We start from the raw sequence: 228,706 nt of genomic DNA on the forward strand, positions 1-228,706 counted from the left end.
CAGCAAGTTCACCGAATTGGTGGGGGTTCCGCCCAGTGTCTATCGGCGTGAGGCCGAGCAGTCGACGGCAGGAATGCCGTCCTGCGTGTCCAAACAAGTCACCAGACCGATCAGGAATCGAGAAGCGCAGACCGCGCAGCCGCAATTAACGTGATCGCCATGGACATCACCATTCACTCGAGTTTCCTTCCGCAGGACGACCCTGAAGCCGCCCTGAACTTCTATCGCGACACGCTCGGCTTCGAGGTTCGCAACGACGTCGGCAGCGACGGGATGCGTTGGATCACGGTGGGGCCGCCCGGCCAGCCCGGCACCTCCATCGTGCTGCATCCGCCGGCCGTCGATCCCGGAATCACCGACGAGGAGCGCCGCACCATCATCGAGATGATGGCCAAGGGCACCTACGGCGGACTTCTCCTGGCCACCAAAGATCTGGACGACACGTTCGAGCGGCTTCAGGCCGGCGACATCGACGTCGTCCAGGAACCGACCGAGCAGCCGTACGGCGTTCGCGATTGCGCCGTCCGGGACCCAGCGGGAAACCTGATCCGTATTCAAGAACTGCGCTGAGCCCGTCAACTGCGCTGAGACCGTCGGCGATCGACTGACAGATGGAGACACGATGACTGCCTTGCACACCGCAGACAGCCACGATTTGATCCGCGTGCAAGGCGCGCGGGTGAACAACCTCGAAGACATCAGTGTCGAGATCCCGAAGCGGAGGCTGACGGTATTCACCGGCGTCTCCGGTTCGGGGAAGAGTTCGCTGGTGTTCAGTACGATCGCCGCGGAATCGCAGCGGATGATCAACGAGACCTACAGCGCTTTCGTTCAAGGATTCATGCCGACGCTCGCGCGGCCGGACGTCGATGTTCTCGACGGCCTGACCACCGCGATCATCGTCGATCAGCAGCGGATGGGAGTCGACCCGCGCTCGACCGTCGGAACCGCCACCGACGCCAACGCGATGCTCCGCATCCTGTTCAGCCGTCTCGGAAAGCCTCACATCGGTTCGCCTCAGGCGTTTTCGTTCAACGTGGCCTCGATCTCCGGAGCAGGCGCGGTCACGATGGAACGCGGCGGACGTCAGACGAAAGAGCGTCGCAGCTTCAAGATCACCGGCGGCATGTGTCCGCGGTGTGAGGGACGAGGGGCGGTCAACGATTTCGATCTGACCGCGTTGTACGACGACACCAAGTCGCTCAACGAGAGTGCGATCACGGTCCCCGGCTACAGCATGGAGGGTTGGTACGGCCGGATCTACCGCGGCTGCGGTTTCTTCGATCCCGACAAGCCGATCAAGAAGTACACCAAGAAGGAACTGAACGATCTGCTCTACAAAGAGCCGACCAAGATCAAGGTCGAAGGCATCAACCTGACGTACACGGGTCTGATTCCGCAGATTCAGAAGTCGTTCCTGGCCAAGGACGTCGACGCGATGCAGCCCCACATCCGGGCTTTCGTCGAGCGGGCGATCACGTTCACCACCTGCCCCGAATGCGACGGGACGCGACTGAGCGAGGGGGCGCGGTCGTCGAAGATCAAGGGCGTCAACATCGCCGACGCCTGCTCGATGCAGATCAGCGATCTCGCGGAATGGGTCAGCGGACTGAAGGAGCCTTCGGTCGCGCCGTTGCTCACGACGCTCGGTGAAACGCTCGACTCGTTCGTGGAGATCGGACTCGGCTACCTCAGTCTCGATCGGCCGTCGGGAACCCTCTCCGGCGGTGAAGCTCAGCGCACCAAGATGATTCGTCACCTGGGTTCCTCGCTCACCGACATCACGTATGTATTCGACGAGCCCACCACCGGCCTGCATCCCCACGACATCGCGAGGATGAACGACCTACTGCTGCGCCTGCGCGACAAAGGCAACACCGTGCTCGTGGTCGAGCACAAGCCGGAGACGATCGTGATCGCCGACCACATCGTCGACCTCGGTCCGGGTGCGGGTAGCGCCGGCGGAAACGTCTGCTTCGAGGGCACCGTCGAGGGCCTTCGTGCCAGCGACACCGTAACCGGCCGTCACTTCGACGACCGGGCCGCAATCAAAGAGACCGTGCGGGAGTCCACCGGAGCAATCGAGATTCGTGGAGCGAACTCACACAACCTCCAAGATGTAGACGTCGACGTACCGCTCGGCGTACTGGTCGTGGTGACCGGTGTGGCAGGGTCGGGCAAGAGTTCGCTGATCCACGGCTCACTCGCGAAACGCGAAGACGTGGTGTCGGTCGATCAGAGTGCGATCCGCGGCTCGCGTCGGAGCAACCCGGCGACTTACACGGGGCTGCTCGACCCGATCCGCAAGGCATTCGCGAAGGCCAACGGCGTGAAGCCGGCGCTGTTCAGTGCCAACTCCGAGGGCGCCTGCCCGACGTGCAACGGCAACGGCGTCATCTACAGCGACCTGGCGATGATGGCCGGCGTTGCCACTCTCTGCGAGGAGTGCGAGGGCAAGCGCTTCCAAGCCGAGGTACTCGAATACAAATTCGGTGGCAAGGACATCAACGAGGTTCTCACGATGTCGGTGGCCGAGGCCGAGGAGTTCTTCGGCGACGGTGAGGCCAAGACCCTCGCTGCGCACAAGATCCTCGTCCGACTGGTCGACGTGGGGCTCGGATACCTCACGATCGGCCAGCCGTTGACGACGCTGTCGGGCGGTGAGCGCCAGCGAATCAAGCTGGCAACTCACCTGGGCGAGAAGGGCGGCGTGTACGTCCTCGACGAGCCGACCACCGGACTGCACCTGGCCGACGTCGAGCAGTTGCTCGGCCTGCTCGATCGACTGGTCGATTCCGGTAAGTCAGTCATCGTGATCGAGCACCACCAAGCGGTGATGGCACACGCAGACTGGATCATCGACCTCGGACCTGGTGCCGGTCACGACGGCGGTCGGATCGTCTTCGAGGGCACTCCCGAGGAGCTCGTCGCCGACGGCTCCACACTCACCGGAAAGCACCTCGCGGCATACGTCGGCAGCTGACCGGGCTCCTACCTCAGGCGTCGATACCCAGGTTGATGACGGCGAGGTAGGACCCGTCCGACTGCTTTTCGACGGTCATGAGGCCGGTGTCGTCGTAGATGCCGTCACTGGCGTTGTTCGTGTTGTTCTCACGACCGGTGTGCTCGCTGTACGGGGACTGCGAGTACACCTCGTCGAGAAGGGTCTCGTCGAAGAAGGTCTGCGACGTGAGGACCGTCTTCTTGTCGATGTGAACCTTGACGTGGATGTGGGTGGTGCGGCCCATGTACCAGCCGGGAAAGATCGTGGTGAACTGCGCGATGCCGTTTGCATCGGTGGTCTGGGCGCCGCGCAGGTAGGTGCCGTCGTCGGTGGTGGTGGCTTCGGTGTCGCCGACGCTGTACGAACCGTCGGAGGTCTCACCGGACCCTCCCATGCCGCCGCCCATTCCGCCGGGGGCGCCTGACGGTGGTTCGCCCATTCCGCCTCCGGGTGCACCTGACGGAGGTTCACCCATCCCGCCGGCCGGGGGAGTTCCGCCACCGCCGCCGCCGTTGGCGCTCAGCGAACCGGATTCGAAGCCGGAGTACACGCCGCCGGCGTCGCAGTGCCAGATCTCGACGACGGCGTTACTGACCGCGCCGATGCTGCCGTCGACGTTGCACTGGCTGTTGTCCTGCACGCGCATTGCCACCTGCAGTGTGGTGCCCGGACGGTCTTCGCGGATGTCGCCGCGAATGGAGTCGACGTCGAACCAGTAGGGGCCCTGTGTCTCTTCCTTGCTCATGACACACTGCGGTGCTTTGGCCAGAAGTGCGGTGACAGCGTCGCCGGACGTGGCCGCGGCGGAAGTGCCGGAAGTCGTTGTCGTCGACGCAGCCGCAGCCGAAGTCGTCGTGGCGGTGCCACTGTTGCCGGAGCACGCTGCGATGAGCCCGCCGAGACTGATGGTTCCGCCGAGGGCGAGAGCCCGCCGACGGCTCACGCGCAGCCTGCTCGCTTCGATGTCTTTGTTCACGCCGCTGTACCTCCATTGTGTGGGCTGTTGTCTCAATGGTGGACGGGCGACCTGGTGCGGAACTGGTTATCCGCTGTGAACTTGCTGGGAGAGCATCTGGATGCTCGAGGTGGCCCGTACGTAGACCTGTCCGCCGGCGTCGACGATGCGCGTTTCGATCAGCGCGAGCCTGCGCCCGGCACGAATCACGGAGGCCTCGGCGCGTAAGACCGGCCCGCCGATGTCGGGTGAGCGCAGGAAGTCGATCTTGTGGTCGAGGACGCGATAGTCCTGGTCGACGCTGGTCAGGGTCTGGGCAGACAGTCCAGTGATGGCGTCGACTGCCGAGATGAGGACACCGCCCTGAACGGCGCCCAACGGGTTGGCCATCCAGGCCACGGGTGCGAACTCACCGACGACGGAACCCGGGGTCACGTCGACGACAGCAAGATCGAGGAGTCCGGCGAGTGGACCGCGTTCGAGTTTGCCGTCGCGGATTCCTTCGACGACGTCGGACCCGGACAACCCGCTCAGGTTGCTTGTCTTCTCCGGCGTCGGGACGGGCAGCGGCTCGCCCTCTACGTAGTCGTCGATTCCCACGACGGGGGGACGCGAGACCACCATGGCGCGACCAGCCATCACTGCCAGAAGGGTGCCGTTCTCGTCGCGAAGTTGCCCGGATGCGAGTCCGACGCCGTCGTCGAGATGCACGAGTGTTCCGGTGGCACCGACGTCCGCGATGTCGGGGATGTCGGCGCCCGCACTGACCGTGACCTGCGCGAGCACGGACTGATGGCCCGAGGTCAGTCCCGAGTACACCGCGCCACCCATGGCACCGTCGATCATGACTCCGATGGAACCGAGCACGGTCTTGCCACGGTGATCGTGGAATCGCTCGCCGACGGCCTGCGCGAAGGCCAGGTCCCCGGGCTCGACCGAAACGGCGCGCACACCCATCAATGTGTTGAGTGGGTCAAGCTTCTTGACGGGCGCGGCGGAGTTGTCGATGCTCATCCGTCGAGTATCTCCAGCGCGCCGAGTCCTGCCGAGACCGGGTCTCAACCACCGATACGTGAATGCATCTCCCAGACGAGGACTTCGGCCCCGGCGTCGGAGGTCAGCTGCTGGCCACCCGAATCGCTCAACCGGACAGCATCGCCCTCGTACAGTGTGCCGACGCCCTCCATCTCGGCAGTGCCCTGCGCGACGAAGACGTGCAGGAACCGTGCGCCCGGAAGATTCACGGAGGTGCCCGGCAGAATGCGTGCGACATGCATGGCGGCGTTCTTGTTGTTGATGCGAATCGCCGAATGATCCTTGTAGCGCTCCATCCCGGAGGCAACCGGGATCAGACCGCCGCGCAGCAACTCGTCGTCGATCTCGAGCTGTTCGTAACCGGGGGTCAGTCCACCTTCGTCCGGTACCACCCACATCTGGATGAAATGCACGGGGTCGGAATGCTGTTCGCCGCCGATACGCCACGAATCGTTCTTCTCACTGTGCATGATTCCGGTACCGGCGCTCATGCGCTGGGCGAGTCCCGGATAGATGACGCCGGTGTGGCCGATGGAATCCTGGTGCACGAGCGAACCGCGAAGCACCCAGGTCACGATTTCCATGTCCTTGTGCGGATGGGTGTCGAAACCGGTTCCCGCCAGTACGGTGTCGTCGTTGTTGACGAGCAGCAATCCGTGATGAGTGTTGTCCGGATCGTAGTGCTGTCCGAACGAGAACGAATGTTTCGAATCCAGCCAGGAGACGCGGGATTTCAAGCGATCGCCGGAGCGGTGCACATCGATGTGCGGTGTCGTCCGTGGGGCCTGTGCTCGACCAGATGCCATGGCTCCTCCTTCTGTACCACCGGGATCCACCACAATCGGGATCCGCCACTACCGGCATCCACCCTACGACGAACCTGCTGTGTAGTCCGAACATTGGGCGTACTCGGTGGTGTCGTCAGTTCGTCGACGCGTGCATCTCCCACACGAGTATCTCCGCATCGCCGATTCCCTCGACTCGTTGACCGCCAGTATCCTTGAGTCGCAACGAATCTCCCGGACCGAGCAATCCGACTCCCTCGACGTCGACAGTGCCACCGGCGATGAAGCCGTGCACGTACGGCGCATCCGGGAGAGATACCGACCCACCGGTCTCGAGGCGAGCAACATGCAGTGCCGCATGTTTGTTGTGCAAGCTGATCGCGCTGTGATCGCGATGCGCGGGCATCCCCGACGCCAGGGTGATCAGGCCACCGCCGTCGAGTTCGGAGTTGATGTCGAGTTCCTGATAGCTCGGAGTCACTCCGGATTCGTCCGGGGGTATCCACATCTGGACGAGGTGAACGGGCTCGGTGACACGCGAGCCGTCGGCCCGGAAGCGATCGTTGCGCTCGGAGTGCAGGATTCCGGTACCGGCGCTCATTCTCTGCGCGAGTCCGCGATGGATGACCCCGGAGTGCCCAGCGGAATCCTGGTGAACCAGAGATCCGCTGAGCACCCACGTCACGATCTCGGTGTCGCGGTGCTGATGAGTGTCGAAACCGTAGTCGGCTTCGATGATGTCGTCGTTGTTCACCAACAGAAGTCCATGCGCGTACGCGGCGTGATCGAAGTTTCCGGCGAAGGGGAAACTGTGACGCGCCGTGAGCCAGCCGTAGTTGAGATGCGCGCGTTCGTCAGCTCGCTGGACGACTACCGACGACATGTCAGCTCAGCGTCTCGTGTGCCGCCGGGATGGATCCCAGGCGTCCGGCCTGGAAGTCCTCGAAGGCCTGCATGACCTCGGACTTGGTGTTCATGACGAACGGCCCGGCCATCGCGATGGGCTCACGAATCGGTTTGCCGCCGAGGATGAATACCTCGAGAGATTCGGTCCGTGAATCCTGGCGATCGGAGGCGGCGACGGTGATGGAGTCACCGCGTCCGAAGACAGCTGTCTGTCCGACACGAATGGGCCGACGCTCTGCCCCGACCGTGCCTTCGCCGGCGAGCACGTAGACGATCGCGTTGAACTCGGGGTTCCACGGAAGCGTCAGGCTCGCACCCGGGGCCACAGTCGTGTGGGAGAGCGCGATCGGTGTGTACGTCGAACCAGGTCCGGCGTGGCCGGCGATGTCTCCGGCGATGACGCGTACCAAGGCTCCGCCGTCCGGCGAGGAAAGCAGGGCCACCTTGTTACCGGTGATGTCCTGGTACCGCGGAGATGCCATCTTGTTGTCGCGAGGCAGGTTGACCCACAGTTGGACGCCGTGGAAAAGGCCGCCGCTGAGGACGAGGTGCTCCGGCGGAGTTTCGATGTGGAGGATGCCGCCACCCGCGGTCATCCACTGGGTGTCGCCGCCGCCGATAATGCCACCGCCACCGTTGGAGTCCTGGTGCTCCATGATGCCGTCGATCATGTAGGTCACGGTTTCGAAGCCGCGGTGCGGGTGCCACGGTGTGCCCTTGGGTTCTCCGGGTGCGTAGTTGACCTCGCCCATCTGGTCCATGTGGATGAAGGGATCGAGGGCGGAGAGGTCGATGCCGGCGAAGGCGCGGTGAACGGGAAAGCCTTCACCTTCGTATCCGACCGGTGCGGTGGTGATGCTCTTGACGGGGCGGTCGACTGCTGACTCTGCCGGCTCGTCGAGACGGGGCAGGGCCAAGATGTTCTCGACTGTCACAGCAGGCATGTCGTACTCCTTGTATCCGTGAAGCTGATGTCAGGTAGTTGATTGTTCAACTATCTCATTCGGAGTCAACAAAGTCGAGCCCCGGGTATTCCCGGGGCTCGACTGGTGTTCGGATCAGCGCAACATGCTGCCGAGGGTTTTTGCCGCTGCCATGACCTCGGCGCCCAGCGCTGCTTGGTCCTCGGAGTCGAAGACGGAAATTCCGAGGCTGGAGATGGCGTCGCGGCGTCGGCCGGGGATCACCGCTGAGATTCCCAGGACGGACGGGATGACCTCGCCGACGGTCACTGCGTAGCCGCGTGCGCGTGCCGCCGTCACTTCCTCTCGTTCCCCGTTCGTCGGCGGGAGTGAGGCAAGGATGGAAAGCCCGGCGGAGCCGCGGTCGATCGGATCGACCTGCCCTGGATGAAACGCGACGTGAACCTTGGCGCTGCGCGGTTCGACCACCATCAGCGCGCGCACTTCGGTATCGCTCTCGCGGACCACCAGGTGCGCTGTCGCCTCGGTGGCCTCGGCAAGTTCTTGAAGTATCGGGCGAGCGAGAGTGCGCAAATCCTGTTCCACCGGTTCGGCGAGGGTGACCAGGCCGGCGCCGAGAGTGACGCGCTTGAAGGAGTCCTTGCGGCACAGGTGATGAGCCTCGAGCGTGCGGATCAACCGATGTGCGACAGTCCGGTGGACTCCCACTCCGTCGGCAATGTCCGTGACTGACAAACCGTGCGGATAGGACGTCAGGAGTTCCAAGATCTCGAGTCCGTGGTGCAGCGTTTTCGACATGCTCGAGTCCACTTGAACTGCGCTTTTGCGCGGTCGGTGTTCCTCGCTCAGCTCTGACATCAAATCCCTTTCTTGACGTTTGTGAGGTATGCCACCTACGCTTTGAACATATCGCACAGTGTGTGCGATTATCGCACACTTTACGGAGCTGCACAACCTTCGGGTGGATGCAGCACAGCGTGTTCGGAGAGAACCTTCATGAGCAACTACAGCGTCGTGGCAACGGAGGATGTTGCCGCAATTCACCAGCTGTACGGCCACCAGAGTCATTGCATAGACTCTGGGCGCCAGCAGGATTGGGCGCAGACATTCACCGATGGCGGTGAGTTTCATTCCCCCAGTTATCCGGAACCCGTGGTCGGTTTCGACGACCTTGCGGCTTTTGCTGCTCGCTTCTTCGCTGCGGCGGAAGCTGCCGACGAGGTGCATCGCCACGTTCTGACCAATCTCGTCGTCGAGGCGGTGGACGAGAGTGCTCTCACAGTGCACGGGTACCTGCAGATCGTTGCCACCGCTCGCGGCGGAGACTCGCGACTGGTGCGGATGACAACTGTCACAGATCACGTGGTTCGGGTCGGTGAGGGGTGGAAGATCGCCCGCCGCACCGTCTCCCGCGACGACGCGCCCCGAGCGTCCGAACAAGCTTGAAGTACCGAAATGTTTCTTGCACAACAATATTCAGTAGGAGAAGTGCATCATGACCGAAAGCTCTGACCAGACGAACCCGGGCCGTACCGTTGTGACGCAGATGTCGGCGGTGTACCCGGAGTTGGCAGGCAAGGTCGCAGTGGTGACCGGCGCGGCTCAGGGTATGGGTGCGACGTTCGCCGAAGGACTGGCAACGCGCGGCGTACATGTCGTCGGCGCCGACATCAACGAAGAGCAGATGCTCGCCACGGCCGCACGAATCAACACGGACCTCGAATCGAATGCACTGGCGGACAAGCCGGGTCGCGTCGTCGGAGCTCGGGTCGACGTCACCAAGCCCGACGAGCATGAATTGCTTGCGCAGTTGGCGTTGAGGGAGTTCGGCCGGGTCGATTTCTGGATCAACAATGCGGGTATCTTCCCGTTTGCGCTGGCCGAGGAGATCACCCCGGAGCAGATCGGCGCAACGCTGAGTGTCAATGTCGAAGGAGTGCTCTACGGTGCTCAGGCGGCGGCACGTCACCTCGGTCCCGGCGGCGCCATCGTCAACATGTCTTCGGTGTCTGCGCTGCGTGTGCGGAAGGGGAGGGGCGCATACTGCACGTCGAAAGCTGCCGTTGCGCACCTCACGGAGTCTCTCGCAGTGGAGTTCGGCGACAAGGGGATTCGGGTCAACTCCATTGCGCCCGGCTACATCGACACGGCGATGACGAAGTGGGTTCAGGAAGATCCGATCGCGCTCGCGAACGCACTCGACTCGGTACCGCTGCATCGTCTGGGCTCGCCCGAAGAGGTCTTCGGCCCGCTGCTGTTCCTGCTCTCGGACAGCGCGCGTTACGTCACCGGGCACAGCATTGCGGTGGACGGTGGTTCGCGGCATGTCTGAGTCCACGACATATCCCGGCGTCGTTCTCGTTACCGGCGGTGCTGCCGGGATGGGGGCGCATCACGCGCGCACTCTCGCCGCGCGCGGTTCGCATGTCTGCATTGCCGATGTTTCGGATTCATCCGGCGTGGTCGACGACATCGTCGCCGCAGGCGGATCGGCATCCGCTCATCTTCTCGACGTCACCGATGCCGATGCCTGGGACCGGGTTGTCGACGAAATTCGCACCACCCGTGGGGAACTCGGCGGACTGGTCAACAATGCCGGTATCTCGCGTCGGCTCGAATTCATGGACACCCCGAACGACATCTGGGAGCTGACCATGAAGATCAACCTCTTCGGCCCGTTCTACGGTATGAAGGCGGTGGCGCCGCTGATGCGCGAGAGTGGTGGCGGATCGATCGTCAACATCTCGTCCATCGCCGGTCAGATCGGATATTTCTCTCCGGCTTACTCGTCGAGCAAGTGGGGTCTGACCGGTCTGTCGAAGTCGGCCGCAGGCAACTTCGCGCAGTGGGGGATTCGCGTCAACTCGGTGCACCCGGGACTGGTCGGTACGGCGCTGCTCGGCGGCGCGAACGACTTCGTCGCCGCGTCACTGAAGTCGGTTCCCTTCGGACGCATGGGAACTCTCGACGAGATCACCGAAGCAGTGCTGTTCCTGCTCTCGAACAGTTCCACCTACACCACCGGTACGGAACTCACTGTCGACGGCGGGTTGGTGTCGAACGGTCTTTACCACCGCATCATCGCGGAGACTGGAGAACTTTCATGACCGAACACTGGGACGTCGTTGTCATCGGTGGCGGCGGAGCAGGTCTCGCCGCTGCGGTGTCGGCAGCTGAAGAAGGCGCATCCGTTCTGCTGTTCGAATCCGAAACCGAACTCGGTGGATCCACCGCGCTGTCGGCCGGCATCTTCACGGCCGCCGGAACGAGCGTGCAGGCCGGCCTCGGAGTCGACGACTCGGCAGAGAAGTTCTTCCAGCACTACATGGACCTCAACCAGTGGATGCTCTCACCCGGATTGATTCGTGCATTCTGCGAAAACGCCGGTCCGACACTGGAATGGCTCATCGGACTCGGCGTCGAGATTCCCTCGGCGATCTCAGGTAACGCTCACCAGCCGGGACTCGCCCAAGCCGGCGTCGAGGACGTCTGGCGCGGCCACGTGCCCAAGGATCAGGGATACGGACTGATTGAGGTGCTGGACAAGGCTCGTCGTAAGCACGGGATCGAGGTCATCTTCGGAACACGGGTGCAGAAGCTGATCGAGGAAGACGGTCGGGTTGTCGGCGTTGTCGCCGACGACATCGAGGTGCCTGCGGGCGCCGTCGTTGTTGCCTCCGGTGGATTCGCGCAAGATCCGGGTTTGGTGGAACGCCACTTCCCGGACGCGAACAAGGCCGGAGAGGCCTTGTTCGTCGTCGCAGCCGAGGGGAGCCGCGGAGACCATCTTCGTTTTGCCGAAGACCTCGGTGCTTCCCTGGCGGGCGACGGCTGGGGTCTGATGCTGCCCACCGTCTACTTCCAGCGATTCCACCACTGGCAGGCCGGCTTTCCGCCGAAGTCGCGGATCTACGTCAACCAGGACGGCCGTCGTTTCATGGACGAGGACAGCTCGTACGCGGTCTCGACCGGCATCATCGACCATCAGGGTGGATACGGTTGGATGATCTTCGACGAGAACGCTCGCGTGAATCTGGCTCCAGGATATGCGGATTGGAATCCCGAACGCATCGAGGAAGAAGTTGCCGCCGGTGGCACGATTCGTGCGGACACGATCGAAGACCTCGCAGTGGCTACGGGTGTTCCGGTTGCGACGTTGGCGCAAACCCTGCGTCGATGGAACGACCAACTGCCCAGCGGTCACGACGACGACTTCCTCCGCCATCGCACGTTGCGGAACAAGGGTGCCGTCGGCAATCCGGATCCTATTGCGACAGCTCCGTTCTATGCCGCGAAAATCCTTCCGGCAGAGCTCGTCTGTACGCATGCGGGAATGGAGATCAACACCGATGCGGCCGTGCTCGGCAGCACCGGAGTACCTATCGAGGGTCTGTACGCCGCAGGTGAGGCCGGCGCCGGAATCCTCGGACTGAGATACGTGGGCGGCGGCAATGCGGTTGCCAACGCTTTGACCATGGGCCGCGTAGCGGGACGTAATGCGGCGAATTACACCAGGACCAGCGCTGAGAGCGCACCGGTCCATTCCATCGCGCACTCCTGACGTCCGACGTCTGCGCGGCACCGAATCCAGTCAGTATCCAATCCAGGCAGGGAACAACATGTCAGAGAATGAGACCATGGCGAGAGCCGAATCCACCGAGGGCAGCAGCGTGGCAACCGAACGACAGTCGACGACGAAGGTAATTCGCGCGGCCATCGTCGGTACCGTCGTCGAGTACTACGACTTCGGTATCTACGGATACATGGCCACGACGATCGCCGCGCTGTTCTTCGTTTCCCATGACCCGAACGCAGCACTGCTCGGTACCTTTGCAGCATTCGCCGTGGCCTTCTTCCTACGCGTGCCCGGCGGCATCTTCTTCGGCCACATCGGCGACAAGTACGGCCGCAAGAACGCGCTGTCCTGGACCATCCTCCTGATGGTTCTCGCGACAGCCGGAATGGGCCTGCTGCCGACTTACGCCACGTTGGGTGTGTGGGCGACGTCCATCCTGGTTCTGGCTCGTTGCCTGCAGGGCTTCGCGGCCGGCGGTGAACTCGGCGGCGCCAACGCGTTCGTCTCCGAGTCCGCTCCCAAACGGTGGCGTGCGACGCAGACCTCGATGGTCAATACCGGCACCTACCTGGGTTCGCTGGCAGCTTCGCTCATGGCCCTCGGCCTGACGTCGGTGTTCTCGCAAGAGCAGATCCTCGAATGGGCTTGGCGTATCCCGTTCCTGCTCAGCCTGCTGATCGGTGGCATCGGTATCTGGATCCGCAGCCAGATGGAAGACACTCCTCAGTTCGAAGAACTGCAGGACAAGGGTGAGACCAAGAAGCTTCCCATCCGTGAGTTGCTCAGCACCTCCGGTGGCAGCGTCGTCAAGATCATCCTGCTGGGCGCACTCATCACCGGCGGTTACTACATCGCCTCGGTGTATGCCGCGACGTACCTGCAGACCACCGGCGGTCATTCGTCGCGCGTTGCTTTCCTTTCCACTTCTCTTGCACTGGTTCTCGGCGTCATCACGTTGCCGATCTCGGGATACATGGCAGACAAGTACGGGCGTCGGCCGGTGCTGTTCGCCGGTAGTGCCGCCGCAGTGGTTCTCGGAATCCCGATGTTCATGATGATGGCCGGTTCTGGCATCTGGCAGGCGGTTGTCGGTCAGTCAGTGCTCTTCATCTGCGTTTCCGTTGTCAACGGTGCTTCGTACGTGACCTATGTCGAAATGCTGAAAGCATCTGTGCGGTACAGCGGTCTGGCATTGGGTAACAACGTCACCAACATGTTCCTCGGTGGCACCGCGCCTTTCATCGCCACCTATCTCATCAGCTTGACCGGTAACTCTCTCGCTCCGGCTGGATACTTCGTCTTCTGTGCGGTGATCACCCTCGTCACGGTCTTCTTCATCAAGGAGACCAAGGGTGTTGAACTGCAGGTTGATTGATCATCGGGTAGAACAGGAGCCTGACCGTGTCCCTCGCTGACAAGCAAGAAATCACCGAAGTTCTGTATCGCTACGTTCGGGCCGTCGATCGGAAGGATTTCGACAGCGTGGCCCTCTGCTACTTCGACGACGCGATAGACAACCACGGCGGTTACATCGGAACCGTCGACGGGCTGATCGAAGACATGAAGCTCAGACACAAGACGATCGACTCGTCGATTCACTGCATTTCCAACATACTGATCGACGTCAACGGCGATGTCGCTCAGTGCGAGTCGTACTGTTTGTGCTTTCTGCGGCAAGAGCGTTCCGGTACGGATACGGTGCAGACGCTTGCGACGATCAAATGCCGTTACGTCGACAGGTTCGAAAGGCGCCATGGTGAATGGCGAATCGCCGATCGGATTGTCGTGTTCGACGAATCCCGTGAAGACGTGATCGAGAACATCCTGTCCACGGACTGGGTGACGCAACGTCGATCCTTCGACGATCCGGTGTACACCAGGACGCCTTGACCAGTAGTGCAGACGAAGGCCTTCACACACATCGTGTGTGAAGGCCTTTCGCCTGTTCACTTCTCGTGTCAGCCCAATGCGCCCGGTGCGGCGACCTCGGTCAAACGGCCGTCCGAGAGCCTGAGCCAGCGTTCGACCTTGACCTCGGCCAGGAATCTCTCGTCGTGGCTGACCACCACGAACGCCCCCTGATATGCATTCAGGGCACTTTCGAGTTGAGCAACGCTCACCAAGTCGAGGTTGTTGGTCGGCTCGTCGAGAAGAAGCAGCTGCGGGGCCGGATCGGCGAAGAGAACGCACGCCAATGTAGCCCGCAGTCGTTCACCGCCCGAGAGTGCAGCGACGGGAAGATGAGCACCCGCACCCCGAAAGAGGAAGCGCGCCAGGATGTTCATGCGTTCCGGTGCCGGTAGGCCTGGAGCAGACAAGGCAAAGTTCTCTGCGACGGTGCGTGCGGGGTCCAGTAGGTCGAGCCTCTGCGACAGGTATGCCACTCGACCGTCGGCTCGCGTGATCTCACCGGAAGTCGGCGCCACATCCCCGTTGACGATGCGTAGCAACGTCGACTTTCCGACGCCGTTCGGCCCGGTCAACGCGATACGCTCCGGTCCTCGAATGGCCAGGTCGATTCCGGAGTCGGCGAAGATCGCATGATCGCCGAACGCGAATTGCATTCGCTCACCGAGGAACACCGTCCGGCCGGCGGGTACATGTGTGCCAGGCAATTCGAGTGAAATCGTCTGGTCGTCTCGAAGAGCGCGGCCCGCTTTGTCGAGTCGGTCCTTCGCCGCGTCGACCCGGGCGAGGTGTGTCTCGTTGGCCTTGCCTGCCGACTCCTGAGCATTGCGCTTCATGGTCCCCGCAAAGATCTTGGGCAAGCCCGCGTTCCCGAGATTGCGGGCAGCGTTACTTGCGCGTCGCGAAGCACGTTCTCGGGCCTGCTGCAGTTCGCGCTTCTCGCGCTTGACCTCTTGCTCGGCGTTGCGGATGTTCTTCTCCGCCACTTCGCGAGCCGAGCGTGCCGCGGCTTCGTAGTCGGTGAAATTGCCACCGTAGAAGCTGATCTCGCCGCTGTGAAGTTCGGCGATGCGGTCCATGCGGTCGAGTAGTCCTCGATCGTGACTGACCACCAACAGACAACCACTCCAGTCGTCGAGAACGTCGTAAAGCCTGCGGCGCGCGTCCAGGTCGAGGTTGTTGGTGGGTTCGTCGAGGAGAAGGACATCGGGGCGTCGCAGGAGTTGCGCCGCCAGTCCGAGCGAGACGACCTGCCCGCCGCTCAGAGTGTCGAGGCGACGATCGAACGTCATGTCGGCCAAACCGAGTCGACCGAGTTGGGCTCGCGTTCGTTCCTCGATATCCCAGTCGGACCCGATTGTCGTGAAGTGTTCTTCTCGTGTGTCCCCGGATTCGACTGCGTCCAACGCAGCGAGCGTCGGGGCGATGCCCAAGACCTCGGCAATGGTCAGATCGCCCGTCAGTGGCAGGTCCTGCGGAAGGTATCCGAGAACGCCGTCGACGGACACACTGCCGGCGCGCGGCCGCAACTGGCCGGCGATCAATCTGAGCAGAGTGCTTTTCCCGACGCCGTTCTGGGCCACCAGCCCGGTTCGGCCGCCGGGCACGGTGAATGACAATTCGTCGAAGACCGGAGTGTCGTCCGGCCAGGCAAAAGACAGATTCGAGCAAACGATGTAGGTATCGGACATGAATAGACCTCAGGTGTCGTGCGGGCGCGGCAACGCTGCTCCGCGAAGAGTCGGGTAAGTGAACGACAACAGGGCCACGACGGCAGCGCTCCGAGGCGTCTGCCGGTGGCCGTCATGCCCGGTTTTATCCGGAGATGTCGAGTTCACCAACCATGTCTGATCCTTTTTGGTCTGTGTTGTTTCATCCGACGATAACAGGAGCCGGTATCTACATACGAGCAATACCGGCGCAGAGAAGTTCGACCAGTCGTCGATACACCCGATCCGGGTCGGTGCCGGCCGGTTGTCCCTCTACCGATTCGAGGATGCAGAAGCCGTGCAGCGCACTGCGAAGAGACCACGCCGCCTGCTCCGAATCATCCGGGCTCAGACCGTATCCCGCGATCACCTTGTTGATGACGTCGACCACCTCGCCGACGGCGGAGACCAGATCGGGATGCGGAGCAGTGGGGTAGCGGTCGGTGATGGCGTAGAGCCCGGGGTGTACTCGGACGAACGCACGCCATGCGTCCGCGAGCGCCATGACGGCGTCGTCGCGCGAGAGACCGACCGCGGCGGCACGCAGTTGTTCGGCGAGAAGGCTGCGTGCGAGGAGGCTGAGTTGATGGTGGACGTCGTCGACCCCGTCGACGTGTTTGTACAGCGCTGACTGCCGGACGTCGAGGGTCTCGGCGAGTTGACTCAGTACCAGAGCGTCGGCGCCTTTGCTGTCGACCAGATCGGCTGCGGCAGCGATCACGCGTTCACGGGTAACCGGAGTTCTCATGCACGCATCTTCCCTGTATGACAGGCTTCGCGTCGGTGATACATTATCACCATGAGTGATGAAGTATCGCCACGCGAGCCGTCCGGCGATCAACTACGCCGTCGTGACCTGCGCGTAGTCGTCACCGGTGCATGCATCCTCGGGTTGACCTCGGTGCTCTACGAACTCTCAGGAGTGTCTCCGTCGACGGGTGCATTCTTTCGGTGTCTCTATGCGCTCATCCCTCTCGGCATGCTCGTGCTCGTTCAGCGTCGTCGGTCACCCCGGCCTTCGATCTCGGCGCCCTGGATCGTGAAGTCTCTACTTGCCGGCGCGTTCCTCGGAATCGATCTGGTGCTCTGGCACGAGTCGATTCATTCGATCGGGGCAGGTCTTTCGACTGTGATCCTGAATTTGCAGGTGCTGTTCGTCGCAATCCTCGGCTACGTTGTCCTGCGCCAACGGATCGGCCGGGAACTGGTCGCCAGCCTTCCGTTGCTCTTTGTCGGAGTTGCTCTGGTAGCCGGGACGAGCACAACGCTCACCGGGTCGAATCCTGCTGTCGGAGTGTCGTTTGCCGTGATCGCCGCAGGCGCGTACGCGGTCTACATCTTCCTCATGGGTCTGGCTACTCGGGCGGCGGGCAGAACGGCGTTGCCGATGTTCGTCTCGACGGGAGCCACTGCCCTCACGGCAGGTGCATACGGCCTCGTGAGTGGAACTTTGGATCTGACCCCTTCGCTCGTAGCTCAAGGCTGGCTTGTGCTGCTCGCGTTGGTATCTCAGGTGATCGGGTGGCTGCTGGTAGCCAGCGCCAGTCAGCGTCTGCCTGCAAGTGCAGTCGCCGCCAGCCTCGTGTTGCAATCGGCGTCAGCACTGTTGTTCGGCGCAGTGCTGCTTGCACAGACCCCAACTCTTGTCCAACTTGCGGGTGCCGGAATGATTTTGGCCGGAGTGGTTGTGGCGACGCGGATACCCGCGAAGAAATCCTCGACGACTGTTGTCGGAAAACGAATGGAGACAAGCGTATGACCACGGCGGCTGACCACATCTACATCAACGGCGACATCAGGGCCATGGACGGTGCGGTCGGCGATAACGCCACCGCTGTGGCAGTCAAGGACGGCAGATTTGTCGCCCTCGGAACTGACGCCGAGATCTCGGCGCTGACCGATTCCGAAACCTCCGTTGTCGATCTCGCCGGAGCGGTGGTTGTGCCGGGGTTCATCGAGACGCACCTTCATCCGATGATGTGGGGTTTGATGCTCAGTGGGGTCGACGCAACGACGAATACGTGCCCGACCATCGAGAAGTTGATCACGGCGTTGGCCGCGCGGGCCGCGATCACACCACTTGGCGAGCCCATCGAAGCGTGGGGCTTCGACGACAGCCTCGTGGCGGAAGATCGAGGCCTGACCGCGGTTGATCTGGACAAAGCTTCCACCGATCATCCGATCCTGGTGCGGCACTTGTCTGCTCACGGAATCTATGTCAACTCGGTCGCACTGGAGAAGGCCGGAATCGATGCCACCACGGTCGATCCGGAAGGTGGTGTCATCGTTCGAGACAGCGACGGTGTACCCACCGGTGAACTGTGCGAGGTTCCGGCAATGTCTCTGGTGCACGGACTTGTTCCGGATATGAACCCGGACGCGTCCAAGATCGCGATGCTGCGGGCGCAGGAAGTCATGGCGTCGGTGGGCGTGACGAGTTTCCACGACATGTACGTCACGGCCGAGATGTACGAGGCGTACCGGCAACTCGACGCCGATGGTGACTTGAGGCTGCGTGCGCGCCTCTATCTCGGCCACGGGGTTCACGATCAGTTGGGTGAACTCGCCGATTCGACAGACCGAGTTCGTGTGGGCGGCGTCAAACTCATTTCGGACGGGTCGATTCAGTTGCACACCGCTGCGCTGACCGCGCCGTACCACGATCTGGGCGGATGCCACTGCGGCGGAATGGCAATCCCGGCAGGTGCGCTCGGGGCACTCGTCGAGGAACATCACGCCGCCGGCCGACAGGTTGCGATTCATACCAACGGTGATCAGGCCATCGATTTTGCATTGGACGCAATTGCAGCGGCACGGACGGCGCACCCGGACATCGAAGTTTCGCATCGCCTCGAGCACGTTCAGACGTTGCGGGAAGATCAGATCGCGCGGATGGTCGAACTCGGGGTGGTGGCGTCGATCTTCGTGAACCACGTCTACTACTGGGGTGACCGGCACCGCGATCGTTTTCTCGGACCGGGTCGCGGCGAGCGGATCAGCCCCGTGGCGTCGGTCGTGGCGGCGGGGCTTGCCTACGCGCTGCATTGCGACTGCCCTGTCACTCCAGTGAACCCGCTCTTCACGATGAACACCGCCGTACATCGTGTGACGCGAGAAGGTCATGTTCTGGGTGCGGAGCAACGGGTTTCCGCGTCCGAGGCGCTGGCCGGCTACACAAGCGCAGCCGCTCGTCTCACCGGTGAGTCATCGGACAAAGGTCGGATAGCGGTGGGACTTTTGGCGGATTTTGTTGTGCTCGACGGAGATCCGCTGCGCAGCGAATCGACAGACTTGAAAGAACTGTCGGTCCTGCGCACGGTTGTCGGAGGTGAGACCGTCTTCGGGGCGTAGATGCTCGTCGTTTTACCTTGGGATTGGGTGCCGGTAGTCAACTCCTTACCGGCTTCGCAACTGTAGATGCACGTGGGCCGGGGAGCGAATTTGCTTCCCGGCCCACAGCTTTGGATGCAGAACGGGCAGTCGCGATTCGATGGTCGGACAAAGTTATTGGTGGAGTGCTGGTTTCGGAGCGCGCGAGAGTTTGTCCTGGCCGGCCGATCCGGCGGGGCGCAGCGATCGATGGCGCCCGTGTCCGTGGCGCTAGTGGACGAAATGCGGGGGTCTCGAAACGGCTCGATCCTTCTGTTTGCTCGAGGGTCGCTGTTCTCGGCGAGTTCGTTCGTGGATTCCCGGACATACCAAGAGTAGCTAGAACTTGTTCTTGTTTGGATCGGAATGAATCGCCCGTTCGATCGCAGAACACTTTTTGGTAAATAGTTGCGATGCACAGCTAACTATTTCTAACGGTACTGGTCAGGGTGCAGAATTAGCCCTTGAGGGATGTCGAAATTCCTTCTGAACGTTTGACCAGTAAAACCGCCACAAAAGCTGATACGTGTGATAAAAATTGATCCGAAGCGGAGCGGTTGCTATGTATGAGCGAGGGCATGCACAGCGTCACGGTTCGGCTCGCAAGCTTTCTGCAACATGTTTGGCACCGATGGCGGATGTACCTCGTTCCGCCATCTCTTCACCCAATGCCCGGCAACGGGACAGACGAAATGAGTCTTCACATGCCTCGATTTTTCCCGGTCGGGGACGGACGAGAATCCCGTCTCCCCCGGCGCGCCACTGCTGTGTTGGCGGCTCTGCCGGCTGCACTGCTCCTCGCGACCTCGGGTGCGCTGCTTGCACCTGGTAGCGCCGCGGCCGCCCCGGGCGACGACATCACTGACCAGTGCCTGGAGATGTCCCAGAACGGTGGACCCTGGGTGAAGCCGGCGGCCTTCGATCCCAGTGGAACCGACTACATCCCGATCCCCGGTGACGAGGGCACGCAGTTGGCCTTCAACGTTCGTAATGTCTGCGACCTTCCTGCCACGCTCACTCTTTTCAGTGAGAGCTGGTCCGTCTCGGGCGGCGGCACTGCGACAGTGCGGGGCAAGCTCGACGGCCAGGTCGGCCAGCAGTTCGTGATCGGGCCGAATGCGAATTCGTCGACGCGGATCGAGCTGGTGAAAACGCCTCTCGCACAGAACGCCAACGTGATGGCTGGTTTCATGATTGGCATCCCTGCCGGCGAAGTTTTGCAGGGATACGAGATCAACCCCGGGTGGGGTCTCGTCCTGGTGGAGGGCGAGCCCGTCGTTGTTGCTCCCAGTGCGCCGACCGGTTTGACTCTGGGTTCGGCCGAAGTAGAGGCGGGCACACCCGTCAAGGTCTCCGGCAAGGCAGAGCCGAACAGTACCGTCACCGTGACCGGAGGCGGCGCCACCTGCACCGCCACCGCGGATACGAGTGGGAACTTCAGCTGCAACCTGACGATCACCACGCCCGGCAGTCATCCGATCACCGCCACTGCGACAAATGAGGGTGGGACCAGCCCGGCCTCTACCGCGGTGACGGTGAAGGTCACGGCGAAAACCACCGATCCAGGTGGCAGCAGCAGCGGTTCGCTCGGAAGCAGCACCGGTTCGCTCGGAAGTCTCGACCTGTTCGGCAGCCTCGGCGGATAACCACTCCGGCCCAACCGGCCACTTAGACCTCGCGATGCGCGGGGCGATCTCGACCATCGCCGCGCATCGCCAGCCTTCCCGGCCACCGAATTCAATTCGGCGGCTTCAATTCCCATGCCCCTTCCCGGGGCTGTTTCACCGGAGTGCACATCCGCACGGCCCGGGCTCAACCAAGCGCGTCGGATGTCCCGCCGCGAACTGCACAGGAGGAATGCCAGATGAACAAGACCACAAAGGGTGCGATCGCCGCAGGTGCGGCTGCTGTTCTGCTCGCAGGTGGTGCCGGAACCATGGCTGCGTGGAACGCGTCGACCGGCGCTGGCGGAAGCCAGACCGTCAATGCCGGCTCGATGACGATCAGCGAAGCGGCCGGCTCCGGCGTATGGAAGCTCGGCGCGAACACGTTCAACCCGGCCAGCGACAAAATTGTCCCCGGTGACGTACTCACCTACACCGCCACGTACAACTACACCCTCGTCGGCACCAACCTGAAGGCGACGCTGACACCTACCGTCGGCGGAATCTCCGGGGCTCTCGCGAGCAAGCTGGAGGTCGCGACTGCCGGTGGTCAGAACGCGAGCGTCTCCGCGGGCACTGGCACGCGCGATATCACCACGACGATCACGTTCAAGCCGGACACCACCAACACGGACGGCGCTGGCCAGGCAGCCACGCTGTCGGGAGCCTCGGTCACCCTCGAGCAGACGCTCACCCCGTAGTTAATCCGTAACCAGAAGAAGGTCACGTGAAGACCCAATACAAATGGGCGATCGCAGCGTCGTCGGTTCTGCTCATCGGGTTCGTCTCGGTGCAGCAGACCGGCGCGCTGTGGCGCGATACCGCAGAATCGACCGGCGGCACTATCCAGGCAGGCATGCTCGATATCTCTGCCGGCGGTGAAGGGGTCAAGCAGTTCAACCTCGATGGGTTCAAGTTGGACAACAAGGGCCCGGGCGACAACATTCAGATGCCTCTGCCGGTGATCAACTCCGGCAACGTGCAAATGAACTACGTGCTTTCCGATGTTGTACTCAACGGCGCGACCCCACCGCCGCTGAGCCTGCGCGTGGCCAAGGTAGCCAACGAGGCGGCCTGCACCGCCACTGGCGACGTGGGCACTGAGCTCTACAACGGTGCCATGGACGGCGCGGCCTTTTCCGAACAGCTGGTTCCGGCCGGGCAGATGCAGGTGTTGTGCCTGCGGGCCACGCTGGGCCAGGGCGCGGCAGCGAGCCAGCAGTCCAACGCGACGTTCACTTTCGACGCAAGCTCAGTGAGCCAGTCATGACCGTCACCGCGAGAAGCCGGCGTGCAGGCGAACGTGCCGAGTATCGACCCCGGCACAGCGCACACGTGGAAACATCTGAGCGGCAACATGATCCCGAACAAGGCGGAGACGACAAGACCACCCTATGGTGGTGGACTCGCACCATCGTCTCGTGGGTACTGCTGCTGCTGATGGTCGGCATTCTCGCGGTGATGGTCGTTATCCCTCGACTCACCGGCTCCACCGCGTACACGGTTCTCACCGGTTCGATGGAACCGACCATGCCCCCTGGCACGCTCATCGTGGTCAAGCCGACCCCCAACCAGGATCTGACCACCGGGGACGTGATCACGTTCCAGCCCGTCTCCGGCGATCCAGCGGTGGTCACCCACCGCATCGAAGGCATCTATTACACGGGGGAAGGGGAGCGTCGCATCCACACTCGCGGCGACAACAACCCCGTCGCCGACTCGTGGTCGCTGGTGCCCGAGCAGATCCGTGGTCGGGTCATCTACTCGGTGCCGTATCTGGGCCGGGTGAACTCGGTGATCAACGGGCAATCGCGTTCGATTCTCACCACAGGCGTAGCTGCGGGCCTGGCTGTATATGCCGTGTGGATGGTCGTCAGTGGCATCCGCGACAAGCGGGGCAAGGCCGGTGACGACGAAAGTGGCACAGACCCGACTCTTTCCGGCCCTGAACTCGGCGCGCCGGTATTGCCCGCCGATCCATCGGCACCAACCTCCGAATCGAAATAGGACAGCAGAATGTCTACAGAACAGAAATCGGGCGGCGACGCGCGTCTCGGGGCGCGGATGCGAAGCCGTCTGGGCGAGACCGGTTGGATACGGACCCGGGCCGTGCTCTCACTGGGCATGGTCCTGGGCCTCGGAGCGGTCGGCACGATGGCGGCGTGGTCCGACAGCGCTACTGCGACCACCGGCATGTTCAGCACTTCGTCGGTCCAGCTGAAAGTCGACAACCAGCGGCCCGCACACCAATTCACCGAACTCAAGCGCAACAGCATGCTGCCAGGCCAGAGTGAGGCCGGGGCATTGACGGTTCAGAACACCGGAACTGCCAACTTCCAGTGGGCGGTATCGGCAACGGCCACGGGTTCGTCCGCGCTGATCGGGAAGCTCAAGGTTTCCCTACATCAGACCGGCGCCAACGACGGCAGTACCTGTTCAGGACCGATCATCGGGACGCAGCAAGCGTTCTCCGGGAACCCGACACTCGTCTCTGGCCGATCACTCGCTGCCGGTGTTTCGGAGCAGGTGTGCATCAAGGTGACCGTCGATTCGACCGCGGGTCAGACGGAGCAGTTCAAGATCGCCGATCTGGGCTTCAACTTCACCGCAACGGGGCAGTGATCATCGCGATGGACAGCACCGATGAGGAGGTGAGCGTGGGACGCAGTCGTGGCAAGGAAATTGCCTTGAATGTGGCTGCGGTCGCCGGGCTCATCTGCATAATCGCCACTCTCGCGTCCCTGATATTCGGGATCAGACCACTGGTGTTTCGCTCGGGTTCGATGGAACCTGCAATTTCCACCGGTGCGCTGGCGCTGGCGAAGACCGTGCCTGCAACTGAATTGGCTGTCGGCGACGTGATCAGCGTCGACAACGACCAAGGCGTGCGCATCACCCACCGCGTGGTCGAACTCGAATCGGCAGGAGCGGACACCGTGCTCGCCACGCTCAAGGGCGATGCCAACAATGTGGCTGATCGACTGCCCTACACCATCACCGAGGCCGACCGAGTGTTCATCAGCGTCGGCGGGCTCGGCTATGTCGTTGCTTGGCTTTCCAGCCCGCTCGCAACCTTCCTTGGCGGCGGATTGGTAGGCGCGGTGCTGGTCATCGCATTTGGACGAACTAAAGACCGGCGTCTGGAGAATGCCCGCGCCGCCACTACAAATGACGCCCGCGTCGATGCTGACGAAACCTGCGGGGAGCTTCAGGAGGCTCATAATGATTGAAATGCGACGGGCTAGCACCCGCATGAAGTCGCTGCGGTCGTTGATCGCTGTCGGCGGCGCTGCTGCAATGGCTTTCGGTCTGGCTCAGGCCACTGGGACGTTGGCAAATCCAACTGACGTGGTCAATTCGACTGGCGCACAGGTGGCGACGGGCAACTTCTATCCGACGCCGCTGACCGCAAGTATCGGGTGCTCGACCTCAGGTTCTGTCACGAGCCAGCGTGGAAACCCCTATTGGAGCGCTGTACCCGGGGCAACGGGTTACAAGGTCGAACTGATGAACAGAAGTAACAACACCGTCAAGGACACAAGGACCTTCACCGCTACGCAACTTCAGTGGTCGAGCGTATCTGACTCGGATCGCTCGGGACTTTACATCAGGGTCTACACCATAAATGGCCCGATGACCTCGTCGGGATATACAACCGGCGCCGGCATGTCTTTCAAAGACTGGGTTAGTGGTCGCACCGCGTGCGAGGGTAGTTCGAGCACAAGCAAGCCAAACCAGGCTTGGGAGAACGTCTCCACCTGGGATCCGAGCACCCCGGCGCCGAACGGCGCGAACCCTCTGAGCAGGATGCAGGCCGAAGCGATGGTTGCGACCGAGCCGGAAGCTGTCGAGTCGGAATCGACCACCTCACAAGCTCCGTCGACGAGCGAGACCGCCTCTCCGACAACGCCTACCGAGCCGACGAGCACAACCGAGGCCCCGACCACCACGACGACACCGAACACGACGACACCGAACACGGCAACCTCGGCACCGACTACGCCGGGAACCACGTCGCCGGAGACTTCTCCGACAGCGGACCCGAAGCCGGTGCTTACTGACACAGTCGAGAATGGTGGTCTCACCGGAGGCTGGACCGCGGGTGGAAACAAGGTTGCGGTCGTCGACGCCGACGGCAACGAACTCGCAAGCGGCCGTGTCGAATCGGGTTCCACTCTGCACTGGTACAACGGCCAGTTGTGGATTGTGGGGGCAACCGAGGTCTACCGCATCATGGAGTCGCCGCAGGACGGCACGTGGAAGTTCTACAAGGACAGCGGGCAGAACATGCCTGACTTCGGGTAGCGGCTCATCACTCGACCTCTCGACTGTGCCCCCGGGTCTCCGGACCCGGGGGCGCGGCCAACAGTTTGTTGATCGGTGCGAGATCGAAATAGTCACGCCATGCCACAATTTTCGAGTCCATGATCTCGAAGATTCCCATGACCGGCAGGACTACGTGTTTGTCGCCGAGGTCGAATCGGTCGGTCCGTTCGTTGAGTACGGTCGCACCGTTGGCGGACTGGTGATGAATCGTGAATTCGATCCCACCGAAGGCCGAGATGAAGCCTTCCAGGAAAGTCAGGATCTCGACGCGTCCGACGATCGGTTCCATCGGAATATTATGGTAAACAGCATCTTCACTGAAATACGATGCGATTGTCTCGGCACTACCGAGCTTCCACTCGGCGCAGAAGGCAGTGACCAGTTCTTCGGGGCTCATGGTGTGACCTCACGACAGGGTGAGACGTTCAGGTGCAAGCTTTGATGGCGGCGCACGAACATGCTGGGGACCCAACGAGGCGGGAATTCGGGGTCGACTGTGACATGCGCACTGTTTTCGAGAAGTACGGCGATGGCGGTCTTTGCTTCCAGGCGAGCCAGCGCGGCCCCGACACAAAAATGGGCTCCTTTGCCGAAGGCGAAATGCGCTCGGGGATTGACTCTGTCGAGGTTCATCACCTGTGGTTCGACGAACGACTCGGGGTCGCGGTTCGCCGAACCCCACAGCAGTATGAGATGACTGCCGGCGGGTAGTGCCAATCCACCGAGTGTCGTGTCCGCGTTGACATGTCGGTGATGTCCGCGAAAGGGTGACTCGAGCCTGAGCGTTTCTTCCAGGAACGCGCCCACGAGTAGAGGGTCCTCGCGCAGCTGCGTCTGCATCTCAGGGCGCTCGGCGAGCAACCGTGCAGAGTTGGCGATCAGTCCGGCGGTCGATTCGCCACCCGCACCGACGAGTTGCACCAACATGAGCACTGCCACGTCTTCGCTGAGTTCGCCTGCGTCACAGCAACGGACGAGGTCTCCGAGTAGATCATCCACCGGGTGAGCCCGTGCCTCACGAAATTTGCTGTAGAGGTACCCGGTGAGTTCGGCCGCCGAGGTGACGACGCCTGTCAACCGTTCTGCGGTCACGATGCCGCTGAGAAGTTCGGTGCTGTCGTACGACCACGCCAGCAATTGGGGGACGTCGTGTGCCGGCAGGCCGATCAGCGTGGCAACCATCTGCAGCGGCAGCGTGTCCGCTACCGACGTGACCCATTCGATCCGTCGACCGTCGAAGCCGTTGTCCCACAACTGCTGCGTGTACTCGGTCATCACCGGCTCGAGTGCTCGTATACGTTTGGCGACCAGTGTCGGCAAGACAAGTTTGCGCTGGTGTTGATGGTCGGGCTCGTCGGCAGTCGCGAGAACGTGAACAGCTTGGCCGCCGCCGTTCATGTCGAATGTCATTGCCGAACCGTCCGGTGTACGAACCAGCACGCCGGTGAGGTTGTTGGAGAAGTCGTCGGTACGGGAAACGGCTTCGGTGACCAATTCCCACGTGGACACCAGATAGAAGTCGGTATCAGGAATGCGGTACACGGGGTGCTCGCGCCGGAGTACGTCGTATAGCGGGTACGGGTCGTCGATGTTCGACGGCAGGAAAGGGTTGATGTCGAGCGTCGATGGTGTCACGAAGGGAAGATGTCACGGCCGTCGAGGAGAAGTCAACAGGTGGAAAATGCCTCTGAACTGGCATTTTGAGAAAATCTCACGCACTTCAACCCCCTCGTACTTCTCCCAGGTCAGAGGCTCGCGGCCTTCCGTAGCCTTGAGATTTCTGATTGAATCTGTCTCAGAGTGAGACGAGGTGACGGAGAGTGACCGGTGCAAACGAGCGCCGCGCCGCCGACTGGTTGGCCGGCGGTAACCGCCGTGAACTCGCAACCGAGCGCATCTTCGCGGCTGCGGCAGAGTTGATTCGAGAACAGGGATTCGATCGGTTCAACGCCGACGACGTCGCTGCCCGCGCAGGCTGTTCGAGGGCAACGCTCTACCGCTACGTAGGTGGCAAGTCCGCGATCCGCGAGGGGTTGTTGTCACGAGGCGCGGCATCCGTGGCGAGCAAGGTCGCGACTGCCGTCGAATCACTGCACGGCGACGAGCGCATCGTGGAGTCGATCCTCGTCGCCGTCGACGCGATCAGATCCGACGCTGCCATGAGCCACGGCCTTGCGGCAGCGCGGGCCAACGGAATCGACGAGTATCTCGTGTCCTCGCCGTTGCTCCCGCGTACTGCACTGGAACTTGCAGGATTGGATCCTGAAGGTCAAGAGTCGCAGTGGGTGGTTCGGATCGTGTTGATGCTGTTGGCATGGCCTCTTGCAGACAGGGCCGCCGAACGAGGGATGGTCGAGTCGTTCATCTACTCCTGAGCGGGATTCCGTGTTCGTGAACGGTGCATCGGATCGTCGCTGCTGTAGACGGTTCGGTTCATTGCTTCATTCCTCGGCTCGGTACTCTGAGCTTGTCCGCTGCCGCGAAGGAGAGAGTCACGATGGTCGTACGCAGGCCCCGCGACCGTAAGCAGCAGATTCTTGCGGCTGCAGGTGAGCTTTTCCGTGAGCACGGTTATCACAACGTGTCTGTCGCTCAGGTGGCTGCTGCAGTTGGAATCACGGCACCTGCGCTCTATCGGCACTTCAAGAACAAGCCGGATCTCCTTTACGCCGCAGTCAACGCAGGCATCGAATCGCTCTACGATCGGGTCGCAGGTGCCGAGGATCTGAAAACACTGATCACCGAACTTGCGGCATCGGTGTCCAAACGTCGGGGTCTGTCGCTCCTGTGGCAGCGAGAGGCACGCTATCTGCCTGACGAGCAACGCGAGGAAATGCGTTCGACCCTCAAGAGTGCAGCTTCGCGCGATGCAGTGCTGATCCGAATTGAGCGTCCCGACCTCGACGAGGAAGACAGCTATCTGCTCGCCTGGGCTGTCATCGCAGTCTTCAACAGTGTGTCTTCGCATCGAGTGTCCTTGCCGAGGCGTCAGATGGAACTGCTGCTTGTCGAGTTGGCAGACCGCGCTGCATACGCGGAACTGGGTCGCTCAGAAGTGAAAGTCGTGGCGGCAACGGGTCACCTGCCCGTTGTGATACCCAGACGTGAACTCTTGTTGACCGAAGCAATTCGGCTGTTCGACGAGCGTGGATATCAAGCAGTCAATACCGAGGACATCGGTGAGGCTGCAGGAACGACAGGCCCGAATGTGTACAACCACTTCGATGCCAAGATCGACCTGCTGATCTCCGCGGTCTCGAGGGGCGGCGAGCGTCGCCGGCTCGGCGTTGCACAGGCTCTCGGCGCCGCAACCGGCCCGGAGGACGCGCTGTCCGGATTGCTTGCCGCACATATCGATTTCGCGATCAACGAGCGTCATTTGATCGGGTTGTTGATCAGCGAACTCGACCAATTACCGGACAAGTTCCGCCGCACGTGTGAACAGAATCAACGTGAGTACGTCGCGCTATGGGTCAAGATGCTCGAAGAAGTCCGTCCGGGCCTCGAGTCCGCCACCGCCAGGATCACCGTCAATGCCACTTTGACAGTTGTGGAGAACGCCGTCCGAATCGGCCGGCTTCGCCGTCGCGACGACCTGTCGGACAGACTCTTCGAGATCGGCTGCGCCCTGCTGCTGGGCGCATGAAAAATTCGGGTAAGCGCCACGGGCGGCGGATCGACTCACGAAACTGATCGGAGACGTCATGCGTTTCGACGCAACAGAACTGACGATCGAGGAGCTTGTTCTTCAGGCTGAAGTGCGGGAGTACCTCGACAAGCGACTCACCCCCGGTACCTACTCGCTCGGACTCGGGATGGCCGGGGCGGTGGATCCGGTGTTCTCGCGAGATCTGGGTCGACGTGGGTGGCTCGGCATGTCGCTGCCGAAGGAATACGGCGGGGGCGGACGGTCAGCAGTGGATCGATTGGTCGTCGTCGAAGAACTTCTCGCGCGGGGAGCGCCGGTCGGCTATCACTGGATCGGAGACAGACAGTCGGGTCCGAGCATCGCCGCCAACGGCACGGAAGAACAGAAGCGGTTCTTCCTTCCCGGTATCGCGAGCGGTGAGTTCTCGTTCTCGATCGGGATGAGTGAGCCCGACTCGGGTTCGGACCTGGCATCGGTGCGCACTCGCGCCGAACGTGTCGATGGTGGCTGGAAAGTCAACGGCACCAAGATCTGGACCACCGGCGCCTTCCACGCCACACACATACTCGCCCTGCTTCGAACCTCGGCAGACAAGCACAACGGACTCACTCAGCTGATCGTCGATCGCGACAGCGAGGGCCTGACCGTCTCACCCATTCCGTTCATCGACGGTAGTGAGGACTTCTGCGAGGTGTCGTTCCAGGATGTTTTCGTGCCGGATTCGCGTCGCCTCGGAGACGTCGGAGCGGGCTGGGGACAAAACACCGGTGAACTCGCACTCGAGCGAGGTGGCGTCGACCGTTGGATGTCGCTGATGCCGGTCCTCGAGAACTTCGCGGCCAACCAAGCAGCGCAAGGCGGTCCAGTTGCCCTCGCCGATCTGGGCTCGATTACCGCACGCTGCTGGGCTTTTCGCGGGATGTCGCTGTCCATCGCACGGATGGTCGACGCCGGTCGCTCGCCGGTCACGGAGGCCGCGCTGATCAAGGAGATGGCAACACGCTTCGAACAGGACTGTGTTGCGACCGTCGCGCGGCACCTCGGCCGGGCTCCGGACCTTGCATCCGACGATCCGTACGAGTCGCTGCTCGCCCGGGCCGTGCTGGTGGCGCCGTCGTGGTCGATTCGCGGCGGTACCAACGAAATTCTCCGCACCGTGATCATGAAAGGGTTGGACCGATGAATTCGGGGTCACAGATCAACGCGAACACATTCGACGCCGACCTCGAATCGATGGTCGAGCAATTTTTCGCCGAGAAGTCCGGCACCGAGGTGGTAGCGCAGGCGGAGATCGGCGGTCTGCCCGCCGGATTATGGAGCGCGGCAGTCGAACTAGGGTTACCTCTGGTCGGTCTTCCCGAATCGGTTGGTGGTTCCGGTGGCTCGCTCCTCGACGCCGTGACTGTCCAGCGCGCGGCGGCGAGGCACGCTGCGCCGCTGCCGCTCGCCGAGACGTACCTCGCGGGCAGGCTGGCAACAGCGGGCGGGTTACCCGTGCCCTCCGGAATCGCAACGGTCGCCCCGGGTTCGCCGCGCGACGATGTGCGCCGGACCGACGACGGTGTCCTCTCGGGAACCTTTCACGACGTGCCGTGGGGTAGCGCTGCATCAGTGCTGGCAGCAGTTCTCGGTGATCGCGTCGTACTCCTTGACATCTCCGACGCCGAGATCGGTGGCGGGACGGATCTTGCGGGGCAACCGCGTGAGAGCCTGACGTTCTCCGAAGCGCGGACCATTGACGGCGACAACCCGGTCGATGCCCGGATTCTCAGCAAGCTCGGCGCGTTCTTGCGCTCGGTGCAGATGTCGGGAGCGATGGAGTCGGCGTCGACGTTGACCCGGCGCTATGTGTCCGACCGGGTGCAATTCGGTAGGCCCGTCGCGCAGTTTCAAGCAGTCCAGCAGCATATCGTGACGCTTGCTCAGATGGCTTCGATGTCCACGCTGGCCGTCGATCGCACTGCACATGCACTCATCAGAGGCGACGCCGACTTCGAAGTGAGCGCAACCAAATTGGTGGTTTCGCAGAATGCGCTCGTGAGCGTCCGCGCCGCCCACCAGGCACACGGTGCAATCGGCATGACCCGCGAATACCGATTGCAACAACTGACGCGTCGACTGCACGCCTGGCGATCGGAGTTCGGCGACGAAGTCGCGAGTGCGACGCAACTAGGAGAGGCCGTAGCGGCGTCGCCGTCACTGCACCGCTTGATCACCGACCCAGAACCGACATTGAAGCTGTAATCCTGACCGTCGTAAAGGATTACGTTGCGTTGCAACGAAGATCGCGCTTCAGCACCTTGCCTGCTGCCGACAGCGGCAATGCATCGACGAATTGGAAGGTGCGCGGAGATTTGTATCCGGCTATCAGCGTTTTCACGTGAGCGCGCAGTTCGTCGGCGTCGGCGTCGAAACCATGCCGAAGGACGACCACGGCATGGACACGCTCGCCCCACTGGGCATCGGGCAGACCGATCACGGAACAGGCCGCGACGGATTCGTGTTGTGCCAGAGCGTTTTCGACCTCGGTTGAGTAGACGTTCTCGCCACCGGTGACGATCATGTCCTTGATGCGATCGACGATGAACAGGTAACCGCGGGCGTCGAGGTATCCGGCGTCGCCGGTATGCATCCACCCGCTGCGGAGCACTTCTGCGGTCTCCTTCGGTTTGTTCCAGTATCCGAGCATGACGTGGCTGCCGAACGTGACGATTTCGCCCACCTCGCCGGGTGGGAGTTCCGAGCCGGCCGGGTCGACGATTTTCAGTTCGCAGTGAGGGAGTGCGCGACCAGCGCTGCGGAGGAGGTCACCACCTTCGAGGTGATCGGCTGGACTCAGCATGCTGATGTGCGCGGTTTCAGTCATCCCGTAGCCCTGAGCGAAGGAACTGTTGGGGAACATTTGCATGACCTGTCCGAGAAGCGTCGGAGATATGGGCGAGGCGCCGTATCTCAGGATCCTGACGCTGGACAGATCGTAGGTGGTTGCGTCTTCGCCCGTTTCGTTTTTGTGGGCGACCAACATCTGGAGCATTGTCGGCACCAGACCCACGGTTGTCGGGCGATAGCGGTCCACGGCCTCGAGGAACGTCCGTGGGCTGAAGTTCGGTACGAAGACCTGAGTTCCACCCATCAGCGACTGAGCCAACCATCCGACTATCCCGGCAATGTGAAACAGAGGGTTCACCGCGAGGTTCGTTCCGTTGCTGATTGCCACGCCGCCTGCCGCGAGAGTGCCCAGCGCCGAGGTCATCAGCGCTTGATGGCTGATCATCACGCCCTTCGGCACTCCGGTGGTCCCGCCGGTGTAGAGGAGTAGTGCAAGCGTGTCGCCGCCGACGCGCAGATCGTCGACCGGAATCGCCTCCGCGATCACCTGTTCGTAGTCGAGCATTCCGTCCGGAACTCGGTCGTTGCCGCAGTAGACGACAGTGGTCAGGCCTGGACACGCCTCGCGAAGGGTAGATCCGACGGAAGCAAAATTCTCGTCCACGAGTAATACCGTCGACCCTGAATCTTCCAGGGCGTATGTGATTTCCGCCGTGCTCCAGCGAGAATTGACCGGACTGGCCACTGCTCCGAACCACCAGCAGGCCAGGAGCGCCTCGTGGTAGTAGTCGGAGTTCGATGCCAAGATCGCGACTCTGTCACCGGTGCGCAGGCCTAACGTCTGCAGCCCGCCCGCGAGCCTCTTGATCCGGTCGACCGATTCGCGAGACGTGCGCACTCGGCCATCGGAGATCGTCATCACCGCTTCGGGCGACGCTCGTAGGGATCGGTGAACGAATTGAGTCAGCTGCATGCGATTCCTCCTGCGAGTGTGCGGCGAGTGCTCTGACTCGGATCAGTTCCGGCACTGATGCTATTGGCCTGACAATTGCCCTCACTCACCGCCTGAAATCATGCCCCACTCCGGTGCAATCTAGACGATTGTCCAGTTAACTCTGACGATTCCATCCTGCCGTGGGGTGATTTCTGCGAGAGTGTCGAACATGCGAGCAATCCTGGTAGCCGGTATGAGTGCGTTCGTGGCGGTCGTCTCGGCGCCCTCTGCCGGCGCCGAAACGACTACGAACCAAGTGCGCTCGTTTTCCGAGACCACGTCAGTCGGGGTCCACAATTCCTACGAGAAGGCGACGTTTTCGTACTTCGCCGACGCTTTGGATTCCGGGGCGTCGTTGCTCGAGCTGGACTTGTGGACCAACGGAGGCGGTCCGGACTGGCGTGTGTCGCACATGAATCCGGTGGCGAGCGAGAGCAACTGCGTCGGCGCTCAGGACGCATCCGGGTTGCGAAGCGGTCTACGAGATCAGGGATTCCGCGGATGCCTGGCAGATATGCGGGCGTGGCACGAGGCCAATCCCGAGCATCCGCCGGTGATGATCAAGTTGGAAATCAAGGACGGGTTCACTGCCGGGTACGGACGTGGGCCCGCGGATCTCGACGCCCTGATTCTCGGGACTCTCGGAGACGCGGTTTTCACGCCGGCCGATCTGATGGGGGAGTCCTACTCCACCCCGGATGCCGCCGTCACCGAGCGTGGATGGCCGAGCAATTCCGAAATGACCGGGAAATTTCTGTTCGAGCTGATTCCGGGAACGATCGAGGAGGGAAACCCGCTCGACACGGAGTGGACCGACCGGCAGTACGCGACGCACTTGCGAGATCTGTCCGCTGCCGGACTCGTCCAACTCGGCGCCGCCTTTCCCGCTGTTCACCGGGCGTCACCGGGAGACCCACGAATCGACCGTTACGCCGACCCGGGCATCCGTCCGTGGTTCGTGATTTTCGACGGTGACGCTCTCGACTACACCGCGGGAGTCGTGGATCCGAGTTGGTACCACGAACGGGGGTACCTCCTCGTCATGACCGACGCGCACAAGGTCGCTCCGCAGATCGACGGAACCCATGCCTCGGAAACCGAGGCGAGCGAGCGTCTCGACCTGTTGGCCGGTGAGCACGCAAGTTACATCACCGCGGACTGGTCGAGGTTGCCGAACGTACTGTCCACCGTGGTGCCGCGTCGGTGATTTTCGAATGGCCGGATCGTGACGAGCGAGATCTGACGGGCGGCAATTCTCAGGAACAGGGTGCAGGATGGGTTCATGCGCACTGTCACGTGGAATCCCGAAGTCTACGGCCGCTATTCGGGTGAGCGGTCACGCCCGTTCGTGGACCTGGTGTCACGGGTGGCCACCGAAGACCCGACGCGGGTAGCCGACCTCGGCTGCGGATCAGGCACCCTGACCGCGATGCTCGGGGAAAGATGGCCGGACGCCTCGGTATCCGGATTCGACTCGTCTCCCGAAATGGTCGCGCAGGCCCCTACAGACCTACCGGGAAACGTCACCGTCGAGTTGGGGGACATCATGTCCTTCGACGCCACCGGTTACGACGTGGTCGTCAGTAACGCTGCATTGCAGTGGGTTCCGAGCCATCGCGAGCTGATCGACCAGTGGGCGGACACCCTGGAATCCGGATCGTGGCTGGCGTGGCAGGTGCCGGGTAACTTCGATGCTCCGTCCCACGCGCTCATGCGAGATCTCGCGGAATCAGCGGAATGGAGTGAGCGACTGGGTGGCGTCCTACGCGGCCCGGAAGGCGTCGACAGTCCAGTTCAGTACGCGCAGCGTCTCCAAGAACACGGATTCGACGTCGACGCCTGGGAAACGACGTACGTACACGTGCTGGCAGGTGCCGACCCGGTGCTCGGATGGGTACGGGGGACGGGGTTACGACCCGTGCTCGACGTTCTCGGCGAAGCTGACGCTCCGGAGTTCGAGCGTCAGTATTCCGATCTGCTGAGGGAGGCCTACCCCGCAACAGCCGCCGGAACGCTCTTTCCGTTCCGGCGGGTGTTCTGCGTCGGACGCAAACGGTAACTACTCGGCTGGGTTGCGGTCAGCCGATCACTGCGCCGTGACAAAGCCTTCCGAGACCAGCCAGTCGCGGGCCACGTCCGCCGGCTCCTTGCCGTCGACGTCGACCTGCCGGTTGAGCTCGGTCATCACCTCGTTGGTCAGTCGCTCCGAGATCGGTGCCATGACTTCTGCTACCTGCGGATGTGCTTCCGCGAAGTCCTTTTTCATCACCAGTGCCGGATTGTATTTCGGGAAGAACTGGAGATCGTCGTCGAGCAGAACGAGATCGAGTGCGATGATGCGACCGTCGGTGGTGAACACCTCGCCGAACTTGCACTGATCGCCATCGGCTGTCGCCTGGTAGATGATGCCGGTCTGCAGGATCTGGCGTTGGGCACGAGAGGCGTCGAAACCGTATTTCGCTGCCAGGCCGGGATATCCGTCCTGGCGGACGTTGAACTCGGTCTCGACGCACGTCACCGCAGCTCCGGGATCGGATTCGACCAACTTCGCGTAGTCGGAAACGGTCTTGACACCGGTCTTCTCAGCGGTCTCCTTGCTCATCGCCAATGCATACGTATTGTTCATCGGCGCCGGATCGGTCCACACCATGTCGTTCGCAGCAAGGTCCGCATCGCGGACGGCCTCGAACTGCGCCTGCGAATCGGGAAGCGGTGTCTCGTTGCCGAGGTAGTTGATCCAGCCGGTTCCGGTGTATTCGTACGCAAGATCGATCTGGCCGTTCAACTGTGCGTCACGGGTGCTGTTCGAGCCCTGGATGTTCGTGAGGTCTCGAACATCCGCGCCCGCAGCGGCCATCGCGAATTCGATGACGTACCCGAGCACGATCTGCTCGGTGAAGTCCTTGGAGCCGACGGTCATCTTCACACCCTCGAGCTCCGGAACCGGCTCGATGCTGCCGGGGCCGACGGCCAGGGGCAGTGCGCCACCGGACTCGAGACCACACGAAGCGACAAGTGTGAGGCCGATCGTGGCAACCGCGAGTTTCCAGCCCCACGTTCTGGTGATCGAAGTCTTGGTCATCGCAATCCCTTGGGCCCGAGATAAGTTTCGGCGAGCGCGCCGAGCCAGTCGATCAGCAAGGCCAACGACACCGCCAGTACGGCACCGACCACGAGGGTGACGTTGTCGCGGAGCTTGTATCCGGTGTCGATCAGAATGCCGAGTCCGCCGGCACTGACCAGGAAGCACAGCGTCGCGGTACCGACGGCCAGAACGAGCGAAGTACGCAGTCCCGCAAGGATGTACGGGACGGCCATCGGGAACTCGAGTTGACGTAGGACCGTGAGCGAAGACATTCCCTGCCCGCGCCCCGCATCGATCAAGGTCTTGTCCACTTGCTGGTAGCCGAGGATGGTGTTGCGCAGCACCGGAAGCAACGAATAGAACGCGATGGGAAACACGCCGATCCAGAAGCCGGTCGTTCTTGTCGCGAGATAGAACAGCACGAGCAGGCCGATGGCAGGCGCTGCGGCTCCGATGTTGGCTATTCCCACGAAGAACGGTGCCAGGCGGGTGAATTTCGGCCTGGTCAGCAGGGTTCCGAGTGGAACCGCGATGGCGACGACGATGATGACCACGGCGGCGGTGATCAGTACGTGCTGCCAGGTCAGAGTGACGATGTTGTCGAGGTTGATGCTCGCCTTCTGCGTCGCGTTGAGATCTCGGCTGAATGCCCAGATCAACACGCCCGCAACCAGGATCAGGACGATGACCGGCTGCACATACAGTCGCATCCGTTCCGCACGGCGCGTGGCGGCGTTCTCGGCCGCACCCAGATCGGGGGCGTCCGGTTCCATCTCAGGCGCGGAGACGCGCTCCTCTGTCGTGGCAGTCATGTTCAACCCTCGACGTTCTCGGTGTCTGGCTCTTCGTCGTGGTCGTGCGCATGCTCCTCGCGCATTTCGGAAAGATGGCTGACCAGTGTGTCGATGGTGATGAGACCGACGTACTCGCCACGCCGTCCGGTGACCACGGTGGACGCATTGCTCTCTGCGAGAAGAGCTTCCAAAGCATCCTGCAGGGTGGACTGGATGGACACGGCTTCGCCGATCTCGTTACCGACACCTCGAAGAGTCGACGCATGGGCGAGGTGGCCGGGCGAGACCCAGCGAAGCGGCCGTCCGCGCTGATCTAGAATCAGGGCCCACTTCCACTTACGCGCTGCGAGTGCGGTTCTCAAATCATCCACCGAATCGGTTTCGCGGGCGGTGAGGCACTGCTTGAGTTTGATCTGGCGCACGCGTGTCAGGGTCAGCTGCTTGAGCGAGGCGTCCGCCCCGACAAATCCGGCGACCATGTCGTTTGCGGGATTGGCGAGAATCGCTTCCGGAGTGTCGTACTGCATGATGCTGGACTGATTGCCCAGCACGGCAATACGGTCACCGAGTTTGACTGCCTCGTTGAAATCGTGCGTGACGAAGACAATGGTCTTACCCAACTCCGACTGCAGACGCATCAGTTCGTCCTGGAGCAGGCCGCGGGTGATCGGATCGACGGCACCGAAAGGTTCGTCCATCAACAGCACCGGAGGATCGGCAGCCAGCGCCCGCGCCACGCCCACACGCTGTTGCTGCCCGCCGGACAATTGGCGAGGGTAGCGGTCGCGATAGGTATCGGGATCGAGGCCTACGAGGTCGAGCATCTCGTCGGTGCGCGCTGCAATACGTTTCTTGTCCCAACCGATCAGACCCGGGACAGTCGCGACGTTCTTCGCAATCGTGAAGTGCGGGAACAAGCCTGCCTGCTGGATCGAGTACCCGATGCCACGGCGGAGCTTGTCCGGGTCGATCGACAGCGCGTCCTTGCCGTCGATGGTGATCTTGCCGGAGGTAGGTTCGATCAGGCGGTTGATCATGCGCATCGTCGTCGTCTTGCCGCAACCCGAAGGTCCGACGAAGACCACGATTTCACCGGCCGGAACAGTCAGCGAAACATTGTCCACCGCTGCAGCTTTCTGGCCCGGGTACCGCTTGGTGACGGACTCCAGGACGATCTCGACCCCGGATACCTTCTGATCTGTGGATACGTCAGACGGAATGGTTTCAGTCATTGCAGCCCCTTCGAAGTAGTGAGACGACCGATGACGACGTAGATTCCGTCGAGAATCAGAGCGAGAATGACGATCAGTACGGTGCCGACCAGCGCTTGCGGAACAGCATTCGGGCTACCGACACGCGAGAGTCCGGAGAAGATCAGGTTTCCCAGACCAGGGCCTTTGGCGTACGCCGCGATGGCGAGGATGCCCATGAGCATCTGTGTACTGACCCGCATGCCGGTGAGGATCGACGGCCACGCGATCGGTAGCTCGATTCGACTCAGTACGTGCATGCGATTCATTCCGACACCGCGGGCTGCGTCCGTGATCGCCGGGTTGACTGCATCCAGACCGATGATCGTGTTCCGAATGATCGGGAGCAGGGCATACAAGATCAACGCGGTGATCGTGGGAGCGACGCCGAGACCGAGAATCGGAATGAGCAGTCCGAGGAGGGCGAATGAAGGAACCGTCAGGATCGTGCTGGCCAACGCCGTAGCGATGGAGGATCCCGCCGGGCTCCGGTAGACGAGAATGCCGATGATCACGGCGGCAATCGTCGCGATGATCACGGACTGGATAACTGCTGAAACATGTAGGTACGAGTCGGTCATCAATTGTTGTCGTCGTGCAACGACAAAATCCCATAGGGCGCCCATATTTCCGAACCCACTTTCTTCGGACTTCTGCTCGCTCGAACGTCTTCCCTCGACACCGACCGGCGCACAAGGGCTTTCCCCGCAGCCTCCGTAGGCCGAGGGGTTTCCCTCGACTGTCGTCCAAAAACTGAGATACTGCAACTAATTCCGATTGCAGCGTGTCGGATGTTGTTCTGGACGTGAGATTTTGCGAGACGCGGGTATGTACCCACTGCGGGCAGAGTTGAAACGCGCTGTAGATGGCAAAGCGGGAGAGTTCCGCAGAACTCTCCCGCATTGCTTGATTTGTCCGAATTGTCCTCAGGCCCAGCTGAGCGCATCCTCATCGGAGAGGCGCGGCAGACGATCGAACCAGGGGTTCTCACCGGGATGGCCGATGTTCACCACGAGGATCGTCTTGAAACGTCCGTCTGCGAAGAATTCGCCGTCGATGCCGTCGGCGTCGAACCCGGCCATCGGGCCGGCGACCAGACCCTGTGCGCGAATCGCGAGGATCACATAGCCGGCCTGAAGTGCGGCATTGAACCGACTCGTCGAACTGGCGGCAGCCTCGTCGGATTCGAAGTAGTCCTTCATCTCCGGGCGAATGGGGAACAGGTTGGGGATGTGCTTGTAGAACTCGGTGTCCACCGCCAGTACGGCAACTGCAGGAGCGGCCTCGGTCTTGGCTTTGTTGCCGTCTGCCATGTGCTCGACGAGGCGTGCTTTGCCTTCCTCGGTACGGACGAACAGCACACGTAGCGGATTGGTGTTGGCCGCGGTCGGTGCCCACTTCGCGAGCTCCCAGATCGCAGTCAGTTCGTCGTCGGTCACAGGTTCGTTCGAGAAGGAGTTGGCGGTGCGAGCCGCAGTGAAGAGGAGCTCGCGGCCGGCTTCGTCGAGTTGCTGGGCGGTGAATGGGGTGGCTGCGTCGAGAGACATCGGGGGTTTCCGTTCCGTGGTAGCTCGACCGAGCATCACCCGGTAAAGCTAGTTGCTAGTAAAAAAATAGTGCCTACGGATACGTTAGCACTGTGGCTAGGATGGTGGGGTGGCAAGCAAGAGCGAAGCGGGACACGAGCCCCGCGCATGTGACGGGGCTCTGGCCCGCGCGTTCGGCTTCCTGGGCAAACGGTGGAACGGCGTCATTCTCGGCACGCTGCTGAACGGGCCGGCGGGATTCTCCGAACTCAAGCGCGCGGTGGGCGGGATCAGTGATTCGGTGCTCTCGGAACGCCTGACGGAGTTGGCAGGGGCAGGCCTGGTGACGAGGAGCGTCGATGCAGGTCCGCCCATCGCCGTGGAGTACGAACTCACAGCGTCGGGGCAGGCGCTGCTCCCCGCTCTCAGTGAACTGACAACGTGGGCCGCCGAAAATCTGCCACCCGAGAGTTGCTCGAACTGAGCGCTAGCTCGAACGGCAGTTCAGCGACTGCGCGGGTCCTGTTTCTGCCAGTTGATATTTCCTTACCGTTTTTCCCGGGCGATACTGGCCGAACATTTGTCGGTTCGGGGCTGCCTGGGGACGCCGGGTATGGCTTTTCGTGCTGCTGTTCGCATGGCTGAAGGAGAACGGCCGCCCGGTGTTCTCGACGACTCGACCTATCAATCGCCTGACGGACTTCGAAAATTCGGCCGGACGAAGTCGGAAGTGTGGTTCCGGAACAAGAAGGCATACAACGCCTCTCGGATTGACGACGCCGCGGTCGAGGCCGCAAACGGGTAGTTGGTGCGGGTGGCTGGGCAGATGTCGCCGCCACGGGTGGTGACGTGTCTGCGTTCGGAAGCGCAGACAGATTGGCCGGCATCTCAGGGTCTAGCGCCTGTGCCGCGAGATTCGGGCCGAGTCAGTGGAAATCTGCGCCGGCTGCGCAGGTACGACCGCAGGCTGCTGCGGGCCTTCTATCTGTCCGCGCAGCACAGTATCCGGCACAACGCTCAGTCGTAGGCTTTTTGTACCCGCAAACGGGCCGAGGGGCAGTGTCATACGCAGGCGGTTCTTGCGTTGGGAGGCGGAGACTGAACGTGTGGTGGGCGCTCCTCCGCGATAACGCGATCTATCAACTTGGACCGACTACCGCCGCTGCTGCGTGAGCGCCCTAGCGACTAACGCAGTGCGGTAGATGTATGTGCGCCGGGGGAGTGTGGCTCGTAGCGCTGAGAATCCACGGTGTTGAGACATGTCCGAGCCCGCTATGGTTTCCGGTGATGGACCGGCCGTCGATGCTGCCTGCACCCGAGGCCACCGCCGGCTGAAGGAGACAATACTGTGCTGCATCTGCGTGTCATCTCGCCGAGTGAGCGGACCGGAGATGTGCTGAACATGTTGGCCGCCGAACCTGGGGCTACTCATGTGACACTCGCACTCAGAGCCGCTGTCGATCCGCCGGGAGATGTGATCGAGGCCGATGTAGCCCGCGCATGCGCGAACGACGTGCTTGCCGCGTTGACTGCTCTGGACCTGGTGAGGGCTGGCGGTATTTCGTTCGAGCCGACGGGAACCATGCTGTCCTTCTCCGCAGAACGGGCGGACACTGCGGCCCCGAGAAGACCCGACGAGACAGTGGTGTGGGAGCAGTTGCTCGGTCAGGTGCGCGAAGGTGCCCGACTGACTCCGGCGTTCCTGGCCTTCCTGGTGATCGCGTTTTTGCTCTCGGCAGTCGGTGTTGCCACGGCGTCGCCGCTGACCCTGGTCGGTGCAATGGTGGTGGGGCCGGAGTTCCGGCCGCTGGCAGCGCTTTCAGTGGGTCTGGTACGTCGAGACAAAGATCTCGTGCGAAATTCGATTCGTACCCTCGCGATCTCGTTTCCGGCCGCGATGGCCCTCACCGGCCTGGCTACCTTGCTGTGGATTCGTCTGGGCTGGGTCGGAATCGGCGATGTCGAGAACGCCCGCGCATTCGACTTCATCTACGAGGTGGGGCCGTTCTCACTGGTGGTAGCACTGCTGGCGGGAGCGGCTGGCATGCTGGCAACGGTCACCTCTACCTCTACGGTCCTGGTGGGGGTGTTCATCTCGGTGACGACGGTGCCAGCTGCGGGATTGGCGGTCGTTGCGGTCTTCGCAGGTAAGTGGAATGTCGTGCTGAGTTCGCTGGCTCAGCTCGGTGTCAATCTGATCGGTATCGTGCTCGCTGGAGTAGTTGTGCTGCTGCTGTTCTCGTTGCCCCGATCCGGTCGCCAATGGAAATCAGTCACGCGCCGGGACGCCAGGCCGGGCACATCGCCGTAGGCGCCTGACCCACTGCCGGAACTGGACTTTCGAGGCTTCAGGCTGACAGCTGTCTTGCGGATCGGTGGGAATGTCTGCGCCGACAAACGTCGCGACAAACAGATCCGGCATGCGAACTGTCGGATCTGGGTACCGCTGTCTGTACCGATCATGGCTTCCAGGCTGGTTGCAGCGACTGGAAAAGGGGATCAATCGAGACGCAACCGATTGGCCGCGTGACTTCACTCAGACCCTTCGGACCGGCAGCGCCGACGGCTCTGCCGGAGGAAACGGCCTACCGCAGTGCTTGACAAGACTTGTCGAGATTCTCCTTGGTAGCGACGAAACATCTACGCAACGTAGATGCAACGTAACCAAAACTAGTGTTCTGGATCACACAGCGTTCGTGTGGTCGAGAGGCCTTTGGTCACGAATCTGTGGGCAGAACGGGTCCTGGTTCGCTACCGGTGGTGGATGAGGACAAGGTTCCGCGGGTTGAGCACACAGCTCGCGGAACCGCCCAACCACACGCCCCGACGAGGGCACCGGCCGACAGGAGTTCAGGTGTCCGTAGTTGCGGAAGTCTCGGCGATCGATTTCGCGGAGACCGAATTCGATTGGGCGCAGCGATCGACGCTGATTCGTGAAGTCGACCCACTCGTTCCGGGGCCACCATCCTTGGCGATGTGTCTGAGCGAACCGACGCGCGGACTGGTCGACATCGCTTCACTGCTTCTCGCGGCTCCGTGGTTGCTTCGATCGCCGCGTGGGGACGGGCATCCGGTCCTCGTTCTCCCCGGATTGCTGACTTCAGACGTTTCGACTCTCGCCTTGAGGACATACTTGAGCTTTCTCGGATACCGGGTTCACGGTTGGAATCTGGGTCTGAACACCGGTCCGACGGCGACGGTGGTCGACGGACTGCCTGCCGCATTGGCCGAGGTAGCAGATCGATACGAGCAGAAGGTGTCGGTGATCGGCTGGAGTCTGGGCGGTATCTACGCTCGAAAGCTGGCGAGGGACCTGCCGGATTCGGTGCGTCAGGTAGTGACACTCGGAAGTCCTTTCGGTCTCACCAGTCTGGAGCAGACGAGAGTCGGATCTCTCTACGCTCGTTTGTCCGGCAATCACGCGATACTGCCTCCGGTAGACGGCATCGAATCCGAACAGGGATCGCCTATTTCTGTTCCCGCCACGTCGGTCTACTCCAGGCACGACGGTATCGTTCCATGGCAAGCGTGCTGTGAAACCTCGGCAGGCCTGTCGGAAAGCATTGCGGTGCAAGGCAGTCACATGGGGTTGACCCACAACCCGTCGGCGTTGTGGACCGTTGCCGATCGTCTGGCGCAGGACGTCGACAACTGGCAACCTTTTGCGGCTCCGAAACGGCTTCGACGCATGTTTCCCTGCTGAGGTGCGAGGCTGAGGTCCGAGGCCGGGGTGTGGGGGAGAACCCTGAGTCCGACGCGGGGACGGACTCGTACCTGAGGACACACCGCGTCGGAAAAGATGGGTCCATGGCCTGATGCGCACAGGTGGATCGGCAGCGGATAGTGGAGGTCGACGCGGATGAACCGCGAGTTCCGTTGAAAGGAAACAACACATGACCTCCCCGATGAATACCCGCAAGCTCACCCGCGCCCGCTCGGGAGCAATGTTCGGTGGGGTGTGCGCCGGAATCGCTCGGTACTTCGGTTGGAAGTCGTCGACTGTCCGCTTGCTGTTCGTACTCTCGTGCCTGCTGCCCGGCCCGCAGTTTCTGATCTACATCGTGATGTGGATTTTCATTCCTCGTGAGCAGATCTGACCGAACCGCTCAACGGCGGCGGTCTTTCAGGCATTGCTTGGCCTCGTGCAATTCCTCCGAACTCAGTGGAGGAAGGGGCAGTGCGTCACGGTGCAAGCCCTCCGTGCGTAGGCCGTCGAGCATTACCGAGAGGTATCGACGCCACACGGTCGGGTTGACGGGCTGAGCAAATTCGGTGACTGCGCCCACCATGAAGATGAGGCCGAACAGGTCCGTCGGTACGGCGTCGGTGCGCAGCATCCCGGCCTCCTGGGCCCGGTAGAAGATCCTCTCGACCGACGGTTCGATGATGGATCGTTGGCATGCGACTTGCTCGCATCCCTCGTCGGTTCCGTTCAGGACGTCTTTGAGTCCGCGGTTGACCGACATACGGCTGCAGGCGAATTCGGCAAAGGTGACAAGTCCGTCCCACGGATCCGGATTGGCAAGTGACGCGTCCGCGGCCGCTGCCATGTCGGCGAAGTTCTGCTGGAAGACTCCGTCGATCAATTCTTCTTTGCTGGCGAACCGCCGATAGACCGTTCCGACGCCGACCCCCGCGCGCCGGGCGACGTCGTCGAGTGTGACGTCGATCCCTTCTTCGGCGAACAATTCACGTGCGGCGTCGATGATCAACTGCCGATTACGTGCAGCATCGGCGCGAAGGGGGCGCTCCATTGCGGTACTCATGTCCCCACTCTACCCGCCAAGTGGAGACAGCCTCTCCGTTTTGGTGTAGCGTTTTTGCTAACCGGAGAAGCCATCTCCGCATAGGTTGGGCGAGGGACTATGTCAGACATTGCTGAACGGACTGAATTCGAGCAGTCCTCAGCGCCTTCAGGGGACAACCACGCAAAGCGGTGGCTGGTTCTCGCGGTTCTGGGAATTGCGCAGCTGATGGTGGTCTTGGATGCCACCATCGTCAACATCGCGCTGCCTGCTGCGCAGCGCTCACTGGAGTTCGGTGATTCGGACCGCCAGTGGATCATCACGGCATACGCATTGGCGTTCGGCAGTTTGCTGCTACTCGGCGGTCGATTGAGCGACTTGTTCGGGCGCAGGCGAACTTTCATCGTCGGCCTGATCGGCTTCGCAGTCGCTTCCGCCATCGGTGGCGCAGCCGTCAACTTCGAAATGCTTGTTGCCGCTCGTGCCGGCCAAGGCGTATTCGGTGCGCTCCTTGCCCCGGCAGCCCTGTCGCTGCTGTCCGTGACATTCACGGATCCAGGTGAGCGTGCCAAGGCGTTCGGTATCTTCGGTGCCGTTGCCGGTGGTGGTGGCGCCATCGGACTGCTGCTCGGCGGCGCACTCACCGAGTGGGTCGACTGGCGCTGGTGCCTCTTCGTGAATCTCTTCTTCGCGGCGATCGCTCTGGTCGGAGCAGTCCTGTTGCTCGCGCCGCACACCAGTGACTCGCGACCCAAGCTCGACATCCCCGGAACGATCCTGGTGTCGATCAGCTTGTTCAGCATCGTCTTCGGATTCTCGAAGGCCGAGTCGGACGGGTGGAGTGCAACTCCCACTATCTCGTGGCTCGTTGCCGGCGTCGTGTTCATGGCGGCGTTCATCTACTGGCAGACCAAGTCCGAGCACCCACTTCTTCCGCTGCGGGTGGTCCTCGACCGAATCCGGGCGGGCTCGTACCTGGCGATCTTCCTTTCCGGCGCAGGCATGTTCGCAGTCTTCCTGTTCCTGACGTACTACATGCAGCTGATCCTCGGGTACAGCCCGATCATGACCGGCCTCGCATTCATGCCGATGGTGTTCGGAATCGTGACAGCGGCAACGCTTTCGACAGCGGTTTTGCTGCCGCGCGTCGGTCCGCGAGTGCTGATCGTGAGCGGAATGGTCATCGCGGCGATCGGAATGACTCTGCTGGCCCAGATCTCGGTGGACAGCACCTATGCAGTCCACATTCTGCCGGGGCTCGTCGTCACCGGACTCGGCATGGGCAGCATTTTCGCCCCGTCGATGCAGGGAGCAACTTCAGGCGTGCATCACGAAGATGCCGGCGTCGCATCTGCCACGGTCAACACGATGCAGCAGGTGGGCGGCTCGATCGGAACTGCACTGCTCAGCACGATTGCCGCCTCGGCTTCCACCAACTACCTGGTGGGCCGCGAGATGAATCCGCTGACTCAGGCGCAGGCCGCCGTCGAGAGTTACACCACGACGTTCTATTGGGCCGCAGGCATATTCGCGGTCGGTGCGGTCTTGACCGGACTGGTTCTTCGGAGTGGACTGCTTCCGGATTCGCCGGAAGGTGAACCGGTAATCGCCCACTGACAGCAAATTTCGGGGTCGACGCCGCAATGGCGTCGACCCCGAAATCGACTCAGCAGTTCTTCCCGGGCGTTGCCTGAAACCGATGAAGGACGTGATCGAGTTGCTCGGAGGACAGCGCCGGCACGGGCAGTTCCCGATGGTCGGTGCGGGACGCGCAGAGTCCGTCGATCATGAACCCGAGTGCGCGGCGGTAAGCCTGAGGGGCCTCGTCGCCACCGAACTTCTGGGCCATCTTGACGACCTGCATGAGAAGCGGAATGTCGTTGACTTCGAAGTCGCTGCGCAGGGTGCCCTGTTCCTTGGCTCGATTGACAAGTACCGCAGTGTGTCGAGCGATCCCGGCGCGCGCGCGAGCGAAGGTGTCGGACGTGAAGCGTCCGTCCATCAGGAGATCGCCGAATCCGCGGTTGTCTGCCATGCGCAGAGAGATCACGTCGAGAAAGTAGACAAGACCTTCCCAGGCGTCGGGCATCTCGCGGGCGGTGGCGGCGATCGTTTCGATCTCGGAACACCGCGTGTCGAACAGTGCCTGGATCAGTTCGTCCTTGCTGGCGAACCGGCGATAGACGGTGCCGACGCCGACGCCGGCGTGCTTCGCGACGTCCGCCAGCGTGGCGTCGAGTCCTTGGGCAGCGAACACCTCGCGAGCGGAGTTGAGGATGCGCTCGAGGTTGGCCTTGGCGTCGGACCGAAGGCGCGGCTGTGAGCAGTCGGCCGAGGTCCCCGCATGAGAAGCGTCGGGGTGTGTTGTCGGCATCCTCACAGTCTACGGCACTAAGCGGAATGATCGATTCCGTTAGTGCTATATTACTAAGCGGAACGTGTGGTTCCGATTGTCCGTATGAGAGAAGCCGATATGAGCACGTCTGACATCTGGGTCGGGAGCAATCCGATCTCGATGGTGGGTACGCGGAGTGCAGGTTTCGCGGCAACGAGGCTTCGCGCCCTTGCCGGCGACGGCGCCTTTGCTCAGCTCGTTCGTTTTGCCCTCGTCGGCGGAGCCAGCAACATCTTGTACTTTGCCGCTTTTCTGGCGCTGCGCGGTGACGGAGCGCTGGTCGCCAACGCAGTTGGTGCGGTCTTGAGCACCATTCTGGCCAATGAGCTGCATCGCCGGCTCACCTTCCACGCCGCGGATCGCGTCAACTGGTTCACCGCGCAGTGGGAAGGCGGTGGACTCGCACTGGTCGGGTTGATCGCCAGTTCTGCCGCCATCAGTGCGCTCGGCTTCCTTCTCCCAGGCGCCGACGGGCTTCTTCAAGCCGGGCTTGTGATCGCCGTGAGCGGAATTGTCGGTGGCCTGCGATTCGTCGCCCTTCGCGGTTGGGTGTTCTGAGCGGTTCTCGAATTCGGATCGGACTCGGCTCGTAGGGAACACTGAGACCCATGAGCCTTTCGATAGCCGACTCCGGCATCCGTCTGGCTGTGCTCTGCATCGTCATGGCACTTGTCGCCACGCTCGTCTACCGATTCACCTATCTCGGTAGCGTTCGGGTGGTCCCCGGTGCCCTCGCTCGTGGCGCTCTTCAGCTGGCTGCGATTTCGTTGATCCTTGCCGCCGCCTTGGCCCACATCTGGTCGGCGCTCCTCGTGCTCGTCGGCATGTTCGTTGCAGCGTCTTTCACCGCGGCACGACGCTCGAACGCGGGGACGTCCGGAGTTTGGCTGACCATCGCGTTGGCGTCGGGAATCGGTGTGGTTCTGCCACTGATGCTGCTGTCCGGAGTGGTTCCGCTGCAAGGCGTCGCTCTGGTGCCGATCGGCGGCATTGTTCTGGGTGGCGCGATGACTGCAACATCGATGGCAGCCAAACGCGGACTCGACGCCGTCGACGACCGGTACGGGGAAGTGGAAGCAGCACTGAGCCTTGGATTTTCCCAACGCGATGCGCGGTGGGAGGTAGCCCGAACCGCTGCCTCCGATGCTCTGCTGCCTGGAGTCGACCAGACACGCACCGTCGGCCTCGTGACATTGCCCGGAGCCTTTGTCGGTGTGTTGCTCGCGACGGGATCGGCCGTTCAGGCCGGTGCTGTGCAAATTCTTGTATTGGCAGGGTTGTTGTTGGCACAAACCTGCTCGGTGGCCGTGGCGTTGGAACTCGTCGCACGCGGTTTCGTCTTTCGAGGTCAAGCTGTCAGGCCTGCGCGAGTTCGTTGATCTTGTCGCTGCGAAGGACGCGGCCGGGAAGATCGGGGGTGTTTGCCGCGAGGGTGATCATTGCCCTGCCGATGTTTTCACTGGTGGTCACGCTGCTGGGCCACACCCTGCGTAAGAGTGGGTGGAGAGGCACGGAGATTTGATACGACCGTGTCGATTCGTGAATCGTCCATTTATTCGACCAGCACTCTGTTGCCGACCATCACAACGGAACGGACTGGAGATCATCCGGCCGGAATGGCCAACTGAACGCTTGACCTGCAATTATGAGTCCATTTTGATCCGACTCGCGACTAAAGTCCCTACAAACCGGCTGGACGGTCGGCTGAAAATAGTTTTATGGACGAAGGAGTTGATGAAATACACGTTCTCGGATCGGAGTCCGCCGGTCGAATGGTAGAGGCGTCGGCGATCATCGTTCTCGGTGCGCTCTGTGCAGTAGTCGCAGGTTCGGGTGTGTTCTTTGTCGTCGGATCGATTGGTGGCTTCGCCCGATTGCTCTACCTGGTTGTTCGTGGTCCGCTCAACTCTTGCTCGGTTCCGGCGTCGACTGTCGAGCTGGCGCCTTCGAGAACGTCATGTGGTCGTTGATGCTCCCGAACGTGGAGTGAAGACGATCAAGGATGTAGTTCTGACGCATGTTCCACGGTGACTTCGATCCCTGCTTCGGGAACTGTTCCACAGCACGCATGACGTACCCCGACGCCAGGTCCAGGATCGGCCGCTGGTCCATCTCTTCGCTCGCGTGCGGCACGCACTTCGAATAGCCGCGCTTGTCCATCTCCGTCAGCAGTCGGCAGACGTACATCGACGTGAGATCTGCTCGCAGAGTCCACGAGGCGTTGGTGTAGCCGACGCACATCGCGAAGTTCGGTACGTCGCTGATCATCATGCCCTTGTAGACGTAACGATCACCGAGGGTGACGGGTTCGCCGTCCACTTCGATCGACATCCCGCCGCACGCTTCCATCTTCAATCCTGTTGCAGTGACGATGATGTCAGCTTCGAGTTCGCGACCTGACGCGAGACGAATTCCGGTCTCGGTGAAAGTGTCGATGCGATCGGTCTCGATCGAGGCCTTGCCGGATCGGAGGGCTTTGAACAAATCGCCGTCCGGTACGACGCACAAGCGTTGATCCCAGGGATCGTAGGTGGGTGTGAAGTGAGGATCGAGTGGGATCTCTTCCGGGAGTTGGCGACTGATCGCGAGGTTCAGCAACCGCTTTGCACGCGCAGGACTGCGCCGGCACAGTTGGTAGAAACTCAGGTTCACTACGATGCTCTTCCATCGAGCGATGCTGTGCGCGAGTTGATTCGGCAGTACTGCGCGAATAATGTCCGATAATTTGTCGCTGGACGGCAGAGCCAGAATGTATGTCGGTGATCGCTGGAGCATCGTGACGTGGCTTGCGTCCCGTGACATCGTGGGGACCAAAGTGACTGCGGTGGCGCCGCTTCCGATCACAACGACCTTCTTGTCGGAGTAATCTAGTTCTTCGGGCCAGAACTGCGGGTGCACAACCTCGCCGGCAAACGATTCACGTCCGGGGAAGTCGGGGGTGTATCCGCCCTCGTAGCTGTAGTAACCGCTGCAGAGATAGAGGAAGTTGCAGGTCAGTGTTTCGTCTTCGTCGCCGGTCGTGACCGTGACTGACCACGTCGAGTCCGCTGACGACCATGATGCGGCCGTCACCTTCCGGTTGTACCGAATCTTCTTGTCGATCCCGTTCTCTCGCGCGGTGTCGCGCACGTACCGGAGGATCGAATCACCGTCGGCGATTGCTTTGGCATCTGTCCACGGCCGAAACGGGTAGCCGAGCGTGAACATGTCGGAATCCGATCGGATGCCAGGGTATTTGAAGAGGTCCCAGGTTCCGCCACTGTTCGCACGGGCCTCGAGGATTGCGTACGACTTGCCGGGAAGCTCGGTCTGGAGTCGATACGCAGCACCGATGCCGGACAAGCCGGCGCCGACGATCAGGACATCGAGGTGTTCGGTGCTCATCAGTTCGGACTCCGTATCGATCGTGTGGGGCCACCGGGCAGACTAAGTGTTCGATCTCCACACTACTGAACGATGCTCAGTAAGGCGAGGGTGACCATGTGATCGTCGGCGGTCGGATAGCCGCACACAGTGGTTTACCTGCGGCGTCGGTGAGGCCGAGGTCTCCGTGGAGCATGCCGGAAGCGTCGGCCTCCTCGGCGATGTGTTCGGGGATCGCGTCGAGCATCAGCTTTGCGCGCCGAAACATCTCGAACGTCTGGTCATCGGATACCGTCACCCAGGACAGGTAGATGAAGCGTCCGCGAGGTGGACCCTGGATGTATGGACCGAGTAAGTCCCAGGCACCGGACTTTCGCTCCAGACTCGCTGTCAGTTCCCATCGCACTGTCTCGGTATCTCCCGGTACGAGGTCGAGGATTTCGTGTGGCTTGCCTCGGCGCTGAACGCCGACGTGGATGTTGCTGCGCTCTTCGAAGGTTGCGGTTTCGGAACACTCACGTCCGGGCAGGCTGTGACCGGTGATGATGATCTGCATATCGACATCATGCTCTGCATAGGTCGGGAGGGGTTGGCGTGGTGAGTCGTTCGGGTAGAACCTCTGTTGCGGCCGTGGTGGCGAGCATTCTGTTGTCGGGTCTCGGGTGGGGGTCAGGTGTTGCAGTGGCGACGGCGGACGAACCGGAAGTCGCGGGCGCGCTGGAGTCCTATGGCGAACTCTCGGCCGCAGTGTTTCCGGTCGGCGCCGGTGAGACGCAGCGGGTCGTCTATCGAACTCTGCGTACCGCTGACAGATGGGGAGAGTCGTCAGGGTCCGTGTTTCTGCCGGAAGGCGCCCCACCGGCGGGCGGTTGGCCCGTCATCTCCTATGCCCACGGAACTTTGGGCAGTGCGGATCAGTGTGCACCCTCGTCGACCGGATTCGGTCCGGGCGAGATCGAACCGATCGAACGCTGGTTGGAGCAGGGGTACGCGGTGGTCGCTACCGACTACTCGGGAGTTGGTACCGACGGGGTGCTGGCCTATCTCGACGGACATGCCGCCGGCGCGAATGCCGTCGACATCGTGCGGGCCGCGCACGAGTTGTACGGCAATGTGCTGAGTCCGCGGTGGATGGTCGCGGGTTTGTCCGAAGGTGGTCATGCGGCGTACTTCGCGGGACACGATGCCACCACTCGTGCGCCGGAATTGGATTTCCGTGGCTCGGTTGTCGTCGCAGGCCCCACACACATGGAAGGGCTGTTTCCGTTGGGCGGCCCGCTGTTTCCCGACATCGGTATCACCGGGCTGGTGGGATATGCGCTGTACGTCCTGGCTGGGATCGACGATCAACGACCCGAAGAGAACATTCGCGAGGTTCTCTCGCCGCAGGGGATCGAGTGGATGGAAAAGGCTCGGACACTGTGCGCCGGAGATCTCGGCCGACACATTCGAGCCGAACGAATCCAGTTGAGCTCGTTGTTTTCTCGGTCAGTATGGACGCCGCGCATGTACGACCTGTTCCGCGAGATGATGCAGGTGCCGGTCGACGGCTACGACCGTCCACTGCGCGTGGTGCAGAGCGTGTCGGACACAACGGTTCCTGTCGCCCTTACCTGGGCGCAACTGGTCGACATGCGTTCGCGGGGAACGCAGTTCGAGTATCAAGAACTCGCCGGAATCAGCCACGGTCAAACGACGGTCGCTTCGATGGACCAGACCATGGAGTTCGTCGATCGATTGATGAGGTGATGTCCTGGTGGTGTGGTTGTCCAGGGTGGCTGTTCAGCGCATACGCCGCGGACCGTAATCGTGGCCACCGTTGGCGAACCACACGATTGCCGCAATCGCGTACAGGATGCAGACCAGGAGTAGTAGGCCGCCTGCGATCCACAGCGAGATCTGACCGAGCCGTTTCACTCGATCGGACGCATACCGCGACCCGGCCACATCGCCGTCAGCCCACAGCGGATACACGTTGAAGGCGTGCGTGAAAGCGGAGAAGGAAAGCGGCCAGAAGAACAGCAGCGAGACCACTGCCCAGCCCGCATTGACGGGTGGTCGAATCGGGTGCTGAGGAACGGATTGCTGGACAGTGGGTTGATCCGGGGTGGTCGTGGGGGCTCCTGACATGAGGTGGCCCTTTCGACGCTACTGCGATGGAGCTGAAGAATCACTGAAAAACGGTGTTCGGTGATGCGATGTGGATCAGCGGCGTAAGTGTGCTGGATCAGCCGCATTGCCAGTCGTGACCGCTGGTGGTGGTTCCGGGTCATTGTTGTGCAGACGAGGGGCGTTCACGTCAGCGCAACTCGATGCCGCTCCGCGAGCATCCTGGCTACCGGCAGGACGTCCTTTGCTGCCATCTCGATACGTTCGAATACCTCGGGGTTGAGGATAGTCGTTCCGTCGAAATCACCTGAGCTGAGATAGATCCCGACCGGAGCGGTCAGCGCTTGGAAGAAAGCGAACAGTGGCCGCAGGGCATGATCCAACACGAGAGCATGGCGGTCGCTGCCACCTGTAGCGGCAAGAATCACCGGAGTGTTGGCAAGCGCGTACTGGTCGACGAGATCGAAAAAATGCTTGAACATTCCCGTGTACGAACCGCGGAACACCGGTGACGCCGCGATGACGATATCGGCGGACTCGACTGCTGCCAGCGCTTCGGCGGTCACTGAGTCGACGTGATCGCGATCCAGAGCAGATGCAAGACCTGGAATCAGATCCACGATTTCGAAAACTCGTGTGTCGATCTGCTCGAAGTCTCCCAAGGTTTCGACGATCAGGTCGACGAGGGCGCGAGTCTTGGAGGGTTTTTGGAGGTTGCCGACAACGGCAACAATTTTGAGCGGTGTGCTCATCGAAACTCCTATTTTTGGGACGACTTCAGCGATTCGATTTCCTTACGCACAACGGGGGCTACTTCGGTGCCGAGGATCTCGATCGCCCGCAGCATGTCCTTCTGTGGCACGTTGCCGAACCCCATCTGGATCATGATGCGGTCATGATGGAACAGTTCGTACTGCGCCATCGTCTTGTCGATGATTTCCTGCGGGCCGCCGAGGAAGAACGCACCCGCGGTGGTTGCCTGCGCTTCATATGCCCTGCGCGGCATGGGAACTCCGTTTCCGCGCTGATGATGATTCTGCATCCACCCGGCCTGGAAGTACGGGTACGACGTGTCGAGTGCTGTTTGCTTCGAGGTATCGACAAATCCTGGCGAAGCAATCGAGACAGCCAGTTTCTTCGGATCGTGTCCGAACTCCGCTGCAGCCCTGCGGTATAGATCGACGAACGGTTCGAACTGTTGGTAACTTCCACCGATGATGGCCAGTGAGAGGGGCAGGCCCAGTTTCGCGGCACGGACGACAGAGGCCGGAGTACCTCCGACTGCGATCCACACCGGAATCTGACGGTCCGGGCGGGGCGTCACGTCACCGTCGATCAGTGGTGGGCGAAGTTGTCCTTCCCAGTTGATCGGGTTTTCGTCGCGCAGTTTCAGTAGTAGATCAAGCTTTTCGGCGAAGAGTTCGTTGTACTGGGACAAGTCGTACCCGAAGAGCGGAAATGACTCCGTGTACGAACCTCGGCCGGCAATGATCTCGGCACGGCCTTCGGAAAGCAGGTCGACTGTCGCGAACTGTTGGAACACACGTACGGGATCGTCGGAACTGAGTACGGTTACGGCGCTGGACAGCTTGATGTTGTCGGTAGCCTGAGCCATTGCCGCGAGCACAACGGCAGGGGCTGAGACTGCGAAGTCGGTGCGATGGTGCTCGCCGACGCCGAAGACATCGAGTCCAACCTGATCGGCAACGGTTGCCTGCTCCACCAAATGACGAAGGTGGACACCGGGATTCATCATCGCGCCGGTGGTGGGATCTGGGGTGAGTTCACCGAAATGGTAGACGCCCAATTCGAAAAGCCATGTTGTTTCTCGCTATCTGTTCGTGGGGGTGATGGAAAGCTGTTCTACGTGCGCATCGCATGCGCCGCCTTGATTCGTGTGATGTGTGGCAAGTCGGGAGAAGAAGCGTTCGAGCACCGGAAGCTCCTCGGTTTCAATGAGATCGGAGAAGTATTCGGCGATCCCTCGCGTGTGTATGGCGGACGCTTTTCGAAGCGTCTTCTTGCCCGCAGGCGTCATTGACACCGTCACGACGCGTCGATCGTTTTCCGGGCGAACGCGCTCTGCCAGTCCTGCCTCGACCAATCGATCGACGACGCGCGTCACGCCACTGGTGGTGACCAGGACCAGTTCGGCCAGATCGCCCATTCGGATCGTGTTTCCCGGAGCTTCGTGCAGTCGGAGCAGAACGTCGTACTGGCCAAGGGTGAGCCCGGTGGTGGTTCGAAGATCCGCCTCCATCTTGCCGAGGATGACGCTGTGGGAGACGACGAGGTCGCGCCACACACGACCACGTACGTGTTCATCAGTTGTCATCGGTGACGCCCTCCATTTATTTGCGACCGCAAGTATTGCTTACTCAAATAATACGCGTGTGACGGTCGAACTATTCCTTGCTCTTATTTGCGCTGGTAGCGAGGTATTGACTCGAACGCATGTTCGAGTATAATTTGGGGAGGGGATCGGGGGATTCAATGAGTGTCTTGTTGTCGGACGTGGTGTCTGGTTCTGCGGTGGGGTTACGCGGACGCCTGTGGCAGTTGACTGCTGCCGAGTTGCGCGCTGCTGCGGTGTCGGCGAGTGCGGAGATTCTGCGCCTGGAAGCCGTTCGAGTGGCGGTGGTGGACGAGTTGTCGTTGCGCCCGGATGATCAGGTGATCGCGAGCCGCGGTGTGGGGTCCTGGTTGGCGGCGAACACGATGCTGCAGGTTCGGGACGGGAAGAAGATCGCCGCATTGGGTGCGGCTTTGCGGCCGTTTCCGGCGGTGGCGGCTCGGTTCGATTGCGGGGACTGCTCCTTCGAGCATGCCGTGTTGATCGTGGCGTTCTGCGAGTCACCACCGAAGGGCATGCCGGAGGAGGCATTACCGAAGTGTATCGATTTGTTGTTGGCTGCTGCGTCGGGTGTGGAGGCGACGACGACGAAGGTGCGGAACGTGATCGCGACGTTGGAGCGGTTGTTCGAATCGGATGAGATCCCGCCCGCCGAGGATGTCGATCTCAATGAGTTGCGGATCGCGTCGACGCTCAATGGCCGGGTGGTGGTGCGCGGCGATTTCGACGCCCTGACCGGTGAAATGCTGCTGTCGGCATTGTCGAATCTGACGATGCCCACCCCGGCACCGGATGGAACCCCGGATTCTCGGTCGACGGCGAAGCGCACGGCGGACGGGTTCGCCGAACTGATCCGCCGTTACCTGGACTGCGCGAAAACCGGTACCGATGGTGGTCAGCGTCCGCACGTGAATGTGCACATCAATGCTCGGGATCTGGCGGAGCATCGGGACTGCGCCGCAACACCCTCCACTGCTGATGACGGAATGGCTGTGTCGGATCTTGATGTCGGGCACATGCCCTGGCTCGGGCCACTGTCCGTGTCACAGACCCGACTTCTCGGCTGCGACTGCTTCCTCTCCACCGTTCTGCTCGACGATCACGGCGCACCGCTCGATGCGCAACCAGGAAAGAGGTTGGTCAACGCCGAACAACGCGTCGCGTTGATCGCCCGAGACAAGGGCTGCGCCTTCCCGGGCTGCACGTGCGTGCCGGCGTGGACTGATGCGCACCATATCCGGCACTGGGCGAACGGTGGCCCGACGGTGATGAACAACCTGGTCCTGCTGTGCCGTTCACACCACCGGCTGATGCACCGAAAATCAGGGTTCGTCGGGAAATGGGAAATCCGAATCGGAGTCGACAACAAACCCTGGTTCATCCCGCCGCCCTCGATCGACCCCGGACAGCAACCCAGGCCGGCGAACACCACCTTCAAAACCTGAGAGGTCAAACCTCTTTGGCGACAACAGAACACGGACCGAGCACCGCATCGAAGGGATCCTCCGATGCGGTGCCAACCGGCCGTGGAGGAGTCGAATCAGTGCTTCGAGCGCTTGTGGCGGTACATCTCCGCATCGGCCGTATCCCAAGTCTCGGAAAGGCTTTGGGTCATGGAAAAGTCGGCTCGACCGATCGAACAACAGACGTCGGCATTCCGGAACGCCTTCTCCAAACACTCGAGCAGGTAGTCGACGGCGCGCGGCTGTGTATCGGGCAGAGCGATTCCGAACTCGTCTCCGCCCAACCGTGAAACCACCGCACCAGGGTGCGCGCATGCTGCCAAGATCTTGCCGGCCCTTTGAACGTATTCGTCGCCCGCGGCGTGGCCGAGTTCGTCGTTGATGGTCTTCATGCCGTCCAGATCGACGATGATGATAGCTCCCGGATCGGCGAATTGGCGGTACCGAGTTTGCTCGGCCTCGAGGATGCGATTCCACCCGCGCCGATTGAGAAGACCTGTCAACGGGTCGGTCTCGGCATCGAGTTGCGCAGTTTCGGCCAGTCGGACTGACTGCGCGCGCTGATAGTCGACATCGAGAATGGTTCCGAGAAGTCGGCACAGGAGATTGAGGAGGGCTAGGTTGTCCTCGAGCGCGGAGTCGCCCGCACTCGGGTCGGCGCCACACAGAGTGCCGAAGAGACTGCCGTCGTTGTGGAGGATTGGGATGCTGACGTATGCGCCAATGCCTTCCCATCTGCCATCACGGGACAGTGCGCGCACGAGCGCGCGATTCGATGAGACTGGCGGCGCATTTCCGAGTACCACCTCGCTGCACATGGTGTTTGGCCAAGCCCGGGTCTCGCCGACTTCGATGTGAAGTGGGTTGGGTGAGACGGTGAGAAAGATTTGATTGGACCCGTCGAACCGCGTGATCGACCACAGTGCCAGCGGAAGATATTCGTCGAGGTAGGACACGACCGAGCGACTTGCGTCGTCGAAATTCGTCAGAGGTGGCAAGAGTGGCAACATCGGGATGGTGCGCGTCTGGCCGTGCGGCATTTTGACCTCCTGATCGACCCTAGGATTCTGTCGATGTTCAGGCTCTTGGTCCCGCGTGCGACAAATCTTCCACGAACAGTCTGCCTCGAGAATCCTCGCGATTGCTGAAAGTGTGCTGTGATTCTTCCGACCGCGGGGCCGTGGATTCTTTGGTGGCCAGCTAATCTTCCGGTATGGAGCTGGCGCGTGGAGCGAACACAGTCGTTGAGGGAACTTCGCTGAAGGTGGCGGTGAACGGTAGCGCCCCGGGCACGGTAGACCTGATGGTGTTCCAGCTCGACGAACGGAACAAAGTACGGGACGACGCAGATTTTGTCTTCTTCAATCAGCCGGTCTCACCCGAAGGCGCGGTGCGCTTGGAGTCCGGCGGCGTCATCGAAATCGACATTGCGAGGTTGCCCGCTGACATCCATCAGCTGAGTGTTGCCGTGGCACTTGATGCGGCGGCAAACGGAACCCTGTCTGCTGTCGGGGGCCTTGGGGTCGTGGTGGAGCAGGTTGGTTCCACCGCCATCGTGGCTCAGGCTTTGGGGTTGACGAGTGAGAGAGCAGCGGTTCTCGTCGAGATCTATCGCCGCGGCACGGGCTGGAAGCTGCGAAACGTGTCAGCTGGCTGGGACAGCGGATTGGCGGACCTGGTAACAGCATTCGGCGTTTCGGTCGGCGAGGAACCGCCGGCTCGACCCGCCGGCTCTGCTGAATCGACAGGCGGTATCCGGACCGTGCCCGACGAAGCCAAACTCTCCATGGTGAAGCGGGAGAAGCTGGACCTCCGAAAGCGCGAAGTGGCCAAGGTCCTGCTGACCAAGGGTGGCAACGGAATTCGGGCACGGGTGGTCCTGGTGATCGACAAAACCGGAAGTATGGCCAAGCAGTACCGCACCAGAGTGGTGCATCGTGTTGTCGAACGCATGATTCCCGTTGCGATCCAACTCGATGACGACGGCAAGCTGGAGCCGTACTTGTATGCAGTCAGCTTCGTCAAACTTCCCGAGATCTCTGTCCATGACGCGGAAGAGTGGTCGGATACCTACCTGCACTTGCGCGGCTCGCACGGCGGATTCAACTACGACAAGATCGGCGCCGCAAATCGTGAAGTGCCGATCATGACTGAGATTCTTTCCGGCCTGACACGTGGTTCCGCGCCGACGCTCGTCCTGTTCTTCACCGACGGAGGCTTCAGCGAGCGCAAGGAAATCACGAAATTGATGCGCGAAGCGTCTGGGCTCCCGGCCTTTTGGCAGTTCGTCGGAATCGGCAAGGCCAACTACGGAGTGCTGGAGAAGCTCGACGACCTCGACGGCAGGGTGGTCGACAATGCCGGATTCTTCGCGCTGGACGACATCGACACCGTCGACGACGCCCAGTTGTACACCCGTTTGCTGAGTGAATTCCCGGATTGGCACAAGGCAGCTGTAGCCGCGGGCATCACAACGCCGTGATTTAGCTGGTCGAAACCAACTGCGGTGCATTCTCTTTCAAGAATTCGTCGATGTGCGCCCAGGTGGAGTCTCTCGCGGTGGGGCCGGCAACGAGCCCGAGGTGACTTCCCGGCGCCTTCTCGAACCGGACCGACGGCGCGCCGGTGAGGACCGACGTGATTGCTTCCACCGAAGCGATGGGTGCAATCACGTCAGTGGTGCCGCCGATCGCGAGAACGGGAACGCTCAGAGCTGACAGTTTGATCTCGCGTCCGGCAAGCGTGACGGCGTCGTTGTAGAGATTGTTGCCGAGCATGAGTTGTTCGCAGATCTGCTGAAAAGCCTTGCCAGGGTATCCAGGCATGGCTGCCATGAACTTGTCTATCGATTCCATGCGAGCCAGTGTCTCGGTGTTGTGGAGGTTGCGCATGATGAACCATGGCTTGAGAACTTCGCGCTGCAACGCCGTCACCTTGTAACTCGCCTGAACGAGTGGAGCAGGTAGTCCGCCGACAAGATTGGTCGCGGACGTGAGTGGGGTGTCGCCCGTGTATTTGCCGATCAGCCTCAAGGGGCTGATAGCGGGAATCTTCGTGTAATCGATTGGCGTTCCGATTGCCGTGATCGATGCGATCGGCAGGTCGGAGTGAGCGGAGCCCGTGAGCAGAGACATGGTCCCGCCGAGGCTCCACCCGATCAGCGAAACCGGTGCGCCGTCGTGTAGATCCGAGATCGTACGGATCGCTTCGGGGATGATGTCGTCGACCCAGGCCTCGAAACCCATCCCGCGGTCGGAGTACCGCATGGTCCCGTAGTCGAGGAGGTAGGGCGTGTTCGCCCCATCCAGTAGGTGCGCGGCGAGGCTTTGGCCCGCACGAAGGTCGTAACAGTCGGCTGAAACCGCGAGGGGCGGTACGAGGAGAACCGGATTACCTCTTGGCCTCCACAATGCGCCGAAGCGATACAGATCGCGGTGTGGACCTTCGCTGATCAGTACGGACGGGGTGCGTTCGGTCTTCTCGACACCGTCGCCGAAGGAGAGTCCCCATGCATTGCGTGCTGCGGTGTCCAGCGTCGGACGCCACGTCGCGATCAAACCACTGATATCGAGCACTGGTTCCCCTCGGAGTCGAATCGGCGGACGGCCGAGTCAGCCGCGCTCGGTGTATGTTACCTGCCTTCACATACATCGATCTCGGGGGTGTAAAAACCCAGCTCGGCAACGGAGCCACCGTGCCGAGCTGGGCTGATCGGGGTGATATGGCAGTGATCGGGTGGGGACGATCAGGCGGGGACGATCAAGCCGGTCGAGGCTGTGGCCGTCGCGTATCGCTGTGCAACGTCTTCCCAGTTGATGACGTTCCAGTAGGCCTTCACGTAGTCGGCCTTGACGTTCTTGTACTGCAGGTAGAAAGCGTGCTCCCACATGTCGAGCATGAGCAATGGAACGATACCGATGCTGATGTTGCCTTGCTGGTCGGTGAGCTGCTCGATGACCAGGCGCTGCCCGACCGTGTCGTAGGCCAGTACCGCCCAGCCGGACCCCTGCAAAGTGGTTGCTACAGCGGAGAAGTGGTTGACGAATGCGTCGAAGGTGCCGAAGTGCTCGTCGATTGCGGCTGCCAACTCGCCCTCTGGCCGCTCACCGCCGTTGGGGGAGAGGTTCTTCCAGAAGATGGAGTGATTGGTGTGGCCGCCGAGGTGGAAGGCGAGGTTCTTGCTGAGCAGCGGCGCCTTCGCGGTGATCGTGCCGTCTTCGCGCGCAGCAGCCAACTGCTCGATTGCGCTGTTGGCGCCCGCCACGTACGTGGCGTGGTGCTTGCTGTGGTGCAGTTCCATGATCTCGCCGGAGATGTGCGGTTCGAGAGCGGCGTAGTCGTAATCCAGTTCGGGGAGAACGTATTCAGTCATGTGACATGCCTTCCTTTGAGGAAATGTTGTGAGTCGAGAGATTTCGATAGGTTCGATTGTGATAGACGAGCGGCGCTGACATGTGCTGCGGATCGATGACGTCGACGACGCGTGCAGTGACGATCACTGCGGCGCCACATGTAGTGGCATTCAAGGGAACCGCACGCAGGGCGTGGCCTGTCCCATGTAGGAACGGTTCACCCGTCGAGAGAAACGACCAGGGCATATCGTCTCCGAAGCGCACAGCGCCGCGGGTTGCGAACGTGGAAGCCAGTCGTTCGTTCGCCGAATTTGCCAGGTGAACAACAAAACTGCGGGCGGAAGCGATGACGCTCGCAGAGCCTCGCAACGACTGTAGTGAAAACGCCAGAACTGCAGGATCGGCGCTGATCGAGATCACCGACGATGACGTGATGCCGGCCGGGCCGTCATCGCCCGTTGCGGTGATGATCGAGACGCCGGCGGGATGGTTCCGGAACGCCTCGACGAAGGAGTTTCGGATGGACGGCTCCGCATCAACAGAGTCGCCCGAAACAGATTGGGTGCCAACCAGTTTTGTGGTCACTCCTCGCCCCTCTTCTGTCTCGGGTTTTGCTGCCGTTGCACTGTCTTGTGCAATACCGACGTTAAAACCTCGAGTGCAGTTGAGGTCAAGATGCTGTGGCGGACCTCACCGTCCGAGCTTGGCTGCCAGGCGTTCCATGTATCCGACAACCTCTTCGGGGCTCTTGTCCGGAGTGCCGAACATTGCTTCGGTGACACCGATGTCTTCCCAGTGGGCGAGCTTCTCCGAATCGGGTTTGCCTGCCAGGACGGTTATTTCAGGCTCGCCGACTCTACCTGCTTCGGCCCAGATCTTTCGGAGCAGTTCCACGTTTCCGTCGATCTCCTGCTCGATGGGTGTGGTGATCCACCCGTCGGCAGACTTTGCGATCCACTTGAAAGTCTTCTCGTTGCCGCCGCCGCCCAAGAGGATGGGAGGACGGGGCTTCTGAACTGGTTTGGGCCACGCCCAGCTGGGTCCGTACTTCACGAATTGGCCGTCGTACGACGCTTCTTCCTTCGACCACAGTTCGCCCATGGCTTCGAGATACTCGCGGAGTGCGGTCCGGCGTTTGTTGGGCGGTACGCCGTGGTCGGCGAGTTCCTCTGCATTCCAGCCGAATCCGACGCCGAAGACCACGCGTCCGCCGGAAAGATGGTCCAGCGATGCGATGGTTTTCGCGAGAGTGATCGGATCGTGTTCGAGGGGGAGGGCCACGGAGGTGCCCAATCGGATGGTGTTCGTGACCGACGCGGCGGTGCCGAGGGCAACCCAGGGGTCGAGTGTGCGCATGTAACGGTCGTCGGGCAATTCGGCCGACTGGGTTCCGGGGTGATCGGAATCCCTCGAGACGGGGATGTGAGTGTGCTCCGGAACGTAAAAGGCGTCGAATCCATTCGCCTCCGCAGCCTTTGCTGCATCGGCAGGGCGGATGCCGCGATCACTGGTGAACAGGCTGAGTCCGTAGCGCACTGGTTCTCCTTCGATGGTCCGTCGAAAAACTGTAACCTGTTGCATCTTCGTTCGGATAGGTTTCCAGCCCAGTAAATCGATTGCCGACGTGACCGGGGACGTGGTGAACTCGGGCGGACTTGTTGTGGGTCGAGAAGTGGATGCAGTAGAGGTGGATGCAGTAGTGATGGATGCAGCGGAGATGAATCGGTTGTCGTGGAATGCGGCGACCGTCGCTCACAACAGTCGCAAAGGAGACCAGGCACAGTTCTTTCGCAACGGCGGGTCGACCTTGTATCCGGAAGAACTGGCGCTGCTCGGCGAGATCGACGGCTCCTCGATTCTTCATCTGCAGTGCAATTCCGGTCAGGATTCGTTGAGTTTGGCCGCTCTCGGTGCCGCGGTGACCGGCGTCGACATCGCGGATTCCGCGATCGACTTCGCCCGAACCTTGTCCGCGGAATCCGGAATTGCCGCCGATTTCGAGCGTGCCGATGTATCTGCGTGGCTCCGCGCTGCTGCCGCTGGCCAGAGAAAGTTCGACCGAGTCTTTTCTTCGTACGGAACGGTGATCTGGTTACCCGATCTCGACGAGTGGGCCGAGGGGATTGCCGGTGTTCTCGCGCCGAACGGTCGATTCGTTCTGGTGGAGTTTCATCCGTTTGCCATGTGTTTCGACGAGAAGTGGTCGCTGACATACCCGTACGGAGGCGGGACTCCCGTGACCGAACCCCGTGGCGTGGGCGACTACGTGGCAGATTCGGCCGATCTCATCTTGCCAGGCGCTGAGGGAAACGGAGTCGAGAACTTCGAAAATCCTTTCCCCTCATGTGAATTCAACTGGTCCATTTCCGAGGTGCTAGGAGCTTTGCGGCGCGCCGGATTGACGCTCGAGTCCTTCGACGAGTACCCGTACGCCAACGGTTGGCAAGGATTCGAGGAGATGGCTGAACTCGGCGGCAAGCGTTGGGGAGTCCCGGCCGGACGACCCGAGATCCCGCTCATGTATTCGCTGTCGGTTCGCTTGGCCGACTGACGCCTATTTCCCCCGCATTTGCGGGTAATTGCAGACACAGGTAGTAATTACCCCCATGCCCTCGACGCCACTGACACGACGCATCGCCGTCGACCTGTGCCGTCTTGGTGCCAACTGCTGTTGCTGTTGATTCCTTCCGACTCTCCTGAGTGAGAATGGCGCCGCTCTGTGCGCCTTCGCCCCTGCATATGCGCCCGTTGCTGCATGTGTGCCGGAATTTTCCGTACGTCGAGGAAGAACAGCGATGTCGACTCCTGTCGAAGCAATAGAACCAACATCAGTCACGGAACCGAACCGTGAGCCGCGTCGGCCGTGGACTTCGAGTGCGACCACTGTCGGACTGCCGGTGCTTTCCGTGATCGCATTCTTGGCCCTGTGGCAGGTCGCTGCCGCGAGCGGCACCTGGAGTGAGACCTTCGTGCCGTTCCCGAGCACGGTCTGGCATGCCTTCGTCAACACGATGACCACGCACGACGGAGTGCGCGGCTACCAGGGTTACCTGCTCTGGGAGCACCTCTACATGACGCTGCGACGGGTGCTGGTCGGTGTGATCATCGGCGTCGGATTGGGCGTGATCCTCGGTTTGGCCATGGGATCGGTGACATGGCTGCGGAGCCTGCTCGAACCGTGGTTGACGTTCCTGCGCGCACTGCCGCCCCTGGCGTATTTCTTCCTGCTGGTGATCTGGCTGGGAATCGACGAGGCGCCGAAGATTACATTGCTGGCGCTCGCTGCTCTTCCGCCGGCAGCGGTGGCCACCACAGCTGCTGTGGTCGCGGCGCCGGTCGGACTGGTCGAAGCGGCGAGGGCCCTGGGAGCCTCACGGGCGCAAGTGATCCGGGACGTCGTCGTCCCGTCGGCCTTACCGGAAACTTTCACGGGCATTCGGTTGTCGGTAGGTATGGCGTACTCGTCGGTGGTCGCGGCCGAACTGTTCAACGGCATCCCCGGAATCGGCGGAATGGTCAAGGATGCAAGCAATTACAACAACACACCGGTCGTGCTGGTGGGGATCTTTGCCATCGGATTCTCCGGCCTGATCATCGACGGACTGCTGCGGGCTGCAGAGCGCCGCGCCGTTCCCTGGAGGGGAAAAGTATGACTGACAATCAGAAACACGCCAGCAGCAATCTGAAGCGCAGCAGTAATTCGACGCCCAATGAAGGAAGGGCTGCCCGGACGGCGTTCACGGTGCTGATCGGCGTCCTTGCCCTTGTTCTCGGTGCGTGCTCGGTGGATCATTCGGGCCAGGATTCGTCCAAGGAAACAATCCGTATCGCTTACCAGTCGTTCCCGAGCGGCGACTTGATAGTCAAGAACAATCGCTGGCTCGAAGACGCACTGCCCGAGTACAACGTGAAGTGGACGAAGTTCGATTCGGGAGCCGACATCAACACCGCCTTCATCGCCGGTGAAATCGATTTCGGCGCAATCGGTTCGAGTCCGGTTGCTCGTGGCCTCTCGGCGCCGCTGAACATTCCGTATCAGGTCGCGTTTGTTCTGGACGTGGCCGGCGACAACGAAGCCCTGGTGGCGCGCAACGCAACCGGAATCAAGACCGTCGCAGATCTGCGCGGCAAGAAAGTGGCCACGGCATTCGCCTCGACCGCGCACTACAGTCTGCTGGCAGCGCTGAACCAGGCCGGACTCAGTGCCGACGACGTCCAATTGGTGGATCTCCAGCCGCAAGCATCCCTCGCAGCCTGGCAGCGCGGTGACATCGATGCCGTCTACACCTGGCTGCCCACGCTCGACGAACTCCGTAAGGACGGAACACAGTTGATCGCCAGCCGTGAGCTCGCGACAGCAGGAAAGCCGACACTCGATCTTGGTGTGGTGTCGACTGCGTTTGCCAAGGATCACCCCGAGATCGTCGACACCTGGCGCCAGGTTCAGGCCCGCGCGCTCACGACGATCGCCACTGATCCGAACGCGGCAGCGGAAGCTGTTGCCGCACAATTAGGCGCCTCGAAGGAAGACGCGGCAGCGCAGTTGAAACAGGGTGTGTTCCTCACTCCGGAGCAGATCTCCTCGCCGGAATGGTTGGGCACCGAGGGCGCTCCCGGGAATCTGGCAGTGAACCTGCAGAGTGCAGCGCAATTCCTGGCCGAGCAGAAGCAGATCGACAGTGTGCCTGACCTGACGGTCTTTCAGAGTGCTCTCTATGTGAAGGGGCTTCCCGATGTCCTTGACCAGTAGCGTGACCGCGCAGCAGGCCTCGGGTGGATTCGCCCCCGACCGCCCGGGCGCGATCCGAATCGACACCGTCTCACACAGGTACGGCCACGGTCGAGAGTCCGTCACGGCACTCGGGCCCGTATCGATCGACGTCACACCTGGTGAGTTTCTGGTTCTCGTCGGAGCGTCGGGTTGCGGCAAGAGCACATTGCTGCGGCTGATCGCGGGTTTCGAAAGTCCTTCCAGTGGAACGGTTCAGGTCTCCGGATCCGACCCGATTCCCGGGTCGAGTGCGGGAGTGGTGTTTCAGCAGCCACGGCTCTTTCCGTGGAAATCGGTGGGCGGCAACATCGATCTGGCACTCAAATACGCCGGCGTTGCGAAGAGCGAACGCGGGCAAAGGCGTGACGAGCTTCTCGACCGCGTCGGTCTGGTCGGCACTGCGGACCGGCGTATCTGGGAAATCTCCGGCGGGCAGCAGCAGCGGGTGGCAATTGCTCGTGCCTTGGCGGCCGAAACGTCGTTGCTCCTGTTGGACGAACCCTTTGCCGCGCTGGACGCCCTCACTCGCGAGCGTCTGCAGGAGGACCTGCGCAGTGTCAGTGCCGAATCGGGGCGAACAAGTGTCTTCGTCACTCACAGTGCCGACGAGGCGGCCTTTCTCGGCTCCCGCGTCGTAGTTCTGACAAGCCGACCGGGCAAGGTCGCGCTCGACCTGAAAATCGATCTGCCACGAACCGGCGTCGATCCCGACGATCTCCGAGGCTCACCCGAATACGCGGCATTCCGAGCCGAAGTCGGCCATGCGGTCAAGGTTGCAGCTGCAGCGTAGGTACCCTGCGCGTCGACTACCAGGTGGCCGCGTCGATAATAGGAAGGAGAACGTGCAGGACACGACGAACAAGGAGTGGTCATGGCAACTGAGGTGGAGTCCGGTGACCTCGTGCAGGCAGCCGGCCATGCGGGTCCGTGGACGGTGGTCGAAGTTCGCCAGGGGATGGCGCTGCTCGAACACAGTGACGGGCACAGGTTGTCGCGTCGAACGACGACGTTGACCGTCGTCCGCAAGGGCTCGGGCAAGAAGGCAACGGCCGTCGAAGACGGGAAGGACGAAAACGGATCGCCAACTCTGTTCGACTGAAACCGCAGCTCGACTGAAACCGCAGCTCGACTGATCTTCCGTCAGTTCGAGACGGCGTCAGCTGGAGAAAATGTCGTCTACGCGTTTGTCGAAGTATTCGGCGATTCGGAACGCCAGTGACAGACGCGGGTCGAAGTGTCCCTTCTCGATCGAGATGACGGTCTGGCGTGTGATGCCGAGCGCGTCGGCGCACGCTTGCTGTGACAGTCCGGCTGCCGTACGAAGTTCTTGAAGGTTGTTGCGCATCAGATCTTGTCAGATCTCGATTGTGGGGTGCGGTCCCTCGACACTGCCCAGTACCGGATTCCGAAGTCGGCCAGCCCGAGGGCTGTAAACATTACGAGCGGCAGTTCGGGAGCGCCGAAGACATTGTGCGCGATCAGCGCGATCCCCATGGCAGTGATCAAGTCGGTGAACGCGCCGAAGCCGGCCTTGCGACTCCATTCTGTTTCGACGGTGTCCTCGGGGTAGGCGGGGGCCTTGTCGTTCTCCGATGGAAAAAGGGCCCACGCCGACCCGATACAAGCCGGTGCCAGGACGATTGCGAAGACGATGAAGGCCAACGTCTTCCGATCATCGGCGGTCAATGCTGCAAAAAAGCTGAAGGCTAGCGTTGCTGCGACGCCGATACCGATGATCAGGCTCCACCGTGCCGTGGTGCTCATGAAGCCTCCCAGGTGTAAGAGTTCTTTGACATGCCTGAGCGTAGGTCTACGTGCGCTGGATGTCAAAGAACTCTTACATCGCGCTGAGGGTCAAGCGACCCCGAAAGGCGCTGCGTATGAAAACTTCCCCGTCTGATCGGGGCGGTGCGTGGTGAGGGTCCTGATCTGAAAGTGCTCGCCCCACTCGGCTTCCGGAGACTCGATCCCGGCGTCCGTGCTGGTGACGAACCCGAACTGCGGGTAGTACTCGGTGCTGCCCAGGAGGGCGAGCAGTGGCACGTCCAGAGCGTCGGACGCACCGATCACCGCGTGCATCAGCGCCGAACCGACGCCGCTGCGTTGGTTGTCCGGTGTGACTGCCAACGGGCCGAGGCCAACCGCCTCAACGGGACCGACCCATCCGCGTGTTCCGATTACGAAACCAACGATCTCATCACCGGCGACGGCGACAAGGGACAACTTCGGTAAGTAGTCGTTCGAGGCGAAGAGCTGACGTGTCAGTTCGATCTCGTAGGGAGACTCGCCGGGCGGCGCTTGGTCGGCAAACGCCGCCCCGAGCAGTGAATAGATTGCGTCACGGTCGGAAGAAGTTTCGCGGCGGATGTACATGGCCACGAAACTACCCGCTTCATCTCCGATCGTGCTCCTCGTTTTCGGCCTGACGTGCCACTCGCTTTTCGTAGTCCGCACGCCCGTTCGGATCTACCGATGTCAGCGCGCGGCGATCGTCGATCACCCGGCGTCCGATGTTTATCATCCATTCGGGTACTACAGCGTCGATGAGGTCCCAGCACGCAAGGTAACGCGGAACAGTAGTTTCGGCTCGCCGGTGCGCGACCGTGTCGACGACAGCTTTGGCCACGACCTCGGGTTCAACCGTCGGCATGCCCTTTCCGAGTGGCACACCGGAGGAGAGCCCGGTGCGCACCGCGCTGGGCAGGATGGCGCTGACGCTGACGCCGGAATCTGCGAATTCGACACGAGCAGAGGCGGAAAGGCCCACCGCACCGAACTTGCTTGCGTTGTACACGGCCATTCCTGGCACCGGTAGCTTGCCTGCCATGGATGCGATGTTGACGACGTGGCCGCGTCGCCGATCCACCATGCCGGGCAGCACGGTGCGCATCCCGTGAATCGGGCCCCAGACATTGACGTCGAGGGTTACTCGACTGGTGGCGTCGGACTCGTCGAGGAAGCTGCCGAGCGGCATCACGCCCGCATTGTTGACCAGAATGTCGATGTGACCGAATTCGCCGATCACTGTGGAGACGAACACATCCCAGGATTCGCGTGAGGTGACGTCCAGAGCGTGCCCGCGGGCCCGTGCGCCGATGGATGTGGCGGTGTCGACGGCCGTCTCCTCGTCGAGGTCGCCGACGCAGACGAGTGCGCCGCGAGCTGCGAACAACTCCGCTGTGGCCCGGCCGATTCCGCGGCCACCTCCGGAGATGACGACGACTGCTCCGTCGAGATCGATCGGCGGGTAGGTGGTGCCGAAAAGGCTCATGTGGTGTACTCCGGTTCGGGGGTGGTGGTGGGCTCAGCGGGGGTGTCGTCTGACGCAGGGTTGTCGGACAGCGTGTGGTTGTAGGCGTATGGATCGAAGGCCCGTAGCCGTCGACGCATGGCTCCTGACGACCACGGCCAGTTGAAGCTGTTGCGGCCGTTGACGTCGAAGAAATAGCTTTCGCAACCACCGGCGTTGTAGACCGTGGTACCCAATGCCTCCTGAACTTGAGAGTTGAAGGCCGCCTGTACTTCCGGGCGCACGTCGATGGTTTTCCAGCCGTGCCGACGAGCGTGGCCGATCGCCTGTGCCACATAGTTCAGTTGGGCTTCCAGAATCATGAAGGCCGACGTGTGTCCGGTGCCGAGGCTCGGGCCCAGCAGAATGAACGCGTTGGGGAATCCGCTGACGGCGGAACCGAAGTACGCCCGCGGGCTTCCCTGCCAATGATCGTCGAGTGATCGACCTTCTCCGTCGAATACCTTTGATGCAATGGGCATGTCGAGGATGTGGAAGCCCGTTCCGAAGATGATCGCGTCCACTTCCGATTCCACTCCGTCGGCTCCGATCACGGTGTTGCCGTGGATCTCTTCGACTGCGTTGGCATGGACGGTCACGTTGGGTCTGCCGAGGGCCGGGTAGTACGAGTTCGACATGAGTAGTCGCTTGCAACCGAGGGTGTAGTCGGGAGTCAGCGCCTTGCGTAGCTTCGGATCGCGCACCTGCAAGCGCAATTGGGCCGACCCGAGTTTCTGCACGATACGCAGGATCCACGGATTGCGGAACCCCAATCCAAGCGCTTCCATGATTCCGTATTCGATGCTGCGTAGAGCCTTGTGCGCTCCCGGTACGAATCGCATGACGGACCTTTCGATCCGCGGTACGTAGTGATCGGGTTTGGGAAGGACCCATTGAGCGGTGCGTTGGTAAAGGTGAAGGGCGGACACGTCGGAGACGATGCGCGGCACGAATTGGACTGCGGAAGCGCCGGTACCTACGACGGCGACGCGCTTTCCGGTCAAGTCGTAGTCGTGATTCCACTGCGAGGAATGAAACACCTCGCCCTCGAACGTTTCCAGCCCGGGGATCGCCGGCGTCAAGGGTTCGTTCCACGGGCCGGCGGCGGCTATCACGAAACGAGCAGTGAGTTCACCGCTGGAAGTTGTTATCTTCCAAAGTGATTGCGATGCGTCCCACTGTGCGGAGAGCATTTCGACCCCGAAGCGAACGTGCTTGTCGACCCCGTGGCGGACGGCCGTGTCCTCGATGTACTCGCGGATCTCCGGCTGCTCCGCGAACAGTCGGGTCCAATCCGGATTGGCGGCAAAGGAATACGAGTACAGGCCGGACGGAACGTCGCAGGCACAACCGGGATAGGTGTTGGCGCGCCAGGTGCCGCCGAGGGAGTCCGCTTTCTCGAGCAGGACAAAATTGTCGATCCCGAGGCGCTGCAGGTGAATTGCGGCACCGATCCCGGAGATCCCGCCACCGATGATCACGACCTCGAAGTGGTCAGTTCTGTTGTTCACTGAGTCTGCGCTTTCACTGGTGGGACGGGGTGGAGTGGAACGGGCGCGCATCGAGTTCGCGTTTCACGCTCGCACGTGTTGTACGTAGGGATGATTCGAAGGTGGCGAGCCGCCGTCGGCCGTCCATGAAGTTGGCGCCCATGACGGCGAGATCGTCGTCGGTGGCGTCTATGCGCAAGACCCTGGTTCCCGCAGCGCGCACCAGTTCGATTTCCCGGTCGAGGCCCTTGGACATGGAGTTCCGCAGGGCGCCGCGTTCGATACGGGCGGCGCCGCGCGCCGGCTTCAGTGTTCGAGATGCCATGGGCGCCAGTACAACCAGCTCGTCGAGTTCGAGGGGGAGCAGGAGGTCTACCGATGCCGTGGACGCCGCGCCGCCGTCGATGTACCTGACGCCGTCGATGGTGACAGGTGGGAACCAGCCGGGAATCGCCCAAGACGCTCGAAGCGCTTCACCGACTGTCGCTTTCGGAGCCCCCTGTGCCCCGAACGCGACCCGTCGCCCGGTTCTGTAGTCCATGGATACCATGTACGCGCACGGATGTGGGAGCCACGAATCGCCAGGGGCAAGAGATTCGGCGAGCGTGGTGAGCCAGGACGGGTCGCCGCCACCACGCGGTGCGATACCGCTCATCCGGCTCAGAACGGGAAGATCTCGACGTGTCACCAGTCGTGGATTGCCGATCCCCAAACTCGGAAGTGGCGGGATTCTTCCGGGCGCCGATGCTGTGTGGGCGAGGAGTTCGGGACGTGCGGCGGGCTCTCCGAGTTGCATGGCTACCAACTCGTCGACGCCGACTCCGCTGCCGAGCATTGTCACGAACTCGGCTCCGGCGGACGTGCCGATGATGGCGGTGGCTTCGCGGGGATCCCAGTCGAGGGCGTCCCGAACCGAGGCGAGGGCAGCAACGGTCCAGGCGAAGCCGAGGGTGCCGCCGCATCCGATTGCCAATCCCCGTCTAGGCGCGCTGTGTCGTCCGGACCCGGGCGCGGTGGTGCCGGTCACTTCTGAAGTCATATTTCGGAGACTATCAGTATCTGAATAACGTGGGTACCCCAAATTTGGGTTTCGGGAGTGCGCCTGCGGTGCGCTTCCGGTATTCGGCTACCGTTGGAATCTCGATACTCAGAACCGCGAGGAGGTTCCGATGGCGCGATTGACCAGGCAGGAAGCGCAGGCGATGACCCGCGAGACCTTGTTGGCGACGGCCGTCGAACATTTCCTCGATCGCGGGTACGCCGCCGCGTCGCTCGATCAGATCGCCGAGGATGCCGGTTATTCCAAAGGTGCGGTGTACTCGAACTTCAAGAACAAGGACGAGTTGTGCGCCGAGGTGCTCGACCGAATCAGGTTGACCAAGGTCGGCGAGATCACCTCACAGCTCGGAGCCAATTCGACGCTCGACGACGCGGTGGCCGAGTTCGCGCGATGGGCCGAGCGAACCATCGGGGACAAGAGATGGACGTTGCTCGAAGTCGAGTTCTCGGTGCGATCGCGGCACAGCGAAGAGATCCGCGAAAAGATCGCGACGGGTGCCGATCAGGTGCGCGGACTGATTGCCGGAGTGGTGCAACATCTTGCCGAGTCCAACGGCGTGACGCCGGCACTGGACCCGAACGCCGCGGCACTGCGCATACTCAGCGTCGGAATCGGTTTGGGGCTACAGCGTGCGATCAGCCCTGAGCTGCCGGTTGATCCGCTGGTGGATACGTTGCGGGAGATTTTGCTGGGTGGGTGAGTAGAACGCGGAGCATTCCGCCGATCTCGGCGACGGCGGTGCGCGAACCCACGCTCGGTCCCAGAACGTTGACGAAGCCGTGGATGAACCCGCGATAGCGTCGATCGGTCACGTGAACACCGTTGTCGCGCAATCGAGCTGCGTAGGCTTCGCCTTCGTCCCGAAGTGGATCGAATCCCGCCGTGATCACGATGGCCGGCGGCAGTCCGGCCGCGTCGGGGGCGCGTAGCGGCGACACCATCGGATCGAGTCGATCGGCATTGCTGCCGAGGAAGCTGGACTCGTAGAAGTTCATGTTGGCCTCGGTCAGGAAGAAACCTTCACCGAACGTCGTTCGCGAGGGGGCCTTCTCGTGAAAGTCGGTCGCGGGGTAGATCAACAGCTGCGCCGCCGGTGGGGTCTTGCCGTCGTCGCGGGCACGCAGCGCGACCGTTGCGGAAAGATGCCCGCCCGCGCTGTCGCCCCCGACAGCGATGCGCGTCGGGTCTGCGCAGAACTCGTCGGCGCGGTCGACGATATCGAGGTAGGCGGCGTAGGCATCGTGTACCGGTGTGGGGAAAGCGAATTCGGGTGAGAGCCGGTAGTCGACCGAGATGACCCGTGCGCCGGAGGTTTCGGCCAACAGGCGGCACGGGGCATCGTGGGATTCGATGCTGCCCTGTACCCACCCGCCGCCGTGGAAGTAGACGAGCAGAGCGCCGGTGTCGGCTGTCGGGACGTAGAGCCGGGCGCGAAGCGGGCCGTCGGCACCCGAAACGGAGATCTCCTCGGTGCGGACGGGCGTGGGCCTGCCGCCCATCATGATCGCGGTTCGGGTGAGATTGGCGCGAGCAGCGGCGAGTGACTGGGGATCGGTTGAATGCGGGGGGAGTGGCCGCGTCTTCGCGAGCGTGAGCAGAAGGTGCGCGTCGGCGTCGAGCGTGTTGCCCTCGATGACGACGGGTGGTCCGGTGATTCGACGTTTCACCGCGCTGGGCAGTGCGAATGCGGCTGCCACCAAGGATGCTTCGGCGCGATCTCGAATGCTGCGGCTGCTGGCCTGCTTCACGGATTCCGACACGTGGCGCAGACTACCAAGCATGACTACTGCGGCACTGTCGATCACGCAGATCGAGAACACACATCTGGTTCGGTGCGGTCACGCCAATTGGGTCCTGGTCGAAGAGGGGTCCGATCTGACCTTGATCGACGGCGGATATCCGGCCAACGGCACCGACGTCGAACGCTCGATCGAACAGATCGGTCACCAGCTCGGGGATGTTCGGGCAATTCTCGTCACTCACGCGCACATCGATCACATCGGTGGGATCGCGGACATCGTGACTCGGCTCGAGGTTCCGGTCCTGATGGATCCGTTGGAAGTGCCGCATGCGAAGAGGGAGTATCTGCAACAGTTGTCGCCGGCCGGAGTTCCGTTGCTGTTGTGGCGGCGAGGTGCTCCGAAATGGCTTCGCGACGTGATCGGAGTCGGCGCGTTGAAAGGTGCGGAACTGCCTCGGGCACAGTCCTTTGCGTCCGGTGGTGCGCTGGACGTTCCCGGTCGGATCGTACCGATTCCCACTCATGGGCATACCGACGGCCACAGCGCTTACCTTGTTCCCGACGCAGGAGTGATCGCGTCGGGTGACGCTCTGGTGACCGGACATGGGACGTCGACCGTCGCCGGACCACAATTTCTGGTGTGCCCCTTCAATCATGACCGTGAAGCGACGGACCAGGCGTTGGACAATATCGCCGCTGTACCTGCCGGCGTGCTGTTTCCCGGACACGGTCCGGTTTACGAGGGCAGCATGACTGCCGCGGTCGAACAGGCCCGAGCGGGCCGGACAAGGATGCGTCCATGACTACTGTCGAAACGGTCGACGAAGGTGCGGTGCACGGTTTCCTTCATCGACCTGCTTCTGTGTCCTTCGCGTCGCCCGTCGCCACGCTTGCACTGACTCACGGCGCGGGAAGTAACTGCGACACCGTGCTGTTGCGTGCTGTTGCCGACGGCTTTGCTGCGGCAGGAGCGCAAGTTCTGCGCTTCGATCTCGCGTTTCGGGTGCGTCGAGCTTCGGGGCCTCCGCATCCGTCGCGTGCTGCGGAGGATCGCGCGGGCATTGCCGAGGTGATTGCTGCTCTTCGCAAGGACTACTCGGTGCCCGGACCCGTTCTGCTCGGCGGACATTCGTACGGCGGTCGGCAGGCGTCGATGCTTGCGGCGGAGAACCCGGGACTTGTCGACGGCCTGGTCCTTCTCTCCTATCCACTGCATCCACCGAAGAAGCCCGAGAAGCTCAGAACCGAACACCTGCCCGAACTGAACACACCGACCGTTGTCGTCCACGGTTCGAAGGACGAGTTCGCGACAACGGAGGAGATGCGGGCAGCACTCGCCTTGATTCCCGCCGCGACGCGTCTGGTGGAGTTCGAAGGAGCTCGACACGACTTGTCCGTGGTCAAATTTCCGGTGGTGGAGGAGACAGTCGCGGCCGCATCGGCGGTGTTTGCGTTCTGAACGCCGAGCGGGCGGTTGCCCGTGTCGGTGGTTCCTGGTGAGATCGAACCATGAGTGCCCAGCCGTATCAGCCCAGTGCCCTGTCCGACGTCACGGTGAGCGTCGACGGTGACGACACAGTCGTCAGCTTTCCTCGGGTGCTGCCGTATTCCGTCGAGAAGGTGTGGGAGGCGATCACCGACCCGGAGATGTTGGCGGAATGGACGCCGTACACCGCCGATCGGAACCTGAGCCGTACCGGTGATGCGGTGATCACCATGCTCACCGAGGACGGCGCCCCCGAAATGTCGCTGCCGGTCACCGTTCACGTCGTGGAGACCACTCGGCGGCTCGAACACGAGTGGGGCCCGGACGAATTGGTGTGGGACCTGACCCCGATCGAAGGCGGCACCCGCGTCGTGCTGACGCAGAGGTCGCGCGCCGAGGGGATGGCGTCGGCGCTCGCTGCGGGGTGGCATCTGTGCTTCGACGTACTCGATGCCCTTCTGGCAGGCGAGCCCTTCGGACCGATTGTGGGTGAACGGGCGCGCGAGTACGGCTGGGACGCACTCAACTCCGGTTACGCGCGACAGTTGGGCATCGACGAATCTCAGGTCTGGTAGCTGCTCAGAGTTTGCGGCTGGCAGGCTTTCTGGTGGAGGCTCGCGCGATCAGTTCGACGGGAAGCTTCACGGATTCGACGCTCTTGCCGGAGATCAGTGCCAGTAGGTGCTCGAGCCCGGTCGCACCGATCTTTCGAGCGGGGGACCTGACCGTCGTCAGGGGCACCGGGAGTTGGGAGACAACCGGAATGTCGTTGTAGCCGACCAACGCAAGATCGTCGGGAATGCTCAACCCGAGATCACGGGCCACACCGAGTACGCCGATCGCGATGGTGTCGCTCACCGTGAAGACGGCGTCAGGGCGCGTGTTCCCACTGAGCAGTGTGGCAGCCGCATCGACACCCCCTTGAACTTCGAACTCGGAGGCCACTATTCGGTTCGGCGGCAGTTCCAGACCGGCTTCGGCCAGGGCATCGCGGAAACCCGCGACGCGTTCCCGCGACGTGCTGGCGTGATCCGGCCCCGCGATCACTCCGAGATCGCGATAGCCGCAGTCCAGTAGATGCTTCCCCGCGAGGTAGCCGCCGAGGCGGTCGTCGCCGCTGACAAAGGGAAGGCTTCGGTTGACGGATGACGTCGTCGAGTCGATGTGCCGGTTCAGCAGCAGGATCGGCAGTGAGCGCAGGGGGAGCGAGTCGACGAAATCGGTACCCGGCAGGTGGATGCTGCTCAGCATGAGACCGTCGACCTGTCGGCTCACCAGGAACTCGACCGCTTTGCGTTGCGCTTCCAGATCGTCGGGCGGGCTGGAGAGCAAGACGGAGTACCCGGCTGCGGTGGCGGCTTCCTCGATGCCTTGGAACATAGTGGCCACTACAACGTCTGTCAGTCTCGGCATCACGACGCCGATGGTGGTGGTCTTGCGGGTACGAAGGCTGGCCGCCCACAGGTTCGGTTGGTAACCGAGTTCCTCGGCAACCTGACGAACTCGGAGTGCGGAGTCGGACCAACCGTCGGCGGGCTCGGGCTGACGGAGGACCCGCGACGCCGTCGAGATGTGGACCCCGGCCTGGTCGGCGATTTCGCGCAGCGTCGGCGGACGGCCGTTGCTGCGGTTCGACGGATCGGGCGTCATCTGCGTCGTGGCTCCTGGTGTGCGTCGGTTCTGAGTTGGTTCGGTGTCGGTCGGCAGTTCGGGGATTGACGGGTGCGCAACCGGGCTCTACTCTAGGCGATGCAAACGATTGCGCAATCGTTCTCGCAAAGGATTGCGCCCGAGAACACTGGAGGCCCCGTGACCACTCCGCAGTCCCTGTCCGAGCTTTTTGCCATCGATACCCTGCTGGACGCCGAGGAGATCGCGATCCGCGACACGGTCCGCAAGATGGTCGACGATCGCATTCGCCCGCACGTAGGTGAATGGTTCGAAGCGGCAGCACTGCCGGCTCGTGAGCTGGCCAAGGATCTGGGCGCGCTCGGCGTACTGGGCATGCACCTCGAGGGCTACGGCTGTGCCGGGATGAGCGCCACGGCGTACGGGTTGGCCTGCCAGGAACTCGAAGCTGTCGATTCGGGCATTCGCAGCCTCGTCTCGGTCCAGGGCTCGCTCGCCATGTTCGCGATCCACCACAACGGAAGTGAAGAGCAGAAGGAAGAATGGCTCCCGCGAATGGCGGCGGGTGAAGCCATCGGCTGCTTCGGTCTCACGGAACCCGATTTCGGATCCAACCCCGGCGGTATGCGAACCAACGCCAAGCGCGACGGGGACGACTGGATCCTCAACGGCACCAAGATGTGGATCACCAACGGCTCCATCGCGGACGTCGCCGTGGTCTGGGCTCGAACCGACGACGGCGTGCGCGGATTTGTCGTTCCCACCGACACTCCGGGATTCTCCGCCCCCGAGATCAAGAACAAGATGTCGCTCCGGGCGTCGGTCACCTCGGAGCTGGTGCTCGAGGACGTGCGTCTGCCTGCCTCGGCGATGCTGCCCAAGGCTCGCGGACTGTCCGGCCCGCTCGGCTGCCTCAACGAGGCACGCTTCGGCATCATCTTCGGGGCAATGGGTGCAGCACGTGACTGCCTCGAGACTGCGATCTCATATGCACGTGATCGCAAGGTCTTCGACAAGTCGCTCGCCGCGTATCAGATCACCCAGGCCAAGATCGCCGACATGGCAGTCGAATTGGGCAAGGGGCAGTTGCTCGCCATCCACCTCGGGCGCCTCAAGGACGCCGGGACGGTTCGCCCCGAGCAGGTCAGCACCGGCAAGCTCAACAATGTCCGCGAGGCCATCAAGATCGCCCGTGAATGCCGAACCATTCTGGGCGCCAACGGCATCACGCTCGAGTACCCCGTGATCCGGCACGCCAACAACCTCGAATCCGTTCTCACCTACGAGGGCACCTCCGAGGTTCACCAACTCGTGATCGGCCGCGCTCTCACCGGTGAAGAAGCTTTCCGGTGACGGCAGACGCTGTCGGAGCGCTCGACGGGTTGGTGATCGCTGATTTCGGCCGCGTCCTCGCCGGTCCGTACGCCACGATGATTCTCGCCGACCTGGGTGCCGAGGTCGTCAAGATCGAGCGGCCGGGTGTCGGGGACGACACTCGCAGCTGGGGCCCACCGTGGGTGGGGGACGAGTCGAGCTACTTTCTGTCGGTGAACCGTAACAAGAAGTCGGTCACTCTGGACCTGCGCGAGCGCGAGGATCTGGAGAGTGCACGCGAGCTGGTTCGCAATGCGGACGTCGTGGTGCAGAACTTCCTGCCGGGAACGATGGACCGTCTGGGGCTGGGCTACGACGCTGTCCGAGAAATGAATCCGCGTGCGGTCTACTGCTCGATCAGCGGCTTCGGTGGCAACAACTCTCTGCCGGGATACGACCTGTTGATTCAGGCGGTCGGCGGATTGATGAGTATCACCGGACCCGATCCCAAGACTCCCACCAAGGTCGGTGTCGCGGTGGTCGACGTCATCACCGGCCTGCATGCCAGCGTGGGAATCCTTGCAGCGCTGCGCCATCGCGATCGCACAGGCGAAGGGCAGCACGTCGAGGTCAATCTGTTGTCCTCGTTGCTGTCCGCACTGGCCAACCAGTCGTCCGGCTACGTGGCCGCGGGCGTGGTGCCGCAGGCAATGGGCAACCGGCATCCGAGCATCGCACCATACGAGGTATTCGACACCGCGGACCGTCCGCTGGTCCTCGCGGTCGGCAATGATCGGCAATTCAGTTCGTTGACAGAGGTTCTCGGAGTTTCCGAACTTGCCGCTGATGCGCGTTTCGCGTCCAACAGCGACAGGGTTGCGCATCGAGAAGAACTGTTCGACGCCGTCACTGCTGCATTGGCCAAGGGCTCTGCGGACTCGTGGTTCGAGGCACTGACCGAGCGAGGTGTTCCGTGTGGGCCTCTCAACGACATCGCCGACGCGATAGCGCTGGCGGAACGGCTGAATCTCGATCCGGTGGTGTCCATCGACGACCCGCGTCGCGATGCACCGACTCGGCAGGTAGCCAATCCGATTCGGATGAGCGGCACGCCGGCAACCTATCGGTCGGCCCCGCCGCGGTTGGGGGAGGACAGCGTTCCCACTCCGTCCGGAGTCAGTTGACCCAAGCGAATCGGCCACCGGAATACCGGTGGCCGATCTGCGTGTGTGGCCGACTCAGCTGACCTTCAAGACCAGCTTTCCGGTGTTCGCTCCGGCGAAGAGAAGATTGAGGCTGTCGCCGAACGCGTCGATACCGCCGTCGACGACGTGCTCGCGAGCAGTCAATTCGCCACTCTTGATCCACTTTCCGATCTGCTCTTGTGCTTCTGCGTAGCGATCGAGGTAGTCGAAGACCACGAAGCCGGCCATCGTGGCGCGGTTGACGAGAAGTGACAGGTAGTGAGCAGGGCCTGGCTGAGGTTCGGTGGCGTTGTAGCCCGCGATGGCGCCGCAGATGACCACCCGAGCTCCGAGGCGCAGACGGGAGAGAGCGGCGTCGAGAATTTCTCCGCCGACGTTGTCGAAGTACACGTCGATACCGTCGGGAGCGTTGGACTTGAGCGCCTTGTATACGGATTCGTTCTTGTAGTCGATGGCGACATCGAAGCCGAGGTCCTCGGTGAGCCACGCGCACTTCTCCGGACCGCCGGCGATGCCGATGACCTTGCATCCGTGAAGCTTTGCGATCTGGCCGACCAGACTGCCGACCGCACCCGCGGCACCGGACACGACGACGGTGTCACCGTCTTTCAGCTTTCCGACGTCGAGTAATCCGAAATACGCAGTGACGCCGGGGAAACCGAGAGCGCCGAGCCAGGTCGGTAGGGGAGCGATCGATTCGTCGACCCGAGTGACGTCTGTACCGTCGGAAACGCCGTACTCGGAAGCGCCGAAGGATCCGGCCACGATGTCCCCGACCTGGTAATCGGGGTGCTGTGATTCGGTGATGCGTCCGACGCCGTGGGCGCGCATGACGGAACCGAGCTTGACCGGCGGAACGTACGACTTGACGTCGTTGAGCCAACCGCGCATCGCGGGGTCGAGGGAGAGGTATTCGACCTTGACGACAAACTCGCCCGGTCCGGCGGACGGGATCTCGGCATCGACGTATTCCCAGGTGGAAGCGTCGGGAAGTCCTGTCGGGCGGGCGGCGAGGCGTACTTGGCGGTTGGTCATCTCTCCCCTTCGGCGAAACGAATTGAACTTGAGGCCGGATTCAATATAGGTGATGGATCACGAACTGGGAAGAGTTGGATGAACCGATTGACGACTATGTATGTTCGATCGATGAGCAATGTGGTCGAAGACGCGCCTGGTTGGTTCACTCGGGCGTTGGCAGCGCCGGTCGAGACGGGGTCGGTGGAGGTCGAGGGTGCCTCGGTGCACTTTCGGGCTTGGGGGCCGGCGGGGCCGGGAATCGTGCTGATTCACGGCGGCGCAGCCCACAGTCGCTGGTGGGATCACATTGCGCCGCAGTTCGCCGAGGGGCGCCGCGTCGTCGCTCTCGACTTGACGGGCCACGGCGACAGTGACACTCGCGACGCCTACGCGATGTCCCAGTGGGCTCGCGAGGTGCTGGCGGCGGCCGAGGCCGGGGGAATCGACGGCAAGCCGATTCTGGTGGGGCACAGTATGGGTGGGATTGTTTCTTTCGTGGCCTCGCATCTGCATGGCGAACTGTTGGACGGGGTTGTCATCATCGATTCTCCGCTCAAGGCGCGTACGCCCGAAGAGGAGGCGGCTCGACGCCAGAATGCGTTCGGCCCCAAGAAGGTTTATCCCACCAGGGAAGACGCGATGGGCCGTTTCCGCTTCGTTCCGCCGCAGGATTCGGGTCTGCCTGCGGTGCGTGACCATGTGGCGGCCACGTCGATGGAGGAAGTCGAGGGCGGTTGGTCGTGGAAGTTCGATCCGAATTTCTTTCTCCGAGTAGGCGCCGAAGATGTCCTCGACAGCGAACCACGTTGCCGCGTAGCCTATTTCCGAGCCGAGAACGGCATCGTGTCCGATCGACTCATGGAGCACATGCGCGGATTGTTCGGAACGGAGGCCATCGTGGCGGAGATTCCCGAAGCCGGACATCACGTCATGATCGATCAGCCGTTGCAACTCGTGACCGGGGTGCGAACTGTGTTGAGTGCGTGGTCCGTCGCAAGTCAAGTGCCGGTAGATCAAGCGGCAGGTAACGTCGAGGGAAGGGTAGAAGCATGAGCACGGAATTGACGCTCGAACCGAAAGTCGAAGCTGCACTGAAGTTGTGGCACACCATGATCGAAACCGGCGATCTGTCGGCGCTACCGACGATCGTCGCGCCCGACGCGCAGTTCCGATCGCCCACGGGATTCAAGCCGTACCAGTCCGCGGATGCCGTTGTGCTCATTCTCAATACGGTGATCCAGGTGTTCGAGAACTTCGAGTACCACCGTCAGTTCGCCGGAGCCAACGGTCGACAGGTCGTGCTCGAATTCAGTGCGAACATCGGCGACAAGAGTCTCAAGGGAATCGACATGGTCGAATTCGACGAGGACGGCAAGATCGTCGATTTCGAGGTCATGGTGCGTCCGGCCAGCGGGCTCGCGGCTTTGGCTGCCGAAATGGGTAAGAGGCTCGGGCAGACGCTACCGACCTACAAAGCCTGAACTGAGTCCGGCCAAGGCTCAGTTCGTACTGAATCCGCCGTTGGAGTGAAGGAGTTGTCCCGTAATCCAGCCTCCGGCGTCGGACATCAGAAACCGAACGAGGTTTGCAGTGTCGCCGGGAGTACCCAGCCGGCCGGCAGGAGTCTGGAGGGTTGTGGCCTGTCTGATCTCGGGTGTCATCCATCCTGTGTCGATAGGTCCTGGGTTGACGACGTTGGCTCGTATGCCGCGTGATCCAAGTTCGACTGCGGCGGCGATGACGATGCGGTCGAGAGCGCCCTTGCTGGCCCCGTACGGAAGATTGTGGGCCGCATGGTCGCTGGTGAGTGCGATGATCCGCCCGGCCACCTGACTGACGTCGCGCTGTTCCGGAAGCCGTTCAGCGAACGCTTTGATCAGCAGCCAGGAGGCGCGAGTGTTGACGGCGAAATGTCGTTCCCAGCTCTCGACGGTGGTATCGAGGATCGAGCTGTCGACGCTTTCGCAATGTGAGAGCACCAGCCCACGGAGGTCGTTCCGCGCTGCGGCAGCGTCAACGAGCTGATCGGCCACGTCGGGCGAGGCCAGATCTCCGGGAACGAGGTCGACACGGCTTCCGAGTGCGCGACACTTCTCGGCAATGTCTTGCGGATCGTGCGCTCCGCGCCCGAACCCGACGCGTTCGTCGTAAGGCTCCCAGTAGCCGATAGCCAGATCCCAACCATCCTCGGCAAGGCCCAATGCGAGGCCCGCTCCGATCGACTTGCTCCGACCGACACCGGTGATCAATACGGTCCCGCGCTTGTCAGACACTGCTCGCCTCCAGAGATGTCCTGCAATTCAAATGGGGTGAGGTCACTTCAGATGGAAGCATCACTGTAGCGGGCGAGCTGTCGCCTGTATCGAGCGAGCTGTCGCCGTGCCTCGACCTGACCTGTGTCTTGACACGGCGCTGTTCACAGCGTTTGACTGAGATGCAAGCTCGAGTTGATTCGCCCGACTGCGTTCCGGGAGGTTGACCTATGCGCGGCAATGGAATTGCAGGCAAGGCTTTCTCAGGCGAGGGCTGTAGACGTGGAGCACGGTCTCATCGCGGGACCGTCTCGGTTCTGGCTTTGGTTGGGGTGTGCGTACTTTCGTTTGCCACCACTCAGATGGCCGGCGCGCAACCGGTTGCAGAGAATGTCGATACCGGGTTCGTGATCCCTTTTGCCGGGGCACCGGTCTACGAGAGCGTCGCGCCCACGCAGATGACTACTCCGGATCAACTCAACCAGCCACTCGGTCAGCAGACTGCGGAAGAGATTGCCGCGCAGATCGGACTCGAGCCAGCCGACGCTTTGACCGAGGAGCAGTATCGCGACCTCATGGCCGGTGGTGGGGTCGGTGGCAATCTCGAGGATGCCGAGGTGATCGACGAATGCGCCCGGATTCTCACCAATACGAACGGGCGGCCCCTCTATTCCGGCACTACGCCGTCGGTTCTGGCCAGTTACGGGTTGTACGTGAATCCCGACGGATTGCTGGAGAGTCCGGCCAACGCGGATGCGCCGACGCGACAGGTGAATACGCTGATCGCCCCTGGCGGTTTCGTGGGCACCTGGTTGCGCAACAACGGTGCAACGCACACTCTGATTGCGCTCTATCAGTCGGCATACACGGTGCAGGCAGTCTACGGATTTGCAGCGCAACAGATTTCGGGAGCAGCGCAGCTGGTGGCCAACACCAAAGGCGATGTGAATTCGGAAGTCGGCATGTCGATGGCACCGCCGCTCTGGATAGTGAACTTCGCACTGCTCTACATCTTGAAGCCGTCACTGGCGGCGGCCATGCCTGCGCACTGGGCTCCCATTCCGCCTGCCGTTGCCGACGCCGTGAAAGCGAGTCCCACCGGTCAAGTCGCTTTCAGTGACTACGCGTCCTATTTCGAGTGATCGGTCTGGCGGACAGCGCTCACGAACTTCTCGATCAACGCGTGGTCCTTGACGCCGCGGGAGGATTCGACGCCGCTGGAGACGTCGACGCCCCAGGCTCCGGTGGCATCGAGTGCGTCGCGAACGTTGTCCGGGGACAGTCCGCCCGCCAGGATCCACTTGCCTTGCGGGCGCGATTGCTGTTGGGCCCAGTTCCACGGCACCCCTGATCCGGCGTCTGCGCCGTCGATCAGGAGTTCGTCCTCGCCGAGGTCGAGATTGTAACCGTCGCGGACGTTGCTGGAGACGACCGCGCGGATGACGGTGAGGCCGGCATCGTGCAGCCGCTGCACTTGCTCGGCGTCGACAAGATCGTGAACCTGTACGGTGCGAAGCCCGGTGATCTTCGCGATCTCGAGGATCTGTCCGATCGGGTTGCCGAGAAAGACTCCGATTGCACGGATGTGATCGGGAACTCGCGCGAGCAGAGCGACTGCGAGTGTGGGGTCGACTTTGCGGACGCTCTCGGCGAAGACGAAACCGATGGCGTCGACGCCCAGGCCCACCGTGAGGTCGACCGTGTCAACGTCGCGTAGGCCACAGACCTTGATGAATGTCACCTGATACAGAGTACTAGCGTCGTCGTCTAGCCTCGTGCGTGCGACATTTCTACGCGCGAGAGGTTTGACGTGGACTGGCTCTACCGAATCAGTTTGATCTCGGGACCGCTGCCGGTGATCCTGACTGTCCTTGGGGTCCTGGGTGGCGTGTGGCTGCTCGGTTCGAACGTGCGCTGGTACTACCGCAGAGCGGTGCCGATCGCGGGGCTGATTGCGCTGGTGATCATGATCGCCGTGTGGATCACCGTCGAAAAGGTGATCGTGCCGTTCCCCGATCCCATCGAGATGTCGATCTACGTGTGGATCGGTCTCGGTATCTACGCGCTGCTACTTCTCGGGCCGCGAATCAAGGCGGGCGGAACCGTCGCGAAAGCGCTCCTGTCCGTGATCGCGACGGTTCTGGTCGTCATCACTGCCGCGACGCAGATCAATCTGGTTTTCGCCGCGTATCCGACTGTGGGAATTGCGTTCGGACACGACGATTTCGACCGCATCTCACTCAGTGAAGTTCCCGGTCCGACCGATCCTGTTGTCACCGGCGATCCCACCGACACTGTGTGGAAAGCGCCGGAGGGCATGCCGATTCGCGGACGGGTCACGACTTTGCCTGTCCCCGGGACGATTTCAGGATTCTCCGCGCGCGACGCGCAGGTGTATCTGCCGCCGTCGTACTTCACCAATCCGCGTCCGCTTCTTCCCGTGCTCGTGCTCATGGCAGGTCAGCCTGGCAAGCCCGAGGACTGGCTCCAGGGCGGAAAGCTGACCGCGACAATGGATGCCTTTGCACGAGATCACGAGGGGTTGGCTCCAGTCGTCGTGATAGCCGATGGAACAGGGTCGCAGATGGCCAATCCGCTGTGCACCGACTCGTCACAGGGCAAGGTCGGCACGTATCTGGCAAAGGACTTGCCCGCTGCGGTGGCGAATGCGTTCCAGATCGACACGAATCCGCGAGCGTGGGCAATCGGCGGGCTCTCCTACGGTGGCACCTGCTCACTGCAGATGGCGACCAATTACCCCGAGGTGTACCCGACATTCCTCGATCTGTCCGGTCAATTGGAGCCTTCGCTCGGTGACCGACAGCGAACCGTCGACGAGATATTCGGCGGCGACGAAGCGGCGTTCGTGAAGGTGAATCCGATGGACCTGCTGGCGACTCGGAAGTTCCCGAACTCGGGCGGAGTGTTCGTCGTCGGAACAGATGACAATGAGTTCAAGCCCGGTCAGCAAAAGGTGTACGAAGCGGCCAAAGCGGCCGGAATGGACGCCAGGTATCTCGAGCTTCCCGGTGGTCACAGCTTTTCGGTGTGGTCGGCCGGCGTCGAGCAGGAGCTGACGTGGATCTCGCAGCGAATGGGACTGATCAGCTGAATCCTGTTCCGGTTTTGGAACGTGTTCTATATTCGGTGTGTGGCTGCCGTTCGGCAGTCTCTCGATCGTTCACCGACTGGAGTTCAGGCACATGTACGAGTGGTCCGACACCGACCTGATGTTCCGCGACGCCTTGCGGGGCTTTATCGACAAAGAGGTGCGACCTCACGTCGACGAGCTCGAAAGCGGTGCGCTGCCGCCGTTCGACATCATTCGCAAGCTGTACTCGACCTTCGGTCTGGCCGACATGGCACGCGAGGGCCTCGAGAAGTCGCTGGCACGCGAGCGCGGCGATGCGCCCTCCGGTGACGGTGAGAAGTCGAGCGCCTTCAGCGGCGCCGGCAGCATGGGCGTCGTGCTCAACAGCGAATTGGCCGGAGTCAGCCTCGGCCTGGTCGCATCGTTGGGTGTCAGCCTCGGATTGGCCGCCGGAACTATCCGCAGCCGCGGCACACTCGCGCAGAAGGAACGCTGGCTCCCCGGCCTGGTGACATTCGAGACCGTCGGCGCCTGGGCGATCACCGAACCGGACTCCGGCTCGGATGCCTTCGGCGGCATGAAGTCCTACGTACGCCGCGACGGCGACGACTACATTCTCAACGGCAACAAGACCTTCATCACCAACGGTCCGTACGCCGACGTGATGATCGTGTACGCAAAGCTCGACGAGGGCGATGCGTCGGTTGATCGTCGCGATCGCAAGGTGCTCGCCTTCATCCTCGACACGGGCATGGAGGGTCTCACACAGAGCCCGCCGTTCAAGAAGATGGGCATGAACTCCTCACCCACAGGTGAGCTGTTCTTCGACAACGTTCGCATCACCAAGGACCGTCTGCTCGGCGAGACTGAGGACAGCGGAAAGTCGGACGGCAAATCCAGCGCCAAGGAGAGCTTTGCCGCCGAACGCATCGGCATCGCGTCCCTGTCTCTCGGCATCATCAACGAATGCCACCGTCTGAGTATCGAATACGCGAAGTCCCGCAAACTGTGGGGACGCGAGATCGGGCAGTTCCAGCTCATCCAGCTCAAGCTGGCCGAGATGGAGGTCGCTCGAATCAACGTGCAGAACATGGTCTTCAACGCGATCGAACGTACCGCGGCCGGAGACAAGGTGAGTCTCGCGGAGGCGTCGGCGATGAAGCTGTACTCCTCGCGCGCAGCGACCGAGGTCGCGATGGAAGCCGTGCAGCTGTTCGGTGGAAACGGCTACATGGCCGAGTACCGAGTCGAGCAGTTGGCGCGTGATGCCAAGTCGCTCATGATCTATGCGGGCAGCAACGAAATTCAGGTCACCCATATCGCCAAGGGTCTCTTGGGCTGACACCGGTACGTTTTCGCTTGTCGGTCGATCGCAGCAGGAACCAGATAGTCTTGCTGCGGTCGGCGACACCGCGCCGACGGATCGGAGTAAGCAGTGAACGCGTCAGATCCCATTGCGTCAGATTTCACTGCGCCGGATCCCACCAATGTTCATCCGATGGCCGGGCAACCGCGAGTGGTGTTGCTGAGGCCGTTGATCGACAACCCGTTGATCGAGGTAGGGGAGTACACCTACTACGACGATCCGGAGTTCGCCGAAGAGTTCGAGACTCGAAACGTGTTGCATCACTACGGTCCCGACAAACTGGTGATCGGAAAGTTCTGCGCCCTGGCCACCGGTGTCACCTTCATCATGAACGGCGCGAACCATCGTATGAACGGTGTCTCCACCTACCCGTTTCCGATCATGGGCGGTGATTGGGCCAGGCACATGGATTTGGTGCAGGATTTGCCGTCGCGCGGTGACACCGTCGTGGGGAACGACGTGTGGTTCGGCGGGAACGTGACAGTCATGCCCGGTGTCCGGATCGGTCACGGGTCGATCGTGTCCACTGGCGCCGTCGTAACGCGCGACGTCCCGGACTACGCAATTGTCGGCGGCAACCCGGCAACGGAGATCAAGCGCCGCTTCAGTGCCGAAGACATCGAGAAGTTGGTGCGAATTGCGTGGTGGGACTGGCCGATCGAGAAGATCACCCGCCACGTCCGGGTGATCTCGGACGGGAGTGTCGCGGAACTCGAAGCGGTCGAGTGATCTACCGATCTGCTAGTTCGATCGAGTGAGCGAGTAGTTCCGGAGATAAAGCAGGGCGGCCGCGAGAAGGCCGACGGCAAGACCTGTTGCGGTGAAGGTGATCAGGTTCGGCTCGAGGTCGAAGTGGATGATGGTCAGGCGAGCACTCCGAGGATGCTCAGGAGCATGCCGGTCGCGATGAAAACTGCGAAGAGTGGTTCTGTAACACGGTCGCGCAGCGTTGTGAGTCGCATTCGACGATCGTCTCATCTCAGCCCGAGATCGAGAGTCTTTGTCGGTGGCTTCCATTAACGTGTGCGCATGACTCTCACACTCGGCATGATCACCTTCGACAGTCTCGATCCCGGTCCGCTCGCAACGTGGTGGGCAGCGCAGTTGGGCGGAAACATCGTCGAGGAAAACGACGGTTGGTTCTACATCGTCTCGGTCCCTGACAGCGCCACCAACTTCGCATTCCAGAAGGTCCCGGACCCCACCGCCGGCAAGAATCGCATCCATCTCGATTTGGGGAGTCCGGATCTCGACGCCGAGGTGGCGCGGCTCGTCGAGGCCGGAGCAACTGAGCACCACCGCGAAAACATGGACGGTTTCCGCTGGGTGACGCTCCTCGATCCTGATGGGAATCAGTTCTGCGTGTCCGGTCCTCACGCCTGAGCTAACCGATTCTGTGCTCACCTGATTCGTGGCCACTGATATCCCGGACACCTGTTCGGGCATGATGAGAGGCATGACTTCTCAGACTTCTCGGGCGGCTCGGGCCGGGGCGGCTTCTCTGACCGGGGCCGACGCAGACGGCTTGTGCAGCCTCGTCGATTCGTCACCGTCGCCGTTCCATGTGTGCGCGACGGTGGCGACCGAGCTGACGGCCGGCGGGTTCGTCGAAGTCCACGAAACGCAGTCGTGGCCAGCCGAGCCCGGACGGTACTTCCTCGTGCGAGGCGGTTCGCTGATCGCCTGGAGCACCGAGGGTGTGGGAAGTACCGCTCCGTTCCGGATTGTCGGAGGTCATACCGACAGCCCGAACCTGCGGGTCAAACAGCATCCCGACCTCACTTCGGCCGGGTGGCAGATGGTGGGCCTCGAACCGTATGGCGGTGCGTGGCTGAACTCGTGGCTCGACCGCGATCTCGGTATCTCCGGACGATTGAGTGTCCGGGTGGGAAACACTGTGGAGCAGAAGCTGGTTCGCATTGACGACCCGATTCTTCGTGTTCCGCAGCTGGCTATCCACCTGTCCGAAGATCGCAAGGGTGTGACGCTGGATCCGCAGCGGCACGTCAACGGAATCTGGGGAGTGGGTTCGAAGCCCAAGTCTTTCATCGGCTTTGTCGCCGAGCGTGCGGGTGTAGCCGCGTCGTCGGTTCTCGGCTGGGAATTGATGACACACGACCTTGCGCCCAGCGCAGTCGTGGGGGTGGACAAGGAATTGGTCAGCGCCCCCAGGCTCGACAATCAGGGCACGTGTTATGCAGGGACACAAGCACTTTTGGCCGCGGCTGAGTCGCCCGGTCAGCAGGTCCCAGTGCTTGCTCTCTTCGATCATGAAGAGGTCGGCAGCATGTCCGATCGCGGAGCTTTCTCGGACCTGCTGAACACCGTGCTCGAGCGGATCGTGTTGGGACGCGGTGGTGGCCGCGAAGAATTCCTGCAGGCGATGGCCGGCTCGGTATGCGCGTCGGGCGACATGGCACACGCGACGCACCCCAATTACCCGGACCGCCACGAGCCCGCTCATCGGATCGAGATCAACGGTGGGCCGGTACTCAAGGTGAACCAGAACCTGCGCTACGCCACCGATGCGGCCGGTGCCGGCGAATTCGCGCTCGCGTGCGATCAGGCGGGAGTGCCGATGCAGCGCTACGTCCACCGCGCTGATCTGCCGTGCGGCTCCACCATCGGACCGATCACGGCATCACGCACCGGACTGTCCACCGTCGACGTCGGCGCGCCTCAGCTCGCGATGCACTCTGCCCGCGAGCTGATGGGCGCGGCAGATGTCCGCATGTATGCCGACGCGCTCGGTGCGTTCCTCACGCCGCGTAGTTAGAGGGTGGGTAGCTGGGAGCGGGCAGTCAAACGGCTGAGAGCCCAGCGGGTGTAGCCGGTAGATCCTCGAAGAAGTCGGCGCTCGGAGTGAAGAACATCGAGCCCGTCACGGCCGTCGAGAAATCGAGCAGACGGTCGTAATTGCCGCGAGGGTTGCCGAGAAACATGTTCTCGAGCATCCGTTCGGTGATCGCCGGCGTGCGGCAGTAGCCGATGAAAAAGGTGCCGATCTCGTCGTCACCGAGGCGCCCGTACGGCATGTTGGCACGCAGGATCTCGAGAGCCTTGCCGTTCTCGTCCTTGATTGCGTTGAGGGCTACGTGCGAGTTGGCCGGCTTCACTTCGGACGTCATCTCGATGTCCTCGAGCTTGCTGCGTCCGATCACACGTTCCTGCTCGTCGACGGTGATTGCTTCCCAGTCCCGCATCTTGTGGACGTAGCGCTGGATATGGACGTAGCTTCCTCCGGTGAACGCAGGATCTTCGTCTCCGACAGTCACGGCGGCGACGGCGTCGCGGCCCACCGGATTCTCGGTGCCGTCGACGAAGCCGATGAGGTCGCGGTTCTCGAAGTACTGGAAGCCGTGAACCTCGTCGACCACCGTGGCTGCGCCGTGCAGTCGCTTCGTGATCTGCCGAGCCACCTCGAAACACGCATCCATGCTCATCGCGCGGATGTGGAAGAGCAGATCGCCGGGAGTCGACGGCGCCCAGTGAACGTCGCCCTGCAAAGCGGTGAACGGGTGCAGTAGCGCGGGGCGCGGACCGGCGAACAGTCGATCCCAAACCGACGAACCGATGCTTGTCACCACATCCAAACCTGATCCGGGGACGCGCAGCCCCACGGCGCGCTGTAGGCCGGCGACGTCGGCGAGTAGTTCTCGTGTGGTGTTCTCGCCACCCGGATTCACGGTCGCGACCAGGAAAATCGCAGCCGGAGTGAGGGGAGTGGTCACCGACTGGGACTGTGCCGTGAGGTCGGACTGACGAACATCCTGGGGCATGCGAGACCTTTCGAGGGAGAGAGTGGACCGGCCCTGACTTTAGGAAAACCGACCGGATCACCCAACCGGGGCGGGTGTGACCGGCGATACTTCGCAGGCCCGGAGGTGTTGCGGGTGCTGCCGTCTGCGGAAGTCGTCGGCCCACACCGATAGACTGTCCCCCGGCACGTTCTTTCGTTGGGCACATTCGTGGTGTCCCGCTCCGCGCCGGCTTGCCTCTTGACTCCCGTAGGGAAGGGACCACTCTCCAGTGTCTGCTCACCAGGTCGATACCGTCACGCACGCATCGGCTGATCCCGATGCCGCTCAGCCGTTCAAGGAGCTCGGTCTCAAGGACGACGAATACGCACGCATCAAGGAGATCCTGGGCCGCCGTCCCACGGACGCCGAACTGGCGATGTACTCGGTGATGTGGAGCGAGCACTGCTCGTACAAGTCCTCCAAGGTCCACCTCGGATACTTCGGCAAGACCACCACCGACGAGATGCGCGCCAACATGCTGGCCGGTATCGGTGAGAACGCCGGCGTCGTCGACATCGGTGACGGCTGGGCAGTCACGTTCAAGGTCGAGAGCCACAACCACCCGTCGTACGTCGAGCCCTACCAGGGTGCGGCGACCGGTGTCGGCGGCATCGTCCGCGACATCATGGCCATGGGTGCTCGTCCGATCGCCGTCATGGATCAGCTTCGGTTCGGTGCTGCTGACGCCCCCGATACCCGTCGCGTCGTCGACGGTGTCGTGCGTGGTGTCGGTGGATACGGAAACTCCCTCGGCCTGCCGAACATCGGCGGCGAGACGGTCTTCGACGAGTCCTATGCAGGTAACCCGCTGGTCAACGCCCTCGCTGCCGGCGTCATGCGCGTCGAGGATCTGCATCTGGCCTTCGCTTCGGGTGCAGGCAACAAGATCATTCTGTTCGGTGCTCGCACCGGTCTCGACGGAATCGGCGGCGTCTCGGTCCTCGCGTCGGCGACGTTCGACGACGAGGGTGGAGACACCGGCGGACGTAAGAAGCTGCCCGCGGTTCAGGTCGGCGACCCGTTCACCGAGAAGGTGCTCATCGAGTGCTGTCTCGACCTTTACAAGGCCGGCCTCGTCGTCGGCATCCAGGACCTCGGCGGCGCCGGGCTGTCCTGCGCCACCTCCGAGCTGGCCGCGGCCGGCGACGGCGGCATGCACATCAACCTCGAGAAGGTTCCGATGCGCGCCACCGGCATGACCCCGGCCGAGGTGCTCTCTAGCGAATCGCAGGAGCGCATGTGCGCCGTGGTCACGCCCGAGAACGTCGATGCGTTCATGGAGGTCTGCAAGAAGTGGGACGTCCTGGCCACCGACATCGGCGAGGTCACCGACGGTGAGCACCTCACCATCTCCTGGCACGGCGAGACCGTCGTCGACGTTCCCCCGCGCACCGTCGCGCACGAGGGTCCGGTTTACCACCGCCCCGTCGAGCGTCCGGCAACGCAGGATGCCTTGATCGCGAATACGACTGCCGGACTGAAGCGTCCCGAAACCGACGCCGAGCTCGAAGCGACCCTGCTGAAGATGATCGCCTCGCCTGCCCTGTGCAGCCGCAAGTGGATCACCGAGCAGTACGACCGCTACGTCCGCGGAAACACCGTCCTGGCCGAGAACGCCGACGGCGGTGTCATCCGCATCGACGAGAAGACCGGACGCGGAATCGCACTGTCCACCGACGCTTCGGGCCGCTACACCGCGCTCGACCCGTACACCGGTGCGCAGCTCGCGTTGGCCGAGGCTTTCCGCAACGTGGCAGTCACGGGCGCAACGCCCAAGGCCGTCTCCAACTGCCTGAACTTCGGTTCTCCCGAGGACCCGGGTGTCATGTGGCAGTTCCAGCAGGCCGTTCGCGGCCTTGCCGACGGCTGCGCCACCCTCGGCATCCCCGTCACCGGCGGCAACGTCAGCTTCTACAACCAGACCGGATCCACGGCAATCCTGCCGACGCCGGTGGTTGCCGTCCTCGGTGTGATCGACGACGTTCACCGCCGCATCCCGACGGGCCTCGGACTCGAGCCCGGCGAGACGCTGATCCTGCTCGGCGACACCCACGACGAGTTCGACGGCTCCATCTGGTCGCAGGTCGAGCACGGTCACCTCGGTGGCGTGCCGCCGAAGGTCGACCTCGCCCGTGAGCAACTGCTCGCCGACATTCTGCTCGCCTCCTCGCGTGACGGTCTCGTCACCGCAGCCCACGACCTCTCCGAGGGTGGACTGGCCCAGGCAGTCGTCGAAGCCGCGCTGGCCGGCGAAACCGGTTGCCGCATCCTGATTCCCGAGGGCGCAGATCCGTTCGTGACCTTGTTCTCGGAATCGTCGGGACGTGTCCTCGTTGCAGTTCCGCGTACCGAGGAGACTCGCTTCACCGGTATGTGCACCGCCCGCGGCTTGCCGTGGACGCGTATCGGGGTCGTCGACGAGGGCAGCGACTCCGTCGAGGTCCAGGGACACTTCTCCGTCACGATGGCCAAGCTCCGTGAGGCCTTCGAGGGAACGCTGCCCGCACTGTTCGGGTGATAGATGGTCGATTCCGGAGAACTGACTTCTTCTGACAGCCAGCCGCAGGAACACCACCTGCGGCTGGCTGTTCCCGCACCCCTCGAGAAGCTCGACAACCGCTTCACCGAGTGGGCGTGGGGGCTCCTCAAACTCGACTTCACCGGCATCGCGTTTGCCGCGTTCTTCTTCTGCTGGTCGTTGACCCCTTCGCTGTTGCCGCGCGATTGGCTTTTCCAAGGTCTGATCGGCGGAATCAACTCGGCCATCGGCTACGGCGTCGGTACTGCGATCGGTTGGGCTGTCGAGCGATACCTGCTCAGCGGGCGACGGTGGTGGCCACTGCCCGAGCCGGTGCCTTCCGCGATCAAGGTCTTCGTTCCGGTCGCGTCCATCGTCGCGGCGATCATCATGCTGGTCTACGCGGCCGGGTGGCAACGTGAAATCGCGGCACTGACCGATGCCGAAGGCACGACCACTTCCGGCTACATCCGAACCCTCGGACTGAGCCTGCTCGTCGGTGGCCTGCTCATCTCGATCTGGCGGGTCCTCCACGATCTGGTGAAACTGATTGCCCGACAGCTGATGCGGCGGTTCCACTGGTCACGGTCGGTGGCCAATGGCGTCGGTGTCCTGGTTGTCACCGTCCTGTTCTTCATGCTGGTCGACGGCGTCCTGGTCCGCGGAATCTATGCAGCGACCAACTCGATCTTCAGTCTGCAGAACTCGACCACTCGCGACGGCGTCGTCGAACCGCAGGATCCGATGAAATCGGGTAGCCCCGAATCAGCCGCTCCCTGGGACACATTGGGGTTCGAGGGACGAAACTTCGTCTCGCGCGGACTCGACGCGCAGGAACTCGAAGCGGCAACCGGTAAGCCTGCGATGGATCCGATTCGCGTATATGCCGGACTTGAAAGCGCCGAAGATCCCGAAGAGCGTATGGATCTGGTCATCAAGGAGCTGGAGAGGACCGGCGCATTCCAGCGCAAGGTTCTCGTGGTCATTCCGACGACGGGTACGGGGTGGGTCAATCCCACTGCGGCGCAGGCAATCGAACTTGTGCACGACGGCGACACTGCTCTTGTCGCCAGCCAGTACTCGTACCTGCCGAGTTGGATCTCATTCCTCGCCGACCAGGAGAAGGCGCAAGCTGCCGGACGCCTGTTGATCGAGCGGGTACACGAAAGATGGCTCCAGGAACCGGAAGCCACCAGGCCGAAGTTCATGGTCTACGGCGAGAGCCTCGGCGTCATGGCCGGCGCCGGAGCCTTCGACACACTGCAAGCGGCGCGCGATACCGCCGACGGAATTCTGTGGGTTGGCCCACCGAACGCGACGCAGTTGTGGCGTTCGATCGAGAAGAGGCGCGATCCCGGCACTCCCGAAGTAGCTCCTGTCTACGCGGACGGCTTGGCCGGTGTGCGGTTCGCGGATCGCTCCGAAGACATTCCGACCGACGGGATGACGTGGCCGCAGCCGCGGGTTCTGTTTGTCCAGCACCCTTCCGATCCAGTGGTGTGGTGGTCACCCGACCTCATGTTCAATCGGCCCGAGTGGCTCAAGGAAGTACCCGGTTTCGACCGCTCGCCGTCGATGAAATGGTTCCCGGTCGTGACGTTCTGGCAGGTGTCTGCAGACCTCGGTAACGCCGCGGGAGTTCCCGACGGCCATGGTCACAATTACGGAACCTCCGTTCTGGACGCCTGGATCAGCGTCGCCCAGCCCGAGGGATGGACGGCCGCAGAAACCGAGCGAGTGCGGTCGGCATTGGTTGTCGCCGTGAAATCAGAGGGCCCCGAGAAGTGAGGGGAGTCGCCTCGATCGCGCTCTCCGCTACCGCGATCACCTGGAGCAACGTCGTGCTTCCGGCATTCGGTCTTTCGCCCCGAGCCCGCGCCGTGGTCAACACCGCGGCCGGTCTGTCGGCCATCGGAGTCCTACTCGCACGTGGTTACACCCGCGAGGAACTCGGCTTGGCGCACACCGGCATTCGTGGTGGTGCTCAGTTCGGCGGAGCCGCGGCGGGGGCGGTCCTTACCGGCTACAGCGTCGCTTTGGCCGTTCCGTCCTTGCGCGCGACTCTCGCTGCCGACGAGCGAGCAGACGGCCGCGAAGACTTCCTCGAATGGATCATCCTGCACATCCCGTTCGGGACGGTGCTCTCCGAGGAACTGTTGTTCCGTAGCGCGATGTCGGCCGTCTGGAGCCGCGAACTGAACAGGCCGACCGCGCAGGCTGTTCACGCACTGACCTTCGGGCTGTGGCACGTCGCTCCCGCTCGCGGTGCCGGCGACAACGTTCCCGCAGCAGTGGCGTTCACCGGCGCTTCGGCATTGCTGTTCGAGTGGCTGCACCGCCGTGGCGGCAGCGTACTTGCCCCCGCCCTGCTGCACCTGGCCACGAATGCCGGTGGCGCACTTGCCGTTCGTATCGCTACTCGCAGACAGGGAGTGAACTGATGCCGCCCCGCCGCGCCGTCGACCCCGCCGAATTTCGTGCCGCCGTCCTGGCCGTCGGCCCGTGGCTTCGAGATCCGGAACTGCCGAAGCCTTCGCGCAGTGAACTCGGTGCGGCAGTGAAGATGAGTGCGCGCACTCTCGAACAGATCGCCCCCGGATCGAGCGTCGAGGTGCGGGTCCCACCGTTTGTTGCGGTGCAATGCATCGAAGGTCCGCGTCACACGCGCGGAACCCCGCCCAACGTCGTCGAGACGGACGCTCGGACGTGGTTGCAGATGGTCACCGGATTGCTCGAGTTCTCCGAGGCCTCAGGTGACGGAAGAGTCGACGCCTCAGGTAGCCGCGCTCCCGAAATTGCGCACTGGCTCCCACTGCTGCGGTTGACCTAGCAACAGAGGGGTTGGCGCAGCAACAGAGTGGTTGACGCAGTAACAGTGAGAGACCATCCGGTTCGCTTCGGCGTGATCTGAGAGCCAAGGCAGCCCTCAGGGGAAGTGAGTCCCAAAATGGCCGTAGACTGTGGATGCCCCCCAACCCCTGCCCACAAAGGGAGCGCCCGGTGACTCGTGCCGATCTGTCGGTCAACAGTCCAAATCTCCTCGCTTCGAACCCGTCCGACGAGGACGAGAACGAGCCCCGCGAAGAATGCGGTGTATTCGGCGTCTGGGCGCCGGGAGAGGATGTGGCGAAGCTCACTTATTACGGCCTGTACGCACTTCAGCACCGTGGTCAAGAAGCTGCCGGCATTGCGGTAGCCGACGGCTCCCAGGTGTTGGTGTTCAAGGATCTCGGCCTGGTCAGCCAGGTATTCGACGAGCAGACCCTCGCAGCGATGCCAGGTCACGTCGCCGTCGGACATTGCCGTTACTCCACCACCGGTTCCACGACGTGGGAGAACGCGCAGCCCATCTTCCGTACCACCACTGCCGGAACCGGCATCGCGCTCGGCCACAACGGCAACCTGGTCAACACCGCTGAACTCGCGAGCCGCACCCGTGCAGCCGGCCTGGTCAACGACAAGCGCCCCAACGCAGCGACTTCCGACTCCGACCTCATCGGTGGTCTCCTGGCACACGCTGCCGGCGACAGCACCATCGAACAGGCCGCAATGGAATTGCTTCCCACGTTGGAGGGCGCGTTCTGCCTCACCTTCATGGACGAGCACACGCTGTACGCAGCGCGCGATCCGCACGGCATCCGCCCGCTCTGCCTCGGTCGACTCGACCGCGGTTGGGTAGTCGCCAGCGAGACGGCAGCCCTCGACATCGTCGGTGCGTCGTTCGTTCGCGACATCGAACCCGGTGAGCTGCTTGCGATCGACGCCGACGGCGTTCGCTCCTCACGTTTCGCGAATCCGACGCCCAAGGGATGTGTCTTCGAGTACGTCTACCTTGCCCGTCCCGACAGCGTCATCGGTGGCCGTTCGGTCCACTCGACCCGCGTCGAGATCGGCCGTCTGCTCGCCAGCGAGCATCCCGCCGAAGGTGACTTGGTCATCCCCGTTCCCGAGTCCGGCACCCCCGCAGCCGTCGGATACGCACAGGGCTCAGGCATCCCCTACGGCCAGGGTCTGATGAAGAACGCCTACGTGGGCCGTACCTTCATCCAGCCGTCGCAGACGATCCGTCAGCTCGGTATCAGGCTCAAGCTCAACCCGCTCAAGGAAGTCATCCGCGGCAAGCGCCTTGTGGTGGTGGACGATTCGATCGTCCGCGGTAACACTCAGCGTGCGCTCATCCGGATGCTCCGCGAAGCCGGCGCCCTTGAAATTCACGTCCGTATCGCCTCGCCGCCGGTCAAGTGGCCCTGCTTCTACGGCATCGACTTCGCCTCACCGGCCGAATTGATTGCCAACGGCGCGGGCGGACAGGATGCGACGTTCGAGGAGATGCTCGACGGTGTGCGTCGTTCCATCGGAGCGGACACCCTCGGATACATCTCCACCGAGGGCATGATCGCCGCCACCGAGCAGCCGGCCAGCCGTCTGTGCGCCGCGTGCTTCGACGGGACCTACCCGATCGCGCTTCCCAAGGAAACGTCGATCGGCAAGAACGTCCTCGAGGGGATGCTCGAGAGCACCGCAGGTTCGACGGCCACTCGCGACAACGACAATGCGAGCGCGCTCAGCCGCCCCTGAACATCAGAATCGTTGAAATTCGACAGCCGAGAATCTGCCGTCCACAGCATGTGGGCGGCAGATTTTCTGTTCACGACTTTCTGTTCCACGACACGGCATACGTCGTGAGCATCTGGCATAGTGCCCTCCGTGGCGCAACTGAGAATGGATGGGCACCGGGTCCTGGTCGCAGACCTGGTGGGGGACACCATCAAAGCGATCAACGGCTCGATGGTGGCGTACGAGGGTGCGATTACCTTCAAGAACGCCGGAATGGGCGGTGGCGGTGGGTTACGTGCCGCGCTGAAACAGAAGGCGGCAGGTGAATCACTGTCCCTGATGGAAGTCAGCGGTCAAGGCACCGTCTACTTCGCGGTCGACGCCCAGGACATCACGATTATCGAGCTCAACAACGACGCTTTGCACGTCGAAGCCTCGCAATTGCTCGCATTGGTCGGCCAACTGCGAACCGACGTGAAATTTGCCGGTCTCCGCGGCGCAGGTTCCGGACAGGGCTTGTTCACGACGGTCGTCAGCGGCACCGGTCTGGTGGCCGTGCTGTCGAAGGGCGGACCGATCATCGCGCTCGAAGTCAGCCCGCAGTATCCGCTGGTTGCCGATCCCGACGCATTCGTCGCTCACCGTGGCCAGCTGAACCAGAGCTTCGTCACCGACGTCACCTGGCGTTCTGCGATCGGCGGTGGCAGCGGTGAAGCGTTCTCGCTGCGATTCGACGGATCCGGAGTCGTCTACATCCAGCCCGAGGAGCGCTGAACCATGCCGTTGGAATTGGTGAACAGCAAGGTCGTCAAGTCGACCCTCGCGCCGGGCCAGAACGTGCTCGCCCGCACCGGGTCGATGCTCTACTACACCGGTGACGTCCGCTTCATCCCGCACAGCATGGGCGGTGGGCCCGGCGCCATGCCGAACATGGGCGGTATCGCCGGGATGGCCGGCCGCATGATGTCCGGCGAGCATGCACGCATGATGGCGGCCGAGGGAAACGGTGAGGTCTTCTACGGGCATGCCGGCTTGTACGTCGAGGTCATCCACCTCGACGGTTCGTCGATGCTCACCGTCGAAGCCGACCGACTCCTCGCACACGACGGTTACCTCCAGAGTTCGATAGTCGCTCTCACGTCGCAGGGCGGCGTGCGCGGAGCAGTACGCGGCGCCATGACCGGTCAAGGACTGTTCACGACGCAGTTGCACGGCCAGGGAAGCGTCGCGGTTCTCTCGCACGGGGGTGCGATTCCGTTGCAGGTCGGTCCGAACAATCCTCAGGTCGTCGTCGACCCGCAGGCATACGTGTGCCACATCGGTCAGATCAACGTCGACATCTCCGCGAACGTCGGTTGGCGCGAGGCCGTCGGCAAGGGCTCGGGGGAGTCCATCCAGCTGAAGATGACCGGCGCCGGCACCGTCTGGGTCCAGGCGTCCGAGCAGAAGTTCTGAGAGGGCACAGAGCATGGGTATCGAAATTCACAATCCGGCAACTCTGCCCGCCAACGACAACGTCCCGGGCAACGATTACGCCTTCTGCGTCGAGATGGCCGGGCAGCCGTGGTTCACGTCCAAGGGCGCGATGATCGCGTACTACGGAAACATCAACTTCGAGCCGCTCGGGCGCACGAGCATGACGGCGATCGTCGCGGCCAGGTTCTCTTCACCGCTCTACGCGGACGACTGGGTGCTCGCTCAGGGACAGGGCAAGTTGATCCTCGGGGACCGCGGATTCAACATCAATTCCTATGACCTCGACGACGGCAACCTCACGATTCGCGCGGCCAATCTCCTCGCCTTCGAGACGAGCCTGGACCTCAAACAGTCCATCGTCCCAGGCTTTTTGACGCTACTGGGGACAGGCAAGTTCCTGGCGTCGTCCAATGGCCCGGTCATGTTCGCGGAGCCGCCGCTGCGCATCGACCCGCAGGCGTTGGTGGGTTGGGCCGACTGCCCGTCGCCGTCCCACCACTTCGATGCCGACTGGATGCAGAGCTTCCTGGGCGCGGTTCGGGGAAGCATGTTCGGCGCGAACACCGGCGAAGAACGCCAGTTCGATTTCACCGGAGCCGGGACGGTACTGATCCAGTCGAGCGAGAAGGTCGTCCACGACGGACACCTCCTCAAACACATCGAATCCGAGACGGTCGCACTCGGGCAGAACAGTCTGCGCGCACTGCACGCCTCGATCGGTGCGCGGCTGCAGAACTGACGTCTCGGGGTACGCGAGGTCTCACCGAGGGGGCCGGTCCGGTAGCGTATGGGCGTAATCGTCGGTATTTGTGTGCGCGCTCTGGGTCTCGAGTCGAACGATCCATCTCGCGTCACGAGGATTGCAAACACTTCACATTGCAAGACCACTTACCTGTGCACGAGCAATACGTGCTCGCGAGAAATACAAGGCTGGAGTAGTAACCCGATGACCGAGGACAGTCACCGCACCGCAGGCGCCTCCTACGCGGCAGCAGGAGTCGATATCGCCGCAGGCGACCGGGCGGTGGAACTCTTCGCCCCTCTGGCCAAGAAGGCCAGCCGCCCCGAGGTCATGGGTGGCCTCGGTGGTTTCGCCGGCTTGTTCTCCCTCAAGGGTGACTACAAGGAGCCGTTGCTCGCCGCATCGACCGACGGCGTCGGAACCAAGCTCGCTGTCGCGCAGGCGATGGACAAGCACGACACGGTCGGACTCGACCTCGTCGCCATGGTTGTCGACGACCTCGTCGTCTGTGGCGCCGAGCCGCTGTTCCTCCAGGACTACATCGCCGTCGGCCGGGTCATCCCCGAGCGCGTCGCGGAATTGGTCAGCGGAATCGCCGAGGGCTGCATCCAGGCCGGCTGCGCTCTCCTCGGCGGCGAGACCGCCGAGCACCCCGGCATCATGGCCGACGGTGACTACGACCTTTCCGCCACCGGTGTCGGCGTCGTGGAGGCAGAGAAGCTGCTCGGACCGGATCGCGTTCGCCCCGGCGACGTCGTCATCGCGATGGGTTCTTCGGGACTGCACTCCAACGGTTACTCACTGGCCCGCAAGGTCCTGCTCGAGATCGACCGCATGAACCTGAGCGCACACGTCGACGAGTTCGGCCGCACGCTCGGTGAGGAACTGCTCGAGCCCACCAAGATCTACGCCAAGGACTGCCTGGCACTCGCTGCCGAGACCGACGTGCGCACGTTCTGCCACGTCACCGGTGGCGGCCTCGCCAACAACCTCGCGCGCGTCATGCCCAAGGGCTTGGTCGCCGAACTCGATCGCGGAACCTGGAGCCCCGCTCCGGTCTTCGCCATGATCGCGCAGCGCGGACGCGTCGAGCGCGCCGAGATGGAGCAGACGTTCAACATGGGCGTCGGCATGGTCGCCGTCGTCGCACCCGAGGACGTCGACCGTGCACTTGCCGTCCTCACCGCACGCCACATCGACTGCTGGACGCTCGGTAGCGTCAAGAAGGCGTCGGACGCCGCTGCAGAGCGTGCGTTCCTGGCCGGAGACCACCCGCGCTTCTAGACCGCAACGTCAGCTGCCCCATCGGAGAGATCCGGTGGGGCAGTTTTGTGTGTCCGTGCAAGCAGACGCGAGGCGGAAAACGGAACGCAAAAATGAGGAAGAGCGATCAGCTCTTCCTCATTTCACAGTCTGCGCGGTGGCAGTGCGCGGTCAACGCCGCCAGTCGTCGTAGTCGTCCTCTCGCGCATGCCCTTCCCTATCGGAAGTCTGGTCCGATCGGACACTGCTCCGATGCGAGTTGGTCGATCCACCTGCGAGCTCTCTTTGCAGGCTGTCGAAATCCGTGGTCGGTACGCTGTATTTCAATTCGCGTGCAACCTTGGTCTGCTTTGCCTTAGCCCGGCCGCGGCCCATGGCTGACCCCCTCGCGCTTTCGCGGGGCGGCCTGGGGAATTTGGCGGCCCCGTTTGAGTGTGTAAGTTTCCTGACACACACTCTAGCGTGGAAAAGTCGCTTCCGCTTCCACGAAGGCCTCACCGCCGTGTCTGATTGCTCTCACTATGGCCGCGAGCTGCCAGGATGCTGAAAGAACTCGTCAGAACTTTGTGAGAACTGCTCAGAAGTTTCCGGGAATTGCGCGAATCGTCCCCACTCGGGCGTCGCCGCCGAAGACCGGAGCGGATGCGAGAGCCGCCAACTCCTCGGTCCACTCGGTGTTCATCCGCTTGAGCAGAGCTGCCGCCAAGGGCAGGAGCGCCCGCTCGTGACCGTCGTCGATCTTGAGGGCGAAAGCGGAACCGTCGGGAAGCGCTCCGGCGTAGATGCCGTCGTATCCGGTCTTGGAGAACAGACCCGGCACGGCGGACATCAGGCGCTGATCGTTGCGGCCGGTGCCCGAGACGAGGAAGGGGTTCTCGCGGACCGCGTCGGCCACAGCTCGTTCGGGTGAGTCGGGCTCAGCCGAGGGCAGGCGTCCGAATGCCCGAGCCAGGTTCGTGAGCGAGAGCGGCACGATCGGGAGACCACAACCGTCGATGCCGAGTTCCTGCTCTTCCTCGCCGCTGAGATCGAAGATCGTCTCCTGGATCGCGAGTTGGAGGGGATGAGTCGGCTCCATGTACGTCTCGAGCGGCCAGTCGTTCACGACGCACGTGGCGAGCATCGCGGCGTGCTTGCCCGAGCAGGTCATGTAGATCGGGCTGGGAAGCTCGCCCGCTGCGATCAGTTCGGCTCGGGCCAGTTCGTTGCCCGGCAGATCGGAGGGGCACTGCAACTGGTCGACACCGATTTGGTAGCGAGCGAGAAGCGCTGCGACCAGTTCGATGTGATCGGCCTCGCCCGCATGTGAGGACGACGCGACGGCCAGCTCTTCCGGGCTGGTGGGTGCAAAGCCGTTACGAAGCGCAGCGACGGCTTGCAGCGGCTTGTTCGCCGAGCGCGGGTAGATGGGTGTGTGAATTTCCCCGAGTCCGACAACGACCTCGCCGTCGGCGCCGAGAATGACGGCCGATCCGCGATGCACGCATTCGCGGAATCCGGAGCGGACCACTTCCACCAATTCGATACTCACGAGTGCACCTGCGCTTCTGCTTGTTCGATGAACCTCTGGACACGCGCGGTGACGTTCGGTGCAAGATCGGTGTGTTCTGCGAGTAGCCGTCGAAGCCGCTCAGGGTCCGTTCCGGCGAAGACCTCTCGAACAGTCACTCCGTGATCCGGTACGTGGACTCGGGTGACCGAATCGCCCGCGGCGATCGTGCCGGTCCGGTTGACGCGAAGATAGGCGCCGACGTCGGTCCGCTCGGTGAATCGCTTGACCCAGCCCTTCTCCGCGGCCCAGATGCCGAAGGTGCCACACGGGACCCGGGGAGCGGTCACTTCGAGTTCGAGAACGTCCGACGCCTCGGCTCCGGTGATGTGCCAACGCTCGCCGATCACGGCGTCCGTGACGAGCATCCCGCTGATGTGAAGATTCTCGCCGAACCATCCGGGGCCGAGAGGTCGGCCCAATTCGTCCGACCAGCGCTGCGCTTCGTCGCGCTGATACGCGTAGACAGCTTGGAAGGCGCCGCCGTGGAACTCGGTGTCGCAGACGTAGTCGCCACCCAGACCGAGTCGGCCGACCGCGACGCGGCCGTCGACGGGACGCTTGTCGATCGCGGTACGGGGGACTCGCCTGACGCCACTGTCACGTTCGGTGTGGACGACGCAGACCGCGTCGACCGTGCCCGTCACTTTCCGCGCAATCGGTTGACAGCCTCACGTCCGGCCTGGGGTGCGTCGTCCGCGACGATCGAATCCGGATCGATGGACGCAGCGCTGGGGCCGGCCATCAGTTCGGTGTCGACCGGGATGTTCCGCTTGATCAGAGCGAGTGCGATGGGGCCGAGCTCGTGATGATTGACGACGGTCCCGACGCGTCCGACGGCCCGTCCGCCCGCCGTGATCGGGTCACCCGGTTCCGGGACGGCTTCGGCGCTGCCGTCGAGGTGCAACATGACGAGATGGCGCGGGGGCTTGCCGAGATTGTGAACCCGGGCAACGGTTTCCTGACCGCGGTAGCAGCCCTTGTCGAGGTGGACGGCGCCGTGCTCGGCCGGCCCGCCGATCCAGTGGACCTCGTGCGGGATGGTCCGTTCGTCGGTGTCCAGTCCGAGGCGAGGCCTCGTCGCTTCGACGCGCAGTGCCTCGAAGGCCCAACTGCCGGCGGGCTTGGCGCCGGCATCGGTCAGCCTGGTCCACCACGCTGCCAGTTGCTCACGTGGGACGAGAAGATCGAAAGAGTTCTCGGTAGGCCACGGCATGCGGCGGACAAATCCGCCGTCGGCCAAGGCGTGAGCGTCGTAGGCCTCGGTGGGTGTCTGAACCTCGAGTGCGGCGAGGACAGTTGACGCTTCGGGTCCGATCAGGCTCAGGACCGCGAGTTCGTTGCCGTCTCGAGGTTCGGCCTTGGACCAGAACACCATCTTCTTCAAGAAGGAGAGAAGGTCGGGTCCGCGGTTCGCCTCGGTGTCGATCCAGGTGACACCTGCCAGGTCCGTCTGCACGAAGTGGTGCTCGACGCGTCCGTTGACGTCCAGGCTCAAGTTCTCGGCACTCTTGCCGTCGGGGAGCGCGGCGATGTGCTGGCTCGAAATCGTGTGCAGCCACGTGAGGCGTTCGTCGCCGGGAATGGCGATCACGAATCTGTGACTGCGGTCGACCACCACTGCTGCGCGCTGCGCGGTTCGCTGTTCGCCGAGAGGATCGCCGTAGTGCCACGCGACACCGATGTCGGCCGAACCGTCCGGTGCGGTGACCGCGCCGGGGGAAGTCAGAAGTGGGCTGTTGGGCACAAGAGCGTTGTCGACCACGAGACCAGTCTAGGAGTGTGGGCGGGATCGCGGTTACAGGGCGGCCCCGGCGGCTTGGCGGATCGTTAGGGTTGATGGCATGCCTGATCGCGTATTGGTGACTCTCGACCATGAGGTGCTCGATGCTGACGCACCGTTTCTGCACGCCGACGACCTGGCGGTGGTGCGCGGCGACGGAGTCTTCGAGACGCTGTTGGTACGCGACGGCCGCGCCCGGGTGGTCGAGGGACACCTGAGTCGACTGGTTCTGAGCGCGCGGGCACTCGGTCTGCCCGCTCCCGTTCTCGATGATTGGCGTCTGGCGATCGAGATGGCTGCCGAGGAGTGGGGGACCGAGAAGGAAGGCGCTCTTCGTCTTGTTCTGACCCGCGGCCGTGAGAGCGGTGACAAGCCGACAGCCTTCGTGATGGTCGGTCCGGTGGCCGATCGGGTCAGACAGGTCCGCGAATCGGGGTTGTCGGTGATGACTCTCGAGCGAGGTTTCTCTGTCGATCTCTCTGCCCGGGCACCCTGGCAGCTACTGGGCGCGAAGACGTTGTCGTACGCAACCAACATGGCAGCGCTTCGATATGCGGCGAATTTGGGTGCTGACGATGTGATCTTCGTCAGTTCCGAGGGCAATGTGTTGGAGGGGCCACGCTCGACGGTGGTGATCGTTCGGGACAGGACTTTGATCACACCGCCTCCCGCACAAGGCATTTTGATGGGCACTACGCAGCGCGCCCTGTTCGACGTTGCCGGCAGTGCTCGCTTCGATTGCCGATACGAAACCCTCCGACCTGCGGATTTGATTGCGGCCGACGGAGTGTGGATGGTTTCGAGCGTCACGCTGGCCGCATGCGTCCATACACTCGACGGGCTCACATTGCCAGAGCCGAAGGTCTCCGGGGAATTCGCGGAATTGGTTGAACGTGCAATTGATTCGGATTCAGCAGGGCGATAGGCGAATAGGAATCGCGACAGGTCTCTACTACATTTGGTAGTAGCAAAGTCCTGCGGTCCAAACCGGACAGCAGTACCGTGTCCGCAGGGGCCGAGCGACTGCCCGCGTCTCGAACCCCGAAGCCTGTCCCAGGGCCCTACTCTCGGAGTAGCCAATGGATACTTTGGACGTCTCCAGGTGGCAGTTCGGTATCACTACCGTCTACCACTTCATCCTTGTTCCGCTGACCATCGGACTTGCGCCGATGATCGCGATCATGCAGACGATGTGGGTGGTCACCAAAAAGGACCACTGGTATCGGCTCACCAAGTTCTTCGGCAAGCTTTTCCTCATCAACTTCGCACTCGGTGTAGCCACCGGCATCGTGCAGGAGTTCCAGTTCGGCATGAACTGGAGCGAGTACTCGCGATTCGTCGGTGACGTCTTCGGAGCTCCGCTCGCATTGGAAGGCCTCGTCGCCTTCTTCATGGAGTCCGTCTTCATCGGACTCTGGATCTTCGGTTGGGGCAGGCTGCCCAAACTTGTACACCTGGCGTGCATTTGGCTCGTGGCGATCGGCGTCAACGCGTCGGCATTCTTCATCATCGCGGCCAACTCGTTCATGCAGCATCCGGTCGGTGCGACGTACAACCCTGAAACGGGTCGTGCCGAGCTCACCAGTATCTGGGAGCTGCTGACCAACAACACCGCTCTCGCTGCCTTCCCGCACGCGGTTGCCGGCGCCTTCCTGACAGCGGCGACGTTCGTCGCCGGCATCAGTGGTTGGTGGATGGTGCGGAACATGCGCCGCGCCAAGCAGGCTGAGGCCGCCGAAGCCGAGCGCCTCGAAGCCGACGCACGGACGATGTACCGCCCGGCAACACGATTCGCGTTGCTCGTCATGATCGTGGCCGGAATCGGCATCATCTATACCGGTGACGTCCAAGGCAAGCTCATGTTCCAGCAGCAACCCATGAAGATGGCGTCGGCGGAATCGCTGTGCGACACCGAGATGGATCCGGACTTCTCGATCCTCACTATCGGCACTCACAACAACTGTGACAGCGTGACGCACGTTCTGAAGGTGCCGTTCGTTCTTCCATGGTTGGCCGAGGGCAAGTTCACCGGCGTCGAACTGCAAGGCGTGAACCAACTGCAGGAGCAGGCGGAGCAGGACTTCGGACCGGGTAACTACCGACCGAATCTCTTTGTCACGTACTGGTCTTTCCGCGCCATGATCGGCCTCGCCGCCGGTTCGGCAGCACTGGCTCTCGCGGGACTGTGGGTCACTCGTAAGGGGCGGGTCCCGGACCAGAAGTGGTTCGGAATACTCAGCCTGGTCGCGATCCCCACTCCGTTCATGGCGAACAGCGCCGGTTGGATCTTCACCGAGATGGGCCGTCAGCCCTGGGTGGTGCATCCCAACCCGACCGGCGTCGACATGATCAGACTTACTGTCGACCAAGGTGTTTCGGACCACGCGTCGGCTACCGTCTGGGCTTCGCTGATCACCTTCACCCTGCTGTACGGAGCGCTGGGAGTCGTCTGGTTCAAGCTGATCGTGCGGTACGCGAAGGAAGGCCCGTTGGAGCACGACATGCATCCGCCGGGCGATACAGATCATGATGAGCCGGAAGATCCGGACAAGCCCAAACAACTGTCGTTCGCGTACTAGGAGGCGATCATGGGACTTCAAGAAGTATGGTTCGTGCTCGTCGCAGTACTGTTCATCGGTTACTTCGTCCTCGAAGGGTTCGACTTCGGTGTCGGAATGCTCATGCCGATCGTCGGCAGAGGCAGTGACCTCCCGGCCGATACGCGTCGACGGGTAGCGCTCAACACGATCGGCCCGGTGTGGGACGGCAACGAAGTGTGGCTGATCACCGCCGGTGGCGCGATGTTCGCGGCATTCCCGGAGTGGTACGCGACGTTGTTCTCCGGGTTCTATCTACCGCTGCTGATCATCCTGGTGGCCTTGATCGTTCGTATCTGTGCCATCGAATGGCGAAGCAAGATCGACGACGACAAATGGCGTCAGCGTTGCGACTGGGGCATCATCTTCGGCTCCTGGGTCCCGGCAGTTCTCTGGGGCGTGGCTTTCGCGAACATCGTTCGGGGCGTGGCGATCAACGCCGACAAGCAGGTCGAGTCGGGATTCTTCGATCTGCTCAATCCGTACGCGCTGCTCGGCGGTCTGACCACCGCGCTGGTGTTCGCTCTCCACGGCGCAGTGTTCCTGGCACTCAAGAGTGCCGACGAGGTTCGTGAAGATGCCGTGAAGATTGCTGCACGACTGGCAATTCCGGCTATTCCGGTCGCCGGCGGATTCGTCCTGTGGACGCAACTCGCCTACGGCAAGGGATGGACGTGGATTCTGGTAGCTGCCGCTGCTGCGGCACTGATCGGCGTCGTCTTCCTGACGCGGGCCGAGCGCGAAGGCTGGGCTTTCGTTCTCACCTGTGTGGCCGTCATCGCCACCGTCGTGCTGCTGTTCGCCTCGCTGTTCCCGAACGTCATGCCGTCGACGCTGGATCCGGCGTACAGCCTGACCATCGAGAACGCGTCGTCGAGTCCGTACACGCTCAAGGTGATGACGTGGGCCGCGGCATTCATGACACCGGTGGTGATCATCTACCAGGGCTGGACGTACTGGGTGTTCCGACAGCGCATCTCCTCCAAGCAGATTCCGGCGTCGATCGGTCTCCGATTCAAGGAGAAGACTTGGTAGTCACGAACCCTGAATCACGACACATTCGAAACACGAAAGAACTGACGGTCGAATTCACGTGACAATCGAAGTAGGCGACGCTCCCACCACTCGGGAGCGTCGCCGGGGGCCGATCGACCCGCGGCTGTGGCGACATTCCGCTTCTGCGCGCGGCTACCTGATCCTGACTGTTGCTCTGTCGATGGTGAACGTCGTGATGGTCATCGTCGCGGCGCTCATGATCGGCCGGGTGCTGGCCGGAGTGATCACCACTCGAACTGTGGATGTTTCCTCGTGGACAACCGAATTGGTTGTTCTCGCCGCAGCTGTGGCGGTCCGAGTTCTGGGGACTTGGCTGCAGACCAGGTATGCGCACCGGGCGTCGACTCGCGTCGTTGCCGAGATCAAGAACGGCGTGCTGACGTCGGCGACGGCGATGAGTCCTCGCGATCTGGATCCGCGGCGTGACGAGATCGCGACCGTGGTCACCCGAGGTGTCGACGGCCTTGGTCCGTACCTGACGGGATACCTTCCGGCCCTGGTCTTGTCGGTGACGCTGACACCCATCACCCTGATAGTCATTGCGGTGCAGGACATGACGTCTGCGGTCATCATCTTCGTGACGCTGCCGCTGATCCCCATCTTCATGATTCTGATCGGCCTGCTGACAAAGGGTAAGTCGGAGAAGACGCTGGCAGCGATGACCACGTTGTCTTCGCAACTGCTCGATCTCCTTGCCGGTTTGCCGACGCTGCGGGCGCTCGGTCGTCAGCAGGGTCCTGCCGAGCGCGTCCGTGAACTCGGTGACGCTCATCGGCGAACGACGATGTCCGCCCTCCGCGTTGCGTTCCTGTCCTCGATGGTGCTTGAACTGCTCGCAACGCTCTGCGTCGCGTTGGTGGCCGTGAGTATCGGCTTGCGACTGGTGTACGGCGACATGTCACTCGAGCCGGGGATAGTCGCGTTGATCCTCGCCCCCGAGGTGTACCTGCCACTTCGGATGGTGGGAACCCAGTTCCACGCCGCCGAGGACGGAATGGCGGCAGCCAACAAGGCATTCGAGGTTATCGAGGCGGATTCTGCCGCACCGGAGGGTGGTAGCACGACGGTGGTCGCTCGCGGTGCCGACATCGTCTTCGACGGACTCGGCGTGACCTCTCGTGGGGGAGTCGCACCGTCTCGACTTTCCGCCGTGGCATCGCCAGGGGCGATCACCGTGCTCACCGGTCCCAACGGCTGCGGCAAGTCGACGGCAGTGCACGCGCTGCTCGGGTTGATCGAACCGAGCAGTGGGCGCGTGACGGTCGCCGGCGTCGATGTCCGAGACCTGGACGAGCACGCGTGGTGGAGTCAGTTGGCCTGGCTACCGCAACATCCGGTCCTCCTGCCCGGCACCGTTCGTGAAAATCTCGATCTCACCGGGGTCGTCGATGCGCAAGCATTGGCTCGCGCCGCTGCTGCGACGGGATTCGACGCGGTACTGGCCGAGCTGCCTGCGGGCGTCGAGACCGTGATCGGCGTCGGCGGTACAGGTCTGTCTTTGGGGCAGCGGCAACGGCTGGCACTGACACGCGTGCTTGCCTCGGACCGCGCAGTTCTTGTCCTGGACGAACCCACCGCTCACCTCGACTCGGATTCGGAAGGGACAGTGTTGGCTTCTCTGAGAGCACGGGCGGAGCGTGGCGACACCGTTGTCGTGATCGGCCACCGTCCGAGTGTGCTTGCCGCAGCTGACCGGATCGTCGAGGTGCGCGCTCATGAGAAGTGACGCTCACGATCCGCTTCTGCGTGCTCTGCGGCTACTGGAACTTCGGCCACGACGCGTACTGACGGCGGTAGCGGCGGGTGTGGCAACACTCGGTAGCGCACTCGCCTTGGCCGCGCTGTCCGCATGGTTGATCACGCGTGCTTGGGAGATGCCCCCCGTTCTCGATCTCAGTGTTGCGGTAGTTGCCGTACGCGCATTGGGAATCTCACGTGGTGTCTTCCGCTATCTCGAACGATTGACGACGCACGACGTCGCGTTGCGCGGAACCACCGCGGCGCGATCGAGGATCTACCAGCAGTTGGCCGCAGGAGATCCCGCGGCAGCAGCCGGACTACGACGCGGTGACCTGCTCTCACGTACGGGCGCCGACGTGGATGCACTGGGCGACGTCGTCGTCAAAGCACTGATCCCGATTGCGGTCTCGATTGTCCTCGCGTTTGCTGCGGTGGGAATCCTGTTGTTCATCTCGGTTCCGGCCGCGCTCATCCTGGCTGTTGCGCTGGCGGTGTCCGGGATCGCGGCACCCTGGCTTTCGGCTCGTGCTGCTCGTCTCGCCGAGGCCGACAGTTCTGCTGCCGCAGCGCGATTCAGTGAGTCCGCGGTGACCGCCCTCGACCATTCCGCCGAGCTCCGGGTATCGGGTCGCTTGGATCAGGCGGTGAGCGAGGCGGTCTCTGCCGAGAACGATGTGGTCGACGCAACCGATCGCGCGGCGGTACCGAGTGCCTTTGCCGCCGCGGCGACGCCCCTGGCAATCGGCGTGAGCGTCCTCGGTGCCCTGTTGATCGGAATTACGCTGTACGGAACCACCGACATGTCACCGATGTCCATGGGAATCCTTGTACTGCTTCCGCTGTCGGCTTTCGAGGGAACCGCGATACTGCCCAGCGCGGCAGTTGCGTTGACCAAGGCGCGGCTGGCGTCGGCACGCATCATGGTGGTACTCGATCGAGCCGACGCCGAACACGTTGAAGGAAATCGTGCGTGGCCGGAGGACGGGGTCCTGAGTGTGCACGCGTTGCGGGCGGGTTGGCCCGGGGGAAAGGTGACCGAACCGCTCTCCGTGGATCTTCCTCGCGGTGCCCGCGTTGCCGTCGTCGGGGAGAGCGGATCCGGAAAGACCACCGCACTGATGACGACGGCGGGGTTGCTGCCGCCCGTCGCGGGAACAGTGCGCGTTGGCGCAGTGGATATTTCGGATATCGATCCGGCCGAACTGCGCAGGCACGTCGGGTACTTCGCCGAGGACGCACACCTCTTCGAGACGTCGGTACTCGAGAACCTGCGCGTCGCGCGGGGTGACCTCACCGCCGAGGACGCGGAGAAGGCACTTGCCGCAGTTGGTCTCGGCGAGTGGCTGTCGGACCTGCCGGACGGGCTCGATACCTACCTGGTCGGCGGTATGAGAGCGGTTTCTGGCGGTGAGCGTCGTCGGTTGCTGTTGGCGCGCGCGATCGTCTCGCCCGCGGAGGTGCTGCTGCTCGACGAGCCGACCGAGCACATGGACGCGGAGGCGGGCGATCAGTTGCTCCGCGAGTTGCTCAGTCGCGACGCAACGCTGGTCGATTCTTCGCGAACCGTTGTTGTCGTCACCCACCAACTTCCGGACGGCACACCAGCTGACCAGGTGATATGCGTCGGAAAAGTTTCTGTGGAAAATACGTTGCCCTCATCGTGAAGTGGGCGTACTTTCTCCTGTACACAAGGAAGGAGGTGGTCTGAAATTGAAGTACAGACGGACGCGTGAGGTGGCTGCCAGCTAGCCGCAATCGCTGATGGAATTCACTTACCGCGTGAGCGGCCGGCGAATCCCAGGCAGCCACCCGACCCCCGAGCCCCCGATCAGTCCGACCGGGATCCGCGCGAAAGCGTGGGTGTGGCTCGGGGGTCGCTTCGTGCCGTGCGCCTTTATCAACCCCCGGCGGTTAATAAAGGCGCACAGCGTGGACAAGGATTAGGCCCCCACCATCCACCGCGCTCGAGGATGGCTCTGACCTCGGCTGCAGTTCGGCACGAGGCCCCCTCCACCTCCTCCCAACCGAAGACCAGTGTGGCGTTGCCTGACAGTTCGGATGCGTTTCCTCGCCGACGATCACGCAGTGCAGTCGCTCGAGAAGAGTGGAAGGCAAATCCGTCGAGTCGAACGATCAGTGCGACACCGCAATTGCGGTAGTCGACGTCCTCGTAGAGAGTTCTCCCATCGACGAGGACCAGCGATTGCCGTCGTGCTTCCGGCAAACCGTGTGCTCGCTCGACCTCGATTGCGTAGCGATGCTCGAGTACCGACTGGACACCGCGATCCAACAGGTCCAATGTCGAGGACAGCGCTTTGACATATCGCCTCGGCCGTCGGCATTCCATTCGGGTGCGCAATTCCATCCGTGACACTTTGCACGCCGTGGCCGAGCGAACCAGAGAACGAGCGGCGTCGCGAGCCGACGGCTCTGCAACCGCCAGGTCAATTGCGGTGTCGGCCAGCGAAGTACGAGCAGGCTGAGTGGCAACGCCGATGTGGGCCTGAGCGCGTGAACGATGAACGATCACTCCGGGATGGGCAGTGGACCACCCCAACGGAACGGGGCGCGCCGGGGAGCGTTCGGGTCTGACCGTCGGACTCTGACAGCGCGAGGATCTGCCGTATCGGACCGTGATGTGGACCGGCAGTTCGGACTCGATGTGCGTGAGTCCCCACTCTTCAGCTGCCGTCCGGTGACTCAGGTAGGTCTCTCCGCCGCCGAACAGAAGGGCGGCCTCGAGAATCATTGCTCGGTTGAGCGGGCCGTTGGTGCTGGATTGAACGCCGTGGAGGACGGAAGTCCATTGACCCGATTCGACCAGATGTTGGATGCGCCGCGGTGAATAGCCGAAAGGGCGTAGTTGTTTATTGGTCGCGAGTCCGTGTTGGAAGTCGAAGAGTCTTCGGAGATCAGGATCGATGTAGTCGCAGCTCATGCGAATACCGTCAGATCGCGGACCGACAAGAACCGGTCGAAGATGCCGCTCAGAAGCCCGCCTGTGGAATTTGTCGGTGCCTGTGGATAAATCTGCTGTGCGCCTTTATTAACCGCCGGGGGTTAATAAAGGCGCACAGCAGAGCTAGCCGATGTAGCGCGTCAGGCGGGCCGAGAGACGCGGTTCCAGGCCACCGTCAGACATGATCCGCTCTTCGACGTACGCGAGGTCGCCGCCTTCGACGATGCCGTAAAGACGCTTCGCGCCGCCGTACAGTGCACCGGACTGGCTGCGGATCACCACGTCGGTGGCAAGTTCCCACGACGCTTGGGTGAGTGCGCGCCCGTAGTACATTTCGACGACACCGGAGCTGTGGCTGAGCAGGAGTTCGACCACTTCCTGGTTGACGCTGCCCGGGATGCCGTCGCCGCCCATGCGCCAGTAGCCGCTCTCGCGCAGATCGGGGCTCACGTACTTGCCCTCGGCGTCGAGGCGCCAAGATCTGGACTCCCAATTGAGGTAGGGGCCGCCGTCGTGCGAGATGACGATCTGCTGACCGAAGGCGTAGTCGCCGTTCTCGTCGTGTCCTTCACCTTCGCCGCGCCAGACACCGACGAGGGGGAGAAGCGCGAGGAGTTCGGGATTGATGTCCGGGCCGAGGCGCAGGTTTGCGGTGTCCTCCGGCAACGGAAGGTCCGGCAGGGTCGGAATGTTGAGCGACGCCGTCGACTTGGAGCGCTCGACGGCGATGGCGACAGCTTCGTCCCCGCTGCCGCGCCTTACGGCACCTGCAGCGGCGGAATCGTCAGCGGTCGCGTCGGACCCTGAATCCGGAGCCTGACTCACGACTCGTCGGTGACCAAGCGGTACACGACGTACACGGAGAACCAAGCGATCATGACGGATGCGAGTGCGAGGAGTACCTCGAAGAAAATGACCACGGGTACATCTTAGACCGCGGCGACCGACCGGAAAAATCGGGAGCCGGAATGCAGAAGGCCCCGCACCGGAGGGGTGCGGGGCCGCCTGACAAAGCAGGAATTACTTGCTGACGGTCACGTCCACGTTGTGCACGCCCGAGCCCTCGGGAGCGACGGTGGAGGTGCCGTTGCCCGAGCTGGACAGTGCACGCACGGTCCACTCGCCCGGAGCGGCGAAGAAGCGGAAATCGCCGGTTCCCGATGCCACGACCTCGGCCGTGAACTCTCCGGAGCCGTCGAGCAGACGCACGAATGCGCCGCCGATGGGCTGGCCGTCAGCTGCGAGAACGCGGCCGGTGATGACCGTTTCCTTCTCGACGTCGACGCCGGCAGGCAGGGTCTGGCCCTGAGTAGGTGCTCCACACATGATCAGGCTCCCAATTCGATCGGTGCGCCGACGAGTGAGCCGTATTCGACCCAGCTGCCGTCGTAGTTCTTGACGTTGTTCTTGCCGAGGATCTCCTGCAGGACGAACCAGGTGTGGCTCGAACGCTCGCCGATGCGGCAGTAGGCGATCGTTTCCTTGGTGTCGTCGAAGCCCTTTTCCGCGTACAGCTTGGCGAGGTCGTCGTCCGACTTGAAGGTGCCGTCCTCGTTGGCGGTGGTGCTCCACGGGATGTTGATGGCTCCGGGGACGTGGCCACGCTGCTGCGCCTGCTCCTGCGGAAGGTGGGCGGGAGCGAGGATCTTGCCGGAGAACTCGTCAGGGCTACGAACGTCGACGAGGTTCTTGCTGCCGATGGCGTCGATGACCTCGTCGCGGAATGCGCGGATCGAGAAGTCGGGGGTCTCGGCCTTGTACTGCGTGGCTTCGCGGTTGACTGCGTCCTTGGAGAGCGGGCGTCCGTCGAGTTCCCACTTCTTGCGGCCGCCGTCGATCAGCTTGATGTCCTGGTGGCCGTACAGCTTGAAGTACCAGTACGCGTAAGCGGCGAACCAGTTGTTGTTGCCACCGTAGAGAACGACGGTGTCGTCGTTCGCAATGCCTTTGGCGGAGAGCAGATCCGAGAACTGCTCCTGGTTCAGGAAGTCGCGTCGGACGCCGTCCTGGAGGTCCTTGCGCCAGTCGAGCTTGACTGCACCCTCGATGTGGCCGCCGTCGTATGCGCTGGTGTCCTCGTCCACCTCGACAAAAACGGTCTTGGGGGTGTTGAGGTTCTGCTCAGCCCAGTCAGCGGAGACTAGGACGTCGGAGCGAGCCATGGTGTTCCTTTCGATGTGGTCTTGCATCGGTCGTTATCTAGCAGGGGTTCAGCAGGGTTGTGGGGCAAGCGTTTTCACGCGGTGGTAGCGCGGCCGGTATTTCGCAGCCTTGCGACGAGTGGATAGATCTGGCAGCCGAGGCAGATGCCGAACGCGGCGTTGAGCAGGGCCGCGAACAAGGCGAAGCCGGTGGCAACGGTGCCGACGATCGTCGACCCGGCCAGGAAACCGACCGTGCCGGCGAGTGCGAAGACGAAGCCGACGAACTGCGCGAAGCGCAGCGGCGCTACGGGTTCGCGTTCGCTGACCGGCGAGAGTCGCGGGGCGACGAGCTTGCCGAAGATCTGGCCGTACGGGCTGCGCTTGGGGCCGAGTACCGCTCCGACCGCGAAGACTATGGCCTGCAGTGCGAGAACGACGGTGGCGGCGGGCAGTGAGAAGGTCGAGAGGATGAGCGTGAGTACGAGAACGCCGGTGGTGACCCACGCGGCGAATCGAGGTCCGCGGACGTCGACCTGCTCGAGCTGGGGTGTGGTTGTGGACATCGGGAGTGCTCCTGCGCTGGATTGCATGATGCTGTGCCTGGGCCGAGAAAACGGGACGTCAAAGTCCCACTCGGTGGATTGATCACGTGAGCGAAAGCTCGAAGGTCAGAGAGATCTGACGGATGTGGTGATCAGCAACAGGTACAGCAACAGCCCCCGAGGCGGCACAGGTCTACTGCGCGGCGTCGGGTGAGCATCAGCTCGTGGCGGGTTTGCACGTCGGCGAGTTTACCCCGAATTCTCGGATTTTGGCTCGTGGGGTCCGGATAGTGGTACGAGTGCAGCTTTCAGATCGGCTGCGGATGGCACTCCGGACACCCGGAACTGTTCCTCCAGGCCACCGTCGAGGATGAAGGTGGTGGGCAGCGAGAGGACACTCATCTCGCGTGCCAGAGCCGGTTCCTTGTCGATGTCGAGCTCGATCTCCACCGGCGGACGGGGAGCGTCGGCCATCGAGATCACGACCTGACCGACGACGCGGCGTACTGCCGCGCACGGTCCGCACCAGTCGGCAGAGAAATGCAGTACGACGGGTCCGCCGTTCGGCGAAGAGACTCCAGCGGCGCGGAGCAGTTCGAGGCGACTGTCCGCCGCGCCGGTCGCGGCCGGCGTGGTGACTCGGACCTTTCCGTTGCGCGACTTGAGAAAGAGCCCGACCGCGACGACGGCGACCAGCGCGACCAGCAGAATTGTGATCCCGGTCATCGGTTCTGCAGCTCTGCGAGATCGATCGTCGTGTTTTCGGCGCTGCCTTCGATCACGATTCTTCCGCCTTCCGCGTAGACCAGGCTCGGCTGAATTCCGTAGGGGAGTGCCTGCGGATCGATCGTGTAGCTGAACAGTCCGAGGACGACGGGTTCGAGTGCTGCGGGGATCGAGAAATCGGCTTTGCCCTCCGGACCGAAGTACAGATTGCTGGCGACGATCTTGACCTGCCCACCTTCCAGAACCAGGTTGGCCTGCACACTCACTGCAGTCTCGACCGGGCCGACGGCAACCGTTCCCGTCAGCACGACGGCGCCCGCGGTGCTCGCTCCGGTTCCGCCGCTGCCCCCGGTGCCATCCGACTTGTTGGCCGGCGGCGAAGATACCTGCAGGTCAGGGATATTGAGCAGCTTTCCGAGGTCGGTGGCGTTGATTCCCATCCGGCCGTCGAGTTTGTCGACGGGGAGTTGGGTGACATTGCCGTTCACGATGTCGGAGAAGGGAACGGTGACCCCGCGCAGATCGGCCTCGACGGTCACTTCGCCCACCACGTCGCTCTGGACGCCGGTAGCTCTGACGTAGACGTCCCTGTATTTCCCGCCGAGTGCCTGGGTGAGGAAGGGGAACCCGTTGAAGGTGACCTCCGGATCCGACTCGAGTGATGCGCCGGTTCGGAGCTCGCGGGAAACCCGGTACTCGGCGTACGCGGCCGCGCCGAAATCGGCCACCAGTCCGAGGCCGAGGAGAAAGACGATGCCGATGATCAGTTTGCGCACCGCACCATTGTGACGGACTCCGGTCGGGGTTCGATGCGACGGCCCCGGTACCAGGCACGCTAATGTAGGGACCGACCAAAAGCGTCGAACTACTCGAGCGTTGCCCTCACGGGTTGCGCGGGCTACTAGATAGGAGGCCGTGTGGAACTGCTCCTCCTCACCTCCGACCCCAACCCGGAAGCTGTACTACCGGCGTTGGCGTTGCTGGCGCACTCGGTTCGGCCTGCCCCCACAGAGGTTTCCTCGCTACTCGAGGCAAGTTCCGCGGACGTGGCATTGGTGGATGCGCGCACCGATCTGGCTGCCGCACGCGGGTTGTGTCGATTGCTCGGAAGCACAGGATCCGCAGTACCTGTGGTCGCCGTCCTCACCGAAGGCGGACTCGTTGCCGTCAACGCCGACTGGGGGTTGGACGACATCCTGCTTCCCGGTACCGGTCCGGCTGAGGTGGACGCCCGATTGCGGTTGTTGGTCGCCCGCAGCGGCGGTGTGGCCAGTCCGGAAGCGTCGGGAAAGATCACGCTGGGCGAACTGGTTATCGACGAGGGGACGTACACGGCACGACTGCGTGGACGGCCCCTTGATTTGACTTACAAGGAATTCGAGCTGCTCAAGTACCTCGCGCAGCACGCCGGACGGGTATTCACCCGGGCGCAGCTGCTGCAGGAAGTGTGGGGCTACGACTTCTTCGGCGGCACCAGGACGGTCGACGTCCACGTGCGTCGTCTGCGGGCGAAACTCGGCACCGAATACGAGTCCTTGATCGGTACAGTCCGAAATGTCGGATATAAGGCAGTGCGTCCGACCAGGGCCAAGGGTGGCGCAGCTGCTCCCGTTCAGTTCGAGGACGACGAGGACGTCGACTACGACGCGGCCGACGGATCGGTGGTCTGACGTGGGTTGGACAGATTCACTGCCGGCTGGATTCGCCGAGCAGGTTTCCGCGCTTCTCGATCGCGCAACCGAGTTCGACGGCAAGGCGCCCGTGTCGGAACAGGGGCGCCATGCCGTTGCCGGGCGCGGCGGCGCGCGACACTTCCTCGAACTCGACGGCGATGCAGTCGTCGGTTATGCGCAGCTGCAAGCCGGTTCGGACGAGCATCCCGACATGGCCGAGTTGGTGGTCGACCCGCAGGCGCGGCGTCGCGGCATCGGAACCAGGCTTGCTGCAGCGGTATTCGACGAGGGCCGGCCGGGCACGCGTGTCTGGGCGCACGGAAACGTCGACGCCGCAGTCGAATTCGCCAAGACCCTCGATCTGGTCAGCGTTCGTGAACTCCTGCAGCTGCGTCGACCACTCGATGCTCCGCAGCTTCCGGAAATCGTTGTGCCCGAAGGTGTGACGATTCGGACGTATCGTGGACCCGAAGACGATTCCGAGATCCTTCGCGTCAACAATGCGGCCTTCTCCTGGCATCCCGAGCAGGGCGGCTGGACCCAGGCGGAGATCGACGAGAGAACGGCCGAAGGTTGGTTCGACCCTGCTGGTCTGTTCATGGCGTTCGCGGACACCGATCCCGATACTCTTCTCGGCTTTCACTGGACCAAGGTGCACGCACCCGAAGGTGACGATCCGGAGCTGGGGGAGGTGTACGTCGTGGGGATCGATCCCGCGGCGCAGGGACGAGGTCTCGGCCGAGTGCTGACTCTCGCGGGCATGCATTACCTGCGTGATCGCGGCCTCGGAACCGTCCTTCTGTACGTCGAAGGCGACAACACGGCCGCCCTCCACACGTACGAACGACTCGGCTTCGATCGCTTCCACGTGGACATGGCTTACGCCCGCGCGCTCTGACGTCACAGTCGGACACGCAGAAATGTCCAGTCTGTTCATTCTCCGTTAACCATGTGTGGTCCAGCCGGACACCGCGCCCGCCTACTTTTCTCTGTGGGCAGCGCCGTGTTGCCTGATGCAGATTTCAATCATTCTGCGTCTCATGTCGCCGCCCGATCGTGGGCGTGGCGGTAGCGATTTCCGGAGGATCTTGGTGAATCTCAAGCGCAGTGGTGCCCTGCTCGGTGTAGTGGCCGTGGGCGCCATGACCTTGGCCGCATGTGGCAGCGACAACAACTCGTCGTCGACGGGTGTGGACGCGTCCGCATCGAACGCAACGTGCGAAGGCAAGAGCAACCTCTCTGCCGCTGGTTCCTCGGCACAGAAGAACGCCATGGACCAGTTCGTCGCCACTTACATCTCCGTGTGCCAGGAAAAGGGCAAGACGGTCAACGTCGCGTACAACCCCAGCGGTTCGGGCGACGGTCGTACACAGTTCATCGCCGGCCAGATCGACTTCGCCGGCTCCGACTCGGCCATCAAGGACGAGCAGGCCGACAAGGCCAAGGAGCGTTGCGTCGGCGGCGAAGCCTGGAACCTTCCCCTCGTCTTCGGCCCGATCGCAGTTGCATACAACCTCGACGGCGTCGACAAGCTCGTTCTCAACGCAGAGGTTCTCGCGAAGATCTTCAACGGCGGCATCACCAAGTGGAACGATCCGGCAATCGCCGCGCTCAACTCCGGTGCATCGCTTCCCGACGAGAAGATCACCACCGTGATCCGCTCCGATTCCTCGGGTACCACCGACAACTTCCAGAAGTACCTCGACGCGGCATCGAACGGTGCTTGGACGTCGGGCGCAGGGTCCGACTTCACCGGTGGCGTCGGTGAGGGCGCCAAGGGTTCGGCGGGCGTTGCACAGGCAGTTGCCACGGCACCGGGTTCGATCACCTACGTCGAGAAGTCGTTCGCCGATCAGAACAAGCTCTCGGTTGCCGAAATCAACACCGGCTCCGAGGCAGTCGCACTGACCAACGACACGGCCGCGAAGTCGATCGCAGGCGCGAAGTTCAAGTCCGACGCAACCGGCGACCTGACGCTCGACCTCGCGTCGATCTTCAAGACCAACGAAGCCGGCGCCTACCCGCTGGTTCTCGCCACGTACTCGATCGTCTGCTCCAAGGGCTACGACGCGGACACCTCCGCAGCAGTGAAGTCGTTCCTGACGAGCGCGGCCAACGAGGGTCAGGCCAACCTGGCCGAGCAGGGTTACGTCCCGCTGCCGTCCAACGTCCAGGATCGCCTCAACGCGTCCATCACGGCAATCAGCTGACCTAGAGACTCGTGCGGACAAGCTCATGGATCTACATTCAGACGTGAAGGAAGTGAGCGCGCATGAGTGACGCGCCCATCACCTCGACATCTCGTTCTCCCGGCCCCGCAACCAGCGGGGCCGGGGTGGGCGGTCCGAACGGCACCACGGAGGACACGATTACTTCCACCAAGGCTCCAGAAACCGAGCATCCTCCGAAGGGTGACGGTCCGGGTAGCGGCAACAGCAAGACGGTGACCCGTCCGGGTGACCGCATCTTCAGCTCGCTCGCCTCCGGTTCGGCAATCTTCATCACGGTTGTCATCGCGGCGATCGGCGCGTTCCTGATCTGGCGTGCTGTTCCTGCTTTGAGCCGGAACCAGGTCAACTTCCTGACCAGCCGTGAATGGGTCACGCAGAACATCAACGCGATGGCGTTCGGTGTCCTCGATCTTTTCCAGGTCACGGTGTTGGTCTCGCTGTTCGCACTGGTGCTCGCGATGCCGATCGCACTGGGCATTGCGATCTTCCTGACTTCGTACTCACCCAAGTGGCTCACGCGGCCACTGTCGTACACGATCGACCTTCTGGCAGCTGTGCCGTCCATCGTCTACGGCCTGTGGGGACTTCTCGTCTTTGCTCCGGCGATCACCCCGGTCGCGGTGTGGCTCAACGACACTCTCGGCTGGTTCCCGCTCTTCGCCGACGGCAGCGGATCGATCACCGGCGGCGGCACCATCTTCACCGCAGGCATCGTCCTCGCCGTGATGATCCTTCCGGTCATCACCGCAGTGACCCGCGAGGTGTTCATCCAGACCCCGCGATCACAGATCGAAGCCGCACTCGCCCTCGGCGCCACGCGCTGGGAAGTTGTGCGCACCACGGTCATCCCGTTCGGTAAGTCCGGCTACATCAGCGGCTCGATGCTCGGTCTCGGACGCGCACTCGGTGAGACGATGGCGCTGTACCTGATCCTGCGCACCACCTCTCAGGCCTTCGGCTGGTCGCTGTTCGACGGCGGCTCGACCATCGCCTCCAAGATCGCCCTCGGCTACGCGGAGTTCAACAACGACATCCAGGCAGGCGCGTACATCGCAGCCGGACTGGTGCTGTTCGTACTGACCTTCGTCGTCAACGCGGCTGCCCGCGCAGTGATCGCCGGAAAGAAGGACTGACCCATGACCTCCACTCTGGACCGGCCGGTCAAGGCCCCCACTTTCCAAGGCGTCGGCGCTCGTCGTCGTGCCAAGGACGTCATCGCGACCATCCTGGTGAGCCTGGCAGTCGTCATCGCGCTCATCCCGTTGGTCTGGGTGCTCTTCACGGTCATCGCCAAGGGCCTGCCCGCTCTGACGTCGCCTACCTGGTTCACCAACTCGCTGAGCGGATTGACGGCGTCGGCCGACGGCGGCGGTATCTATCACGCATTGATCGGCACCTTGCTGCAAGGCATCGTGTGCGCGGTCTTCTCCATCCCGCTCGGTATCTTCGTCGCGATCTACCTGGTGGAGTACGCCGACCGGAAGTCGAAGCTGGGCAAGCTGACCACGTTCATGGTCGACATCCTCAGCGGTGTTCCGTCGATCGTGGCAGCGCTGTTCATCTACGCCCTGTGGATCGCGACCTTCGGCTTCCCCAAGTCCGCGTTTGCGGTGTCACTGGCTCTGGTCCTTCTGATGGTCCCGGTCGTCATCCGCTCCACCGAGGAAATGCTGCGCATCGTCCCGATGGATCTGCGAGAGGCGTCGTACGCGCTCGGTGTGCCGAAGTGGAAGACCATCTCGAAAATCGTTCTGCCGACGGCACTTCCCGGCATCATCACCGGCGTCATGCTGGCCCTGGCCCGCGTGCTCGGTGAGACCGCACCGCTGCTGATCCTCGTCGGCTACGCACCGTTCATCAACTTCGACCTGTTCAACGGCGAAATGGGCACACTGCCTTCCGTCATGGTCGCCGAGATGAACAACCCCACCGACGCCGGCACCAACCGCATCTGGGGCGCAGCACTGACCCTGATCCTGCTGATCGCGATCCTCAACATCGTCGCGAAGCTGATCGGTCACTTCTCACAGGTCAGAAGTAAGTGATGCGGCCTCGGAACATGTTCGTACTCAACAGCGTCAACAACTCAGTAGGGAGCCGGTAATGGCCAAGCGTCTGGATCTCAAGGACGTCAACATCTACTACGGCAAGTTCCACGCCGTCGCCGATGTGGGCCTGTCCGTCCCGCCCCGGAGCGTCACCGCCTTCATCGGCCCGTCCGGTTGCGGCAAGTCCACCGTTCTCCGTTCACTCAACCGCATGCACGAAGTGATTCCCGGTGCGCGTGTCGAGGGTTCGGTGCTGCTCGACGGCGAGGACATCTACGGCTCGAACGTCGATCCGGTCGGTGTTCGCAAGACCATCGGCATGGTGTTCCAGCGACCCAACCCCTTCCCGACCATGTCCATCAAGGACAACGTCGTCGCGGGCTTGAAGTTGCAGGGCGAGCGCAGCAAGAAGAAGCTCGACGAGGTGGCCGAGCGTTCGCTGCGCGGTGCCAACCTGTGGAACGAGGTCAAGGATCGCCTCGACAAGCCCGGTGGCGGCCTCTCAGGCGGTCAGCAGCAGCGTCTGTGCATCGCGCGTGCCATCGCGGTCTCGCCCGACGTCCTGCTCATGGACGAGCCGTGCTCCGCGCTCGACCCGATCTCGACTCTCGCGATCGAAGACCTGATCACCGAGCTGAAGAAGGACTTCACGATCGTCATCGTCACGCACAACATGCAGCAGGCTGCGCGTGTGAGTGACCAGACGGCATTCTTCAACCTCGAGGCAACCGGCAAGCCCGGTCAGCTCGTCGAGATCGACGACACCGAGAAGATCTTCTCGAACCCGACGCAGAAGGCCACCGAGGACTACATCTCCGGCCGCTTCGGATAGGTCCCGGGATCAACCCTGCACGATCATGTTTCACCCCCGTTTCCAACAGGAGACGGGGGTGAAACTTTTTGGTTGTGGTGATAGTTCCCACTCCGGTGCGCAGAGCTGAGCGTCGTTGGGCGCCCGAATAATTCGATGAGCAGCGCAAGTGCGCCGAGTGGGCGCTGAAGTAGCCGACGACGTGAATCTCGTGGATACTGACGACGCTTCGGACAATGCTAATCTCGGCCCGACAGCACGCTGTCGATCGATGTCGTTTCACAACCGGAAGGGCTTGTCAGTGCACCTCACCCCTTCAGATACCGAAAAGCTGCTCCTGAGCGTCGCGGGCATGGTCGCCCGTGACCGCCGCGAGCGCGGGGTACTGCTGAACTACCCCGAAGCGATGGCACTGATCTCGTGCTGGATTCTCGAGCGCGCGCGTGACGGAATGACGGTTGCGGAACTGATGAACGCCGGTCGGCAAGTGCTCACCCGCGACGACGTGATGGAAGGGGTACCCGAGATGATTGCAAACGTCCAGGTGGAGGCCACTTTCCCGGACGGTCGCAAACTGGTCACCGTGACGGAGCCCATTCGATGATTCCCGGCGAAGTACGTGTGTCCACCGAACCGCTCGAGTTCGGCACGGACGCGGAGAAGATCACGATGGTCGTCGTCAACGACGGCGATCGCCCCATTCAGATCGGTTCACATCTCCACCTTCCCGCGGCCAACCCGGCGTTGACCTTCGATCGCGAAGCGGCAGACGGCTTCCGGCTCGACATCCCCTCGGGAACGTCGGTTCGGTTCGAACCCGGGGTCAGCAGAACGGTGACACTGATCGCGCTCGGCGGACTCAAAAAGGTTCCGGGCCTGCAGATCGTGCCGGACGAAGACCTACCGACACATGCGCGCGAGCCCAAGACCGTCATGCCGTTCGGCACGCCCGGCGTCGAGGTCGAAGAACCTTTGCGAGCGTCCTCGGTGAACGTGCGTGTGAGTGATGTTCCAGTCGAGGCGGATTCACCGGACGACGCCGCGACGACAGTTGAGAGGACAGCCGAATGAGCAGGATCGATCGACGCGGCTACGCCTCCCTGTACGGCCCGACCGCAGGCGACCAGATCCGTTTGGCCGACACAGATCTGTGGATCGAGATCGAGCACGACTACACCGCGACCGGCGACGAGATGGTCTTCGGCGGCGGTAAGAGCATCCGCGAGTCGATGGGCCAGGGCCTGACCACTCGCGACCAGGGCGCTCTCGACGTCGTCATCACCAACACGGTGATTCTCGATCACTGGGGAATCGTCCGGGCAGACGTCGGAATTCGCGACGGACGCATCGTTGCGATCGGCAAGTCCGGTAACCCCGACATCATGGATGGCGTGCACCCCAAGTTGCTCATCGGGCCGAGCACCGACGTGATCGCCGGTGAGGGAAAGATCCTCACCGCGGGTGCGATCGACACTCACGTGCACTTCCTCAGTGAAATCGAGATGATGGAGGCGCTCGCGACCGGTACGACGACCGTGGCGGGCGGCGGAACGGGCCCCACCGAAGGAAGCAAGGCAACCACCGTCACGCCCGGCGCCTGGTCGCTGACGATGATGCACCGCGCCCTCGACCACATCCCGCTCAACGTCCTTCTTCTCGGCAAGGGCAGCACCGTCAGCCATGAGGCCATGCGTCAGGAAGCTCTCGCGGGCGCAGGCGGGTTCAAGGTTCACGAGGACTGGGGTTCCACTCCGGCCGCGATCGACGCCGCTCTGCGAGCAGCCGACGAGTTCGGCCTCCAGGTAGCGCTGCACGCGGACAGTCTCAACGAAACCGGTTACGTACAGCACACTTTGGATGCGATCGCCGGACGTGGGATCCACGTGTTCCATGCGGAAGGCGCCGGCGGCGGGCACGCACCGGACATCATCGTGACGGCAGGTGAGCCGAACGTTCTTCCGGCATCGACCAATCCGACGTTGCCGCATACCGTCAACACGGTTGCCGAGCACCTCGACATGCTCATCGTGTGTCATGCGCTCAATCCCCGGGTTCCGGAGGATCTTGCCTTTGCCGAGTCCCGGATCCGGCCGACAACGATTGCAGCAGAAGACTTTCTGCACGACATCGGAGCCATCTCGATCACCTCGTCCGACGCCCAAGCGATGGGCCGTATCGGTGAGGTGACCCTGCGGACATGGCAGGTGGCTCACGTCATGAAGGCCCAGTACGGCAAGCTGGGCACCAGCATGCCGGCCGACAACGAGCGTGCGCGGCGTTACGTCGCCAAGTACACGATCTGCCCCGCGGTGGCGCACGGTATCGATCACGAGATCGGCTCGGTCGAGGCCGGGAAGATGGCGGACCTGGTGCTGTGGGATCCCGCGTTCTTCGGAGTCCGTCCTTCTGCCGTGATCAAGGGCGGGGCGATAGTTGCTGCGCCGCTAGGTGATCCGAATGCTGCTATCCCGACCCCGCAGCCGGTGTTCGTTCGCCCGGCCATCGCGGCGACTCCGGGATCGGCCCCGCACCTGTCCACGACGTTCGTCTCTCCGATGGCCATCGAGGACGGTCTGGCCGACCGTCTCGGTCTCACGCGCACCCTTACCGGTGTTCGTCCGACGAGGCACCTCACCAAGGCAGACATGCCGAACAACACGGCGCTGCCGTCCATCGACGTCGATCCGGAGACGTTTGCCATCAAGGTCAACGGGGACCTGATCGCGCCCAACCCCGTTGACGTAGTGCCGATGGCTCAGCGCTACATGCTGTTCTGAAACCATGTCGATCGAGACGGCGTCTGCCGAGATAGCATCGATGCTCTTGGCAGACGGGCGTCTGCCTACCGGCGGTCACGCGCACTCGTCGGGGTTGGAACCGGCACTGGCGGGCGGACTCCTGCAGAGTCAGGTCCCTGACTTCATTCGCGGTCGACTCGAAACAGTCGGACTTGTCGAGGCCGCTGCAACGGTGGTCACGCGCCGCTGGGCCGTAAGTGAGGGTAGTGCAGGCGAACTCGAGGACATCTCGAGGGAACTGCTCGCTCGGACTCCCAGCGCACCGCTGCGTGAGGCGTCGATTCAGCTCGGCCGTGGGCTGGCGAGACTGGCGTTGCGATTGTGGCCGCAGCACCCCGCGGTGCAGATGCTCATGGCGCTGCCTGGGCATCCGATGCGTCCGCTCGCGTTGGGCGTCTTCACGGCGGTCTCCGGGATGGACGACCTACAGGCAGCCAGATCTTGTTTGTACGACGACGCCCAAACGGTGGCGTCGGCGGCATTGAAGCTACTGCCGGTGGATCCGGCAGAACCGGTCGAATGGTTGCTCCGAGCAGCCCCGACCATCGAAACCGTCGCCGCGGCTGCCGTGGCCGTCGAGGGCGTCGCAGATATACCCGCAACAACAGGGCCGTTGGTCGAACAATGGTCACTCGAACACCACGCTCGATCCAGGAGGATTTTCCGTGCTTGACAACCTGAACAACACCACCACTGCTGCAAGAGGTTTGAGGCTCGGCGTTGCCGGCCCCGTCGGCACCGGCAAAAGCACCCTCATCGCCACCATCTGCCGCGAACTCGCGTCGGAGTACGAGATCGCGGTGGTCACCAACGACATCTACACCGACGAGGACGCGCGACTGTTGCGCGCGGCCAACGTTCTGCCGATCGAGCGCATCGTCGCAGTCGAGACCGGTGCGTGCCCGCACACGGCTATTCGTGACGACGTCACGCCGAACCTCATTGCGGTCGAAGACCTCGAGCGTCAGTTCCATCCCCTCGACATGGTGATCGTGGAAAGCGGCGGTGACAACCTGACCGCCACGTTCAGCCCGGCACTGGTCGACGCCCAGATATTCTGCATCGACGTCGCGGGCGGCGGAGACGTCGCACGCAAGGGCGGTCCCGGAATCGAGCGGGCAGATCTGTTGGTGGTCAACAAGATCGACCTGGCCCCGTACGTCGACGTCGACGCGGTCCAGATGGTTGCCGATGCCACGGCCGCGCGTGACGGACTTCCCGTTCTCGCGCTCAGCCAGAAGGATCACTCAACGATCGACCAGCTCAGTGCGTGGCTCCGCCAGGTCATCGCATCCCATCGCGCGGGTAGTCACACCCCGCAGGATCCGGGGCCGATGGCGCCGCACTTCCATGCCGATGAAGAAGACCACGGTCACGGTCACGGGCACAGCCACTCTCACGCTCACTGATGCGCACTGGAGCTACGCGGGTCGTCGTCGAGAGAGTGGGTGACACCGCTGTTGCGCGAGAGCTGATCTCGGGCGAATTCCTGGCCCCGCGGTTCGTCGACGCTCGCGGGCTCACCGTGCGAATTGCCCTGGTAGGGCACAGTGCAACGCTGCTGGCCGACGACGACCTGCGTATCGAATTCGTAGTCGCACCCGGTACGTGCCTCGAGGTGATCGAGCCGTCGGGGACCGTCGCGTACAACGCACGCGGTGGCCGGGCGTCGTGGTCGGCTTCGGCGAGCGTCGGCGCCGGTGCGGCGCTGATCTGGCGCGCGGCACCGTTTGTCGTCGCGGGCGGCGCGGATGTGACCAGGCGCGTGGATATTTCACTGGAATCCGATGCGGTTGCGCTGCTCGACGAGATGATCGTGTTCGGCCGGACCGGCGAAACCGGCGGTGCCCTTCGCTCGGATCAGCGCATTACCGTCGACGGTGACGCGCTGCTCGTGGAAACTCTCGACCTGCGTAGCGTGCCGGGCCGTTCGCTGCCGGGAATTCTCGGTGGCCATCGCGTGCTCGGTACGACCATGCTGTTGGGGATCAAGACTTCCGACGACGTCGAAGGGCACGTGACGCCGCTGGCGGGAGCAGGGATGCTGGCACGGGCCGTGGCCGATCACGCACACGAGGCGAGCGCAGCGTTGGATCCGATCTGGTCGCGGTGGCGTGGGCGGGTTTCGCAGAAGTACAGCGACTGATTCGCCCGACCGTCACACTTCGGGAGGCTGCGTCGTCCAGTATGTGACCAGGCCGAAGAGAGCCGGGCGCACGGGTTTGACGGAGGCATCATGCGAATTGTTGTTCTGGGCGGAACCGGCCAGATGGGAAAGCTGGTCGTCGAGCAGGCGAAAATCGGGGGCCATGACGTCGTCGCCGCCGCTCGATCGACGGGAGTAGACATCTCCACGGGTGCGGGGTTGGACGAAGCATTTGTCGGTGCCGACGTGGTCGTCGACGTGAGTGATCACGTCACCAACAGTGCCAAGAAGGCAATCGAGTTCTTCGAGACGGCAGCGAAGAACATCGCCGCGGCCGAAGCCAGAGCCGGCGTGAAGCACCACGTGCTGCTCTCGATCGTGAACTGCGACGATCCGCGATTGAAGTCCTTCGGTTACTACCAGGGGAAGGCTGCGCAGGAACGCGCGGTGGAAGCGTCGAGTATTCCTTTCACGATCCTGCGATCCACTCAGTGGTTCGAGTTCGGCGAGAAGACGATCGCGCTGTTCGGACTGGGGCCGATCGCGATGGTTCCTCGGATGCGGTCACAACCGGTGGCAGCGAAGACCGTTGCCGAGGCGCTCGTGACCTGCGCTCAGAACGGTCCGACCGGGAGGGCTCCGGACCTGGCCGGGCCCGAGGTCCTCGAGATCCCGGCCATGACGCGCGAGATCTTGAAATACCGTGGCCGACGTAAGTGGCTGATCCCGATCTCGATGCCGGGAGCGGGTAAGGCGATGAAGGGTGGGGGTTTGCTGCCCGCGCCGGGATCCACAACTGCAGGACCCACGTTGGAAACCTGGTTGCACGAGAACTGAATAGGAAAGGCGGCCGCGCAAGTGCGCGGCCGCCTTTTACTCACGTGGACGGTTGGGTTCAGAGATCCGGGTAGTTCAGAGATCCGGGTAGTTCAGAGATCCGGGTACGAGGTGAGGTTGTCGACCTTCTCGGTGGTTTCGGGCTCTTCGGGCAGCTTGCCGGTCACCAGGAAGATGACACGTCGGCCGACCTCGACGGCGTGGTCGGCGAATCGCTCGTAGAAGCGGCCGAGCAGCGTGACGTCGACTGCGGCAGCAACGCCGTGCTTCCACTCACGGTCCATGAGGACGGTGAAGAGGTGGCGGTGGAGGTCGTCCATCGCTTCGTCTTCTTCGCGCAGACGGGCAGCGCGCTCGGGGTCGCGGGTCTCGAGGACGACCTTGGCGGCCGCACCGATGGAGACAGCGATGCGTCCCATCTCGGCGAAGTAGCCGTTGACCTCTTCAGGAAGCACGTGGTTGGGATGTCGGCGGCGCGCGATCTTGGCGACGTGCAGGGCGAGTGCGCCCATGCGGTCGATGTCGGCGACGATCTGGATTCCGCTGACCACCGAGCGCAGATCTCCGGCAACGGGAGCCTGCAAGGCGAGCAACGCAAACGCGCGCTCCTCGCAGATGGTGCTGAGTTCGGTGATCTTGTCGTGTTCGCCGATTACTTGTTCTGCCAGGGACAGGTCTGCCTGGAGCAGGGACTGGGTGGCGCGCTCCATAGCGGCACCCGCCAGTCCTGCCATCTCGCCGAGCGTGTCTGCAAGCTCGGTCATCTGTTCGTTGTAAGCCACGCGCATGAGGTCAGAGCCTACGTGCCGTGAAAGACCAAGTCACAAGCACCAGGTGAACGCAAGGTGAATGAACGCGTGTCAGTCGCAGGTGGTGTCGCCGGCGTTGACGCTGGCGATGTCGGCGGGCAGAGCCGTCGAGGTGCTGGTGTCGACCGACGTCGGATTTGCCGCCAGGATGGTTCCCGGGTCCGCGGGGGCGACGACGGTGCCGGCGAAATTGCTTCCGACGACGACCTCGATCATGTCTCCCATGCTCGGAGCGAGAACCAGAACCGCGCCGGGAATCGACGACGCGACGGTCACCGCTTCAGCCTCGTAACCTGCGGCGTAGCGCACGACGGTGGTCGACGCTTGAGCATTCGCCAGGCCGGTGGCTGCGCTGAAGTTACCGACCGTGGAGATCTGGAAACCGTAAGCCGCGAGGCTGTCGGCGATCGTCGCGGCCTGCCCGGCGATTCCCGACGCGTTGGAGACGTCGACCGAGATGTTGTAGGCGCTCATTGCCTCGACGGAAGTGGCGGCCGGCGGCGTGCTGGACGTAGGAGCGGTTGTCGTGGAACTGGTCGACGACGGTGTGGTGTCCTCGCGCTCTTCACCCGGAAGCGGATCGTCGTCGATGATCGCCTGGAAGAGGGACTTGATCTCGTCCGTGCGAGGAATCTCGTTGCCCCAGTCGTTGGTGCCGTCCGTGGGGACCGTCAAGAACGTGACCGCGCCTGCGTCGACGTTCTGGAGCGAGCGACCGAGGGTGACCAGTGACTTGGTGTCGATGTTTTCGACGAACGTGTCGCTGGTGAAGGCGTTGATGAATCCGTTGAGCTTGCTCGGATTCAGGAGGACCTGGTTGGACAGGGCCGAGCGGAGCAGCGCCGACAGGAACTTCTGCTGACGGGTGATGCGCCCGTAGTCGCCGTTGCCCTCGGCTTCGACGTGGCGAGCACGCACGTAGTTGAGGGCGGTACGGCCGTCGAGCATCTGCGTGCCGCCGGAGGCGAGGACGGTTCCGAGGATGCCGTCTTCGATCGGTCCGGGGGAGCAGACGTTCACACCGCCGACGGTGTCGACCATGCGCTCGAAACCGGCGAAGTCCATTCCGACGAAGTGCCCGATTTTCAGGCCGGACATCTTCTGGATGACCTTGACCAGGCATTTGGGGCCACCGAGTGCGTATGTCGCATTGAGTTTGTCGCCGCTCGCTGCCGGGAAGGTTTCGCTGGTGTACTTGCCGGCGTCGTTGTCCCATCCCTGACAGATCGGACGTTCGACGTCGAGGTCACGCGGGAAGGAGACGGCGACGACGCGGCTTCGGTCGGCGGGAATGTTCACCAGCATGACCGTGTCGGCTCGGGCGCCTTCGGCGTCTTCGACGGTTCCGGCGCCGATCTCACCGCTCGCACCGGCGCGGGTATCGGTGCCGATGATCAGGTACGTCTCGTCGCCGAGTTGACCACCGGCGTCGATGATGTCGTCGGACTCGGTGTCGAGTGCCGCAATCTGATCGAATCCGCCTTCGACCGAGCGCAGATAGCCCCACACGACGCCGGTCAATGCGAGAGACATGACGGCCAGGAACGCTACTGCCGATCGGCCGATCACTTTTGCGCGATGGCGGCGGCGAATCTTGCTTTGCGCCAGACGAGTGGCGCCGGTGTCACCGACTACCCGCGGCACTGCGGAGGTGACGGGATGTTCTTCGGTGATCCAGTCCGCAGCGGCGGGCGGAACGGACGGACGGGCGGGAATCGGCCGGGCGGGGGGCGGCGACGACGCTGCTGAAGATTGAGTCTTGGGTGGTACGGATTTGTTCGGCGCCGGCTTGGGCGGCGTAGCCGGGGCTGGTGGCGGCTTCTTGTCGCCTACCCGACGGACCAACTCGGCGACCGAAACAGAGTCGTCGGTCGGAGGCGAGTCCCGTCGCCCGGTACGTCCACTGCTGCGACGCTCCGGGGGACTGGGTGGTTGCGGTGTTGGTCGCTGGGGTGTGGCAGGGCGCTGGGGCGTTGCCGGTTGGTCCGGTCGGGCGTTGCGGAAGCGCTTGTCTGCGAGCGGACGTTCCCAGGGGGCGCGGCTCTCGGGCGGAGGTGGGCCCGAATCGTGATCATCACCCACCGATGCAACCTGTCCCGTCGTCGACTGTCAGTAACTCGTCATTCAGATGCCGGCGTCAACCGGTTGTCGACGAAGCTGGAGCCATATTACTGGTGAATCCTGAGTGCTTCACTCAGAAAGTGATGTGAGTAATCCGACGGCGTGTTTTCGCTAGCCACCCGAGTGCATCATGTCAGCTCCCACCGGCACAAGGTCGTCTTCGGGATCGTCGAGCCAACCTTCCGGGAGTGCTACCTGACCGGGTGAGCCTTGGCGTCCGCGCGGGCCTTCGGCGTCCTTGGGGAACGGGACGTCGTGGTCGAGCTGTCCGAGCAGATCGTCCAGTTCGGACAACGTGCTGACCAGAGCCATCGAGACCCGCAGATCCGATCCGACCGGGAACCCACGCATGTACCAGGAGACGTGCTTGCGGAGCTCGCGCAGACCCTTCATTTCACCGTGATGTGCGGCGAGCAGTTGGGCGTGACGGGCGATGATCTTGGTGACTTCGCCGAGCGTCGGCGGCGTGGCGATCTGTTGTCCGTTGAGAGCTGCGCTGAGTTCCGCGAACAGCCATGGCCGTCCGAGGCAGCCGCGTCCGACGACGACGCCGTCGCAGCCGGTCTCGTTCATCATGCGGGCAGCATCCGAGGCGTCGAAGATGTCGCCGTTGCCGAGGATCGGCACGTCGGTGACGTGTTCCTTGAGGCGCGTGATCTCGTTCCAGTCAGCAGTGCCGGAGTAGCGCTGCGACGCGGTACGTGCGTGAAGTGCGACGGCAGCGGCGCCTTCAGCTGCCGCGATCCGGCCGGCGTCGAGGTGCGTGTGATGTTCGGGGTCGATGCCGACGCGCATCTTGACGGTGACCGGAATGTCGGTGCCTTCGGTGGCGCGCACGGCTGCCGCGACGATCTGACCGAACAGTCGACGCTTGTACGGTAGCGCCGATCCGCCGCCCTTGCGGGTCACCTTGGGTACCGGGCAGCCGAAGTTCATGTCGATGTGATCGGCCATGTTCTCGTCGACGATCATCTTGGCCGCGGCGTAAGTCGTATCCGGGTCGACGGTGTACAGCTGCAGCGACCTGGGCGTTTCGGTCGGACCGAACGTGGTCATGTGCATCGTGGCGGGTTGGCGTTCGACGAGCGCGCGGGCGGTGACCATCTCGCAGACGTAGAGCCCGGACGTGCTGCCTGCACGTTCGAGTTCGAGTTCACGGCACAGCGTGCGGAAGGCGACGTTGGTGACGCCCGCCATGGGTGCGAGGACCACGGGGCTGTGCAGCTCGAGTGAACCGATACGAAGGGATGACATGTCTACCTCTGAACAAATACTTGTGACAATTGGAAGTGCCCGGTACCGAATCCGGTACCGGGCACAGAATAGCTGGTGAAACTAAGAAGCCTGCTGTTCGCGCTTGGCGGCTTCGCGTGCGAGCATGCGATCGCGCTGTTCCTCGAACTTCGTCGCGTTGGCGGCGAGTGTCTCGAGGAAGGCCGCCAACTCTTCGCGCGTGTTCTCGCCTTCGGCGCTGAAATCGTTGCGCTCGAAGATGTTCCACTTACGCAGGACAGGCCAGACGACCTCGTCGAGGTGCTGGCGAAGGTCGTAGATGCCGTGCTTGGCCATGAGGGCGCCGTTGCGGCGGAAGTTCGGCATGCCGGCACCGGGCATCTGGAAGTTCTGGACGATGTTCGCCACAGCCTTGAGCGCCTGATCGGGAGCAAGATCGAGCGCGGCGGCGCAGATGTTGCGGTAGAAAATCATGTGCAGGTTCTCGTCGGCGGCGATGCGCTGAAGCATCTTGTCGGCAATCGGCTCGTCGCAGGCCTTGCCGGTGTTGCGGTGGCTGACGCGCGTCGCGAGTTCCTGGAAGGTCACGTAGGCGACCGAGTGCAGCAGGCCGGCGTCGCCCTCGTCGATGGGTGCGCTGTAACCGTTTGTCATGTGTTCCATGCGGAAGCGCTCGAGCTCGACGGGGTCGACTGCGCGCGTGACGACGAGGTAGTCACGCATCACGATGCCGTGGCGGTTCTCCTCGGCGGTCCACCGGCCGACCCACGTTCCCCAGGCACCGTCCTGCGAAAAGTTCTCGGCGATCTCACGGTGGTACGACGGCAGGTTGTCCTCGGTGAGCAGGTTGGTGATCATCGCGGCGCGAGCTACCTCGCCGAGTTGTGACTGTTCGAGACTCCAGTCTTCGCCGCCCATGGCTGCGAAGTTACGGCCCTCGTCCCACGGAACGTAGTCGTGTGGATGCCATTCCTTGGCCATGGAGATGTGGCGGTTGACGTTCTCCTCGGCAACCGGCTGCAGCTCTTGTAGCAGCTCCAGCTGCGTCAGAATCCTCGTCATTTCTTGCCTCCATGTTGAGTGAATGCGCGACTTCGCCCCAGCCTACGGCACCGTAGGTTTGAAAAGAATGGCATGAAAATTGCTCCCCTCGAGGGATGTTACCGATCCGTAGTTATCCGGGGGCACTTTCACTACCAAGTCGTTCTTTCGACGTAGTCGCGGAACGTCCGGGCGGGATCGGACAGCTTGCGACTCTTCGACCAGATCAGCCCTATTTTTCGCTGTGCTCCTTCGATCGGTACATAGACGACTCCTTCGGCCCAGATCGGTGGATCCTGAACCGGCATGACCGAGACACCGAAGGACGCGGAGACCAGTCCGCCGACCGTTGCCAGCTCGCTGCTCTCGAAGACGAAATTCGGAGTGAATCCTGCGGCCGCGCACAGTTCATCGAGAATTCTTCGCATCCCGAAGTTCGGATGCATACCGATGAACGGTTCGTCGGCCGCGTCCGCAAGCTCGACCGAATGCAACTTCGCAAAGCGATGATCAGCCGGAACAGCCAATGCCAGTGACTGCTGGGCGATCTGCATCCACGCCACCTGCGGATCGCGCGGCTGAGGCGAGACGACGGCCAGGTCGGACGTGCCGGCGGCGATTCTGTCGACCAGGAACTGCGCGCTGTCCTGATGCAGTTCGAATCGCACTCCGGGATACTCGACGCGGTATCCGCGCAGCATGTGCGGCACCAACCAGGTGCCGAACGAGTGGAGGAAGTCGAGTCGGACCGTGCCGCTCTCGGGGCTCGCCAGCGACTGGATTTCGGTCTGCGCGGCGTCGAGGGCACGCAGTGCGATGCGAGCATGTCGATAGAGGATCTCGCCGTACCGGTTCAGTTCGAGTCGGCGTCCCTGACGGTCGAAGAGTGTCACGCCGATCTGTCGTTCGAGGCGAGCGAGTTTGCGCGAAAGGGTCGGCTGCGACAGGTGAGTCAGATCCGCGGTAGCGGTCACCTGTTGGGTTTCGGCGAGCACGACAAACCATTCGAGGTCTTCGGTCAGCATCACGAACCCAATCTATATACCCCCAGAGCATATAGAACACCAAGTTTATGCATTTTCTTTTGCCAAGTCGGGGCGGGAGGATTCTTGCCGGAGGTAAGTGATGCCTGGAGGTACGTGGTGACTGTCGAGAATGTGATCGAATCCGAAGTGATGCCGCTTCGCCGCGGAACATCGGGATATCGAACCGTGACCGTTGCGTTGTTCGCGGCCGGGCTGTCGACGTTCATCTCGATGTACGCGGCACAGGCGTTGCTGCCTGCGTTCGCCGAAGACTTCCACGTCTCGCCTGCGGTGTCTGCGCTGTCCGTCTCGGCGACGACGGGCATGTTGGCGTTGGCAATCATTCCGGCCAGTGCGCTCTCCGAGCGCTTCGGTCGCACGCGGGTGATGATCGCGTCGGCGTCGGCGTCCTGTGTGATCGGTTTACTTCTGCCGCTGAGTCCGACGATCGAGGTTCTGCTGGTCGGACGCGCAGCACAAGGATTGGCTCTGGCCGGTGTCCCGGCGGTGGCGATGGCCTATCTGGCCGAGGAGGTCGATCGGAAGGACCTCGGTGCAGCGATGGGAAGGTACGTCGCCGGCACGACGATCGGTGGGCTGATCGGACGGCTCGTGCCGTCGGCCGTCGTCGATTTCAGTACGTGGCGTTGGGCGCTGTTGACTGCGTCCGCGCTGTCGGCATTGTTCGCGCTCAACATGATCCGGCGGCTTCCCGCGTCGAAGTTCTTTCGCCCGCAACCGATATCGGCGCGCACGATCGCGTCGAATCTACGACGCCACCTTGCGAACCCGTCGCTGCGAACACTCTTCGCTTTGGGATTCATCCTGATGGGCGGCTTCGTGTCGATTTACAACTTCCTCGGGTTTCGGCTCACGGCAGCACCTTTCGGCCTTCCTGAAGCGCTTGTGGGCCTGGTGTTCCTTTTCTACCTTGCCGGAACTTTCACCTCGGCGGTAGCCGGCGGGGCCTCTGACCGACTGGGTAGGCGCAGCGTGCTGCTCGGGTCGGTTGTCGTCATCGGTATCGGCCTGGCACTGACCGTTCCGGACAATCTGGCGTTGACGCTCGTGGGGATGCTGCTCTTCACCGGAGGATTCTTCGCCGCACATTCGGTGGCCAGCGGTTGGGTGGGGCTGATCGCTACCGATCACCGGGCCGAGGCGTCGGCGTTGTATCTGTTTGCCTACTACGCGGGTTCGTCCGTGGCGGGCGCCCTCGCGGGTCTTGCATACGCGGGTGGCGGTTGGGTCGGGGTCAGTGCTTTTGTGGGCGCGCTGCTGTTGGTTGCGTTTGCCTTGTCACTGAGGATGTTTCGATCTTCGACGGTTGACTGAACCGAGCACTGCGGCGATCCCGAACGGGATCGCCGCAGTGCGAATCTGTCGAGCGAATTACTTCTTGCCGCCGCCGAGGAGGCCGCCGAGCAGGTCTCCGAGGCCGCCGCCCCCGGATCCGCCCAAGATACCGCCGAGTGCTCCGCCGATGCCGCCGCCGGAATTGCCGCCGCCGCCGAGAATTCCGCCGAGGAGGTCCCCGAGTCCGCCGCCACCGGAGGCCTGGGTCTGCGCGCCGGCTCCGCCACCGGTGAACTGCTTGGCGAGGTAAGCCAGGACGATGGGAGCGAGGATCGGCAGCAACTGCTTCACCAGATCGTTTCCACCGCCGCCACCGACACCGCCCAGTGCGCTGGCGACCTGATCGGTGTTGCCGCCGAAGATGTTCGAGACGATCTTCTGACCGTCAGCGGTGTCGACTTTGCTGATGTCGACGCCGTCGTCGAGAAGGCTGGTGTCGGCGTGCGACTGCAGCGCACTTTCGAGTGAGGCTGCGCCGGCGGGATCCTGAGCGTTGGCGCCGAGGCCACCGACGAGGGTCGGAAGTGCAGTCTTGACCGCCGATTCGGCAGTTGCCTGGTCGACGCCGAGTTGCTGCGCGATCTGGTCGATGGGGATCTGGGATAGAAGGTCGTCAAGCGATGCCATTGATGCCCTACCTCTTCTGGGGTACTACTCGTCAGTACCCGGCTGTTGCAGACACTAGTGAATGTCGGCGTCGACGGTAACCCTCCGGTTGCCGAGCGGTCAGGCTCGGGTCTTCTCGCGGGGGACCAGGCACGCTAGGAGAGCGAGAATCAGTCCGCCGGCCGTCAGAATGAATCCTGTCTGATTTGTCAGGATCGTGGAGTAGTTTTCCCTGATGACATTGTCGAACTGATCGTTCACGCGGTAGTAGAACGTGCCAAGAGTCCCCAATCCCACGATAATTCCGATCCATGCTGCGATGCGAGAACCGAACAATGCGGCGATCAGAATCAATACGGCGGCGGCGAGCAGAAGTATCGCCATCGACCGGTAGAAGGTCACGGACTGATCGCCGAGTTGCTCGATTGCCCACCCTGCCGGAAAGCCGTCCCGCAGGTCCTCGAGGCGAACGTTGTCGGGTTTGACCCCGGCCAGTACGTACATGAACGAGCCGACGGCAACGGCGATTCCACAAATGAGCAGAACGAGATGAACTAACGTGCGCATGCCAGTCTCCCTGTGTTCGGAGTTCGGTGACGCGGTCGTCGCCGAGCCTAGCTGTGTCGCGGGTGTCAAGCTCGGTATCGAGCGTGCAGAATCGTCTCCATGCCCGACAACATGCGTCGACTCGAAGAGATCTCGCTGTCGCTGCCGGAAGCGGAGCGCGTCGACATCGAAGCGTGGGACGGCCACCCGACGTTCCGGGTCCGCGGCAAGAACTTCGTGTTCTGCAACCTCGAAGCCACCTCCTTGACCGTCAAGCTGAGCAAGGAGGAAGCCGAAGCGGTGGTGGCCACCGAACCAGGCGCAAGTGCTGCGGGCTACGGACTCGGTCGACACGGGTGGGTTGCACTCGACATCGGCACCGACGTTTCCGAGGAGAAATGGTCGCAACTGGAGGAGTGGATCTACACCTCGTTCACCCTCGTTGCGCCGAAGCGGCTTGCCCGGATCGTTCTCGATGCGGATGAGGAACGCCCGTAACAGATAGATTCGTCAGTACAGACGCCGACTAGACGAGGAATTGTCATGACGACACCGGAAACTTCACCGGCCACCGCAAAACCGGGCATGCCGCCGTGGGCGAAGAAGGCCATCGGGATCGCAGTGATGGCGGTGGTCCTGGTCATCGCTTACTTCATCCTTGCCGCCTTCCTTCCGCGTTGGTGGGCGCAGCGCATTGCGTCGTTGGCGAACGGCAGTTTCAGCGCCGGAATCGCGTGGGGGCTGCTGTTCGGTCTCGTGTGCACCCTGGTCCCGCTCATCTTCTTCCGGGCGGTCTGGCAGGTGCGCAAGCGCAAGCATGCTCGAATCATGCAGATCACGGCTCTCGCGTTGGGTGTGATCTTCGCGCTGCCGAATCTGCTCTCTCTGACAGTTGTTCTCGGCAACAACAACGCTGCGCATGCGGGCGAGCGGATCCTCGACGTCGACGGCCCCGGATTCCGCGGAGCATCCGTTGTCGGTGCCGTCCTGGGCGTTGCGTTGTTCCTTGGACTTGTCGCGCTCGGCTACATGTACAAAAAGCGTGGAAAGGATCTCGACAAGATGCGCGGTGAGCTCAAGCAGCACGAGCCGCAGAGCAAGGGCGAGGCTCCGGCTCCGGAAATCTGAGTCAGCTCTTCGACCGAGTACTCAGGCCGACACCGACTCCGACGGTTCCCGCCGCCACCAGTCCGGCGAGCGGGACAGCCCAGTGTCCGGCAAATGTGCAGGCGAGAACCAGGATTGCACTCACCGATAGAACGGCCTGCTCGATCCTGTCGCGCTTGAAGTGGCGTGAATGCATGAGCCACACGAAGATCAGGAACATCGCGGCCGGAATCGTGACCGCGGCAGATGCTGCGAACGTCGAAATGTGCGCTTCGCCAACTGCTTCCTCGACGGCTACTTCGATGCCGGCGCCGATGGCCGCAGCGGATCCGAATACGAAGTAGTGCCCGTATCCCCACAACAGGACGGCGCGATTGCCTTGGTCTGCGAGGTACTCGTGGATCGGGACGGCGAAGTAGATCCACAACGCGGAGAACACGATCAGAACTCCGCCGACGGCAATCGGAATCAGTAGATCGGCGGCGTCGAAATCCCGGATGCCGGATTGGACCGCGATGGTCGCGGCAGCGATGGTTTCGCCGAGCATGATGATGGTGAAGAGGCCGTAGCGTTCGGCGATGTGATGCGGGTGCCACGGCGTCTGGTGGTTGCGTTCGGCGATCGCCGGCACCGCGAGTTCGGCGATCATGAGAACGAAGAAGCCCGGAATCCACGCCGACGCCGGCATCAGGAGCAGCACGATCCAGCCGGCCTGGACGATCACGAGCCCGGCGGCATATTGCAGAGCAGTGGTTCGCGCTGCACCGGATTCACCGCTGGCGGCTCGAAGCCATTGGCAGGTGAGCGCAATTCGCATGATGAGGTAGCCGACGATGGCCGTCGTACGGTCGGTTCCGTCGAATGCGTCGGGGATTCCCGCGGCGAAGACGAGCACGCCACAAATCTGTACGAAGGTCGCGACCCGGTAGGGGACGTCGTCCGTGTCGTAGGCAGACGCGAACCAGGTGAAGTTCACCCACGCCCACCACAGCGCGAAGAAGACGAACATATAGCCGGCGATGCCGTCGGCGTAGTGGCCCTCGGCAACAGCATGCACCAGTTGAACTCCGGCCTGTGCGGCTGCAACCACGAAACACAGGTCGAAGAACAGTTCGAGTGGTGTCGATGCGCGATGGTTCTCGTCGCGGCTGCGTGCGCGCATCCGGATGATCGGCATAACGGCCCGGCCGTGGCCCGCGCCCGTACTGGTGTGTTCTGTCATCGTCCCCACCTTGCTCCGACGTCTAGTGCAGGAGCGCAGTCTAGGGCGAATTCCGTCGGGTCGACGAATGAGACATTTCGCCCCTCACCACACGAGAACGGGTTTGATGACGCGCCCCGACGCTTGATCTTCGACGGCTTTGTTGATGTCGGAGAAGGCGTAGCGCGTCACCAAGCGGTCGATCGGAAACCGGCCACCAGTGAAGAGCTCGACGAGTTCGGGGATGAACGTCGAGACTTCCGACTCTCCTTCGATACATCCTCGAATTGTCTTTCCGCTCAGCATGATGTCGGCCATGTTCATCTCGACCGTGGACGCTCCGAGTCCGACTACCGCCAGTGTTCCCCGTGCTCGAAGTGATGTGACGGCTTGATTGATCACGGAGCCGATTCCGGTGGTGTCGAGGGAATGTGTCGAACCTCCGTCGGTGGCGGCGTGGACCGCGTCGATCACATCTTCATTCGAGGGATCGACAGTGACGGCGCCGAATTCCTCGGCGAGTGCGCGCCGCTGCGCAACGGGGTCCACGGCGACCAGGGTGGAAACGCCGGCAGCCCTCGCCGCCAGCAGCGCTGCGAGTCCGACGCTGCCTGCCCCGAAGACGACAAACGTCGAGTCGGGCTCGGGGCGAAGCAGATTCAGTACCGCGCCGGCGCCGGTTTGAAACCCGCAGCCGAGCGGAGCTGCGACGGTCAGGTCCACCGCAGGATCGACGACGACGGTGTTGTCGGCAGAGGCGATGACGTATTCCGCGAAGCTGGACTGGCCGAAGAAGGCGGACCGTAGCGGGGTTCCGTCTCGCCGGATCGGCGTCGAGCCGTCGGTGCGTGCGCCAGAGCTGTTGAGCGCGTGTGAGCTTTCGCAGTACGCCCGATGACCGCTGAGACATTGCCTGCACGCACCGCAACTGCGGTAGCTCAGCAACACGTGATCACCGGGCGCAATGCTGTCGATCGACGAGCCGACGGCCTCGACCACCCCCGCCCCTTCGTGTCCGAACACGCAGGGGCCGAGTCTTTCCGGTAGCACCGACTTCGTGAACAGATCTGTGTGGCACAGGCCGGTCGCGACGATGCGAACCAGGATCTCGTCTGCGCGGGGTTCGTCGATCTCGACGGTGTCGAGTGTGAAGGGGGAGTGCGGGCCGTGTGAGAGCGCCGCTGTCATCTGCATGGCGGACGTCGAATTCTGTTCGGCGCGAATCACGCTCGCTCGAGCAGGAAGTAGTAGTGCTGTCCGCCGTCGAGAACCAACGCCGATTTTCCGTTCATGATGCCCATGAGCGTCGAATCGTCGACTTTCTTGAAATGGTCGAAGATCGGCGCGCCGTCGTAGACCATCGTCGCCGTGACTTCGCCACGAAACTCGATGTTCCACAGACTTGCCTCGCCATTGCCGCTCTTGACGTCGGAGTAGAGGTTGCCGTCTTCGTCTCGGCAGATCAACGGCTTGGCGTCCTCGACCGAGTTGAAGGTCTTGCCGTACCAACGGCTCGCGAACAGCTTTTCGTGAAGACGGTGACCGGTGGCGAAGTCGTCACCCTTCCACTCGCCGAGGATTTCTTCGGCGGCGACGGTTTCCAGCGCGGCCCACACTTCGTCGAGTTCTGCTGGTGATACACCACTTTCCGCAGCACGGAGCCGGGCGAAAGCAGTTCGGGCTTCGTCGAGATTCATGTCTCTCCTCGAGTCGACGGTAAGTGGCACGACTTGTTCGCGAACCAAATTGTTCGTCAACTCTGCACGCTACGCCGAACCGGATGGTTCGGCAACGGTCGATTCGTTCTAGGCTGTCAACATGCGCTCAGCAGGGGAAGCTACGAGGGACCGCATTCTGGCGGCCGCAAAGGACGAATTTGCCACGTACGGGCTGGCCGGCGCGCGGATCAATCGGATCGCCGCCCAAGCGCGTGCCAGCAAAGACCGTCTCTATGCGTACTTCGCAAGCAAGGAAGAGTTGTTCGCTGCCGTGACCGAACAGTGGACGTCCGAAACAACCGCGGAGACAGCACTTCGAGGTGACGACTTGCCGGGCTATGCAGGTCGCCTCTTCGACAACTACGTTGCCCATCCCAAGAACGCCCGATTGCAGCAATGGGCGGATCTCGAAGCGCCGGACGTCATGAGTGAGGACGACATACGAAGTAAGACCTTCCTGCCTAAAGTTGCGGAAATCCGCAAGGGGCAGCTCGAGGGACACATCGACCCCGCGTGGAATCCCACGGAGTTGATCCTGCTGATCACGGATATCGCCCGGATGCTCGCGCTCAAGTCGTCTCGTTCCATCCCTCGACGTCGGGAGGCGGCAGTCGAGGCGGTTCGGCGTTTGATTGTGGCGTAGCGAGTCCAAACGCGAACGTCCACGCCCGTCGCTGTGTGGTTGCCCGGATTTACGGATTTCTCAGTAACGGTGCGTACGTTGGGCGTCGGCTCGTTGACGCCCTCGGGATGTTGACGTGCCGCCAAAACTTTTGTCGTCGACTGTTCAGATGCTGGTGAGCAAAAGGATCGCGGCCGGCCACCCTGACTGAATATCGTCGACGCCGAGCGTGTTCCTTCGGTGCGCGCACCTGTTCAGCATCTGGAGTGGACCCGTGTCGAAGTGGCCGTGCATATGAAGATCTCGAAGAAGGTAGCGCTGGTCGTTGTGGCTGCTTGCGCCCTGACGTTGGGATCGGCGCAAGTCGGAACCGCCCGCGCGGACGCGCCGGTCAAGGTCAGCGTGGCCGGTCATGTGGTGAGCGCCGGGCACTTCGAGCAGGTGCGGCGCCCCAACCGGTGTGTGAAGGCCGGGACGGGGAAGTCGAAACCGAGCGAGCAGAAGTCCACGAATCGCAGTGGGCGTCGAGGCAGCGGGGGATGCTTCTGACGGTGGTTGCGAAGTTCCGCAATCAGCCGTCCTGGATCTGTAACACGTTCTAATCTTGCGTGATGGACGTGACCTATGAGGGGACCAAACGCGAAGTCGCTACTGACAAGGGGACTTTGCGCTATCACGAGGCGGGCGATGGTCCGCCGTTGATCCTGTTGCACGGCTCAGGGATCGGTGTGAGTGGTTGGCGGAACTATCGGGGGAACCTCGAGGTATTCGCGAAGCATTTCCACTGCTACATCCTCGAGTTCCCGGGTTTCGGCGTGAGCGATCCCGTCGACGGTCATCCAGTGATCACGGCAACCTCGGCGGTGGTTCGATTCATGGACGCGCTGGGAATCGAATCCGCTGCGATGATCGGCAATTCGATGGGCGGAGTTGTCGGGGTCAACGTCGCGATGAGGTTCCCTGACCGCGTCCGCAGATTGGTCACCATCGGAGGCGTGGGCCCGAACATCTTCAGTCAGAACCCGAGCGAAGGTACGCGTCTCCTCCAGGAATTCGCCGACGCGCCCAGCCGTGAGAAGTTGGTTCGCTGGCTCGAGTGCATGGTTTACGACAGATCCGCGATCACCGAGGAGCGGATCGAGGAACGATGGCAAACGGCCAACGATCCGGCCTCGCACCAGGCATTGACCGCGATGTACGGATCCAAAGCCTTTGCCGCTCAGCAGCAGATGATGTCCAACTCGGATGTGCCGCCGTACTGGTCGATGATGCACAAGGTGCAATGCCCGACCTTGCTGACATGGGGACTCGATGATCGGCAGTGTCCACCGGACATGCCGATGATTCCGATGCGACTGATTCCGAACGCCGAACTGCATGTATTTCCGAACTGCGGGCACTGGGTGATGATCGAAGCCAAGGAGGCATTCGAGCGCGTGACCCTCGAGTTCCTGCTTCGATGACCTGCTGATGCATTCATGTGGCCCGAATCGATGTGGCACGAATGCACAAGACCCGGCGCCTCCGAATGAGGCGCCGGGTCTGCATTTGTGCCCCCAGTAGGACTCGAACCTACGACCTGCGGATTAAAAGTCCGTAGCTCTACCAACTGAGCTATAGGGGCGCGGCGCAGAGTCTAACGGGACCGCAGAGTCCGTGAAAACACCACCCCCACCAGAAGGGCAATTCCGATGACGGCGATGGTCCCGCCAGTGCGATGCAGACCCGCGTCGTCGATGGTTCCGCGCATGGTCAGCTCGATGACGACGGCCGCAAGGTTGGCGCCGATGTACTGGATTGTTCGGTAAAGGCCGATCGCGGTCCCGACGTCGGCGGAGGTGGTCACCGAGTTGATCAGGTTCTGGTTTCCCATGTTGTTGAAGCCGTTGGGGATGCCCAGGATCGCCGCTATCAGCAGGAGTGCCACTAGGGGAGTCGAACTCGATTCGACAAAGGCAATCAGAATCCCGCCGACAGCCAACGCGGCGGTGCCGATCAGGAGGGTGATCCGTGCGCCGAATTTCCCGTACACCCTGGACGCGGACATGGTCGCGAAGATCCCGACCGCAGCGACAGGCAGCATGAAGAGTCCGGCGCTGATCGGTGACATTCCGCGGGCTACCTGTAGCCACTGGGGGAGCCCGAAGAAGATGCAGTAGAACGCCGTGTACGTCAGAAGCGTCCGGCCGAGAGTCATGCTCAGTGCGCGGTTTCGAGCGACGGCACGGACGTCGATGAACGCCGAGGCCGTTCGACGTTCCCACCAGACGAACAGGAACGCGAAGAGGGCCGTCGATGGCACGAGGTACCACTTCGCGTGCTCGGCGAGAGAGAGGAGAAAAAGCATCGTCGATGTCGTCAGAGCGAGAAACAGGGTGATGCCGAGTGGGTCGAGAGATTTGAACAACGCAGCGGCGCCGGCCCGGTCGGGCAGGGCGGAGTCGCTCGGGGCGGCGAAGAAGACCCATACGGCAGTGACGACGACAAGTGGGAGGTTCACCCACATGATCGATTGCCAACCGAGTGTGCCGACCAACAACCCGCCGAGAGTGGGCCCCAGCGCGACGACCGATTGAGCGCAAATGGTGAGTGTTGCTATAGCTGAACGGGTTTGAGTCCGGTGGCGGTCAGCGTATTCGCGGATGACGGTCATCGCGTTCGGATACTGTGTCGCCGTGCCGATTCCGAGCAGGATTCGTGCGGCGATCAGCCAGCCCAGCGACGGGGCGAGCGAGCCGAGGATCGATCCGGCAGCGATCAGGCCCAATCCGGCGAGGTAGACGCGTTTGGCGCCGAGGATCGATCCGAGTCGACCAGCCGCCGGCGCCGTGACCGCAGTCGCGATGTAGAGGGCCGAGATGACCCACGCTGTGCCTGAACTGGAACCGAAGTATGTGGCGATCGGGACGATTGCCACCGCAATCATCGACGAGTTCAGCGCTTGAAGAACGGTTCCGGAGCCGAGAGCAAGACTCAGTTTCAGTGGAACGGGAGTTTGGGGGGTCGGCGTTTCGACGACGGTGGTCACGAGTTCATCAGTGACTCCTCTGATATCGATGTCGATGCTGGGGACTCGCCCTGGCCGAGTCTTCGCAGGATTCGGCCGGCGATCAGAAGCAAGTCACGCTCGGCTTCGGTGCACTCGGCGTCGATGACCTCGGCCAGCCACTCTGTTCGTTTCGTTCGGTCTTCGTGAAGGGTCGATGTGCCGAGTTCGGTCATCGTGACCAAGACCGCGCGGCCGTCCGATGGATCCGCCCTTCGCGTCACCATGCCCTGCTCTTCGAGCGCGGCCACGGTCTTTGCGATTGATTGCGGCGTGACGCGCTCGAATTTTGCCAATTCTTTGGCGGTCGACGGACCTTGTCGGTCGAGGTGGCCGAGGGCCTGGATCTGGCTCGGCGTGAGCTTGTGGTCGTTGCGTTTGGTGCGTAGACGTCGGACGAAGGCACCCAGATCGTCCCAAAGTACGTCGATCTCGTCTCGAGCCTTGCTGCGACCCTCTCCAACATTCATTTAGACAGTCTAACTGTGTTGTTTCGATGCTGCCAGTACGGTTTCGACGGAAAAGGGGGAATAAACAATTGCACTAGTTGTTTAAAACCTTGGGACTGCTGTCCATCGGTCGGCGAAGCAGTTCCGTCTGCGAGGTCGAATTATCAGAATCTCGGGCACGAAAAAGCTCGGATGCGCACCCCCTGCGGCGCACCCGAGCGGCCAAAACCATACCACTTGGTGTCTTTTGGGCATAAAGTCGGTTCTTGTCCCCTGAACAGCCGATTGCGTCTAGTACTTTTGGCGGGTATGGCTCTAGTCCTTACGTAGGGTGTGTTGGAGGGGATATTGTGAAGTTTCGGGGGATGACAGGCGCCGATCACGGCGGCTCTGCGTACCAACTCTGCGAGAGGCACAACACCGTAAATGGCACGTCAACAAGAGCGTGCGCGGCGTACCCGCGCCGCCCTGGTCGAAGCGGCTGCAGTCGAATTCGCCAAGCGCGGCTATGCAGCTGCGTCGGTGAACACGATCCTCGAGGGCTCCCGCGCCACCAAAGGCGCCATGTATTTCCATTTCCAGTCCAAGGAAGAGTTGGCGCGAGCGGTTCTGACCTCGGCTATCGAAACCTTCACTGGAATTACTGATCGTTGGGCCAAGAGAACAGACCTCGATCCATTCGTCGCTTTGCACGGTCTCGTGCTCGACATTGCCGAGGTCTTCCGTGCCGAGGTGATCGTGCAGGCGGAATTCCGGCTGATCATCGAGCCCGAGTTCTACAAGGATGTGCAGTCCGGTGGTGGGCAGGTCTGGGGAAAGACCGCCTATGAGTTGGCATTGCGTGCCAAGGACGACGGTTTGCTCCGAGAAGACGCCGACCCGGACAAATTCACGCGTGTACTGGCAGCGAGCCTTGCCGGCCAGCGGTACATGGCAGACCTGATTGCCTCCAGTGGAGATCTGGGCGAGTGGTTCGAGGAGTCTCTCGAAGTAGTCCTCGAAGCCATGGCTACGCCGCAGTGGTTGGAGACGTTCCATCGTGACGGGTGGCCCCAAGTCGAGTTCCCTGACACTGAATAGTGCACTTTTCTGCCCGTGAACAGGCGATTTGTGATTTCCGAATGCCGTGCCATAAGCTATCCAAGCTCCCAACGGAACGCCGTTGGGGTACTAGTTCGGAGAGATCCGGCGGGCCCCCTTCGTCTAGCGGCCTAGGACGCCGCCCTTTCAAGGCGGTAGCGCGGGTTCGAATCCCGTAGGGGGTACGTTTTGCGAAAGCGAAACGATGCAGTATGGTTTGACCCGCACGACACGCTTTGAGATGCACAAATGCCAGGCCAGGACAGTGGTTTGGGAGCGGCTCGAAGATGTAGTACGGTTTCACAGCAAGGAAAAAGCAAGGCCCTGTGGCGCAGTTGGTTAGCGCGCCGCCCTGTCACGGCGGAGGTCGCGGGTTCGAGTCCCGTCAGGGTCGCAAAGCTTTGTTCTCAATCAATCGGTTGAGAACAAAGCAATGCGATAGGCATTCGGTTCGGGTGCCGTCCGGCCAGGTAGCTCAGTTGGTACGAGCGTCCGCCTGAAAAGCGGAAGGTCGCCGGTTCGATCCCGGCCCTGGCCACCATAATTCTTATCGACAAGCTCCAATCTCATGTTCTTCGAACATAAGGTTGGAGCTTTTTCGTATTCGGATGTCAGTCGCCATAAACCGCTCGGCTCGATCATCTGAGTTATACGCATCCTTTGTCTCCGTGAATGATTCCGGTGACCGGGAACGTGCTGCGCGTCACTCCGTCAAGAACCTCACTATTAGCCGGTTGCGGCCGATCCCTGGCCGCGTCTACTGGAAGTGAGGTGGAATCTCCGTGTCGCACTCGAGATCTTGGCCTATCGGGAAAGTCAGCCGGGTCGCCGTGGCGCTGATCGGTGCCGGTGTCCTGTTGGTGGGCTGCGCGAGCAGCAATGACGACAGCGGTACCGATACGACGACCGCGTCGGGAGACATCGTGACCGGCATGGTCAACGAGCAGCCCGATCCGGGAACTGCGGTGGCCGGCGGGACCATGACGTACGGCGTACAGGTGCTCGTTCCCTCACTCGACCCGACGAAGACGGCCGCTCGCGGCGGTTCCGGCGGTGAGGCCTTCGCTGCTGTGTACGACGTCCTGATGAGTTACGACACTGCGAGCGGCGAGTTCGAGCCCAAGTTGGCTGAATCGCTCGAGACAGCTGACGACGGAGCCACCTGGACGCTGAAACTTCGCGACGGTGTGAAGTTCAGTGACGGCACCACCCTCGACGCCAACGCCGTGATCGCGAGCATCGATCGGTACAACGCGGGCAAGGGCAATGGCGCCGAACTGTGGCTGGCTTCGGTGGAATCGGCGCAGGCAAGCGGTCCGACGACAGTGGAATTCAAGCTGAAGACGCCGTGGATGCGTTTTCCGTCGATGCTCGCTCTCGGGCACGGGATGATCGTCGCCCCGAGTTCGCAGCAGGGCGACAAGTTCACCGCCGTCGGAGCCGGACCCTTCACCGAAGATGTCTTCACACCGAGCGTCGAGCGAATCTTCAAGGCCAACCCGTCCTACTACGGCGGCGCCCCCAAGCTGGACAAGTTGCGGATGGTTGCGCTCAACGGTCCGCAGGCCAATCTCGAATCATTGAACAGCGGTCAGCTCGATGTCGCCTACATTCGCGGCCTCACGTCGGCGATCAATTCCGCCAAGTCCGCTGGCTACCCCGGCTACATCGACGTGCTCAATGCCGGTAGTGCCGAGATTATCAACAACCGTGAGGGCCGACCGGGCTCGGATGTTCGCGTCCGTCAGGCTATCGGCTACGCGCTCGACACCACGTTGATCGATCAGCGAGTGGAAAACGGTGAGGGACTGCCGGGCTCGGAGTTGTTCGGTCCGACGTCTCAATGGCATGTAGACACACCGGGTATTGCCTACGACCCCGAAAAGTCGAAGGAACTTCTGAATCAGGCAAAGGCAGACGGGTACGACGGCAGCCTCGACTACGTCGTTCTCAGTGAGCCGAAGGACCACGCGATCGGCCTCGCCGTGCAGTCACTGTTGCAGGCCGTCGGGTTCGAGGTGAACTTGATCTTGGCCAACAACGCCGGCGACATCGTGCAGAACGTCTACGTCAAGCACGATTTCGACCTCGCGCACGCGGGCATCGGAATGTACGAGTCGATTCTCGATCTCGGATTGTTCTCCACGACCAACAGCACCTCGATGGCGAATACTGCTGGATATGCGAACCCGGCGATGGATCAGCTGATCGCAGATCTACAACAGGCCAAGGACAATTCGTCGACCCTGGCGATCATCGGCAAAATTCAGACGCTGTGGAACGAGACGGTTCCATCGGCGCCGATCGGCGGGCTGACGTCGTTTTGGGCTTGGCAGAAGAATGTTCACGGTGTCGTTCCCACTGCCACGGGAATCATGCTGTTCGATCAGGCATGGATGGGCGCGAAGTAGCGTTCCAGCGCACACCGAGAGCCCCGTCCGACGCGAGTCGGGCGGGGCTCTTTCGTGTCTACGTCGGCTAGCGTTGCGCAACCCTTTCGATCAGGATGATTGTATTGAAATATGTTGTAGGTCAATGTGATTCGACAAGCGTGATTTGACTTGCCCAGCGTGGCCCGCATAGATTGCATCCACCATCCAGAGTGGCTGAGAGACCTGGCTCGATGATGCCGCAGCAACCCGCTACCTAACCGCAGTGTGGGTGCTACCGCCAGGACCGATGGAGGACACATGACTGTATTTGCCGTGGGTATCGAACTGGACGGCGAGGGCACTCACCCCGCTGCCTGGCGCCGAAGCTCACACCGCCCGGACCAGCTGCTCACGGGCAAAGCGGTGCGCGATCGCGTCGCGGCTGCCGAGAATGCCGGCTTCACGTTCGCGACGTTCGACGATTCCATCCTCCCCCCGAGTGGTGACGTCGTCGGCCGCATCGATGCCGTCTCGAGGGCGTCGTACGTGGCGGCGACAACCAGCACGATCGGGCTGGTCCCCGTCGTCGGGACCACGTACGCCGAACCGTTTCATACGTCCTCGCAATTGGCGACGTTGGACTACTCCTCGCGTGGGCGCGGCGGCTGGCTTGCTGTTCCGGTCGAAGACGATGCCGCGGCGAGGGCGTGGGGGAGGGCTCCGGTAACAACGGAGTCGGCGCGTCAGCAAGAGCAGCGGGATTCGGTCACCGTTGTGACCGATCTCTGGGACTCGTGGGAGGACGACGCCGTCGTTCGTGACTATCTCAGTGGGCGTTTCCTCGAGCGTGATCGTCTGCATTACGTCAATTTCGAGGGCGACACGTTCTCGGTGAAGGGGCCGGCAATCGTTCCGCGGCCGCCTCAAGGCCAGTTGGTGGTGTTCGGCCGCTACGGCGAAATCGATCCACGCCAGCCGGATGTTGTTCTCGTTTCCGGTGATTCGGTGGAGACCATTGCACAGTCGGCTGCCAAGGCGCGCGATGAGGGCGCGTCATTGGTGTTCGCCGAGGTCGATGTGGCATTCGATACGCCGAATCTGTCTGCGGCGCAGCGGAGGACCGAGCTGAACTCGTACGGGAATGCCGTCGTCACCGGCCGACTGCTCCTGGCTGCAGATCCGGGGGAAGCGGCCGTGGTTCTGAAGGAATTGGCCGGACACCTCGACGGTGTTCATTTTCACCCTCTCGTGATCGACGAGGACCTTCCGGTGCTGGCCAAATTCGTGCTTCCGACGCTGTCCAAGGCCGGGTTGACGCGACGCCCGGTTCCGGGATCGACTCTGAGGGGCAACCTCGGTCTGCAGCGGCCCGCAAATCGATTCGTCCACTCCTCCTGACTTGACTTCGCGCTAAGGATATTTCGGCCATGACTGCATCACGCTCCGCCGTACCTCGACCCGACGCTCACGTTCACTTCGGTGTCTTCTTCCAGGGGGTCAACCACACCACCATCTGGTCCGATTCCGCGAGCGGATCCCAGATCGACTTCGAGACGTTTCGGCGGTTGGTACTCACCGCCGAGCGAGGTCTGTTCGACGCCTTCTTCCTCGGTGAAGGCCTGCGGCTTCGGGAACAGAACGGCAAGATTCTCGATCTGGATATCGCCGGCCGACCCGACGCCATTGCGCAGTTGGCCGCCCTCGCCGGTATCACCGACAAGATCGGGTTGGTCGCGACACAGAACACCACGTACAACGAACCGGCCGACCTTGCGCGTCGACTCTCCGGCCTCGACCTACTTTCCGACGGACGGGCCGGCTGGAATGCGGTGACCACCGACAACGCGTGGACGGGAGAGAACTTCCGTCGCGGTGGTTTCCTCGACCACTCCCTGCGCTACGAGCGTGCCGGGCAGTTCATCGAAACCGCGCGGGCACTGTGGGATTCGTGGGCCGACGACGCGATCTCGGATTCTCGCACGTCCGAGAACTGGTCTACTCCGGGTGCCGTCGGCGACGTGCGCAGGCAGACTTCACAGTTCGACATCTCCGTGACGCCGACGCTTCCCCGAAGCCGCCAGGGGCATCCGGTCATCTTCCAAGCGGGTGATTCCCCGAGTGGACGCGATTTCGCGGCGACCCATGCCGACGTCATCTTCTCGCGACACGGGACTCATTTCGACGGCGCGCTCGACTTCGCCGACGACATTCGGGCTCGGTTGCGTAAAGCCGGGCGACCGGAGGACGACGTCAAGATCCTGCCCAGCACGCAGATCGTGTTGGCGGAGAACGAGTCCGAGGTCGAGGAGAAGGCGCGGTGGGTCCTCGAAGGTCAGTTCACCGGCCAAACCGCACTGTCCCTCGTCGGATTGGTGTGGGGGAAGGACCTTTCCGACCGAGACCCGGACGGTCCATTACCGGAGGAAGATCCGGTTGCCCGCCCGGTGTCCGAGACGCGCGGTTCCGCACGAGACGGCAACGACCCCATTGCGATCGCACGTGAATGGCGGGCTCTCGCCGAGGCAAAGAATCTGTCCCTACGTCAGGTCGCCATCGAGACCTCGCAGCGTTCGGGTTTTGCGGGCACTCCGGGGCAGGTCGCAGATCAGTTGGTCCATTGGGTGCGCAACGGAGCTTCGGACGGCTTCAACATCTCGCCGTACCTGGTGCCGACCGGCCTCGACGAGATCGTGGACTGGTTGATCCCGGAACTGCAGGAGCGTGGGGCGTACCGCACCGAGTACTCCACGTCGACGCTGCGAGAGCACTTGGGGTTGCGACCGCCGCTCACGCGTCGGGCCGCGTCTGAAGCTGCGGGGTAACGGGTCCTGTCCCACACGGTCACAGCGGCGGCCGAATCCACCAAGCTCGATTCGGCCGTCCGCTGGGAGATCATCGTCTGCGTAGCCGCGGGCTTCACCACTCTTCTCGATTCGGCGGTGCTCGGAATCGGGGTTCCGTCGATCCGGGCGTCGCTGGGCGCGTCGACCTCCGAGGTGCAGTGGATCCTTGCGAGCTATTCGCTGACTTTCGGCTTGGCCCTTGTGCCGGCGGGCCGACTCGGTGACGTCGTCGGGCGTCGACGCTTGTTCTTGGCGGGGCTGAGCATTTTCGCTGTGATGGGAATCCTCGGGGCATGTGCGTCGGATCCGTCGATGATCGTGTTGGCTCGTCTTGGGCAAGGGATCGGCGCAGGCACCATCAGTTCGCAGGTGCTCGGCATCATCACCGACCGGGTGTCCGGAAAGGCTCGGGCGAAGGCGTTAGGCGCGTACAGCACCGCGGGTGGTCTGGCCGGCGTTTCCGGACCGATCCTCGGTGGCGTTCTGCTGAAGTATTCTGACGCCGACTTCGGATGGCGGTTGCTTCTCGTTCTCAACGTGCCGTTTGCTCTGATCACACTGATTCTGGCGTTTCGCTTTCTGCGCCGTGATCGAACTACCCGATCGGGCGCATCGATCGATCCGGTTGGGCTGTGTCTGCTGGCGACTACGACCGGGCTCCTGTTGTGGCCCATCGTGACCCGAACCAGTGTCACTGTGGCTGCGGCTTTCCTGATCGGTGCGTTCGGCGCTGCCGTTGCCTTCTGGTTCTGGGAACGTCGGTACGCCGAGCGCGGCGGGACGCCGGTACTGCTTCCGTCGTTGATCGCCTCGAGGGGCTTCCGGTTGGGTACGACGGTTGCACTCTTCTGGTTCGGATCCATCCTCGCCGTCAACGCGGTGCTCAGCCTCTATCTGATCGAGGGTTTGGGCTTCGCCCCGCTGAGTGCGGCGTTGATCATGACCGGTAGCTCACTCGCGATGGCATTGACGTCGGCTTTCGGATGGCGGCTGGTTGCCAGGTTCGGCCGAAGTGCGGTGGTTTTTGCCATCGTCGGCGAGATCCTTGTCGTCCTCGGCTACATCGCAGCGGTCAATCTGATTCCTCGGGAACATCTGATCCCGGTGCTGGTGGTCCTGGCGGTGTTGTCGGGAGTTGCCAGCGGTTTGGTCGACGCGCCCAATCGGGTGCTGACTCTCGAATATGCACCGCCGGGCGCGAACGGTGTTGCGGCGGGTTTCCTTCAACTGTCTCAGCGCCTGTCAGCGACCATCTCGCTGGCCGCGGTATCGGGGTTGTATCTCGGTGTACTCGGATGCTCGCCCGACGGATATGGACGTGCGTTCGGGATCGCGCTTGCCGTCTGCGTGGTCATGTTGACGCTCTCGTTGGCGGGGGCGGTGGCAGACCGACGCCGGCGAAGGACGTGACCTGGTATTTCGTGGGTCTACATGGACCTCGGGAGGCCGAGCCCGTGTGACTCATGGGACTTGTGTTACCCATGGGTTAGGAGTCGTGGGACGATACTTGTGTGGTGACCGGTCGCAGTGAAGACAAGCCCAACGGTCGCGGGAGTGGAGAGCCAGTTAACTCACCCCGTGGATCGTCGGACAAACGTGACCGCACATCGACACCCTTCCGCGCTCGAACGGCGATGTGGACCAATCGGCCTCTGTTCGATTTCCATATGATCGTCGGTCTGGTCGTGCTGATCGTCGCGTTCGGACTGCTGATGGTGCTGTCGTCTTCGGGCGTCGAATCCTATGTGTTGTCCGGGACGTCCTATGCCAGATTCTGGCCCCAGTGCATGTTCGCGGCGATCGGCTTGGTGATGTTCGTGGCAGTCGTGCGGTTGCCGACCGAAACGATGCGTAGAGCGTCCCCGTGGCTGCTGATCCTGTGTCTTGTTCTGCTTGTCCTGGTGCTGATTCCAGGTATCGGCTCGGAACAAATGGGTGCTCGCAGCTGGTTTGTGATCGCGGGCATTTCCTTCCAGCCGTCGGAGCTGGCCAAACTTGCTCTGGCGATCTGGTCCGCAGCGACGGTTGCGTCGTTCATGAAGGCGCGGATGGACGTCAACCGCGCGCTGCCGGTGATCGGCGGTACGACGTTGCTGGTTCTGGTTCTGGTGGTGTTGGAGAAGGACCTCGGAACCACCATCACCATCGGCATCATCTTCATGTCGGTGCTGTGGTTCGGGCTGTTCCGGATGAAGACATTCATCAGCCTCACACTCGGTTCCGCAGTCGCATTTCTCGTGCTCGGGCTTACTGCTGGTTACCGCTCGGATCGCATCAAGGCTTTCCTCAATCCTGATCTCGACCCGCAGGGTTTGAACTTCCAGAGCACTCAGGCCAAGTACGCACTGGCGAACGGAGGCATCTTCGGGCGCGGTCTAGGACAGTCCGACGCCAAATGGAGCTATCTCCCGCAGGCGCACAACGACTTCATTTTTGCCGTGATCGGTGAAGAGTTGGGTCTGGTCGGCGCGCTGATCGTCGTCGCTCTCTTTGCCGCGGTTCTGATCGTCGGGCTGCGGATCGCGAAACGGTCCACTGATCCGTTCCTCAAAGTCATGACAGCGACGGCAACGACGTTGATCGTCGTGCAGGCGTTCATCAACATCGCCTACGTCGTCGGCCTGATTCCGGTGACCGGTCTGCAACTACCGCTCATCTCGGCGGGCGGAACGTCGATGATCACCACCCTGCTGATGTTCGGGCTCATCGCGCACGCAGCCTTCCGTGAGCCCGAGGCTGTCGCCTCGGCCGAGAGCAGCGGTCGCGGCTGGATACCGCTGGTCTTCGGCAAGCCTCGGTTCGGCATTGCCAAGAAGCCACAGACCGATCGACGTAGGCCGCCCGCTCGCCGCGCCCAGCCTGCCCCTGGCGGTCAACGCCGACCGGAACGACGGGCACCACAACCCGACAGACGCCGGACTCCAGCTCCGGGCCGACGCGCACCCTCTCGCGACTGGTCGGAAGATCCACGTAGACGCGGCCGATCCGATCGGCCGCGGCGCGCTTCCTGATCTGGGCCAGTTCCACTGGCGGGCAGTTCGGAAGCGGGCAGTCATGCACCCGACAATTGCGTTGGGCGGCTACATTGGGAGTCGGCAAAACGACGTCTAATAAGGGTTGTGGACATGGCAGGTGGCGACAAGGCAGACCAGTCGGTGGTCGAACGTAGCTCGGTGACCGGACGTCGTACGACGCCGTCGCAGCGAGCGCGTTTTCGCCGGATTGTCGACGCCGCAATGGAATCCGCCTCCGAAGGCGGCTACGACGCGGTGCAGATGCGATCGGTGGCCGATCGCGCCGGCGTCGCGATCGGCACTGTTTACCGGTATTTCCCGTCCAAGAACCACATGCTTGTCGTCGCATTGTTGTGGATGTTCGAGGGTTTGCGTGACAGATTCCAAGACTTTGTAATCCCGGGCGAGACTCCGTCGGACCGGATTCTGTTTGTGCTGCGCAAGAATACGGAGGTCCTCGAGACCGATCACCTCCGTTACGAAGCGTTGGTTCGGGCGTACATGTTCGCGGACGCGTCGGCGACTCCGGAACTCAACGCGCTCGGTGGGGTCGTGACCGAGATGTTCGCGAAGGCGATCGGTGTCGAGGAAGTCTCGCAGCAGCAGTTGGACGCGGTGAAGGTGATCGACGACGTCTGGATGTCGAGTCTCGTCTCGTGGGTTGCGGGCCGGATGACGACGGACGAGGTGATGGCGCACCTGGAACTTGCCGTGCGACTGGTCTTTCGCAAGTTGGGCGGATAGCGCTCAGACGGTGTAGCCACCGTCGACGTTGAGCTTCTGACCGCTGATGAATCCGGCCGCGTCGCTTGCGAGAAAACACACTGCTTCGGCGATGTCGGCAGCTGATCCGAAGCGCTTCAACGGGATTCGGCTCATTGTCACGTCGAGCGCGCCCTGGTCGAGTTCGGCGGAGCTGATCAGGCGCTCCGCCATTCCGTCCGTCAACATGCCTGGTCCGACAGCGTTGAACCGGACGCCGTAGCGTCCTTCCTCTGCGGCGAATCCGCGAACAAGTTGTTCGACAGCCCCTTTGGTGCCTGCGGAGAGTCCGTCGCGCACGGGAAAACGATCCGTTGCCGCGGTTGTCACCGCCACCACCGAACCCGAGGATGCACGCAGCGCAGGCAGGGCGGTGTGGACGAGGGTGAAGAACGCCGCGGCCTCCTGGTTGAGTTGTTCGGTGAAGAACGCCGGCGTCACACGTGAGAGGTGCGTCATCGGGACGTGCGGTCCCGCAGCGTGGACGAGGGTCGTCAATGCGCCCAGATCACTGACCGCATCGTTGACGGCGGCGCCGATCGACAACTCGTCGGTCAAGTCGAGCGAGTACGAGTGGGCGCGCACACCATGCGCTCGAATCTGCTCGCTCAGTTGCTCGGCAGCGCCCTTGTTGTTTCGGTAGGTGAAGGCGACGTCGTGTCCGCGTTCGGCGAGGGTCAGGGCGATCGCCGACCCGATTCCACCGGTTCCGCCGCTGACAAAAGCGGTGCGTACTGCGCTCACAATGCCTCCAGGTGTCTGCCGATTCCAAACCTAACAAATGCTTGGTTGGGGTGCCAATCGGAATATATCAGTGCGCGAAGGACAGGCTCAGATTGCTATCGCAACCGGACTGATCGTCCTAATCTGTTGCCATGTCCGGAGACAGTGTGCAGTTGACCGACGGGGCGCCCGGTGGGGAATCGGAACCTCACGCACCGAGTTTGAACAATCGCCTGAACTGGCTGCGTGCAGGTGTTCTGGGTGCAAACGACGGAATCGTCTCGACCGCAGGCCTCGTGGTCGGTGTTGCTGCAGCCACAACCGAGCGCTCAGCAATCTTCACAGCGGGTTTTGCTGGTCTGGTTGCCGGCGCTGTGTCCATGGCGCTGGGTGAGTACGTCTCGGTCAGCGCTCAGCGGGATACCGAACGCGCACTCCTGCAGAAGGAGAAGAAGGAACTCCTCGAGACCCCGGAGGCTGAACTTCAGGAACTGACCGAGATCTACGAGAACAAGGGATTGAGTCCGGAGACGGCCCGCCGCGTCGCCGAAGAATTAACCGAGCACGACGCCTTCGCGGCGCACGTCGAAGTCGAATTGGGTATCGACCCGGATGATCTCACCAATCCATGGCATGCGGCGATTTCGTCGGCAATCTCGTTCACGATCGGCGCGGCGATCCCGTTGGTCGCAATCCTGTTGCCGCCGACGGGTATCCGCGTCCCCATCGCCTTCTTCGCAGTGCTGATCGCACTTGCACTGACCGGGACGATCAGCGCGACGCTCGGCGGAGCCCGCAAGACCAGAGCGGTGCTACGCGTGGTGATCGGCGGCGCGCTGGCCATGGCCGTGACGTACGGAGTAGGTCAGCTGGTGGGCACGGGTCTCGCCTGACCCCTGCTGTGCGCCTTTATTAACCGCGGGGGGTTAATAAAGGCGCACAGCAATTCAGGCGCGACAGATCATGACCGGCCCTGGCGCATGGTGCAGCAGATTCTGGCTGGTGGAGCCCATCACGGCGCCGGCCATCGCACTGCGTCCGTGACTTCCGACAACTATCAACTGTGCGTCGTCGGCATATTTGAGCATGACGGGAGCAGCGGCACCGGGTTCACTGATGCGGGTGACCGGCACGTCCGGGTACTGGTCGGCCATACCGGCTAGATTTTCCGCCAGTAGCGCCGATTCCTCCTGCTCGACAGCCTCCCAGTCGATCAGGATTCCCGCTCCGCCTTCGCGGAAGGTGGACGAGCCCTGCCAGGTGTGGACCGCGATGAGCGGCGCGTCGAACTGATCGGCATAACGAAACGCGTACTCGACGGCCTTCTTGCTCAACGCGCTTCCGTCGACTCCGACGATGACGGGACGCTGATCCGGACCGGGATTCTCCGCCGAACCACGCCACACGGTGACCGGACAGGTTGCATGATTGGCCACCTTCAGTGCGGTCGATCCGAGCAGCCGTGAGCGCAGTGCACCCGATCCGGTCGACCCCATCACGATCAGGCGTGCGGTACCCGAGGATTCGAGGATATGCGTCGACGCCGGCCCTGGCGCGATCTCGGATTCGATGGTCAGTTCGGGGAATTCGGCCGAAATCACCGTGGCGGCGGCATCGACGATCGCCTCGCCGTCTTCGCGGATCTGGCTGAGGAACTGTGACTGCAACATCACTGCAGCGGGACTGTAGATCGGGCCCTCTTGCGGCAGGGCGTGCGCCAGAATCAGTCGTGAGTTCACCGCGTTCGCGACGGAGGCCGCCCACCGGGCCGCCGCCGTCGAGGCCTCGGATCCGTCGATACCGGCGACGACATCCTGGTGTCCTGCAAGTGTGTTCATGTCTACTCCCTCTGAAATGATCGAGATCGGTCGACTGGTTACAGCGACGTCACCAGAGTGACGATGCTGACTTCACGGCTTCCTTCCACGTCTTGCGTAGCAGGGTCGATTGCCCGTCGGCTATTTCCAGTTCTCGTCGGTAGGCCATGCCCAATCCGAAACTGGTGAGCGAGGTATGCTCCTGCTCGGCTGCCATTGCAAGTAGATGATGTTGGGCGACAACGGAATCCTGGTGCTCGCCGAGAACATCCTGGAAGTGGCTGAAATGCTTCAGTGCACGCTTCGCTCGGCTCTTCGACACGGGTTCCATGACCTCGATCGCGTACTTCATCCGCTTGGCTCCCTTGCGGGCGCGGTGCATTCGCTCGTCACGCTCGGTGCGGCTATCGGCATCGAAGACGTGATCGACCCGCTTACCGACCTTGTGTGCCAGGTGCCGCAGGGTATGGGCCAACTCTCGTGCCGATGCCTTCTTTCCGACGCGGTGGGTGGCGGTGTCGAATTCGAGGTCGCCGACGTACTCGTCGAGGCGATCGAGCAGCGTGGTGTATCGCTCGGAATCGAGCGCCTCGAGGGCTGTTTCCTGGGCGGTTTCACCACGTGCAGAGAAGAACTCGTCGATTCGAGCTCGCACAGCTCCTCGCTCGGGCATCTCGTCGATTTCGCCGAGGCGTTCCACAAGACGCTCCCACTGGACCTCGACGTCGCGGGCGTCACCGAACTTTCCACCGATCCACCGCAGATCCGTGATGAGATCGTCGGTCTTGGGGGAGTGGCCGGCGTACGACTGCAGAGCGCTGCGGATGCGACGTGCCGCAACCCGGAAGTCGTGAACGGCTTCGTCGTCGGCCCGACGCGTGCCGAGATCCGCGGCGACCAGTGCGCGCAATTGTTCGATGAGGTAATTACGCAACAAGATCCGCGGATTCGACGCCTTGCCCGAGGTGACCTCGTGACCGGCGTACGGTGTGACCGACGTGCCCAGTGCTCGTTTGAGTTTGGACGGACTCGCAGAGCGCTCCAGCCCGGCGTCCAGTAGAACCGACTCGATTGCATCGGCCAGCTCTTGCCCGCCTGCGCCTTGTTCGACCTCGACTTCCTGCCACGTCGACTCTCCGGAACCGTCTGCCTTGCAGGCGATGACGGTGTCGGAGACCACTTCGGCAAGCAGCACACCGTTTTCGCCGTTGAGCCTGGTGCGCTCCCGATCGGTGATGATCAGGGCGACCGGCACCAGATCGTGACCGCGAATGATCGCCCGGATCAGACTCGACAGCGGCGAGGGCACATCGGTGCTCTCGTCCGGGGGAAGTTGGATTTCGGTTCGAGTGTCCTGGCCTGCGGGAAGTTTCATGTGCCACCCCGCGTCGTCGCCACCCTCACGCTTGCGCAGCGTGATCTTCTCGGCCAGCAACCGGTAGTCCGCGGTGTCGAAGTAGGTGGCAGAGAGCTGTATCGAGTCGTGGACCGGTTCGCCGACAACACCGGGAAGTCCGCCCAAGGCGGGAACTTCCTGCTCGGCCGGCGCCTCGTACTTGCGCTCGATCTCCCGTACGGCTTCGGGTACGACGGCGGTCTTGCTCATCTGGTCTCCTCTTGCGGTGCGGTCTGCGCTTCCATCCTCCCGGTATCGGAGGCGCAGTGGAAGGGTCCGGGGTCCCTACGGCGAGTCGCCACGGCCTGATTCGTCCGGCCAGGACAGGGTCCGCCGACTTTCGAACCGTTGCAGCCGGCCGGTCTTCGGATCCTCGAACTCGAGAACCTTCGACAGCAGGCGCAGCGGGTTCGAATAATCTTCTGCGGCAACGTCGTAGAAGTCGGGATAGAAGTTGTCGCCGTGGATCGGGAGCCCGAGCGAGGTCATGTGCAGCCGAAGTTGATGGGTCTTGCCGGTATGGGGAGTCAACCGGTACCGCGCGAAGCCGTCTCGCGTTTCGATCAGTTCGATCCGCGACTCGCTGTTGGGTTCGCCCTCGATCTCCGCGGCCTTGAGCACGCCGCGTTCTTTCACGATGCGACTACGCACGACCACGGGGGTGCTCACCTGAGCGTCGTGACGCGCGATGGCCTCGTACTCCTTGGCGACGCGGCGCTCGGCGAACATGGTCTGGTAGTCGCGCCGGGCCGCCTGATGCACGGTGAACAGCAGCAGTCCCGCCGTGACGCGGTCGAGGCGATGAGCTGGACTCAGCTCCGGTAGTTCGAGGTCCCGACGCAAGCGGACCAACGCCGATTCGGCGATGTATCGCCCGCGCGGGGTGCTCGCCAGGAAATGCGGTTTGTCCACGACCAAGATGTTCTCGTCCCGATAGAGGATGTCGATCTCGAACGGCACCCGCGTTTCGACGGGAGGGTCGCGGTACAGGTAGACGAACCGCCGGGGAGCAAAAGCGCTCGTCTCGGTGATTCCGACACCCTTCTCGTCGACGACCTCCCCGGCTGCGACCTTCTCCCGCAATCGGACGGCGTCCTGGGGGAACCGTTCGAGCAGGTAGTCGAGCGTCGTCGTCCACATGTCGTCGTCTGGCTGACGGATGCGACTGGGGTTCAGGCCGTCGCGGACGGGAAGCGGTGATCGTGACACATCTTCAAAGCTAGCCGTCCGGTCGGCATTCAGACCTATTGACGACATATGGGACGGAAGTTACTATCCGGTAAGTTCGTGACACCGGTCACTGTCGTGGGGGCAGGGCTGGGTCATCACAACAGAAAATTGGGGTTTTCGTGAGGACACGACTTCTACGTCGAAGGTCGACAACGATTGCGGTGGGGCTGTGCGTCGTGGGATTGACGGTGCCGAGCGCCGTCGCTTCTGCGGATCCGACGGGAGGGTCGGACGGGCAGGCCTGGCTCGCGGCAACGGAGGCGACGCCGCAGTATCCGGGGGTCTCGATCGAGTGGGACGTGCCCATCACGATGAGTGACGGCACAGTTCTGCAAGCGAATGTGTACCGACCGGCGGATGCATCCGGGCGGGCCGTGGAATCGAAGACGCCATCGGTCCTCAACATCACGCCGTACACGAAACTGCTGGACACACTGGTGGATTCAGCTCTGTCGATCCCGCAGGTCGGTGAGACGCTGATGGACGTTGCGAACTCGCTCGACCTCGCGGCGCCGTTCGACGGCGTGTCGGAGTTGACGGGCGTCATCGCCGGCGGAGGCGCCAGGGTTCTCGGCGTCAACCGTGATCTGGTCCAGAACGGATACACGCAGGTAGTGGTCGACGCACGTGGAACCGGCTTCTCCCAAGGTAATTGGGACGTGCTCGGTAAGCGCGAGCAACAGGATTCGGTCGAGGTCATCGACTGGATGAGCAAGCAGGGGTGGTCCGACGGGAAAGTAGGGATGGCGGGCATCTCGTACTCCGCGATCAACTCGGTGCAGGCGGCGAGCAACAATCCACCTGCACTGAAGGCGATCTTCCCGGTCGAACCTGGAAACGATCTGCTGCGCGACATCGTCGGAACCGGTGGCGGCCTCGGAGTCGGGTTCATGCCGTTGTGGTTGACCGCGGTCAACGGGCTCAAACTCATCCCGAACGTTCAGGACATCCTGCAAGGAAACTTCGATCCCCTGTGGTTGGCGAGCCGCCTCGAGGATCCCGGTACGCTGATTCCCGAACTGGTGCAAGCGATGACGGCTCAGAGAATCGAGGACGTGTCACCGTCGACTCTGCAAGTCGCGCAAGACGGGCAGTTCTATCAGGACCGAGCCGCTGACGTCGGCAACATCGCCGTTCCGACGATGGTCTACGGCGGTTGGCACGACATCTTCGCCAACAGTGAGCCGCGGATCTACAACGGAATCGATCTGCCGCCCGGGCAGAAGCAGTTGATCATGGGGAACGGCTATCACGTCACTCCCGGTGGAGGATTCGGCAAGGACGGTGCGCCGCCGCGCCTCGACGTGCTCGAACGTGCGTGGTTCGACAAGTGGCTCAAGGGCATCGACAACGGAATCGATCGTTACGGTCCGGTGACGATGTTCCAGCAAGGCGGCGGATGGATCACGGACGATCAGTTCCCGCGAGCCGGTGCGAGCTACGAACGTATGTATCTGAACTCTGCGCCCAGCGGTACTGCCGCCCACGCAGCGTACGACGGTTCGCTGACGAATGACCCGCCCAGGGCCGCAGCGCGATTGACAGTCACACCAGGACTGCGAGGCTTCTGCTCCGGTGACGGAACTCAGGGAACTGCCGGGATCTCCGTGGTGCTCGGTGCGACGTGTTCCAAGGATTCCCGATTCCAGGAAGCGGAGGGCCTGACGTTCACCGGTGAGGCAGTGACGGAGCCGACCTCACTCTCGGGCCCGATCAACGTCCACCTCGAGACCGTCCTGGACGCGACGGACGGATTCTGGGCAGCGACGGTCAACGACGTAGCACCGGACGGAACATCGACACCGATCACGAACGGCGCTCTGACTGCGTCGCTGCGGGCAGTCGACGATTCGAAGAGCACTCGCTCGGCCAACGGTGACTACAGTGAACCGCACCACTATCTGACGATCGACACGCGTCAGCCGGTGGTTCCCGGTGAGGTCACCACCGTCGACATCAACATGCTCCCGACGGACGCAGTGCTGCAACCGGGGCACCGGCTCCGCGTCGACGTCTACGCTGCCAGCGTGCCGCGATACCTGGCGCTCGGCCCGATGCTCGCCGACAGCCAACTCAAACCGCAGCACATCGAGTTGGCTGCAGACCGGCCGAGCTTCGTCAACGTTCCGTTCGTCGGGGGCCGCTGACTCGGATTGGATCGGCGGCGTGAGAACCTGCGGGCTCGCGGACGTTCTGAGAAGATCGTCCGATGACAGAATCCCGACTCTCCGCCGCCGTCCACGATCGTCTGGACGGACTTCTGGATCCGGTGGACGAGCGGCTCGCGGCGCAGTACCCGGGAAACCGTGACGAGATCCAACCCGTGCACACGATTTACGTCAGTGCCGCGGATGCAACCGTCGACACCCCTCGACTCTGGGGTGAGCAGGCGATCGCGCTTCTCGATTCCCATGCTCATGTGTTCGCCGATCTCGACACGGAGAATGCGCTCGCTGATGTGCGAGTTCAACTCGGCCGCAAGCCGGTCCAAGACTTTCGGATCGATTTCGAGGACGGGTACGGACGCCGCAGCGACGAAGAAGAAGACGATGCAGCGACGTCGGCCGGACAGACGCTTGCCGCGCTCAGCGCTGATCCTGCCGGGCCGAACTGGAGTGGCATCAGGTTCAAGGGGTTGCCGGCCGGTGAGCGTCGGCGCTCGATCAGGACGCTCGAGCTTGTGCTCGACGCGGCCGGCGGAGTGCCGGACGGATTTGTCTTCACCGTTCCCAAACTGCGCGCGGTGGAGCAGGTCACGGCGACGGTGTTGCTCTGCGAAGAGCTGGAGAAGGCGCACGGACTCGAGCTCGGTTCGCTTCGGTTCGAGTTGCAGATCGAGAGCCCGCAGGCGGTCATCGCGGCCGACGGAACGGTGGCAGTTGCTCAGGCCATCCATCGCGGTGCCGGTCGTCTGACCGGTTTGCATTACGGCACTTACGATTACAGTGCAGCTTGCGGAATTGCATCGCGTCATCAGTCGCTCGAACATCCGGTGGCAGACCACGCAAAGGCTGTCATGTTGGCTGCTGCCGCGCAGACCGGCGTCTGGGTGTGCGACGGGTCGACTCAGGTCGCGCCTGTCGGGAGCGCCACGGCGATCCGCGACGCGATCACTCGGCACCATCGCCTCGTCACGCGGTCCCTGGAACGCGGTTACTACCAGGGGTGGGACATGCACCCCGGGCATCTGGTCACCCGCTGGCTCGCCACGTTCGGCTTCTATCGCAATGCGCTCGGCGCCGCTGCCCCGCGCATCCAGTCGTACTTGGGGCGCCAAGGTGGCGACGTGATGGACGAACCTGCAACCGCCCAGGCGCTCGCAGCGGTGGTACTGCGCGGGCTCGACGCGGGGGCTTATCCGGAATCCGAAGTTCTCCGGCTCGCCCCGAGCGCCGACACCAACGCACTCCGTCACCTCGTAGGACGCACCACACCGATCACAGGAGAACACTGACCGATGAGCACCACCGAATTCACCTTGCTGCCCGATCTCGCACTGCGCACCCTCGGCGGAGCCGTCATCTGGGCGAACGACGAGGCGTTTGCCGAGCGTGAGGCCCTGATCCGCCCAAGCAAGGCCGGGTACCAGCCGGCGACGTTCGGTCACAAGGGGCAGGTGTACGACGGTTGGGAGACGCGTCGCCGCCGGGTGGCAGGCCATGACGAGGCGATCGTCCGACTCGGTGTTCCCGGAGTGGTGCGAGGCGTCGTGGTCGACACCGCGTGGTTCAAGGGCAATTACCCGCCCGAGATCTCGGTGGAAGCAATCTCGGTCGACGGGTATCCGGATCCCGCCGACCTGGCCGGATCCGGCGAGTGGACAACCATCGTCGAGCGCTCGACCGTGCGCGGTGACTCGGAGAATCCGTTCTCGGTGGCGTCGGAGCAGCGGTGGACGCACGTCAAGCTGACCATTTACCCGGACGGCGGCGTGGCGAGATTCCGTGTTCACGGCGAAGCGCGGCCGGACCCGCGTTTCCTCGATGCCGGGCCGTTGGACCTCGCAGCACTCGAAAACGGTGGCCGCGTGACCGATTGCTCCAACATGTTCTACAGCTCACCGCAGAACATCCTGTTTCCCGGACGCGCTGCTTCGATGGGTGACGGGTGGGAGACCGCCAGGCGCCGCGACAACGGAAACGACTGGGTGCAAGTACAACTCGCGGGTGAAGGCGTGCTGAGTTTCGTCGAGATCGACACCTCGTACTTCCTCGGAAACAGTCCAGGTGAGGGCGCTCTGACCGGGCGGACGTCGGAGGGGGAGTGGATCGAACTGTTGCCGCGCACGACGCTGCGTCCGGATACGCGCCATCGCTTTCCGATCGATTCCGAAGTCCAGGTCACCGATGTTCGTCTGGACATCTTCCCGGACGGTGGCCTGGCGCGGCTGAGAGTCTTCGGCGTACTCACCGACGCTGCTCGCGCTGTGATCTCCGGGCGCTGACGGTAAAGTTGTTGGCATGAGCGACTATCCGCGCGACGACTATCCCCGGGACATGGTGGGGTACGGCCCTCATCCGCCGCATCCGCACTGGCCCGGCGACGCGCGGATAGCGGTTCAGTTCGTGCTCAACTACGAAGAGGGAGCCGAGAACAACGTCCTGGACGGGGACGCGGCTTCGGAAACATTTCTGTCGGAAATGACTCCGGCAGAGGCATTTCCGAATCGACACATGAGCATGGAATCGCTGTACGAGTACGGCTCCCGGGCCGGGTTGTGGCGTGTACTGCGAACCTTCGAGCGGCGAAACCTGCCTCTCACAGTCTTTGCGGTGGCGCGGGCGATGCAGCGGAACCCCGAAGCAGTCAGTGCTTTTCAGGAGTTGGGCCACGAGATCGCGTGCCACGGATTACGTTGGAAGTCTTACCAATCCGTGGACATCGAGCGCGAACGCGCAGACATGGCCGAGGCAGTGCAGATTCTGCGAGATCTGACGGGTTCGGCGCCTCTCGGTTGGTACACCGGGCGCGATTCACCGAACACCCGCGAATTGGTGGTCGAGCACGGCGGCTTCGTCTACGACTCCGATTCATACGCCGACGATCTGCCGTACTGGGTCGACGTTCCGCGTGGCGCAGAATCGGTGAAGCACCTGGTCGTCCCGTACACCCTTGACACCAACGACATGCGTTTCGCCTCTCCCGCAGGATTTCCCAGCGGTGATCAGTTCTTTGCGCACCTACGCGATGCCTTCGACGTGCTGTATGCGGAGGGGACGGCCGGATCGCCCAAGATGCTCTCGATCGGGTTGCACTGCCGCATAGTCGGCCGCCCTGCCCGTGCGGCCGCTCTCGAGCGATTTCTGGACCACGTGCAGTCACACGAGAAGGTCTGGATCGCGCGGCGCATCGACATCGCCGAGCATTGGAAGACCGCGCACCCCGTTTAGGTCACGGTCGGTCGACAAAAGACTTCATTCGAGCAGTCCGGGTACTGGTTCGACTGCCGCGTATTCCGCCATCGAATTCTAGGCCATTGACAACTGGCACGGTTGTGGATGACTCTTTGGAGATGGAGAAACACACAGCAGTCGAAGCGTCTTCAAGGTGAGCCGACCGGTGCCGACCAGGAAACCGACCAAGAACCGCGGATCGAAGTCGTCCCACAATGCCCGCGCAGTGGTGACCGGCGCCGGCAGCGGAATCGGCCGTGCCTTTTCGTTGGAGTTGGCGCGCAGAGGCGGTGAGGTGATCTGCGCGGATATCTCGCTGGAACGGGCCAAGGAAACAGTGGCACTCATCGATGAGATCGGTGGTACCGCGCACGCCGTCAAATGCGATGTGTCAATTCGTGAGCAGGTTCAGGACCTGGCGTTGTTCGCGGAACTCGAACTTGCGGGTCCGCTTTCGTTGGTGATCAACAATGCCGGGGTGGGTATCGGTGGAAAACCGGTGGGCGAGATCGGTTTCGACGATTGGGAGTGGGCACTCGGGATCAATCTGTGGGGTGTCGTGCACGGCTGTGAGATATTTGCTCCACAACTGCGTGCGAGCGGGGCCGGGGGATTCATCAACGTGGCCTCGGCTGCTGGGTTTGCGGCTGCGCCGCTGATGGCGCCCTACAACGTCGGTAAAGCCGCCGTGATGTCGCTCTCGGAGACCTTGTCCGCTGAACTTGCCGGTACGGGAGTGCGGGTGACGGTGCTGTGTCCGACCTTCGTCAAGACAAATGTTGCTCTCGACGGCCGAATCACCGCGGAAGCAACACAATTGGCGCAAGCGTTGATGCGGCGAACCGGCTTTTCGCCGGAGCGCATCGCCGTCACCACTCTCGACGCCTACGACAAGGGTCGACTCTACGTGGTGCCGCAGTTCGATGCGAAGGTGATCTGGCGACTCAAACGGTATCTACCCGTTGCATACACGTGGGGCTGTGGAGTTCTCAATCGCTTTGCACCGAAACAGAAGTCGGGATCATCTGAAACTTCGGCGGCGCCGGAGACGAACTCGCCGAGCACGAAAGGAGCGTGACATGTCCTTCGATTTCGACGGCATGCTGCACAAGATCAAGGACCGCCAATGGGCTCTGGTGGACATCGACTGGGATGCTCCGGGCGCCGAGACGATCAGTCCAGAGCTTCATGCGAAGCTGAAACCGTTCATGTCGGACCTGATGTGGATCGAGAACGTCGGTGCCCGTGGCTTCGCTGCGATGGCTATCAAGGCGCCGACTGAAACTCTCCGAGACATCTATCGGCATTTCCACGCCGAGGAACAGAAGCACGCCAACGCCGAACTCGCGCTGATGCGTCGGTGGGGAATGCTGGACGGCGACGAGATGCCCGAGCCCAACATCAACGTCAAGCTCGTCATCGACTGGCTGGACAAGCATTCCGACGGTTTGTCGCTCTCGATTCTCGGGACCGTCATACCGATGCTCGAGGTGGCGCTCGACGGAGCCCTGGTCAAGTTCATCATGGACGAGATCGAGGATCCGGTCTGTCAGGCTGTGTTCAAGAAGATCAATGCAGACGAGTCCAGGCATCTGGCGGTCGATTTTGCGGTGATCGAGATGCTCGGGCACTCGACGACGCGCAAGCTCGTTGTCGAAACCGTCGGCGCCTGGTTGAATCCGGCGTTGATCATCGGGACACTTCGCTACATCCCGCTGCTGAACAAGATGCGCGACAACATCGTCGACATGGGAGTGAACGAGGAACGGCTCTACACCGCGATGAAGCGATTCAGGAACGTAGGCGAACGGAGTCCGGCCGCGCTCCGCGTCCCGATGTATCGGGTGGTGAAGTGGCACGGCAACATGGTCATCAATCGCAACCATCCCTACCATCTGCTTGCCGATCGGATGGTCAAGGTCACTGGCCGACTTTCCGGCAGCAGGCTCAATTCCGAGCCGACCTGGGCCAAAGAACTTACGTACGAGCCACTCGCATGAGTACTGCCGTGCCACTGTCAGTGGCGATCATCGGTGGAGGTTTCGCAGGAATCGGAGCGGCGATTCGGTTGAAGCAGAACGGTATCGAGGACTTCGTCATTCTCGAACGCGGCACGGAGGTCGGCGGGACGTGGCGCGACAACACGTATCCGGGAGCTGCGTGCGACATTCCGTCCCGTCTGTACTCGTACAGTTTCGCCCCGAACCCGGACTGGTCGCACACCTACTCGGCCAGCGCGGAGATCCTCGGCTACATCCGAACGATGGTGAAAGAGTTCGGCCTCGAGCCGAAGATTCGGTTTCGGTGCAACGTCACGGGCGTCGAGTGGGACGAGCAGACAGGTGTCTGGGCGATCGCGCTCGAGGGCCGTGAAGCGGTCATTGCCCGGACCGTCGTCATGGCGTCCGGTCCGCTGGCGAACGTCAGCTTTCCTGCTGTTCCGGGTTTGGAGAGCTACGAAGGACACAAGATTCACAGTGCTCGCTGGGACCATGACTACGACTTCACCGACAAGCGGGTCGCAGTGATCGGAACCGGGGCCAGTGGCGTCCAGATCGTCCCGGAACTCGTGAAAACTGCACGATCAGTGAAGGTTTTCCAACGAACACCGGGATGGGCATTGCCGCGAGCAAACCTACGCACCCGATCTCGCACGAAGGATCTGTACCGTCGTCATCCGGTCGTCCAGACTCTGGCGCGTCGGGCTTGGTACTGGGGACACGAATCGGTAGCTCTCGGGGTGGTGTGGGAATCCCCGTTGACGAGGGTGGTGGAAACAGTCGGGCGTCTTCATCTGCGCATGCAGGTGAAGGACCCGTGGTTGCGGCGACAACTCACTCCCGACTTTCGGGCAGGGTGCAAGCGGTTGCTGATGACCAGCGAGTATTACCCGGCTCTCCAGCAAGACAATTGCACACTCGTGACCTGGCCGATCGCGAGATTGGCGCCACATGGCATTCGCACGGTCGAAGGGATCGAGCATCAATTCGACTGCATCGTCTTCGCCACCGGCTTCGACGTTTGCAAGACCGGAACACCGGTCCCGATCATCGGCCGGGACGGACGTGTGCTCGCTCAGGAGTGGAAATCCGGGGCGCGTGCGTACAAGAGCATTGCGGTATCCGGTTATCCCAACCTGTATTTCACCTTCGGACCCAACTCGGGTCCGGGGCACAGCTCCGCCCTTGTGTACATGGAAGCGCAACTCGACTATCTCGCCCAAGCGATCAAGATCGTTCTCGAGCGCGACCTCAAGGCACTCGATGTTCGTCAAGATGTCGAAGATGCGTACAACGTCGAGTTGCAGCGTCGGCTGTCGAAGACCACGTGGAACTCGGGATGTTCGAGTTGGTATCTCACCGACGAAGGATTCAATGCCACTATGTTTCCCGGTTTCGCGACCCAGTACGTGAACCAATTGAAATCGGTGGATCTTCGGGACTACACGAGCACGGTGCGCGAGAAAGACACCGCGCAGACCTGATCCCGGGTTCTGATCGGCCTGGTGTTGCCACTAAGTTGGAATCGTGACGACCGACGCGGCAGAGGAGACGAGGCGGTGACCGAGTACCGCATCGACGATCTAGCGCGCGCTGCGGGCACCACCTCGCGGAATGTACGGGCATATCAGGAACGTGGATTGCTTCCTCCGCCGGAGAAACGTGGGCGGGTAGGCATCTACGGCGACGCGCACCTCGAACGCCTCAAGCTGATCGACACGCTTCTTCAACGAGGTTTCACCACTGCGCATATCGACGACTTCATCACCGGGTGGGAAAGCGGGAAAGACCTGACAGAGGTGCTGGGTCTGCAGCACGCGGTCACCGAACCATGGTCCCGCAGCGACACCGTGAGTATCGAGATGGCCGTCGTACGCGAGTTTCTCGGGGGAGATGCAGATGGTCAACTGGATCGTCTCGTAGATCTCGGACTGGTACAGATCGAAGGAGAGAACTGCGTTTTCACCGATCCTGCTTTGCTCAGCGGATTTTCGAGTCTCCTCGACTACGGTTTCACTCTCGATCAACTGGTCGATGTGCACGAAAAGCTTCACAACGCTGTGGACGGGATCGCCAAAGACCTGATTCAGGCGGCGAAGGATCGCATCGTCGATCAGCACGGGGTCGGTTGGCTCCCGGAGGGCGACGAGGTTGCCGGAACAGCCGAGATGCTCCAGACGATGCGTGAACTCGGTGTGGCGTCGGTACATTCGGCACTGGCCCGGGCACTCGACGCGAACCTTCAGCGTGAACTCGGCGACTATCTTGCCGCTGCGATCGGCTCGCGGAGCGACGCCGACGAGTCCGACTAGCAGCATCGATCACGTTCGGGATGTGCGGCCCGTCGCGGTGCGCTCAGCTCTTGCGTGCCTCGATCAGGAATCGACTCGAGTGCGCGACAAAAGATCCGTCGCGACGGATCTGCTGATCGAGTTCGCGGAGCCGGTCCCGATACTGCGCGACGGTGAATCCCGGAACCATCCAGATCACCTTGCGTAAGAAGTAGACAACGGCGCCGATGTCGAAGAATTCCATGCGCAGACGCTCGAAGCGAAGGTCGACGAGGGTGAGCCCGGCCGCAATCGCGTCGGCAGTTTCGTCCTCGTGGTGCCGTCCGCGACGAGCCTGCGGCTGAGGACCGAGAAAGTACTCGACCAGTTCGAACACGCTGGCGTGACCCACATGTTGAGCGAAGTACGTTCCTCCCGGTTCGAGTACCCGCGCGATTTCGGTCCACCACACCGTCGCTGGGTGTCGGCTGGTCACGAGGTCGAAAGCCGAATCGGCGAACGGTAGCGGCGGCTCGTCCTGATCCGCGACCACCACCACACCTCGGGGACGCAGAAGGGCGGTGGCCTTGGCGATGTTCGGTGGCCAGGATTCGGTTGCAGCCATCACCGGCGGGAGTGACGGTGCAGCGGCGAGGACTTCGCCGCCGCCGGTCTGGATGTCCAATGCGGCGCCGGCGCGGCCGAGACGTTCACCCATCAGCCTCTGGTACCCCCACGACGGACGCTGCTCCGTGGCGCGTCCGTCGAGCCACGAGAAATCCCACCCGTCGACGGAGGCGGATTCCGCTTCGGCGACAAGTTCGTCGAAACCTCGTGACATGCTCTGTGGCTCGCCTTCAGGCGTTCCTTCCGACATCACATCATCATCGTCGCGGAGGGTCGACGGTGCCAGTTGTTTACGGCTACTTCGGGGTGGCGCCGAGCATCGGTGCGAGTTGAGTGGCAATCGGGTTCAGGTTGAGCTTGTCCGGGTCCACCTTGGGCTTGCCGTCCCACGGTTGCGAGGTGTTCGGGTCGGCGAACGCGATGCGGTTGGCGCTACGAACCCCCGTTTCGCTGCCCTGAGGTGCCTGGCAGTTGGCGGCAGTGTTCAACGGGAAGTTCTGCGTCGTGTCGTCGAAGTTCGGGTCCTTGCGCTTCATCTCGTCGAGGATCGCCATGGTCCCTTCGTAACCGACGGTGCACGAGAGCGGGTTGTTGGTCTCGAGTACCAAGCCCAGATGTACTGTGCCGTCTCCCGGTGCAACGGTGGGCGCCGCCCCGGCGAGCGCAGGCAGGAAGAGCAGGAAGGGCTGCAGCGAGGGCAGTGTCGGTGCGGCTGCCGCTGCAACGGCGGAGAGGTTGGAGAGGTTGGTCGTGAGCGCGGGGCCGGCTTCGGTGACGAGAGAGCCGACTTGTTCGCTGGCCGGTATGCCGTTGTCGATCACGCGTCGGATGTCGGGGTCGCTGGTGCGCAATTGCGCCGTCAGTGCGTCGAGGTCGGTGCTGAACTGCTTGATCGCCGACGATTGATCGGACTGGGTCGTGAGCACCGTCTGGCTGTCACGGATCAGTCCGAGGGTCTGGGGAAGGGTGTCGAGGCCCGACTGGGAGATCCCCGACAGCGAGTCGGCAAGTACCTGCAGATCTTCGCCCTTGCCGTTGAATGCCGCGCCGAGTTCTTTCGCGACGGTGTGGAGTGCGTCGACCGGAACGGAGTGCACCAGACCGTTGGCGCTGGTCAAGACATTCTCGATCGGGATCGGCGTGGTTGTGTCGCCCACGGCGATCACCGAGCCGTCTTCGAGGAACGGGCCCTGGTCGGTATCGGGCTGAAGGTCGACGTACTGCTCGCCGATGGCTGAGCGATTGGCCACCACGGCCCGCGCGGATGCGGGAATCTGAGGAGCACTGCTGTCGATCAACAGGTCGACTTCGATTCCGTCGGACGTGAGCGACATGTCACCGACGCGTCCGACGGGTACACCGCGATAGGTCACTTCGGCGTTGGTGAAGATGCCACCGGACGTCGCCAGTTCGGTTTTGACCGTGTATTGGCCGAATCCCAGAAGATTGTCCAGCCGTACGTATTTCGCTCCGACATAGATCAAGCCCAGGAGTGCAACCACGACGAGGGCGACCAGCTGCCATTTGGCGAGCTTCGACATCACCATGAGGTGACGACCCTGAACTGATGCGGTGTGTTCATGGTTCGACTCCCGAATGACAAGCCGGGTACGGCTGGTGTTGAGCGAATTGTGTTCACCCACGGACGTTCTGAGGTGAACCGAAAACTTCCGGCAATTCGTTGTTGGCGATAACTATAAACAAGTCGTCACAGATAGAAAGTCGGCGCTGAGATTTCCGCAGGTCGTCGAAACGTAAGTGTCGCAGCTCACTTCGAATGCTTCGATGTGATGCAGACGGCTTTCGGTCCGGATCGGGCTTGACTTCGCCAAACATATCCATAAAAGTAGATGCGTTCCGGTTGTCGTGCAGAGGGGTGTGGTCCATGGATGCTTTGGCGATCTTCAAGGCGCTGTCCAACCCGACTCGCCTGCAGATCATGGAGTGGCTCGCGCACCCGGCGAAGTACTTCGACGAGGACTCGTATACGCAGCAGGATCTCGGGTTTCACATCGGAGTCTGTGTGGGTGACATCCAGGGGCGATCGGGACTTGCCCAGTCGGTGATCTCGGGGTACCTGCAGGGCATGAAAGATGTGGGTCTGCTCGAGTCCGAGCGCATCGGGAAGTGGACGTATTACCGACGAAACGAATCCGTGATCGGCGAGTTCAGGGAATTCGTTCGCGAAAAGCTGTAGCGGCCGAATTGCCCTCGTCGGCTGGGTTGTTCAACCAAATATATCTACATATCTAGATATGTAACTTTCTTGTGTGACGAAGTAGTGAGGAGTGTGTCGTGAAGTCGAAATTGTTGATACCGGTTCTGGCGTTGGGTGTATTCGGAATCATCACTACGGAGATGGGCATTATCGGGGTTCTGCCTCAGATCAGCGAAAAGTTCGGTATCACCGCGTCGACTGCCGGATGGTTGGTCGGTGTGTTTGCACTCGTCGTGGCGGTGACCGGTCCGTTCACAACGCTGATCACCTCGGGAATCAACAGGAGAACCGTTCTGTTGGTGGCGATTGCAGTCTTTGCGGTCTCAAATGTGGTGTATGCGACCACATCGAGTTTCGAGGTGATGTTTGCATTTCGGATCATCCCCGCCGTGGTTCATCCGGTCTTCTTCGCTGTCGCGCTTGCAAGTGCGGTTCGTCTGGTATCGCCGGAACAGGCGACCGCCGCGGTGACCAAGGTATTTGCAGGCGTCACAGTCGGATTCGCGTTCGGCGTGCCCTTGACGTCCTATTTGGCCGAGAACTTTTCGGTGTCGACAGCATTCGTGTTCGGAGCCGTGGTCAACGTTCTCGCGTTTCTCGGAATTGTCGTACTTCTGCCCTCGGCTCCTGTGACACAACGCCTGTCGTACGGTGCACAGGTCGGGATACTTCGCCGGCCGCGCGTGTGGTTGACCATTCTTTCCGTCACCTTCGTCTTCGCAGCCATGTTCTCGGTGTACGGATACTTTGCCGAATACCTCGGCGAAGTGACCGGCATGAGCGGATCGTGGATCAGCGCGATGCTCTTGGCTTTCGGTGTCGTGATGATCTTCGGCAACTTCGTCTTCGGGGCTCTGCTCGCCAAGGGGGTGGTGCGCACGGTTGTGGCTTTTCCCTTGCTGTACATCGTCGTCTACGTGATGCTCTATCTGGCGGGCCCGTACTTCGGCGCGATGGTTGTAGCCGTGTTGGTTTGGGGTGTAGTGCATTCCGGTGGACTGGTGGTTTCGCAGAGCTGGATGGGGCGAGACGCAGTCGACGCGCCTGAATTCGGCAACAGCCTTTTCATCTCGTTCTCCAACCTGGGGATCACGCTCGGCACTGCGGTCGGTGGACTGTTTCTCGCGCATTTCGAAACCCGCCAATTAGTCTGGGCTGGAGTATTGTTCGCGATCCTGGCGCTGCTGGTGACAGGTGTTCGACTCTCGCTCAGGCACGCTCACAGCGAGAACGGTGTCAGTGTACCGGTGTAGTTCTTGGGAAGTGGCCGTGCGAACTCGCCGCGCGAACTGGTCGACAGTCCGAGGGTGACCAACGACTGAACCATCGTGACCCCAGCGGCAACGCCGTCGACTACCGGGACACCCAGTTCGTCGGACAAGTCCTGGCACAGGTCCGCCATGCCGGCGCAACCCAGCACGAGGACGTCCGAGTCGTCTTGCTCCAATGCGTCGAAACAGGCTTCCAAGATCACCTTTCGCGCGTCGGGATCACGATCGAGTTCCAGAACCGGAATCTCGCAGGAGTGGATACCCCGGCACCGAGCCTGCATGCCGTACCGGTCCACCAGATCGGCTGCGCGGCCGCGGGTTCGACCGAGAGTGGTCACGATGCTGAATCCGCGACCCAGGAAACTTGCGTAGTTCATGGCCGCTTCGGCAACAGCTACGACGGGGCCCTTGGCCAACTCTCGGGCTGCATCAAGACCTGGGTCACCGAAGCAAGCGATGACGTAGCCGTCGACTTCGTTCTTTTCTCCGGCGGCGATCTCGGTCAGGATTCCGGGGACGCTGAGAGCTTCGTCGTAGTGGCTTTCGATCGACGCGGGACCCATGGCAGGGCTGACAGCCTCGACGAATGTGCCCGAGCCTGCGACGGTCCGGGCACATTCCTCGATCTTGGCGGTCATCGCCCACGTGGTGTTGGGGTTGATCACCTTGATTCTCATGACGATCAGTCGACCGTCACAGTGTCGGGAGAGGAAGCATTCCGGACAGCTGAGGAAGAGCGCGCGGCGAGTAGGTAATAGACGGTGAATCCGAGCCCACAACCGATGAACCAGCTGTACTGCGCTGCGGTGTACATCCCGGTGAGGTCCTTGCCCAGGACCGGGACCATCGCGACGACGGCTCCCACCACGGTGGCGATCACTGCAGCAGGGTTGTATCCCTTGCTGTACCAGTAGGTTCCGGTCGGCGACATGCTGAACAGTTCGTCGACGATGACCTTCTGCTTGCGCACGAGGTAGTAGTCGGCAATCAGAATTCCGAACAGCGGACCGATGAAGGCTCCGAGGGTTTCGAGTGTGTAGTGAATGACGTCCGGATTGTTGTACAAGTTCCACGGCGTGATGAGGATCGAGCCGATCGCTGCGATCATTCCGCCGGCGCGCCAGCTGATCTTCTGCGGACTCACGTTGGAGAAGTCGAAGGCCGGGGAAATGAAGTTGGCCACGATGTTGATGCCGATCGTGGCGATGGTGAAGGTGAGTGCGCCGAGAACGATGGCGAAGGTGCTGTCGATTCGTGCAACGGTCGCAACGGGATCGGTGATCAGTTCGCCGTACACCGGCAGCGTCAACGATGCAGTGACGACGACCAACACCGAGAATACGAGGAAGTTCAACGGCAAACCGAGGAAGTTGCCCTTCTTGACGGCAGTGAACGACTTTCCGTAGCGGGAGAAGTCGCCGAAGTTGAGCATCGGTCCGGAGAAGTACGAGACAACCAGAGCGATCGCACCGAGCATGACCGGCACGGCGTCGAAACCCGAGTACTTGACGTCGCCGAGCGTGAGATCGATGGCGCTCCAGCCTGCCTTGTAGATCAGGTAGCCGCACAGCATGAACATCACGACATACACAGCCGGCCCGCAGAAGTCGATGAAGCGGCGGATCGATTCCATGCCTCGCCAGAAGACACAGGCCTGAAGTACCCACAGGAGCATGAAACTTCCCCAGCCCAGTGCGGAGAGTCCGGCGAATCCGTAGTCTTCGACGACGGCATAGGGCGCGAGTGACGGAAAGAGTTTGATCAGTACGACATCGAGGGCTGCTGAAGCGAGGAAGGTTTGAATTCCATACCAAGCCACGGCAATCAGGCCACGAATGATTGCCGGGATGTTCGCGCCGAGGACGCCGAACACGCTGCGGCAGATCACCGGATACGGCACGCCGGTAACTTGGCTGGGCTTGGCGACGAGATTGCAGAAGAAGTAGACGATCGTGATACCGACCAGCAGGGCGACGAGTACTTGCCAGCTGGCCAATCCCAGTGCGAAAAGACTACCGGCAGTGACATATCCGCCGACGCTGTGTACGTCGGACATCCAGAAGGCGAAGATGTTGTACGACGACCAGGTCTGCTTGCGAAGCGGCGCCAAGTCCTCGTTGGTCAAACGAGGGTCGTAGCCCGGCTTGATCAGGCCGCTTCCGACAGGGTGACCCGCGGCTTCGACAAGGTCACCCGATCCGGTTTCCTTTGGGGGAGTGGGGGTAGTGGTCGTTCGGGACGGAAGAATGTCGGTCATGACAGCTCCTGTGCATCAGTGCAGGAAATCAGCGGACGGTGCCACGAGCTCTCAGCGTCAGTGATGAAAACTGTGTTGAGAGAAAGGTATCGATGCTGTGTTGCACGACTATTGCGTGATCGGTATATCTTTTTCGGCCAATAGACCGGTGTCTGTCGGTAGAGTCGCGATCACGGTATCGAGTCGGCGATGATGGATTTCGGAAGCGCTCAGAAGTGCGGATGCGTCCCGACGCAGGAATGCGTCCAGCATCGCGGTGTGATCGGAGTGCAGAACCTGGCGATCGACGCCGGCAACATGGACCATCGGCTGTACAGGTTCGGTGATGTTCCAGGCAGCTTCGAACATGTGCAGAAGTCGAAGCATTTGCGACGGTCGGGTCAGTGCGAGATGAAAGTTTCGGCTCTCACAGTGATAGGACTGAGAGTCGTCGTAGCGCAACGCGATCTCCAAACGGGAGTTCACCTCGACGGCGTGTTCGTGATCCTCTTCGGTTGCCTGCTCGACGGCGACGGCCAATGCAGCTGATTCGAGAGTTTCGCGGACGATGTACATCTCTCGCAGTTCTGCCGGCGTCAGCTGAGCAACGGTGTAGCCGAATTGATGTCGATGGTCGACCAAGGACTCTCCGACCAGTGTTTTCAGTGATTCCCGCACAGGTATTCGACTGACACCGAACACATCAGCCACGTCGCCGAGAGGAATCGGGGTACCCGGAGGCGCCGAACCCGACAGAATCACTCGCCGCAGTTCGTCGAGGATCGTTTGTTGGGGACTTCCGGGAGCATCGATTACCAGTTGCGTCAGCAGTACCGATCTACGGCGCGGCGGCATGTCGCTCTCCCTTCGTCTGTCTGCCAGAGTAGGAATACGTTGTTTCGTCTGCGTGACACCGGTGTGGCCGTCGTGCATCTCGCACTCGGGGGAGAACAAGTGGGCTCCGATCACATGCTCGCGTGAGTGCTGCTCGGGAGGCCGATCGTGGGGGTAGCGTTGTTGTGTAGTGGTATGGCAGAAAGCGAGTCGGTCGATGGCATCCGCTGTGCGCTCAGAAGCCGACCAGCGAGTTGTCGGCAACCTGCCCTTGGAGCTGACGAGTTTCGTCGGTCGTCGGCGTGAGTTGGCCGACGCCAGGAGATTGTTCGAGACGTCCCGTTTGTTGACACTCACCGGGATCGGTGGCGTGGGCAAGACACGGCTCGCGATCCGACTTGCGGGCGCGTTGCAAAGGGTGTTTCGAGACGGTGCCTGGTTGGTGGAACTGGGGGAGCAGACAGATTCGGATCTCCTCGAAGATCATGTCGCCGTGACCCTTGGTGTCCGGTCGGTCTCGTCGGCGGACCCGCTGCAGGCATTGATCGACTACTGCGCCGATCGGAGTCTGCTGTTGGTGCTCGACAACTGTGAACATCTGGTCGATGCCGTCGCTGTGTTCGTAGGCGCGATCCTACGGCGATGTGCCGGCGTCAAGATCCTGGCGACGAGCCGCGAATCGCTGGGCCTGGGCGGTGAGGTGACGATGCGCGTTCCCTCACTCACCACACCGCAGCAACAGCCGCCCGAATTCGAGGGAATTGCCCAGTACGAATCGGTGTCGTTGTTCACCGAGCGTGCGGCTTCCGTCGTACCTGGTTTCACCCTCACCGAGGAGAACAAGCGCGCCGTTGCGCATATCTGTCACGACTTGGATGGACTCCCACTTCCGATCGAACTGGCGGCAGCTCGCCTGCGTGGTATGTCTGCTGAGCAGATCATGAACAGGCTCTCGGATCGATACCGACTTCTTACAACGGGTGGACGCGACGTTCCGAGTCGTCAACAGACGCTGCGATTGTCGATCGATTGGAGTTACGACCTCTGCTCGCCAACCGAACAGCAGTTGTGGGGGAGGTTGTCGGTGTTCTCGGGTGGGTTCGACCTCGACGCCGCTGAGGGCGTGTGTGGGCAGGACATGAATTCGACCGAAGTGCTCGATCTCGTCACCGCGTTGGTCGAGAAGTCCATCCTGATTCGTGAGGAAACCGACGGGGATGTTCGGTACCACCTCCTCGACCTACTCCGGGAGTACGGACATGAAAAGTTGGAGTCCGCCGGTGAGTATTCCGCTCTGCGTCGAAGCCATCGTGATTGGTTCGAGGCACTGGTCGTTCATGCGGAAGCCGAGTGGATCAGTGGCCGGCAAGCTGCCTGGATCGCAAGGCTCGGTCGTGAACAGCGCAACGTCAACGATGCGTTGGAGTACTCGATTTCCACTGCCGGAGAGGCGCGATCTGCAACGCGAATGGTCGGTGCGTTGTACAGATTCTGGCTTGCAGGTGGATTACTTGTGCAGGCGCGTTACTGGACGGATCGAGCCTTGAATGCAGAGGATCGAGAGCTGGATCCGTTCCGAGTGGATGTCTTGGCCATCGACGCCGTGAATCACGCGATGCAGGGGGAACTCGAACGGGCAGAAGAGTTGGTCGACGAGAGTTGGCGCCTGGCAAACGACTTGGCGGATGTGCGCTCGCGCGGCTTGGCGACGTGGGGAGACGGATACGTCGATACCTTCAGAGGTAACTTCGATACCGCTACAGCCAAGCTGGAATCCGCGTTGACGCTGTTTCGACTCGACAAGAATCTGCTGCATGTTGTGATCGGCCTGGACACCTTGGGAGTCGCGTACTTCCTGTCCGGCGCTCTTGATCGCTCTGTGGAGTGCAACGAAGAGATTCTCGCGATCACCGTGCCCGCCGACGAGATGATGTTCCAGGCATTTGCGCTGGGAACTCTCGGGCTCGTGAGCTGGCTCCGAGGTGAATTGGAGGCCGCAAGTGACTATTTGACTCGAAGTTTGAGAATTCTCGATGCCCCGATGAACTCGGCGTGGTGTATCGAGCCGTTGGCGTGGATTGCTGCAGCGCAACGTGATTGGAAGCATGCAGCGGTTCTGCTCGGCGCGGCAGCCATGTATTGGCAGAAGGTCGGGGGACGGCTGGCGGGCCTGCCGGGTTTGTCAGCTCATCACGACACTGCTGCAGAGACTGCTCGCAAAGCCATGGGTGACGATGCTTTCGACAAGTCGTTTCGCAGCGGGTTTGCGATGTCCGAGGGTGAAGCTGTCGCATATGCGCTCGACAAGCGCTCCAGTGTCACGACTGCGTCGTCGGCTGAAGGGCCTCACCTCACTCCTCGTGAGCAGCAAGTTGCGGAACTGGTTGCCCAAGGGTTGACCAATCGCGCGATTGCGGAGCACTTGGTAATCTCGCTGCGCACCGCTCAGGGACACGTGGAACACGTACTGACAAAACTGGGATTCAGTTCCAGAGCGCAGATCGCAGCGTGGTACGTCTCGACCGCGCAGGAGCGTGACTCGCGTGAGGTCAATGGCTCAGCAGGCCGGAGTTGACGTCCGATAGCAGTTCACCACGGTCGTCGCCGCACAAGCAGAACACCGGGTAGCGCTTACCTTCTTCACGCCCCTGAAACGACACTCGTAGCGGTCCAGGCGCATCCGCGCGAGGGGATTCGGTGAGGAAAGTGTACAGCCACGGCCCTTCGTCCAATTCCACGATGGCGAGAACGGTCGAGGGGTCGCCGTGAACCGTTCGCCAGGACACGACAGTGCCGTCTCCGCAACACCGCGTCACGTCCAACCGCGCCCCACGACACCTGGCGCAGACCGCGCTCGCGGGTGAGAGGATGACATCACATTCCGCGCAATGGGGGAGTGTCAATCGTTCGGCTCGCGACGAGCGATTCGAATATCGCCGCGATACACGCTGTTTCATCGAGCTTGCGGGATTCATGTCAGTAACGTCGGGCGAGGTAGTACGGCATCGAGTCCACGGGTGCGCGTTCGACCGACTCCCCGGACGTCGGGGCGTGAACGATCTCACCGCCTCCGGCGTAGATCCCCACATGCTCCCCGCCGTAGTACAGGACCACGTCACCCGGCTGTAGATCGTCCCGGGAAACTGGAGTGCCGCCAACCGCCTGGTCGTAGCTGGTTCGCGGAATCGAAACGCCCGCTTGTGCATAGGCCCATTGAACGAGACCGGAGCAGTCGAACGAGTCCGGCCCGGTCGCGCCCCAGACGTACGGAGCGCCGATCTTGGACTCTGCGGCTGCCAATACGCGGCCTGTATCCGAGGAAGCGAAAGCTGACACCTTCGCCGGATTCGTGTCGACGGAAACTGCGGCGATGTTCCAGTCCCGAAGCACGGGGGCCTGAGCGTTCGCGGTGTCGATACTCACGGCAAGGGTTGTCAGGGAAAGAACGCCGACGACAAGCGCCCTTCCGAGTGCATGCTTCTTCGTGCGGGGGTCGGTGAATCGGTGGTGCGACATTTCTCGTGTTGCCTTTGCGTCGATGCGTCCCGAAGCAGGTGTCCAGCTGGGTGTGATCGGGCTTCGGCTTGCGACACTCAGCCTGGTTGCGCCTCGACGTGTTCGCATCGGTCAGTTGGACGGGGTGCATACCTGTTTCGAGCGGCATTGTGGGTGCAAGGCCTGTTGATCGATCGCGAGAACTTCGACGGACTTTCGTGATCCGAATCAAGGAGGGCACGGCGGCCGGCCTCACCCCGGCTCCGGTCAGGCGATTCGCAGCGGGAGCGCCAACGCTCAACAGTGGCACGGTCGGATGGACCACGATCCTGCGCACAAATGGCTGCGCGAACAAGTACGTGAGGCAAGCGTCTGGCTGGATTCGGCGGACGTTCTGTACTCTCGCAGTCATGCAACAGCGGAGCACAGGAACGGTGACACGGTCACTGTTGCTGCTTCTGCTGCCGTTCATCGCTCTTCTCGCAGTGCCTCCGCTTGGTTCCTCGGGTAGCGCCGCGGTGCTGGGAACTGCGATTGCCGTCTTCGTGGTCGCTGCGCTCGCAACTTCCTCGAAGTACGAACTTCTGCAACTGTGCGCGGTTTCGGCCACTGGCCCGTCTGATGACGAACGCTGCCTGCGTGGTGCTTTCCGCAGGCAGAGCAGCCCGGACGCGCCCGGTCGTCCGCAACCTCGAGCTCCGGGAATCGGTCTGTAGATCGGCAGTCGGCGGGTGTGAACTCGTCGTAGGTCGGTCAGACGTCTTGCGTCCACGACCATTCCCGCGCTCTCATCTCTCTGAGCGTGCATTTCGGTGAGGTTCATTCGTCATGCTCGATTTTGTCTACTACCCCGTGTCCGGAATCCTCTGGTTCTGGCACAAGGTCTTCTCACTGGTCTCCGGATCACCCGACAACGGCGTCGTGTGGGCGTTGTCGGTCGTATTTCTCGTCTTCACGCTCAAAGCCCTGCTGTTCAAACCCTTCGTCAAGCAGGTCCGCACTCAACTGGTGATGCAGAAGCTGCAACCTCAGATCAAGGCGTTGCAGAAGAAGTATTCGGGTGACCGGCAGAAACTCACTGTAGAGATGGCCAAGCTGCAGAAAGAACATAATTACAGTCCGTTGCTCGGCTGTCTGCCGATGCTGGTTCAGGCACCGGTGTTCATTGGTCTTTATCACGTCCTGCGATCGTTCAATCGGACCGGAGCGGCATCGCACGTCCCGTTTCTGAGCCCGACCGAACCGATGTCGGTGGCGGACAACGCGAACACGGCCAACTACTTCTTCAGTGCCTCGGACGTGCAGTCTTTTCTCGACGCCAAACTGTTCGGCGCACCGTTGTCCGCCATGATTTCGAGCCCGGCAGCACAACTGGAAGCATTCGGCGACGTCAGCCGTATCTCCATCATTCTGGTAGCGGTACCGCTGATGATATTTGCCGCCGTCGCTACACATTTCACATCGCGGGCATCCATCGCGCGCCAAGTGGACACCGGAACCGTCAACCCTCAAACAGCGATCATGAACAAGCTCGCATTGTGGGTGTTTCCGGTGGGGGTGATCGCTTTCGGTGCGTTCGCGCCCGTGGCGATCCTGCTGTATTTCGTGAGTAACAACTGCTGGACGCTGGGACAACAGCATTTTGTGTACGGACGCATCGCTGCGGAGCAGAAGGAAGCCGAATCGTCGCCGACTCCCGGAATGGCCGCGCCCCCGTCGCCCAGAGTGGCTGCACCGCCGCTGCCGGGCGCCAAGCCCATCCGCGCCAAGCGCAGGCGATGACGGAAAGCGACCCCTCCCTACCGGCGAGTAAGGCACGTACGCTGGAAAGCATGACCAAATGGACCGCAGAAGACGTAGTCGATCAGACCGGCCGCACATTTGTCGTCACGGGGGCGAACAGCGGACTGGGTGAGGTAGTCGCACGAGCGCTGGGCAAAGCCGGGGCCGACGTCGTCCTCGCCTGTCGTGACACCACGAAGGCCGACGCCGTAGCCGCCGAGATCGGGCCCAACGCGGTTGTCCGCAAATTGGACCTCTCGGATCTGTCGTCGGTACGAGCCTTCGCCGACGCAACGGAGAAGGTCGACGTCCTGGTGAACAACGCCGGCGTGATGGCGGTTCCGTTCCGCCGGACGGTCGACGGATTCGAAATGCAGATCGGCACAAACCATCTCGGACACTTCGCATTGACCGGATTGCTGAAGGACAAGCTCACCGATCGTGTCGTGACGATGTCCAGTGCCCTGCATCAGCTCGGAACTGTCGATCTGGACGATCTCAATTTCGAGCGTCGGAAGTACAACCGATGGTTGGCCTACGGGCAGTCCAAGCTTGCCAATCTGTTGTTCACGTACGAACTTCAACGCAGGTTCGCGGCGTCGGGATCTTCGCTCAAAGCGCTCGCTTCGCATCCGGGATACGCGTCGACGAACCTGCAGGGGCACACCGAGTCGATCCAGGACAAGCTGATGGGAATCGGCAATTCGATCTTCGCGCAGTCCGCGGAGATGGGCGCCCTTCCCGAACTGTGGGCGGCAACCGCGCCGGATGCCTTCGGCGGCAGTTACATCGGACCGGACGGTCCGTTCGAGCAGCGAGGGTATCCGAAGGTCGTGGGGTCGAACAAGAAGTCACACGATACGAAGACAGCCTCGGGTTTGTGGACACTGTCGGAGAAGTTGACCGGAGTCTCGTTCGGGATTTGATTCAGATATGAAGGTGGCTGCGAACTTCGAGAAGTTCGCGGCCACTTTCATATCCGTTCGAGCTAGATGTTGTTCGGGTTACAGCGTGACAACCATCTTGCCGGTGTTCGCGCCGCGCATCAGGTCGATGAACGCTTGCGGTGCATTCTCCAGGCCTTCGACGATGGTCTCGTCCCACTGAATCTTGTTGTCGGCGAGCCACCCTGCCATGTGGGTGCGGAATTCGCCACCGAGGTGACGGTAGCCGCCCACGAGGAATCCGCGCAGTGTGAGCTGCTTGCCGATCACCAGTGCCAGGTTGTGGGGAGCGGTGGGCTTCTCGGTGGTGTTGTACTGAGCGATGGCTCCGCACAGGGCAATCCGGCCACCCTGGTTCATGGCATCGATTGCGGCTTCGAGATGCTCGCCACCGACGTTGTCGAAGTACACGTCGATGCCGTCAGGGGCGGCAGCGGCGAGTAGTTCGGTGATCGGGCCGTCGTGGTAGTCGAATGCCGCATCGAATCCGAGTTCGAGAAGTCGGGCAACCTTCGCCGGTGAACCGGCGCTACCGATTACTCGCTTCGCTCCGAGCAACTTGGCGATCTGACCGACAAGCGATCCGACGGCACCTGCTGCGCCGGAGACGAATACGGTATCGCCTTCCTTGAACTCCGCAACCGCGGTGAGGCCGGCATACGCGGTGAGGCCAGTCATGCCGAGGGCACCCAGGTAGGCCGTCGCCGGCGCGATGGACGTGTCGGCCGGAGTCACTGCGGATCCGTCGAGGATGGCGTATTCACGCCATCCGAGGCCGTGGACGACAACGTCGCCCACGGCGCGATCAGCCGACTTGGATTCGACGACCTCGCCGACGGCACCACCGTCGAGCGGCGCACCGACCTGGAACGGCGGAAGGTAGGACTTCACGTCGTTCATTCGGCCGCGCATGTACGGGTCGACGGAGATGGCGATGTTGCGGACCAGGATCTGGCCGTCTTCGAGTTCGGGGAGTTCTACTTCGGCGGTGGCGAAGTTCTCCGACGTGGGCCAACCGTTCGGGCGTGAAGCGAGACGGATTTCCCGGCTGACAGTGGTAGTGCTCATTCGTCGTCCTTACTTACTTCGAGGGTGACCTCGATGTTGCCGCGAGTTGCATTGGAGTACGGGCACACCTGGTGTGCCTTCTCCGTCAGCTCGACGGCCTGATCATGGGGTAGATGGGGGAGTGAAACCTCCAGCGTCACAGCGAGTCCGAAGCCTCCTGCACCGTTGGGGCCGATGCCGACCCGCGCGCCGACTGCGGAATCAGCCACGTTGGCCTTCTCGGCACGGGCGACCATCTGCAGAGCGGAGTGGAAGCATGCTGCGTATCCGGCGGCAAAGAGCTGCTCGGGGTTGGTGCCTTCGCCGCTGCCACCCATTTCCTTGGGAATGGCGAGGCCGAGATCGAGGCGTCCGTCCGAGGTGCGAGCGTGACCGTTGCGGCCTTCGCCGGTGGCAAGTGCTTCTGCGGTGTAGACGATGTTCATGACTTCTTCTTTCCGTCGGAGTGGGCGTTGGATGCTTGAAGTGACTCACCGAGACGAGTGAGAACGTCTCGGAGTTCGGTGAGTTCGTCGTTACTCAGACCAGTGGCGCCTGCGAGCTTGGCCGGGATGTCCTCGGCCTTGCTACGCAAGGTGGAACCCGCCTCGGTCAGGTGAATCTCGACGCGACGCTCGTCCGTGGTGAGGCGTCGGCGCTCGATGAATCCCAGACCCTCCAGCCTCTTGAGCAGCGGCGACAGAGTTCCGGTATCGAGATCGAGTGCCTCACAGATCTCACGCACGCCCCGGCCGTCTCGTTCCCAGAGTGTCAACAGGACGAGGTACTGAGGATACGTGATTCCCAGGTCGTCGAGCATCGCCCGGTACGCGGCCGTCGTGGCCCGCGACGCCGAATAGAGGGCGAAGCAGACCTGGCGTTCGAGGGCGAGTGGGTTGGTCACGAGAACAACTGTAGCGCACAGTTAAGTTGTGCACAACAAAGAAGTGTCAAATAGATCTACGGATAGGCGGCCGTTCGTCTACGGCGTCGACAGGATCTCGGAGACATGCGAGAGGAAGGTGTGCACTGTCCGGGTAGCGGGCGCAGGAAACCTGGTCCGCACTGCCAATCCGTCGTGAGTTCGTGAGAACCAGAACTGAACGTCGTCGGCGTTCGAGACGCGACTGAGTTGCTGCGGATTGATCGGCGCAGGCTGTGATTCGCTGGACTTTGATTTACGGGGGCGAGATCCACCGGGCATGGTTCGGTAGTCGGCGTAGGACACCGAGAAGATGTCTCTGCGAGTGGGCGAAACCTCGGGCCCCAAGCTCCGCAAAACCTGCCTCGACGACACGGACGACAGTGAAAGTGACTCGTGGAAAGCGAGATTGACTGCCCGGGCAGTGCTGTGAAGATTGTCCATGCTCGTCACGGTGATGGGCGCATTGGCTACCAGCCATCCGAAGGTGTGGTTGTGTCGCGGTTCCCGACGCGTGTGAACAGGGAACAGTAGGTGCGTGTCCCTCTTGCCGGTCAATTGTGTTGTGGCCAAACCGATCGACGCAAGAATTGCACCGAACGAGGAGTGTCGATGATCGGCGCAGTTCTGGTCGAACAGCTCTGCTTCGTCGGCGTCGAGGAGCATTCGGGTGTCTGTGCCCTGGGGCGACATCGCCCCGGCGGGCAGTCCCAGATCTACGGGAAAATGGGGAGTGTCACCCCCGCATGCTCGGAGGAAGGACCGCCAACCCGCAATCCGGCGGTCGCCGGGCTCTGGATCCGCGGTTGCCGATTCCCGGAAGCAGTAGTTGAGGAAACTCCCGGGCTCCGGAAGGAGATCAGACGCGATCGGATCACGGTCCGCCCGCGTGTATTCGCGATACAGAGTGCTGATCTCGGTAATTGCGATGCTCATGGACCAGCCGTCGCAGATGGCATGGTCGAACCCGCAGACCACTGTCGACTGGTCCTCGCGGGTGATGGCACCGAGAAAGTACGCGGGAAACGCGAAAGGATTGCACCATCGATCCAAGCGCTCGCCCAAGAGTTCTCGCACCTGCTCCGGTGTTCTCGCGTCAGCCACTGTTTCCTCACGCAGGCGCAGATCGCCGACGTCGGCGACGTCGACGAACAGTGCCGAGGATTCACCCGATTCTTCGGCCTGGGAGAACGAGCACGACAGGGCGTCGTGACGGGACGTCCATTCCTCGAAGCTGGCCTTGAGTGCGTCCGTGTCGATGGGGCCGGGAACGTCGAAAGTGGCAGCGAGCCAAGTCGTATCGCCGCGGCTGCCGGCAAGATGCAGCTGCTGATTGGAGGTCGGGGGAACCGGATACGTCGTTCCGGTGGAGATTTCGCTCGGCGTCCACTGCAGAATGCGGCCCGGCCGTGCCTCGAACCTGTCGAGAAACGTGATGTGCATCAGGCGGTCTCCACTTCCTGACGTGCATCCGCCTGACGCACGACACGGTAGTCGCCGGTATCAGCGACCGTTCTCAGGACGTTGCGAAGGTGTCGTAGGTACCGATTCACCGATGTGTGCGCCTGCTCGGTGTCCGGAAAACTGACCATCACGTACGTACGGTCTTCCTTCCGGTTGATCCACATCGACAGATCACCCGTCGTTCCTGGCCCACCCAGTGCCCGCGCCTCGAGTTCGTCATGGTGCTCGGCACCTGGAATCAGGCGCATGTCGATGTACGACACCATCGGCGGGACCGAGGTTCCACCGATGTCGGATCCGGTCAACTTCGACACCTGGGCGATCACCGAGTGAATGGACACGTCCGCGAGTCCCTTCACCGCAGCGCGAGCAGCGTGGGCAAGGGGGAGTGCATCGGTAAAGTTCGTGACACCGCTCAGCGTGAACGAGACCGGGACGAGATTGATGAACCAGCCTTGGGAATAGAGGTATCTCGGATCGGAGCGAGTGCCGACTGCGTTGAGCGCGAAGTAGTTCGCTCGATCCGCAACTTCGATCTCGGTGAGGGCGAGGGCTGCGAAGATCCCCGTGGAGAAGCCGACGCCATTGGACTTGCACAGCGCTGCGAACGCGGCTGACTCGTCGCTGTCGAGAACGTCGATGTGTGTGCGGGTCGACCGGGCCTGTTCGCCCCGCGCGACACCGAGGTCGAGGGGGAACGTCGGGAGTTGGCCGGCGTTGGCGGCGAGAATCGAAATCCACTGCTGCACAGGCGCTGCGGCCAGGTCGAGGTTCCCCGCGGATGTCCGTTCCTCGCCGCTGTACTCGACGTAGCTGCCGGGAGAGGGAAGTTGAGCCTCGATGCCGGCGCTTTCGGCGATGTACAGCGCACGAAGTTCTTCGACGCCCAGCATCAACGACAGGCCGTCGGTGTGCGAGTGATCGACGCCGTAGTAGACGGTGAAGCCGGCGCCGTGCTCGACGACGCCACTGATGAACGAGGGCCATTGCAATGGGCTGGTATCGCCGGCGAAACTTCGGCTCACATGCTCGCGAACCGCATCTGTCGTGTTCAGAGAACCGACGCTGTGCGGCGTGAGTTCGATCGTCGACGCATCCACCACGTGACGGTCGATGACCCCGCTACCGTCGGGATCTTCGGATGATCTCACCTCGAACCAACTGTGCAGTGTGTTGTGCCGCAGGACAAACGCCTGGACCGCCCGACGCAGTGCCTCCCGATCGAGATCACCGGGCAGAGTGAACGTGAATCCGATCCACGGTGACCAGTCGACGCCTTGTGCGCGCTTGTGATCGGCGGTACGAATGTGTCCTTCCTGTAGGAACGAGAGCGGTTGGTCGCTCCGCGGTGCCCCGGATGCCGCCGCCAGGGATTGTTCAGTAGGCCTGAACTCGGTGAGCGTCCCGGCTTTCGGTGCCCAGAGATCGATGGGTGTCATTTCCATGAGAGTTCTCCTCGATCGGTGCAGCGGTATTGATCGGTACGGCGGTGTTGGTCGGAGGTGCGAAAGTGTCGGTCGAGAAGGCAAAGTCCTCCATTTCGCGGCGTAGGAGTCCCGCGAACTGATGGATGTGGCGGCTCGTGCGCGCGTTGCCCGGGTGGCGTATGGCCAGATTCAGCCCTTCGGGAGTCCGCGTGAGCCAGATGTAGACGTCGGTTCCCGAATGATCTCGACTACGAAGGCCCCTGGTCTGCCAGCTCGTCCATTGCTCGGCACCAGGAACGTGACGAACGTCCATGTACGACAGCACGAACGGCAGGTGCTGCGGGGAGTCGATCAGCTCGCACACTTTCGAATACGGCAGTGCCGCGGCGGGGCGGACGCGCCGTATCTCCGTGCCGGCAACCTTGGCCAGATCGCTCACGGTTGCGGCGGGGGCAATCGGAATCCTCACCGGCACAACACCGATGAACCATCCCAGCGACGCGGCCCATCGAAGCTCCGAACGGGTGTGTTGCGGCACGACGACGCGGAATTCGTCTGCACCGGTGAGATCGCCGGTCACCTTGGCCGCGCACGCGAGTATCGCGGCCAGGAATCCTTGGTTGCTGCGCTTGCTCGCTTCTGCCAGGCGTTCGGCTCCCCGGGCGCTCAGAAGCCAGGCGGACAGGCTCTGCTGAGGGACTCGGCGTCCGGTGACCGGTTCGGGTAGCGCTGGAAAGTACGGAGCCTCGCCCTGCGCGTAGAACTCGCGCCACGTCTGCACTGCCGGGTGAGAGCGGTCCGCGTGTCCCACGAGATCTCGTTCCTTGGTGCCGAAGTCGATGTAGCTTCCGGTCTCCGGCGGCGAGGGAGGGCTTCCCTCGCTCAACGATCGGTAGATCGTCTGCAGTTCGTGCGCGGTCAACGCCACCGAATATCCGTCCAGCAGAGCATGATCAGCGGCAAAAACCACGGTGAAGTGGTTGGGGCCTTCGATCGTCGCGAACTGATACGCAGGCCAGACAAGTGGATCGGTCGATCGGTCGAGCAGTTGCTGCAGATGCGTGAAGACAGACATCGAGGACGCAAGGTGTCCGACCTCGGCGCCCAGAATCCGAACGTCTCCAGACGCCGCGGTGCGTCGGACTATCGTTTCGCCCTCCACGGCGACGTGTGTTCGGAGCACTTCGTGGCGATCGATCCAGTGATCGAGAGCGGCCGCCCAGGTCCTTCGGTCGAGTCGGTCGTGGATGCGAAACGAGGTGCCCAGCCACGACGGAGTGCACACGTCGGTCTGATGGTGCACCTGCCGTTTCGCCTGCTCGGCATGTTTCAAGTGTGCCTCGTGTATGTAGCTGGCGGGACGCTGGTCGACAGGCCACAGCTCGGGCGGATTCACCGCGGCGGGAGTCCACTCGGTGACGGTCCCTGGAGGTAGGGGATAGTCGGCAAGTTCCGTGAATTCCATTGGGAAACCTGATCTCTCGAGATGGCGAAAGGTGGGGATCGTGAACGGGGCGGATGTTTGTAACCGAGAGTGACAGATGATTAGTCAAGGCAAGTAGAACGCGGCCCGAGGCTCCGCGCAACTGCTTCGGTGCGGGATGTGACGAGGAACATTCCGCTCGTTATTTCGGACAATTCGAATACTGGACATCCGGTTTACGGCCCTGGTCACCTGTCAGTTGATCGATCAATCACTCTGTGGTGAAACAAATTTCAACAGACCGTTGTGAATTCCGTCGGCGACGAAGCATGTGCGCATGCGAACGTCGGAATATGTTTATGTGTAGCAAGTTTCGTATAGATTCGGCTGTATCTCTTTTAATTGCAACAGGGTTCGTGTACTGCCGTCGTGTCGTTTCGGCGCGCGGATTGTTCACCGAGTATTGACATGCTCGGCATCTGCCGGTCGTATGCAGACGGTATTTCTAAGCGATGACTGATCCGATGGAATACGACCTGGTTGTGATCGGCTCCGGCCCGGGTGGGCAGAAGGCTGCCATCGCGGCGGCCAAGCTGGGTAAACGGGTAGCGATGGTCGAGAAGGGCAACATGCTCGGGGGAGTGTGCGTCAACACTGGCACCATTCCGTCGAAGACGTTGCGTGAGGCGGTTCTCTACCTCACCGGGATGAACCAACGCGAACTGTACGGCGCGAGTTACCGCGTCAAGGAGAACATCACTCCGGCCGACCTGCTGGCGCGAACCCAGCATGTCATCACCAAAGAAATCGAAGTCGTTCGATCTCAGCTTCTGCGCAACCGCGTCGAATTGTTGATAGGGGTCGGCTCGTTCGTCGACGAGCACACCATCCTCGTCGAGGACTCCTCGCGCGGAGACAAGATGACGATCACGGCGAAGTTCGTCGTGATCGCGACCGGAACGTTGCCTGCTCGCCCGGCGGGGGTGTCCTTCGACAGTCACCGGGTGCTCGACTCCGACGGAATCCTCGATCTGACCTCCATCCCGACCACCATGGTCGTCGTGGGCGCGGGAGTGATCGGTATCGAGTACGCATCGATGTTCGCGGCACTCGGCACCAAGGTCACCGTCGTCGAGAAGAGGACGTCGATGCTGGACTTCTGCGACCCCGAGGTCATCGAATCGCTTCGATTCCATCTACGCGATCTGGCGGTCACTTTCCGATTCGGTGAAGAAGTGACGGCCGTCGACGTCGGAGCGAACGGAACGCTCACGACGCTGCGCAGCGGCAAGCAGATTCCAGCCGAGACCGTGATGTACTCGGCTGGACGGCAAGGCCTCACGGCGCCACTCGCGCTGGAGAACGCCGGGCTCGAAGCCGACGAACGTGGCCGTATCTACGTCGACGACAATTTCCGCACCAAGGTCGAACACATCTACGCCGTCGGTGACGTCATCGGATTCCCGGCGTTGGCGGCGACGTCGATGGATCAAGGTCGACTCGCGGCCTATCATGCCTTCGACGAACCAGGCGCGAAGCTGATGGATCTGCAGCCGATCGGCATCTACTCGATTCCCGAGGTGTCGTACGTGGGCGCCACCGAGGTCGATTTGACCAAGGAATCGGTGCCGTACGAGGTCGGGGTTTCCCGATACCGCGAACTCGCACGCGGGCAGATCGCAGGCGACACCTACGGGATGCTCAAGATCCTGGTGTCGACGGATGACCTGAAACTGCTCGGTGTTCATATCTTCGGCTCGGGTGCAACGGATCTCGTGCATATCGGCCAAGCGGTGATGGGGTGCGGCGGGACCGTCGAATACCTTGTCGACGCCGTCTTCAACTATCCGACACTGTCCGAGGCGTACAAGGTGGCGGCGCTCGACGTCATGAACAAGATCAGGGCTCTCAAGCAATTCCACTAGGGGTCGGGGTGTCCCCAGGTACCGGTCAGGGGCGGTCGGTGTACTTCTCGGGTAGCACTTGTTCGAATACCTGAGGGTGATGTCAGGCCTGGGGAAATAAGGCAGGGTCTATCTCCATGACCATTGCCCAGGAACTTCGTGTGGAATTTCGATGCTGATCGGACTGATTGCCGCGATCGTGGCATGCGTCGGGTACGGCGTTGCATCCGTGCTGCAAGCCTACGGCGCGCGCAAGTCGGCAGCTGCCGCCGAGCAGCGTGGCGAGGCCGGACACGTGACGGCGTCGGGTGGCCCGACCTTGCGTTCGACGTTCGCGGCCGCGCTGACGGCGTCGTTCATCCTGGGCACCGTGCTCGATGCGGTCGGATTCGCCGGAAGTGCCATCTCCGCGCGGCTCATTCCACTGTTCTTGTCGCAGACAGTGGTCAGTGCCAATCTCGTCATCACGGCAGTGCTGGGGACCGTGGTCCTCGGCATCCAGTTGCATCGTCGCGACTGGTTCGCGATCGCTGCGGTGATCGGATCGCTCCTGCTGCTCGGATTGTCGTCAGGTCACGCGGGCGGTGGGAGTTCCAACGACGTCGTCCATTGGGGTGTCCTCGTGGGCTCGGCGTTGATCTTGCTGATCGGCATCGGTTTGATCCGATGGTTGGGCTCACGCGCAGCAGTTGTCGCCGGGTTGATCTCGGGTGTGCTGTTCGGCTGTCTGGCCATTGCCGTACGCGTGGTCTACGGAATCGATCCGTTCGAAATCGGTACGATGCTCCGCGATCCGGCCGGCTGGGCGATCCTCGTTTCGGGCCTGGGCGGTTTCTATCTGCATACGGTGGCGCTGCAACTGGGATCCGTCAACGGAGCGACAGCGGCTCTGGTTGTCGGCGAGACGGTGGTTCCGGGAATCGTCGGCGTCGTGGTGCTCGGCGACACGTCGAGACCGGGCCTGGAATGGCTTGCCGTCGTCGGCTTCGTCGGGGCAATCGCGGGTGCCGTCGCCGTGGCCGTCTTCGGCGCGGCGAGCCACGAGGAGAAACCGGTCGAAGAAGTGACCGTCTGATCCGGTAGACGAAAGTGTCCTCGAAGACACGACGGCGAACACGACTACAGACGTGTTAGAAAGGCAGTTCAGGCCGATCTCGGAGGGGTAGTCATGCAAGGGGCAGCAGCGAAGCACGAGGCCGAAGCCATCGCCGGAAACAAGGCAAATTGGGACGATCGCGCCGATGTGCATGTGCGCTCCGAAATGTATGACGTCGGCGGGTTTCTCGCCAACAGAGCGACCATTTCCACAGTTGTGCAGAACGACTTGTCGATTCTGGCCCCGCATCTGCCACAGTCAGGAGTGCAAGGTCACTCGCTCCTGCATTTGCAGTGCCACATCGGGATCGACACGATCTCCTGGGCGCGTCTTGGTGCGATCGACGTGCACGGGCTTGATCTGTCACCCAACTCTCTGCACCACGCTGCTCGTATCGCAAAGGCAGACAACCGCGAGATCACCTGGGTGGAAGGTGATGCGCGATTCGCCTCGACGCTGATCGACCGACGTTTCGACGCGATCGTCACCAGTGCCGGAACAATCGTCTGGTTGCCGGAACTCACCGCTTGGGCTCAGTCGATCCACGACCTCCTCGAGCCTGGTGGGGTGTTTCAGATCCGGGACGATCATCCGATCCTCGGCGCAATGGCGTTCGAGCCGTGGATGATCACCGACGACTACCTCTCCGGAGGCGGCATGCGATCGTACGAAGACTCGGCGACTTACACCGGGACCTCCGATGGGCAGATAGCGCACACTGCCAACCACGAATGGCGCCACGACCTAGGCGAGGTCATTGGTTCATTGCTGGATGCGGGTCTTCATATCGAATCAGTTTCGGAACTTCCCTATATGGACTGGCCGGCCTTTCCCGAACTCGTTCCATGCGCCAACGGATGGACTCTGCCGAGCCACTCTCCGCGGATACCGTTGAACTTCGCCATCGTCGCCAGGCGAAATCAGCGAAGTGAGTGAGCAGAGCCGATCCCTTGGAAGACTTCGAATTATTCCTCGAGCGGCGTGGCCGTATTTCGTGCATGATCGTCGGATGGCTTTGTCCCGGTTGTTGCCTGTCAGCTCGCCCTTTTCGCAAGTCGGCGCGTCTGGTGTGGTGCGTCCAGGAATCGAGTTAATCGTAGTTCTTTCGAGCTAATACTTCTGGTGGATAGTGCTTTTCGCTCGAACTCTGCTCGGCGTTGTTGCAACCGTTCGGCGAAGTTGCAATATCAGGTTCGAATGAACCTGCGTCGCTGTTCGATCGGTCAATTGGTAACGGAAACCGCGTTCTCGCAGATAGTTCCAGTGCGCCCCAACGTCCCGCATACGTTGTGCGGTCACGGGCAGCGGGACGAAGAACGGAGGAAAGTGATGAGCAGCTTGGATATTCAACGCTGGTCGAACGACTTCACCGCGCTGACCAAGGTCATATCGGAAGGCATCGAGCAGTTTGTTCTCCGGTTCATTTCCAGCTGAAGTGATCTGAGCTCGCTGCCTGTCATGGAATTATTGATCTCCACCGCGGTTCGGAGGATGAATCGTGATGAAGCAGAGGTTCTTACGGGGTTTCGGAGGCCTGGGCGGGGGCGAGCAGGTAGGAGAACACGTACGTAACTGCGGCGATGACCGCCAGTACGATCAAGGACATCGGGAACCCTGCGGCATCTCGCACCGGGTCACCAGTAGCGACGACAGCCGACATGAACACTCCGATTACCAGCAATGTCACCGCCAAGGCAGAGCACGCAGCGAACCGATGCTTCCAGCAGCAGACTGTGCGCGCCGGCCATGTGTGGCTTGTTCTCAGGGCGCAGCGCCCACCTGCAACAGCGCTCGAGCCGACAATCAGCCCTGCCAGCGCTCCGATGAAGGCGGGTATGAACAGTCCTCCCCAGGACCAGGCTCCATCGCCGACTATCGGGATCATCACGGCGACACCTGTGACCGCACCTGTGAGCGCAGCCAGACTCAGTTCCTTGTCGACCCAGCTCATGGATCAACTAGAACACAGGCACGCTCGCGAGGCTGTGGAGTATCTCGGATTCAGGGGCTGAAGAACTCGAGTCGGCGGCGCAGGCGTGCGATCGACGGGTCCCCGATCGTGCGTCTGCCGTCGGTTCGGGCTTGGCTCGGGGTCATCCCGTAGAAGTCCTTGAACGCTCGCGCCAACTGGGATTTCGAGGTGAAGCCGCATCGCAGGGCCAACGCTTCGATCGTTTCGTTCGGCATCTCGGTTCTGGTCAATTCGCGGTAGACGAGTTCGAGACGCTTCCGCCGAATGACAAGAGCTATTCCGCCGTCGGATGCGAATGCGCGATAGAGCTGTGCCCGGGAGACGGACAATGCTGCGCACATGCTCGTCGGGCCGAGCCAGGTCTCCGAGAGATGCTCGGCGATGTAGGCGTACGCACGATCGCGGAGAGAGTGATCGGGCCGCGGCGACAGATCAGGTTCGGCGATACCCAAACTGACACGAAGGAGGGAAGCGACGACGTCCTCGTAGCCGGCCGCAGCATCGGGATCGAGATGCGGTAGCGCGAGTACGACCGATTGCATGCACTGAGCGAGCACGACGGCAGGAACTCCGCGCAGTACCGTCCCGTGTAGAGAACGACCCTTCGACTCGGCCTCGACGAGGGAACGCGGTGCGAGGAGCGTGATGGTGCGCCCTGTCGATTCCGCCTCCGCGTCGGCGGTCCAGGTACGCCCGAGGTCGAAGAATGTGACATCGCCTGGACGTGCGACGAAATCGACTCCGTCGGCGTTGCCGCTCAACTGCCCGTCGAGGACGACCTGGACCATGTATTCATCGTCGAGTCCGCTCTCGGCGATCAGCCGATTGTTTCGGGTGTACTTCTGTGCGTTGAAGGTAGTTTGACCGATCAACGAGGTTCCGATGGAAAGCGCTGTGATCGAGCCTTCGAGAGATGTGTCAGGGTCAATTCGGTCGGTGACGAAGAACGGACGTGTGACACTGCGCCAGAAGTCGTCGGCGTCCGCAGGATCGACCGATCGGGTCGACACGCGGATGCGGGCGGAATTCATCGACACGCGGGCATGATATGTCAGATCCCGCAGGTCGCAGTCACTCTCCCGCAAATAGACGTCAATAGTGACCGAGCCCACATAATGAGACAAATCGGGCGTATTTGTGAGGCGGCCAGTGCTCGCGTGTCGCGGCGAAGCTGTCTATGTTGTTCGTTATGGGTGGACAGGTTGGGAGTTCGATGCTCGAACGAAATCTCGAGTTCGGCGGGGATCGACTGCTCGTTTGTCGGCCATCATGACGTCCACTTCGAATCGATCGCAGCTATCTCGAGCAAAGCGAAATCCTCGAGGAAGGGGCACGCTGCAAAGGCGGCTTGCCGGGCGTGGAGCCACGGCGATTCGTCCCCGCCTCCTCGGATTGATGGAACGCTCGGCGGGATTGACTGTCATCGATTCGCCGCTTGGGTTCGGCAAGACGGAACTCGCCGCGTTGTGGCTCACGACTCTCGGGCAGGTGCCGAGCAGACCGGTAGTCTGGGTGCCGGCGCCATCGCATCGGATGACCCCCCTCGAGTACTGGAACACCGCGCTCGCAGTAATTCAGGATTCGCTGGAATCACTCGAGGCCCCGCCACGAATGCGCGAGGATCCAGTGGGCGCGATCGAATCACTCCTCGACTCGTCGCCCGCACCATTCGTGTTGGTGTTCAACCGCATCGACCTGGTTGAGGGTGACGAGGTGGGACGCCGAATCGTGGATCTGATCGTGCGGCTTCCCGGATTGAAAGTAATCGTCACGCTGCAGGATCGGTCTGCGACGGACTTGCTCGAAGACGTCCGCGTGGACGAGTACCTGTGCGCGAACGACCTCAGATACACGCTCGACGAGTCCACCGTTCTGTTCGCGGAGGCAGGGATTCACCTTCCCTCGGGCATCGTCCATTCGATCTGTGAACGCGTCGCCGGCGTTCCCGTGCTGATGAAGGTTGCTCTGAGTGCGGTTGCGGGGCTGAGTGAACCGAGCCGTGGACGCGAACGCGTTCAGCAGCGAGTGGACCAGGCGATCCACGCGTACGTCAGTCGGACCGCTCCTCGGTCGGGCAAGTCGCTCGAGTTGTTCGACTTCGCGACTACGATCGCCGCTGCCCGCACGGTGACACCAGAGATCGCTCGTGTCTTGTCCGACGATCTTGACGTGGAGGGCAAACTGGACTTGCTCGAGTCTTTCGGTCTGATCTTCCGGAATGGTTTCGAGGGAGAACCGTCCTGGTACTTCGCGCCGTCAGTTCGACTGGCATTCATACAGATACGGGCCGAACAAGGGGATGGATTCGAAGATCCCTTCCAGGTTCTCGTCGATCACGCTCTCGGGACTTCGGATATAGCCGGTGCCGTTCACTACGCCTTGGACGGACGCAAGTGGACCAGGGTGCTCGACATACTCGAGCGCCACTGGGCTGATCTTCTGGTCGATCACACCGGATTGGTCCGGACTGCGTTGCAATCCATACCCGGTGACGTACTCAGTTCGAACCCTTCGATTCTGGTGGGTCGTGACCTGCTCGAATCACGTCTGCGGCCGCAGTTGATCAACGGCGATTCATTACCGACGGAACCGGCGGAATTGCGTGCGATAGGTGGTAGTCCGCATGCGCACAGCTTGTTGAACGTCGGAACTGTCCAATCGGTGGTGCTGAGAACATCCGGTAAGTACCAACGCTCTACCGAGATCACGCGCAAATTGGCGCACGTCGTGTACGGCCTCGGCGACGAGTCGTTGGGCGCGTTGGGGTCTCAACTGCCCGCCCTGCGGCTGATCTGGGGGGTCTCGCATCAATTGACCGGTGACCTCGGTGATGCCGCGGTGGAATTGCGACTCGCCTATCAAGGTGCGGTGCAACATGGTCCGGAGTTCGTCCTGCGTCACGCCGCAGGCAATGCCGCGCTCAACTCCGCGCTGATCGGGGACGTCGCGCACGCGACGGACTGGCTGCACCTGGAAAGCACACACCCGGACGTTTCGGGATGGTTGGGACCGCCCTCGCACATGGGGGGAGCGATCGCGCGGGCACTGGTGGCGTGCGACAGCGTGGACCTGCACGCCGGAGCTGCCGCGATGGACGCACTCGCCGAGGTTACACCGCCGGGCGACCTGTGGGCGTTCGCGGCCTACACTTACACCAGATTTGCACTGCTGCAATCGGACCCGTTCTCGGGGCTGATTTCCCTCCAGCGCGCAGTGGCAACGCACGGGCACGTGAATCCGTGTGAACGATCGCTCGGTGACGCGCTTCTCACCGCGGCACGTATCGATCTTCTGTTGGCGTCCGGGGAGGGTACCAAGGCGCTGGAAGAATCAGTCGCTGCGCCACATACGTTTGCAGTTGTCACGGTCTCCGTGGCGCGGACGCATCTTCTGACCGGGTCGCCGTCCCAGGCATTGGAATTGTGCCGCGAAATCGATTGGAGCGGGCAGTATCTCACGAGGTTTCGGCTCGAATCCCTGCTGATCGAATGCGCTGCTCTGTGTGAACTGGGCAGGATCCCCGCTGCCGCGAGTACATGGGAGGAAGCTCGCGGACTGCTCGAAACCTCCGGTGTCCTGTCGGCCCTGGCGACGATACCGCGTGATCTGATCAGGCAACTCGAAGATGGGGCCGAGGGCTCGAGCAGTGCCGTCGCGACCTTTCTCGAATCCGAAGCGGCGCAGATATATCCGGCGGCCATCGTTCGGGTCCAATTGACGAAACGGGAGATGGACGTTCTCGTGGAACTGGGTCTCGGCATTCCGATCGGTGAGATCGCGCGGCGGTTGTTCGTATCCAACAACACGCTGAAGAGTCACCTCCGAGCCTTGTATCGCAAACTCGGTGCGCATTCCCGGGAAGAGGCTGTCGCGGCAGCGCACCGACACAACCTCCTCGGCAGTGGGCAGGACTGATCGGCGTCAGTGCAGATTGCGCTCGGCGTAGACCTTCATCGCGTCACGGACCAGCGAAGCGGTGCCTTCTCCGTACTTGTCGTAGTTTGCAGTGAAGCGGGGATCGTCGACGTACATCTGGCCGAGTCCGGTGAAGGCGTCGGCGCTGGGAGTCCTTCCCTGCCAACCGATCTTTATCCACTCGAACTGTCTTCGGGTAATCGTCTGGACGTCGTCGCTTTCCGCGGACAGCCCCGCTGTCAGTGCTTTTCCGAATGCCGCTGCGATGTCGGCTTGAGATTGCAGATGAGCTTTACGGTCCTGCTCCGACATCGACCGCCACCAGTCGTCGCCGCTGGTGTAGGCGTCCTTGCCCCAACGCTCGATGACCTCGTCCTTGTATCGGGTGTGGTCGAACCCGTCGAAAACATCTTCCGGCATGAGTGATTCACCATTCTTCGTCTTGTTCAAGGTCCTGTTGACCGATTCGATCTGTCTCGAGATCCGCGTGCGCTCTTGCTCGAGGAGTTCGAGGTGCGTACGCAGTGCGGCGGCCGTATCGCGTTCGCCGGTGAGGACTTCGGCGATGGCCGGCAATCCGAGTCCGAGTTCCCGAAGTAGAAGGATGCGTTGCAGTCGCACCAGGGCGTCTTCGTCGTAGAAGCGGTAGCCGTTGGCGCCGATGCGACTCGGTTCCAGGAGTCCCAAATCGCCGTAGTGACGCAGCGTTCTGCTGGTGGTACCTGCGGATTTGGCGAGTTCTTGGATGGACCATTCGCTCACGTGGAGTTCCTACTCTCGGATCGGTTGTGCTCATTCAGCATGCAAGTTGACGTTGCGTCAATGTCAAGAAAGTTCTCGGTGTGCATTGTCGGGAACGTTTTATGTCCGTTTCGTCGTATCGCCACGAACGGGTCTCCAACTGATTGATTCGATGACCTAGGTCACGTGATTTGGCTCACAAATTGTCAATTTGAATAGTTGAACAAGCCTCTGTTGACGCTTTCACATACCTCGACCACGATCATCTGAACAGATCGAGTTACGCGGTTGTTGAAAATGCACGGTAGTTGAAATGCACTGCAGACGGAACGGTGGTCCACGATGACTGAACTGGTGTCGGGCGTAGCCCAGGCCAAGCCCTATGACCTCGATGATCGGTACCGGTCGGGATCGGGACCGGTGTTGCTGACCGGTGTTCAGGCAATTGCACGCGGCTTCGTCGAGCAGCACGTTCGCGACATTCGGGCAGGTAAGCGTATTGCCACCTTCGTCTCCGGTTACCAGGGCAGCCCCCTCGGTGGCGTCGACAAGATGCTTCACGGCATGCCCAAGGTTCTCGCCGAGCACGACATCACCTTCATCCCCGGCTTCAACGAGGAGCTCGCCGCCACGGCGGTATGGGGAAGCCAGACGGATCTCCCCGCCGGAACCGCGACCCACGACGGCGTGACCGGCGTCTGGTACGGCAAGGGCCCCGGCGTCGACCGCGCTACCGACACCATTCGCCACGCCAACATGTACGGCGTGAACCCCAAGGGCGGCGTCGTCCTCCTGGTGGGCGACGACCCCGCGTCGAAGTCCTCCACGGTTCCGGCCGTCAGCGAGCGCTCGCTTGCCGCAATGGGCGTGCCGGTTCTCTTCCCACGCAATGCCGAAGAGATCATCACGATGGGTATGCACGCCGTTGCTCTCTCGCGTGTCTCCGGTTGCGTCGTAGCGCTGAAGATCGTCGCCGACGTCGCAGACGGTGCCTGGACGATCGACGGCAGCATCGCGGACTTCGACATCGTGGTTCCGGAAGTGCAGTTCGAGGGCAAGCCCTTCGTCTACAAGCAGCGTCAGATGGCCGCGCCGCCGGACAGTGTCATCGCCGAGGCCGATCTGTACGGCCCGCGATGGGATCTTGTGCACGCGTACGGAACTGCCAACAACCTCGATGTGATCGAGGTCAACCCCTCCGGTGCGAAGATCGGTATAGCCGCCACCGGTACAACTTTCGACTCCGTCCGTCAAGCTTTGGCAGACCTCGGCGTCGATGATGCCGCGCTGCACCGCGCCGGGATCCGTCTCCTTCGCATCGGAATGTGCTACCCCGTCGTGGGCGAGAAGATAAAGGAGTTCGCCGAAGGCCTCGAGCAGATCGTCGTGGTCGAGGACAAGACCGCGTTCATCGAAGCTCAGATCCGGGAAGTCCTGTACGGCACCGACGATGCTCCTCGCATCATCGGCAAGCGTGACGGCCAGGGCCGTCTGCTCATGCCTGCCAGTGGTGAACTGACCGCAGGCCGGTTGCTCGCCCCGTTGCGCCGCGTACTGAAGCCGCACGTCGAGCTCAAGCGCACCCTCCCGGCCCCGCTGTCGCTCAACGTGCTCTCCGCCAAGCGAACCGCGTACTTCTGCAGCGGGTGCCCCCACAACCGTTCCACCGCTATTCCCGAGGGTTCCATCGGCGGCGGCGGAATCGGTTGCCACACACTCGTCACCATGTCCGGCCGTGAGGACAGCGCTGTCACCGGCCTGACGCAAATGGGCGGCGAGGGCAGCCAGTGGATCGGGCAGGCACCGTTCACCGACGTGCCTCACCTGTTCCAGAACATCGGCGACGGCACCTTCTTCCACTCCGGTCAGTTGGCTGTCCAGGCATGCATCGCCGCAGGCGTGAACATCACCTACAAGTTGCTCTACAACGAAGTAGTGGCGATGACCGGTGCACAGGACGCGGAAGGTGCCCTCTCCGTTGCTCAGCTCAGCCACAAGCTGACCACCGAGGGCGTCAAGCAGATCATCATCTGCGCCGACGAGCCTTCGCGTCACAACAAGCGCGCTCTGGCCAAGGGCACCAAGCTCTGGCACCGCGATCGCCTCGACGAGGCCCAGAAGGAGCTTCGCGAGATCAAGGGCGTCACAGTGTTGATCTACGACCAGCACTGTGCGGCCGACGCTCGTCGCCAGCGCAAGCGTGGCACGCTGCCCACTCGCAACACTCGCGTCGTCATCAACGAGGCAGTGTGCGAAGGCTGCGGTGACTGCGGTGTGAAGTCGAACTGCCTCTCGGTCCAGCCCGTGGACACCGAGTACGGCCGCAAGACGAAGATCGACCAGACGTCCTGCAACACCGATTACACCTGCATGGACGGCGATTGCCCGTCGTTCGTGACCGTCGAATTGGTACCGGGCAAGAAGGCTCCCAAGGCCGCACGTCCCGTCCCGCCCGTCGTCGCAGACCCCGATTTCGGACCGCTCACCAGCACGCAGAACGTTTTCCTCGCGGGCATCGGCGGCACCGGCATCGTGACCGTCAACCAGGTGCTCGCAACGGCTGCACTGCGCGCCGGCCTCGAGGTGGAGAGCCTTGACCAGATCGGACTGAGCCAGAAGGCCGGACCGGTTGTCTCGCACCTGCGTTTCAGCTCCAGCGCGCTCGAGCCGTCCAACCGCCTCACTCCGGGCAGCGCGGATTGCATCGTCGCCTTCGACCTGCTGACCGCGACGGACAACAAGAACCTCGACTACGGCAACGCCGAGAAGACGGTCTCCATCGCCTCGACGTCGCAGACGCCGACCGGAGACATGGTCTACGACAAGGCTGTTCGCTACCCCGAGGAGACGTCACTCCTCGCCCGTCTCGACAAGGTGTCGCGCACCCTGCGTTCGTTCGACGCACTCGCCGCGGCGCAGGAGTTGTTCGGTAACACCGCAGCGGCCAACTTCCTGCTGATCGGTGCTGCCTACCAGAGCGGTGGACTTCGTCTGCCGGCCGAGGCCATCGAAGAAGCGATCGGCATCAACGGCGTTGCCGTGGACGCGAACATCGCGGCATTCCGTTGGGGTCGTGCAGCAATTGCCGACACCGCAGCGTTCTCGGCCGTCACCACGCCGGCCAAGTCCGTCCGCGAACCCGTTGTCGCACCGGCTCACATGTTCGCCGGAACCACCTTCACCGGTGAAACCCTGCGACTGGTGGAACTGCGTGCAGCGCAGCTCATCGAGTTCCAGTCCGTCAAGATCGCCCAGCGTTACATCGATCAGGTTCAGGCAGTCTGGACCGCCGAACGTGCCGCAACCGAGCGGACCGATTTCAGCGAGGCTGTTGCCCGCGGCCTGTTCAAGTTCACCGCGTACAAGGACGAGTACGAAGTTGCTCGTATGCTGGTCGACCCCGCATTCATCGAGGACGTCAAGTCTCAGGTGCCGGCCGGGGAGAACCTGACCTACAAGCTCCACCCGCCGATCCTTCGAGTGATGGGCCGCAAGAAGAAGATCGGTCTCGGACCCAAGTCGCATGTTGCACTGAAGGTTCTGGCCAAGGGTAAGAAGCTTCGCGGTACCAAGCTCGACCCCTTCGGCTACATGCACGTCCGCAAGGTCGAGCGTGAACTGCTCGCCGAGTACGAGGCCATGATCGCTGACCTCTCTCGTACGCTCGCAACCGACGGATACGATCGCGCCGTCGAGATCGCGGCACTGCCGGACGTGGTTCGCGGTTACGAAGACATCAAGCTCGGCAACATCGAGCTGTACAAGACTCGCCTGCGCGAACTCGGTGTCGGTGAGTAGGAGCGCCGGCGAGTAGATCGAACAAGACTGTGCCCCAGTGACCGTCGTCGCTGGGGCACAGTTGCATTCAGGGCCTTCTCGGACCCAGGCAGGTTCAGGAGGGCGGGAACTGGCCGTCGGCAACCACGGCGCTGCCGTTCCACGTGAAGTTCACTATGTTCGGTCCGCCTTGGGGACAGCAGAATGCATCGTCGTCCAGCAGCCAACGGTATTGGACGGATACCGAATCCTTGTTGCTGTCGATGACGTGTGTGTACGAGTACGGCTTACTGGTAGCCGTGCCCAGGTATGTTCCGTCGTGGAAGAACAGGACGTGTGACTGGTAAGTCGCATCGCCGACGCCGTCGCCGTCCACCGAAACCCAGAGCAGGTCAGGACAATTCCCGATCTGTTCTTCGCTCGCGGATCTCGGTATCCAATTGCCCCCGTTGATGTCGGTGCCCAGCGTGCCGATGGCGTCGGTGACGACCTGGGAGTCGACGTCGAGACAGGGACCCGAAGCGGGGATTGCTGTCGTAGTCGCCGTCGTGGATGCATTTGTGCGGGTGTTCGATTGTGGCGGGGGAGAGCTCGCTACCGTCGTCCCGGTTTCGTTTGCCGTCGATGTCGCCGACGCCGTTGAACTGGCTGCCGTGGAACTCGCCGCCGCTTCAGGTGTTCCTTCGGTCGACCCACAACCGGCGACCGTCAGGGCAGTGGCCGTCACCAGTGCAGCGGCTGCGACGGCGGCCGAAATCGGAGCTTTCCTGCGCATGCGTCCTCCAGAGTGTATGGGTTCACGTGTTCAAGTCCCTCCTTCGTTCTGTCGCCGGGCCGCATGCGTGCGTTATCGAACAACCGGTAACGATCAGCTATCGGACTCGGTGTTCCGTGCTTCGGTGCTCTTGGCCCCGGCCGCGTCGTATCGCACGGATCCAGCAACGACGGTCATCGCAATCTCTGTGATCAGGAGAGAATCGACCCCTTCGGTGAACGGATCTTGTTTCAGTACGACAAAATCGGCTGCTTTACCCCGAACCAGCTGGCCGGTCACATCTTCCCACCGGCACGAGTAGGCAGCGTCGCGAGTTGCGTGAGCCAGCGCGTCCGCGAGGGGGAGTGCGTACTTCGGCAGGTTGGGTGCCAGTGACGGATCGATTGCGGATCGACGGGTGGTGGCGATGAACATGTTCGGCAGCGGCGGGTGGGGAGCGGTCGGAGCGTCCGAACCCAACGCCAGAACCGCTCCGGCCTCGGTGAATTCGGGCCAGGGGTACGCGCGATTGACCCGGTAGTCGCCGAGCATCGCCTGCCAGTTCTCCTGGATTGCAGGGTCAGCGTGAACCGGTTGCATCGAGGCGATGATTCCCAGGCGGGCAAGCCTTTCGACGTTGTCCCGGGTGATGGACTCCAAGTGTTCCATTCGGTGCCTGCGGGGAATGTCTCCGTTGGCGGCGATCGCGTACTCGAGTGCCGTCAATCCGATCTCCGACGCCTCGTCGCCGATCGCGTGCATCGCGATCTGCAGGCCTGCGGCGTCGGCGGCTGTCACGACGGGGATCAAGGACTCGAGATCCCAGATGGGCTCGGCGTTGGTGCCGTCCGAGTACGGCTCTTTCATTGCGGCAGTGCAGCTGTCGATCACACCGTCGATGATGATCTTGATTCCGGCGATACGGAGCCACGGACCTTGGACGCGCTCGTGGAGTTCGATCACGTCGTGAACTTGTCGGACGTTGTCGGCCTCGTTGTCCTCGCGGGTCATCAGCCAGTGAGCCGCGACACGCAGCGGCAGTGTTCCGTCTCCTGCGTCCAATGCTCTTTCCAGCGAGGCTAATTCGTCCGCGCCGAGTGCCATGTCGACCGCACCGGTCACGCCGTCCTCGAGATAGTGGCGGAAGGCGAGAGCGAGGGCGGCGTCCCGGTCTTCGTCGGATGCGAGCTCCGCCAGTTTCGGCCAGACGTAGAGCATCATGGCGGTCTCGTACAGCATTCCGGTGGCTTCTCCGGTGTCCGGATCCCGGCCGATACGACCGCCGATCGGATCGGGAGTGTCCGCGTCGATGCCGAGTTCTCGCAGTGCTGCAGTGTTCACCCAGACCGAATGTACGTCGTTGGCGTCGAGGTACACCGGGCGATCGGGTACGACGGCGTCGATCATCTCTCGCGTCGGGTGCCCTCCATCCAGCGCGGAGAACAACCAACTGCGACCCAGCAGTCGTGGTGCGTCCGGGTTCGATTCCGCGAATTGCTTGATGCTGGACTGAATGTCGGCGAGATCGGCGGCATCACGCAGATCCAACTTCTGCAGCGCGAATCCCATCATCACCAAATGCGTATGGGCGTCGACGAAACCGGGTAGCACGACGGCACCTTCGAGATCGATCACCTCGGCGTCTGGAGCCAGGATATCGGCATAGACGGTTTCGCCCACGAATCTGAGCTTGTGGTCCTCGACGACTATCGACTCGGCCCATCCGTCGTCGGCAGCCGTGAAGATCTTTCCGTTGCGGTAGTGAGTGATGCTGTCATTCATGACTTCTACGTGATCCTTACGCGATGACGGTAGTAGTGATGGCGGCGCTGTGGTGACGATACGCACCTTCGGTACGTGCGGAGAGTCGGGAAACCAAGGCGAACGGGACCAGTAGAACGAAGCTGATCCCCGAGATGATGACTCCGAAGGTCGGATACCCGAGGCCGGCCGTCACCGAAGTTCCGAACAGCGGCGCGAACGCGCAGCCGATGAGGTAGGTGCCCAGTAGTGGCGCCGACCATCGGCCGGCCGCGTCGAGCGCGGCCGAGATGGCAACCAGGACGATGAACGTGGCCGCGTAGACCGTGTTCCAAGCGATGACCAGCACCAGGTAGATCGTGGGATCGGTGGTGAGGCCGGCAGACAGCTTCAGAATTGCCCCGAGTATCAGTAGCACGGAGATCGATACTGTCCGACTGACCCGAGAACCCAACGCGGTCAAGGTAACAGCCGCGAGCACACCACCCGCCGTTGATGCGCTCAGTGCGAGACTCATTTGTTGATCCGAGAGCCCGGCGTGCTCGGAACCCATGATGCCGAGTACTGCCCACAACGAGTCCTCGCTGATCGCCCAGACTGCAAGCATCGCGAGAAATGCGGTTCCGGCAAAAGTGAGTCGTTTCGCGCTTACTCCGGCGGGGAGAGCTGTGGTCGTATTGGCGGACTTCGCCGTCTCCGGCGACTCTTTCACCGGGGACGACGGCAACCAGGTGACCGTTGCTGCGGTAGCCAGTGCCAGGACTGCGACGACGCCGAATGCGTTGGTCATGTGTGTGCCGAGGATGGGTATGAGAGCGAGGACGACTGTGACGACGACACGGTTCACGAGGCCGCTGATGCTTGACGCCCGGTCCGGGTTCGTGAGCGCGGCCAGTGCCGCTCCACCAACGGATGCGGATCCACCAGCGCCGATACCGCCGACGATGATCGCGGCGCATGCGATCGTCGTGGACGGTGCGATGGCCGCAACGCCGAATGCGGCTGCCATCGCGATCAGGCTGACGCGGCCGAGGAGATGGCGATGCCGGCCCGAGGCGATTCGGGTGGTGGCGAGGCAGGTGACGGCGCAGACCAGCAGCGATGCGGTCAGAACGGCACCGGCAGCGGATTCGGTGACACCGAGGTCCTCGACCATTGCCACGATCATCAGGGGGATGAGGTTCGCGGTAATGAACCCCATGACGCCGATACTGAAGACGGCAATACCGCGGTTGGCGGTGAGTGGAACCCGGTCGGACTGCGTATTCGTCGAAGCGTTGATCGGCACTAGGGCAACCCCATGTCCTGAAGGGGGTGGCTGAACCGACCCCTGGTGGCGTGATGCGAGTCACTTAATGAATGTGATTCGTTAAGTATGGGGATGAGCTCCGCCACGGTCAAGAGATCTAACGAATTTGATTCGTTAATTGTATGTTTCCGAATGCCTGCTTCCGGAAAGTGGCGTCGCCGGTCTGTTTCCTGTTGTGAGGCTTATGCTTCCGCAATGGCTGAGATTGCGGAACGCACCCGCTACTTCGAGCGCTACGTCACTTTCATCGACGCGATTGTCGCCATTGCGATCACGCTGCTCGTCCTGCCGCTGGTCGAACTCACCAGTGACCACCACGGCACCACGTCGGAACTCCTGCGCGATCACGCTGCGCAGTTCTATTCGTTCGCCCTGAGCTTTCTGGTGATCTTCCGTCTCTGGTGGTCGCAGCATCGGCTGCTTCGTTTTGTGGTCGACGGAGACAAGGTGGTTGTGCGCGGGCTGGGGTTGTGGGTGATGACCATCGTGTTCTTGCCATTTCCGACTGCGCTCGTTGCAGCGCCGTCGCAGGATCTCGGAACCAGGGCTCTCTACATCGGGACAATGGCAGCCAGTGCTGCGTGCCTGGCGGTGGTCGCGTGGGGTCTGGTTCGCAACCCCTCGTTGAGCGAAGAGAATGCGAAGCCGCATTTCACCGCTGAAATCGTCACTTTCCTGATCATGGTGGTGGCGCTGCTCGTCAGTGTGCTCGTTCCGGTGACGTCGTACTTCCCGCTGTTTCTTCTCCTGCTGTCGACGCCGATCGAGAAGCTGTGGAACCGAGTGGCGGCGAAATGGAGTCGCGGTGAAGGTGAGATGAGCTAGTCGGCGCGAGCGGTCATCGCGGATTTCTTGGCTTTGTTTCCGCAGATGTTCATCGAGCACCAGCGTCGGTTGTTGCCGCGACTGGTGTCGACGTAGAGGCCGGTGCACCCGTCGCCCTGGCAGGCTTTGACGCGGTCGTGGTCGGGTCCACCGAGCACCGCGATCGCGTCGGCAGCCACTATCGACAAAGCGTCGCGGATCGGATTGTCTCCGGCTGATTTCCAGAGGGCCCGGCCACTCTCGAGGACGAGGTGGGCATCACCGAGTTCGGATGCGGTGTTGACGATCCCGACATCGGCGCGTGAGACGCGGCGGTCCTCGCATACGGCGGTTCCGATGCGATGAATGGCCTCACGTAAATCCTGCGCGCCGCGGAGGTCGTCTTCTGTCGCGGTTGCGGGGGCGTCCATCAGATCGTTGGCGCGTAACCATAATTCGAGTCGCTGCGGGCTCGTGAGTCGTTCGAACCTCGAGCCGTTCCGATTGGTGAGGGTGGCGGTGAAGCGGAAGGCGAGCGTGTCGTTGTCGAGTCGAAACACGTCCCGAGCGGATTGATCAGCTCCTGCTTCGTTCACTTTCGTCCTCCTTCGTGGCGAACCATCTCAACCGGTTCGACAGCAACTGTACCCGTGTGAGAGTCTTGAACCGTCTTAGATGGTTCAGCACTTTCGAGAGGGAAATCCATGACTTCTGTTTCCGTGGTCGGCTTGGGCGCGATGGGCCGTCCCATCGCTCGAAATCTACTGGGCGCAGGCTTCGACGTGACGGTGTGGAATCGCAGCCCTGAAGCGGTAGCCGAACTGGTCGAGGAAGGGGCGATCGGCGCGAAAACCGTTGCCGAGGCATTCCAGTCCGGTGTTGTGCTGTCGATGTTGGCAGATGATTCGGCCGTGTCTTCGGCCATTCTGGATCCCGCCGTCCTCGCATCCGTTCCGAGTGGAACCGTGCACGTCAACATGGCCACCGTCAGCGTCGACCTTGCCAAGCGCGCCGCCGCACTGCACGCCGAGTACGGCATCGGGTACATCGCGGCGCCGGTGTTCGGACGCGTTTCTGTTGCTCAGGCTGGCCAGTTGAACATCATCGCCGCCGGCGACAGTTCCCTCCTCGAGCGAGTGCAACCCTTCCTCGACGTCATCGGTGCTCGCACGTGGCCACAAGGTGAGCGTCCGGAGCAGGCCAACATCGTCAAGATCATCGGCAATTACCTCATCCTCGCCGCGATTCAATCCTTGGGCGAGGCAATCACATTGGGGGAGAGGTCCGGTGTGGACGGAAGCCAACTCGTAGAACTGCTGACCTCGACGATCTTCCCGGGGCCGGTCTACTCCAGCTACGGAAACCTCGTCGCGACGCGTCAGTACGAGCCTGCAGGATTCACCACAGCTCTGGGCCTCAAGGATTTGAGGCTTGCGCTCGACGCCGCCGACAGCGTCGATCTGGATTTGCCGTTCGGTGGCGTACTTCGAGGCGTGCTCGCTCAGGCTCTGGCGAACGGTCAGGGCGAGATGGACTGGGCGTCTATTGCAGAACTGGTCCGTTCCGGCCAGTCGGGTGAAGGCAGTCCCGAAACACCGACGAGGTGAGCTCGAACTCGGACCGGACGGCGACTTCGGCACTGGCGGAGACCGATTCCGTCCGGACACTACCGCTGGCCGGGTTGTCGGCACTCGCAATGGCAGGCTTCATAGCGATCACAACCGAAACCATGCCGGCCGGACTACTGGTGCAGATCGGGTCAGGGTTGTCCGTATCGGTCTCCGGCGCAGGGCAATTGGTCACCGCATACGCATTGGGTTCCGTCGTCGGGGCGGTACCACTGATCGCATTGACCCGAGGATTGCGACGGCGTGCTGTCCTGGTGTCGGCGATTCTGGGGTTCGGTGTCTTCAATCTGGTGACAGCGCTTTCGTCGAATCTTGTTCTCACCTTGGGTGTTCGGTTTCTGGCCGGTATGGCGGCAGGTGTGGTGTGGGGGTTGCTTGCCGGGTACGCACGCAGGATGTCGCCCCCTCACCTGCAGGGGCGGGCCGTTGCGGTTGCCTCCGTCGGACAGCCGATCGCGTTGGCAATCGGCGTTCCGATGGGGGCGTGGCTCGGGACCCTGGCCGATTGGCGCGTCGTCTTCGCCGTGATGTCGGTTGCTGCGCTACTTCTGGTCGCGTGGATACTCACGGTGATGCCGGACTTTCCCGGGCAACAAGCGGATCGGCAGCTGCCGGTGCGGAAAGTCCTGGTCCTGCCTGGCGTACGACCGATTCTGTTTGTCGCGTTCTTGTGGATCCTCGCGCACAACATCGTGTACACGTATCTGGCGGCGTTTCTGGATCGCATCGGTTTCGGCGATCGGTTGGGAATCGTCTTGTTCGTGTTCGGACTTTTCGCCTTCGTGGGCATCGGTGTGGTCGGGGTGTTTGTCGACCGGGCCCTTCGAAGTCTCACCGTGCTGAGCTCGGTGGTCTTTGCCGCAGCTTTGACGGCGTTGGGCGTCGGCGGTGACAGCTTCGCTGTGATCGCACTCAGCGTTGCGGCGTGGGGTGTGGCATTCGGAGGCGCTCCCACTCTCCTTCAGGCGGCGCTCGCGGATACGACGGGCGACGCTGTGGACACTGCGCAATCGGTTTTCGTGACGATCTTCAATTCGGCGATCGCAGCGGGCGGCGTCGTAGGCGGGCTGATCTTGGCGGACTGGGGTGCGGGAGCATTGCCGTTGGTTTCGCTGGTGCTGATCGTCGTCGGTGTTCTTGTGGTCAGTATCCGACAATTCGGACATGGCTTGTGATTCACTTCACGCATGCGGAAGTCATTGTTGGTGGTTGCTCTCGTTGCTACGTGGTTTGTCGCCGGAGCGATGCCCGCGGGGGCTGCGGATGCGAATTGGTCCGGTGATTACTCGCTCAAGCGTTTCGCCGCGACCAAGACGGGCACAAGTCTGGCCGCCAGCCAGTGGGAGCCGGATTTCTCCGATACATACACGTTCGAGACGGATTGCTCGAGCGGAGTCTGTATCGCCACAGTGGTCGGCGGTCCGGCTCCCGCCAATCCGACGTTGCCGCAGCCTGCTCGATACACCTGGGACGGAACCAGTTGGGTGCACCCCTATGACTGGGAGTGGGATTGCTACCAGGGGGAGGGCGTGCCCAAGGTGTGGGCACCGGCGCACTCCGAGGCGTATTACACACCTCAGCCCGATGGCAGTCTGAAAGGTTCGTGGCGTACCGACATCAAGAGTGGTCCCTGCGCGGGATCGGTGATCATGCGCGTCGAGGCGTACCCGGTCGGTCGGTCTACCGGATCTTTCGGTAGTTGAGAACGATCGGCGACTGGATGGTGTTGAAACAAATCTGAGGCCGCGGGAATTGATCGAGCCCCATGCACGTTAATTGAGTCAGTAACGCTCAACTTTCTGCAAGGAGGCTTCGGAATGCCAGCATTCTTCGGGCCCGAGGGTCCCGGTCGCATCGATATTTCCCGGCTCATGAGCAGGGCCACCCAGCAACTCATGGCTGACGCTGCACGTGTAGCGGCTGCTCGCGGTGATTCGGATCTCGATGCACTGCACGTTCTCCGCGTCATGGCGGAGCAGGATCCGGTCCGCACGCTCATGCAGCGCGCCGGAGCCGACCCGAAATCCGTGGTCGACGCCGTCGACCTGCGGCTGCCACAAGGCCGTGAGCAGGGGGGCTACTCTGCTCCTGCGCTCAGCAGTGCCGTGAAAACCGCTCTACTCGAGGCTCATCAACTGGCCCGAGCCCTGGGATCGACGTACATCGACCCCGAACATCTCTTCATCGCCCTGGCCGGTGACCCCGATCATGTTCCGGGTCGTCTGCTCGCTTCGGCCGGCATCACGCCGGAGAAGCTGCAGGCAGCGGTTCAGAATCCCGCAGCCGGTCCAGTCGAAGACGAGTCCACCACACCGACGCTCGACAAGTACGGCATCGATCTCACCGATCGCGCCCGCAACGGCGGCGTCGATCCGGTGATCGGCCGCGCCGACGAGATCGAACAGACCATCGAGATCCTCTCCCGCCGCACCAAGAACAACCCGGTCCTGGTGGGTGAGGCCGGCGTCGGCAAGACTGCCATCGTCGAAGGTCTCGCCCAGCGCATCGTCGACGGGGATGTCCCGGAATCGTTGGTGGGCAAGAAGATCGTCCAGCTCGAACTCTCGAGCATGGTCTCGGGTACCCGTTACCGCGGAGACTTCGAGGAACGGCTGACCAAGGTGATCGACGAGATCACCGCACACAAGGACGAGCTGATCGTCTTCATCGACGAGATGCACACCATCGCCGGTGCCGGAGGCGGCGCAGACGGTGCGATGGATGCCGGAAACATCCTCAAGCCCAAGCTCGCTCGCGGTGAACTGCACATCGTCGGCGCCACCACGCTCGACGAATACCGTAAGAACATCGAGAAGGATCCCGCGCTCGAGCGGCGCTTCCAGCCCGTACAGGTCGGAGAGCCGTCGATCGAGGACGCGATCGCCATCTTGAGCGGCCTGCGCAGTCGGTACGAGGATCACCACAAGGTCCATTACACCGACGAGGCGATCACCGCTGCGGTAGAGCTGTCGGCACGTTACATCGGCGACAGGTTCTTGCCGGACAAGGCAATCGACCTGATCGACCAGGCCGGCGCCAGGCTTCGCTTGAAGACGGCCACGGTAGACACCGCTGCGCTGCAGCAGCGTCTCGAGCAGCTCGAGAGCGACAAGGAAAAAGCCGTCGCCGACGAGTTGTACGAGAAGGCGTCGACCCTGCGTGACGAGATCAACGGCGTCGCAAAGCGTCTCGAGAAGGCAGGATCCTCGGTTCCTTCCGAGGAAACGCCGGACGTGACCGCTGAACAAATCGCCGAAGTTGTCGCTCGCGCAACGGGTATTCCGGCAAGCCAGATGACTCAAGCAGAGAAAGATCGCCTGCGCCGTCTGGAAGAGGAACTGCACGGTCGTGTCATCGGGCAAGATGACGCCGTTCGCGCAATCGCGCGTGCCGTGCGTCGTAGCCGGACCGGTATGAGCGATCCGGATCGTCCCGTCGGTAGCTTCCTGTTCCTCGGACCCACTGGCGTCGGCAAGACGGAGCTCGCAAAAGCTCTGGCTGCCACACTCTTCGGAGACGAGAACAAGATGCTGCGCTTCGACATGAGTGAGTTCGGTGAGAGGCACACGGTCAGCCGATTGGTCGGTGCTCCTCCCGGATACGTCGGCTACGGCGAGGCCGGACAGCTCACGGAACAGGTGCGTCGTAACCCGTACTCGGTGATCCTGCTCGACGAGATCGAAAAGGCACACCCGGACGTGTTCAACACCTTGCTCCAGGTGCTCGACGACGGGCGTCTGACCGACGGTCAGGGTCGGACGGTGGACTTCAAGAACACCGTCGTGATCATGACCAGCAATCTCGGCTCGGACATCATCTCGAGCAAGTCCGGTGGACTCGGCTTCACCACGGGTGATGCAGAGTCGGCGGAGAAGCCACTGCGCGACCGCGTGATGGCCAGGTTGCGCGAATCGATGCGGCCGGAGTTCCTCAACCGTATCGACGAGATCGTGATCTTCCGCAAGCTCGACACCGAGCAACTGCACCGGATTACTGATCTGCTGCTCGACGACAGCCGGAAGCGGCTGCAGTCCAAGGGCATCGAGATCGAGTTCACTGCCGACGCGGTGGACTGGATCGCCGAGCACGGGCATCAACCCGAGTTCGGGGCTCGCCCGTTGCGTCGTTCGATTCAGCGTGTGGTCGACGACAAGATCGCCGACATGCTGCTCGACGATCTCCTCGAAGAGGGCGGCAGTATCACCGTCGCGGTTGACGAGGGTGAGTTGGTGTTCAGCTAGGGGCACAGCCCCCTGTGAGCGGTTAGGGAGTCCCAGGACTCCCTAACCGCTCACAGGCGCGTAGCGCCCAAAATCTCCGCCGCCAGGGCATCGTTGTGCCGGAAGAACCCTGCATTGGTACGGGGACGAGGGAAAGCCGCCGACCAGTTGTGGCCTGCAACCCACGGCCCGGCCGCGAAGCGGCGAGGATGAGCTGTGTTGTTCTGGTCGAGAATTCGTGAAGTACCGTCGACGGCGAGCTTCGCCGAACTGTCCACGGTCGCACGAAGTTCGACTGCCTCACCCCGACCGTGAAGCGTCCGCAGGAGCGAGTCACCGCTCGCGCTGATGGACGCAACCGGCAAGCGTGCTTCGACGAGGGTGTTCGCGGCCACGATGTCGGTGTGCGACGCACTGCGAGCGACAAAGATCCCAGCCCCCGTTGCCGGGTCGATCTCGGTGGAGAACGCTGAATCCGGCCCGAGGAATTGGACGATGCCCGCCTCGTTGAGGGCGATCAACTGTTCCAAACGCTCGGGCGGCGGACCACTGGCGATGAAGCTGAAGAACGAATGAAGCCAACCCTCGACGTCCTTGGCGACGGATTCGGCCGGGATTCTGCCGCGCCGCAACAATTCTCCGACGGTCATGTACGTCGACAGCAGCGCTGAGAAGACAGCCGCGTCGGCGCTGAAATACGGGTCCGACCTCCGCGCGACATCCGCCGAGATGTATTCGGTGATCCGGGACTGGACCTCGGCAAGCCCGTCGTAGCGCTCACCGCCGAGTGGGCGGTTCAGCCGCTCGAGATCGATACGGTCTTCCGGCTTCGGGACTGCGTTCTCGACCAGTTCCTGCAATCGAGGCGATCCCCAAGCCAGCGAGGCGAATTCGGCGTCGAACTCCTCCCAGGTGCCCACTGTCCGATCCGGGTGAGATGCGAACAGCTCGTAATAGTGGGCGCCTGCCAGTTCTTTCGACGCCAAGGGCCAGATGTCGTTTCGGAAATCCAACGGTCCGTCGCCGGGAACGAGATCAGCGGTGAAGAACCGCGGTAGCGGTGGCCGCGCGTCAGCGATCGAGTACGAAATCTTGGAATGATACGGCACTCCGCGACGAGATCCGGCATACAACAGGGGTTCCCGACCCGAGGGAGCGTAAGTGAGGACGCCGTCTTCACCGCGTTCGAAGATGCCGCCACGGCTCTCGGCGAGGAGAACCATCCAGTCGATGAAAGCCAGCCCGAGTCCGGCGATCAGAACCGGTTCGCCTTCGGGAATGACATCGGCGTCGAGATCGGCAGTGTAGCCCGGACCCACATACGTCAACCCGTGATCGGACGCGAAGCTGGTCAGCGCGGTTTCGCGTGGGGCAGGCAACGCATCGGGGTGCCCCTGTGCGAGAAGGACGGTCGTCGCGTCGATGACAGCTCCGTCGTCCAGATGAACTGTCTGTGTCTCGCCGACGTTCACGATGTCGACCACGGATCGTCGATGAACTCGAACGTCGACGTGCGCTGGCGCGGAGTCGACTGCAGTCTCGAACACCCAGTTCAGGTATCGGCTCTGCAGTGACCTCGATGCAAACGACGACGGGGTGAGCGTCGGAACTTCTGCTGCGATTTCTGGGAATTCGGCAAGCTCAGCCGAGCGCTCGGCGACCCATTCCGCGAGGGTCGGACCCGGCAGCACCGGGCCGATCACGGCGGTGGTCTCGTCGGTGAACATCGTGACGTCCGCGGTTGTCGAATTCATCCACAGAAGCGGCGCCTGGCTGCCTCGCCAAATACGGCCGGCGCCTGCCGGATACGGGTCGACAACGTGAATGTCGATCGGTGTGGGATCGGCGTTCACCGATTCGTGAGCGAGGATCCGCTCGAGTACGCCGGTCCCGCGGGGTCCACCACCCACGATCACGATGACAGCTGCTGTCCCCACTGAGGTACGGGGTCGATCGCCTGGCACGAGTCCTCCATCGGACCTGGCAGAAAGCACCCGCACCTCAGCAGAGGGGGTTGCTGCGACGTCACGGAGCCAGGACTCTCGATCGCTCTGGATGGTTAGTCCAGCTTATCTTCGGAGAATCGTGAGGCAAGGAATTCCGGACATCAGATCAGCGTGAATCAAACAGTTGTCAATCACTATCTTTCGGTTTGCGTTGCAGGCAGGATCCGAGCGTGAACATCCCCGAAGCCGATTCGTGATCCGCCGACGCCGGGAGCGGTGGCTGAGATGGCGATGGTGTCGCCGTCTTCGAGAAAGGTACGGGTCTCGGAGCCCACAGCTACGGGTTCCTTGCCGCCCCACGTCAACTCGATGAAGGCGCCGCGCTGATCTTTGTCCGGTCCGGAAATGGTTCCGGACGCGAAGAGATCGCCGGTGCTCGCTGCTGCGCCGTTGATGGTGGTGTGCGCGAGCATCTGCGCAGGCGACCAGTACATCTGGGCGTAGGGCGGCCGGGAGACGACGTGACCGTTCCACTCGACGGCCAGGTCGATGTCCAGCCCCCACTTCTCTTCACCACGCAGATAGGAAAGCGGTTCGGGATCCTGCACCGGAGTGTCGATTCGGGCTGCTTCGAGAGCGAGCAAGGGTACGACCCACGGTGAGATGGAGGTCGCGAAACTCTTCCCCAGGTTCGGACCGAGGGGCACGTACTCCCACGCCTGGATGTCTCGGGCAGACCAGTCGTTCACGACGACGGCGCCGAAGACGTGCTCGGCAAATTCGTCCGGGGTGATGGAATCGCCCATCTTCGAGGGAGTTCCGACGATGAATCCCATCTCGGCTTCGATGTCGAGGCGCCGGGACGGTCCGAAGTCCGGGCTTTCCTGATCGGGTGCCTTCCGCTGTCCGCAGGGACGAACGATGTCGGTGCCGGAGACGACGACGGTGCTCGAGCGCCCGTGGTATCCGACGGGAAGATGCTTCCAGTTCGGCATCAAGGGGGCTGCGTCCGGGCGGAACAACCGCCCGAGGTTGGTTGCGTGATTCTCCGAGGCGTAGAAGTCGACGTAATCGGCCACTGCGATCGGCAAATGCATTGTCACCGAATCAACGGAAAACACTGCATTCGAGTCTATTTCGCTAGTCACGAGCTCCGTGATCCGGTTTCGCACCGATACCCACTGATCTCGTCCCTGAGCCATGAACGCGTTCAGAGTCGGTTCGGAGAAGACGGAATCACCTAGTGTCGCTGCGAGATCGACCACCGATTCGGCGACGCGCACACCGACACGCGGTAACCCTCCCGCGGGGGAGAAGACCCCGTACGGCAGATTGTCGAGACCGAACAGTGAGTCGGCGGGAATGTCGATGGTCGTGACAGTCATACGAGAGTTCCTTCGGTTTTGTCGGAGCGGACGATCAACCCGAGGCCTTCCAGCTCGGTCAGAGGGTCCGAGATGCTGCAGGTACCGAACGAGAGGAATCGGCGACGCACCTCGCCGGCCTCGTCCTCGGTGAGGTCGGCCAGGGCTTGCGCGATCGATTTTCCATCGCGCTGAGACAGTGCAGCAACAATTTCCGAACGATCGGCGCCCCGCCTCGCCGCGTCGACGGCCACCATGATGTTGAGGAAGCCGTGTTGCTCGAAGCCTGTTTCCGGATCGGTGTTGCGCACACCGTGGTGCAGTCCCGCAGTCGCCTTGAACGGGATATTCGCTCGGACAACGGATATCACCGCATCGGCGAGCTCTTCCTCGTTCGGGTACGCCTCGGCGACAATCCCGCCGGTGCGAAACTTTGCGGAATGCCCGGCAGTTTCGAGAGCTGTGAGATAGCCCGCGCGCCGATCACCTCGAGGCACCTCGACAAAAATGTCGACGTCGGGATGAGCGGCATGGACACGAGAGAGTTCCTCGAAGGCCGCATCGGCGTCCAACCCGTCAGGAATTCCCACCTCGACGGCGGCGACGTGAACACCAGGGATGGCTCGCGCGTTCGAGAGTGCGGCCGCCGTATCGGATGGGCCGGCCGGCACGGTCAGACTCAGCGTCACCGGGCTGTCCGCTGAAACGTACGCAGCCAGTTCGCTCAGTCGAGGCGCGGGAAAAACGAAAGGCCCGACCAGTGCGTCGTAGTCCGCCTGCAGGTAGGCGGCGTGGGCCGGAACTGCCTCGGCGAGAGGAGCATTGCCGGGTGGGAAGAGTGCTGCGTCGTCGCACAGGCCGCGCAGGAGTGGGGAGATGATCGTCATTGCCTAGGCCCCCGCCCTGCCCAACTCCAGGCGTACGCTTCGTCCTCGCACGCCAGGGCTCCCTCACCCAATTCGAGGGGCCGGAACGTATCGACCATCACGGCGAGCTCGTCGAAGAACTCGGCGCCGATGCTCCGCTCGTAGGCGCCGGGTTGTGGTCCGTGGGCGTGGCCGCCGGGATGAATCGATATCGAACCCTGACCGATGCCGGAACCCTTGCGCGCCTCGTAGTCACCGCCGCAGTAGAACATGATCTCGTCCGAGTCGACGTTCGAGTGGTAGTACGGCACCGGGATCGACAGGGGGTGGTAGTCGACCTTGCGCGGAACGAAGTTGCAGATCACGAAGTTGTTCCCCTCGAACGCCTGGTGCGCCGGCGGCGGTTGGTGAACACGGCCCGTGATCGGCTCGTAGTCGGAGATGTTGAAGGTGTACGGGTACAGGCAGCCGTCCCAGCCGACGACATCGAAAGGGTGCGTGGGATAAACCATTCGGGTGCCGACGATGCCCGCCGACGTTCGGTGCTTGACCAGTACCTCGACGTCGGTTCCTTCGGCGATCATGGGCGCGATCGGTCCGTGCAGGTCTCGTTCACAGAACGGTGCGTTCTCGAGCAGCTGGCCGAAGCGGGAAAGATAGCGCTTGGGCGGGACGATGTGACTGTTCGCCTCGATGGCGTAGGCACGAAGTGGCTTGTCACCCTTGGGGATCCATCGATGCGTTGTGGACATCGGGATCAGGACGTAGTCACCTTCACTGGCCTCGAGTGCACCGAAGACGGTCTCGACGGTCGCCTCGCCAGATTCGATGTAGACCATCTCGTCGCCGATTGCGTTGCGATACAGGGGAGATGGCGCTGCCGCAACGACGTAGGACAATCGCACGTCGGCATTTCCGAGGATGAGACGACGGCCGGTTACCACGTCGGTCTCGTTCCAGGTGCTTTCGGGAAACAGCGTGTGGAGTTTCAGATGGCGAGGTTTGAGGGGATGGTTGGGGGTTGTGCTCTGATCGCGCAGTTCCCAGACCGTTGCGTCGACGATGGCCGACGGGATCTCGCGGTGGTACAGCAACGAAGAATCCGAGGAGAAACCTTCCTCTCCCATCAGTTCTTCGTAGTAGAGGTTGCCGGACTCGTCACGGTGTTGGGTGTGACGCTTCGGTGGGATGTTGCCGAGTTGTCGATAGAACGCCATGACGGGGCTCCTTCTGTGCTGTTCTGCCTGGCTCACCTCCACCAGATAGTAAACACATTAACTAAAATGATGTGATGAGCGCAACCCTCCAAGGGGGTTGGGGTCTATGTCAGTTACGTCCGCGTACGTCGAACTGGCTGCGGTTGGTGATCAGTTTGTCCAGGAGCATGACAAGAATTCGCTGTTCGGCCTCGCTCAGGACGCTTACCCAGGCGTGTTCGCGTTCGTTCTGCTCGCGAAAGGCTTCGACCATGGCTTCTCGGCCCTTGTCGGTCAGGTACAGCTGGACGGAACGGCCGTCGTTCTCGGTGGGCCGACGATCGATCAATCCGTCTGCCAGCAGCGACTTGGACAGATTGGAGACCGCTGCCCTACTCATGCCGGTGAGCTCGGCGGCAGCCTTCGGCTCGATCGGACCGGCCAGCCAGGTGACGAACAACAGCCTGAAGGAGGACCATGACCAGCCGCGAGGGCGGTGGATCGACGACTCGAGATCGTAGGTGACCACGTTGGAAGCCCGATTGAGTGTCAGTAGTACCTCGGTGGCCAGCTGGTCGCGAAAGCCGTGTTCGGTGGCCAGTCGCTTGTTGGCCAGTTCGATGAACGACCAGAAGTTCAGCACGCCGACGGTTGGCTGGTCATCGGTTGTCCGGTCAGTCATGGACTAACCCTAGCGCGATCTACAGTTGATTAATCCGTGTATTAGATCTCGGGGTTACGATGAAACTTCGCAACCCGGCACTGCGGTCGGGATTCTGAACTATCGTGACGCGCGTGACTGCGCGCAGCGACGAGTTTCCCTTGGACGTCGACCTCATGTCGGTGGGGCAACTCGAGCGGAGACGACGACTGACCACGGCGGTGGTCGAGATGCTGGCCGAGATGCCGTCGGATCGAATCCAGATGAAAGACGTCTCGGAGCGTTCAGGCGTCGCACTCGGAACGCTGTATCGCTACTTTCCGACCAAACAGCAACTTCTGGCTGCGGCGATGACGGCGTGGAGCGGTCTCGAATCGGTCCGTCGTCCTGAGAAGTTGCGGGCAGACGGTGGCGAGAACAACGCGTACGAGCGGGTTCTGGCACTTCATCGCCGCGAGTTGAAGGCATTCGAGCGTAGGCCCTACTTCGCTCGGTTGGAGATCGAACTCCATTCGTCCTCGGATCAGTTCGTGATCGAGTCGTTGGATCTGCGCGCAGCGGCACATCGGAGAATGCTGTTCGAGTTGATGGACGGCGTCCCGGCCGAGACGGCGAGGGTTGCGGCCGTGGCAATAGGCGGCACGATGTTGACGGCCCTTGCGCTGTGGACCAGTGGCCGGCTCGGATTCGCAGAGGCCCAGCGGAACGTCGAAGACGTCATCGGACTGGTAATTCGCTGAACGGTTGCAACCTAGAATTCAGTTCTTGTTTCTGCTGTCATGAACGCGAATTATCGCTTCGGCTTTGTGAAAACGAAGACGCAGGACGAGACCTTACCTAGAATTCACTTACAAATATGTCGGGGTGTCCGATCCAGGGATCGACGTATCCGTGAACTGTGAAAGTGAGTCGCAATGAAGCGCTCGTACCGAGTCCGCGCTCGAATCTGGATGGTTGTCCTGGCGTCGGCGACGCTGGTGGTGACGGGGTGCGCCGGTAGTAGCCAAGGTACGACCACGGATGCATCGGACGTGACGGTCGGAGTTGTCGGTGACCAGAACAACGGGGGAGAGCCGCGCTCGGGTGGCACCGTGTCGTTTGCCACCTACAACGGGATCAGTAGCCTCGATCCGGCTGACCGTCAGGACGGCGGCGCTACCGGTGGTAGCGAAATGGCAGCCATCTACGACCTTCTCATGCGCTTCGATACGGCGGCGGGCGAATACGTCCCCCACTTGGCGCAGTCCTTGTCGGCCAACGGCGACAACACGGTGTGGACACTGAAATTGCGCGACGGCGTCACCTTCAGCGACGGCACTCCGATGGACAGTGCGGCAGTCCTGTGGAGCATCGATCACTATCTGCAGAAGAAGGGAACTCACGCGCTGGTGTGGAAGACCGCTGTGCGCGAGACGAATTTACCGGATCCGAGTACGGTCGTCTTTACATTGGCGCAGCCGTGGGACGAGTTCCCGATCATGTTCACCACCGGTCCCGGCATGATCGTCGCGCCCTCGTCGATGGCTACCGGCACGTTCACCCCGATCGGGGCAGGCCCGTTCACCGTCGAGAAGTTCGCCTCCCAGGACGAATTGGTGCTCGCTGCCCGTCCGACGTACTGGGACGGGGCGCCGTACCTCGAGAAGTTGCGCTTTCCCGCAATCGTCAACGAGAAGAGCAAACTGGAAGGATTGCACACCGACGGAATCCAGGTTGCCTATCTGAAGTCTCCCGACTTCATTCACGAGGCTTTCGAAGCCGGTGATCCCGGATTTGTGTACTCGGCCAGCATGGCCGGAGTTCTGGCAATCAATCAGCGCGACGATCGGGCAGCGAAGGACGAGCGCGTGCGTAAGGCGATTGTCGCTGCGGTGGACCCGAATACGTTCAACGAGCGAGTTCAGGGCGGCTTCGGCGAACCCGGCACCGACATGTTCGCGTCGTGGTCGCAGTGGCACGGATCGGTGGCCGGGAACGGCTTCGACCCCGAGGCGGCCAAGAAGTATCTCGCCGAGGCGAAGGCGGACGGTTACGACGGAAAACTGACGTACGTCGGGATGAACGATCCGGCGACGCAGCGCAGCGCACTGACGTTTCAGTCGCTCTTGCAGGCAGTGGGTTTCACGGTCGACATCACCTACGCAACCAGCATCAACGATCTGATTTCCATGCTGTACGCAAAGCATGACTACGACGTGTCCTACTTCGCGTTCAACGTGCTGGAAGAGTCACCGTTCGTGCGTATGTACGGCAACCTGTTCAGCGAATCGCCGTCGAACATCCTCGGTTACAAGAACGCTCGGATGGACGAGTTGCTCGGCAAGCTGCAAACAGCGTCGGGCGAGGATGAGCGGCGAGCCGTCATCGACGATATTCAGACCGTGGTCAACGAGACGGCGCCGATGGCCGTGGTCAACTCCGGCAAGGTCTTCATCCCGTGGCGCGAGAACGTCCACGGAGTGACCCCGAGTGCGGACGGGATTCTGCTCTTCGGCAACACGTGGTTGAGCTGACCCCCGTGCGCCTTTTTGGTAGTGCCCACTACCAAAAAGGCGCACAGGGGCTTTGCCCCTATAGCTCCGCTCGTACCAACTTCGCGGCTTCGACGAGGTTACGCAGTGACGCCTCGACCTCGACGGAACCGCGGGTCTTCAAACCGCAGTCCGGGTTGACCCACAACCGCTCGACAGGAACAGCTTTGAGTGCCTCACGCAGGGATTCGGCAATCTCGTCGACGCTCGGCACCCGCGGCGAGTGGATGTCGTAGACACCCGGCCCGACGCCGAGGTCGAACCCGACCGAACTGAGATCGTCGAGGACCTCCATGTGTGAGCGCGCCGCCTCGATGGACGTGACGTCCGCGTCGAGGCCGGCGATGGCGCCGATCACCGCTCCGAACTCGGAGTAGCACAGGTGCGTGTGGATCGCGGTGGAATCCGCGACGCCCGAGGTAGCCAACCGGAAGGCGCCGACCGACCAGTCCAGGTAGGCGCGCTGATCCTCGGCACGCAGTGGGAGTAGTTCTCGTAGAGCGGGTTCGTCAACCTGGATGATTCCGATTCCGGCGGCCTGCAGGTCGACGGTCTCGTCTCGAATGGCCAGTGCGACTTGATTTGCCGAGTCGGCGAGGGGTTGGTCGTCGCGGACGAACGACCAGGCCAGAATGGTGACGGGTCCGGTGAGCATGCCCTTGACCGGCTTGTCGGTCAGGGACTGCGCGTACGTGATCCAGTCGACGGTCATCTGCTTCGGGCGGGAGACGTCGCCGTACAGAATCGGCGGACGCACGCAGCGGGTGCCGTACGACTGGACCCAACCGTTGGCGGTGGCGAAGAATCCGTCCAACTGCTCCGCGAAGTACTGGACCATGTCGTTGCGTTCCGGCTCACCGTGAACAAGAACGTCCAGGTCCAGCTTTTCCTGGAGCGCAACAACTTCGGCAATTTCGGCGCGCATACGGTTGACGTACTCGGCTTCGTCGATCTCGCCCTTGCGCAGTGCTGCGCGAGCGATGCGGATCTTCGAGGTTTGCGGGTACGAACCGATTGTCGTCGTGGGCAGCGGCGGCAGAGAAAGCAGTTCGTCCTGGGCAGCGCGACGTTCGGCGGCGGGCGCGCGACCGGTCGCCGAGTTCAGCACGGCGGCCAGGCGTCCCCGAACACTCGCATCATTGAGTCTGCGATCGTCCTTGCGGGTCGACGCGGCCGCTCGTGCCAGAGCGAACTCGTCCTCCACCGACTCTCGGCCCTGTGTGAGAGCGGTTGCGAGAGTTACTACTTCCTTGACCTTCTCGGTGCCGAACGCGAGCCACGAGCGCAGGGCCTTGTCGACATCGGCCTCTGCGTCGAGAGTGTACGGACCGTGCAGCAGGGAGCACGATGTGGAGACGGCAAGAGTATCCACGCTGCCCAACAGAGCACCCAACGTGCTCAGTGCCGAATCCAGATCCGACCGCCAGATGTTTCGTCCGTCGACCACACCGGCGACGACCAGTTTGCGGGCGAGTTCGGGGACGGAGCCGATCGAATCCTGACCGGCCACCAGGTCGACGGCAAATCCTTCGACGCTGGTGGACGCAAGCGCGGGCAGCGCCTCACGCAGCGAACCGAAGTACGACGCCAACAGGATCGACGGCCGCTCGGACAGCGCTGAAAGCTGTTCGTACGCAGCGCGTGCCGCTTCGATTTCCTCGTCGGTGCGATCGCCCACGAGGGCCGGTTCGTCGAGCTGAACCCAGCTCGCACCGGCCTTCGCGAGCTGACCGAGTAGATCCGCGTAGAGGGGGAGTAGTTCTTCGAGTCGCGAGAGCAGCGGCTCGTCAGTGCCGACAGCCTTCGAGAGCAGCAGGAAGGTGACCGGTCCGATGACGACCGGGCGGGCTGCAATGCCGTCGGAAAGTGCTTCTGCCAGTTCGGACAAGACCTTGGACGGGTCGAGTGCGAACGTGGTGGACGGCGAGATCTCCGGCACCAGGTAGTGGTAGTTGGTGTCGAACCACTTCGTCATTTCGAGCGGCGCGATGGTGTCCGTCCCACGGGCAGCGGCAAAGTAGCGGTCCAACGGATCGGCGACCGACGCGACGCGGTCGGGCAGCGCGCCGAGAAGAACTGCGGTGTCGAGCATCTGGTCGTAGAAGGAGAAGGTATTGACCGGGACGGAGTCGAGGCCCAGGTCACGGAGGTCGGCCAAGCCCTGCCGACGGAGGTCACGGGCGACAGCCTGCAGGGCGTCGGCGTCGATGCGCCCTGCCCAGTAGCTTTCGGTTGCCCGCTTGAGTTCTCGATGAGGACCGATGCGCGGTGAGCCCAGCACGGTCGAAGTGAATGTTGTTGTCACGGAGTTTCTCCAGATTGCCAATGCACTGATGGCCACTGCCGGCAGACGGGTACACCTCACGAGACCCCGAGTTTCAGCGGGCAGCACTGCCCGCACCGCACACGAGGTCCGATGGAGATCTACACGCCCATTCCACGAGGCGGTGGACCGTCGGGCACGGCGTGCCCGACACAGTCGGCAGGTCTTCGGACTCGCGGGCACTCGATCGAGTTGGATCGAACCTACTGGCCGTCGCTTCCCAGGCGGATGCCCAGTGCACATGAACGGCGGTCGTTCCTGCTTACCGCTGCGGGACAGTCCCGGATTTTCACCGGGTTCCCTCTCACCCCGACAGCTTGCGCTGACGGAGCTTCGACGCCGGGACCGGTCTTCGGGGCTCCTCATGACCGTGCCGGGCGAACCAGCTGCATCGACCAGCATAAGGCCAACCCTCCCTGAGCAGTCAAGGAGAGTCGGCGAAGGGCGCTATGCGCGTGACATGTAGGAATTCGAGTCCGGTGGTACGCGCGGAAGATTTTCGGAGGAACGTAGATTCTCCGCCATTTCGACAAGCAGATCCTGTGAAGACGGTGAGAGGTCGACGACACGGGAGGTGAGGTTCCGCAGGCGCACGTTGTGCAGCTGTTCGAGGAGGGAGAGGTCTGCCTCGCCACCTGAGATCGCGGGCGGAGTGTGATCGGACGGGGCGTAGAAGTAGTCCGGATGGACCTTGAAGAAGTGGGCGAGGGCGGCAACCACTTCGGGTGACGGATTGGTTCGGACGCCGGTGCGCAGTTGCGACAGGTACGGCGTCGAGATACGGCAGCCGAACTCGGTCATGCCGCGAACGACCATCGCGTTGGTGACGTGAAAGTCGGCAGTCTCGAACAGCGAGTTCAAGCGATCGTTGAACTGGTTCGACATGAGACGTCCCTTCCCCCGCTACGCACAGGCTCCGTCGGTTCAATTAACTGCATCATAGCCAGTTATCGAACGATTAGCTGTTTCAGATTCTCGCGAAGCGGTCGTTTGCAGGGAAAATCCCTAGGGTAGAAGGTCCCTACTTTGAGTGATCTGGACAAATCGCCATCACGAATCGAACGGCGAACTATTTGCCGGGGAAGGCTATTCCAGACGCGCGGATCAGAGCCAGCCGTTCGACTCGGCGATTCTGACGGCTTCCGCGCGCGTCGACGCACCCGTCTTACCCATCGCGGATGACAGATGATTTCGAACTGTCCCTGCGGACAGGAAGAGCGCCCCTGCGATGGCTGCCACGGGTGCGCCGTCGTGAGCGGCGCGCAGTACTTGGGTCTCACGCTCCGTCAGGGGCGACTCGCCGCTGACGAGGCTGTCGGCCGCAAGGGTGGGATCGACGACGCGCAGTCCGGCGTGGACACGCCTGACCGCGTCGGCAAGCTGCCTGGCGGGGGTGTCCTTGACGACGAACCCGCCGGCCCCGGCGTGCAGGGCTTTACGAAGAAATCCGGGACGGCCGAACGTGGTGACGATCAGAACCCGGGTGTCGGGTGCTGCCTCGCGAAGGGCCGCCGTCGCGGCGATTCCGTCCATGCCGGGCATCTCGACGTCCAGAAGCGCGACGTCCGGGCGGTGTTCGAGAACGGCGGACACCACCTCGTCGCCGCGACCGACCTCGGCCACCACGGACAGGTCGGATTCCAGATCGAGCAGCGCGGCCAAAGCTCCTCGCACGAGCGCCTGATCGTCCGCCAAGAGCAGCCGTATGGTTGCTCGATCGCCCTGGCTGTTCACTCTGTCTCCTGTTCGACTACCTGAAGTGCAAACCCCTGCGGCTGGGGATGAGTGATGATCACTCGTGCGCCCGACGCTCCGGCGCGCTCGCGCAATCCGATCAGACCGTTTCCGGAAGACGTCGACTCGGCCCCTCGTCCGTCGTCGACGACCGACGCACTATTTTCGTCGACCGTGATCCGGCAGTGGGTCGCACCGCTGTGTCGAACGACGTTGGTGACGCCCTCACGGATCGTCCATGCAAAGAGTTCCCGAAGACGCGTGGGAACCATGTCGGTACTGCTCGGCACCTCGTCCTCGATACCAGCCGCACGCAATGCCTCTCGCGCTCGGGCTATCTCGACGGGAAGAGAAATCCCACGAAATCCTTCGACGGCCGAGCGCACGTCCGCCAGCGCGTCACGCGAAAGTCTTTCGAGGTCGTCGAGTTCGTTGCGCGCACGTTCGATATCGACATCGAGTAGGCGATTGGCCAGTTCGGCTTTGATCGTGATGACGGTCAGCGAGTGCCCGAGGATGTCGTGCAGATCGCGCGCCATCCTCGTTCGCTCCTCCATGATTGCCCGCTGCTCCTGCTCTTCGCGTTCATGGAGTATGGCGAAGTTGCGGCTGATCAGGGACATGATTCCCCAGGTCGCGAACGCGGCCGCGCAGACTCCGAGTGAGAGTCCGGAGTAGTTTCCCCATCCGGACGAGAGGCTGACTATCTCCACGGAGGCCGCGAACACCAAAGCGAGAATGCCGCCGGCGACGGTCGGCAACAGCGTCACCGCTGTCACCGCGAGATACGGTGCTGCTGTCAAACCTGTCGGCCCGACGCTCACGATCATCACAGCGGCCAACGCGGTCAAGGCGGACAGAGCCAGTGCAGCTTCGCGAATCGTCGGCCGAGTCATCGTCATTCGACGCCGCTGCTGCGTTGTGGCGAAGGTGTAGAGGTAGAGGGCACTGAAGGCGATCGTCGCGAGAATCCCTGTCCAGCCGCGCAGTTCGTCGCGTAGATTCCATCCCTCGATCAGCGGCCCGCCGAGAAATACCATCCAGACCGCCGCGAAGAGAACGCCGAAACGATTCCGCCGCGGGAGCGCGACGGAATCTTCTCGGTCAGTCGTTTGCGACAACTACACACGCTCCGTATCTCGTTGGAACCGCCAGATCGCTCCGCCGGCGAAGATGGCGAACCACACCAGGATATTGACGATCCAGGTCCAGTGAATGCTATTGGCCGTCAACGGTGCATGGGCGAGGGCGTTGATGCCGAACATCGGGGTGAACTGTGCGATGGTCGCCCATACGGAACCGTCGGTGAGTGGTACGAAGAGTCCGCCGCCGAATGCGAGCAGAGCCAGTCCCGGTCCGAGCAACTGCATGACGTTCTCACTGGGGAGTAGGTACCCCATGAACAGGCCGAAGGCCGCGAAGATCGACGATCCCAGCCAGGCGATCAATGCCGTTGTGAACCAGAGTGATCCGTCCATCTGCGCTGAGGTGAACGCGCCGACGACGTAGACCACGAGAATCGAGACGAGACCGAGCAGCATCGCCATGATCAGTTTGACGGCGATGTAGGCGACCGGGGTCAGGGGAGTCAGCCGAAGTTGTCGGCTCCACCCGGACGCTCGTTCGATCGAGACCATCGCGCCGCCGCTGGTGGTGGCCAGCATCGCGCCGTACAGGGCCATGCTGATCATGATGTACGCGGCGACATTGCCGTGCCCGATCCCGTGGTCGTCGTCGCCTTGACCGAGACCGAAGACGAGGAAGAAGACAACCGGCATGACGAGCGTGAAGATCATCGTGCGCCGGTTGCGAGTCAGGCGACGAAATTCCAGTCGCAGTAGCGTCGTGTTGAATCCGCCGAGAGGTACGACGGTTCGCTCGGCTCCGTAGGTGTTCGCTTCGGTTGCAGTGGTCATCACTTCTGTCCTTCGGAGTTGTTCGACGTGAGTGCGATGAATGCGTCTTCGAGGCCACGCGAGACGATTTCGAGATCGCGAGCCTGCGTATTGGTCAACAGGAACCGTGCAACGGCATCGGTGTCACCCGAGTGCACGAGCAGCGACTCACCGCGCACCTCGACGGCGTCGGAGTTCGGTATGGCTCGCAGGAGTTCGTCGGTGATGCCTGGAACAGTCGCGCGCAGGGTGCGTCCGGACGCCATCGCCTTGACCTCGGCGGTGGTCCCGTCTGCGACCACGGTGCCTTGCCTGACCAGGATGATGCGGTCGGCGTAGACATCGGCCTCTTCGAGGTAGTGCGTCGCAAAAAGCACAGTGCGACCGTGATCTGCGTCGGCGCGGATGGCGGACCAAAAGTCCCGACGCCCTTCGACGTCCATGCCGGTGGTGGGCTCGTCGAGAATGAGCAATTGCGGGTTCGACAGCAACGCCATCGCAAATCGCAACCGCTGTTGTTGTCCGCCTGAGCATTTGCTGACCAGGCGATCGGAGATGTCGAGGATTCCGGCTCTCCCCAGCACTTCGTCGACCGGACGGGATTGGGAGTACAGGCTGGCGGTCAGCTGCACAGTCTCGGCAACCGTCAGCTCTTTCAGTAGTCCGCCGGTCTGCATGACTGCCGAGACGAGTCCGCGGGCAATCGCCGATCGAGGTGACATTCCGAAGACGCTCACCTCGCCTGACGTCGGCCGGGACAGGCCGAGGATCATGTCGATGGTTGTCGTCTTGCCTGCGCCGTTCGGGCCGAGGAACGCGACGATCTCGCCGGGGCGGATGCTCAGGTCGATACCTTTGACGGCGTCGACGGTTCCGAAACTCTTGCGAAGTCCGGTCAACCGGACGGCGTCGTGTGCCGATCCTTCAGTGCGTGTATGCAGTGCCTGTGGTGAATGCCGTGCCTGTGTTGAGGTCATACATAGAATCTGCTCGCTTCGAGGTCGTGATCCCTCGTCTGTCCGTCATTCTTCTGCCATGACATTTGTCATCGGGTCGGCCGGTATC

At 62.2% G+C, this 228,706-nt stretch carries 223 protein-coding genes, 4 tRNA genes, 2 pseudogenes and 2 riboswitches (2 of these 231 only partly in view); of the genes and pseudogenes, 126 read left to right on the forward strand and 103 right to left on the reverse strand.

Annotation, left to right across the window (positions count from 1 at the left end; translation table 11 throughout):
* The 3 genes in view from ASU23_RS08390 to ASU23_RS08400 are tightly spaced (at most 52 nt apart) and all read left to right on the forward strand, a layout consistent with a single transcriptional unit that may run on beyond the window.
* A protein-coding gene (locus ASU23_RS08390; RefSeq protein ID WP_030535180.1) for a helix-turn-helix transcriptional regulator crosses the window boundary here: on the forward strand, positions 1-154 show its 3' portion. It extends 296 nt beyond the left edge of the window; only the last 154 of its 450 coding nucleotides appear in the window; the start codon falls outside the window, past its left edge; its stop codon occupies positions 152-154.
* A 5-nt stretch (positions 155-159) separates the two neighbouring features.
* The gene (locus tag ASU23_RS08395; protein WP_058037896.1) at positions 160-570 is read left to right on the forward strand and encodes a VOC family protein; all 411 of its coding nucleotides are present in this window, start codon (positions 160-162) and stop codon (positions 568-570) included.
* Between the two features lie 52 nt (positions 571-622).
* The gene (locus ASU23_RS08400) at positions 623-2,983 is read left to right on the forward strand and encodes an excinuclease ABC subunit UvrA (RefSeq protein WP_058037707.1); all 2,361 of its coding nucleotides are present in this window, start codon (positions 623-625) and stop codon (positions 2,981-2,983) included.
* 13 nt (positions 2,984-2,996) lie between these two features.
* Here ASU23_RS08400 and ASU23_RS08405 read toward each other — a convergent pair whose 3' ends face one another.
* The 6 genes from ASU23_RS08405 to ASU23_RS08430 form a co-directional block, all read right to left on the reverse strand.
* Positions 2,997-3,980: an intradiol ring-cleavage dioxygenase gene (locus ASU23_RS08405; RefSeq protein WP_042926419.1), complete on the reverse strand. Its 984-nt coding sequence runs from the start codon at positions 3,978-3,980 to the stop codon at positions 2,997-2,999.
* Positions 3,981-4,046: 66 nt separating this feature from the next.
* Positions 4,047-4,973 (reverse strand): PaaI family thioesterase, encoded by a 927-nt coding sequence (locus tag ASU23_RS08410; RefSeq protein WP_058037708.1) that lies wholly within the window; start codon positions 4,971-4,973, stop codon positions 4,047-4,049.
* A 44-nt stretch (positions 4,974-5,017) separates the two neighbouring features.
* The gene (locus ASU23_RS08415) at positions 5,018-5,800 is read right to left on the reverse strand and encodes a pirin-like bicupin family protein (protein ID WP_003940511.1); all 783 of its coding nucleotides are present in this window, start codon (positions 5,798-5,800) and stop codon (positions 5,018-5,020) included.
* A 115-nt stretch (positions 5,801-5,915) separates the two neighbouring features.
* Positions 5,916-6,662 (reverse strand): pirin family protein, encoded by a 747-nt coding sequence (locus ASU23_RS08420; RefSeq protein ID WP_003939960.1) that lies wholly within the window; start codon positions 6,660-6,662, stop codon positions 5,916-5,918.
* Position 6,663: 1 nt separating this feature from the next.
* A complete protein-coding gene (locus ASU23_RS08425; RefSeq protein ID WP_007731415.1) occupies positions 6,664-7,629 on the reverse strand; it encodes a pirin family protein in 966 nt (321 codons plus the stop codon).
* A gap of 114 nt (positions 7,630-7,743) precedes the next feature.
* Positions 7,744-8,466: an IclR family transcriptional regulator gene (locus tag ASU23_RS08430; RefSeq protein ID WP_058037709.1), complete on the reverse strand. Its 723-nt coding sequence runs from the start codon at positions 8,464-8,466 to the stop codon at positions 7,744-7,746.
* Between the two features lie 138 nt (positions 8,467-8,604).
* Between ASU23_RS08430 and ASU23_RS08435 the strand changes: the two genes are divergently transcribed.
* From ASU23_RS08435 to ASU23_RS08460, 6 genes are all read left to right on the forward strand, one after another.
* Complete coding sequence (locus tag ASU23_RS08435; protein WP_054781475.1) at positions 8,605-9,054, forward strand: nuclear transport factor 2 family protein; 450 nt, start codon at positions 8,605-8,607, stop codon at positions 9,052-9,054.
* Positions 9,055-9,103: 49 nt separating this feature from the next.
* Positions 9,104-9,940: an SDR family NAD(P)-dependent oxidoreductase gene (locus ASU23_RS08440; protein ID WP_054781476.1), complete on the forward strand. Its 837-nt coding sequence runs from the start codon at positions 9,104-9,106 to the stop codon at positions 9,938-9,940.
* Complete coding sequence (locus ASU23_RS08445; protein WP_037128614.1) at positions 9,933-10,715, forward strand: SDR family NAD(P)-dependent oxidoreductase; 783 nt, start codon at positions 9,933-9,935, stop codon at positions 10,713-10,715. The genes ASU23_RS08440 and ASU23_RS08445 overlap by 8 nt, the downstream gene beginning before the upstream one ends.
* Positions 10,712-12,169, forward strand: a complete 1,458-nt coding sequence (locus tag ASU23_RS08450; RefSeq protein WP_058037710.1) for an FAD-dependent oxidoreductase — start codon at positions 10,712-10,714, stop codon at positions 12,167-12,169. The genes ASU23_RS08445 and ASU23_RS08450 overlap by 4 nt, the downstream gene beginning before the upstream one ends.
* Before the next feature lie 76 nt (positions 12,170-12,245).
* Positions 12,246-13,559: an MFS transporter gene (locus tag ASU23_RS08455; protein WP_007731424.1), complete on the forward strand. Its 1,314-nt coding sequence runs from the start codon at positions 12,246-12,248 to the stop codon at positions 13,557-13,559.
* Between the two features lie 26 nt (positions 13,560-13,585).
* The gene (locus tag ASU23_RS08460; protein WP_054781477.1) at positions 13,586-14,074 is read left to right on the forward strand and encodes a nuclear transport factor 2 family protein; all 489 of its coding nucleotides are present in this window, start codon (positions 13,586-13,588) and stop codon (positions 14,072-14,074) included.
* 68 nt (positions 14,075-14,142) lie between these two features.
* Here the strand turns inward: ASU23_RS08460 and ASU23_RS08465 are convergent, their stop codons facing one another.
* Both ASU23_RS08465 and ASU23_RS08470 read right to left on the reverse strand, forming a co-directional pair.
* On the reverse strand, positions 14,143-15,783 hold the full coding sequence (locus ASU23_RS08465) for an ABC-F family ATP-binding cassette domain-containing protein (RefSeq protein WP_058037711.1): 1,641 nt from the start codon (positions 15,781-15,783) through the stop codon (positions 14,143-14,145).
* 208 nt (positions 15,784-15,991) lie between these two features.
* Complete coding sequence (locus ASU23_RS08470; protein ID WP_021332048.1) at positions 15,992-16,549, reverse strand: TetR/AcrR family transcriptional regulator; 558 nt, start codon at positions 16,547-16,549, stop codon at positions 15,992-15,994.
* Positions 16,550-16,600: 51 nt separating this feature from the next.
* Between ASU23_RS08470 and ASU23_RS08475 the strand changes: the two genes are divergently transcribed.
* The 8 genes from ASU23_RS08475 to ASU23_RS08515 all read left to right on the forward strand — a co-directional run bounded on the left by ASU23_RS08475 (position 16,601) and on the right by ASU23_RS08515 (position 24,064).
* Positions 16,601-17,560, forward strand: coding sequence for a DMT family transporter (locus ASU23_RS08475; RefSeq protein ID WP_058037712.1), 960 nt, complete (start codon positions 16,601-16,603; stop codon positions 17,558-17,560).
* Positions 17,557-19,152, forward strand: coding sequence for an amidohydrolase (locus tag ASU23_RS08480; protein WP_058037713.1), 1,596 nt, complete (start codon positions 17,557-17,559; stop codon positions 19,150-19,152). Before ASU23_RS08475 ends, ASU23_RS08480 begins: the two co-directional genes overlap by 4 nt.
* Before the next feature lie 722 nt (positions 19,153-19,874).
* Positions 19,875-20,816, forward strand: coding sequence for an Ig-like domain-containing protein (locus ASU23_RS08490; protein ID WP_003939877.1), 942 nt, complete (start codon positions 19,875-19,877; stop codon positions 20,814-20,816).
* 218 nt (positions 20,817-21,034) lie between these two features.
* Positions 21,035-21,535, forward strand: a complete 501-nt coding sequence (locus ASU23_RS08495; protein ID WP_003939763.1) for an alternate-type signal peptide domain-containing protein — start codon at positions 21,035-21,037, stop codon at positions 21,533-21,535.
* A 26-nt stretch (positions 21,536-21,561) separates the two neighbouring features.
* Positions 21,562-22,104 (forward strand): hypothetical protein, encoded by a 543-nt coding sequence (locus ASU23_RS08500; RefSeq protein WP_058037716.1) that lies wholly within the window; start codon positions 21,562-21,564, stop codon positions 22,102-22,104.
* Between the two features lie 65 nt (positions 22,105-22,169).
* The gene (locus tag ASU23_RS08505; protein ID WP_253741254.1) at positions 22,170-22,841 is read left to right on the forward strand and encodes a signal peptidase I; all 672 of its coding nucleotides are present in this window, start codon (positions 22,170-22,172) and stop codon (positions 22,839-22,841) included.
* Positions 22,842-22,850: 9 nt separating this feature from the next.
* Positions 22,851-23,456 (forward strand): SipW-dependent-type signal peptide-containing protein, encoded by a 606-nt coding sequence (locus ASU23_RS08510; protein WP_021332053.1) that lies wholly within the window; start codon positions 22,851-22,853, stop codon positions 23,454-23,456.
* Positions 23,457-23,464: 8 nt separating this feature from the next.
* Complete coding sequence (locus tag ASU23_RS08515; protein ID WP_058037897.1) at positions 23,465-24,064, forward strand: signal peptidase I; 600 nt, start codon at positions 23,465-23,467, stop codon at positions 24,062-24,064.
* Between the two features lie 384 nt (positions 24,065-24,448).
* On the opposite strand, the gene ASU23_RS34770 is transcribed toward ASU23_RS08515, so the two are convergent.
* Positions 24,449-24,898: a hypothetical protein gene (locus ASU23_RS34770; RefSeq protein ID WP_253741256.1), complete on the reverse strand. Its 450-nt coding sequence runs from the start codon at positions 24,896-24,898 to the stop codon at positions 24,449-24,451.
* Here ASU23_RS34770 and ASU23_RS34775 point away from each other — a divergent pair.
* On the forward strand, positions 24,885-25,139 hold the full coding sequence (locus tag ASU23_RS34775) for a hypothetical protein (protein WP_225320132.1): 255 nt from the start codon (positions 24,885-24,887) through the stop codon (positions 25,137-25,139). The genes ASU23_RS34770 and ASU23_RS34775 overlap by 14 nt on opposite strands.
* A 7-nt stretch (positions 25,140-25,146) precedes the next feature.
* Here the strand turns inward: ASU23_RS34775 and ASU23_RS08525 are convergent, their stop codons facing one another.
* Together ASU23_RS08525 and ASU23_RS08530 are read right to left on the reverse strand one after the other, a co-directional pair.
* The gene (locus ASU23_RS08525) at positions 25,147-25,557 is read right to left on the reverse strand and encodes a limonene-1,2-epoxide hydrolase family protein (protein WP_058037719.1); all 411 of its coding nucleotides are present in this window, start codon (positions 25,555-25,557) and stop codon (positions 25,147-25,149) included.
* Entirely contained in the window at positions 25,554-26,795 is a 1,242-nt protein-coding gene (locus ASU23_RS08530; protein WP_058037720.1) for a cytochrome P450, read from the reverse strand. The genes ASU23_RS08525 and ASU23_RS08530 overlap by 4 nt, the downstream gene beginning before the upstream one ends.
* Positions 26,796-26,980: 185 nt before the next feature.
* On the opposite strand from ASU23_RS08530, the gene ASU23_RS08535 reads away from it, so the two are divergent.
* The 4 genes from ASU23_RS08535 to ASU23_RS08550 all read left to right on the forward strand — a co-directional run bounded on the left by ASU23_RS08535 (position 26,981) and on the right by ASU23_RS08550 (position 31,053).
* Positions 26,981-27,535, forward strand: a complete 555-nt coding sequence (locus ASU23_RS08535) for a TetR/AcrR family transcriptional regulator (RefSeq protein WP_021332060.1) — start codon at positions 26,981-26,983, stop codon at positions 27,533-27,535.
* 122 nt (positions 27,536-27,657) lie between these two features.
* A complete protein-coding gene (locus ASU23_RS08540) occupies positions 27,658-28,806 on the forward strand; it encodes a TetR/AcrR family transcriptional regulator (protein WP_031330833.1) in 1,149 nt (382 codons plus the stop codon).
* A gap of 58 nt (positions 28,807-28,864) precedes the next feature.
* Complete coding sequence (locus tag ASU23_RS08545) at positions 28,865-29,992, forward strand: acyl-CoA dehydrogenase family protein (protein ID WP_058037721.1); 1,128 nt, start codon at positions 28,865-28,867, stop codon at positions 29,990-29,992.
* On the forward strand, positions 29,989-31,053 hold the full coding sequence (locus ASU23_RS08550) for an acyl-CoA dehydrogenase family protein (protein WP_058037722.1): 1,065 nt from the start codon (positions 29,989-29,991) through the stop codon (positions 31,051-31,053). The genes ASU23_RS08545 and ASU23_RS08550 overlap by 4 nt, the downstream gene beginning before the upstream one ends.
* Positions 31,054-31,072: 19 nt before the next feature.
* On the opposite strand, the gene ASU23_RS08555 is transcribed toward ASU23_RS08550, so the two are convergent.
* Positions 31,073-32,611, reverse strand: coding sequence for a long-chain fatty acid--CoA ligase (locus ASU23_RS08555; RefSeq protein ID WP_058037723.1), 1,539 nt, complete (start codon positions 32,609-32,611; stop codon positions 31,073-31,075).
* A gap of 190 nt (positions 32,612-32,801) precedes the next feature.
* Here ASU23_RS08555 and ASU23_RS08560 point away from each other — a divergent pair, with 190 nt between their 5' ends.
* On the forward strand, positions 32,802-33,839 hold the full coding sequence (locus ASU23_RS08560; protein ID WP_058037724.1) for a phosphatidylinositol-specific phospholipase C domain-containing protein: 1,038 nt from the start codon (positions 32,802-32,804) through the stop codon (positions 33,837-33,839).
* Between the two features lie 75 nt (positions 33,840-33,914).
* Complete coding sequence (locus tag ASU23_RS08565; protein WP_030535206.1) at positions 33,915-34,691, forward strand: trans-aconitate 2-methyltransferase; 777 nt, start codon at positions 33,915-33,917, stop codon at positions 34,689-34,691.
* Positions 34,692-34,718: 27 nt separating this feature from the next.
* Here the strand turns inward: ASU23_RS08565 and ASU23_RS08570 are convergent, their stop codons facing one another.
* From ASU23_RS08570 to ASU23_RS08590, 5 genes are all read right to left on the reverse strand, one after another.
* On the reverse strand, positions 34,719-35,714 hold the full coding sequence (locus tag ASU23_RS08570) for a glycine betaine ABC transporter substrate-binding protein (protein WP_003939988.1): 996 nt from the start codon (positions 35,712-35,714) through the stop codon (positions 34,719-34,721).
* On the reverse strand, positions 35,711-36,490 hold the full coding sequence (locus tag ASU23_RS08575; RefSeq protein ID WP_007731455.1) for an ABC transporter permease: 780 nt from the start codon (positions 36,488-36,490) through the stop codon (positions 35,711-35,713). Before ASU23_RS08575 ends, ASU23_RS08570 begins: the two co-directional genes overlap by 4 nt.
* Before the next feature lie 41 nt (positions 36,491-36,531).
* The gene (locus ASU23_RS08580; protein WP_007731456.1) at positions 36,532-37,743 is read right to left on the reverse strand and encodes an ATP-binding cassette domain-containing protein; all 1,212 of its coding nucleotides are present in this window, start codon (positions 37,741-37,743) and stop codon (positions 36,532-36,534) included.
* The gene (locus tag ASU23_RS08585; protein ID WP_019745160.1) at positions 37,740-38,387 is read right to left on the reverse strand and encodes an ABC transporter permease; all 648 of its coding nucleotides are present in this window, start codon (positions 38,385-38,387) and stop codon (positions 37,740-37,742) included. Before ASU23_RS08585 ends, ASU23_RS08580 begins: the two co-directional genes overlap by 4 nt.
* A 300-nt stretch (positions 38,388-38,687) precedes the next feature.
* Positions 38,688-39,308 (reverse strand): malonic semialdehyde reductase, encoded by a 621-nt coding sequence (locus ASU23_RS08590; RefSeq protein WP_007731458.1) that lies wholly within the window; start codon positions 39,306-39,308, stop codon positions 38,688-38,690.
* Positions 39,309-39,417: 109 nt separating this feature from the next.
* On the opposite strand from ASU23_RS08590, the gene ASU23_RS08595 reads away from it, so the two are divergent.
* The 6 genes and pseudogenes from ASU23_RS08595 to ASU23_RS08615 all read left to right on the forward strand — a co-directional run bounded on the left by ASU23_RS08595 (position 39,418) and on the right by ASU23_RS08615 (position 43,384).
* Positions 39,418-39,771, forward strand: a complete 354-nt coding sequence (locus ASU23_RS08595) for a helix-turn-helix domain-containing protein (protein ID WP_007731459.1) — start codon at positions 39,418-39,420, stop codon at positions 39,769-39,771.
* A 153-nt stretch (positions 39,772-39,924) separates the two neighbouring features.
* Entirely contained in the window at positions 39,925-40,092 is a 168-nt protein-coding gene (locus ASU23_RS08600; RefSeq protein ID WP_155277909.1) for a hypothetical protein, read from the forward strand.
* 26 nt (positions 40,093-40,118) lie between these two features.
* A pseudogene (locus tag ASU23_RS33270) lies at positions 40,119-40,460 on the forward strand (transposase); the annotation flags it as partial.
* A 175-nt stretch (positions 40,461-40,635) separates the two neighbouring features.
* Positions 40,636-41,598: a DUF389 domain-containing protein gene (locus tag ASU23_RS08605; RefSeq protein ID WP_058037726.1), complete on the forward strand. Its 963-nt coding sequence runs from the start codon at positions 40,636-40,638 to the stop codon at positions 41,596-41,598.
* Between the two features lie 543 nt (positions 41,599-42,141).
* Positions 42,142-42,990, forward strand: coding sequence for an alpha/beta fold hydrolase (locus ASU23_RS08610; protein WP_020970664.1), 849 nt, complete (start codon positions 42,142-42,144; stop codon positions 42,988-42,990).
* A gap of 190 nt (positions 42,991-43,180) precedes the next feature.
* A complete protein-coding gene (locus tag ASU23_RS08615; RefSeq protein WP_003939828.1) occupies positions 43,181-43,384 on the forward strand; it encodes a PspC domain-containing protein in 204 nt (67 codons plus the stop codon).
* 9 nt (positions 43,385-43,393) lie between these two features.
* Here the strand turns inward: ASU23_RS08615 and ASU23_RS08620 are convergent, their stop codons facing one another.
* Complete coding sequence (locus tag ASU23_RS08620; protein ID WP_080712681.1) at positions 43,394-44,053, reverse strand: TetR/AcrR family transcriptional regulator; 660 nt, start codon at positions 44,051-44,053, stop codon at positions 43,394-43,396.
* Between the two features lie 99 nt (positions 44,054-44,152).
* Between ASU23_RS08620 and ASU23_RS08625 the strand changes: the two genes are divergently transcribed.
* A complete protein-coding gene (locus ASU23_RS08625) occupies positions 44,153-45,649 on the forward strand; it encodes an MFS transporter (RefSeq protein WP_003940566.1) in 1,497 nt (498 codons plus the stop codon).
* A 49-nt stretch (positions 45,650-45,698) separates the two neighbouring features.
* On the opposite strand, the gene ASU23_RS08630 is transcribed toward ASU23_RS08625, so the two are convergent.
* Positions 45,699-46,406 (reverse strand): TetR/AcrR family transcriptional regulator, encoded by a 708-nt coding sequence (locus tag ASU23_RS08630; protein WP_007731468.1) that lies wholly within the window; start codon positions 46,404-46,406, stop codon positions 45,699-45,701.
* Positions 46,407-46,547: 141 nt separating this feature from the next.
* Between ASU23_RS08630 and ASU23_RS08635 the strand changes: the two genes are divergently transcribed.
* On the forward strand, positions 46,548-46,985 hold the full coding sequence (locus tag ASU23_RS08635; protein ID WP_020908979.1) for a GtrA family protein: 438 nt from the start codon (positions 46,548-46,550) through the stop codon (positions 46,983-46,985).
* 50 nt (positions 46,986-47,035) lie between these two features.
* The gene (locus ASU23_RS08640) at positions 47,036-47,806 is read left to right on the forward strand and encodes an ABC transporter permease (protein WP_042452705.1); all 771 of its coding nucleotides are present in this window, start codon (positions 47,036-47,038) and stop codon (positions 47,804-47,806) included.
* Positions 47,807-48,329: 523 nt separating this feature from the next.
* Here ASU23_RS08640 and ASU23_RS08645 read toward each other — a convergent pair.
* Together ASU23_RS08645 and ASU23_RS08650 are read right to left on the reverse strand one after the other, a co-directional pair.
* The gene (locus ASU23_RS08645) at positions 48,330-49,811 is read right to left on the reverse strand and encodes an NAD(P)/FAD-dependent oxidoreductase (RefSeq protein ID WP_058037727.1); all 1,482 of its coding nucleotides are present in this window, start codon (positions 49,809-49,811) and stop codon (positions 48,330-48,332) included.
* Positions 49,812-49,887: 76 nt separating this feature from the next.
* On the reverse strand, positions 49,888-50,346 hold the full coding sequence (locus ASU23_RS08650) for a DUF5990 family protein (RefSeq protein WP_058037728.1): 459 nt from the start codon (positions 50,344-50,346) through the stop codon (positions 49,888-49,890).
* A gap of 38 nt (positions 50,347-50,384) precedes the next feature.
* On the opposite strand from ASU23_RS08650, the gene ASU23_RS08655 reads away from it, so the two are divergent.
* Entirely contained in the window at positions 50,385-51,539 is a 1,155-nt protein-coding gene (locus tag ASU23_RS08655) for a lipase family protein (RefSeq protein WP_042922323.1), read from the forward strand.
* A gap of 33 nt (positions 51,540-51,572) precedes the next feature.
* On the opposite strand, the gene ASU23_RS08660 is transcribed toward ASU23_RS08655, so the two are convergent.
* From ASU23_RS08660 to ASU23_RS08675, 4 genes are all read right to left on the reverse strand, one after another.
* Positions 51,573-51,920, reverse strand: coding sequence for a CD225/dispanin family protein (locus tag ASU23_RS08660; RefSeq protein ID WP_058037729.1), 348 nt, complete (start codon positions 51,918-51,920; stop codon positions 51,573-51,575).
* 164 nt (positions 51,921-52,084) lie between these two features.
* The gene (msuE, locus tag ASU23_RS08665; RefSeq protein WP_007731485.1) at positions 52,085-52,651 is read right to left on the reverse strand and encodes an FMN reductase; all 567 of its coding nucleotides are present in this window, start codon (positions 52,649-52,651) and stop codon (positions 52,085-52,087) included.
* A gap of 8 nt (positions 52,652-52,659) precedes the next feature.
* Positions 52,660-53,706: an LLM class flavin-dependent oxidoreductase gene (locus ASU23_RS08670; RefSeq protein WP_058037730.1), complete on the reverse strand. Its 1,047-nt coding sequence runs from the start codon at positions 53,704-53,706 to the stop codon at positions 52,660-52,662.
* A 24-nt stretch (positions 53,707-53,730) separates the two neighbouring features.
* A complete protein-coding gene (locus ASU23_RS08675) occupies positions 53,731-54,234 on the reverse strand; it encodes a MarR family winged helix-turn-helix transcriptional regulator (protein WP_058037731.1) in 504 nt (167 codons plus the stop codon).
* A gap of 158 nt (positions 54,235-54,392) precedes the next feature.
* Between ASU23_RS08675 and ASU23_RS08680 the strand changes: the two genes are divergently transcribed.
* The gene (locus ASU23_RS08680) at positions 54,393-55,697 is read left to right on the forward strand and encodes an HNH endonuclease signature motif containing protein (protein ID WP_058037732.1); all 1,305 of its coding nucleotides are present in this window, start codon (positions 54,393-54,395) and stop codon (positions 55,695-55,697) included.
* Positions 55,698-55,792: 95 nt separating this feature from the next.
* Here ASU23_RS08680 and ASU23_RS08685 read toward each other — a convergent pair whose 3' ends face one another.
* Positions 55,793-56,755 (reverse strand): sensor domain-containing diguanylate cyclase, encoded by a 963-nt coding sequence (locus ASU23_RS08685; RefSeq protein WP_058037733.1) that lies wholly within the window; start codon positions 56,753-56,755, stop codon positions 55,793-55,795.
* Between the two features lie 173 nt (positions 56,756-56,928).
* On the opposite strand from ASU23_RS08685, the gene ASU23_RS08690 reads away from it, so the two are divergent.
* Entirely contained in the window at positions 56,929-58,197 is a 1,269-nt protein-coding gene (locus ASU23_RS08690; RefSeq protein ID WP_058037734.1) for a VWA domain-containing protein, read from the forward strand.
* A 1-nt stretch (position 58,198) separates the two neighbouring features.
* Here ASU23_RS08690 and ASU23_RS08695 read toward each other — a convergent pair whose 3' ends face one another.
* The 4 genes from ASU23_RS08695 to ASU23_RS08710 all read right to left on the reverse strand — a co-directional run bounded on the left by ASU23_RS08695 (position 58,199) and on the right by ASU23_RS08710 (position 61,603).
* Positions 58,199-59,290: an alpha/beta fold hydrolase gene (locus tag ASU23_RS08695; RefSeq protein WP_007733778.1), complete on the reverse strand. Its 1,092-nt coding sequence runs from the start codon at positions 59,288-59,290 to the stop codon at positions 58,199-58,201.
* A 170-nt stretch (positions 59,291-59,460) separates the two neighbouring features.
* Entirely contained in the window at positions 59,461-60,087 is a 627-nt protein-coding gene (locus ASU23_RS08700; RefSeq protein ID WP_003940303.1) for a superoxide dismutase, read from the reverse strand.
* Positions 60,080-60,652: a flavin reductase family protein gene (locus ASU23_RS08705; protein WP_007733780.1), complete on the reverse strand. Its 573-nt coding sequence runs from the start codon at positions 60,650-60,652 to the stop codon at positions 60,080-60,082. Before ASU23_RS08705 ends, ASU23_RS08700 begins: the two co-directional genes overlap by 8 nt.
* 105 nt (positions 60,653-60,757) lie before the next feature.
* Positions 60,758-61,603, reverse strand: coding sequence for an LLM class F420-dependent oxidoreductase (locus ASU23_RS08710; RefSeq protein WP_007733781.1), 846 nt, complete (start codon positions 61,601-61,603; stop codon positions 60,758-60,760).
* An 88-nt stretch (positions 61,604-61,691) separates the two neighbouring features.
* Between ASU23_RS08710 and ASU23_RS08715 the strand changes: the two genes are divergently transcribed.
* The 5 genes from ASU23_RS08715 to ASU23_RS08735 all read left to right on the forward strand — a co-directional run bounded on the left by ASU23_RS08715 (position 61,692) and on the right by ASU23_RS08735 (position 65,937).
* Entirely contained in the window at positions 61,692-62,618 is a 927-nt protein-coding gene (locus tag ASU23_RS08715; RefSeq protein WP_058037735.1) for a bifunctional 2-polyprenyl-6-hydroxyphenol methylase/3-demethylubiquinol 3-O-methyltransferase UbiG, read from the forward strand.
* A gap of 244 nt (positions 62,619-62,862) precedes the next feature.
* A complete protein-coding gene (locus ASU23_RS08720; protein ID WP_003939782.1) occupies positions 62,863-63,720 on the forward strand; it encodes an ABC transporter permease in 858 nt (285 codons plus the stop codon).
* Positions 63,717-64,817 carry an aliphatic sulfonate ABC transporter substrate-binding protein gene (locus ASU23_RS08725; protein ID WP_054187717.1) on the forward strand — a complete coding sequence of 367 codons (1,101 nt, stop codon included), beginning with the start codon at positions 63,717-63,719 and terminating at the stop codon, positions 64,815-64,817. Before ASU23_RS08720 ends, ASU23_RS08725 begins: the two co-directional genes overlap by 4 nt.
* The gene (locus ASU23_RS08730; RefSeq protein WP_007733784.1) at positions 64,801-65,628 is read left to right on the forward strand and encodes an ABC transporter ATP-binding protein; all 828 of its coding nucleotides are present in this window, start codon (positions 64,801-64,803) and stop codon (positions 65,626-65,628) included. Before ASU23_RS08725 ends, ASU23_RS08730 begins: the two co-directional genes overlap by 17 nt.
* A gap of 81 nt (positions 65,629-65,709) precedes the next feature.
* Positions 65,710-65,937, forward strand: coding sequence for a hypothetical protein (locus tag ASU23_RS08735; protein WP_030535223.1), 228 nt, complete (start codon positions 65,710-65,712; stop codon positions 65,935-65,937).
* A gap of 57 nt (positions 65,938-65,994) precedes the next feature.
* Here the strand turns inward: ASU23_RS08735 and ASU23_RS08740 are convergent, their stop codons facing one another.
* The 6 genes from ASU23_RS08740 to ASU23_RS08765 all read right to left on the reverse strand — a co-directional run bounded on the left by ASU23_RS08740 (position 65,995) and on the right by ASU23_RS08765 (position 70,656).
* Complete coding sequence (locus tag ASU23_RS08740; protein WP_003940277.1) at positions 65,995-66,183, reverse strand: helix-turn-helix transcriptional regulator; 189 nt, start codon at positions 66,181-66,183, stop codon at positions 65,995-65,997.
* Entirely contained in the window at positions 66,183-66,602 is a 420-nt protein-coding gene (locus ASU23_RS08745; RefSeq protein ID WP_058037736.1) for a hypothetical protein, read from the reverse strand. Before ASU23_RS08745 ends, ASU23_RS08740 begins: the two co-directional genes overlap by 1 nt.
* Before the next feature lie 90 nt (positions 66,603-66,692).
* Positions 66,693-67,211 (reverse strand): GNAT family N-acetyltransferase, encoded by a 519-nt coding sequence (locus tag ASU23_RS08750; protein WP_003940356.1) that lies wholly within the window; start codon positions 67,209-67,211, stop codon positions 66,693-66,695.
* A gap of 19 nt (positions 67,212-67,230) precedes the next feature.
* Complete coding sequence (locus tag ASU23_RS08755; protein WP_054781092.1) at positions 67,231-68,109, reverse strand: SDR family oxidoreductase; 879 nt, start codon at positions 68,107-68,109, stop codon at positions 67,231-67,233.
* Positions 68,106-69,638: an NAD(P)/FAD-dependent oxidoreductase gene (locus ASU23_RS08760; RefSeq protein WP_054187715.1), complete on the reverse strand. Its 1,533-nt coding sequence runs from the start codon at positions 69,636-69,638 to the stop codon at positions 68,106-68,108. Before ASU23_RS08760 ends, ASU23_RS08755 begins: the two co-directional genes overlap by 4 nt.
* A gap of 13 nt (positions 69,639-69,651) precedes the next feature.
* Complete coding sequence (locus tag ASU23_RS08765) at positions 69,652-70,656, reverse strand: patatin-like phospholipase family protein (RefSeq protein ID WP_042451435.1); 1,005 nt, start codon at positions 70,654-70,656, stop codon at positions 69,652-69,654.
* A 130-nt stretch (positions 70,657-70,786) separates the two neighbouring features.
* Between ASU23_RS08765 and ASU23_RS08770 the strand changes: the two genes are divergently transcribed.
* Entirely contained in the window at positions 70,787-71,377 is a 591-nt protein-coding gene (locus ASU23_RS08770; RefSeq protein ID WP_054781091.1) for a TetR/AcrR family transcriptional regulator, read from the forward strand.
* Here ASU23_RS08770 and ASU23_RS08775 read toward each other — a convergent pair.
* Entirely contained in the window at positions 71,313-72,437 is a 1,125-nt protein-coding gene (locus ASU23_RS08775) for an alpha/beta hydrolase (protein WP_253741258.1), read from the reverse strand. The genes ASU23_RS08770 and ASU23_RS08775 overlap by 65 nt on opposite strands.
* Before the next feature lie 19 nt (positions 72,438-72,456).
* Here ASU23_RS08775 and ASU23_RS08780 point away from each other — a divergent pair, with 19 nt between their 5' ends.
* The 3 genes from ASU23_RS08780 to ASU23_RS08790 are packed head-to-tail and all read left to right on the forward strand — an operon-like array spanning position 72,457 to position 74,479.
* Positions 72,457-73,221: an MBL fold metallo-hydrolase gene (locus ASU23_RS08780; protein ID WP_030535228.1), complete on the forward strand. Its 765-nt coding sequence runs from the start codon at positions 72,457-72,459 to the stop codon at positions 73,219-73,221.
* Positions 73,218-73,877 carry an alpha/beta fold hydrolase gene (locus tag ASU23_RS08785; protein WP_058037738.1) on the forward strand — a complete coding sequence of 220 codons (660 nt, stop codon included), beginning with the start codon at positions 73,218-73,220 and terminating at the stop codon, positions 73,875-73,877. The genes ASU23_RS08780 and ASU23_RS08785 overlap by 4 nt, the downstream gene beginning before the upstream one ends.
* Positions 73,878-73,927: 50 nt before the next feature.
* Positions 73,928-74,479 (forward strand): SRPBCC family protein, encoded by a 552-nt coding sequence (locus ASU23_RS08790; RefSeq protein WP_058037739.1) that lies wholly within the window; start codon positions 73,928-73,930, stop codon positions 74,477-74,479.
* A gap of 4 nt (positions 74,480-74,483) precedes the next feature.
* On the opposite strand, the gene ASU23_RS08795 is transcribed toward ASU23_RS08790, so the two are convergent.
* A complete protein-coding gene (locus ASU23_RS08795) occupies positions 74,484-75,554 on the reverse strand; it encodes a LacI family DNA-binding transcriptional regulator (protein WP_058037740.1) in 1,071 nt (356 codons plus the stop codon).
* Between the two features lie 159 nt (positions 75,555-75,713).
* On the opposite strand from ASU23_RS08795, the gene ASU23_RS08800 reads away from it, so the two are divergent.
* Both ASU23_RS08800 and ASU23_RS08805 read left to right on the forward strand, forming a co-directional pair.
* Entirely contained in the window at positions 75,714-76,886 is a 1,173-nt protein-coding gene (locus tag ASU23_RS08800) for an acyl-CoA dehydrogenase family protein (protein ID WP_058037898.1), read from the forward strand.
* Positions 76,883-78,031, forward strand: a complete 1,149-nt coding sequence (locus tag ASU23_RS08805) for a CaiB/BaiF CoA-transferase family protein (RefSeq protein WP_003939934.1) — start codon at positions 76,883-76,885, stop codon at positions 78,029-78,031. The genes ASU23_RS08800 and ASU23_RS08805 overlap by 4 nt, the downstream gene beginning before the upstream one ends.
* A gap of 54 nt (positions 78,032-78,085) precedes the next feature.
* Here ASU23_RS08805 and ASU23_RS08810 read toward each other — a convergent pair whose 3' ends face one another.
* Positions 78,086-79,087 carry an NADP-dependent oxidoreductase gene (locus ASU23_RS08810; RefSeq protein ID WP_003939765.1) on the reverse strand — a complete coding sequence of 334 codons (1,002 nt, stop codon included), beginning with the start codon at positions 79,085-79,087 and terminating at the stop codon, positions 78,086-78,088.
* Between the two features lie 111 nt (positions 79,088-79,198).
* Here ASU23_RS08810 and ASU23_RS08815 point away from each other — a divergent pair, with 111 nt between their 5' ends.
* Together ASU23_RS08815 and ASU23_RS08820 are read left to right on the forward strand one after the other, a co-directional pair.
* Positions 79,199-80,122 carry an alpha/beta fold hydrolase gene (locus ASU23_RS08815; protein ID WP_058037741.1) on the forward strand — a complete coding sequence of 308 codons (924 nt, stop codon included), beginning with the start codon at positions 79,199-79,201 and terminating at the stop codon, positions 80,120-80,122.
* A complete protein-coding gene (locus tag ASU23_RS08820) occupies positions 80,119-80,550 on the forward strand; it encodes a nuclear transport factor 2 family protein (RefSeq protein WP_003940510.1) in 432 nt (143 codons plus the stop codon). The genes ASU23_RS08815 and ASU23_RS08820 overlap by 4 nt, the downstream gene beginning before the upstream one ends.
* Before the next feature lie 18 nt (positions 80,551-80,568).
* On the opposite strand, the gene ASU23_RS08825 is transcribed toward ASU23_RS08820, so the two are convergent.
* Complete coding sequence (locus ASU23_RS08825) at positions 80,569-81,342, reverse strand: SDR family oxidoreductase (RefSeq protein WP_058037742.1); 774 nt, start codon at positions 81,340-81,342, stop codon at positions 80,569-80,571.
* 209 nt (positions 81,343-81,551) lie between these two features.
* Here ASU23_RS08825 and ASU23_RS08830 point away from each other — a divergent pair, with 209 nt between their 5' ends.
* Complete coding sequence (locus ASU23_RS08830; protein ID WP_058037743.1) at positions 81,552-82,463, forward strand: hypothetical protein; 912 nt, start codon at positions 81,552-81,554, stop codon at positions 82,461-82,463.
* Here ASU23_RS08830 and ASU23_RS08835 read toward each other — a convergent pair.
* Complete coding sequence (locus tag ASU23_RS08835; RefSeq protein WP_058037744.1) at positions 82,451-83,062, reverse strand: phosphoribosylanthranilate isomerase; 612 nt, start codon at positions 83,060-83,062, stop codon at positions 82,451-82,453. The two genes, ASU23_RS08830 and ASU23_RS08835, sit on opposite strands and share 13 nt — an antisense overlap.
* Before the next feature lie 69 nt (positions 83,063-83,131).
* On the opposite strand from ASU23_RS08835, the gene ASU23_RS08840 reads away from it, so the two are divergent.
* The 5 genes from ASU23_RS08840 (at position 83,132) to ASU23_RS08865 (ending at position 88,554) form a co-directional block, all read left to right on the forward strand.
* Entirely contained in the window at positions 83,132-84,433 is a 1,302-nt protein-coding gene (locus ASU23_RS08840; RefSeq protein ID WP_030535234.1) for an esterase family protein, read from the forward strand.
* A gap of 91 nt (positions 84,434-84,524) precedes the next feature.
* Positions 84,525-85,754, forward strand: coding sequence for an acyl-CoA dehydrogenase family protein (locus ASU23_RS08845; protein WP_058037899.1), 1,230 nt, complete (start codon positions 84,525-84,527; stop codon positions 85,752-85,754).
* 156 nt (positions 85,755-85,910) lie between these two features.
* Positions 85,911-86,507, forward strand: a complete 597-nt coding sequence (locus ASU23_RS08850; RefSeq protein ID WP_037125853.1) for a CatB-related O-acetyltransferase — start codon at positions 85,911-85,913, stop codon at positions 86,505-86,507.
* Between the two features lie 300 nt (positions 86,508-86,807).
* Positions 86,808-87,161, forward strand: a complete 354-nt coding sequence (locus tag ASU23_RS08860; RefSeq protein ID WP_003939907.1) for a VOC family protein — start codon at positions 86,808-86,810, stop codon at positions 87,159-87,161.
* A 73-nt stretch (positions 87,162-87,234) separates the two neighbouring features.
* Positions 87,235-88,554, forward strand: coding sequence for a M18 family aminopeptidase (locus ASU23_RS08865; protein ID WP_058037746.1), 1,320 nt, complete (start codon positions 87,235-87,237; stop codon positions 88,552-88,554).
* A 25-nt stretch (positions 88,555-88,579) separates the two neighbouring features.
* Here the strand turns inward: ASU23_RS08865 and ASU23_RS08870 are convergent, their stop codons facing one another.
* Positions 88,580-89,557, reverse strand: coding sequence for a Dyp-type peroxidase (locus tag ASU23_RS08870; RefSeq protein WP_058037747.1), 978 nt, complete (start codon positions 89,555-89,557; stop codon positions 88,580-88,582).
* 250 nt (positions 89,558-89,807) lie between these two features.
* Here ASU23_RS08870 and purL point away from each other — a divergent pair, with 250 nt between their 5' ends.
* The 9 genes from purL (at position 89,808) to purM (ending at position 100,155) form a co-directional block, all read left to right on the forward strand.
* Positions 89,808-92,096, forward strand: a complete 2,289-nt coding sequence (purL, locus tag ASU23_RS08875; protein WP_003940379.1) for a phosphoribosylformylglycinamidine synthase subunit PurL — start codon at positions 89,808-89,810, stop codon at positions 92,094-92,096.
* 3 nt (positions 92,097-92,099) lie between these two features.
* A complete protein-coding gene (locus tag ASU23_RS08880; protein WP_042922291.1) occupies positions 92,100-93,884 on the forward strand; it encodes an alpha/beta-hydrolase family protein in 1,785 nt (594 codons plus the stop codon).
* On the forward strand, positions 93,881-94,537 hold the full coding sequence (locus ASU23_RS08885; RefSeq protein WP_007733821.1) for a CPBP family intramembrane glutamic endopeptidase: 657 nt from the start codon (positions 93,881-93,883) through the stop codon (positions 94,535-94,537). Before ASU23_RS08880 ends, ASU23_RS08885 begins: the two co-directional genes overlap by 4 nt.
* Positions 94,537-94,926, forward strand: a complete 390-nt coding sequence (locus tag ASU23_RS08890; RefSeq protein WP_007733822.1) for a sterol carrier family protein — start codon at positions 94,537-94,539, stop codon at positions 94,924-94,926. The genes ASU23_RS08885 and ASU23_RS08890 overlap by 1 nt, the downstream gene beginning before the upstream one ends.
* A gap of 170 nt (positions 94,927-95,096) precedes the next feature.
* The gene (gene purF, locus ASU23_RS08895) at positions 95,097-96,674 is read left to right on the forward strand and encodes an amidophosphoribosyltransferase (protein ID WP_003940541.1); all 1,578 of its coding nucleotides are present in this window, start codon (positions 95,097-95,099) and stop codon (positions 96,672-96,674) included.
* A gap of 144 nt (positions 96,675-96,818) precedes the next feature.
* Entirely contained in the window at positions 96,819-97,427 is a 609-nt protein-coding gene (locus ASU23_RS08900; RefSeq protein WP_003940441.1) for an AIM24 family protein, read from the forward strand.
* Positions 97,428-97,430: 3 nt separating this feature from the next.
* The gene (locus ASU23_RS08905; protein ID WP_003939918.1) at positions 97,431-98,108 is read left to right on the forward strand and encodes an AIM24 family protein; all 678 of its coding nucleotides are present in this window, start codon (positions 97,431-97,433) and stop codon (positions 98,106-98,108) included.
* 13 nt (positions 98,109-98,121) lie between these two features.
* Positions 98,122-98,868: an AIM24 family protein gene (locus ASU23_RS08910; protein ID WP_003939813.1), complete on the forward strand. Its 747-nt coding sequence runs from the start codon at positions 98,122-98,124 to the stop codon at positions 98,866-98,868.
* A gap of 207 nt (positions 98,869-99,075) precedes the next feature.
* Entirely contained in the window at positions 99,076-100,155 is a 1,080-nt protein-coding gene (purM, locus tag ASU23_RS08915) for a phosphoribosylformylglycinamidine cyclo-ligase (protein ID WP_003940225.1), read from the forward strand.
* Positions 100,156-100,305: 150 nt separating this feature from the next.
* Here purM and ASU23_RS33280 read toward each other — a convergent pair whose 3' ends face one another.
* The 4 genes from ASU23_RS33280 to ASU23_RS08930 all read right to left on the reverse strand — a co-directional run bounded on the left by ASU23_RS33280 (position 100,306) and on the right by ASU23_RS08930 (position 103,448).
* Entirely contained in the window at positions 100,306-100,509 is a 204-nt protein-coding gene (locus ASU23_RS33280) for a DUF3073 domain-containing protein (RefSeq protein ID WP_003940337.1), read from the reverse strand.
* A gap of 202 nt (positions 100,510-100,711) precedes the next feature.
* A complete protein-coding gene (locus ASU23_RS08920; protein ID WP_058037748.1) occupies positions 100,712-101,665 on the reverse strand; it encodes an asparaginase in 954 nt (317 codons plus the stop codon).
* Positions 101,662-102,330, reverse strand: a complete 669-nt coding sequence (locus ASU23_RS08925) for an MOSC domain-containing protein (protein WP_030535239.1) — start codon at positions 102,328-102,330, stop codon at positions 101,662-101,664. Before ASU23_RS08925 ends, ASU23_RS08920 begins: the two co-directional genes overlap by 4 nt.
* The gene (locus ASU23_RS08930; protein ID WP_007733828.1) at positions 102,327-103,448 is read right to left on the reverse strand and encodes a folate-binding protein YgfZ; all 1,122 of its coding nucleotides are present in this window, start codon (positions 103,446-103,448) and stop codon (positions 102,327-102,329) included. The genes ASU23_RS08925 and ASU23_RS08930 overlap by 4 nt, the downstream gene beginning before the upstream one ends.
* A 79-nt stretch (positions 103,449-103,527) precedes the next feature.
* Here ASU23_RS08930 and ASU23_RS08935 point away from each other — a divergent pair, with 79 nt between their 5' ends.
* The 5 genes from ASU23_RS08935 to cydC all read left to right on the forward strand — a co-directional run bounded on the left by ASU23_RS08935 (position 103,528) and on the right by cydC (position 110,523).
* Positions 103,528-104,391: an aminodeoxychorismate lyase gene (locus tag ASU23_RS08935; RefSeq protein ID WP_058037749.1), complete on the forward strand. Its 864-nt coding sequence runs from the start codon at positions 103,528-103,530 to the stop codon at positions 104,389-104,391.
* Between the two features lie 154 nt (positions 104,392-104,545).
* On the forward strand, positions 104,546-106,045 hold the full coding sequence (locus tag ASU23_RS08940; protein ID WP_007733830.1) for a cytochrome ubiquinol oxidase subunit I: 1,500 nt from the start codon (positions 104,546-104,548) through the stop codon (positions 106,043-106,045).
* Positions 106,046-106,054: 9 nt separating this feature from the next.
* Positions 106,055-107,098 (forward strand): cytochrome d ubiquinol oxidase subunit II, encoded by a 1,044-nt coding sequence (gene cydB / locus ASU23_RS08945; protein ID WP_003939727.1) that lies wholly within the window; start codon positions 106,055-106,057, stop codon positions 107,096-107,098.
* A gap of 58 nt (positions 107,099-107,156) precedes the next feature.
* The gene (cydD, locus tag ASU23_RS08950) at positions 107,157-108,845 is read left to right on the forward strand and encodes a thiol reductant ABC exporter subunit CydD (RefSeq protein WP_058037750.1); all 1,689 of its coding nucleotides are present in this window, start codon (positions 107,157-107,159) and stop codon (positions 108,843-108,845) included.
* Positions 108,835-110,523: a thiol reductant ABC exporter subunit CydC gene (cydC, locus tag ASU23_RS08955; protein ID WP_058037751.1), complete on the forward strand. Its 1,689-nt coding sequence runs from the start codon at positions 108,835-108,837 to the stop codon at positions 110,521-110,523. The genes cydD and cydC overlap by 11 nt, the downstream gene beginning before the upstream one ends.
* Positions 110,524-110,756: 233 nt before the next feature.
* On the opposite strand, the gene ASU23_RS08960 is transcribed toward cydC, so the two are convergent.
* The 8 genes from ASU23_RS08960 to ASU23_RS08990 form a co-directional block, all read right to left on the reverse strand.
* Positions 110,757-111,797, reverse strand: a complete 1,041-nt coding sequence (locus ASU23_RS08960; RefSeq protein ID WP_058037752.1) for a type IV toxin-antitoxin system AbiEi family antitoxin domain-containing protein — start codon at positions 111,795-111,797, stop codon at positions 110,757-110,759.
* 144 nt (positions 111,798-111,941) lie between these two features.
* On the reverse strand, positions 111,942-112,547 hold the full coding sequence (locus ASU23_RS08965) for an FABP family protein (protein ID WP_172827035.1): 606 nt from the start codon (positions 112,545-112,547) through the stop codon (positions 111,942-111,944).
* Between the two features lie 291 nt (positions 112,548-112,838).
* Positions 112,839-113,144, reverse strand: coding sequence for a DUF1416 domain-containing protein (locus ASU23_RS08970; RefSeq protein ID WP_003939797.1), 306 nt, complete (start codon positions 113,142-113,144; stop codon positions 112,839-112,841).
* A gap of 2 nt (positions 113,145-113,146) precedes the next feature.
* A complete protein-coding gene (locus ASU23_RS08975) occupies positions 113,147-113,980 on the reverse strand; it encodes a sulfurtransferase (protein WP_003939859.1) in 834 nt (277 codons plus the stop codon).
* A 74-nt stretch (positions 113,981-114,054) separates the two neighbouring features.
* A complete protein-coding gene (locus ASU23_RS08980) occupies positions 114,055-114,525 on the reverse strand; it encodes a DUF4395 domain-containing protein (protein ID WP_003940408.1) in 471 nt (156 codons plus the stop codon).
* Positions 114,526-114,656: 131 nt separating this feature from the next.
* Positions 114,657-114,743, reverse strand: coding sequence for a putative leader peptide (locus ASU23_RS35295; RefSeq protein ID WP_350318872.1), 87 nt, complete (start codon positions 114,741-114,743; stop codon positions 114,657-114,659).
* A 10-nt stretch (positions 114,744-114,753) separates the two neighbouring features.
* Positions 114,754-115,230 (reverse strand): co-chaperone YbbN, encoded by a 477-nt coding sequence (locus tag ASU23_RS08985; RefSeq protein ID WP_003939684.1) that lies wholly within the window; start codon positions 115,228-115,230, stop codon positions 114,754-114,756.
* A complete protein-coding gene (locus ASU23_RS08990; protein WP_058037753.1) occupies positions 115,227-116,006 on the reverse strand; it encodes an LmeA family phospholipid-binding protein in 780 nt (259 codons plus the stop codon). Before ASU23_RS08990 ends, ASU23_RS08985 begins: the two co-directional genes overlap by 4 nt.
* Before the next feature lie 141 nt (positions 116,007-116,147).
* Here ASU23_RS08990 and ASU23_RS08995 point away from each other — a divergent pair, with 141 nt between their 5' ends.
* The 13 genes and pseudogenes from ASU23_RS08995 (at position 116,148) to ASU23_RS09055 (ending at position 127,774) form a co-directional block, all read left to right on the forward strand.
* On the forward strand, positions 116,148-116,900 hold the full coding sequence (locus tag ASU23_RS08995; protein ID WP_003939728.1) for a response regulator transcription factor: 753 nt from the start codon (positions 116,148-116,150) through the stop codon (positions 116,898-116,900).
* Between the two features lies 1 nt (position 116,901).
* Entirely contained in the window at positions 116,902-117,801 is a 900-nt protein-coding gene (gene mshD, locus ASU23_RS09000) for a mycothiol synthase (RefSeq protein WP_058037754.1), read from the forward strand.
* Positions 117,802-117,994: 193 nt separating this feature from the next.
* A complete protein-coding gene (gene pstS, locus ASU23_RS09005) occupies positions 117,995-119,113 on the forward strand; it encodes a phosphate ABC transporter substrate-binding protein PstS (protein WP_003940482.1) in 1,119 nt (372 codons plus the stop codon).
* 62 nt (positions 119,114-119,175) lie between these two features.
* Positions 119,176-120,267, forward strand: a complete 1,092-nt coding sequence (pstC, locus tag ASU23_RS09010) for a phosphate ABC transporter permease subunit PstC (RefSeq protein ID WP_007733846.1) — start codon at positions 119,176-119,178, stop codon at positions 120,265-120,267.
* Positions 120,268-120,270: 3 nt separating this feature from the next.
* Positions 120,271-121,179 carry a phosphate ABC transporter permease PstA gene (pstA, locus tag ASU23_RS09015; RefSeq protein ID WP_003940100.1) on the forward strand — a complete coding sequence of 303 codons (909 nt, stop codon included), beginning with the start codon at positions 120,271-120,273 and terminating at the stop codon, positions 121,177-121,179.
* Between the two features lie 58 nt (positions 121,180-121,237).
* The gene (gene pstB, locus ASU23_RS09020; protein ID WP_003939968.1) at positions 121,238-122,014 is read left to right on the forward strand and encodes a phosphate ABC transporter ATP-binding protein PstB; all 777 of its coding nucleotides are present in this window, start codon (positions 121,238-121,240) and stop codon (positions 122,012-122,014) included.
* 280 nt (positions 122,015-122,294) lie between these two features.
* Entirely contained in the window at positions 122,295-122,597 is a 303-nt protein-coding gene (gene ureA / locus ASU23_RS09025; protein ID WP_003939800.1) for an urease subunit gamma, read from the forward strand.
* Positions 122,594-122,884 (forward strand): annotated as a pseudogene (ureB, locus tag ASU23_RS34780) (urease subunit beta); the annotation flags it as partial. The gene ureA and the pseudogene ureB, both read left to right, overlap by 4 nt.
* Positions 122,885-123,060: 176 nt before the next feature.
* Positions 123,061-124,770, forward strand: a complete 1,710-nt coding sequence (locus ASU23_RS09035; protein ID WP_030535249.1) for an urease subunit alpha — start codon at positions 123,061-123,063, stop codon at positions 124,768-124,770.
* Positions 124,771-124,774: 4 nt separating this feature from the next.
* Positions 124,775-125,464 carry an urease accessory protein UreF gene (locus tag ASU23_RS09040; RefSeq protein WP_058037756.1) on the forward strand — a complete coding sequence of 230 codons (690 nt, stop codon included), beginning with the start codon at positions 124,775-124,777 and terminating at the stop codon, positions 125,462-125,464.
* Positions 125,457-126,200: an urease accessory protein UreG gene (gene ureG / locus ASU23_RS09045; protein ID WP_058037757.1), complete on the forward strand. Its 744-nt coding sequence runs from the start codon at positions 125,457-125,459 to the stop codon at positions 126,198-126,200. The genes ASU23_RS09040 and ureG overlap by 8 nt, the downstream gene beginning before the upstream one ends.
* Complete coding sequence (locus ASU23_RS09050; protein ID WP_253741261.1) at positions 126,200-126,937, forward strand: urease accessory protein UreD; 738 nt, start codon at positions 126,200-126,202, stop codon at positions 126,935-126,937. The genes ureG and ASU23_RS09050 overlap by 1 nt, the downstream gene beginning before the upstream one ends.
* A gap of 90 nt (positions 126,938-127,027) precedes the next feature.
* Positions 127,028-127,774 carry an SDR family oxidoreductase gene (locus ASU23_RS09055; protein ID WP_058037759.1) on the forward strand — a complete coding sequence of 249 codons (747 nt, stop codon included), beginning with the start codon at positions 127,028-127,030 and terminating at the stop codon, positions 127,772-127,774.
* Positions 127,775-127,866: 92 nt separating this feature from the next.
* Here ASU23_RS09055 and phoU read toward each other — a convergent pair whose 3' ends face one another.
* The 5 genes from phoU to ASU23_RS09080 form a co-directional block, all read right to left on the reverse strand.
* Positions 127,867-128,562, reverse strand: coding sequence for a phosphate signaling complex protein PhoU (phoU, locus tag ASU23_RS09060; protein ID WP_003940130.1), 696 nt, complete (start codon positions 128,560-128,562; stop codon positions 127,867-127,869).
* Between the two features lie 72 nt (positions 128,563-128,634).
* Positions 128,635-130,665, reverse strand: a complete 2,031-nt coding sequence (locus ASU23_RS09065) for an LCP family protein (RefSeq protein WP_058037760.1) — start codon at positions 130,663-130,665, stop codon at positions 128,635-128,637.
* A gap of 150 nt (positions 130,666-130,815) precedes the next feature.
* Complete coding sequence (dusB, locus tag ASU23_RS09070) at positions 130,816-131,958, reverse strand: tRNA dihydrouridine synthase DusB (RefSeq protein ID WP_003939756.1); 1,143 nt, start codon at positions 131,956-131,958, stop codon at positions 130,816-130,818.
* A gap of 81 nt (positions 131,959-132,039) precedes the next feature.
* Positions 132,040-132,999 (reverse strand): acyl-ACP desaturase, encoded by a 960-nt coding sequence (locus ASU23_RS09075; protein ID WP_003940492.1) that lies wholly within the window; start codon positions 132,997-132,999, stop codon positions 132,040-132,042.
* A 131-nt stretch (positions 133,000-133,130) separates the two neighbouring features.
* Entirely contained in the window at positions 133,131-134,006 is an 876-nt protein-coding gene (locus ASU23_RS09080; protein ID WP_080726688.1) for a LysR family transcriptional regulator, read from the reverse strand.
* Between the two features lie 147 nt (positions 134,007-134,153).
* Here ASU23_RS09080 and ASU23_RS09085 point away from each other — a divergent pair, with 147 nt between their 5' ends.
* Positions 134,154-135,338: an MFS transporter gene (locus tag ASU23_RS09085; RefSeq protein WP_164490635.1), complete on the forward strand. Its 1,185-nt coding sequence runs from the start codon at positions 134,154-134,156 to the stop codon at positions 135,336-135,338.
* Between the two features lie 57 nt (positions 135,339-135,395).
* Here ASU23_RS09085 and ASU23_RS09090 read toward each other — a convergent pair whose 3' ends face one another.
* Together ASU23_RS09090 and ASU23_RS09095 are read right to left on the reverse strand one after the other, a co-directional pair.
* Positions 135,396-135,986, reverse strand: a complete 591-nt coding sequence (locus tag ASU23_RS09090; RefSeq protein ID WP_003940105.1) for a DUF937 domain-containing protein — start codon at positions 135,984-135,986, stop codon at positions 135,396-135,398.
* Between the two features lie 99 nt (positions 135,987-136,085).
* On the reverse strand, positions 136,086-136,532 hold the full coding sequence (locus ASU23_RS09095; RefSeq protein ID WP_003939955.1) for a hypothetical protein: 447 nt from the start codon (positions 136,530-136,532) through the stop codon (positions 136,086-136,088).
* Between the two features lie 99 nt (positions 136,533-136,631).
* Here ASU23_RS09095 and ASU23_RS09100 point away from each other — a divergent pair, with 99 nt between their 5' ends.
* Both ASU23_RS09100 and ASU23_RS09105 read left to right on the forward strand, forming a co-directional pair.
* Entirely contained in the window at positions 136,632-137,009 is a 378-nt protein-coding gene (locus ASU23_RS09100) for an MmcQ/YjbR family DNA-binding protein (RefSeq protein ID WP_020908916.1), read from the forward strand.
* A gap of 45 nt (positions 137,010-137,054) precedes the next feature.
* Positions 137,055-137,639: a hypothetical protein gene (locus ASU23_RS09105; protein ID WP_003940111.1), complete on the forward strand. Its 585-nt coding sequence runs from the start codon at positions 137,055-137,057 to the stop codon at positions 137,637-137,639.
* A gap of 1 nt (position 137,640) precedes the next feature.
* Here ASU23_RS09105 and ASU23_RS09110 read toward each other — a convergent pair whose 3' ends face one another.
* The 3 genes from ASU23_RS09110 to ASU23_RS09120 form a co-directional block, all read right to left on the reverse strand.
* Complete coding sequence (locus ASU23_RS09110) at positions 137,641-138,840, reverse strand: low temperature requirement protein A (protein ID WP_082661367.1); 1,200 nt, start codon at positions 138,838-138,840, stop codon at positions 137,641-137,643.
* Between the two features lie 84 nt (positions 138,841-138,924).
* Positions 138,925-140,013 carry an NAD(P)-dependent alcohol dehydrogenase gene (locus tag ASU23_RS09115; RefSeq protein WP_058037900.1) on the reverse strand — a complete coding sequence of 363 codons (1,089 nt, stop codon included), beginning with the start codon at positions 140,011-140,013 and terminating at the stop codon, positions 138,925-138,927.
* Between the two features lie 29 nt (positions 140,014-140,042).
* Positions 140,043-140,516 (reverse strand): DUF4334 domain-containing protein, encoded by a 474-nt coding sequence (locus tag ASU23_RS09120; RefSeq protein WP_007733878.1) that lies wholly within the window; start codon positions 140,514-140,516, stop codon positions 140,043-140,045.
* Between the two features lie 121 nt (positions 140,517-140,637).
* Here ASU23_RS09120 and ASU23_RS09125 point away from each other — a divergent pair, with 121 nt between their 5' ends.
* From ASU23_RS09125 to ASU23_RS09135, 3 genes are all read left to right on the forward strand, one after another.
* Positions 140,638-141,180, forward strand: coding sequence for a TetR/AcrR family transcriptional regulator (locus ASU23_RS09125; RefSeq protein WP_058037762.1), 543 nt, complete (start codon positions 140,638-140,640; stop codon positions 141,178-141,180).
* Positions 141,181-141,399: 219 nt separating this feature from the next.
* Positions 141,400-141,708 (forward strand): hypothetical protein, encoded by a 309-nt coding sequence (locus ASU23_RS09130; RefSeq protein ID WP_136470805.1) that lies wholly within the window; start codon positions 141,400-141,402, stop codon positions 141,706-141,708.
* A 62-nt stretch (positions 141,709-141,770) separates the two neighbouring features.
* A complete protein-coding gene (locus ASU23_RS09135; RefSeq protein ID WP_058037763.1) occupies positions 141,771-142,622 on the forward strand; it encodes an alpha/beta fold hydrolase in 852 nt (283 codons plus the stop codon).
* 88 nt (positions 142,623-142,710) lie between these two features.
* On the opposite strand, the gene ASU23_RS09140 is transcribed toward ASU23_RS09135, so the two are convergent.
* The 3 genes from ASU23_RS09140 to ASU23_RS09150 form a co-directional block, all read right to left on the reverse strand.
* Positions 142,711-142,783: transfer RNA gene (locus ASU23_RS09140), tRNA-Lys, on the reverse strand.
* Between the two features lie 12 nt (positions 142,784-142,795).
* The gene (locus ASU23_RS09145; RefSeq protein WP_042922262.1) at positions 142,796-144,187 is read right to left on the reverse strand and encodes an MFS transporter; all 1,392 of its coding nucleotides are present in this window, start codon (positions 144,185-144,187) and stop codon (positions 142,796-142,798) included.
* Entirely contained in the window at positions 144,184-144,675 is a 492-nt protein-coding gene (locus tag ASU23_RS09150) for a MarR family winged helix-turn-helix transcriptional regulator (protein WP_007733882.1), read from the reverse strand. Before ASU23_RS09150 ends, ASU23_RS09145 begins: the two co-directional genes overlap by 4 nt.
* 405 nt (positions 144,676-145,080) lie before the next feature.
* Here ASU23_RS09150 and ASU23_RS09155 point away from each other — a divergent pair, with 405 nt between their 5' ends.
* From ASU23_RS09155 to ASU23_RS09200, 10 genes are all read left to right on the forward strand, one after another.
* Positions 145,081-145,734, forward strand: coding sequence for a TetR/AcrR family transcriptional regulator (locus tag ASU23_RS09155; RefSeq protein ID WP_003940323.1), 654 nt, complete (start codon positions 145,081-145,083; stop codon positions 145,732-145,734).
* A gap of 112 nt (positions 145,735-145,846) precedes the next feature.
* A tRNA-Glu gene (locus tag ASU23_RS09160) sits at positions 145,847-145,919 on the forward strand.
* A gap of 135 nt (positions 145,920-146,054) precedes the next feature.
* Positions 146,055-146,128: transfer RNA gene (locus ASU23_RS09165), tRNA-Asp, on the forward strand.
* A gap of 70 nt (positions 146,129-146,198) precedes the next feature.
* Positions 146,199-146,275, forward strand: a tRNA-Phe gene (locus ASU23_RS09170).
* 241 nt (positions 146,276-146,516) lie between these two features.
* On the forward strand, positions 146,517-148,145 hold the full coding sequence (locus tag ASU23_RS09175; RefSeq protein ID WP_058037764.1) for an ABC transporter substrate-binding protein: 1,629 nt from the start codon (positions 146,517-146,519) through the stop codon (positions 148,143-148,145).
* Between the two features lie 179 nt (positions 148,146-148,324).
* Positions 148,325-148,420: riboswitch (SAM riboswitch) on the forward strand.
* Positions 148,421-148,424: 4 nt separating this feature from the next.
* Positions 148,425-149,504, forward strand: a complete 1,080-nt coding sequence (locus tag ASU23_RS09180; RefSeq protein ID WP_058037765.1) for an LLM class flavin-dependent oxidoreductase — start codon at positions 148,425-148,427, stop codon at positions 149,502-149,504.
* A 29-nt stretch (positions 149,505-149,533) separates the two neighbouring features.
* Positions 149,534-150,928 carry an NtaA/DmoA family FMN-dependent monooxygenase gene (locus ASU23_RS09185; protein ID WP_058037766.1) on the forward strand — a complete coding sequence of 465 codons (1,395 nt, stop codon included), beginning with the start codon at positions 149,534-149,536 and terminating at the stop codon, positions 150,926-150,928.
* A gap of 69 nt (positions 150,929-150,997) precedes the next feature.
* Entirely contained in the window at positions 150,998-152,359 is a 1,362-nt protein-coding gene (locus ASU23_RS09190) for an MFS transporter (RefSeq protein WP_172827036.1), read from the forward strand.
* Positions 152,360-152,583: 224 nt separating this feature from the next.
* A complete protein-coding gene (ftsW, locus tag ASU23_RS09195; RefSeq protein WP_058037768.1) occupies positions 152,584-153,960 on the forward strand; it encodes a putative lipid II flippase FtsW in 1,377 nt (458 codons plus the stop codon).
* A 114-nt stretch (positions 153,961-154,074) separates the two neighbouring features.
* Positions 154,075-154,707: a TetR family transcriptional regulator gene (locus ASU23_RS09200; protein ID WP_007733896.1), complete on the forward strand. Its 633-nt coding sequence runs from the start codon at positions 154,075-154,077 to the stop codon at positions 154,705-154,707.
* Positions 154,708-154,710: 3 nt separating this feature from the next.
* Here the strand turns inward: ASU23_RS09200 and ASU23_RS09205 are convergent, their stop codons facing one another.
* Complete coding sequence (locus tag ASU23_RS09205) at positions 154,711-155,469, reverse strand: SDR family NAD(P)-dependent oxidoreductase (RefSeq protein WP_058037769.1); 759 nt, start codon at positions 155,467-155,469, stop codon at positions 154,711-154,713.
* A 131-nt stretch (positions 155,470-155,600) separates the two neighbouring features.
* Between ASU23_RS09205 and ASU23_RS09210 the strand changes: the two genes are divergently transcribed.
* Positions 155,601-156,341, forward strand: a complete 741-nt coding sequence (locus ASU23_RS09210) for a VIT family protein (protein WP_019745057.1) — start codon at positions 155,601-155,603, stop codon at positions 156,339-156,341.
* Positions 156,342-156,395: 54 nt separating this feature from the next.
* On the opposite strand, the gene ASU23_RS09215 is transcribed toward ASU23_RS09210, so the two are convergent.
* The 3 genes from ASU23_RS09215 to ASU23_RS09225 all read right to left on the reverse strand — a co-directional run bounded on the left by ASU23_RS09215 (position 156,396) and on the right by ASU23_RS09225 (position 159,870).
* Positions 156,396-157,286: a universal stress protein gene (locus ASU23_RS09215; RefSeq protein WP_047271050.1), complete on the reverse strand. Its 891-nt coding sequence runs from the start codon at positions 157,284-157,286 to the stop codon at positions 156,396-156,398.
* A 49-nt stretch (positions 157,287-157,335) separates the two neighbouring features.
* Positions 157,336-158,871 carry a CYTH and CHAD domain-containing protein gene (locus tag ASU23_RS09220; protein WP_058037770.1) on the reverse strand — a complete coding sequence of 512 codons (1,536 nt, stop codon included), beginning with the start codon at positions 158,869-158,871 and terminating at the stop codon, positions 157,336-157,338.
* Between the two features lie 75 nt (positions 158,872-158,946).
* Positions 158,947-159,870, reverse strand: a complete 924-nt coding sequence (locus ASU23_RS09225) for a pseudouridine synthase (protein ID WP_082661369.1) — start codon at positions 159,868-159,870, stop codon at positions 158,947-158,949.
* A gap of 140 nt (positions 159,871-160,010) precedes the next feature.
* On the opposite strand from ASU23_RS09225, the gene ASU23_RS09230 reads away from it, so the two are divergent.
* The 8 genes from ASU23_RS09230 to ASU23_RS09265 all read left to right on the forward strand — a co-directional run bounded on the left by ASU23_RS09230 (position 160,011) and on the right by ASU23_RS09265 (position 169,596).
* Positions 160,011-162,038 (forward strand): CocE/NonD family hydrolase, encoded by a 2,028-nt coding sequence (locus ASU23_RS09230; RefSeq protein ID WP_058037772.1) that lies wholly within the window; start codon positions 160,011-160,013, stop codon positions 162,036-162,038.
* Between the two features lie 62 nt (positions 162,039-162,100).
* Positions 162,101-163,345: an aldolase/citrate lyase family protein gene (locus ASU23_RS09235; RefSeq protein ID WP_007733914.1), complete on the forward strand. Its 1,245-nt coding sequence runs from the start codon at positions 162,101-162,103 to the stop codon at positions 163,343-163,345.
* A gap of 3 nt (positions 163,346-163,348) precedes the next feature.
* Positions 163,349-164,335 (forward strand): allantoicase, encoded by a 987-nt coding sequence (gene alc, locus ASU23_RS09240; RefSeq protein WP_058037773.1) that lies wholly within the window; start codon positions 163,349-163,351, stop codon positions 164,333-164,335.
* Positions 164,336-164,351: 16 nt separating this feature from the next.
* On the forward strand, positions 164,352-165,281 hold the full coding sequence (puuE, locus tag ASU23_RS09245; protein ID WP_003940421.1) for an allantoinase PuuE: 930 nt from the start codon (positions 164,352-164,354) through the stop codon (positions 165,279-165,281).
* A 169-nt stretch (positions 165,282-165,450) separates the two neighbouring features.
* Entirely contained in the window at positions 165,451-166,362 is a 912-nt protein-coding gene (locus tag ASU23_RS09250) for an SDR family NAD(P)-dependent oxidoreductase (RefSeq protein ID WP_058037774.1), read from the forward strand.
* Between the two features lies 1 nt (position 166,363).
* Entirely contained in the window at positions 166,364-167,284 is a 921-nt protein-coding gene (locus ASU23_RS09255) for a hypothetical protein (protein ID WP_058037775.1), read from the forward strand.
* Complete coding sequence (locus ASU23_RS09260; RefSeq protein WP_156423121.1) at positions 167,281-168,768, forward strand: NAD(P)/FAD-dependent oxidoreductase; 1,488 nt, start codon at positions 167,281-167,283, stop codon at positions 168,766-168,768. The genes ASU23_RS09255 and ASU23_RS09260 overlap by 4 nt, the downstream gene beginning before the upstream one ends.
* Positions 168,769-168,843: 75 nt before the next feature.
* Positions 168,844-169,596, forward strand: coding sequence for a MerR family transcriptional regulator (locus tag ASU23_RS09265; RefSeq protein ID WP_030535276.1), 753 nt, complete (start codon positions 168,844-168,846; stop codon positions 169,594-169,596).
* Between the two features lie 43 nt (positions 169,597-169,639).
* Here ASU23_RS09265 and ASU23_RS09270 read toward each other — a convergent pair whose 3' ends face one another.
* Positions 169,640-170,395, reverse strand: coding sequence for a class I SAM-dependent methyltransferase (locus ASU23_RS09270; RefSeq protein ID WP_058037902.1), 756 nt, complete (start codon positions 170,393-170,395; stop codon positions 169,640-169,642).
* A gap of 82 nt (positions 170,396-170,477) precedes the next feature.
* Entirely contained in the window at positions 170,478-171,725 is a 1,248-nt protein-coding gene (locus ASU23_RS09275) for an MCE family protein (RefSeq protein WP_030535278.1), read from the reverse strand.
* Positions 171,726-172,066: 341 nt separating this feature from the next.
* Between ASU23_RS09275 and ASU23_RS09280 the strand changes: the two genes are divergently transcribed.
* A complete protein-coding gene (locus ASU23_RS09280) occupies positions 172,067-172,378 on the forward strand; it encodes a helix-turn-helix transcriptional regulator (protein WP_007733929.1) in 312 nt (103 codons plus the stop codon).
* Positions 172,379-172,476: 98 nt separating this feature from the next.
* Positions 172,477-173,652 (forward strand): MFS transporter, encoded by a 1,176-nt coding sequence (locus ASU23_RS09285; protein WP_003939751.1) that lies wholly within the window; start codon positions 172,477-172,479, stop codon positions 173,650-173,652.
* On the opposite strand, the gene ASU23_RS09290 is transcribed toward ASU23_RS09285, so the two are convergent.
* From ASU23_RS09290 to ASU23_RS09300, 3 genes are all read right to left on the reverse strand, one after another.
* Positions 173,619-174,347 (reverse strand): aspartate/glutamate racemase family protein, encoded by a 729-nt coding sequence (locus ASU23_RS09290; protein ID WP_007733934.1) that lies wholly within the window; start codon positions 174,345-174,347, stop codon positions 173,619-173,621. The genes ASU23_RS09285 and ASU23_RS09290 overlap by 34 nt on opposite strands.
* A 5-nt stretch (positions 174,348-174,352) precedes the next feature.
* Positions 174,353-175,927: an NCS1 family nucleobase:cation symporter-1 gene (locus ASU23_RS09295; protein WP_058037776.1), complete on the reverse strand. Its 1,575-nt coding sequence runs from the start codon at positions 175,925-175,927 to the stop codon at positions 174,353-174,355.
* Positions 175,928-176,035: 108 nt separating this feature from the next.
* The gene (locus ASU23_RS09300; RefSeq protein ID WP_058037903.1) at positions 176,036-176,761 is read right to left on the reverse strand and encodes a GntR family transcriptional regulator; all 726 of its coding nucleotides are present in this window, start codon (positions 176,759-176,761) and stop codon (positions 176,036-176,038) included.
* A 196-nt stretch (positions 176,762-176,957) separates the two neighbouring features.
* Here ASU23_RS09300 and ASU23_RS09305 point away from each other — a divergent pair, with 196 nt between their 5' ends.
* Entirely contained in the window at positions 176,958-179,315 is a 2,358-nt protein-coding gene (locus ASU23_RS09305; protein ID WP_007733939.1) for a LuxR C-terminal-related transcriptional regulator, read from the forward strand.
* Here the strand turns inward: ASU23_RS09305 and ASU23_RS09310 are convergent.
* Together ASU23_RS09310 and ASU23_RS09315 are read right to left on the reverse strand one after the other, a co-directional pair.
* Entirely contained in the window at positions 179,290-179,526 is a 237-nt protein-coding gene (locus ASU23_RS09310; protein WP_007733940.1) for a hypothetical protein, read from the reverse strand. The genes ASU23_RS09305 and ASU23_RS09310 overlap by 26 nt on opposite strands.
* Before the next feature lie 190 nt (positions 179,527-179,716).
* The gene (locus ASU23_RS09315) at positions 179,717-180,256 is read right to left on the reverse strand and encodes a C40 family peptidase (protein ID WP_039973374.1); all 540 of its coding nucleotides are present in this window, start codon (positions 180,254-180,256) and stop codon (positions 179,717-179,719) included.
* 389 nt (positions 180,257-180,645) lie between these two features.
* Here ASU23_RS09315 and ASU23_RS09320 point away from each other — a divergent pair, with 389 nt between their 5' ends.
* The 3 genes from ASU23_RS09320 to ASU23_RS09330 all read left to right on the forward strand — a co-directional run bounded on the left by ASU23_RS09320 (position 180,646) and on the right by ASU23_RS09330 (position 182,943).
* Positions 180,646-180,951, forward strand: a complete 306-nt coding sequence (locus ASU23_RS09320) for a DUF6412 domain-containing protein (protein ID WP_029256089.1) — start codon at positions 180,646-180,648, stop codon at positions 180,949-180,951.
* Positions 180,952-181,063: 112 nt separating this feature from the next.
* Positions 181,064-182,017, forward strand: a complete 954-nt coding sequence (gene yidC / locus ASU23_RS09325) for a membrane protein insertase YidC (RefSeq protein WP_058037777.1) — start codon at positions 181,064-181,066, stop codon at positions 182,015-182,017.
* A 50-nt stretch (positions 182,018-182,067) separates the two neighbouring features.
* Positions 182,068-182,943 carry an oxidoreductase gene (locus tag ASU23_RS09330; RefSeq protein ID WP_030535283.1) on the forward strand — a complete coding sequence of 292 codons (876 nt, stop codon included), beginning with the start codon at positions 182,068-182,070 and terminating at the stop codon, positions 182,941-182,943.
* Positions 182,944-183,021: 78 nt separating this feature from the next.
* Here ASU23_RS09330 and ASU23_RS09335 read toward each other — a convergent pair whose 3' ends face one another.
* From ASU23_RS09335 to ASU23_RS09360, 6 genes are all read right to left on the reverse strand, one after another.
* Positions 183,022-184,029 carry an NADP-dependent oxidoreductase gene (locus ASU23_RS09335; RefSeq protein WP_019745038.1) on the reverse strand — a complete coding sequence of 336 codons (1,008 nt, stop codon included), beginning with the start codon at positions 184,027-184,029 and terminating at the stop codon, positions 183,022-183,024.
* A complete protein-coding gene (locus tag ASU23_RS09340) occupies positions 184,026-184,454 on the reverse strand; it encodes an organic hydroperoxide resistance protein (protein WP_003939720.1) in 429 nt (142 codons plus the stop codon). Before ASU23_RS09340 ends, ASU23_RS09335 begins: the two co-directional genes overlap by 4 nt.
* A complete protein-coding gene (locus ASU23_RS09345; RefSeq protein WP_003940568.1) occupies positions 184,451-184,912 on the reverse strand; it encodes a MarR family winged helix-turn-helix transcriptional regulator in 462 nt (153 codons plus the stop codon). The genes ASU23_RS09340 and ASU23_RS09345 overlap by 4 nt, the downstream gene beginning before the upstream one ends.
* A 78-nt stretch (positions 184,913-184,990) precedes the next feature.
* Positions 184,991-186,373 (reverse strand): condensation domain-containing protein, encoded by a 1,383-nt coding sequence (locus ASU23_RS09350; RefSeq protein WP_058037778.1) that lies wholly within the window; start codon positions 186,371-186,373, stop codon positions 184,991-184,993.
* Entirely contained in the window at positions 186,373-187,839 is a 1,467-nt protein-coding gene (locus ASU23_RS09355) for a condensation domain-containing protein (protein WP_058037779.1), read from the reverse strand. The genes ASU23_RS09350 and ASU23_RS09355 overlap by 1 nt, the downstream gene beginning before the upstream one ends.
* Positions 187,772-189,286, reverse strand: a complete 1,515-nt coding sequence (locus ASU23_RS09360; RefSeq protein ID WP_058037780.1) for a condensation domain-containing protein — start codon at positions 189,284-189,286, stop codon at positions 187,772-187,774. The genes ASU23_RS09355 and ASU23_RS09360 overlap by 68 nt, the downstream gene beginning before the upstream one ends.
* Before the next feature lie 470 nt (positions 189,287-189,756).
* Here ASU23_RS09360 and sthA point away from each other — a divergent pair, with 470 nt between their 5' ends.
* The 4 genes from sthA to ASU23_RS34485 all read left to right on the forward strand — a co-directional run bounded on the left by sthA (position 189,757) and on the right by ASU23_RS34485 (position 193,678).
* Positions 189,757-191,169, forward strand: coding sequence for a Si-specific NAD(P)(+) transhydrogenase (sthA, locus tag ASU23_RS09365; protein ID WP_054188916.1), 1,413 nt, complete (start codon positions 189,757-189,759; stop codon positions 191,167-191,169).
* Between the two features lie 151 nt (positions 191,170-191,320).
* On the forward strand, positions 191,321-192,223 hold the full coding sequence (locus tag ASU23_RS09370) for a hypothetical protein (protein ID WP_058037781.1): 903 nt from the start codon (positions 191,321-191,323) through the stop codon (positions 192,221-192,223).
* Between the two features lie 93 nt (positions 192,224-192,316).
* A complete protein-coding gene (locus tag ASU23_RS09375; RefSeq protein WP_007733954.1) occupies positions 192,317-193,180 on the forward strand; it encodes a bifunctional 2-polyprenyl-6-hydroxyphenol methylase/3-demethylubiquinol 3-O-methyltransferase UbiG in 864 nt (287 codons plus the stop codon).
* Positions 193,181-193,441: 261 nt separating this feature from the next.
* Complete coding sequence (locus tag ASU23_RS34485) at positions 193,442-193,678, forward strand: hypothetical protein (protein WP_058037782.1); 237 nt, start codon at positions 193,442-193,444, stop codon at positions 193,676-193,678.
* An 82-nt stretch (positions 193,679-193,760) separates the two neighbouring features.
* Here the strand turns inward: ASU23_RS34485 and ASU23_RS09385 are convergent, their stop codons facing one another.
* Together ASU23_RS09385 and ASU23_RS09390 are read right to left on the reverse strand one after the other, a co-directional pair.
* Positions 193,761-194,195: a hypothetical protein gene (locus ASU23_RS09385; RefSeq protein ID WP_058037783.1), complete on the reverse strand. Its 435-nt coding sequence runs from the start codon at positions 194,193-194,195 to the stop codon at positions 193,761-193,763.
* Between the two features lie 50 nt (positions 194,196-194,245).
* Positions 194,246-195,247: a helix-turn-helix domain-containing protein gene (locus ASU23_RS09390; protein ID WP_230587460.1), complete on the reverse strand. Its 1,002-nt coding sequence runs from the start codon at positions 195,245-195,247 to the stop codon at positions 194,246-194,248.
* A 364-nt stretch (positions 195,248-195,611) separates the two neighbouring features.
* On the opposite strand from ASU23_RS09390, the gene ASU23_RS09395 reads away from it, so the two are divergent.
* Positions 195,612-198,131 carry a LuxR C-terminal-related transcriptional regulator gene (locus ASU23_RS09395; RefSeq protein ID WP_007733956.1) on the forward strand — a complete coding sequence of 840 codons (2,520 nt, stop codon included), beginning with the start codon at positions 195,612-195,614 and terminating at the stop codon, positions 198,129-198,131.
* A 6-nt stretch (positions 198,132-198,137) separates the two neighbouring features.
* Here ASU23_RS09395 and ASU23_RS09400 read toward each other — a convergent pair whose 3' ends face one another.
* On the reverse strand, positions 198,138-198,893 hold the full coding sequence (locus ASU23_RS09400; RefSeq protein ID WP_058037784.1) for a MerR family transcriptional regulator: 756 nt from the start codon (positions 198,891-198,893) through the stop codon (positions 198,138-198,140).
* A gap of 321 nt (positions 198,894-199,214) precedes the next feature.
* Between ASU23_RS09400 and ASU23_RS09405 the strand changes: the two genes are divergently transcribed.
* On the forward strand, positions 199,215-202,670 hold the full coding sequence (locus ASU23_RS09405) for an indolepyruvate ferredoxin oxidoreductase family protein (protein ID WP_042921773.1): 3,456 nt from the start codon (positions 199,215-199,217) through the stop codon (positions 202,668-202,670).
* A gap of 94 nt (positions 202,671-202,764) precedes the next feature.
* Here the strand turns inward: ASU23_RS09405 and ASU23_RS09410 are convergent, their stop codons facing one another.
* The 3 genes from ASU23_RS09410 to ASU23_RS09420 form a co-directional block, all read right to left on the reverse strand.
* The gene (locus tag ASU23_RS09410) at positions 202,765-203,424 is read right to left on the reverse strand and encodes an LppP/LprE family lipoprotein (protein ID WP_058037785.1); all 660 of its coding nucleotides are present in this window, start codon (positions 203,422-203,424) and stop codon (positions 202,765-202,767) included.
* 93 nt (positions 203,425-203,517) lie between these two features.
* Positions 203,518-205,185: an amidohydrolase gene (locus ASU23_RS09415; protein WP_058037786.1), complete on the reverse strand. Its 1,668-nt coding sequence runs from the start codon at positions 205,183-205,185 to the stop codon at positions 203,518-203,520.
* Positions 205,186-205,201: 16 nt separating this feature from the next.
* Positions 205,202-206,452, reverse strand: coding sequence for an MFS transporter (locus ASU23_RS09420; protein ID WP_058037787.1), 1,251 nt, complete (start codon positions 206,450-206,452; stop codon positions 205,202-205,204).
* Positions 206,453-206,668: 216 nt separating this feature from the next.
* Here ASU23_RS09420 and ASU23_RS09425 point away from each other — a divergent pair, with 216 nt between their 5' ends.
* The gene (locus ASU23_RS09425; RefSeq protein WP_003940262.1) at positions 206,669-207,298 is read left to right on the forward strand and encodes a TMEM175 family protein; all 630 of its coding nucleotides are present in this window, start codon (positions 206,669-206,671) and stop codon (positions 207,296-207,298) included.
* Here ASU23_RS09425 and ASU23_RS09430 read toward each other — a convergent pair.
* On the reverse strand, positions 207,295-207,873 hold the full coding sequence (locus tag ASU23_RS09430) for an ABATE domain-containing protein (RefSeq protein WP_054188963.1): 579 nt from the start codon (positions 207,871-207,873) through the stop codon (positions 207,295-207,297). The two genes, ASU23_RS09425 and ASU23_RS09430, sit on opposite strands and share 4 nt — an antisense overlap.
* A gap of 108 nt (positions 207,874-207,981) precedes the next feature.
* Here ASU23_RS09430 and ASU23_RS09435 point away from each other — a divergent pair, with 108 nt between their 5' ends.
* From ASU23_RS09435 to ASU23_RS09450, 4 genes are all read left to right on the forward strand, one after another.
* Positions 207,982-208,884: an NAD(P)-dependent oxidoreductase gene (locus tag ASU23_RS09435; protein ID WP_003939725.1), complete on the forward strand. Its 903-nt coding sequence runs from the start codon at positions 207,982-207,984 to the stop codon at positions 208,882-208,884.
* The gene (locus ASU23_RS09440) at positions 208,881-210,080 is read left to right on the forward strand and encodes an MFS transporter (protein ID WP_082661370.1); all 1,200 of its coding nucleotides are present in this window, start codon (positions 208,881-208,883) and stop codon (positions 210,078-210,080) included. Before ASU23_RS09435 ends, ASU23_RS09440 begins: the two co-directional genes overlap by 4 nt.
* 12 nt (positions 210,081-210,092) lie before the next feature.
* Positions 210,093-210,608: a hypothetical protein gene (locus ASU23_RS09445; protein ID WP_037128543.1), complete on the forward strand. Its 516-nt coding sequence runs from the start codon at positions 210,093-210,095 to the stop codon at positions 210,606-210,608.
* Positions 210,609-210,722: 114 nt separating this feature from the next.
* Entirely contained in the window at positions 210,723-213,146 is a 2,424-nt protein-coding gene (locus tag ASU23_RS09450; RefSeq protein ID WP_058037788.1) for an ATP-dependent Clp protease ATP-binding subunit, read from the forward strand.
* A gap of 50 nt (positions 213,147-213,196) precedes the next feature.
* On the opposite strand, the gene ASU23_RS09455 is transcribed toward ASU23_RS09450, so the two are convergent.
* The 5 genes from ASU23_RS09455 to ASU23_RS09475 form a co-directional block, all read right to left on the reverse strand.
* Positions 213,197-215,089 carry an FAD/NAD(P)-binding domain-containing protein gene (locus tag ASU23_RS09455; RefSeq protein ID WP_253741265.1) on the reverse strand — a complete coding sequence of 631 codons (1,893 nt, stop codon included), beginning with the start codon at positions 215,087-215,089 and terminating at the stop codon, positions 213,197-213,199.
* Positions 215,090-215,265: 176 nt separating this feature from the next.
* A complete protein-coding gene (gene fahA / locus ASU23_RS09460) occupies positions 215,266-216,456 on the reverse strand; it encodes a fumarylacetoacetase (RefSeq protein ID WP_054188907.1) in 1,191 nt (396 codons plus the stop codon).
* A complete protein-coding gene (locus ASU23_RS09465) occupies positions 216,453-217,322 on the reverse strand; it encodes a hypothetical protein (RefSeq protein ID WP_058037790.1) in 870 nt (289 codons plus the stop codon). The genes fahA and ASU23_RS09465 overlap by 4 nt, the downstream gene beginning before the upstream one ends.
* Entirely contained in the window at positions 217,319-218,518 is a 1,200-nt protein-coding gene (locus ASU23_RS09470; RefSeq protein ID WP_030535304.1) for a homogentisate 1,2-dioxygenase, read from the reverse strand. The genes ASU23_RS09465 and ASU23_RS09470 overlap by 4 nt, the downstream gene beginning before the upstream one ends.
* 109 nt (positions 218,519-218,627) lie before the next feature.
* Positions 218,628-219,179: a MarR family winged helix-turn-helix transcriptional regulator gene (locus ASU23_RS09475; RefSeq protein ID WP_003939926.1), complete on the reverse strand. Its 552-nt coding sequence runs from the start codon at positions 219,177-219,179 to the stop codon at positions 218,628-218,630.
* 104 nt (positions 219,180-219,283) lie between these two features.
* Between ASU23_RS09475 and ASU23_RS09480 the strand changes: the two genes are divergently transcribed.
* The gene (locus ASU23_RS09480; protein WP_058037791.1) at positions 219,284-219,898 is read left to right on the forward strand and encodes a TetR/AcrR family transcriptional regulator; all 615 of its coding nucleotides are present in this window, start codon (positions 219,284-219,286) and stop codon (positions 219,896-219,898) included.
* 174 nt (positions 219,899-220,072) lie between these two features.
* The gene (locus tag ASU23_RS09485) at positions 220,073-221,671 is read left to right on the forward strand and encodes an ABC transporter substrate-binding protein (RefSeq protein WP_058037792.1); all 1,599 of its coding nucleotides are present in this window, start codon (positions 220,073-220,075) and stop codon (positions 221,669-221,671) included.
* 58 nt (positions 221,672-221,729) lie between these two features.
* Here ASU23_RS09485 and metE read toward each other — a convergent pair whose 3' ends face one another.
* The 7 genes from metE to ASU23_RS09520 all read right to left on the reverse strand — a co-directional run.
* Complete coding sequence (gene metE / locus ASU23_RS09490) at positions 221,730-223,994, reverse strand: 5-methyltetrahydropteroyltriglutamate--homocysteine S-methyltransferase (protein WP_058037905.1); 2,265 nt, start codon at positions 223,992-223,994, stop codon at positions 221,730-221,732.
* 158 nt (positions 223,995-224,152) lie between these two features.
* Positions 224,153-224,354, reverse strand: a riboswitch (cobalamin riboswitch).
* A 105-nt stretch (positions 224,355-224,459) separates the two neighbouring features.
* Positions 224,460-224,897 carry a helix-turn-helix domain-containing protein gene (locus tag ASU23_RS09495; protein WP_003940179.1) on the reverse strand — a complete coding sequence of 146 codons (438 nt, stop codon included), beginning with the start codon at positions 224,895-224,897 and terminating at the stop codon, positions 224,460-224,462.
* Positions 224,898-225,116: 219 nt separating this feature from the next.
* Positions 225,117-225,746: a response regulator transcription factor gene (locus ASU23_RS09500; RefSeq protein WP_003940330.1), complete on the reverse strand. Its 630-nt coding sequence runs from the start codon at positions 225,744-225,746 to the stop codon at positions 225,117-225,119.
* On the reverse strand, positions 225,743-226,867 hold the full coding sequence (locus tag ASU23_RS09505; protein ID WP_003940336.1) for a sensor histidine kinase: 1,125 nt from the start codon (positions 226,865-226,867) through the stop codon (positions 225,743-225,745). Before ASU23_RS09505 ends, ASU23_RS09500 begins: the two co-directional genes overlap by 4 nt.
* Complete coding sequence (locus tag ASU23_RS09510; RefSeq protein ID WP_037128538.1) at positions 226,868-227,662, reverse strand: ABC transporter permease; 795 nt, start codon at positions 227,660-227,662, stop codon at positions 226,868-226,870.
* The gene (locus tag ASU23_RS09515) at positions 227,662-228,618 is read right to left on the reverse strand and encodes an ABC transporter ATP-binding protein (protein WP_042921758.1); all 957 of its coding nucleotides are present in this window, start codon (positions 228,616-228,618) and stop codon (positions 227,662-227,664) included. Before ASU23_RS09515 ends, ASU23_RS09510 begins: the two co-directional genes overlap by 1 nt.
* Before the next feature lie 45 nt (positions 228,619-228,663).
* Positions 228,664-228,706: the end of a DMT family transporter gene (locus tag ASU23_RS09520; protein WP_003940332.1), read on the reverse strand. 905 nt of this gene lie beyond the right edge of the window; only the last 43 of its 948 coding nucleotides appear in the window; the start codon falls outside the window, past its right edge; the stop codon is at positions 228,664-228,666.

The sequence above is a fragment of the Rhodococcus sp. KB6 genome, assembly GCF_001445685.1.
GTDB classification, from domain to species: Bacteria; Actinomycetota; Actinomycetes; order Mycobacteriales; family Mycobacteriaceae; genus Rhodococcus_F; species Rhodococcus_F qingshengii.

Coding starts and splice junctions, on each gene's coding strand:
- ASU23_RS08395 (WP_058037896.1), top strand. CDS start 160: ATGGACATCACCATTCACTCGAGTTTCCTTCCGCAGGACGACCCTGAA.
- ASU23_RS08400 (WP_058037707.1), top strand. CDS start 623: ATGACTGCCTTGCACACCGCAGACAGCCACGATTTGATCCGCGTGCAA.
- ASU23_RS08410 (WP_058037708.1), bottom strand. CDS start 4,973: ATGAGCATCGACAACTCCGCCGCGCCCGTCAAGAAGCTTGACCCACTC.
- ASU23_RS08415 (WP_003940511.1), bottom strand. CDS start 5,800: ATGGCATCTGGTCGAGCACAGGCCCCACGGACGACACCGCACATCGAT.
- ASU23_RS08420 (WP_003939960.1), bottom strand. CDS start 6,662: ATGTCGTCGGTAGTCGTCCAGCGAGCTGACGAACGCGCGCATCTCAAC.
- ASU23_RS08425 (WP_007731415.1), bottom strand. CDS start 7,629: ATGCCTGCTGTGACAGTCGAGAACATCTTGGCCCTGCCCCGTCTCGAC.
- ASU23_RS08430 (WP_058037709.1), bottom strand. CDS start 8,466: ATGTCAGAGCTGAGCGAGGAACACCGACCGCGCAAAAGCGCAGTTCAA.
- ASU23_RS08435 (WP_054781475.1), top strand. CDS start 8,605: ATGAGCAACTACAGCGTCGTGGCAACGGAGGATGTTGCCGCAATTCAC.
- ASU23_RS08440 (WP_054781476.1), top strand. CDS start 9,104: ATGACCGAAAGCTCTGACCAGACGAACCCGGGCCGTACCGTTGTGACG.
- ASU23_RS08445 (WP_037128614.1), top strand. CDS start 9,933: ATGTCTGAGTCCACGACATATCCCGGCGTCGTTCTCGTTACCGGCGGT.
- ASU23_RS08450 (WP_058037710.1), top strand. CDS start 10,712: ATGACCGAACACTGGGACGTCGTTGTCATCGGTGGCGGCGGAGCAGGT.
- ASU23_RS08455 (WP_007731424.1), top strand. CDS start 12,246: ATGGCGAGAGCCGAATCCACCGAGGGCAGCAGCGTGGCAACCGAACGA.
- ASU23_RS08465 (WP_058037711.1), bottom strand. CDS start 15,783: ATGTCCGATACCTACATCGTTTGCTCGAATCTGTCTTTTGCCTGGCCG.
- ASU23_RS08470 (WP_021332048.1), bottom strand. CDS start 16,549: ATGAGAACTCCGGTTACCCGTGAACGCGTGATCGCTGCCGCAGCCGAT.
- ASU23_RS08475 (WP_058037712.1), top strand. CDS start 16,601: ATGAGTGATGAAGTATCGCCACGCGAGCCGTCCGGCGATCAACTACGC.
- ASU23_RS08480 (WP_058037713.1), top strand. CDS start 17,557: ATGACCACGGCGGCTGACCACATCTACATCAACGGCGACATCAGGGCC.
- ASU23_RS08490 (WP_003939877.1), top strand. CDS start 19,875: ATGCCTCGATTTTTCCCGGTCGGGGACGGACGAGAATCCCGTCTCCCC.
- ASU23_RS08495 (WP_003939763.1), top strand. CDS start 21,035: ATGAACAAGACCACAAAGGGTGCGATCGCCGCAGGTGCGGCTGCTGTT.
- ASU23_RS08510 (WP_021332053.1), top strand. CDS start 22,851: ATGTCTACAGAACAGAAATCGGGCGGCGACGCGCGTCTCGGGGCGCGG.
- ASU23_RS08515 (WP_058037897.1), top strand. CDS start 23,465: ATGGACAGCACCGATGAGGAGGTGAGCGTGGGACGCAGTCGTGGCAAG.
- ASU23_RS08525 (WP_058037719.1), bottom strand. CDS start 25,557: ATGAGCCCCGAAGAACTGGTCACTGCCTTCTGCGCCGAGTGGAAGCTC.
- ASU23_RS08540 (WP_031330833.1), top strand. CDS start 27,658: ATGGTCGTACGCAGGCCCCGCGACCGTAAGCAGCAGATTCTTGCGGCT.
- ASU23_RS08545 (WP_058037721.1), top strand. CDS start 28,865: ATGCGTTTCGACGCAACAGAACTGACGATCGAGGAGCTTGTTCTTCAG.
- ASU23_RS08550 (WP_058037722.1), top strand. CDS start 29,989: ATGAATTCGGGGTCACAGATCAACGCGAACACATTCGACGCCGACCTC.
- ASU23_RS08555 (WP_058037723.1), bottom strand. CDS start 32,611: ATGCAGCTGACTCAATTCGTTCACCGATCCCTACGAGCGTCGCCCGAA.
- ASU23_RS08560 (WP_058037724.1), top strand. CDS start 32,802: ATGCGAGCAATCCTGGTAGCCGGTATGAGTGCGTTCGTGGCGGTCGTC.
- ASU23_RS08565 (WP_030535206.1), top strand. CDS start 33,915: ATGCGCACTGTCACGTGGAATCCCGAAGTCTACGGCCGCTATTCGGGT.
- ASU23_RS08570 (WP_003939988.1), bottom strand. CDS start 35,714: ATGACCAAGACTTCGATCACCAGAACGTGGGGCTGGAAACTCGCGGTT.
- ASU23_RS08575 (WP_007731455.1), bottom strand. CDS start 36,490: ATGGAACCGGACGCCCCCGATCTGGGTGCGGCCGAGAACGCCGCCACG.
- ASU23_RS08580 (WP_007731456.1), bottom strand. CDS start 37,743: ATGACTGAAACCATTCCGTCTGACGTATCCACAGATCAGAAGGTATCC.
- ASU23_RS08585 (WP_019745160.1), bottom strand. CDS start 38,387: ATGGGCGCCCTATGGGATTTTGTCGTTGCACGACGACAACAATTGATG.
- ASU23_RS08590 (WP_007731458.1), bottom strand. CDS start 39,308: ATGTCTCTCGACGCAGCCACCCCATTCACCGCCCAGCAACTCGACGAA.
- ASU23_RS08600 (WP_155277909.1), top strand. CDS start 39,925: ATGGCTGAAGGAGAACGGCCGCCCGGTGTTCTCGACGACTCGACCTAT.
- ASU23_RS08615 (WP_003939828.1), top strand. CDS start 43,181: ATGACCTCCCCGATGAATACCCGCAAGCTCACCCGCGCCCGCTCGGGA.
- ASU23_RS08620 (WP_080712681.1), bottom strand. CDS start 44,053: ATGAGTACCGCAATGGAGCGCCCCCTTCGCGCCGATGCTGCACGTAAT.
- ASU23_RS08625 (WP_003940566.1), top strand. CDS start 44,153: ATGTCAGACATTGCTGAACGGACTGAATTCGAGCAGTCCTCAGCGCCT.
- ASU23_RS08630 (WP_007731468.1), bottom strand. CDS start 46,406: ATGCCGACAACACACCCCGACGCTTCTCATGCGGGGACCTCGGCCGAC.
- ASU23_RS08635 (WP_020908979.1), top strand. CDS start 46,548: ATGGTGGGTACGCGGAGTGCAGGTTTCGCGGCAACGAGGCTTCGCGCC.
- ASU23_RS08640 (WP_042452705.1), top strand. CDS start 47,036: ATGAGCCTTTCGATAGCCGACTCCGGCATCCGTCTGGCTGTGCTCTGC.
- ASU23_RS08645 (WP_058037727.1), bottom strand. CDS start 49,811: ATGAGCACCGAACACCTCGATGTCCTGATCGTCGGCGCCGGCTTGTCC.
- ASU23_RS08650 (WP_058037728.1), bottom strand. CDS start 50,346: ATGCAGATCATCATCACCGGTCACAGCCTGCCCGGACGTGAGTGTTCC.
- ASU23_RS08660 (WP_058037729.1), bottom strand. CDS start 51,920: ATGTCAGGAGCCCCCACGACCACCCCGGATCAACCCACTGTCCAGCAA.
- msuE (WP_007731485.1), bottom strand. CDS start 52,651: ATGAGCACACCGCTCAAAATTGTTGCCGTTGTCGGCAACCTCCAAAAA.
- ASU23_RS08675 (WP_058037731.1), bottom strand. CDS start 54,234: ATGACAACTGATGAACACGTACGTGGTCGTGTGTGGCGCGACCTCGTC.
- ASU23_RS08680 (WP_058037732.1), top strand. CDS start 54,393: ATGAGTGTCTTGTTGTCGGACGTGGTGTCTGGTTCTGCGGTGGGGTTA.
- ASU23_RS08685 (WP_058037733.1), bottom strand. CDS start 56,755: ATGCCGCACGGCCAGACGCGCACCATCCCGATGTTGCCACTCTTGCCA.
- ASU23_RS08690 (WP_058037734.1), top strand. CDS start 56,929: ATGGAGCTGGCGCGTGGAGCGAACACAGTCGTTGAGGGAACTTCGCTG.
- ASU23_RS08700 (WP_003940303.1), bottom strand. CDS start 60,087: ATGACTGAATACGTTCTCCCCGAACTGGATTACGACTACGCCGCTCTC.
- ASU23_RS08720 (WP_003939782.1), top strand. CDS start 62,863: ATGTCGACTCCTGTCGAAGCAATAGAACCAACATCAGTCACGGAACCG.
- ASU23_RS08725 (WP_054187717.1), top strand. CDS start 63,717: ATGACTGACAATCAGAAACACGCCAGCAGCAATCTGAAGCGCAGCAGT.
- ASU23_RS08730 (WP_007733784.1), top strand. CDS start 64,801: ATGTCCTTGACCAGTAGCGTGACCGCGCAGCAGGCCTCGGGTGGATTC.
- ASU23_RS08735 (WP_030535223.1), top strand. CDS start 65,710: ATGGCAACTGAGGTGGAGTCCGGTGACCTCGTGCAGGCAGCCGGCCAT.
- ASU23_RS08740 (WP_003940277.1), bottom strand. CDS start 66,183: ATGCGCAACAACCTTCAAGAACTTCGTACGGCAGCCGGACTGTCACAG.
- ASU23_RS08745 (WP_058037736.1), bottom strand. CDS start 66,602: ATGAGCACCACGGCACGGTGGAGCCTGATCATCGGTATCGGCGTCGCA.
- ASU23_RS08750 (WP_003940356.1), bottom strand. CDS start 67,211: ATGTACATCCGCCGCGAAACTTCTTCCGACCGTGACGCAATCTATTCA.
- ASU23_RS08755 (WP_054781092.1), bottom strand. CDS start 68,109: ATGAGCCTTTTCGGCACCACCTACCCGCCGATCGATCTCGACGGAGCA.
- ASU23_RS08765 (WP_042451435.1), bottom strand. CDS start 70,656: ATGACTTCAGAAGTGACCGGCACCACCGCGCCCGGGTCCGGACGACAC.
- ASU23_RS08770 (WP_054781091.1), top strand. CDS start 70,787: ATGGCGCGATTGACCAGGCAGGAAGCGCAGGCGATGACCCGCGAGACC.
- ASU23_RS08780 (WP_030535228.1), top strand. CDS start 72,457: ATGACTACTGCGGCACTGTCGATCACGCAGATCGAGAACACACATCTG.
- ASU23_RS08785 (WP_058037738.1), top strand. CDS start 73,218: ATGACTACTGTCGAAACGGTCGACGAAGGTGCGGTGCACGGTTTCCTT.
- ASU23_RS08790 (WP_058037739.1), top strand. CDS start 73,928: ATGAGTGCCCAGCCGTATCAGCCCAGTGCCCTGTCCGACGTCACGGTG.
- ASU23_RS08795 (WP_058037740.1), bottom strand. CDS start 75,554: ATGACGCCCGATCCGTCGAACCGCAGCAACGGCCGTCCGCCGACGCTG.
- ASU23_RS08810 (WP_003939765.1), bottom strand. CDS start 79,087: ATGACCAACCGCCAAGTACGCCTCGCCGCCCGCCCGACAGGACTTCCC.
- ASU23_RS08815 (WP_058037741.1), top strand. CDS start 79,199: ATGAGCAATGTGGTCGAAGACGCGCCTGGTTGGTTCACTCGGGCGTTG.
- ASU23_RS08820 (WP_003940510.1), top strand. CDS start 80,119: ATGAGCACGGAATTGACGCTCGAACCGAAAGTCGAAGCTGCACTGAAG.
- ASU23_RS08830 (WP_058037743.1), top strand. CDS start 81,552: ATGCGCGGCAATGGAATTGCAGGCAAGGCTTTCTCAGGCGAGGGCTGT.
- ASU23_RS08845 (WP_058037899.1), top strand. CDS start 84,525: ATGTACGAGTGGTCCGACACCGACCTGATGTTCCGCGACGCCTTGCGG.
- ASU23_RS08850 (WP_037125853.1), top strand. CDS start 85,911: ATGGCCGGGCAACCGCGAGTGGTGTTGCTGAGGCCGTTGATCGACAAC.
- ASU23_RS08860 (WP_003939907.1), top strand. CDS start 86,808: ATGACTCTCACACTCGGCATGATCACCTTCGACAGTCTCGATCCCGGT.
- ASU23_RS08865 (WP_058037746.1), top strand. CDS start 87,235: ATGACTTCTCAGACTTCTCGGGCGGCTCGGGCCGGGGCGGCTTCTCTG.
- ASU23_RS08870 (WP_058037747.1), bottom strand. CDS start 89,557: ATGCCCCAGGATGTTCGTCAGTCCGACCTCACGGCACAGTCCCAGTCG.
- ASU23_RS08880 (WP_042922291.1), top strand. CDS start 92,100: ATGGTCGATTCCGGAGAACTGACTTCTTCTGACAGCCAGCCGCAGGAA.
- ASU23_RS08890 (WP_007733822.1), top strand. CDS start 94,537: ATGCCGCCCCGCCGCGCCGTCGACCCCGCCGAATTTCGTGCCGCCGTC.
- ASU23_RS08900 (WP_003940441.1), top strand. CDS start 96,819: ATGGATGGGCACCGGGTCCTGGTCGCAGACCTGGTGGGGGACACCATC.
- ASU23_RS08905 (WP_003939918.1), top strand. CDS start 97,431: ATGCCGTTGGAATTGGTGAACAGCAAGGTCGTCAAGTCGACCCTCGCG.
- ASU23_RS08910 (WP_003939813.1), top strand. CDS start 98,122: ATGGGTATCGAAATTCACAATCCGGCAACTCTGCCCGCCAACGACAAC.
- purM (WP_003940225.1), top strand. CDS start 99,076: ATGACCGAGGACAGTCACCGCACCGCAGGCGCCTCCTACGCGGCAGCA.
- ASU23_RS33280 (WP_003940337.1), bottom strand. CDS start 100,509: ATGGGCCGCGGCCGGGCTAAGGCAAAGCAGACCAAGGTTGCACGCGAA.
- ASU23_RS08935 (WP_058037749.1), top strand. CDS start 103,528: ATGCCTGATCGCGTATTGGTGACTCTCGACCATGAGGTGCTCGATGCT.
- ASU23_RS08940 (WP_007733830.1), top strand. CDS start 104,546: ATGGATACTTTGGACGTCTCCAGGTGGCAGTTCGGTATCACTACCGTC.
- cydB (WP_003939727.1), top strand. CDS start 106,055: ATGGGACTTCAAGAAGTATGGTTCGTGCTCGTCGCAGTACTGTTCATC.
- cydC (WP_058037751.1), top strand. CDS start 108,835: ATGAGAAGTGACGCTCACGATCCGCTTCTGCGTGCTCTGCGGCTACTG.
- ASU23_RS08960 (WP_058037752.1), bottom strand. CDS start 111,797: ATGAGCTGCGACTACATCGATCCTGATCTCCGAAGACTCTTCGACTTC.
- ASU23_RS08970 (WP_003939797.1), bottom strand. CDS start 113,144: ATGTGTGGAGCACCTACTCAGGGCCAGACCCTGCCTGCCGGCGTCGAC.
- ASU23_RS08975 (WP_003939859.1), bottom strand. CDS start 113,980: ATGGCTCGCTCCGACGTCCTAGTCTCCGCTGACTGGGCTGAGCAGAAC.
- ASU23_RS08980 (WP_003940408.1), bottom strand. CDS start 114,525: ATGTCCACAACCACACCCCAGCTCGAGCAGGTCGACGTCCGCGGACCT.
- ASU23_RS08985 (WP_003939684.1), bottom strand. CDS start 115,230: ATGACCGGGATCACAATTCTGCTGGTCGCGCTGGTCGCCGTCGTCGCG.
- pstC (WP_007733846.1), top strand. CDS start 119,176: ATGAGTGACGCGCCCATCACCTCGACATCTCGTTCTCCCGGCCCCGCA.
- pstA (WP_003940100.1), top strand. CDS start 120,271: ATGACCTCCACTCTGGACCGGCCGGTCAAGGCCCCCACTTTCCAAGGC.
- pstB (WP_003939968.1), top strand. CDS start 121,238: ATGGCCAAGCGTCTGGATCTCAAGGACGTCAACATCTACTACGGCAAG.
- ASU23_RS09035 (WP_030535249.1), top strand. CDS start 123,061: ATGAGCAGGATCGATCGACGCGGCTACGCCTCCCTGTACGGCCCGACC.
- ASU23_RS09040 (WP_058037756.1), top strand. CDS start 124,775: ATGTCGATCGAGACGGCGTCTGCCGAGATAGCATCGATGCTCTTGGCA.
- ASU23_RS09050 (WP_253741261.1), top strand. CDS start 126,200: ATGCGCACTGGAGCTACGCGGGTCGTCGTCGAGAGAGTGGGTGACACC.
- ASU23_RS09055 (WP_058037759.1), top strand. CDS start 127,028: ATGCGAATTGTTGTTCTGGGCGGAACCGGCCAGATGGGAAAGCTGGTC.
- phoU (WP_003940130.1), bottom strand. CDS start 128,562: ATGCGCGTGGCTTACAACGAACAGATGACCGAGCTTGCAGACACGCTC.
- dusB (WP_003939756.1), bottom strand. CDS start 131,958: ATGTCATCCCTTCGTATCGGTTCACTCGAGCTGCACAGCCCCGTGGTC.
- ASU23_RS09075 (WP_003940492.1), bottom strand. CDS start 132,999: ATGACGAGGATTCTGACGCAGCTGGAGCTGCTACAAGAGCTGCAGCCG.
- ASU23_RS09085 (WP_164490635.1), top strand. CDS start 134,154: ATGCCGCTTCGCCGCGGAACATCGGGATATCGAACCGTGACCGTTGCG.
- ASU23_RS09090 (WP_003940105.1), bottom strand. CDS start 135,986: ATGGCATCGCTTGACGACCTTCTATCCCAGATCCCCATCGACCAGATC.
- ASU23_RS09095 (WP_003939955.1), bottom strand. CDS start 136,532: ATGCGCACGTTAGTTCATCTCGTTCTGCTCATTTGTGGAATCGCCGTT.
- ASU23_RS09100 (WP_020908916.1), top strand. CDS start 136,632: ATGCCCGACAACATGCGTCGACTCGAAGAGATCTCGCTGTCGCTGCCG.
- ASU23_RS09105 (WP_003940111.1), top strand. CDS start 137,055: ATGACGACACCGGAAACTTCACCGGCCACCGCAAAACCGGGCATGCCG.
- ASU23_RS09110 (WP_082661367.1), bottom strand. CDS start 138,840: ATGACAGAACACACCAGTACGGGCGCGGGCCACGGCCGGGCCGTTATG.
- ASU23_RS09115 (WP_058037900.1), bottom strand. CDS start 140,013: ATGCAGATGACAGCGGCGCTCTCACACGGCCCGCACTCCCCCTTCACA.
- ASU23_RS09120 (WP_007733878.1), bottom strand. CDS start 140,516: ATGAATCTCGACGAAGCCCGAACTGCTTTCGCCCGGCTCCGTGCTGCG.
- ASU23_RS09125 (WP_058037762.1), top strand. CDS start 140,638: ATGCGCTCAGCAGGGGAAGCTACGAGGGACCGCATTCTGGCGGCCGCA.
- ASU23_RS09135 (WP_058037763.1), top strand. CDS start 141,771: ATGGACGTGACCTATGAGGGGACCAAACGCGAAGTCGCTACTGACAAG.
- ASU23_RS09150 (WP_007733882.1), bottom strand. CDS start 144,675: ATGAATGTTGGAGAGGGTCGCAGCAAGGCTCGAGACGAGATCGACGTA.
- ASU23_RS09155 (WP_003940323.1), top strand. CDS start 145,081: ATGGCACGTCAACAAGAGCGTGCGCGGCGTACCCGCGCCGCCCTGGTC.
- ASU23_RS09180 (WP_058037765.1), top strand. CDS start 148,425: ATGACTGTATTTGCCGTGGGTATCGAACTGGACGGCGAGGGCACTCAC.
- ASU23_RS09185 (WP_058037766.1), top strand. CDS start 149,534: ATGACTGCATCACGCTCCGCCGTACCTCGACCCGACGCTCACGTTCAC.
- ftsW (WP_058037768.1), top strand. CDS start 152,584: ATGTGGACCAATCGGCCTCTGTTCGATTTCCATATGATCGTCGGTCTG.
- ASU23_RS09200 (WP_007733896.1), top strand. CDS start 154,075: ATGGCAGGTGGCGACAAGGCAGACCAGTCGGTGGTCGAACGTAGCTCG.
- ASU23_RS09210 (WP_019745057.1), top strand. CDS start 155,601: ATGTCCGGAGACAGTGTGCAGTTGACCGACGGGGCGCCCGGTGGGGAA.
- ASU23_RS09215 (WP_047271050.1), bottom strand. CDS start 157,286: ATGAACACACTTGCAGGACACCAGGATGTCGTCGCCGGTATCGACGGA.
- ASU23_RS09220 (WP_058037770.1), bottom strand. CDS start 158,871: ATGAGCAAGACCGCCGTCGTACCCGAAGCCGTACGGGAGATCGAGCGC.
- ASU23_RS09235 (WP_007733914.1), top strand. CDS start 162,101: ATGACAGAATCCCGACTCTCCGCCGCCGTCCACGATCGTCTGGACGGA.
- alc (WP_058037773.1), top strand. CDS start 163,349: ATGAGCACCACCGAATTCACCTTGCTGCCCGATCTCGCACTGCGCACC.
- puuE (WP_003940421.1), top strand. CDS start 164,352: ATGAGCGACTATCCGCGCGACGACTATCCCCGGGACATGGTGGGGTAC.
- ASU23_RS09255 (WP_058037775.1), top strand. CDS start 166,364: ATGTCCTTCGATTTCGACGGCATGCTGCACAAGATCAAGGACCGCCAA.
- ASU23_RS09260 (WP_156423121.1), top strand. CDS start 167,281: ATGAGTACTGCCGTGCCACTGTCAGTGGCGATCATCGGTGGAGGTTTC.
- ASU23_RS09270 (WP_058037902.1), bottom strand. CDS start 170,395: ATGTCACGAGGTTTCGACGAACTTGTCGCCGAAGCGGAATCCGCCTCC.
- ASU23_RS09280 (WP_007733929.1), top strand. CDS start 172,067: ATGGATGCTTTGGCGATCTTCAAGGCGCTGTCCAACCCGACTCGCCTG.
- ASU23_RS09290 (WP_007733934.1), bottom strand. CDS start 174,347: ATGAGAATCAAGGTGATCAACCCCAACACCACGTGGGCGATGACCGCC.
- ASU23_RS09295 (WP_058037776.1), bottom strand. CDS start 175,927: ATGACCGACATTCTTCCGTCCCGAACGACCACTACCCCCACTCCCCCA.
- ASU23_RS09300 (WP_058037903.1), bottom strand. CDS start 176,761: ATGCCGCCGCGCCGTAGATCGGTACTGCTGACGCAACTGGTAATCGAT.
- ASU23_RS09305 (WP_007733939.1), top strand. CDS start 176,958: ATGGCATCCGCTGTGCGCTCAGAAGCCGACCAGCGAGTTGTCGGCAAC.
- ASU23_RS09315 (WP_039973374.1), bottom strand. CDS start 180,256: ATGTCGCACCACCGATTCACCGACCCCCGCACGAAGAAGCATGCACTC.
- ASU23_RS09320 (WP_029256089.1), top strand. CDS start 180,646: ATGCAACAGCGGAGCACAGGAACGGTGACACGGTCACTGTTGCTGCTT.
- yidC (WP_058037777.1), top strand. CDS start 181,064: ATGCTCGATTTTGTCTACTACCCCGTGTCCGGAATCCTCTGGTTCTGG.
- ASU23_RS09330 (WP_030535283.1), top strand. CDS start 182,068: ATGACCAAATGGACCGCAGAAGACGTAGTCGATCAGACCGGCCGCACA.
- ASU23_RS09335 (WP_019745038.1), bottom strand. CDS start 184,029: ATGAGCACTACCACTGTCAGCCGGGAAATCCGTCTCGCTTCACGCCCG.
- ASU23_RS09340 (WP_003939720.1), bottom strand. CDS start 184,454: ATGAACATCGTCTACACCGCAGAAGCACTTGCCACCGGCGAAGGCCGC.
- ASU23_RS09350 (WP_058037778.1), bottom strand. CDS start 186,373: ATGCACATCACGTTTCTCGACAGGTTCGAGGCACGGCCGGGCCGCATT.
- ASU23_RS09355 (WP_058037779.1), bottom strand. CDS start 187,839: ATGGAAATGACACCCATCGATCTCTGGGCACCGAAAGCCGGGACGCTC.
- ASU23_RS09360 (WP_058037780.1), bottom strand. CDS start 189,286: ATGGAATTCACGGAACTTGCCGACTATCCCCTACCTCCAGGGACCGTC.
- sthA (WP_054188916.1), top strand. CDS start 189,757: ATGACTGATCCGATGGAATACGACCTGGTTGTGATCGGCTCCGGCCCG.
- ASU23_RS09370 (WP_058037781.1), top strand. CDS start 191,321: ATGCTGATCGGACTGATTGCCGCGATCGTGGCATGCGTCGGGTACGGC.
- ASU23_RS09375 (WP_007733954.1), top strand. CDS start 192,317: ATGCAAGGGGCAGCAGCGAAGCACGAGGCCGAAGCCATCGCCGGAAAC.
- ASU23_RS34485 (WP_058037782.1), top strand. CDS start 193,442: ATGAACCTGCGTCGCTGTTCGATCGGTCAATTGGTAACGGAAACCGCG.
- ASU23_RS09385 (WP_058037783.1), bottom strand. CDS start 194,195: ATGAGCTGGGTCGACAAGGAACTGAGTCTGGCTGCGCTCACAGGTGCG.
- ASU23_RS09390 (WP_230587460.1), bottom strand. CDS start 195,247: ATGAATTCCGCCCGCATCCGCGTGTCGACCCGATCGGTCGATCCTGCG.
- ASU23_RS09395 (WP_007733956.1), top strand. CDS start 195,612: ATGGAACGCTCGGCGGGATTGACTGTCATCGATTCGCCGCTTGGGTTC.
- ASU23_RS09405 (WP_042921773.1), top strand. CDS start 199,215: ATGACTGAACTGGTGTCGGGCGTAGCCCAGGCCAAGCCCTATGACCTC.
- ASU23_RS09410 (WP_058037785.1), bottom strand. CDS start 203,424: ATGCGCAGGAAAGCTCCGATTTCGGCCGCCGTCGCAGCCGCTGCACTG.
- ASU23_RS09415 (WP_058037786.1), bottom strand. CDS start 205,185: ATGAATGACAGCATCACTCACTACCGCAACGGAAAGATCTTCACGGCT.
- ASU23_RS09425 (WP_003940262.1), top strand. CDS start 206,669: ATGGCTGAGATTGCGGAACGCACCCGCTACTTCGAGCGCTACGTCACT.
- ASU23_RS09435 (WP_003939725.1), top strand. CDS start 207,982: ATGACTTCTGTTTCCGTGGTCGGCTTGGGCGCGATGGGCCGTCCCATC.
- ASU23_RS09445 (WP_037128543.1), top strand. CDS start 210,093: ATGCGGAAGTCATTGTTGGTGGTTGCTCTCGTTGCTACGTGGTTTGTC.
- ASU23_RS09450 (WP_058037788.1), top strand. CDS start 210,723: ATGCCAGCATTCTTCGGGCCCGAGGGTCCCGGTCGCATCGATATTTCC.
- fahA (WP_054188907.1), bottom strand. CDS start 216,456: ATGACTGTCACGACCATCGACATTCCCGCCGACTCACTGTTCGGTCTC.
- ASU23_RS09465 (WP_058037790.1), bottom strand. CDS start 217,322: ATGACGATCATCTCCCCACTCCTGCGCGGCCTGTGCGACGACGCAGCA.
- ASU23_RS09470 (WP_030535304.1), bottom strand. CDS start 218,518: ATGGCGTTCTATCGACAACTCGGCAACATCCCACCGAAGCGTCACACC.
- ASU23_RS09475 (WP_003939926.1), bottom strand. CDS start 219,179: ATGACTGACCGGACAACCGATGACCAGCCAACCGTCGGCGTGCTGAAC.
- ASU23_RS09485 (WP_058037792.1), top strand. CDS start 220,073: ATGAAGCGCTCGTACCGAGTCCGCGCTCGAATCTGGATGGTTGTCCTG.
- ASU23_RS09495 (WP_003940179.1), bottom strand. CDS start 224,897: ATGTCGAACCAGTTCAACGATCGCTTGAACTCGCTGTTCGAGACTGCC.
- ASU23_RS09510 (WP_037128538.1), bottom strand. CDS start 227,662: ATGACCACTGCAACCGAAGCGAACACCTACGGAGCCGAGCGAACCGTC.
- ASU23_RS09515 (WP_042921758.1), bottom strand. CDS start 228,618: ATGACCTCAACACAGGCACGGCATTCACCACAGGCACTGCATACACGC.